This window comes from Aquiflexum gelatinilyticum (assembly GCF_024741135.1).
GTDB lineage: Bacteria > Bacteroidota > Bacteroidia > Cytophagales > Cyclobacteriaceae > Cognataquiflexum > Cognataquiflexum gelatinilyticum.
Genome location: NZ_JANSUY010000001.1, coordinates 57,672 through 288,357, shown reverse-complemented (window position 1 = coordinate 288,357; position 230,686 = coordinate 57,672). Strand labels below are relative to the sequence as shown.

Below are 230,686 nucleotides of genomic sequence, written 5' to 3'. Positions count from 1 at the left end.
ATAATACACCTTTTACCATTTTTTCAATCGCATAGGTGATAACCTGATGGACTTTTTCAGGGATCATGCTATTGATGCCTTCCTGAGTGCTTTTTGTCAGCTTATTGATAAATCCAGGTTTCTTTCTGGTTTTTACAAGCCATGCATTAAGTTCGGCTGTGGCAATGTCATCATACATTGATTTTGACAAAGATTGAGACATAGTATTGTTTATTTTCCCTTATGTATACATAATCAGATGCCTTAGGGTTCTATTTATGAAATTTGTTTTTAAAAACCTGAAAGTTTCAATCATTCAATATTTTTCTCCTTTCGCGAAAGGTTATCTCCCAAATCCCTTACCACTAAAATCCAGCCTCCTTCCATTTCCACAAATCCGTATTCAAAACTATAGGTATAAACATTTCCTTTCCAATTGATATACGTGTGGGTATGGTATTTGAAATGGTAGCCTAATTGTTGGAGTCTTTCTTTTGGAATCTTTACTTTTTCAATTCCATCTACAAGAATCCTTTCAAGAATATTCCTGTTTATTTTCAGGTATCCCATGATGTTTCTGACTTCAGTACTGTCACCTATCCTTCTTTGGTTGTTGTGGCTGTTGCGGCAGTAGTCATCACAGAATTTCTTATCTATTCTTCCTAAAATTGATTTACCACAATAGTAGCATTGCTTTTTTTCCAGATCCATAAAAGTCAATTTTAAACAATAACTTAATAACTAATTATGGTAAATTTAATTTACCCTTTAGTTCAAAACAATACCCAGAACTGGGTATTTATTTCATAAAAAGTAAAAAGAGATATAAAAAAAGATGGTAAAAGTCAAAGTTTGATTTTAAAAAATTCAATATATGGAGGGTTAAACAAATATTCTTCTTTCAATATTTTTCATGGATTTCTGTCATCAACCTTACCATTTCGGCTCTTATTTCAGAAGTTGGTCTGATAAAATTATTGTTCATAAAGACATATCGGTAGACTTTCCCCTTCTTGGTTTCTATCCAGCCACTCTGAAGGTGCATGTACCTGAGCGAACCTGTTTTGGCCCAAACAAAAGGTTTTCCATTGTCAGTTTTATAGGCATTCTTAATCGTTCCCGACACCCCTCCTGCAGGCAAGAAAGTCTTTAACCTTTCGGTATCTCCTATTTTTTGTTCGAGTTTATGCAATACCTCCAATACCGTATTGGGAGTAAAAAGATTAAATCTTGACAAACCTGACCCATCTTCCCAAATCGGTTTGTTTTTAAGATCAACCAAATAGTTTTTAAGGCTATACTCAATTGTTTTATTCACATCCAGAGTATCTCCCAATTGACCTGAACAAAGAAGTAAAATCTGCTCAGCAAGAAAATTATCGCTCGGCAGCATCATATGCCTGTACAAGCTATCTGAAGGAATACTCAGAAGGGTCTTGATACCTGCAGGCCTATGCCTTCTGATCAGCGTGACATCGCGTTTTAAAGTATCCTGCAACAATATTCTGGTTACCTCCAAATCCATAGGAAATGGTATTTGGCTTTCAAAACCAACAGGAACCGGAAGACTTGGCATCAGTAATTCCTTTCCGGATTTGGACCTGCGAAGTGTAAATCTGTTGGTTATAAGCGTAGAATCGATTTTAATATAGTTTGATATGCCTATTGGACTTACTATCAATTTATGGCTAGAATCTGATTTAATTATTGTTTCATTACCATACATTGGGAAATGGCTCAAATCCGCACGCCAGGGACTTGGTTCAAATTCAACATCAGGATCTTTTGCCAAGTATATCGAATAGGGACTGTCTGCCAAAAAATCAAATACCTTGCGGTTATCAAGTTTTGGATGTAAAAAAGAAGGGTCTCCTGTACCCCAAATTACCAATGAATCTCCGTTGACATGGTATTTCAATCCGGGAATTGAATCCCCAAGGATATTTAATGCTGCATACAATGTCAGAAGTTTGGTATTGGAAGCCGGAACAAAATACCTGTCAGGATTCTGTTCATAAATGATTTTGCCTCCCTGTTCTTCAAGGATAAATCCCACGAAATGCTCCTGCATAATGTCGGATTGCTCAAACATCTTTCGGACTTTTCTTGTGTTTAGTTTCTGTGCTTCTGTTGTCTGTATTGAAAACAAAGCAGACAGAAAGACAAGTAAAAATGCTTTTTTCATCAGGGATTAAGGTGTTTTTTGAGAAAATCAGCTGTGGCACTGTTGACTTTGACCATATTGGAAAATACCATCCAATGATGGCTATCCCCCGGGATAATCAGGTATTCATAAGGCTTCTTCCGCTCCTCAAATCTCCTGACCAAATCAGTGGTCTGACTGACCTGTACATTTCTGTCATCGTCGCCATGGATAAAAAGAACTGGGGAGGTCCAGGTTTCTATGTAGGCTATAGGAGAAGAAAACCAAGCTGTCTTTACCGCTTCATCATAATCAGGAGCCTTTTCATATCCCTCGGGCATTTCCAACCTGCCAGACAGGTTATGGACACCATGGATATCCACACCGACTTTGAAAAGTCCTGAATCTTTACCCAAAGCCAAGGCTGTCAGATATCCTCCATAGGAACCCCCATAAATCCCAACCCTGTTTTTATCCACCTGAGGTAAATCAGCCAAATATTCCCCTGCCGCCTTTACATCAAGATATTCTTCGGCTCCTTGCCAATAGGTACGCGGCGCCTTATGAAATTCATACCCATAGCCGATTCCCAATCTGAAATTGACTGACAATACCACAAACCCAAGTTCGGCCAGATATTGGTTTACTGCATAGGTATTGGAATAATAGTCCATGTAACTCCAGCCTAAAAGCATCTGCCGCTGTGGCCCTCCATGGACAAAAAGTACTGCGGCTTTTTTGGTGGGTCCTCCCTCTTTTTCAAAAAGCTGTCCATGGACAGTTAAGCCATCCAGGGACTTAAAAGTTACCTGTTTTGGCACAACAAGACTCTTTGCAGGAAAATCATTAGGTATAAGATTTTCAGCCAGCAATCTTGATTTTTTACTTTTAATCTCCACCACCGAAGGTAGAAGTGATCTTTTTGCAGTGGCTGAAAAATAGGCAACTGCTTTGTTGTCAGCAAAAACAGTTGGGATGGCTTCAATGCCTTCCCCTTGGGTTAAGAGTGTCATTTCCCCTCCATTTACAGCAACCATTCCTATATGCCTTCTGTCGATGTCTGCTTTATCCGGTCCTGTATTCGCAGAAAAAACCAGAAATTTCTTATCTTGGCTTAAGCTGATATGCTCTACCATAAAGTTGCCCTTTGTCAATTGCATGGATGGTCCTGAGTCAGCGTTCATTGCATAGAGATGTGGCCATCCATCCTCATAAGATAGGTAAACTATTTTGTCATCAGCTGCCCAATTAAGGTTAAAACCGCCGTTGGTTGTCGGGACAGAACCTCTGAGGGTTTCCGGAGCTTTCCATCGCTTGAAGGCAATCCCAGTAACGACATCTGCCACCCAGATTTCCCAAGGACTGTGTCTTGGTTCCAATAAAGGCAAAGCCTCACCCTTTCCACCGGGTAATCTCACAAAAGCAATTTTTCTACCGTCCGGAGACCATCTCGGACTGACGTCCCGGCTGAAAGAAGGGGCAATCCATTGGATCGGATTAGCTTTTCCACTGAAGATTCCGATTAATGAATGGGTACCCCTGTTGGCAGCAAACAATAGTTTTTTTCCATCGGGAGACCAGGCAATGGCGTTCATATTTCCTTTGGCTTCAAACAATTGTGAAGCTTTTCCCTCTTGGTAATCGACAGTCCAAACTTGTCCACCTTTGAGGAAAGTAATGGTTTTGTTATCAGGTGAAATCGTGGGATAGTCTCCTTCAGTCAGTGCCTTGGCATTGCCTCCTTCAAGGGAAACAGTCCAAATCTCTACTTTAGGAATATTTGAATTGTTTGCCGGATTGAAACCAGCATTCGGATCCCAATTGCTGCCATGCTCCCCTCCCCTTACAAAGAGCAGCCAATTACCTTCCGGAGAAAACTGTAAACTGCTGATTTCCTGACCATCGTCCTTGTCAAAAGTGGTGACTTTTTTGGGATTGAAATCGGGGGCCTCAGCAACATATACATTCCTCAGACCTTTCTCATTCATGGCCCAAGCCATTTTGTTTCCCTGCTTTGAAGTCACCAATTCGGAAGGAAAAGAAAAGGAAGACACCTGTTCCATGGTGAAAGATTGGGCATAAATTCTGAAAATCAGTCCCAAAAACAAGAAGGGCAAGCATATCAAAATCTTTTTCATTACATCGCAGTTAGATTTATTTAAGGTAATCAAATTCATCTATATCCAAAACAAAAAAGTCCTCCGCAGTAGCAGAGGACTTTAAGAATGGTTGAAATTACTGATTCCACCAAATCCTATCCAAAAGTGTGACAGTAGGAACATTGTTCCCATTTCTGCTGACTTCTGAATCAGGGTAAGGCAATCTCCTAATAAATTGATTGTTCAAATCCGGGTTTAAATTCTGAGGAAGAGTCATGTCCTTATATGCATAATTAAATCTCCTCGCATCATTCCAAGTCTCAGGATGAAGGAAAGTTGCTATCCATTTTTCTTTAAAAACATCATTGATGGTTAGTGCACCGACTCCCATACTTACCGAAGGGTCAGCCAAATAAGCCACAACTTGGTCATTGGGTACACTCAACATTTGCATATGTGCTCTGATACCTTCAAGATAAGCTGCATATGCTCTTGGTTTGTCCGTGGAAAATGCCGCTTCGGCTTCAATGAATTTCAATTCCGAATAGGTCATGATCAAGACAGGGCCCAATGTTGATGTATAATATTGGCCGGGAATGAGTGTAGACCTAGCCCCTTGTTCAGGAGCATTTCCCCTGCCTGCCCCATTTTCGACGCCGATATATTCTCCTGCATCTGTTGTTCCAACCATAAGCTGTAATCTTGGATCAACTGTTGGGTAAGAAGTTCCATCCAAGGCCTCAATGAATTGGGTTGAAATCCAACCTCCCAACAATAGGTTTTCATTGTTGATGGCTACTTGGGCCCAAGGGTTAAACCTTTGGTCAAAGAAATTCATTTTGGCATCGTCAAGGTTATTTGTCATCCCTGCTGCCGCTGCTGCCAAGACATTTGCAGGGTTATAACCCTGAGTACCGCTCGTATGTAGCAGGTATCGGGCTTTAAGGGAATTGGCGAATTTTACCCATTTTTCAATATTTCCTCCATAAATAAAATCATCAGTACCAATAGTTACTGTAGAAGTCAGTCCAAAATTAACAATAGCCTGGTCCAATAGTGAAAGCACTTCAGTATATAAAGCCTGGTCGTCGTCGTATGCTGGAGTGACTGTTGAGAAGTCAAAACCTTCAGAATAAGGAACCTCTCCCCACATATCCACGACCATTCCGAGGTTTAAAGCCATCAAGGTCTGACCTGCTGCAGCATAATGGGTTGCACCCAGATCTTCAGATTTTCTTACCAGATCTGTAATGTCTGACATTACTGAATAAAATGATCCCCATGTCCCGCTGTAATCCAATGGCTCCATGATATCTGATGAGGAACCAGGATTGGGTGAGGCTAAATGTTGGACATAATTACTTGAAATAGAACCTGCCCTGTAGACATTGAGCGTAGATTCAAAAGTAATATTGGTCAATAACCCCTGTATTGGAGCATCCTGTGGATTATTTGGATTTTCATTGACATCAATCCACGAATCACATGCTCCCATTAGCAGCATAAGCGCTGACATCATTAATATTTTGATTTTTGATATATTCTTCATGATCGTCTTCATTTAGAAACCAAGATTTAAAGTAAAGAATAGGCTTTGCACTCCGGGAAACCCTAGGCCGGTAAATCCAATGGCATTTCCACCGGCACCCGCACTGAAAGATTCCGGATCAAACCCGTCCCAAGGTGTATAGAGGATGATATTGTTAGCAGCCACAGATGCCCTGAGGGACTTGATAAAGGTTCCTTCCAAAATTCTTGGGGGCAAGGTATATCCCAATGTGATGTTTCTCAACTTCAGGAAACTGGCATCCTGAACAAAGTTTTCACTGACACCCCTGTAGGAGTTCCTGTAAAATCCCGCTCCATAATTTCTGTTATCGGGCCCTACACCCTGCCCTAGCCACACTTCCTGGGAATTTGCTGTACCGTCAGCAAGAAATCCTTCAAAAACTCTCGTCTCATTCCTGTTGGCAGTATATCCAGCGATTCCAAAAGCAGCCAAGAAATTGTCAAATTGGTTGTATTGCTGAACGCCTGTCCTTCCATCTATAAGCACGGATAAATCCCAGTTTTTGTAATTGAAATCATTCCTGATACCACCAATCCATTTTGGAATGGCATTTCCCAAGATCAATTGCGTACCGTTTCTAATTGGAAAACCATTTGTTCCGATAAGCAAGTCCTGGTCTCTGTTTAGCGTAGTCAATCCTTCAGGGACTCCTCCTTGGTAGTACCTCTGGTAAGAACTTCCATAGATGTCTCCATAAGGTCTTCCTTCTACCAATTTCATGGTTACCGTCGATCCAACATACCCAAACTGACTTCCTACTATGATTTCGTCAATTCCTTCCCTGATAGACTTTACGGTGTTGTTGTTATAGGAAAGGTTGAAATTGATAGTCCAAGAGAAATCATTGCGTTGGATAGGCATTGCCTTTAAGATGAATTCCACTCCTTCATTTTGGATTTCGCCTGCATTGGTCACATAAGAGGAGAAACCGGTAGTGGTCGAAACCGGAACAGGTATGATCTGGTCTTTTGTATTGTTCTTATAGTAGGCAATATCGAGCTCTATCTTATTTTTAAATAAACCGATCTGGGTACCGAATTCTATGGAGCTGGTCCTTTCTGGTTTTAGATTTGGATCTCCGAATCTTCCGTTTCGGGTAAAACCTACTTGCCCGTTTAATGGATAAATTGAAGGTGAGAGGTATGTTGCCCCCAATAAATGGGGATCTGTATCCTTACCAACCTCAGCATAGGAAGCTCTCAATTTCCCAAAAGTCATCCATGCAGGTAAATCAAATGACTCTGAAAAGAGGTAACTCAAATTGAATGAGGGATAGAAAAAGGAATTGTTTTCTGTAGGCAAAGTGGATGAAATATCATTTCTTCCTGTGATGTTCAGGAATACTGTCCCTCTGTAATCTGCTGTCACATCCCCGTAAAACCCGACCAATCTCCTGATGCTTTTGCCTTGGTCACTGAATACCTGTCTGGTATTGTTGAGGTTAAAGAACTCGGGAATAACGAAGTTTTCACCTAAGGAAGAAAGCCTGTCAAATTTCCTTTCGAAGATGTCATTGCCAAACCTCAGGGAAGTATTCCAGTTTTCATTCCATCTCTTTTGCATGGACACGATAAAGGTGGAAGTCAAGTCCCTGCTGTTGATTCTGATTTCCCTGATAAAACCTGTGGAACTCAACGGGGCTTCTCCGTCAATTCCCTTAGGTCCAGGTGTGATTTCTGTTCTGCTATCTGAATACGCGTCCATTCCCACCCGGTAGGTAAAATTGATCCAATCCGCAGGCTTGTAATTCAAAGTGACATTTCCCAAAATACGGTTAACATTGTCTTCGAAAGTACTGAACTGCGCATCATAAATCGGGTTTGTATTGCCCCCGACGCTGACCATCGTGCCATCCGGTTTGATGTAATTCCTGATATCGGTAGTTTCTGACCAATAGACCATCCTTTCCATGAATCTGTCATGGGGAACCCTGTTTCCTCCTGAGTTGATGTAGTTCAATGAACTCGAAAAGTCAAATTTATTGGAGACTTTTACCTGACCGTTGACTTTAGCGGAAGTCCTATTCCAGTCACTGAAAGGAATGACACCTTTATGGTCAAGTCTGCCAAATGAACCAAAGAAAGTTGCATTTTCATTTCCACCAGAGATATTGACATTGTTATTGATTTGGGATCCGGTCTCAAATGCCCTTCTCCAATTGTCTTGGTATTTGTGATCCGGCACTGTCTGCCTCACCTCTGAGATAGGTGCTCCCCATGCTGGCCAAAAACTGCTTGGGTCATATACCCCACTGAAGCCTTGTCCAAATTGGTCTTGAAATTCAGGATATCTGTTGATTTGTTCAAAACCAATTGAAGAAGACACATTTACACTTGTTGATCCTGCCTTTCCTTTTTTTGTTGTGATGATTACTGCACCGTTTGCCGCCCTTACGCCATAAAGTGCAGTTGCAGCAGCACCTTTGAGGACGTTGATGGATTCTACATCGTCAGGGTTTAAATCTGCCACCCTATTGGACAATCCCCTTGGGGTACCGGGTGATTCGACGGTAGAGTTGTCAATCTGAATACCATCTACAATAAAGAGCGGCTGGTTATCTGCACCTGGATTCAGGGAAGTCACACCCCTGATGATGATCCTTGCACTTTGGCCCGGAGCACCGCCAGAATTGGTTACCTGCACACCTGCAATCTGCCCTTGCATGGCATTGACCAGATTGGGCTGCTTGGTTCGCATGATATCCTCTGAACCTATTTTTTGGACGGAATAACCCAAGCCCTTTTTCTCTACTTCAATGCCAAAAGCAGTGACAACTACTTCTGACAATTGTTCAATATCTGCTTCCATCCCAAGGTCTATGACAGAACGGTTGTTGACTTCAACTGCCTGCTCCTTGAAGCCGATAAAAGAGAAAAGCAAAACATTACGGCCACTAGGTACATTAATGGAATATTTTCCATCAATGTCTGTTACCGTACCTATCGTGGTATTCTGGACCAATACCGTCACGCCAGGAAGGGGTTGTCCGTCTTCCTTTGTTGTTACTTTACCTGTTACTGAATTTTGCTGCGCAATCATGGGATGTGACAACAAAACGAACATGAAAAAAGTAACCATAAGAGTAATTCTTTTCTTCATAAAGTTTGGTTTAAAATGGTTAAATAAGTTGATTTAATTAAATGCCAATACCAGTTGCCTGGACCGAATCACTATCCGATTTAGAATATTTGGTTATTTTGAGTCTATTTATTTATTATTTTAAAAAAAGGTCCCAAAATGAGATTTTTACTCTATAAGTTTTCGTATATCTCACCTTTTGATTACTCATATTATCGATAAATTGACAAAAAGCCTATACTTTTAATTAAAAAAAATTAAATTCAAGAGATTCTTTTAACATAAAAAAAACTGCAGAAGCAAGTTTCTTTTTACCATCAATTGTCCAAAAATAATTTCGTTTTTAGCTTTACTTATCCGAAACTTAAAAATGTCCGTATTTGGACTTTGAAAAAAAACAAAAAAGCCACCCGTTTCACACAGGTGGCTTCCCTCTAAATCGGATAATTTTTTTATTTGTTGATCGTCACGGTAACGGTTTTCTCTATTTTCTTTCCGTCTTCGTAAGTAATTTCTTTGGTCACTTTAATGTCCTCAGCATCTGTATGCACATGTCCATGACCATCGCCTTCTGATATGTGTGGCGCAATAATCAATGCCACGATTGAAGTCAATTTGATCAGGATGTTCATCGAAGGGCCTGAAGTATCTTTGAAAGGATCGCCAACAGTGTCACCCGTAACTGAAGCTTTGTGGGCGTCAGAACCTTTGTATTCCATTTTTCCATTGATCATGACTCCTTTTTCGAAGGACTTCTTGGCATTGTCCCATGCACCACCGGCATTGTTTTGGAAGATACCCATCAACACGCCTGAAACAGTGATACCTGCCAACATCCCGCCCAATACTTCGGGGCCAAAGGCAAAACCAACAATGATCGGAGAAAGCAAGGCGATTGCTCCCGGAGCAACCATTTCCCTCAAAGAAGCTTTGGTAGAAATCTCCACACACTTCTCATATTCCGGCTTGGCTTTGTACTCCATAATACCGGGAATTTCCCTGAATTGTCTTCTTACCTCGTTGACCATGTCCATCGCTGCCCTTCCCACTGCCGCTATGGCCAAGGAAGAAAAGATAAACGGAATCATAGCCCCGACAAACAATCCTGACAATACATCTGCCTTGTAAATATCGATAGAATCAATTCCTGCCATACCCACGTAAGCTGCAAACAAGGCCAAAGCAGTCAATGCCGCTGAGGCAATGGCAAAACCTTTTCCTGTAGCAGCGGTAGTGTTACCTACAGCATCAAGAATGTCTGTTCTTTCTCTTACTTCTTTTGGCAAGCCGGACATCTCAGCGATACCACCTGCGTTATCGGCAATTGGTCCAAATGCATCGATAGCCAATTGCATCGCGGTGGTGGCCATCATGCCGGCAGCAGCTATAGCCACACCATAAAGACCGGCACTCAAGAAAGAACCATAAATACCTGCTGCCAATACCAAAATCGGAGCAACAGTGGATTCCATACCCAAGGAAAGACCCCCAATAATATTGGTTGCATGACCTGTGGAAGACTGCTTGATAATTGAATTCACAGGACGCTTGCCCATGGAAGTGTAATATTCAGTAATCGCACTCATCAGTGCGCCAACGATCAGACCGATAACAACTGCTCCGAAAACACCCATTTTGGTAAATGCTATGGATCCACCTCTGGATAGTACCAATTCGCCTGCAGGCAACATATAGTCAATCAAGAAATAAGAAGCACCTACTGTCAGTAGAATGGAAATCCAGTTTCCTTTGTTCAAAGCACCCTGAACACTGTCAGTGTCTTTGCTGATTTTAACAAAGAAGGTAGAAATGATAGAAAACAACAATCCCATACCGGCGATCACCAATGGCAATAAAACCGGAGCGATTCCCCCAAAATTATCATTGGAAACAATTTCTCTACCCAAAACCATGGAGGCCAAAATTGTGGCCACATAAGAACCGAAAAGGTCAGCACCCATACCTGCCACGTCACCGACGTTGTCACCAACGTTATCCGCGATGGTAGCAGGGTTTCTTACATCATCTTCAGGAATACCTGCTTCTACTTTTCCTACGAGGTCAGCGCCAACATCAGCTGCTTTGGTATAGATGCCTCCACCTACTCTTGCAAAAAGGGCAATGGATTCAGCACCCAAGGAAAATCCTGCCAATACTTCCAAGGCTGTTGCCATGGCCGCACCGTTGACATCTCCTCCGGTAGAGACTACAAACATGTTGTAGAACACGATAAAGAGCGAGCCCATACCTAAAACGGCTAGACCGGCAACACCGATACCCATCACAGAACCTCCTGTAAATGAGACATCAAGTGCTTTTTTCAAACTTGTTTTGGCAGCTTGGGTAGTCCTGACATTGGCCTTGGTGGCAATGTTCATTCCAAGGTATCCGGCAAAAGCGGAAAGCACCGCTCCGATCACAAAGGATACGGCAATGATCCAGCTGGAATTTGGAACCAATGTTCCTGACCATGCCAAAATAATACCGGCAATGACTACGAAATAGAAGAGAATTTTCCATTCTGCCTTTAAAAATGCCATGGCACCTTTGGCGATGTGACCCGCCAACTCAACCATGTTTGCATCTCCCGGGTCTTGTTTGACCACCCAGGCCGATTTGATGGCCATCACGATGAGGCCGATAATCCCCATTGCGGGGACGAGATATACAATTGCTTGTTCCATAAATTATCTTGGGTTAACCCTAAAATTTTTGATGCGACAAAGATATTATTATTCACTTATCTAGCAACCAATTGAAAAAAAATGGTGGAAGAGGTTGTGATGGTTGTGATTGTTGTAGTTGTTCTAATTGTTGTCTGCTGCGCGTTGTCAGGTTGTCGGGTTGGGATGCGTCACCCTAAAGTACGAAGGGTCTATTGGTTGTAATTGTTGTAGTGGTTGTAATTGTTGTAGTGGTTGTAATTGTTGTCTGCTTCGCGTTGTCAGGTTGTCGAGTTGGGAACCGTAACCCTGAGGCACGAAGGGTCTATTGGTTGTAATTGTTGTAGTGGTTGTAATTGTTGTCTGCTTCGCGTTGTCAAGTTGTCGGTTGTCGGGTTGGGATTCGTCATTCTGAGTGCAGCGAAGAATCTCTAGGTTCTAATGGTTGTAGTGGTTGTAATTGTTGTATTTGTTGTAATTGTTGTCTGCTTCGCGTTGTCGGGTTGTCAAGGTTGTCGGGTTGTCGGGTTGGGAACCGTAACCCTGAGGCACGAAGGGTCTATTGGTTGTAATTGTTGTAGTGGTTGTACTTGTTGTCTACTTCGCGTTGTCGGGTTGTCGGGTTGTCAGGTGGGGAACCGTCACCCTGAGGCACGATGGGTCTCTTGGTTGTAAGTGTTGTAGTGGTTGTAATTGTTGTAATTGTTGTCTGCGTCGCGTTGGCGGGTTGTCAAGGTTGTCGGGTTGTCGGGTTGGGAACCGTAACCCTGAGGCACGAAGGGTCTATTGGTTGTAATTGTTGTAGTGGTTGTAATTGTTGTCTACTTCGCGTTGTCGGGTTGTCGGGTTGTCAGGTGGGGAACCGTCACCCTGAGGCACGATGGGTCTCTTGGTTGTAATTGTTGTAGTGGTTGTAATTGTTGTAGTGGTTGTAATTGTTGTAGTGGTTGTAATTGTTGTAATTGTTGTCTGCTTCGCGTTGTCGGGTTGTCAAGGTTGTCAAGTTGTAGGGATCGCAACTTGGTACTTGGTACTTTGTACTTGGTTCAAAGATTGGTTCTAATTGATGTAGTGGTTGTAATTGTTGTAGTGGTTGTCTGCTGCGCGTTGTCAAGTTGTCGGGTTGGGATGCGTCACCCTGAGGCACGAAGGGTCTATTGGTTGTAATTGTTGTAGTGGTTGTAATTGTTGTAATTGTTGTCTGCTGCGCGTTGTCGGGTTGTCGGGTTGGGATGCGTCATCCTGAGGCACGAAGGGTCTATTGGTTGTAATTGTTGTAGTGGTTGTAATTGTTGTATTTGTTGTCTACTTCGCGTTGTCGGGTTGTCAAGGTTGTCGGGTTAAGGTCCGGCATTCTTAATTACTCATTTACCATTCAGAATTTATTCACCAACTCCCCCATCACCCAATTGGTCCTTGCAGCTGTGCGGCCGGTGCTTGGGCAAGTTCCTGTTCCCAATAAGTCCTCGACAATGGATTTGATCAAAGGCTGTTGGATGTGTTTGGGCAGGTCGACATGGTAATGGATAGGATCCTCCTGATCTGATTCCAGGGTAAACTCCCCTTTGCCAAAGGTCTCAAAACGGATCAGCCCCTTACTGCCATAGATGGTAATCTCATCGATCTCCGCTGTCCTGGAGGTAGTAAAACACCAATTTCCTGATCCCAAGACACCGTTTTCAAAGACAAAACTTCCGGTCACAATATCTTCCGCATGGTATGCTTTGGCTTGGTTGGATGAAAAACCGCTTGCCTTGGTCACCGGACCAAAAAAGAAATCCAGCAAATCCAACTGATGGGAAGCCAAATCAAAGAAGTATCCCCCACCGGCAATTTCAGGATTTATGCGCCAGTTGTTTTCCAGGTGTACGACCACTTCGGGTTTGAGGACCTGCTTCAGGTTGATGTGGACAGTTCGGATGTCTCCGATGGCGCCGGAATCCATCAATTCTTTAATTTTCAAAAAATGGGGCAATGCCCTTCTGTAATAGGCCACATACAGCGGAACTCCGGCTTCCTCACAGACGGCGATCATTTCCCTGCATTCGGCATAGGTCCTTGCCATGGGTTTTTCGACATAGACAGGTTTGCCGGCAGCAGCCACCAACCTTGTGAGAGGCAGGTGCATGTGTGGCGGGGTAGCGATGTAGACGGCATTGACTTCCGGGTCATGGACCAATTCCTCAGCGGATGTATACCACTTTGGGACATCATGGCGGAGTGCATAGTCTTTGACCTTGGCTTCATCGCGGCGCATGACGGCTACCAATTTGCTATGTGGGATGTGTTTCATAGCAGGTGCGGACTTGACTTCGCAGACATTGCCGACTCCCAACACCCCCCAACGGACTTCCTGGTCTTGGATCTTTTTCATAGTGTTAAAAGTAGGGAAAAAGTGGGAAGGCTGGAAGTTTGGAAGGTGGGAAGTCAGGAGGATAGGAAGTGGGAGGTTTGGAAGTTGGGAGGTACCAAGTACTAAGTACTATGTACCAAGAGTTAAGGAATGACCGAAATCAAGAAACAGGATAAGCCTATCCTTGTCATTTCGAACGCAGAGAGAAATCTAAGAAAATGAGTCTCGCAAAGACGCCGAGACGCAAAGAAAGGCAGGTAAACAGAAGTGTTTTTAGACCTCTCCTACGTCGAGGTCACAAGGCAAGATTTTATACATTCTCGGGAGGGAAGTTGGGAGGTTGGGAGGTTAGGAGGTTTGGAAGTACCAAGTACCAAGTATGAAGTAAGAAGCAATGGTGAGCGGTGGTATCAGTTAACCAAATAACCATTTAACCTTTAACCAATAATTAAAAAAAGACCGTTAAATTGAAATACTGACCAAACGCAACAACATGCTCCGATCTGATAAACTCAACAAAAACCCAAAACTTTACATTTTTCTTCCTCTCTATTACAGCCTTTGGGCGGATAGCGAACTCACCACAACTGAAGCGGAAGGCATGCAGCAATTGATCGAAAAACAGCTTTGGTTGTCAGCAGAGGAAAAAAAATGGTTGCAATCCCACCTCGAGCCTTCAAAACCACCAAAGCCCAAGGAACTGAAATCCTGGAAAGCCATCATCCAAAAGCTGGAACTCGAAGGCCTGACCGACCTGTATGAAATCGGGAAATCTTTGGCCCAACAGCATGCCGGTGATACCGAAATATCATTTGAGGAAAGTCTGAAGGAGGATTTCCAGCAAACTGAACTCTCCCTTGGGCTTTTGAGCAAAGAAGCCAAATACAACTTCAAGTCTGGTCATGAGACCATCTCCACGGAATACAAAAAGGAAAGCAACTTTGACATCAAAAAGATGGCTGCTTTGCTTGATGGCAATCAGGCTGAACTGATCCAAAAGGTAAAGCAGGTAATTTCCCAACCTTCATTTGCGTACCGGGAATATGATTCCCTGACTGAGCAAAGGGAACAAGTCTTGACTTGGTGTCAGGAGCTCAGCAAACACGGTTTTGGAGCCTGGGCATTTCCCGACTATGCCGGAGGCAAAAACGACATGGAAGGTTACTTCACCATCATGGAAACGCTCAGCTACCATGACCTCAGCATGGTAATCAAGTTTGGGGTGCAGTTTGGGCTTTGGGGCATGAGTGTTTACTTTTTGGGAACAGGAAAACACCACCGCAACTACCTCAAAGACATCGGAAGTCTGAAGCTTCCCGGTTGCTTTGCCATGACCGAAACAGGTCACGGTTCCAATGTCCGTGGCTTGGAAACCACCGCCACCTACGATCACAAAAACAAAACCTTTACCATCCATACGCCAAATCCGGATGCGAGAAAGGAGTATATCGGCAACGCAGCCCTGCACGGACAAATGGCAACTGTCTTTGCAAAGCTGATCATAGATGGAGAAGATTATGGGGTCAATGCTTTTATTGTACCACTCAGGACTACAGATGGCAAGATGATTCCGGGTGTCCGGATAGAAGACTGTGGCAGAAAGATGGGACTCAACGGGGTTGACAACGGCGTTATTTATTTTGACCAAGTAGTCATCCCAAAAGAAAACATGCTCGACAAATACGCTTCGGTCAGTGAAGAAGGTGAATTTGAAAGTTCCATCAGTTCGGACAACCGGAGGTTTTTTACCATGTTGGGAACCCTTGTCGGTGGCCGGATCGGGATCCCGAGATCGGCCATCTCCGCCACCAAAACAGGGCTGACTATCGCCATCCGGCATGGAGAAAACAGGAAACAGTTTGGGCCGGAAGGAGGGGAAGAAATCCCGATCCTCAACTACCGCATGCACCAAAGGAGACTGATGCCGCCCTTGGCAGAAGCCTATGCCATCCATTTCGCTTTGAAATACCTTACCCAAAAGTTCCTCGACCGGACCGAAGCAGAAGCCATGGAAATCGAAGCTTTGGCGGCAGGCCTGAAATCCTATGCTACTTGGTTTGCCACGGCCACTTTGCAGGAATGTAGGGAAGCATGTGGCGGCAAAGGGTATCTCTCCGAAAACCGGATCGATGCCCTGAAAAACGACACCGATGTCTATACCACCTTCGAGGGCGACAACACCGTCCTGATGCAGTTGGTCGCCAAAAACAGGCTGACGGAATTCAGGAGGGAATTTGGGGACATGAACATCTCCACCATTTTCAATTTTGTGGTCAGCCAAGCCCGCACTTCTTTCACAGAGAAAAACCCCATTATCGTCCGGAGTACCGCAACCGAACACCTCTTGGATTTTGAATTCCATCTCAACGCCTTCCGGTATCGGGAAAATTCCATCCTCAGCAGTGCTGCCCAAAGGCTCAAACGGCACATCGAGCAGGGCATGGATTCCTTTGATGCCTTCAATGTCGCACAGCACCACCTCGTCAATGTAGCACAGGCCTATATCGAAAGGATTGTTTTGGAGCAGTTCCAAAAGCAGGTGAATGAAACCGAGGACGAAAGCTGCCAAATGGCCATAGCCCAACTCTGCCAACTTTATGCCCTCCACACCATCGAGAAAAACAGCGCTTGGTACCTCGAGCAGGGCTATATGGAAGGCGTCAAATCCAAAGCCATCCGCAAGGAAGTCAATCAACTTTGTTGGGAAGTGAGGAAAAATGCCTTGGCTTTGACAGATGCTTTTGGGATACCGGAAAGCTGCATAAGTGCTCCTATTGCAGTAAAATCAATTTAAAAGAAACGAGAGACGAGAGACGAGAAGCGAGAAACGAGAGACGAGAAGCGAGAGGCGAGAAACGAGAGACGAGAAGCGAGAGAAAAAGTTAATGCTGAATTCTGAATTCATAATTATAAATTGCTGGAGCCGTCATTCTGAACCGGAGCTTGCGGAGGTGAAGAATCTCTTTGTTGGGAAAAAGAAGCGAGAAACGAGAGGCGAGAAGCGAGAGAAAAAGTTAATGCTGAATTCTGAATTCATAATTATAAATTGCTGGAGCCGTCATTCTGAACCGGAGCTTGCGGAGGTGAAGAATCTCTTTGTTGGGAAAAAGAAGCGAGAAACGAGAGGCGAGAAGCGAGAGAAAAAGTTAATGCTGAATTCTGAATTCATAATTATAAATTGCTGGAGCCGTCATTCTGAACCGGAGCTTGCGGAGGTGAAGAATCTCTTTGTTGGGAAAAAGAAGCGAGAAACGAGAGGCGAGAAGCGAGAGAAAAAGTTAATGCTGAATTCTGAATTCATAATTATGAATTGCTGGAGCCGTCATCCTGAAGGAGGTACGACTGAAGGATCTCATTTACTTTACGTGAGACACTTCGCTTTACTCAGGTTGACGTGCGGCCCAAGAGTAGCTCAAGGGTAAGGCAGACACGGAGTATCCTTAGCTATGACACGGAGTATCCCTAGGACAGACACGGAGTATCAGTAGGAGAAAGTATACTAGGGGTAAGGAGAAGTCTAGGGGAAAGGCAGGAGAACCATTAGGGAAAACGGGTTAGATTTAGCCGATACATCACAGCTACCTGCCATTCTTTCAATCAAAAATATGAAATCCAAACCCGGCCTATTATTTCTAATACTTACAATTCTACTTTTTGTAATTGGGATTTTTACGACCGACAGGAGCATCGACATCCAGATTTATGACACCTATTATGTGATTGGCTATTTTCCGATTTTGATGATTTTATGGTTCATTTTGGTTATATCCATTGTTGTTTATTCAGATTTAAAGAAAAAATCTAAATCAATAAGCTGAAGAATGAATTGGATATTTAACTAAAAAATACTATGTTTAAATAATTGGAATATAACTTTACTATTGTTGACATACAATCGTTAGCAGTAATTGGACTGGCTCCGTGGATAGGTCGATAAACCAAAAAAAGATATGAAATATTTATTCTTCATTATTTTATTTGCCTCCTTGACGGGTTGCCATTTCGACAAACAAGAAACAACATCGGCAGATTTAACTCTTTATTTCGACTCTGACATAAAAGTAGACAGCATTCTATTAACTAATATTACTCAAGACAGGGAGTTCCATACATTCAAATATTCCGATAATATTAATGTAAACTTAAATGACAGTATCAATGACCTATATGCTATTAATTTCTTTGTCGGAAATGACCATAGAATGGTTCAGGTTTGGTTAAATGGTGAGAACTTAATAATAAAAGGTAAAGTCTTTGATAAAATAAAAATACAAGTCGATACGGTTATTGGTTCAGACTTATATTACAAATCGCTTGATTTTCGACAAAAATATGAGGACTTATTGACTGATAAGCCTGATTCAACTTTTATAAATAATTTTTTAATTGCCGAATTAAAAAAGGAAATCAATAGTCCGTTTTCTATTGAAATCGCTCAAAACTTCATGATTAGAAATATCAGTAATGCAAATGAACTGAAAAAGCTATTTACAGTCCTATCAATCCAAAATGATTTGATCAAAAATCATTTACTTAATCCATATCGAAAACTTGAGAATATTTTATCGGTTACCGAGATTGACTTTTCAAAATATAAATTTTTTGACAAAGACAATACACTTACATCTATAAGTCTTTCTGAAAACAAGAGATATCTAATCGATTTTTGGTTTATTGGGTGCGCACCATGTATCCAAGACCATAAATCAATAATAAAAAAGCTTAACTCATTAAATGACAAAAATGTAGAGATAATAGGCATATCGATAGACAGGGATCAGGAGCAGTGGAAAGGCTTTTTAAATGAAAAGCAGTATCCATGGAAGAATTATAGAGAAGTAGATGAACATGAAAACAGAATGCGGACTAAAATGATGATAGATGTTTATCCTACTTACCTAATATTGGACAGCAAAGGATTCATCCTATATAGATCAAATGGGTTTTCGGATATAGAAAAGTATTTGGGCATCTAGAAGTCGAGACTTGTAGACAAAAAACTTAAGAAAGGGAACAGCTTGATGACTTAAAAATAACCCGACTGAAATTCAGAAACGACTTGATAACTATGAAGAACGAAATCTAACAATACCCCTCTGGATGTAGATAGGATTAACCTCTAGATGTAGATTGCCTGCCCTGCATTCTGGCTTCTCGCTAAATAACTTCCTCAAAGCTACTCTTTACGCTCGCCCCTACCTTTTTATTTAGTAGATTCCGTACAGCTGTCGGGATGAAATTCAATTTGCCATGAATTACCTTTCGTTTGGGTGTTTGGTTGAAAAATCCAATTGCATCCCGATTACTACCGTGGATGGAAAAGATAAAAGGGTGGAATTACATGCCGATAGGTATCGGCATGTAATTCCACTCAGTTCACTTTCAATCGCTAAACTACACCTAGTTGGGTCTTAGAAATATGATGGTGGTCTGAAACCAAATACAAAAAATTTTCTAGTTTCAAAGGGATTGTAAAAGAAGTGACCTAAAAAACAGCATTGACTTTATTCATATTCTGAAGTTAATTCAAATGGTACAGTCGACACGAAAAATTGACACACATTTAACTTAGAAAACATACCCAAATATTTAACAAGAATTTTTTACTTTGCCACCAAAATATATTTAACACCCATATGGCTTCAGGATTTTTTGCAATTTTAGACGACATCGCTGCTTTGATGGATGACGTGGCTGTCACCGCTAAAATCGCTACAAAAAAAACAGCAGGAATACTTGGCGATGATTTGGCCGTTAATGCCGAAAAATCAACGGGCTTTGTTTCCAACAGAGAAATTCCTGTTTTGTGGGCTATTACAAAAGGTTCATTTATTAACAAGTTAATTATTGTTCCGGTAACAATATTGCTGAATGTATTTTTACCTTCTGCCATCATAGTAATACTCATCATAGGAGGTTTTTATCTTGCTTTTGAAGGTGTAGAAAAAATTGCAGAATACTTTTTTCATAAAAAAAAGCCGGAAAAGAAACTGACAGTTGAGGTCCTTAAACAAGACCCTGAATTGGAAAAAGTGAAGATAAAATCAGCCATAACCACCGACTTTATTCTTTCTGTAGAAATTGTGATCATTGCTTTAAGTACGGTTTTAGACAAAAGTCTAAGTGTACAGATTTTAACCTTATCGGTTGTTTCCATCTTAGCTACTGTTGGTGTTTATGGCATAGTAGCACTCATTGTCAGAATGGATGATTTTGGATATAGCCTGATAAAAGGATCCAATAATAAAGGTCTATTCAATGCAGTAGGCTTGCTTTTGGTAAAATCCCTACCGATCGTTATCAGGATATTAGCTGTGGTAGGAACCATAGCATTATTACTTGTGTCGGGTGGAATATTTGCGCATAATATTGAATTTTTACACCACATTTTACCCAATTGGCCAACCATGCTAAAAGAATTTGTACTTGGCATAGTGGGTGGGATAATTGCTTTGGTTTCAATAGCAATTGTTAAAAAAATTATTTCGCTGTTTAAAAAATAGGTGTTCAAAAGCCCAAATTTCAACACTTGAAAACAGCTTGACAGCTGCAAGATTTGAAGCAATATTAAAAGAATTCAAAGCACTTAGCGAAAAGGGTAAATCCCACCCAGACCACCATCAATCGCTAAACTATACCTAGGTGGCAATTGGTAGATGGAACTTGCAAGTCCTCTTTGCCATTTCACCCAAATTTTCCTAATTTTCTATCTTACTCAAAACACAAAATCCTCATGTTAAAAAAGATTCTTATCGGTGTAGGCATATTGGCTTTGTTGCTGGCCGTTGCATTTATTTATCTGAACAACCGTAACCGATCCATGAGCCCGCCCGACACCGCGCATCTTGATGTCAATGGACTTCATGTGGAAATCAGCTATAGCCGTCCTTCGGTTAGAGGCCGTGTAATTTTTGGATCGGAAGATGAGGGTGCCCTCCAGCCGTATGGAGCCTATTGGCGATTGGGAGCAAATGAGGCTACCACCATCACCCTCAACCAAGATGTGACTTTCAACGGCATGCCATTGAAAGCAGGAAGTTACAGCCTGTATGCCATCCCCGGCCCGGATTCATTTCAGATCGGTGTCAACACAGAAACCGGACAATGGGGAGCTTGGGAGCCTGATTTTAGCAAAAACGTATTCGTCACCGAAGTGCCCGTAACCCGACCTGTGGTGCCTGTGGAGCAGTTTACCACACGGATTGAAGAAGGGTCCGGAGGCGCTGTTGTTTATTTCGAATGGAGCAATGTCCAACTCATGATACCGGTTGTCCCTAACTAAGGGAAGTAAAGAGAGAAAGATTTTAATACAAGACCTGTCTGCTTCCTCTAAATCAGACAGGTCTTTTTTTTTGTGATGCGGGAAAAAAAATTAAGAATTATAAATTAATAATGGTGAAAGAAATGCTGAGTCAATTATCTCCGTGTGAAAAAATTTGCAGGAATGCCTATTTACTTTGCAGCATTGCTGAAACCTAAATCTTTTTCATAAATTCATTCTGCACTTTGAAAATCCGATATTGGGAATTTCAATTCTGGTCCAGTATTCTAGACAAACCTATTCTCCATACAACCATACCTATTGCTTTGATGATGCGGCTTTTAGTAAGATTGAATTTGGTGTTTGCTTTTTTTGTTTTTAGCGGGTGTGAAAAAGAGGACCTGATCTCGGTATCTGTTTCAAAAGATAAAATTGAATTTACAGAAGCAGGCGGTACTACGGATTTTTCCATCACTACCAATGCGGATTCATGGGAAATAACATCAAACCTGCCATGGATACAGCTAAGTAAAAGTACCGGTACGCATGGAACCTCTACCATTGAAGTCACCGCTTTGACCAATCCGGACAATGTCATCAGAACAGGAAATCTGACCCTGAGAGCGGGAAATGCAGCGCCTAAAGAAATCAAAATAAGCCAGAAAGGGCAACTCTATCCAAGTTACAACAGCTCCCCTATCCCACCAGATGCGAGCGGGATGCCGAGTACCGCTATTGAATTGGCTGCCAAAATAAAGTTGGGTTGGAATATCGGTAATTCATTGGAAGCCAGCGGAAGCGAAACAGCCTGGGGCAATCCACTCATTACACCGGAACTGATCCGATTGGTCAAACAAAACGGCTTCAACGCTATCCGGATCCCCTGCTCTTGGAACCAATATTTGGAAAACAGTGCCACTGTCAAAATTAAACCTGAATGGCTGGATCGGGTTAAACAAGTGGTTCAATACAGTATTGACGAAGGTATGTATGTCGTTCTGAATATCCATTGGGATGGAGGCTGGCTGGAAAACAATGTCACTCCCGCCAAGCAGGCTGAAAACAATGCCAAACAAAAAGCCTTTTGGGAACAGATAGCTACGCATTTACGGGATTTTGATGAGCACCTGATGTTTGCAGGGACCAATGAACCCAATGTCGATAACGCCACAGAAATGGAAGTGCTCGACTCTTACCTTCAGACTTTTGTGGATGCTGTTCGATCTACCGGAGGCAGGAACAGCTATCGGGTACTAGTTGTGCAGGGACCCTCCACCGATATCGAAAAAACAAATGCCCTGATGACTTCTTTGCCAGTGGACAAAATACCAAACAGGATGATGGCAGAAGTCCACTTTTATACCCCATATCAATTCACTTTGATGGAAACTGATGCTGATTGGGGTAATATGTTTTACTACTGGGGTAAGGATTTTCATTCCCTGACAGACCCTACACGCAATGCAACCTGGGGCGAAGAAGCTATCGTTGACAGCATGATGCGGTTGATGAAAACCAAGTTCGTGGACAAGGGAATCCCTGTGATACTAGGCGAATATGCAGTCGGCAGAAGGCTTAACCTGACTGGGGCAGACCTAGAACTCCACTTGGCTTCTAGGGCATTTTACCTCAAATACGTCACCCAGCAAGCCATCGCAAACGGAATCATTCCATTCTATTGGGATGCAGGAGGAACCGGCAACAATGGTTCAGGACTTTTTGACCGGAGGACCAATACCGTTTTTGACCGACAGGCGCTCAATGCTTTGATCGAGGGTGCTAAAGATTAATAATTTATAAAGATTGGTGGAAGGTAAATACATCAATGGATCCTGTCCGGATTTCTTAGATAGAACTTTGGTCTATTTCGTCAAGGTAATCTTTTTGACATCCTTTTGGCTTTCACTTTTTCCCTGAAGGTCTAAGCCTTTCAATGTCCCCAAGAATTCTTCGAGATATTGGTTGAATTCCTTTGGTTGCTCCAAATTGGAAACATGGCCTGCTTTATCGATCACCTTTAGGATAGAGTCCTTAATGCTTTTATGCATCTTTTCAGATTCGCTAAGTGGGGTGACTGCATCTTCCCGACCGCAGATGATCAATGTTGGAACTTTCACCGATGCCAATGTGCCGCAGGTTTCTGTGCGACCGGCAAGTGCCAATAAGCCTTGGCGGATAATTTGGGGGGAATTTGCATAAACCACTTTACTCAAATTTTCTACTAGATCCTTTTTGCTTTTTAAAGAATCTTTGTGAAATACATTTTGGATAAATTTTTCATTGAACTTTTCCACTCCTTCAGCCTCAATATCAAGAATGGTATTCAGCCGTTTTTCTTTGACTTCTGGGGTATCAGCAATGCATTGGGTATCTCATAGAATCAATGCCTCAAATCTCTCAGGAAATCTTTGGTGGGCATTCAAAGTGATAAACCCTCCCATAGAAAGGCCACAGACTACTGCTTTTTCAATGTATAAAGCGTCCATCAAGGCGATCAGATCATCTGCGAACATTTCTATGCTCAACTCTGATTCCTCATCAACCGACTGCCCAAATCCACGGATATCAACCGCAATCACCCTATAGGAAGATTTCAAAAATTCAAGTTGCTCGGCCCACATTGTCTTGTCAAATGGAAAGCCATGCAAGAAGATGACCGGAATGATACCTTCTCCCATTTCATCATAGGACATATGGAAATTGCTTACAGAGATGGTCAAATCGGATCCTATTTTTTCGTTTTTCATTTTTTTTTATTCAGCGCGTATTGTCTTTATTTTAGTGAATTGAATCTGTTTTGGGAAAAAATGTGAATGAAACCCATCAGTAATCTTCCTATTGCAAAGCTAAATTTTGTAGGAATGAGATATGTTACACAACTTTTTATGAGCCTTGTACAATTCTCACCTTTGAAAAGGATATCCAATTGTCAGTCTTTTGTGAAAGGAATTTGGGAAGAGGTTGAAACAAAAAAATAAGCGGTATTTTTAAAACAATATTTCCACAAATCCATGTTTCTGAAAAAACGCCTCTACTTAACCACTATTATCACTTTTGCCATTTGGTCATTGTTACTTTGGAATCATTTTCACGGCGGCGTTCCAAGCCACCATATTTTGGCAAGGGAAGATTTGCCCGAAATCTCCAATTGGTGGGGTGGTATTTTGCTTCCGCTTTTGACTTTGTTTTTGTCCTATCGGGTAGAAAAAAGGTTAGAAAAGTCTTTGGGCGTAAGTGCTGTCAAGACCAAAATCCCAGAAAGTGTCATTATCGGTTTTGTTGCTGCATTGCTCTACGGGATCACTTTGGCTACATTTTTCAGTTTTGGCAATGAAGAGGTACCCGGTTATTTGTTGATAGGGATTTTTGGAATTTCCCTTTTTTATCCCACCTATCGGGCGGAGTGTCTGCTTGGGTTTGTGATTGGGATGACATATACCTTTGGTGCTATTCTACCGACAGGCATCGGAACCATTTTGGCTTTGATAGGTGCCGTGATTTATTTGGGTATTAGGCCTGCAATTTTGTTTTTCGTTCATAAAGTCAGAAAATTAGCCATAGGAAAGTAAATGAATCCACCCAATCCTGATAAAAGCTTTAATTTGGATTTAAGACCCTATTGGTCACGATTTTTCAGTTTTGACTGGAAGTTTAGGTTTGTAATTGTAAATCTTATCTAGAAATCCCCAATGAACCCCGAACTCCAAGATTTTTACCATAAAAAACCTGAACCAGTGAAGGGTTGTCTGCTCGCCTTGCGGGATATTGTCCTTGCCCAGGATGATCTGGTGACAGAAACAGTAAAGTATGGTATGCCTTGCTTTTGCTACAAGAAAAAGATGTTTTGCTACCTTTGGACTGAAAAGAAATCAGGAGAACCCTACCTCTTGATGGTGGAAGGAAGACACCTGCAGCATCCTGGTCTGGAGAAAGGTAACCGAAGCAGGATGAAGATATTTAGGATTGATCCCGATTTGGATATTCCTGTCGACGAAGTGAAGGGACTACTTAATGAGGCTTTGGATCTCTACCGAACCGGAAAGATCAAAGTTTGACGGAATTAATGTAGCTGTAAGGAGGTGTTTTTATTGTCCTGCTTCCGCTCCAAAAAATAGTTTAATGACAAAACAACATATCAAGCAAACACTCAGAATTTTATTTATCCTCGCAAGCATTGGCTCCCTTTACTTCGTGCCATGGGTTCTTGTAAAAGCTTGGATTTTACCTCTCCCTGATACGATACAGGGACAAATGGATGAGGCCATTGGCTATGGATTTGATGGAATGATTGTCTATGTAGACCAAAAGGGAAAACAACCGGAGCTTTATGCTGCCGGCTGGCATGACCGAAAAAAGAAAATACCTGCTTACCCCCAGGCATTGTTCCAAATAGCCAGTATCACCAAATTGTATGTAGCGGTCGCTACCGCAAAACTAGTTAAAGAAGGGCGCTTGTCTTTAGATAAAACACTCGCTGGATACTTTCCGGAATTGGCTGAAAGAATTGAATATTCAGACAAAATAACCTTGAGGATGATGCTCCAACACCGAAGTGGCATTCCCAATTTTGTAGACCATCCTGATTATTGGACAAATCCGCCAAAAAACCGACAAGAAACACTTGGTTACGGACTGGATTTACCTGCTGACTTCAAACCGGATGAAGATTACGGTTATTCAAATACCAATTATATGTTGATTGAGAACCTCATGGATACATTGTTAGGTTATCCGCATCAGCAATATATAAAGGAGCAAATATTGATACCTCTTGGGCTGAAAAATACTTTCGGATCACTCAGTGAAGTAAATATAAAGGATGTAATGAGCGGCTATTATTTTGGCATTGATAAAGATTTTAAGAATGAGGATACAGGCTTAATGCTGGCAACGGCAGAGGACGTGGGGATATTCTTGAGAGCATTGAACGATGGGTCGGTGTTTAAGGAAGGAGAAAAGGAAATCTATTCCTCTATCTATGTGTATGAACATACCGGTTTACTTCCCGGCTATCAGAGTATTGCCAAGTACCATAAAGACATTGATGCAGTTGTCATTCAGTTTAATAATACCAGCAACTTCGATGGATATGACTGGAGTTTGGCAGAAATCATTTATGGCCGAATCATCAAGATCTTAAAAAAGTAAGCCGCATCAAGATGATTTTCAAACAGGCTTTGGACTTTTGAAGGCTAGGTAAAAAATGTATGGGAGGATTGTAAACTTCCTCCAGAAGCATTGGAAGACATCTTTATGCAAAAAGGCAAGTGAAATGGGATTTTGAAAAATAAACTTTTTGGAGGAGGTCAGACCGCTTCTATGCTTATTTAGCCGTAATTTGCAGGAATAAATCAAACCGCCAAGCTAGTAATGACAGGCCATACCATAGAAGAACCTGCAAGATTGGGAAACCTCCTGTTACAGGCCGGGATCGCATTGATCAAATCAGGTGCCGGAAGCAGCCGGGTCATTACCAACCTTTCCAGGTTTGCAAATGCCTATGGCTATGAAGCCAACGTAGACCTTGGCACCCGAAACATTTCGATATCCCTTCACCAGGAAAACCGGGGGAATATCTTTTCAGGATCAAAGAGCATCGCTACCTTACCCGGCGCCAACTTTAAGGTTGTAACTGTTATCAGCCAATTGAGTTGGGATGTGGTGGAAAAAAAAATCAGCCTGGAGGAATCGGAAAAAATCATTAACCAAGTTTTTGACATCCCTACCTACAAAAGGCCTGTCATTTTACTATTTACTGGAATTGCGGGATCAGCCTTCTGCTTTACATTTGGAGGAAATCCACTGGAAATGGCCATTACATTTTTGGCAACCGTCATCGGTCTTTTCTTTAAGCAGGAAATGGTCGTCAAGAAATACAATCCCCTTATGATCACCTATGGCAGTGCTGTGGTGGCTGCTGCAGTCATTGGGATCTGTTGGAAAATTGGGGTAGAAAACGACCTGGATCATGCCTTTGCCACCAGTATTTTATTTTTAATTCCCGGAGTACTTCTGATCAATTCTATCATTGACCTGATCGATGGCCATATCATCAACGGTGTGGATCGCGGTATCAATGCCATGTTGCATGCTTTTTCCATTGCTGCCGGACTGGCGACAGTACTCTATATTTTTAAAGTATTATGATGACTGACTGGATGGATATCATATTCAAGGCCTTTTGGTGCGGATGTGCTGCCGTGGGATTTGCCATTTTGTTCAACAGCCCCGCACGGGCATTATTTGCTATTTTTCTATGTGGGTCTTTGGCAGGATTTTTAAAGTTTGCCGTTCTTCTCCCTCATGTCGGCGGGGGAATTATCATGGCTTCAGCGGCAGGTGCTGCTGCGGTGGGCTTTGCGAGTATTCCTGTATCCCATTGGAGGCATGTGCCGCCAATTGTGATCAGTATTCCTTCGGTCATCCCGCTTATTCCGGGATCATTTGCCTATCAGACCATCTTGGGTTTGATTTCTTTTGTCAGCCATAACGAAATGGAAGTCCTGACCAAAACTGCCCATGACGGGGTAATGACCTTTTTTATTATCCTCGCGCTTTCTTTGGGGGTAACTCTGCCCATGTTGCTTTTTAGGATTGAGAGTGTGAAAAAGGTGAATTATTTTGTGCCATTTTTGGGTAATAGGAAAAAGTGATATTTTGTTATTCCTAGAAGCAAAAGATAAAAACCCAAACTCTGATATTGTTTCAATTTATCTTTTCAAAAAACCCTATTTTGGTATTTATGAAACGATTCCTGATTGTATTCTTTGCCCTGCTGATTTTAAAATCAGGAGAAACCGCCGAATGCAGAACCCAATCTGATTCTGTTTACACCCTTCCTTTCCATATCGATGCCGGTCTTCTCGTATTCAAAGGCCAAATGAACGGCGTGGACACAGATTTTGCATTCGATACCGGTGCGAGTATGGGCTTGGCAAACTCCCTTGCCGAACCGGCCGAAAGGCTGCAGGTCAAAGGCAAAAAAATCAAAATGCGGGATTCCAACAAGCAGGTGGCCAAAGTCCCGACAGGACTGACAAAAGAAATCAGGATCGGCGGAGTCAGCTTTCCCAAAGTACGGAGTCTTGTCAATGACATGGCATACCTCTACTGCATGGATTATTACCTGCTCGGCTCTGACATCATTTCACAGCTCAATTGGGAGATTGATTTTGAAAACATGGTGATCCGTTTTTCGAAAAATCCTTTCCCAGTCGAAAATGGATGGACAGACATTCCGGTTTATTTTTTCAATAAGAGGCCTTATGTTACGGTGAAGTTTGCCGGGGAGGAATTTGAAAACATCCTCATCGATACAGGATATACGCATTTTTTCAGTTTTCCGGCCAACAACCCTTCCATTCAGGATTTCCTGTCACTGAAGGACAGCCTCGGCCTCAGTAATCCCGATATCAGCAGTTCTATGGGGGCATTGAGTATCCAAACAGACAGCACAAGAACGATCTTGGTGGACAGTCTCCAAATCGGCGAAAACTATTTTGAAAAAATCCCGATAAGTTTTGAGCCTATTACCGGGGCGAAACTCGGCATTGGTTTTTTCAAAACTTTGGGCAGCAGCCTGGTCATCAACAATTCCGAATCGAAATACCTCCTCCGCATGCGGAAAGCGGTGAAGTTCAAAGATCCGATCCAAGTCGGGGTGCATTACCTAGAGGGAAAACTCGTCGTCATGAGCAAATCCATCGGGGCAGTCCCTGAAGACATTATGCTCAGCATCGGAGAAGAAATCCTTTCTGTGAACGGCCGCAGGGCGGAAGATTTTGAGGATTCCTGTGATTTTATGAGGTGGTCATTTACCAACAAACCCAAATCCATGACCATCACCAAATTGGATGGCACTTCTTTGGTTTTTGAACCGATAAGGTTGAAATAGGAAAGAACCCTAATTTCTATAAAGCTGCTTTCTCAACTTGCCAACAACTTGCTGGCGATTGGAATACTTACAAAAGAATTCTCAAGCTTGTGACTCGCTATTGAACAGCCCTTATCTGGGGTTTAATATAAAGCCTCACAGATAAAAAAGGTCCGTTTTCTAAGCTTAAATCGATATCATCACTTCCAATTATATCGAAATCATAGGTTCGTCTTGCAGCAATTCCCCCAAAAAGTTCGATGAATAAAGGTCCGACGATTCGATACTGGAATTCAGGTCCCAATCTTACCCGTGAGAATCGAAGCAAGTCCACTTCAGATCCATTGAATGTTTCATTGTTGAGATTATACTGACTCCCATTTACGTCAAACTTTAACCCATAAGAGAATCGATTGGTATAATTCCACATCGTTTTCACAAAGAAAGGTAAGTTAATGTCCAATTTCATTTTATCTCCCACTCTAGTCATACCTAAGGAAGGTAAAATCAAAGGTCTACCAAACCTTGACGTACTGATTACGCCTAAGCTATAAGAAAACTTTTCAGTCTTTTGAGTTTTAAATAAGACTCCACCTTGCATCAAAAAATTATTTCCGGAAAAGCTTCCTGGTTCGTCAGTTGTGGAAATAGCTGGAAAAGCACTAACAATCAATTGTTTATTTTCAGATACACTGAAAACACCCGCCATGCGCAAACCAAGAAAAAACAGGTCATCATTTGATTGACGATCGGCGCTTTCCGGAACTACCAATCGATAGGTGGCTCCGGCCAGGAGGAACCATTTTTCTTTCCGTATCGCAGGTAACAGAAACGAAACTTGGTATTCTGAAATAATGGCCTCAATACTATCAATTTTGCTAAGGGATGTTTTAGGATATCTTGCGTATTCCACTTCTAGCAATTCAAATTCCTGACTCCAGCAATTACCAGCAATAGCCAACAGTAAGATCGTCCCAAATATTTTATTCATTGAAATGATATTTTTTTGTTTGGTAGTAAAGTCCACATACCCCAATTTCAGCTATTGTTGATGCTGTCAATTCAACAGACGGCCATCACCCAATTCTAGAATCCTGTCACTTTTCTGTGCAAACTCATCGTCGTGAGTAACTGCAATAATGGTTTGTCCCCTTTCGGCTGCCAGCTGGCGAAAAATCTCAAACACGATATCTGTATTTTTCGAATCCAGATTGCCTGTAGGTTCATCACCCATTATGACGGCAGGCTGGTTGATTAATGCCCTTGCTATTGCTACCCGTTGTTGTTGTCCACCGGATAGTTTATTGCTTTGCTTCATTGCTTGGGCTTCAAGACCAAGCATTTTTAGATTTGAATATGCATCTTCTCTGATTTCCTCTTGGGATTTTTTACCTAGTTTGAGTGCCGGAAGCATCACGTTATCCAATGCTGTAAACTCAGGAAGCAGGTAGTGAAACTGGAAAACGAATCCGATGTGCGCATTTCGAAAGGCTGCTAACTGATTTTGGGTCCGTCCTGTAAGGCATTCCCCATTGATGGTAATCTCACCTGTATAATCTGTATCCATGGTAGATAATAGATAGAGCAAGGTTGATTTTCCTGAGCCCGACTTACCGATCATGGATAAGAACTCCCCCTTTTTGACATCAAAAGAAATATCCTTCAACACCTGAAAGGTCTCCGGTTCGTGAAAGTATTTGCTAATTGCTCTGGCTGATAGTGCTATTTCTTCGTTCATCCTCTTATTATTTCTACAGGGTCCACTTGAGAAGCTTTTTTGGCAGGGAGATATCCTGCTACAAATGTTGTGATCAATCCAAAAATGAATGCTAGGATATAATCCTGGGGATCGTAAACCATCGGAAGTGTATCCAGTGTTGCCACGCGAAAGGGTATAAAGCTTACCAATACTGAAACTAAATAGCCGAAAATGATCCCTACTATTCCACCGATCACCCCTATGATGACAGACTGAACCAAGAATATTTGAATGATGTCTGTTCCGTCAAACCCCATAGCCTTAAGGATTGCGATCTCTTTTATTTTTTCATTCACAGTCATGTTCATTATGTTGAAAATTCCAAAACCGGCTACCAGAAGGATGGTGAGTGAAACAGCTACAGCAATGATATTCCTTAAGTCATTTCCGGCTTGAAGTTGGCCGTTAGACTCATTCCAGGACTCCACTTTATAGGCAACTTTGGGGGCTAGTTGAGTGGCTACTTTGGTTGCCTCATTGAAATTTTTGATGTTGATCTGAATATCAGTAACATAACCCTGATTTTTGGAAATCAACTGCCTTGCTGAGCTGATGCGGACGTAGCCTTTGGCATTGTCTACCCCACCGATAGTTGTTTTGATGATACCGATTACCTTAAAATTGCGACTGACACCATCAGCAGTAATCACCGTCACATTATCATCTAGGGTCAAACTTAATTTCGCAGCCAAGCCTGCTCCCAGTACCACTCCATCACCTCGGTCTTCCAAACTCCTCCAGCTACCCTGTGTAATGTATTTTTCAGTGCCGAAGAGGACACTCTCCTGATTCACATCAATGCCTGATAAAACTCCGTTGAGTTTGGTGGCTCCATTTCTAAAGAACACATTGACATTGACTTGGGGAGTAATGCCGGTAATGGCAGGATGGTCTTCAATGGCAGCAATAATCTTTGCAGAATTCTTAATTCCTTCAGTATATTGGATCACCTTCGCATTTCTAAGGTTTACCAGTTTATCATCCCCATATTTCTTTTGTAAAAGATTGGTATTGTCTTCAGGAAGATCATTATAGATATGAATGTGCGCCAGTGTACTGAAAGCGAGCTCAGTTTGTGTATCATTGACACCAGTCATGAACCCATTCATAAAAATGTACATGGATATACCGAAGGTTACGCTTAGGATCGCCACCATGGTTTGCTTGACCCTTGAGGTAAGGTGGGCACGGGATATTTTCAGATTGGTCACCCGACTCATGGCTTTTTCATCTGTTTAATTTGCCTGGATTGATCAAGCCCGGATATGATCTCCACCCAGTCACTAGTGCGGATACCTACTTTTACTGCTGCTTTTTCCCCGTCTTTATAGAGAATACTATCACCCGGCAGAAGGTAATTGCTAGGGATGACCAAGGCATTTTCTTTTTGAGCGATGATGATATTTGCCTGCAGCTGGGTGTTCACATAGAGCTCGGGGGCTTCTGCAAATGCTGCTTCACAAATAAATGATTGCTGCAGCTCATCAAAGGCGGGATAGATTTTTGAAATGCGAGCATCAAGTAAGTCGTCTTTTTGGGTATTCAGCGAGATGGTGGTCAGCTGCCCTACTTTGATCTTGTCAATATCCTCCTCTCCCACAAACAATTTTACCAGCGGTTTTCCTCCTCCAATCCTGGCTATAGTTTCTCCTCGTCTTACAAGGTCCCCTTGATTTTTATAAACTTCCAGTACCCTACCGTCAATAAAAGAGGAGAGGTAATAATCGCTGGTGTTTTCCTTTTGGATATTAAGTTGGGTTTCTGCATTGACGAGGTTAAGCCTCAATTTTTCTACCAGATCACTCAGTGATTTTTGTAGGATATCCACTTGGCGTCTGGAGTTTTCATATTGCACCTTGGCACGCTCGAGCTCTTGCTGCGATACCGCTCCAGTCTTAGATAGATTCTGATATCGTTTGTAATTGGCAGCATCTATTTCAAGTTGCGCTTTGGCCTGTTCGATTTGCAGGCGAAGTTGACTCTGTTGAGGTGAGTTATCATTCAGATTCTTAAGGGCGTCCTGGTAGGTCGCTTGCGCTCCAGACAACTGCTCGTTTTGCACCTCACTGGAGAGCTGAAATAACGGCATCCCTGCATTTACAGAATCCCCCTCTTGAATCGGTGCTGCCACTAGGTAGCCCTCACTGTTTGCTGTGACCAGGTATTCATTTTCCATGATGATATGACCACTTGCAAATACCGCATCTACTATTGCTATCTGCCGGGCACTTGTAGTTTCTGAAGTATTGCAGGAGCTAAGGATGGCCAAAATGCCACAACAAAGCGATAGGTTTCGGATAGTTTTCATTGGATTCTTGGAATGATTTGGCTGTAATAGGAATAAGTGTTCAACAGAGAATTTAAAAATGCATTTTCAGCTTTTAGGTAATCCTCAAAGGCGTAGAGATAGCGATCCAGGCTGATCAAGCCTTCTGAATACTTTTGAAGGGTAAGTCTTTCGTTTTTTTCATAGAGTCGAAAAGCCTCAAGGGCAAGATTCGCGTTGATCAAACTAGAGTGATACTCCTCAATCAGCTGGGCATCCTGAATTTGGCTCTCGAGATTTACCTGATTCAGCTCATATTCTGCCAGTTCAAGATCCACCTTACTGGCCCTAAGTTTATTTTTAGTAGAGAAACCGGTGAAAATGGGAATGGAAAAGTTCAGTCCGAGGTAACTGTAATTTGTCCAAGAATTATTGCCAAATTCAATCCCGAAATTTTCCCTGAATTGTTGTTTCCCATAATAGCCATATAAAGAAAGCTTAGGAACAAATAGGGATTTTTGGATGTTGACCTGATTCTGTGCCTGCTGCGCACCGATTCTGGCTAGTCTGATTTCCTCATCAGGAACAAGCTCAATAGCGCTATATTTTGGAGGCAATTCATAATTTATATCAGCCACAACATGTATTGAATCCACTTCCCGCAGTCCCAACAGAAGCTTAAGGTCATTGCTATTGTTTTGATATAGTTGTCTGCTGGTAGTTAGGTTTTGCCTAGTGACATTGGAATTGATTCCTGCTTGGTTCGCAGCTATTGCATCCAATGTGCCTTCTCTGAATTTTTGCTCACTCAACGAAGCAATGCTGTCAGCTATTTCCATATCCTTCTCAGCTAGGGCTATGGCTTGCTTGGAAATGACCAGGGCGTAATAAGTGAAATGTACCTGCTGATCAAGTAGTTGTAGGTAAGCCGCTTGTTGTGCCTCAGCGGCTTCATAAGTCAACTTAGCCATTTTCACCTTCAGCATAGATTGCCAGTCGATCAGACTCATCGTTAAATTGAGGCCAGCATTGTAGGCGTATTCCTGTCCAAATTGGGCATTTACAGTGCCGCCAGGCTGACCAAAGAAATCGCCTGGAACGGGAGTGACGGGCAGCTCGAAGTTCTTTTGCCCACCGAAGCTGCCGGTAACTGAAGGCAAGAATACTGACTTTGAAGCCTTTACTTCAAAACTGCTCTTTTCCACATTGAGCAAATAGCTCTTCAGATCTGGGTTTTGCGTTCTTATGAGCTTGATAAGCTCTTCCACAGAAGCAACCTCCACCAAAACAGGATCGGTCTGAGCACCAGCTTTAAAGGAAATGATCATAAAAAGCAAAAGCATGAATTGCTTATTAAAAGTCATTCTCGGTTTTTTTTCATGTTTACAAAATTTGTTTTTAACCGGCCACTGCAAATAGCCTGTTCCGTTATGGAATGGAGATGGTCTTTCGACAGGATTATTCATTAGGCATGGCATCCATTTAGTTAGTTCATCTCACTCGATTCCATTTGCCAATAATGAACTGTAATGCAAGCGTAGAAGTAATTCCTCCCGGAGAAATAATCCCACCTATATTCCTTGAACTTGAAGCATGTAGATAGCCCATGTTAATATCAATCATCAGTCTTGGCGAAAGTCTATGGGCAAGTCCAAATAAAATATTACCATAGTTGTAGTTCCTGCTTTGACGGATGGTTTGTTGATACTGACCTTGTGCGAGCGTAAACCCACCGTTTCCACCTTCAGCCACAGCTTTTATTATCCCTAGCTTTAATCCGGTATATATCCGGCTAAAAGCTCCGACGTTGAAAAAATACTTGCCCCCAATTCCAACATTAACCATTGCCCCTCCACTGCCACTACCCTCGACTTGTATCCCATTAGGTCCGCCAATTGTCAGGGAAGTGATGGTTTGGTTTTTAGGTAAAGACATAAAATCAAATGCGAGGAAAACTTGGATGTCTTTTGAAACAAAATACCCACCCTCCAAACCGATAAACGATCTCTTGCTCGTAAAATCTGCTAGGGTGATCGTATCCGGTAAAGTTGACCGACCAGAATTGGACACGAACCTCAGACCATATTCCAATCCTATAGTCCATCTTTTTTTGTAAACCCTTTTAAGAGAGTCTATAAGAACCGGTCTTTTTTCCAGTTCTTCTATCGTTTTGTTGGCATAAGTGAACGGGACATATCCTGTGGTCTGGGCCATTAAGTTGCATGAGGTAATCAGCAGGGCTAGCAATACCAGTATCCTTCTCATTCTACTTGAATCTGCAAGCTTAAAGTGTCGATCGAGTCCAGGTTTGCTTGCGGGTAAACCCTCGGTAAGACACATTCAACTCCAGTTTTTCTTTTCCCAAGCCAACCAATACCACATCCAATTCCAATCCGCGCTTTGGAGCATAGATTTTACCGTACCACTTTCCGTTTCGATATTGAAGGTCCTTTAACATATCAATACCCAAAACCTGGCGATTCCTTAAATCCTTGTTTGGGTTGTTTCGGTCGGTGACGGGATTCCCATTTTGGTCTGTAGGTTGCTCCAGCCAAACCACTTTACCAAAGGATTTGTCGCCCTTTTGGTAGATTTCAACCTTACTGTTCCCTTCCTCTGTAAGCCAGATCCCATTGATTGATTCTTGTGCATGTGCCTGAAATGCGGCTATAACCAAAAAGATTGTTATTATTACTTTATTCACCTTTTCCATACATTTTGAATTATTTATTAATCAAATTAACATGGGATACTTTTTCTAAAGTAGGCTAAGGTTGCTGAAGCAGAAAAATCAAGGGTTGAACCGTTCTTTATCTGCCTAAATCAGAAGACTCTCCTCCCCACTTCAGGTATTACATCATGGTGATACTTCAGGACAAGGATTAACTGATACCTGATGGATGGCTTCTTTGGCATAAAATTAGAAAATGGCTCCAGCGGATGCCGGTAATTTCTATTGCACCTTCAGGGTTGCTTAGGCAGCATGTTGGGTGAAAAGTTGCTGCTGAGCAAGTGAAAGATGTTCAAGGTCAAGGCAGCAAAAAAGTTTATGGTTGACTTTACTTGTCAAAATCAATAATCCGCCCACCGTTTAAACTCCGAAGCTTTTTCTTTGCTGATGATAATCGGTGAAGGTGGCTCGGGGTGAACCTTGAGCAATAAACGTCCCGTAAAATAAGGCTCTATTTCTTCTATTGCAGATCGGGCAACCAAGTACTGACGATTGGCCCTAAAGAACATTGCCGGGTCCAATTGCTTCTCCAATTCATCCAGAAAAAAATCAATGACATATTCCTTTTGGTCCTTCTTTCGAAGAAATAATCCCCTTTCCTTTACATAAATGAAGGCCACGTCATATACATCCACGAGGTGCATTTTTTGCTTAAAATCGACTAGAAAGCTAGAGCGGTAGCTTTCAGGCCTAAATTCCCTGGCCAAGGTTATCAATTGATGCATGTAATTTTGACGGTTGTAATCTTTATATGATGCCAGATAATTGTTAATGGCTTTCTCCAGTTCTGTGGGATCTATCGGTTTAAGAATATAATCCAATCCTTTCACTTTAAATGCCTGCAAGGCATATTCATCGAAAGCAGTAGTGAAAATTACGGGTATAGAAACCTCCACGTGCTTAAAAATCTCAAAACTAAGCCCATCAGTAAGATGGATGTCCATAAAAATCAAATCTGCTTCCTGTCGTGTCCGCATCCAATCCAGAAAACCTTGAACACTATTTACTGCACCTATCACTTCAAACCTTATAGGTAGTTTTTCCAACTCTTTCAAAAGGCGTTTTACGGCAATATCTTCATCTTCAACGATTAGAATCTTAATTATGAGGTTCATAATTGTTTCTTTTTTAATGGCAAAATCACTTTAAACAACTCATTATCTTCACCGTACTCGATTGGGGCCACCAGCAATGAAAAACGTTTCTGTAAATTTTCAAGACCAAGTCCCTCACTGTATGATACAAATGGTTTGGGATTGATATTGTTTTGAATGACTAAAGTATCCTTGGTCTCAAATACTTCGATCCGGAGCGGATTTTCGTGGGTTGCTTGGTTGTGCTTCACTGCATTTTCGATCAAGAGTTGCAAAGAAAGTGGAGGGATCAGCACCTTACGCATTTCGTCAGGGATATTCACTTCGAGATGAACCGCCCCATTAAACCGGATTTTCAGCAACTCCCAATAATCATTTAAAAAGGTCAGCTCATCCTCGAGAAAAACAAAATCCCGCCTGCTGCTTTGTAAAACCACCCGGTACAGATTCGAGAAAACCCTGACAAAGCCAACAGCTTTTTTTTGATCCTCTTCAATCAAATCAATCAATGTGTTAAGGCTGTTGAATAGAAAATGTGGATTGATCTGCTGCTTCATAGTTTCCAATTCAGACTTTAGCTTCTCAGTCTGAAGCAGGAGGTTTTGCGCATAAAGAGACTCCTGCTTCTTGGTCATTTTCAGTGCTTGTTGGAATACTGCAAAGATCAAGGAGGCCATAGTAAGTCTGGTTGCCACAACCCATATGGGTACGGCAGAAGATAGACTTATCCATGATGGCAAAAGGAAATAATCCAAGACCAAAATAAAGCAGATGTATAGGAGATTGGTCAACACAAATACTGCTTTCACCATTTTGGTTTCACCAACTCTAAAAATGAACCAGTCCGGATGCTTGAATTGGTAGTCATTTAACTGCCAAATAGAATATAGAAATAAGACACTTAACAGGTATTTTGGAAAAGCTTGTATCGGATCAAGATCACCCCTATTGCTTATAATACTGAGTCCAGGCAGCAGCAAGGAAAGGATGATGGGTAATATTCTTTCAATTCTATTCATAGCTCAACAAGCATACGAAAAATCATTTAAATAGGAATAAATCTTTGTTCAAAACCTTCAAATTGACAGCTCAAGTTTGATTTTAAAGGATTGAACTCTTCGGTTTTTAATTTCATATGATTATAATTTTTCTTCATAGGCCTTATGGAATCTCGCATGGATTATAATTATCTCTCTGTGTGTCACTTTAGGTCATGCCTGTCTGCCACAGGAAGGCTAGATTTCAACTGTTTATAATTTGTTTTTCAAAGGTCAGATAGGCTTTCCCGATTTATCTTCGGAAGAATACGTCAAGATAATCTTCTCCATGTGTGATCCCGTACATACGGGATCATGGGCATTTCATCATTCCTTTTTTATACCGATACTCCCAATTGAATCCAAAAAAAAATCCTGCATGAACAGAAGCAGTTTGCCACTTCAACTACTATCAAAGCCTATCCCAGTTCCCCCTTTTAACTCCTCAAAAGGGTTGATCGAAAACAATTTTCCGAAAAAATTGTATAAATTATTTATTACGCTGCCAACCTGAACCATGAAAATCAGAAGCATATTAGCCCTTCTCAGAAATGTAAAGACCAAATCTTTGCAGCCCGGGGATGTTTTGATCAGCGAAGGTTCCAATAACTAGGAAGTTTTTTTATTTGGAAGGGTTAATTTTGCGCTCGCCCCTATGGGCGCAAAGGAGGTTTGAGGATGGCGGGGGTACAGTTGAACTGATTTAGTAGATATGTTCCTTTGATAGTATGTTTGTTCAATTCACAGACATCCTTGTTCAGTTCACTGCGTTCGATAAATACTAGGAGTGTAATAGGACGTAATTTTGGGGTAAATCAATCATGAAAAAGCATTAAATTTTCCGTGAATTTAGGACAAACCGAAAGTCGGTGAAGACACCTCAGAAGCTCCCTGAATCAGGAATTCCCATTTTTGGTAGATACACCAAAAAATCTTAACTAGTTGCCTAATCCTTGTATTAAATATTCTATTCTTAAAATTGAAACTCAACACAAAAACCATATTTCCCATTGCCCTATCCATGGTTTTGCCCCTTCTGGGGATATATGCAAACCCCGATACGGAGTCCATTTTTAATATGGGTTTCATCGGTAACTGGATAGTTGGGTTCATCACCTGTTACGCATTGTGGTATATGCTTTGGGAACTTTGGAGGGTAAAAAAAACCAAATATAGGGCGTTGCTATTTGTGTTGGGCATCCTTGCTTGTATTGTCGTTTTAAACGGTCTTTTCTTCCTATTTATGCCAGATGGAGTAGAGAATTCATTAAGGGCCCAATCGATACCGAGAATCATATTTGCTTCCATCATTTTTATGATTATTCAATATGCGCTCAAAACGCAGGAAAATATTTCGAAGTTATTGATTGAGAAGGAGCAGATACAGAAGGAAAATTACAGGGTCCAATTAAAAGCTTTGCAAAAAACGGTCGATCCACACTTTCTGTTCAACTCTTTGAACACACTACGTTCCATGGTGCGACAACAGCATCAACATGCCGAGGCTTTCATAATGAAGCTGTCCGACTTTTACAGGCAGATATTGAGGCATGACGATAACTCGACGCTACCGCTTTCTGAAGAGCTGATGGTGCTAGAGTCGTACCTTTTCCTGATGAAAAACCGCAACGAGGCAGCCGTGGAAGTGAAATTTGGGGTTGACGAGAAGTTGCATTCCTTGCATTTACCTGCTATGGCATTGCAGATAGTGGTAGAGAATTGCTTCAAGCACAACAGTATGACCGCCAAAAAACCGCTGACCATTGAGATCCTAAGTACGGATAGCGGTCATATCGAAGTATGCAATAACCTCCAACCGAAAATTGAAGAGACTGAAAGCTCCGGTTATGGCCTGGATGTTTTGAGAAAGCGTTATGCGCTTTTGAATCAGCAGGATGGGGTTACGATTAAAGAAACGGACGGACATTTTCTTGTACAATTAAAACTGCTGAAAAGATGAATGCCTTAATTGTGGAAGACGAAGCACATACCGCCTTACTTTTACAGGAAATCATTGAGCAAGATGACGACTTTATGGTCATCGAAAAACTAGAGTCGATAGCAGAAGCGGTCCAGTACTTGAGTAAATACCAGAAAAACCTGGATATTCTCTTTTTTGATATCCAGTTGGCAGATGGGAAGAGCTTCGAAATCTTTAAACATGTGGATGTAACCGTGCCCATCGTGTTTTGCACCGCCTACGATGAGTATACACTCGAAGCGATCAAAAACAACGGGATAGACTATGTGCTCAAGCCTTTTAAAGAAGAAGAAATCCATGGGGCGCTTCAGAAATACAAAAGGCTGGTCAGCAGTTTGCAAGCTAAAAATGCAGCACCTGTAATCATGCAGACACAGGATGATAAGAAATTTCAAAAGAACTTTCTGACCCAGCACCGTGAAAAATCTATAATCAAAAAAGTGGAAGAAATCGCCGCTTTTACCGTGGAGTATGAAAACGTGTACCTCTACACCTTTGAAGGGGAAAAATATCCCATCTTTAAAAAACTGGAATACGTAGAATCCGTCTGCGATCCGAGCCAGTTCTTTCGGGTCAACAGACAGGTATTGGTGAACAGGAGGGCCATACAATCTTTTGAGCCTTATTTCAACCGAAAAATAATCTTACATCTGAGTATACAGCTACCCGAGCAAGCGGTGGTCAGCCGCTTGAAAGTATCGCCATTTAAGGAATGGTTGGAGAGATAAGGTAGTATCTTTTTTAAAATGTTGAAATTCCCAGTTTTTTGACCGAAGTCTTGCTTTGCACGCTGCATAAAAACCTGCAATCCTCATAAGCTAAACCTCTCCACAAATTACCTGTGCGATCTATTGAAGAAGCAAACAGGAAATGGAATCAAATTAAGGTATATCGGTGTAATTCGCCCCTATTAATATCCTGTGGCTTGTGGTGTAAAAGACTCCATCTTTAAACAGAATTAGCCTTTGTCTATGTACTTCTGCAAACGGGACTTTATTTAATGATCCTGCTGAACAAATTTACGGAGTATGTGAAATTGTTATATAGGCCTTCAAAAAGCTCATTTTTTAATCGATCAATAATTTTTTTGGTACAGACCAACCGATTAAAACCTTAACTCCCAACCTGTTCAATTGACTTGCCTTTTGGTGCAGTTCAGTCAGTTTACACCGAATCAGCACGATCAAATAGGACAATTTTACGATGTATTCAATAAAACAAACACTTTAAATTTTGGTAAAATGAAAACATCTAAATTCAGTTATTTCTTATTTCTACCACTGTTTGTGGTGCTCTTGAGCTGTGTAGAAGATGAAGAGCAACAACCTGAAATCGAACCTGTAGGCTCCTCCGCTTTTCAAGAACTCTATGATCAAGGGGTAGATAGGTACTTGGGCACCATTAAACCAATTTCGTCCGCACAAGCGGGCCCTTCAGGCGTTACCCAATATTTATTTAGTAATCTGGATGGTCCCGTTTGTTTTACAGGCAGCCAGTTTTCCATGTTTACTAGAAATGGGAGTAGCAATAACCTGATGATCTTCCTACAAGGAGGGGGCTTTTGTAGCCCGGTAGTTTGTGAAGCAGTGGAAGAGGGCATTCCTTATATTCCTTTCGGGATTCTTAACCCATCCGACCCGCAAAACCCTGTGGCAAATTTTAATGTAGGGTATGTGCCTTACTGCGATGGGTCTATGATGGCTGGCGACAACGAGGTAGACAGCGACGGGGATGGGGTAAAGGACCGTTTTTTCAAGGGTTTGCAAAACCTATCCGCATCCCTGGATGTGATTGTTCAAAACTATCCCTCGCCCGATAAGATTGTCCTTGCCGGAAACAGCGCAGGAGGCTTTGCGGTGCATACTGCTTTACCCTTAGTTAGAAAATTATATCCCAAAGCCCGTATTTATGTAGTAAATGATTCAGGCCAAGGTCTTGGTAATCCTGGAGGCTTTGAGGGCTTATTTACTTATTGGAATGCTAATGCCTTTATACCTTCAAGTTGCAGTGATTGTATCGGAGCTGATGGAAACTTGACCGGTTTGCATAAGTATCAGCTGGAGCAAGATGATAACATTAGAATGGCCTACATAAGCTCCAAGCAAGACTCCATTAGTTCAGCTGCTCTAGGTGCTCCCGCTTTTGAAGCCCAACTCATAGAAGCTGCTATGGAACTTAACAACGCCCACCCCGAACGCTTCCAAAGTTTGATTGATAATGGTGATGCTCATACCTATATCATCAGAAGTTTCAATCTTGAAATAGGAGGTATATCCGTGAGGCAATGGATAAAAGAAATGATCAATGAAACTGCGGATTGGGAAACAGTTATCGAGTAATAGAAGCTCGTCTTAAAAGCATTTCCCAACAATTTTTTCCATCGAAGATGGATGCTAGCTAATCATTTACATCAAAAATTCAATGTTAAAAAGGATTCCATTTCATTATGAAAAAGCTCCAATTTATACCAGTATTTATATTCTTATCCATTGCTTTATTTATAGTTTCTTGCCAAAATGAGGACATGGAGGTTTCTCCTCTGGAAGAAACAGCAGTTGAAATTTTAACTACAGCAGGTGGCATTGAATTCGTCAGGACTCCTGAAGCACAATTTGAAAATTTACCAGACTGGCCCTACGATTATAAGTATGTTGAAATAGACGGATTACGCCAAGCCTATGCAGAAGCGGGGCCAGCAGATGGTGAAGTTGTATTGTTGTTGCACGGCCAACCAAGTTGGTCTTACCTCTACAGGAAAATGATTCCTGTACTCGCTGAAGCCGGATACCGGGTCATTGCGATGGACCACATCGGCATGGGACGCTCCGACAAACCCATCGATATCAACTACTACAGCTATCTAGGTCATGCTGATCGCTTAGGACAATTTATTCAGACCCTTGGGTTAAGCGACATCAACTTGTTTGTACAGGACTGGGGCAGCTTGATCGGTCTGCGGGTAGCCGGACTTAATCCGGACTGGTTTGCCACGATTAGTGTCGGAAATGGAGATTTACTACTAATACCTGAAGGCGTTCAACCCTTTCCAACTGTAGAAAACCCAAACGAACATGAAGATTTAAACTTCCCGCTTGCAAACCTGCCTGATCAACAGTTCCCCTTCTACAATGGTTGTGAATTGCTCTTTGAAGGAGGAAGTTCGCAGGAGGGCTTTGGACAATGGATAAACTATGCCATGAAAGACACTGCCTTTCACGCTTCTGAGGTAGTAGAAAGTGGCACTTGGTTCCCGTTATCAGAAGCAGAAGAAGCGGCCTACGATGCGCCATTCCCCAGCCGCGATTACATGGCGGGTGTCCGTACATTCCCGTCATTGATCAATCAAATGCCCGGACTCAACGAAGATGCCTGGGCGGGTCTTACTTCATACAAGAAGCCATTCCTGACTATTTGGGGAGGGAATGATCCTGGCAACTTAGGCAGTTGCAAAACGCAGCAAAAGTTTATTGATGAGGTTCCAGGGGCTGAAGGGCAGCCGCATGACCGTCTTCCTGAAGCCGGCCATTTCCTGCAGCATGATCAGGGTGTAGAGATAGCCACTAGATTGGTTGAATTTTACGGCAATTTCTAATTTGAGGTAAAGCCCATCCTATGAGCCATGAAGTGCCCACTTTATGGACCTAGCACCATACCCATCATTCCTGTTTCTGGATGAATTTTACCACAGCCATGAGGCTAAAGTTTGCCGAAATGGTAAATGAGACAGCCAAATGGGAGCAGGTTATAGTAAGATCTCAAAAGCTGATTCAAAGCTGTTTTCCACCAACTTCCTATTCTATCCAAGAGAGCCCTTGGGTACCCTTTTGTATCAAAAATTTAACGATAAAATAAATTCAAATTTTATGAAAAAGCTAAAATTCAAACCCCTACTTCTATTCTTATCCATCGTCTCATTCCTGGTTTCTTGTCAGGAGGATCTGGATTCCTCGCCAATTCTGGCGCCTGTAGAGACTGGACTCTTAAACCGGACATTTTTCCACGAAAATAAACAGCTTGAATATGCCTTGTACATTCCAACTTCTTACACTGGCAATGAAGAAGTACCTCTAGTAGTTTACTTGCATGGTGCTCCAGAGAACAAAGAGCTTGCACAGTCATCTACCGATTTTATTGATGTGTCTGAATCACAGGGCTTCATCATGTTATACCCAGAGGCGGGCCATGCAGGTTCCGGAGGATTTATTTGGGCAGAGGGTCGAGGGGGTATTGCAGACGCGCGCAGCGATGTCAGTTATATCAATGCGTTGGTTGACGCAGTAACTGAGGAATTAAAAATAGATCCATCCAAAAGGTATTTGTGCGGATTTTCCAATGGGGGCTTTATGGTTCAAAATGTGGCCAACCAAGACAATAGCCGTTTTGCAGCAATGGCCACGGTATCGGCTTCTTTACATGAAACATTTGCAAATACTAGTCCCAATCCCATCTCGATGCTATACATCTATGGCACGGATGATCCCATTACCAACTACGAAAACGGTGGCCTTCCGCCTACAGCTTTCAATGTCGATGGCTGGACGGTTCCGGCTTTAGCTATTGAATCTGCAGTTGACTATTGGGTGGGGATAAATGGGTGCAATACAACTCCAAAAGAAACTGACCTGGCTGACTCCGATTCAGGTGACAACTCAACGGTTACTGTATTGGAATATTCCAATGGGACAGGTGGTTCGGAGGTGAAGTTTTACCGCATCAATGGGGGTGGACATACTTGGCCTGGTCTTCCAATAAATAACCGACCTACGGCACTTTTTGAAGACACCAACAAGGATATAAAAGCCGGGAAAGAGATCTGGGAATTCTTTAAAAAGTTTGAAAGGAACTAGACTTCTGAACCACTTAAGTGGAGGGATAGAATGCACTGGATCAGTTTGGGAATCACAAACTGGACCTGATGAACTATTTCTCTTTTTAAATCACCATACATTCTAAACTGAAAACCAATGAAAAAATCCAATATCAAGATAATCGCCCTGTTAGGGATGCTGGCACTAGTTACCAGTTGTGCAGAAGCAGATGAGCCCGTGATTGCAGAAACTCCCGAGAAAGGTCTTTTCGATGAGACCATCAGCCACGGTAACCTTCAGCGGGAATACCTCTTGTACATCCCGGAAAGCTACACAGGTGACGAACCCGTACCCCTTGTTTTCAGCTTGCACGGGGCAGGAGGGACCAAAGAAAGTCAGTATAATTTGAGTCAGTTCAATCTACTGGCCGATCAAGAGGCCTTCATTCTGGTGACTCCACAAGCGACATCTTTGAGGGGAAACAACCTCACATTTTGGAACCAGCAAAGTATGCCCAATCTGCCGGATGATGTCGATTTTATCAATGTCTTAATTGATGAGGTAGCAAGCAGGTATCGAATTGATCTGGCGCGGGTCTACCTGGCAGGCTCTTCAAACGGCGCCTTCATGGCACTGGAAATCACCTGTCAGCTAAATCACAGAATTGCTGCCACAGCTGCTGTCAAGGGGTATATGTCCCCGGATCAGATAACCAATTGCAACCCTTCAAAGCCAACTCCTATTCTTCAGATGCATGGAAACGAGGACCCGCTTGTCCCATACGAAGGTGTATTGCCTACTCTTCAATATTGGGCCGAATTCAATCAAACAGAATCCCTACCCATCATATCCAACTTACCTGATATCGATCCAGGCAATGGAAGTACAGTGGTAAGTTATCTGTACCAAAAGGGTACCAACGGGGTAGAAATAGAACATCTGGAAGTGATAGGAGGTGTACACGATTGGTTTGGTGAGCCGGGCACCAGCTATGACATCAATGCCAGTGAATTGGCATGGGAGTTTTTTAAAAAATTTGATGTAAACGGGAAAAGATAAAAATCAGAAAAATGAAGAAAATAAAATTAATAACGATAGTTGGAATACTGGCTTTATTCATTGGCTGCGAAGAGGAAGAAATGGAACCAACAAATACACCCCCCTCCATTGCTGCCCAAACATTTTCAGTTGCAGAAAATGCCAATATTGGGACGTCTATCGGTACAATTGTGGTATCAGATGTTGATAATGAACCACTTACATTTAGCATTACTGCGGGCAATACAGATGCCACCTTCTCATTGGAGAGTACTTCGGGAGCACTATCGCTTGCAAAAACGCTAGATGATAAAACTACCAGCACCTATTCCCTAACGGTTCAGGTAACCGATGGCAGAAACAATGCTGAGGCAATAATGACGGTGAATGTAACGCCTCAGGTGGTTACCATTAGTACCCCCGGTTTTCCTGGAGGTTCTTTTTTTGATGGGCGTTTAGCCGATGCCGATTATTGGTCTGACCAACCTGAAATCCTTTCTGCTGGTTTGGGCTTTGCTGATATTGTGGGTATAGAAGTGGATGAAATTACTGAAGCGCTAGTAGAAAGTATTGGCGGGGCATGGGCTTCTAACATCGGCTGTGAAGATGCGGCTGACAGAACCTTTACTACTACAAGAACAACTATGGAACAGGTCTTTATAGTTCAAAACCCTTACGCAGATGAGTTTAAAGATGGGGCCATTGGTCTCGACGCTTTGCCAATGGTAATCTCCTGGCCGGTTCGAACCAATACCATTGATTTAAGCGACTTCAGGATCACGGTTAGCAATGGAGATGTGGTGATACCCTCTTCGGCTGGGGTTTTCCCTAATGTCGAAATCAATGAACGCAACGTGATTGTACTTGCAGGTGAATTTGCGAACAAAAAACCAAGCACCGACCCTGATGCTAGGTATGTAACCAAAGTGGAAATAGTGGGAGAACTGATACTGGTCGGCCCCAATGGGCAGGAGTTCAACGCGCAGGGCTTGTTCAAAGAAACATTTTCTAGTCCGTACGATGAAAACAACGGCCCACGATTGGTTGGCGCAAAACTGAATTACTGCGACCCCAATGCAGCTGAGGGCGCATCTATACAACTTCCTGTACAGCAACCGGGCAATGATGAGTATGCACTTTATGGTGATCTATTGGCACAGGCTGAAGCTGACGGGAAGAAAGCTTGTAGGTTGAGGGTACTGACTACCGGAGGTTTTTCACCTAACGGCGTTCAGGGAGTGCTACCTACTGACTATGAAAAATTCTTTAGGGTGCATGTAAAAGGGGCGGATGGAACTACTGTGTTACTGGAGCAGGAAAATGTAGATCATGCGGTGCAAGGTGGTTCATTGAAAGTAATTGGACTTTCAGATTTAGGCGGAAAAGAAGGGGAAAATGGGGTGGTGTATGATGATTGTTATGATGAAGATGGCGATAACTACATTGACATCATATTAGTAGGTGATGATGCGGCGATGCGGAATATTACCCATGTAGAAATCCCCAATTTGGCAGGTGGCTACGCCGCGTTTTATAACCCCGGAGGCCCTGGACCAACACCCTATCCAAATGCCAGTTATACTGCACCAGGCCCGGCCGATCTGGAACCCGTGATCATGGCCTTAGATAATCCGATGCGGGTAAGCAACTAATTTCAATAGGTATGTGAAGAAACCTGGGCATTCTCTAAAAGATTTGACCTCAATGGGAAAAGATAAAAATTAGAATAATGAAAAAATCAAACACCCAATCCCAGTACAAGTAATGCCCTAGGGTCACCTGACTTGGAACCTAGGATCAGGGCTCAGATCAATCCCTTGAGGGTATCAAATTAAAGGAATGAAGAAGCGTCCTTATTACCCTTTGTTAAGTAAAGGCTCAAAGCCTTCCCAATAGATAAACTGTATAATCAAAAGAAAAAATAATATGAAAACACTGACTATGATAAGTATATTTCTGTTAAGCTCAATTTCACTGAAGGCTCAGGAATCCATCCTTGGACACTGGAATACCGGACAGGAAAATACCGTAATTGAAATCAAAGAAACCGATGGCAAAATGGAAGGAAGAATCATCTCATCTGACCATCCAAAAGCACCTCTCGGCAAGCTAATACTCAAAGAGCTCCGCCGAGAGGAGAATCTGCTGAAAGGTAAATTGTATAGTCCTAAATTTGACAAATGGTTTGATGCTTCCTTTTCACAGCAGTCAAATGATTGTGAAGTCACCATCAAAGTCGGTTGGGTAGAACGAAAAGTCAACTGGACCAAACTGCAATAACATGAACATGAAATTGATATTTGCGGGTTTTGTAATTCTTGCCCTTTTTCTGGAGATAATTTGGTCTCAAGCCAAAAAGAAAGAGGTTTTCAGCTCGAGAGAAAGTCTGGCTAATCTTGGGATATTTATTGGAAATACCCTCCTGAAACCGCTCTCTTTGGCTTGGAAATATTTTGCACTGGGATGGGTAGAATCCTTTCAGTTTTTAAGTATTCCTACCAATTTCTTCACCATCGTTCTGACCTTCCTTGTTACGGAGTTTGGGTTTTATTGGTACCACAGGCTGAGCCATGAGGTCCCCTTGCTTTGGACCCTTCATCATACCCATCATTCCGGCATGAAGATGAACCTATCCACGGCAGTCCGATTAAATTGGATAGGCACATTCTTGAGTCCATTGATCTATGTTCCTTTTGTCCTCCTTGGTTTTTCTGCAGATCTGATTATTGTCAGCTTGCTCGTCAATTTATTCTTTCAATATTTCCTGCATACCGAAGCGGTGAGAAAGTTGGGCTTCCTGGAAGGATTGTTTTTCAACACCCCCTCGGCCCATCGGGTGCATCATGGGTCCAACGAAAAATATATTGATAAAAATTATGGAGGCATGCTCATTATCTTTGACCGACTCTTTGGCACGTATGAGCCCGAGACTGAAAAAGTAACTTACGGAGTCACCACGGGCTTTTACAGTAATAATCCGCTAAAACTTAATTTTCAGCCGATTATTGATTATATCAGAGGAAATTGGAAACGTGAAAAACAACGCATCAAAGAGGGAAAATCCAACTAGCAGCCGATTGGGTTTGGCAATCCTTTGCTTTTCATTTCTCCATCTTTTTGGATGTGTCAATCGGGAGGTCACCTTATCAGACGCCATTCCGGAAATTGACAAAACACGGGAAGCAAAAATTTTAACTGCCTTTTTTGGTTTGGACAATCCATTTCTTATCGGAGTCCTTATCGGAATTGTGGTCTTCAGTCTGTTCAAGAGCACTTTTGGATTTTTGATGCTTATCCCCTTGTACTTTGTCCATAAGATGGTGAATGACCCAAGAAATAAAAGAATCAAAGAAGTTGAGGCATTGCCGAGCCAGCGAAATCTTAAAAAAACAATGGAGGGAGATCTGTAGTGATGAAAATAGGTTCAATCAGGTTTTTGAGTATTTTTTGCGAATCTTGTTCCTTACAACATCCCAGATTCTTGGGAAGGTAAAAACCCACTTCATAACATGATGAATTTCAATTCAAAGCTTAGGCAGTGGAGTTGCTTTCCAAGTCAAGTCCATTAACCCAAGCATTGGCTTCGGGTTCAGATTCAAAGATCTTGTAAGGAACAGGCTGTTTTTGAAATGAAAAAATCATCTTTAGGATGGCCCTGATCACTGCGTTGGGGATAATATAGGCTGTTCCTGCACAAAAGTCCTTCATGAGTTGTTCATTTTCTTTGAGCCATTTGGCCTGCATTTTTTGGTGATAAAGAGAGGGGATTGCCGCATCCGAAGCATCAAAAATAATCGCCAACCCCTTTGCAAACCGGTAACAAGCCTTCGTTTGGTCGAGATAATTTTGGAAGTTTTGATTTGTACTTTTGTGGCCTGTAAATCGAATCCGGATGATGGGAAAATTTGATTCGTCGATGATTGCATAGCTGTCCATGTTGGAGAAACAGGATTTGGAGTAAAGAGTTTTGGAAAAAAATGGATAACTGTTTCTTAGCCTGTATCCAAATATTTGCCGCAGACAGGAGGGAAACAGGTAGACAACGAGGAGGTTTTTAAATTTTAGAAAACCTATATTCCATAAAATCAAAAAAACCTGCCAAATGGCAGGTTTTCAATTTTTTTGTTAGTTTACAAATTACTTTGGTAATAGCACTGCATCTACTACGTGGATGACACCGTTGCTACCTGTAAGGTCAGCAGCAGTGACAGTCGCACCGTTGATCATTACTTTGCCATCCTTGATGGATACTGTCAAGTCCTGGCCGTTCAAAGTTTTAACTACCTGACCATCCGAAAGGTCAGCAGCCATCACATTGCCTGCTACTACATGGTAAGTCAATACAGAAGTAAGTTGGTCTTTGCTTTCAGGCTTCAACAAGTTGTCTACTGTTCCTGCAGGCAATGCTGCAAAAGCAGTGTTGGTTGGCGCGAAGATCGTAAATGGACCTGTTCCGCTTAAAGTTTCAACCAATCCGGCTGCAGTAACTGCAGCAACTAAAGTAGTGTGGTCAGGAGAACCAACAGCGATATCAACAACAGTTTTTGGAGCTTCGGCCGGAGTTTCTTCCACAACCTCAACGGTTGTTTCTTCAACTGTCTCTTCCTTTGGTGCACCGCCACAACTTGCTAGAAAGGTTGTAGCTGCTGTTGCCAACGTCAATGATAAAATTCTAAATGTTTTCATTTTTCTTGATCTTGGTTTAGATATATTATGTAAACAATCAAGTTCCACAATAGTTTAAAATTTCTCTAAAAGTATTGGTTTGAGGAAATTAGCATACCATCAAAGTTCCCCATATACTGACTTGGTCTCATTAGCTTCTTCCTCCTTTAAAACATGTAATTATCCATAGAAAGGATATAAGTATTTTTTTTTTGATTTCCTGACTTTTGTCTCTGCTAAGCCAATTTCTATTTTGAACAAAGAATAAAATTGGTTTTGATTCTATTTTCCCCTTAGACTTTAATTATCCCAAAATTCAACTATCAAGGATTGAAACTCCCAACTATGAAAGTGAAAGGGAAGTTTTGTTCCATGAAATTACCTTTCCAACAACAGTACTTAGTAAGACCTTCACATTTAATCACCCCTATCAAGGTTATGAAAATCTATATTAAAAATATGGCTTGCCAAAGTTGCGTGGCCTATGTCAAAGAAGCATTGGATGAAATGGACATAGTTACGGTCAAGGTAGGATTGGGAGAAATTGAAACCAAAGCGGATGTGACAGATGATGAAAAACGGGAATTCAACAAAAAAATAAAAAAGGTTGGATTGGAACTCCTGGAAAAAAAACAGGGCGTCATCATAGAGAAAATCAGAAAAGTGATGGTTGAATTTGTATATCATTCGGATGAGAAACCGAATATAAATTTCTCGACTTTATTGAGTGGAAAACTAAACCTAAGCTATACTTATTTATCAAACTTTTTTTCAGAAGTAGAAGCCACCACGATAGAGCAATACCTTATTTCACTCAAAATCGAGCGCGTCAAGGAGATGATCATTTTGGAAGAATTTAACCTGTCGGAGATTGCCTACAAATTGCATTACAGCAGTGCGGCTCACCTTTCCAACCAATTCAAAAAAGTGACGGGCCTGTCCCCTTCACATTTCAAAAAACTGAAGGAGAAAAGAAGGATTGCGATTCAGGATCTTTGATATGAACATCCTTCAGATTGAAAATAAAGCCTATCGCCTATTTTTTGATTGTAGTTATTTCTTGATATTTAGAAAGTAGACAAGTGATATTTTGTATTTAAGGTCTTTTTCAGGTCATTGGTCAGATGTCAAATCTCATATTTCTCAAAAAATGGCAGCAGACAATAAGCAGGTGTGGGTTGAAACCGGGTACGGGATTTTTTCAAAAGAAGGTCCGAAAGGCCTCAAAGTTGAGGTGATCGCAAGGAATGTGAATAAAAGCAAATCGTCTTTTTACCATCATTTTGCTGACATGGAAATTTTTACAGGACTTTTGCTTGACCATCATTTGACCCGATCCAAAACAATTGCTGAGGAAGAAAAAAAATGCAGGAATATTGACCCTGAACTTATCATTGTATTGGTTGCTTCCAAAACCGACCTTTTGTTTAACCGCCAATTGAGGGTTCATAGGACTGATACAAACTTTAAGAAATGTCTCCAAAAATCAGATGAAATCGTCAGTCAGGGATTCATTTCGGTCTTAACCAAGGACCTCCAACTAGAGAATAATCCAAAGCTTGCGGCTTCCCTTTTTGCCCTAGCCCTGGAAAATTTTTACCTACAAGTAACCGAAGAAACACTGAATGTCGAATGGTTATCTGCCTATTTCACCAACCTCAAAAAAACTGTTTCACAGTTTAACGTATCCCAATAAAACCCTTGGAATTGTACGGAAGCGACTAAAATCATTCTTTCTGAATTTGGATACTTGTATTCCTGTCTCAAAGAACAATCTATCCTCCTTATGAAAAATCAAAGCCACAACCAATTCATTTTTAAAGCCATCCTAATTACTCAGACCATACTTTTGTTAGTCTATACTGCCTTTGCAGTCCGAAATGAAGGCTGGGGATTTTTACAAATTGCAGTTTCAAATATCGGATCTCTGACCTGGAGCGGTCAGTTTGCATTGGATTTTGCTTGTTATTTGATGTTATCAGGGATTTGGATCATGTGGCGCAATAAGTTTAAAACGCAATCCCTGATCTTGGGAATTGTAGCGATGATCCTTGGGATTGTTTTTTTTGCACCCTTTGTCATTTACCTCTTGGGCAAAGAAAAAGGGGACCTCAAAAAAGTGATTCTTGGGGAACATGCCTGATAGATTTCTTAATTTGTCTAGCGTTCAATTTGGTTAAGGTAAGTCATCAACCCTTCAACATAGTCACATTCCTTTTCAGGTATTTGGCAAGTACATCCGAAAAACGCTGTGCTTCCCAGATTTCCAAGTCCATCGTTGCATCACCAAAAATCCTGATTTCCAGATTTTCCTGATCAAGTTCACAATGTACTTTTTCCACCCATTGATTTTTGGTTTTGTCCAAGGCCACAGCAATCCTTAAAATCCCAACCAATCCTTTGAGCAAAGTCCTTTCTTTGGATTCAAGTTGACCGAAAATTTCATGTTTCTTCTTTGGCCCTGACTTTCTGTGGTAGCGCGCCATGAGTGCCAACATGATCCGTTCTTCATTGTTGAATCCCCTAAGCCGACCGTTTAGGATCAGGTAAGCAGCATGTTTATGGTAATCCTGAAAATTGACAAATAAGCCCACATCAAAAATCAGGCAGGCATTCTGAAGCAACTCCCTTGCGTCCGAATCCATTTGATGGATTTCTTTGAGTTGGTCAAAAAGCTGCAAGGCCAGCATGCTGACATGTTTTTTTTCTTCTATGTCAGTTTCATACCGCATCGCCATAAGCAGGCAGGAGCGTTCCCTGATATTTTTTCCCTCGACGAGGTCACTAAGTTTAAGTCCGTTTTTTTCAATGTAATCTATGATCAAACCTTCTCTAAGGGATGCATCAGATAAAGTAATCTCCTTGGCATCTGCCATTTTGAGCAGTTCCAAAAGCAACAAACCACCGAGGTGGATGGCATCCACCCTGTTTTCACTGATTCCCTTGACATCTGTACGTTTATCAGCGGGCAACTCCAGCAGTTTGTCCACGATTTTTTCCAGGTCTTTGACTTTGATTACTTCCGCATTGACAGAATTAATAATATTCACATCTTTCATTTCCAAAGCTGCCTCGCCCAAGGTCCTGATCGTACCTGATGTCCCGATGACTTTAGAAAATCCTATCAGAGAAGCCTCCTTCATGGTTTTGCCGGCAACTTCTTTGACATGCTCACGGAGGGTTTCCTGTTTGGATTTATTGAGCGGTCCCTGGTCCCCTACCCAATCCAACAATCTCAAAACCCCAAGTTTAAGGCTTTTTTTAAAAAACACTTCTTCCTTATTCCCAATGACCACTTCCGTACTTCCCCCTCCGATATCGATGACCATGGCATTTTGTTTTTTGAGGTCAATGGCTTTTCTGACTGCCAAAAAAATCAGCCTTGCTTCTTCTTTTCCGGAAATCATCTGGGGATTCAGACCCACATCCTGAATCAGCCTATCGAGAAATTCACGCCCGTTTTTGGCTTCCCGTGTAGCTGAGGTAGCTGCAGTAATGATGTGTTCGACACCATATTCATCGGCAAGTTGCACATATCTTGATATAGTTTCTATTCCTGCATCAAAAGCCCTTTGGCTCAACATTTTGTTGGCAAAAACTCCGACGCCCAATTTGACCATTTCCTTTTCCTGAACCAAAACTTCATAAGACTGTCCTGAGGTCACTTTGACGATGACCATGTGGATGGAGTTGGTACCGATGTCGATTGCTGCTAAGTTCATGGATGGTTATTGGGTTATTGGGTTATTTTTAAATATAAGGAAAAACAAAGGAGATTTCTTTTGAAATATCTTTAAAAAACCAAATTCAAACATTCCATTTTTCCCACAATGGAGATGCTTTATATAGGTATTTTCTTATAACTTTAAATAATCCACTGACTGAAATTATCCCGGTTTACGGGTTTCTTTTTTAGAATTAAAACACCAACATTTTATGAAAATCAAGTACAAATCATATTTCAAAGATCCGGATAAAGACATAGCTTATTTTGAAGATTGGGTCAAAAAATTGGAAAAAGAGAATAAGCGAAATTACCAAAGACATACGGTAAAAACATTTTTGGGGAATACCCATGTCTGGAGTCTCAATGCAGACAAAAAAGACCTTGAAACTTTGGTGATATTTCCCGGAGCACGGACAACGGCTTTGATTTGGGATTTTGACAAAGGATTGGATAATCTGAAAACGAAGCTCCGGATTTTTATGGTTGAGACCAATGGATTGCCCAATCTGAGCGATGGTGCCACACCTGACATCAAAACCTTGGATTATGGATTTTGGGCAAATGAAGTTTTGGCAGGCTTAGAAATTGAAAAGGCATTTGTTGCAGGCGCTTCTTTTGGAGGATTGATCTGTATGAAGCTCGCTATCACCAATCCGGAAAAAATCAAAGCAGCATTCCTTCTCAATCCCGGTTGCTTGCAACCATTTTCACTGACTTTTTCAAACCTATATTACAGCCTTCTCCCCATCCTCAGCACCAATGCCAAAAATGTTCTGAAGTTTTTGGACAAGGCTGTTTTCTCCAAACCAAATCACAAGCTTTCCCCATTCTCTGAACAAATGTTGGTGGATTATGAGGTTTTTGCCATCAGCCGGTATAAGGACAATACCCAAAAACCGTATTACATGGACACCGAACTTGCCAAAGTGAAAACGGAGACCTACCTCCTACTCGGGGACAAGGATTTACTTTTCCCATTTGAAAAGTCCAAGGAAAATGCCCAAAAGCACCTCAGCAACCTCAAAGAGATTAAAATTTTTCAACAAGTGGGACACGGGATTGAGACTTTTGAAAAGGCAATGAATTATATTGGTGTAATAATTGCATCTAGCCAAAAATAAATTCACACCAACCTTTTTTATCATGTCTCAAAACCAAATATCCTTCCTCCTTGGCTTTCTTGTTTTGGCGGTTGTAGGCTGTCAATCTCCAAGCTCTCAAGAAAGTACCCAAATTGACAGCGTCCTAACGGAAATCGTAATCCCCGAAGAAATCTACGATCCGGATCCGACTGACACCATTCCGGGAAATCTTTATGGTATCAACAGCAGCGCAAAAGAAACCGCTGAATTGGTCAGGAAGGCAGTTCAATCCTTGTTCAAAGATGATCTGGACAAGGAAATCATCGACGAATACAGCAGGAAGTTTATCTTCTTTGAATATGACCTCAATGAAGATGGCAACAAAGAAATCATGGTGGGATTTACCGGACCGTACTTTTGCGGTTCAGGTGGCTGTACCCAGATGATTTTGGACCGTGAAGGCAATGTCATCACACAATTCACAGTTTCAGATTACCCTGTTGTAATCGACAATACGAAGTCAAATGGCTGGAAAGACCTTTTCATTTTGTCAGGAGGAAAATATAGGATTGTGAAATTTGACGGGAAAACCTATCCCGCCAACCCGTCTATGCAGCCCGAGCTGAAACTTCTCCCCGGAGACGGATTGCCAAGGGCTTTGGATTTTGTCAATGAACCTTATCCTTGGTTTAAATTTTAAGGTATTTGCTTTTCCCTTTTTCCAGATAAAACTCAAAATATGAACGAATCTATATCCCCCATCATATCAGCTTCTGATTTACAAACCTTATCAGCTTCGTCAGCATTTGTGCTGATTGACGCCCGATTTGGCAAAGAAAACTACGACAAATCCCATCTCAAAGGCGCTTTGCATGTGGATCTGAACAGACAACTGTCTGATATCAAGGCGGATTTTGCAGATGGTGGAAGACATCCTTTGCCTGATGCAGCGAGATTCTCCCTACTTTTGGAGTCGCTTGGCATCAGCCCTGACTCTCATGTAGTCGTCTATGATGACAAAAACGGAGCAAATGCAGCTGCTAGGTTTTGGTGGATGATGAAGGCTGTAGGCCACGAAAAAATCCAGGTTTTGGATGGAGGAATGGATGCAGCGATCCAAGCTGGATTTCCGATAAATACAGAGTTGGAAAAAACCCCTATAAAGGGAATTTACAAAGTGGATCAATGGAAATTGCGCATTTCAGACATCTCAGAAATCGACAAAGTATCCAAAGACAAAAACTACCTGATCATCGATGTGCGTGAAAATGAAAGGTACCGGGGAGAAAAAGAGCCCATCGACTTGGTAGCAGGTCACATTCCTGGTGCGGTAAATATCCCCTTTGCCTCCAATCTTGACCCTAAAGGATTGTTTCTTTCTCCTACAGAACTCAAAGCGAAATATGAGAAAGCTTTGGAAGGAAAATCTGCCGAAAACGTCATCGTGCATTGCGGTTCAGGTGTCACGGCCTGCCACACACTGTTGGCTTTGGCGCATGCAGGAATGGATATTCCCAAACTGTATGTGGGTTCTTGGAGTGAATGGTCAAGGAACGGCAGAGAAATAGCGACAGAATTAGGATAAACTTTGAATTTTTAAACTTCTTTGAACCCATGAAACCAGCCGCCAAAGACACCGACGCTTATATTTCGGAATTTCCGGAGGACATTCAGGAAAAGCTCCATCTCATCCGAAAGACGATCCAACAAGCCGCTCCCGAAGCCGTAGAATGCATCAATTATGGCATTCCGACTTTTAAGATTCATGGCAATCTTGTCCATTTTGCGGCATACAAAACCCACTTTGGCTTCTATCCCGGCGCTTCGGGAATAGCCGAATTCAAGAAGGAACTTGAGTCATACAACACCTCCAAAGGAACTGTTCAGTTTCCGTTGGACAAACCCCTTCCTTTGGAACTGATCTCAGACATTGTGATTTTTCGTTTGGATGAAAATATCAGGAATGCCAAACCAACTAGGAAGAAAAAATGAATTTTTGGCCGGTCATAAAAACCATTTATGTTTAGTATCAAATGAATTGTGATTAATTATCAGGTTTTCAGCCTATTTGGGAAAACAACCCATGAAAATCGGCGTAAGGATTGGCGTGATGTAATCGAAGAATTCGTCCGAAAATCTAACCAAACCAAAAATGAAAACCTTATTCAAATTCCTTCCCATCCTCCTTGGCTTCTTTGTTCTCACTTCCTGCGGCAACCTCGAAAAGAATGTAGAAGACAAACTCAACAGCATTACTGACAAGGCGTTGAAGCTCGATTCGATTGTAAACAAGGAACTTGACAAAATCAATTCTCTTGATTCGATCATCAATTTGGAAACAGAAAAGGTCAAAGTCCTTGATTCCCTTGTCAACAAATCAAGTTCGAAGGTAGATTCCATCGTCAATGGGAAAATCGAAAAGATCAATAAGATTTTAAATTAGCCTGCTCAAAGGGATCTAAGGAGAAAAATTAGGTCGATGAAACAAGAAATTCATCTGCCTTTTTTGAATAATATTTTTAAATTCCACAATCGAAATTTTTAAACACCAAAACCATGCTCACAGAAATCAATCCCAAACTTCCCATGCGGAACAAAGCCATCACAAAGGATTATTACATCAACAAATTGGGCTTCAGTCAATATGGAAATGCCGATTATGATGGCTACCTGATGGTGCAAAAGGACAAGATTCAGCTTCATTTTTTTGAATTTAAGGAACTTGACACTAAGGAAAACTATGGTCAGGTCTACATCAGGACTGATGATATCGATGGATTTTATCAGTCCCTGTTAGACAAAAAAATTCCCATCCATCCAAACGGGCCATTACAGGAGAAACCTTGGGGGATGAAGGAATTTTCACTCCTTGATCCTGACCATAATTTACTGACTTTTGGGCAAGAAATAATACTCTAATTAATTTAACCAAAATCATAACTAACCGTTTTTAAGAAAAATCAAAATTTATGAAAAATTTAATATTATCACCCGTAATATTCCTCTTATTCTTTTTTTCAGGATTTTCGCAAAGCGTCAATCCACTCCCAAACAATCCACAAAATAAACCATACTCTTTTTATGAATTAAAACCATACAGTTTGGGAGACTCTACCTTTCAATTTAAATCATGGAATGATTCTCTGAATCAGAAAAAAATTTTATTGCCAAATGGTGAATTACAGATTACAGAAATTCCAGGTTTAAATTTAAATGACATCTTACCGATGAATAACATGCCCGTTTTTGTACCAAAAGGAAATTATCCTATGCAGGTTTATGTACCTGATTCTACGGTGAATTATACATTAAAGATAAAGAAATACTAGCATCGAAAATTTCTTTATTATTTACAGCCTACAGAAAATTATTTTTTTTCCTTTTCTTCATTTATTCCATTGTCTTCTAAAATATTTAAAAACCAAAACGTTTTATATTTTTTAAATATGGAGACGATGATTAGTAAATTCAAACAAATAAAAGTCCTTCATCTTTTTGCAATTATTATAAGGTATTTGTTGGGAGGATCTTTTGTTCATGCAAGCATTTTCAAAATCCGGGGAATCAGATTTACGCCCGAATCGGGAGAAAATTCACCAATTGATACTTTGCCCTACTTTTTTGAAGCCATGTTTCAGGCTGGAAATTATTGGCAGTTTCTCGGTTGGGGGCAATTGATCGCAGGATTTCTGTTGATGTCTCAGGTTTTCAGCACTTTGGGAGCAGTCGCTTTTTTCCCCATCATGCTGAATATTTTTGTCATCACCATTTCCTTTGAATCCACCGGCATTCTCATTATTACTTCCCTGATGCTTCTTGGCAATATCTATTTGCTCCTTTGGGATTGGGACAAATTGAAGTTTATTGTTTTGCCTCGACCAGGTAATTATATACCTGTTCCACAAGAATTTTCAGATAAAAAGACATGGATTTATCTAGGCTTCGTTTTATGCGGATTGATTATTATTTCCCGGATTTTATAAATCGACCACTGTTTCCAAGTAATTAAATTCTTTGAAACCGAATTAACCTACCATTCAAAAATATAATTGCATGACATTTTCAAAAAAATCATGCAAATTGACAAAGAACCTTCCTTTATCCATTTTCATGCGGTTGATCCTCTTTATCCTTTTCTCCTTTCCGGTTTTACTACAGGCTCAAACCGAATGCACTTTGGAAAGCCGTCAGAGGCTAGATTCTGCTCTGAACATGCTTTCACAGCAGGACCATTCCCAAAAGTCGATGAATGACCTGACCATCGAAATCGGCACTTGGTTTTTGAATACACCCTATGTGGAGAAAACTTTGGAACTACCTGGCGAGGAAAAACTGGTAGTGAACTTGATGGGTTTGGATTGTACCACGTATTTGGAAACTGTGGTCTCATTGGCAAGGACAGCCAAGGCAGGGGAATTTACTTTTGAATCTTACACCCAAGAACTGGAAAAAATAAGGTACCGGCATGGGGTCAATGACGGGTATTCTTCCCGTTTGCATTATTTCTCAGACTGGATTTATCAGAATGAAGAGAAAGGGATTTTGAAGGATATCAGCAAAGAAATCGGTGGAAGTGTCTACGAAAACAATCCATCCTTCATGACTTCCAACCCAAAATTCTATCCACAGCTTTCCAATCCGGATTATATCAATCAACTCAAAGAAACCGAATCTGAAATAAAAACAAGGTCCTATTACTTTTTGCCGAAGACCGAAATTAGAACTCACGAAAACAAAATCAAATCGGGAGACTTCATTGCCATTACCACTTCGATGACCAATTTGGACATTGTCCATGTGGGATTTGCCATCGAAAAAGAAGGTCGGATCCATTTGCTCCATGCGAGTTCGGGATCCAAAAAAGTAGAGATTTCGGAAAAGCCCTTGAGTGACTACCTTATGGCCAATAAATCCCAATCCGGGATTATGGTGAGCCGATTGGTGGCCCTTGCAAATTGAGCAGAATTGATCTTATGTTTAGAAAGACGCTATTTTTCTTCCTGACCTCCCTCCTATTTCTGAATAGTATTTTTTGTTTTGGAGAATCGAAATACGATTTTCAAAATGATTCAATTACAGATTCAAAATTAAACGAGCTTAAAATCAACGTTCAGCATGTCATTTCCCAACACCAAAACCTCAAGGTCGGAATAGCTTTACTAAATGAAGAAGGAAATGTTTGGCTTGAGGTTTTAGGCAACTCAGATCAAGAAATTGCTGAAAAGGATACTGAAAATACAATGTTCCGGATTGCATCTTTATCCAAAATGTTTGTTGCGCTTTCGATTCTCAAGCTTCAGGAAGAAGGAAAATTAACCTTGGAAGATGAAGTGAAAATTATTGTCCCTGAAGTAAAGTTTGAAAATCAATGGGAAGAAGAACATCCCGTAAGGATTATACACCTGCTAGAACATACTACAGGATGGGATGAAATTCACTTGGTAGAAATGGTTCACAATCAGCATCCTCCCATTTCATTGAAAGATGCTTTGGAGTTTCATCCACACTCGAGGACTTCAAGATGGGTTCCCGGTACGAGGATGGCCTATTGCAATTCAGGGTATGCGGTTGCGGCATATATTGTCGAAAAGGTAACCGGCTTAAAATATGAAGATTATGTAAGGGAATCGATTTTTAAACCGCTTATGATGAACCATTCTACTTTTTTCAATGATCAAATATATCAAAAGTGGGGAGCGGAAATATTTAATTGGGAAATGAAGGAAATCGCTTTCAAAAATGAGCTTTTCCGGCCATCCTCTGCCCTCAATACATCTATTGCTGATATTTCTCAAATCCTACGCTTATTGCTAAACCGGGGAATCGTTGACAGTCTGCAATTTTTAAAAAGTGAATCTATAGATCAAATGGAAATTCCTTACAATAGTCCCGGATCAAATATCGGATTAGAATTGGGTTACGGCTTGGGAAACCAAACTTCTATCTACAACAACTTTACCTACCACGGTCATAGTGGTGCAATGGATGGAGGACTTTCGGAATTGGGTTACTTGCCTGAAGAAAAAATTGGACATGTAATATTGATGAACGCCAACAATGGCGCTGCCATGCAGGAAATATCCACCCTTATCCAGAATTTTGAAACTGCCGATCTCCCTTTAAGACCAGACAAAAAGGAAAAATATCAAGGTGAAATTCATATTGAAGGTGGCTATTATTTGGCTATCAATCCTAGAAATCAAGACCGGTTTTATCAAGATCTAATTTTCAATATTGAAAAAGTGGAAGTTTTTGAAGACAATCTGACCATGACTTGGATCCTGCCAAGTAGCAAATCAACTTACTATCCTGTTTCCCCAACTGAATACACTTATGGGAATAGCGGAAAGATTGGTTTGGTTCAGAATTCCGATCCTTTGGAAGGTAAAGTGCTATATACAGAAAGGTTTGTTTTTAAGCCCATATCAGGATTTAGGGTCTTTGGGCAAATTTCTATTTTGGTTATATGGGTTGTTTTGATGATTTTGGAAGCATTTATAGCTGTCTTAAGCATGATACTTTTCCTTAGAAATAGGGCTAAATATGCTAATCTCTTGAAAATATCAATCCTGCCAACTTGTACTAGCCTAACCATATTCCTTATGTTTTTTATTCCCAGAATGAATATTGAAGGCGCAGATTTACTTTTTTCCACGCCAAGTTATTTGTCAATTTGTGTACTGCTTTGCTCCATCCTTTTTGTAGTGGGATCACTGACTTCTGCGATTGTTATAATTCTTTCAAAAAGATTACCCCACAGCAAGTTGATAACTTGGCCGATCATTGCGCTCACTTTCTTTCATATGTTGGTTACGATTTTTCTGATTTCACAGAAAGTTATCCCCATGATTACGTGGAGTTGATTATTCACAAAATAATTCAAGGAAATTCTCAAAACCCGGTTGAGGGATATTGATTTTGAGAAAAAGAATTTCTTCATCCTGACTCGTCATAGAAAAAAAATATAAATAGCCTAAGACCCGGTCCAATTGATTAAATTTAGGAATTATGTTAGCCAAATGAATCCATGAAAAGCCAATCCATAGTCTTTCTTTTAGTAATAATTTTTATTGTTTCCTGTTCCAAACCGCAGCGAGCGGACATCGATTTTGAACAATGGGGCAAGTATTGGTTTCAGGGAAAGGCGGAAATCAGCACTTTTGACCTGACACAATACCGGTATGGAGAAGCCAGGGAAGGCGAGGCGGTATTGATCTTTGTAACGGAGGATTTTTCGAGAAAAAAGCAAGTCAAGTTGGATGATCCGGAAGCTAGCTCTTCAGACAAAATTTCTGTCCTGAAAATGAACCAAACGAGGGATTTTGTGACGGGTATCTATCCTTACCACATGATGATGTCGGCTTTTACCCCTACCAAAGAGCAAAGTCAGGGTTTGAAATTTACAGCTTCCTCCCAAGAATGGTGTGGGCATACCTTCACCCAACTCAATCTCAAAAGTACTGACAGCTACAACGGCAAGATTTTTTCTTACTTCGAAAAAGAAGGAGACGATACGTTTTCATTTAATGGCATGGCCGAAGATGACCTTTGGAACCTGATCCGCATCGATCCGAAGCAAATCCCGACAGGAAGTGTGCAGATGCTGCCTTCACTTTTTCACCAAAGATTCACCCATCAGGAATTCAAAACAGAGGAGGCATTTATCCGGGTTTTGGACCTCAGTACCGGTAGAAGTCAAATGGAAGTGGCGTACGCTTCAGGCAGCAGGGTTTTGAAAATTGACTTCGAAAAGGAATTTCCCTATGAGATTATGGGGTGGGAAGAAATCCAAACCAAATCCGACGGTACCAAAGAAATCACCAAAGCCACCCGCAAAGGCCTGAAAATCGTAGACTATTGGACCAAAAACAAAGTCGGGGATGAGTTTTTGAGAAAAGAATTGAATCTGAAAAATTAAAGCCCTTCTCAAATAAATCTTAAAAAGGAATTTTGTCAATTCATTTTAAGCCTCATTATTTTTTTCGAAATAGCTTTTGGGAAAATCCAAGGTTCGGATGGGGAAAGGAATATTGATGTTGTTTTTGTCAAATGCTGCTTTGATGGCGATGATTGCCTTGGATTTTGCAATGGCTACCTGTAAGGCAGATTTGCTTTCCACCCAAAACCTTGTTTCAAAATTAATAGAGCTTTCCCCAAATTCTTTATAGATAAAAATCACTTCTTCTTCTGAATTAAACTCTTTGAAAGCCTGAGAAACAGTTTGCTTGACGAGCTTTTTTACAAATTCAAGATCAGAAGAATATGCGATACCACAATCCACTATGATCCTGGTTTTTGGGGTAGTCGAAAAATTCCGGATAGGATTTTCCAAAACAAGTTTATTCGGAAGATAGACAAGGTTATTGTCCCGCTGCTTGATGGTTACTGTCCTGAGATTGATATCGACGACCTCCCCTTCGTAGTCATTGCTTTGAATCCAATCTCCAAACTTGATCTGGTCGATATATGAAAGTATGATTCCCGAGTAGGTATTGGAAATCGCACCCTGCAAAGCCAATCCAATGGCTAGACCTGCAACTCCCGCACCTGCCAAAATGGTATTCAAAGTTTTACTCAAATCCAAAATTCCAAGAATCAAAAACATGCCGAAGAAAACCACAAGGACCGACACTAATTTTGATATCAGGTGCTTCATCGACGCTTGAAGGCTACTATTCTTGAGTAATTTGAGCACAATTCTGCTCAGGTATTTTGATAAGAAGAGCACTATCAAAAAAACCAATATAGCGATGATGATATTCGGCAAACTCACGATGAGGCTATTCATCCAAGAGGCCAGCCGGTCCATCATTTTTTTCAAAGCATTAGCGAATCTAAAGTCCATTATAACCGATTTTGGTGAATGACAATTGAAGCAAAATCAACGATTTCTATCTCAAGAAACCAAATTAAGTAAGGGTGCCTATTTGGTTTTATACCAAAGGCAAATCAAAATATCCCTCATTGAGTAAAAATCAAGAAATACGAGGGCGTATTAAGTAAACCCAAAACCAACCTCAAAATGTTTAGAATGGGCTAAAAAAATGATTTGATTCATGAAGGACACAGAGAAAAATACAGGCTATGAACACTTACTTTTCAAACCAATCCCATAAAACCTTTGAAATCCTTTTTTGCAAAACCTGAGCCTCGTTGTCATCTTCCCATCTTTGGTCTTCGTTGTTTTTGGTGGCGAAATAGAAGACATAATCGCCTTTTGGGGCATTGACCATCACGAGTTCTGAACGGGAGGCATTGACCATTCCCTGTTTGGAAGCAGTCTGGACTTGGGCAGGGATTGCTGATAGCGCATATTCATCGTAATAAATATTCCCCATCAACCTGTACATGCGGTCCGAAACTGAGGGACTGATGACTTCACCTTTGCGGATTTTGACTAAAAGTTGGGCCATTTCCCGGGGAGTAGTTTGTCCCCAACCGTATTTTTTCCAGTCCTCTTCCCTACCGGGAGTTCTGGAATTGACGCGAGTATGTTGGAGACCGAGGCTTTCCATGATTTCATTGATCCGCTCTCCACCGCTCGCCAATGCCTGACACCAAAGCGAGGTGGTATTGTCACTGTAGGTAATCATCAGCGACATCAGGACGCTCAGTTCGGTTTCGGTGCTGTCTTTGAAATATTGCATCAGTCCCGAACCGCCGTATTTGATCGAATCCCTGTAAATCATCTTCTGATGATATGCCAATTCTCCCTTTTCGATTTTGTCCATCACACCTACCAAAATCGGAACTTTGACAATACTTGCTGTGGGAAAAATCGTATCGGCTTTGATTGCCGCCTCTTCACCCGTTTTCAGATGTAAGACATAAATGCCAACATCCCCCCGAAAACCTGCCGTTTCCTTTTCCAAAACCTGCTGCAGGGATTGTTTTTGAGCGAAAGTGAAAGGAGATAGAAAAAGAAAAACCGCAAGAAAATAAAGGAGACGCATAGAATTTGGTTATTTTGATAGGGAATTTATCCTTGCTATTCCATAAATCCAAATCAACTTTTCCCCATGGCCTCAACAACCACATATACAAGCCGAGCTTTTTACCATCCTGATATTTGGGTTTTTTTGATAGCCATTCCTTTTATCAGTGCCTTCAATTATTACCTCACTTATTCCAATATTCAGTTCAACAGCTTCTTACTTACCAGATTTACAATTGATACCCTACAAGGCTATGTTGCTTGGCTATTGGTCAGGTGGAATATTTTCTCCTTGGATCAAAAGATACCCTACAAGCCCGATTTTTTAAGAAGGATTGTCATTCAAATAATCACCACAATGATTGTTGGGTTGGGGTTTTTGGCTTTGAGTACGGAATTGCTGAGTATATTGATCAAGGGTGAAACTGCCCCGATCCACTTTTACACCAAGGATCTGGTGATTATAAGCATCTGGTTTTTTGTGATCAATGGTTTTTATGTGGGGATGTTTTTTTACAGGCAATGGGAAAGTGCCGAAACAGAAAAACAAAGCCTCAAACCTGAAATGGAAGGTTTTCCGGTGCGGACCGGCAACCAACTTCTATTGGTCAAATTTTCTGAAATCGACCTTTTCTTGGTGGAGGAGGATTATGTCCAACTGATTTCCTCTTCGGGAAAGAATTACCTTTTGGACCTTTCTTTGGACAAAATAGAGCAGAAGCTTTCTCCAATTGATTTTTTCAGAGTCAACAGGCAGTTCATTGTCAGCCGACAAATCGTGACCGGATTTAAGCGGCTGGAAAATGGGAAATTGCTTGTCCAGGTAAAATGCGACATCAAATCACCGCAAGAACTCACGGTCAGCCGCACCAAAGCGCCTGCATTTAAGAGTTGGTTTTTACCGCAGGGTTGACAGTTCAGGGTAAAATCCCCTACATCTCAGCAATTGGAATCAGGATTTTTTCAATTGACCGGCCAGTCAGTGATAGTTTTGGGAAAAATCCAACAGATATGAAAACTCGATTTTTACTGCCTTGCCTCTTTCTGTTTTTGATCATCCAAAATGGAAATGCACAGGACAACAAAGCCATAGACTATCGGAATTTCCCGATTGTAGTCACCCTTCAGTTCCAGGCTTTTGCCATGCCCTTCAAGGATCTGAAGTCTAATTTCAAAAATGTCGGGATCGGAATCGGAACAGAAGTCAGTCACAATTCATACCATAATTGGGTTCAGAAGTTTGACATCACTTGGTTTAGAAACAAAGCCATGGGAAATGGACTGCTGTTTTCTACACAGGTGGCTTGGCGGCCATATTTGGTTTCCAATTCATACTCAGAAATCAAAGCTGGGATCGGATACCACATTGCCTTCCGTCCGACAGAATCATTTATCCAAAAAGACGGGGCATGGAAATCGGTCCAAAAACAAGGAAAGGGCATGTTAGCCATTCCAATAGGTGTTTCTTTGGGCTATCACGATTACCAATCCGAAACATTTGTATCCCCATTTGTCGGATACCAAGTGATGTTTTTGAAAAACTACAACAAAAGCATTCCTGTCGTTCCCATGACTTTTGTCCAAATGGGCACCAGAATCCATCCTTTTTATCCAGACCTTACCCAAAATTAAGCCATGAAAAATTATAGCTATCTCCTGATTTTCATTTGGGCAATCCTGATCACATCCCCCACTTTCGCGCAGGATTTAAATGTTGTCCAATGCAATGATTCCAAGCCTGTTCCTACCCACCCAAAAACCATTGCTTTGCAGCAAGCAATGGACGACCTGACGGCTGTTGGAATTCCGGGGGTTGTAGCAGCGATTTATGAGGAAGGAAACCTTTGGACACTATCAAGTGGCTTGGCAAAAATCGAAAGACAGGTTCCCATCCAGCCTTGCCATTTGGTTTATACCCAAAGCATCGCAAAATCCTATATGGCCGTGGTCATCATGCAACTTACGGAGGAAGGAAAGATCGACCTACACGGGAAAATTTCAGATTACTTGCCAAAAGATATTTTGGCCATGCTACCCCATGCAGACCGCATCACTGTCAAAATGTTGCTCAACCATACCTCAGGACTTCGCGAATATAATTATGATCCGACATATGTCACCAGGCTTCTTCAGAATCCGGAAAGGATTTTTCAGCCCGAAGAATACATCCAATATATCGCAGGAAAGGAATTGGATTTTGAACCCGGCAGCAGGTATTCCTACCGCAATATCAATTATGTATTGTTGGCTTTGATTGCTGACCAAATTACAGGGGATCATGGGAAATATATGGAGGAGCATATTTTTGAGAAATTGGGACTGAAAAGCACCTATTACAAAATCAGACAAGGAGATTCTTATGAAGATAGGCTGGTCAATGGGTATTGGGATAGGCACAGTAATGGAATTGTTGAAAATGCTTCTGTGCTACAAAATACCAACGTCGCGTCAATGGTTGGAGATGACGGAATCATCACCACAGCCGAAGAAGCCATCCTTTATCTCAAAGGATTGATGGAAGGAAAACTGGTTTCAAATGAAAGCCTGACCCTAATGAAAGAATGGGTTTTGGATAAAAACGGAGATCCGCAATATGGCTTGGGATTGGATTACACCACTTTCCTCCGAGAACCAGCTATCGGGCATAGTGGCGGCGGATTGGGATCAGGCAGCCAACTTTATTATTTCCCGGAAAAAGAGATTTATATGTTTTTCGGGATCAACCTCGGAACAGTTACAGACAGTCCGATCCATCAGGATGCAGAAAAGATTGTGGAGGAGATTTATGGGGTGGTGTTGGGGAGGTGAGGGTGGTTATGGTTAATGGTTATTGGATTTTTGGTTGTAGTGGTTGTAATTGTTGTAATTGTTGTCTGCTACGCGTTGTCAGGTTGTCGGGTTGGTGAGCCGTCATTCTGAACCGGAGCTTGCGGAGGTGAAGAATCTCATTTGCAAGTGGAGAAATGATCCAGGTCTGAAGGTTTGAACAAAAAGAACTAAAAGAAAAAGTCCAAGTCTTAAGACTTGGACTAATTGATTTAATGGGTTATTTGGTTTTTGGTTATTTGTTTAACTGAAACTGTGTAATTGGGAACCTGTAAACAGCTTTCTACAACTGAGACTGATTACTGACCACTGCCAACTGCTACTTAATCCTTTACTTCATCCTTCTCACCTCTCCCTTCATCCTTTCTAAAGAACTCCCTTCGTACTTGGCAATTGGTTCAGGGCGGATGTGTCTTTTGCGACAGCCATTTTGATGGCGCGGGCAAGGCCTTTGAAGATCGCCTCGATCTTGTGGTGCTCGTTTGTACCTTCAGCTTTGATGTTCAGGTTGCACTTGGCAGTGTCGCTAAAGGATTTGAAGAAATGGAAAAACATCTCCGTCGGCATGTCTCCGATTTTTTCCCTTTTGAATTCCGCATCCCAAACCATCCATGGCCGGCCTCCAAAATCTATTGCCACCTGCGCCAACACATCGTCCATCGGCAACAGGAAACCATAGCGGTAAATGCCTTTTTTGTCTCCCAAAGCTTTCAGGTATGCTTCACCCAAAGCCAAAGCGGTATCTTCAATGGTGTGGTGCTCATCGATATGCAAGTCGCCTTTGACTTCGATTAGCAGGTCTGTTCCACCATGTCGGCCCAATTGCTCGAGCATGTGGTCAAAAAATGGCAACCCGGTATAGATTTCACATTTCCCTGATCCGTCAAGATTGACCCGGATATGGATTTCTGTTTCGGATGTTTTGCGGAAAACCTCACCGATCCTTGCAGGCATCCTTAGGAATCTGTAAATCTCATCCCAACTTTTGGAACAGAATGTTGCTTTATCATCAGGATCTCCGATGTAAATGGACTTTGCTCCCATGTTTTTGGCCAATTGGATATCTGTCTTTCTGTCCCCGATCACATAGGAATTTGCCAAATCATAGGAGCCATCAAAATATTCTGTGAGCATTCCGATTCCCGGTTTGCGGGTAGGGAGATTCTCATGTTCAAAGGATTTGTCGATGTGGACTTTGGCGAATTTCACCCCCTCATTTTCCAAAGTGAGCATCATCTTGTCATGTGCTGGCCAAAAGTTTTCTTCCGGAAAAGAAGCTGTCCCCATGCCATCCTGATTCGTAACCATGACCAATTCATAATCACATTCCTCAGCGATTTTTCTCAGGTTGGATATTACCCTAGGTAAAAACTCCAAATCCTCTAAACTGTCGATCTGAAAATCCGTCTGCGGCTCGACGATGATGGTGCCGTCCCGGTCGATAAAAAGTGCTTTTTTCATGGTTATCAAATAAATGTTATTGGTTATTAGGTTATTGGACTAGTTCAAAGATTGTCCTGCGAGTTTTTTGAATGAATTTAGAAAAGCTTCATTTTCCTCCCTTGTGCCTACAGTAATCCTCAGACAATCTTCACACAAAATCACTTTGGAGCGGTCGCGGACAATGATTTTGCTGGACACCAAGTCATCATACATTTTCTTGGCATCGGGAACTTTCACCAATAGGAAATTGGCGTGGGAAGGATAGATTTTCTTCACAAAAGGCAAACCTTCCAAATCTTTTTGAAGATGTTCTCTTTCCTCCAAAATAGTTTTCACCACTTTACTTATCGCATCTGCTTTCTCAAGAGACGCAAGTACCTTTTCCTGTGTCAGTCCGGAGATATTATAAGGAGGTTTGATCAAGTTTAAAATCCGGATAATTTCTTCTGAAGCAAAAGCCATCCCGATCCGGAGATTGGCAAGTCCCCAAGCTTTAGAGAATGTCTGCATCACAAGAAGGTTGGGATAATTTGCCAATTCGGTCGTAAAACTTTCCTCATCGCTAAAGTCGATATAAGCTTCATCTACCACAACCAATCCTTCAAAGCCTACCAGAATCTCACGGATGGCTTCCCTTTTCATCTTGTTGCCACTCGGGTTATTGGGGGAACAGACAAAAATAATCTTGGTGTTTTCATCTGTTGCTGCAAGGATTTCTTTTGGTCTGATTTGAAAGTCTTCAGTAAGATTTACCTTTTTGATGGCAATGTCATTGATCGAGGCTGAGACCTCATACATCCCATAAGTAGGAGGAAGCAAAATGATATTGTCTATTCCCGGCCTGCAAAAGGCGCGCATCAACAGGTCAATGGCTTCGTCGCTACCATTTCCAAGGAAAATCTGCTTGGGAGAAACCCCTTTGATCACGGCCAATTTGGATTTGATTTCCTGTTGGTAAGGATCAGGATATCGGTTGAAAGCCTCCCCTGTCAGCGATCCATATGGGTTTTCATTGGCGTCAAGAAACACGCCGTCATGACCCGAATATTCATCCCTTGCAGAAGAATAGGGTTTGATGTTTCGGATATGGGGGCGTAATATTTTCTGAATATCAAAAGCCATTACTTTTTCTCTTTTAAATATTTGAGGCGGATACTAACGGCATTCTTGTGGGCATCAAGGAGTTCGTTCGCAGCCATGATTTCCACGGTGGGTCCAAGCTTCTTGATTCCTTTTTCGGTAATCTTTTGGTACGTGATTTTTTTGACAAAACTATCCAAAGATACTCCGCTGTAGTTTTTGGCATAGCCATAGGTAGGCAAAGTATGGTTGGTACCGGATGCATAATCACCTGCCGACTCAGGTGTGAAGTTTCCAATAAATATCGAACCAGCATTGACAATCTGGGAAACAACAAAATCCTCGTTTTCAACACAGATGATTAAATGCTCTGGTGCATAGTCGTTGATCAGCTCGATGGCATTTTCTTCTTTACCCATGATCACAGCTACTGAGTTGTCCAAAGCACGCTTGGCAATGTCTTTTCGTGGCAGATTTTCCAATTGTTCTTCCATTTCTTTGAGCACTTTTTTGGTTACTTTTTCGGAGCTCGCCACCAATATCACTTGAGAATCCACGCCATGTTCTGCTTGTGAAAGTAAATCCGCAGCGACAAAGGAAGGAATTGCAGAGCTGTCGGCATATACCAACACCTCAGAAGGTCCAGCCGGCATGTCGATGGCGACTCCTTTTTTGGTGGCCAATTGCTTTGCGGCTGTGACATATTGATTGCCTGGTCCAAAAATCTTATCCACTTTGGGAACGGATTCTGTACCGAAAGTCATTGCGGCAATGGCTTGCGCCCCACCTGCTTTGACGATTTTGTCAATTCCGATTAGGTCTGCTGTGAATAATATAGCAGGATGGATATTCCCTTCTTTGTCCGGTGGGGTACAGATAACGATTTCTTCGCAACCTGCAAGATTCGCGGGGATACCCAGCATCAACACTGTTGAAAACAGCGGTGCCGTTCCGCCGGGAATATACAGCCCCACCCTTTGGATCGGCACAGATTTTCGCATGCAGGTCACCCCTTCCATTACTTCCATGACGAGGTCAGGCTGAGCCTGGGCAGCATGGAATTTTTCGATATTTTCTTTTGCCACCAAAATGGCTTCCTTTAGTTTTGGATCTATTTGCTCCCGTGCTTTTAGCACTTCTTCGTTGCTGACCAGTAAAGTTTTAATGGTGACATGGTCATACTCCAAAGCAAATTTTTTCAAAGCCTTATCCCCCATTCTGCTGACTTTGCGCATGATCGGCTTGACAATTTTGTCAATGGCTTTGGTCTTTTGAATTGGCCTCTGCAAGGCCTTGGTCCATTCAGACCTGGTGGGGTTGTATATGGTTTTCATGGAAAATGATTCAAATGGTTGTAATTGTTGTAGTGGTTGTCTGCTTCGCGTTGTCAGGTTGTCAAGTTGTCGAGTCCGTCACCCTGAGGCACGAAGGGTCCAATTTTTTATGGTTGTAATGGTTATAGTAGTTGTAATGGTTATCTGCTTCGCGTTATCAGGTTGTCAAGTTGTCGAAAGGTACTTCCAAAAGACTCACGGCATTACTTCTCCCATCTGGTCTCGCTCCTCTTTTTTCTAAAATCTCCAGTCTTGTGTCTAGCGTCTTGAATCTTGTGTCTTCTTTAAACAACCATCTTTTCAATCGGTACAACCAAAATCCCCTCGGCACCTGCTGCACGGAGGCCTTCGATGTTTTCCCAAAACTGGTCTTCGCTCAATACCGAATGCACAGAGGACCAACCTTCTTCTGCCAATGGCAGAATTGTTGGACTTCTCATTCCTGGAATCAGGGCGATGATTTTGTCCAAAGAAGCGTTAGGGGCATTTAGAAGAACGTATTTGTTGCTTTTCCCTTTTTGGACAGCATTCATCCTAAAGAGCAATTTGTCCACGATTGCTAATTTTTCTTCAGAAAGAGATTTATTACCGATCAGGACGGCTTCGGATTTGAAGATTTCCTCCACTTCTTTGAGTCCGTTCATCATCAGCGTCGAACCCGAACTCACAATATCACAGATGCCTTGTGCCAAACCTATACTTGGTGCAATCTCTACAGAACCGCTGATTTCATGGATTTCGGCTGATATATTTTGGGATTTGAGGTAGTCACCAAGAATCTTTGGGTAGGAAGTAGCAATGCTTTTTCCATCAAAATAACTTACCCCTTCATATTCTTCCCCTTTGGGAATTGCGAGAGAAAGACGGCACTTGGAAAAACCCAATTTCTTGAGAACAAGTACATCCTTGTCTTTTTCAACCAATTCATTTTCCCCCACAATACCAAGGTCCGCTACGCCGTCAGCGACATAACCAGGGATATCATCATCTCTCAAAAAGAGAAATTCAATCGGGAAATTGGTAGAAGTAGACTTGAGTTTGCCTGTACCGTTATAGAATTTGATGCCACATTCCTTGATGAGGCTAAGAGAATCTTCACTTAATCTGCCGCTTTTTTGTACGGCTATTCGGATAATTGAATTCATGGGTGCAATATACGTTTAGTATCAAAATGCCAATAAGAATTTTGGATGATAGGGCTGTAAAGATATACCAACAGCCGTCCGCGGGCGATATGTCAAAAATTTCCTCCTTAGGAGGAATGATGCAAATGATGCACCCCACAGAGGATTGTGGGAATAGAAAAAGAAACGCTATAGAAAGTCTTTCTGCTCATTGCGGAGGCAAAGTTAATACAGGCTTTTTAACTAGCAAGAAGGCGGGATTGTTTTTTTGAATGAGTAACGATGACCAAAAAATTCCGGTAGGTTCATTCTCCTCACTTACCTTGAAAATCAGCCATTTATCCAAATTTGATAGTTTTCTTGGGCAATAATGGTGTGATTATGTATTTGAAAGGTGGATGCAAATAAATTTCTGAATGCAAGAAACAAAAGCCGAGAAGCGAGAAAAGTCGCAGTAAGCAGTTTTCAGTGAGCAGAACCACAGAACTTGACAACCTGACAACGCGAAGCAGATAACCTTTCAACCAATTCCAACCCAACATACACCATGAAAAAAAACCTATTGACCGCTGTGATCTTTGCAGGATTGATCCTCTGCACACTTACTCCTTCCTTTGCCCAATACGATAGGGTAGCTATGGACAGGGAATATATCATTTCCTTGACATCACGTTGGACAGGAGAGCGGCTGCCGGATGGAAGACCTTTTGTTTCCGATGAATTATTGGAAAGGCTTAAAAGCGTGGTTTTGACCCACGCTTGGGGAGGATTGCGCAGCCATAAGTTCAATAATCAGTACCAAGGTGATTGGATGATGATCAATCCCGACAAAAACACCATCATGACAGGAAGGGCAGTGACTGCACAATATATGCCTCAGCGTCCTGATTTTGGGGATCTGATCCGGGAAGTGGGTTTGGCAGAGGGACATGGCGAAAAAGCCCAATCCAATGTTTGGCCGATCGAAATGCTGAAAGACGGTGATGTCTATGTGGCTGACGGATTTGCCAAAGTCGAGCAAGGGACACTTATCGGAGACCGATTGGCCAATTCGATTTATGCCAAGACGAAGCGTGGTGTCGTATTTTATGGAACAGTAAGAAATATCCAAGAGATCAAAAAGGTGGAAGGATTTAATGGTTGGATTCTGGGTGATCATCCTTCTTCCCTTGCTGAAGTCATGTTAACCTCCATCAATGCCCCGATCAGAATCGGGGATGTGACTGTTTTGCCGGGTGACGTGGTATTTGCAAGCCCTTACGGCACACTTTTCTTTCCGGCCTACCTTGTAGCCGAGATTGTCCTCAATGCCGAAATCAGCAACCTGCGCCATACTTATGGCATTATGCGCAACAAGGCCGGAGATTGGACAACAGGTCAGATCGACAGCAATTATTCAGAACAGATGAACAAAGAGTTTTATGATTACCTCAGAAACCTTCCTGACAACAAATTGCCTATGCCAAGGGCTGAATTGAATGCATTTTTGGAAGCAAGAAAAGATCGGAATATCGGAGGATAAAATTTTGATTAAATGGAAGTTTGTGAGTACACAAACTTGGGCAAGAAGAAAAAAAAAATAAGGATTGGAGATGGGGAATCCCCACCTCTAATCCTTCACCCACTTAACCACAAACTACTTAAATTACCTCTGTACAATCGGAGCTCTCACAGATTCCAATAATTCTCCCACAGGACCAACCACATCAGCAGAGGTGATTCCTGCCTGCGCAGCACCTTCTACTACTGCCTGTATAAACAAATCATAATCGGCATTGTTGATTTTTCCTGTCATCCTGCCATTTCTTGCAGGATCGTGCGCTGCTGACATACTCAAACCTGAGTACATGAAATTCTTTGAACCGGTTGCCTCTGCAAGAAATTCCGAGAAATCCATCACCAACATATTCAATCCGGTAGTTTGACCTGCACCGACTTCGGTCAGCAATACTGTAAAATAAGGTTGCAAAGCATCATATTTTCCACCTTCATTGGTGGCAATGGTAGTCACGGTATTGATGACGACTGTTCTCAGATTGAGAAAACCCTGCTCCACCGTTTGACCGGAATTAAGCGGATCGGCTACTTTCATTTCTCCACCCAGCTTGGTTGCATAAAAAGAAGTGTCGGGCGGCTCGGGCATTTCATCCTCATCGCAAGAGGAAAATCCCAAGGCAAATACTGACATTGCGGCTAATAGCCATACTTTTGACTTTTTCATAGTTTTAATATTTGGTTTAGTTTTCAAATGATTTTTGAAAGAAGGTTCCGAGCTTGTATGTTAAGGAGGTTTTGTCAATAACAGGACAGCTTTGGGTTAACATATCTGCAGGTGGACGGTACAATTCAGCAGAAAGGGAAAAATTAAAGTTAATTTTATCCACCAGGTCTGAAGCTTGCCAAATTTTGTTATCATATAAGCATACCACATGACCGGAAGTAGCATTTATCCTAAAGTCTTTGATACCCCCAAGTTTTGAAAAATGAGTTTGAATACTGACTGCCTCCAAGGAATCAATACCTTGGGGAAAATCGATCCTGCTCAGGGCAATGCTTGGAATTCCACCTTCTTTTGGCCTGCTGACCTGATAAATGTGCACTGCCAAAACCAACACCAATAAAGCAAAGATCCCAATGACACCGATTATTAATTTTTTCCACATACTTTCTGAAAATTGATTTGTGGTGATATACGATGCGCTGTTTGGGATCGGATTTAGGGGATTGTCAATTTTTAAATAAAAATTTTCAGAGACAATAAAAAAAACCACTTTTCAAATTTTATTTAGTGTTATTATGAAATTTTCGTAATGTTTTGTTATTTTTAGTTTTAAATTAAAGAATCAATGCGCTCACTTATTACAATATTTCTCCTGATTTTCTGTGTTTCCTGTTTCGGCAGTTTCTCTGAAGGCGAAAGGTATTTTCATCAGGCTGATTATGAAAAAGCCATTTCGGAGTTCTCCAAGACACTTTTTCTCAATGTTACTGACGTCAAGTCCCTTCACCTCAGGGCAAGGTCGTATGAAGAATTGGAGGAATTTGACAAAGCGGTCGAAGATTACCAAACCATAATCCACTATGATCCTACTTATGCCCAAGCCTATGCAGGTATAGGGAAACTCTATTGGAAAAAGGAGGATTATAAAAACGCCCAAAAATTCCTGCTCCTTGCAGCAAAAGAGGATGGAAAAGATTATGAAATCCTGTTTTTGTTAGGAAGAGCAATGCTGATGAACAAAGACTATCAAAGTGCGGATGAATTTTTGCAGTTAGCCAAAGAACTTAATCCCACAGATTCCCGGGTTTATTTTTATCAAGGTATGGCAAGGTCTCAGATCGGGGATATTTTGGGGGCAGCAGGGTCGTTCAATATGTGCCTGAAATATGACCCCGAAAACATAACCGCCAAATATAACCGGGGCTTGATCCTTTTGCTAATTGGGAATCCCGAATGGGCTTTGGAGGATTTTGAAGATGTTTTGAAGGAAAATCCAAACCATATTGAAGCCTTGGCACGAAGAGGGAATGCAAAAATTGATATCGATGATCCTACAGGATGTAAAGATCTTCGGGAAGCGGCAGAAAAGGGAAGCCTTTATGCCAAAATGAACTTGGAGAGGTGTGAGTGATTGGGTTTTGGGTTAATGGTTAATTGGTTATTGGTTATTTAATTAACTGTCGCCGTGAAAAAAGGCGGGATGCTTTTTCACTTTTTACAGAGCCTTTGTATCTAGGATTTTTCAGTCGTTGCTCCTCGAAATAATAAAGAGAAGGTTCATCTTTATACTTCGTACCTTTTACTTGGTTCACGGGAACTCGCCTTTTGCCTCTCGCCTCTAGTCGCTCTCAAGCCCCAAATCTCTCCCTGATCGCATTTTTATAATTTTCCCTACCCTCTTTAGAAGTAAATAGAAAAAGATACGGCTCAATCAATTCAAGCTCCATCAGGTAAAAAATGCCTTTAATCCACACTCCATCCACCCGGGCATACAGGGTATCTGCGGCAAATTCATCAATGATTTTTTGGATATAAACCAATTCAATCAAAGTCGGATCAATGGTATGGATCTGTCCACCAAAGAAATGTTGTACCCGGAATTCTCCTGATTTTGCACTTTTCAATACCGCATGGGAAAATTTTCCATTGAAAAACAAATAAGAATACTCCCCTACTTCTGCCACTTCCCTGATAAATGGCTGAAGCATAAAATCTTCCGAGGCAAGCAAACTTTCAATTTGTACCTGAATTTCCTCCCAATTTTCCTTTTGAATTTTCATGGTGTTCTTTGCTCCTCCGCTGACAGTTGGTTTGATGACAATCTGTTCAGTCTTGAAAGTATCAAAACATGTATTAAGATCCGGGATATGGTTTTTGCTGTTAAAAATCGTGGGGACAATTGAAAATCCACAGTCCTCAATTTCTTTTAAATAACGCTTATCAGAATTTTGGATTACCGTATCAATGTCATTTACCATAATGATCCCCAATGATTTGATCCTATGGCACCAATCCAAAAACTCAGCGTACCTATCAAAATAATCCCATGGAGACTTCATGAGAAGATGGGTATATTTTATCCAATCGACCGAAGTGTCAGACCAAACTTCAAAGGTAAAATCGATACCGAGTTCCATCAGGATCTCTTCAAGGATTTTATCTTCATCCTCCACCCCTGTGGTGGCATAAGAACCTCTCGCCTCATAGGTGATTACAGCAATTTTCATGATTTTGGGTGATTTTTTTCGATGGCAATTATATGTTAATTTTTGCATAAAATCTTCCGGTGTTTACAATTCCATTCTTTTAATCATATTTTTGGGTTTCCAATTTTATGAAGAGAGAAAAACTTGTCATCATCCCCACGTACAATGAACTGGAAAATATCCATGATATCAGTTTAGCTGTCATGGCATTGGAAGGAAAATTCGAGCTGCTGATCATTGATGATAATTCCCCGGATGGTACTGCTGAGGAAGTAAAAAAATTACAAAAAGAATTCCCTGATCGGATCCACCTGATCCAAAGAGAAGGCAAGCTCGGCTTGGGTACAGCTTACCTTGAAGGCTTTCACTATGCCTTGGTCAATGGGTATCAATACATTTTTGAGATGGATGCTGATTTTTCACATAACCCTTCCGACCTGATCAAATTGTATAAAGCCTGCTCAGAAGGAGGTTTTGACATGGCGATCGGTTCCCGCTATATTACAGGTGTCAATGTGGTCAATTGGCCGATGGGAAGGGTTTTGATGTCGTTTTTTGCGAGCAAGTATGTCCAATTCATCACCGGCATGCCAATCAAAGATGCCACGGCAGGGTTCAAATGCTACACCAGAAAAGTCCTTGAAAGCATCAGACTAGACAGGATCAAATTTATCGGATACGCTTTTCAGATCGAAATGAAGTTTACCACATGGAAACTTGGATTCAAAATCAAAGAAGTTCCGATTATTTTCACCGACAGAACCAAAGGAACATCCAAAATGAACACCCGAATTTTCAAAGAAGCGGTTTGGGGGGTGATTTACATGAAATTTTTAAGCTTTTTCAAAACTTATAAGGTCAATCAAACCGAATAGCTTTGATGGGCTGAATGTTGCTGATGAGCATCGCCGGAATGAATAAAACAAGGGTAGTCACCAGAAGTACGGAAGCATTGAGGAGAATAAAAACAGGCCAATTCCAAGATATTGGAACAAAGGTCATATAATAACTAGCAGGATCTAAGGCTATCCATTGAAATTTTTGCTGAATCAACCCAAACCCGAAAGCGATGGCATTTCCGATCAGCAAGCCTCTTCCAATAATCCTGACCCCATTCCAAACAAAAATCTTCCGGATCTGCTTGTTGGTGGAACCCAAAGCTTTCAATATCCCGATCATCTGCGTTCGCTCCATGATGAGAATAAACAATATGGAAACCATATTAAATGCCGCTACGAAAAGTATCAGGCCAAGAAATATATACACATTGTTGTTGAGCAAAATAAGCCAATCAAATATCTCGATGTATTTATCAGTGACTTTGATCAGTTTGAGGTCAAAGTCCAAAGAATTGTAAATGGGCTCGGCCATTTCTTCCAGCTTTTTATCGTCATTTACAAAAACCTCAAATCCACCCACCTGATCTTCTGACCATCCATTGAGGTTTCGGATTGTCTGTATGTCACCGATGATGATTTTATCATCGAAGTTTTCCAAAAAGGTCTCATATAATCCGACGATTTCAAATCTTCTAAACCTTGGAGGTTCCTGCACAAAGTACATGGTAATCCTTTCCCCTACTTCAAGTTTAAGTTTATCGGCTATTTTGCGGCTGACAAGAATCTCATTGGAAGCGGCAGAATCTGAAAATTGGATAAACCTTCCCTCAATGATGGAATTCTGAAAACCCATGGTATCAAAGTCCGGTCCGACCCCTTTCATCAAAACTCCCTCCACTTCTTCGTCTCCTTTTAAAAGACCGGGTTTATGGGCATAAACCTGCACATGGCTTATGAGGCTATTCTTGGTATGTTCCTTATAAAAATCAGAATTCTTGGAAGTGGGACTTTCCTCAAAGGCATTTCCTGAAACAAACTTTTGGACTTGATAATGTCCGGTAAATGAAAAAACCTTTTCGGAAATTTTATCCTGAAAACCTCCCAAAATCATGAATGAACCCAAAGACACTGCAATTCCGATAGCCACGGATGCTACAGCGATGCGATGGATTGTCCCGGTAAAACCGCCTGTCCTCTTAAAACTGATTCTCTTGGCAATGAAATAGGAAAGGTTCAATGATTTTGCTTATTTGGTTGAAATTCTACCGCAAAGTAACTATGAAGCCATTCAAAATAATCATACTTGCCACATTTTTCCTTCAGACTCTGGCATTTTGCAAAACAAAAACCCATCCTGACCAAATAATGCAGTCCATTGCCCAAAACCCTATTCTTCCTGCAGCAGATCAACCAGATGTTTACCTGCCACTTTTGAAGGGGAAAAAGGTAGGCTTGGTAGTCAACCAGACTTCTATCCTTACTTCCAAAAACAACATCCATTTAGTGGATTTTCTGATGTCGGAAGGCATTACCGTAGTCAAGGTCTTTGTACCTGAGCATGGATTCAGGGGAGATGCCGATGCAGGTGAAGTGGTCAACTCGGAGATTGACAAGCGGACCGGCTTGCCCATTGTATCGCTGTATGGCAACAATAAAAAGCCCTCTGCAGAGACGCTCAAGGATATTGACATTATCGTCTATGACCTGCAGGATGTTGGAGTGAGGTTTTATACCTATATCAGCACCATGCATTATGTCATGGAAAGTGCGGCAGAAAACAAAAAACCACTTCTGATCTTTGACCGACCCAATCCGAATGGCAATTATGTTGATGGACCGGTTCTGAAAAAAGGCTATGAAAGTTTTGTAGGAATGCATCCCATACCGGTCGTCCATGGACTGACAGTTGGCGAGTTGGCCCAGATGATCAATGGTGAAGGATGGCTCAAGGGCGGAGTAAAAAGCGATATTCAAGTCATTCCAGTCAAAAACTGGAATCATGATATTCCTTACAGCCTTCCGGTAAAACCCTCCCCAAATCTTCCCAACGATACTGCCATCCGCCTATACCCAACGCTGTGTTATTTTGAAGGGACGGATGTCTCTTTAGGAAGAGGCACCTATTTTCCATTTCAGGTATATGGCTATCCAGATCCCAAGTTCGGGGATTTCACCTTCACTCCTGTAAGCATCGATGGCATGTCCAAGACTCCACCCCAACAGGATAAAAAATGCTTTGGTAGGGATTTGAGAAATGAACCACTGACCCATCAGTTTACTTTGAAATACCTTTTGGAGGCTTATGAAATTTCTGGGAAGAAGGAAAAATTCTTCAACAACTTCTTTGACAAATTGGCCGGAAGTGACAAACTGAGAAAGGATATTTTGGCCGGAAAAACCGAAGCTGAAATCAAAGCATCCTGGCAGGAAGATCTTGAAAGTTTCAAAAAATCCAGAAATAAATATTTGATTTATTAAATTTCACCAAAAATCAAAGTCATCTTTCCCTCCATTAAAGATTCAGGTTGCGTAAATTTAATCCGTTCATCCAGGCCGGGAACCTGTTGTTTTAACTTGGGTTTTTGATTTTGTGATGCACATTTTAATCATTTGTAATTTTTACCTAAATCAAAAAATCATGGTACACAAATTAAGATTGCTCGTTATTCTTGGATTGTTAGCGACATTTTCAGTTCTCGTTTCCTGTAATGATGATGACGAACCAAAAGTATCCCCAATCGTCGGCACATGGAATTACGATTCCTATAAGTTGGACATTACTGTTGACGGACAGGACCTGCTCACCTATCTAGTTCAGGTGATGGGCCTCACGCAAGAGGAGGCCATTTTCGCAAAGGCGTTTTTTACCGCTTCTCTTTTTGAAGATAGTGATCTTGAAGGCACGACTTTTACATTCAATGCCGATGGTACATATTCTGTAAAAAATGGAGGGGTTGAAGAGGATTCAGGAACATATCAGGTTCAAAACAACAATACCAAATTGGTATTGACTTCATCTGATGATGGAACGGTCCAGGAATTTGTAATCGAAACACTGACTAGTAACCGTATGATCGTCTCTTTTGAAGATTCTTTCGAAGAGGATATCAATGAGGATGAGACCTTGGAAGAGGTGGGATTGGATTTTGAATTGACAATGGTGAAATAAAAAAAAATCCAAAAAAAGAGCCCTGAAGAAAATCAAGGCTCTTTTTTTATCCCTAAGGATGACTAGATAAGAAAATTTATACACCTATCAGAGAACTTATTATTACTTCACCTCCCAAAAATACTCCCTGTCAAAAATTCTGGAATAGATAAATATTGGAACCTGCTCTCGATATGGTAACAAATCTCTGAAAACCTCCTGCTGGGTGGCATGGGCCTCCATCATGCTGACCAAGGTGGAGAAATAGGGCGTGGTCTTGACAGAAAAATCCGGTACAGGCAATCCGGGGCCCTCTTTAGGATAATTTCTTTGGAAGCCAGGAGCAATCTTTAAGGCTGTTTCAATCTGTTTTGGAGAAAGGGTTACCTGAAAAAGTTTTATGACCGAAAACCCCTGTGTGTTTTTATTTTCTAGAAAAACCTCTTCCATCGCTTTAGAAACCATCCTGTGGTCGGGATGTCCATAAAGTCCCACTTGACTGTCGTAACTGATTACATAATCAGGCCGGTACTTTTCTATCATTTCCCTTGCTACAATTTTGAAAGTATCCAAGGGTAAATTTTTGAGACCACTGTCGGGGAAGTCAAACATTTCTAATTCACTTGCCCCAAGAATTCCGGCCACTTTCTTCATTTCAAGTGTCCTTGCTTCACCAAGCTCTTCTTGGCTTACCAATCCTCCCGTTGGCCCAGCTTCACCTTTGGTTATGTAAACCATCACTAAGTCATGACCTTGCTTTCGTAAATCAAGCAAAGTGCCGCCCACTGCAATTTCGTCATCCGGATGGGCAAAAAACACCATAACTTTTTGCGGTTCTACTTCTTGAATAAGATGGCTTTTTAGAGGGATATCTTTATTATGGAGCATAGATCTCCCCCACCAAATCATTCCCGACCCCAAAGCCACAATGATTAGTATAACTACAAGCAGTATTATTCCCAAACTTTTCAAAAATCCTCCTTCAAGGTAGCAAGGTAGCTGACCAAATCCCTGATTTCCCTCCTACTCAGGATGGCTTTCATGTCTGGCATACTTGAAGCAGCCATCTTTTGGGTTTTGATATCTTTCTTTTGGATCAAGGTATCGGGTTGATTTCCCATCTTGACCAAAAGAGTTGAATTGGTTTCATTTTCAAGGATGCCGTTGACATTTTTTCCATTGTTCAATTCCACCATCACGATACCATATCCTGGAGCAATCCTTTTGCTTGGATCGATTAGTGACTCCAAAATCTCCCGCCTGCTCAGCTTTCTCCCTACACCATTCATACTCGGACCCACGGTTGCTCCCATATCGTCAAAAGCATGGCAGCGCATACATTGGCCGGTCTGGGATTGGAAAAATATTCCACGGCCCTTGATTTCATCCCCGCCGTTGAGACTGCTCTGATAAGATGCCAAAACATCCCCTTTCCACAAAGCATCAGCTGCTTTTTGATAACCCTCTGCGAGTGATGGATCTTTGGATAATTCTACGGATTCGGATAATTCCAACAAAATATCTGTCGGGAGTTTGCCGGCTGCCATTTGAGTAAAGAGTCCATCAAAAATTGATTTGGTATTTTCTACCGGCAATTTCCCTAAAGCCACCAAAGCAGCCTGCTTTTCTTCGGTAGTCCTTTTCTCAATGATTTCGTTCAATAGTTTAACTTTCAAGGCCTTATCCAAATCCAATTGTTCCAACAGACTCAAGCCCGCCACCCGTACTGATTTGTCCGAATCAGCAATTGCTTTTTCGATACCTGTTGCAGTATTTGGTGCATTCATTTTGGCAAGTGCCTGAATGGAAGCCACACGGACTTCGGGAGATTTGTCAGATTGGATCAATGCCAAAAGCTTATCCGAACCATCTTGGATTCCGAGCCTTCCGATTGCATTGATGGCTGATATTTTCAATCCGTTTTCTTTTTCGTCCAATAACTGTAGCAAAGGGGAAGCTGAGGCGGTCCTTACCAATGACCCATCCCTTGTCACTTCGCCACGGTATCTTCCATCTACCCTGTCCAAAACAGATGGTTTGGTCCAGGTCCCCAAAGCATCAATGGCTTCCTTCCTCAGCGGCAAAGGAGCGGAAGGATTGGAGATATAAGCGATGAGATTTTGCATGGACTTTTCTGTACCTACCCTCAAATTGGCACTGATAGCCCTCCTGATAAGTGGCTCATTTGAAAATTTGGTGGTTACCAAAAGGTCTCCCAAAGCCGGCAATGCTGCTTCAATTGAAAAATCATCATTGATTGCTCTTGCAGCTTCGGTTACAATGTATTCGTTCGGATCTTTTAGGAATTGCTGAATTCCCGGATGGCCTAATCTCCTCAGAGCCAAAACCGCACCTAACCGAACCGCATTACTTGGTTCTCCTGCCAAGGCTACCAACTCATCAGGTTGGTTCAATCTTGCCAAAGCCAAAGAAGCCGCATGTCTGATATAGGCATCTTCATCATTGTTATTGTCAAGCAATCCGATCAAAGAAGTGGAAGCAGGCGTATAGCCGATTCTACCTATTGCTTCTGCGCCAAAAAATCTTGCTCTTGGATATTCATCTACCAAAAGTGCCAACAAAAACTCTCCTGCATCTTTGTATTTGATATCACCCATCCATTTTGCAGCCTGGGCGCGGATCTCAGGATCACTGTCCTTTAAAAGTGAAATCAGCGGCTTGGCATATTTCATGTCATCCATTCTGGCTATTTGGCTCGTTCCTACGATGGCATGGATCCTTGCTATCTGATTTGCCTTTTGGTTCATGACTTTTTCAAAAACCTTTGCCCCATTCTCACCCCTTTTTGCCAGTTCAAACTGGGCCTTTCTTCGGATCCTGTCATCTTCATAATACAGATGTCCTTCCAATTCCTGATCGGACATTTTGGAATAATCCAAAGTGATCAATCTTTGGGTTTCTTTTCTTGCCGCCCAGTTTTGACCTTCGTTGTCATCCAGTTTCCAGATTCTTCCATAATTTTTGCTTCCCCAGCCATTGATCCAATCGGCCACATACAATGCCCCATCCGGACCAAAATCTATTCCTGAAGGCAAAACCCCTGATTGGATCATCTCTGTTTTTGCAAGCTCAAATGAAGCCCCCTGAGGTTTCAACTGAAAGGCATGAATTCCTGAACGTGCCGGATTTCCTACAAATTCGACCACAAAAAAATGCTGCTTCCACCTTTCTCCCAAAGCCGTTCCGGGATTATAAACCATTCCTGTTGGACCGTTGACATAATTGATGATACATGGTGTAATGTAAGCAGCCTGCCCCTCGTGTCGCGGTTTGTACATGTTTTCATCCATCCAGACTTTGTAAGTATTGTTGTCTGGATCCCTGTATTTTCCAAACTGCCAATTGATCCTCCAACCTGTATCTGAACCATTGACCAAATACACCAAACGCTCACTTTCTCCTCTATGGTCACCATCATTATCAACTGAGATCAGGTTATTGTATTCATCCCAGGTAAACTCATGGGTATTTCTTACTCCCATCGCAAACACCTCAAAATCACTTCCATCAGGATTGGCACGTACCACTACCCCCCTGTTTGGATAATTCCATTCGACACCGTCTTGGTCTGTTCCATGAAATCCAATATCACCTATTCCCCAATAAATCCTTCCATCAGGGCCTACTTTGGCCCCTGACATACCATGAGAACCAAATCCCACATGCACGCCATATCCATTTGAAATAGAAGTTTTCTTATCTATCAGCCCATCGCCATCGGTATCCTGCAACCTCCAAAAATCAGGAGCTACACCCAAAAAAACATCATTTTCATGGACAGTCACCGCCAAAGCAAGATCTGTCTCTTCTTCATGGAAGTCATAGACTATCCGCTGCGACCAATCTGCCAAACCATCCCCATTGCTATCCTTTACTTTGTAAATACTTTCTTTCTCTACTGTCAGGTCTTTCCAGTCAAAAGAACCATCCACGTTCAAATCCTTCAGCCACTTGTTTTCATCACTTCTTTCAGGAGCAAATTCTTTTCTTAAAAAGGCTTTCCTATCAGCCACACTTTGCCAGCTGATGGATTGAATTTCCCAATTCTGATGTCCGCGGATATCAAATTCTGACTGGCCCAAGCGCTCGGAACTGACATAATATAAAGTGCCATCATCCGTCATTTTGATCGAAACAGGATCGATAATCATGGAATCCACTGCCCAAAGTTTCATTGAAAGCCCTTCAGCCAAAGTAGGAGTTACAGTTGACTCAATCTCTGCAGCTCTTTTTTTGACCTCATCATGATCCATTTGGGTGATCTGAAGGTCGACAGGAGCCTTTTCTTCACAGGAAAAAACAACCAAAGAAGTGAGCAAAATCGGGGTAAAAAGGTTTTTTAAAATAGAAACAGGTTTCATAGGTATCAATTGGGTTTTTTGATTGAATACAGGGGATAATTTACCAAAAATGTTGAGGCGATTCCTATTATTTTGATGATCGGCTTAAGGATTTTTTTTTGATTGGACCAATTTCCCTACTTTCAATTTCCAATCAAAAACCGTCAAACCCATGCCTGTTCTTTCTGATATCACCTCTCCCACCCTTTTGCTTGATGAAAAAATTTGCCGCCACAACCTTCAAGTAATGTCGGAAAAAGCCAAAAGAAACGGAAAAAAGCTCATCCCTCACTTTAAAACACCACAATCTCACCTAGTAGGAAAATGGGCCATGGAATATGGCATTAGAGAAATCACCGTTTCCTCCATCAAGATGGCAGCATACTTTTGTGGGCAAGGTTGGGACAACATCCACATCGCATTTCCTTTCAATCCTCTAGAAACCAAAAACCTGAGCGACCTTGCCAAAAACCAGTCATTATCGGTGCAGCTTATCAATGAGGCAGTCACCGAAAAACTCGCAAAGGAACTTGAAAACCCTGTAGGCTTTTTTATTGAAATTGATGCAGGTTATGGCCGTACCGGAGTAGAGGTATCAGATTTTGGATTGATAGAGGCTATTCTTCGAAAAGCAAAAAGCACTGACAAACTCAAATTCAAGGGATTCTATCTCCATGCCGGACATTCTTATTATGAAAAAGACATTCAAAAATTATATGAGCAAACCCGTGCTGCGTTAGGCATGTTAAAGAGCAAATACCGGTCAGAATATCCCGATCTAATCACCAGAACTGGAGATACACCGGGCTGTTCGGTGATTGAGGATTTTGGGGATATTGATGAGCTGGGACCTGGCAATTTTGTGTTTTATGATTTGATGCAGGTAGCCTTGGGTAGCTGTAAAAGAGAAGATGTCGCAGTAGCTTTGGCTGTTCCGGTGGTCGATATCAAAAAAGAAAGAAAAGAAATTCTGATCCATGGCGGCGGTGTTCATCTTGCCAAAGATGTATTATTGGAACCTGATGGCGGAAAGAATTTCGGTGAAGTGGTCTTTCTGACTGAAACAGGATGGGAAATTCCTTCACAGCGGTCATTTTTGAAAAGTATTTCACAAGAGCATGGCATCATCAAGGCCTCTGACGAATTGTTATCCCATATAAAAGTCGGAGACTTACTCGGCATTCTTCCTATTCACAGCTGCATGACTGCGGATTGTATGAAGGGATACACCACAATAAACGGACAGAAAGTCGATCACGCAGAGGGGTAAAAAAATTGTGAACCTTCTTATAGGCAACTCTCTATATTATTTCAAAAATCAACAACCAAAAAAAAGGGGTGGTTTTATAAAACCACCCCTTTTTTTATTTCTCATAACCGAGGACTTTCATCATGCTGTCACTTGTTTGCTCAGCTGCAAAAAGCCAATGCTTGATGCTTCCGTTGGTTTCCCGATCTATAATCACATGCTTAGGTGCGGGAATAAGGCAATGTTGGATCCCTCCATATCCGCCAAGAGACTCCTGATAGGCGCCCGTGTGGAAAAATCCGATGTACTGCTTTCTGCCTTCTTCTATTTTTGGGAGATAAATATTGTATTGATGCGCCTCAGAGTTATAATAATCCATGCTGTCACAAGTCAATCCGCCGAGTGAAATATTGTGGTATTCCTCATCCCAATTATTCACGGCGAGCATGATGTATTTTTGGTTCAATCCCCAACTGTCCGGCAATTGGGTGATGAAACTGCCATCTATCATGTACCAAAGTTCCTTGTCATTTTGGAGTTTTTCATCCAAAATGGAATACAATACTGCACCGCTTTCGCCGACTGTATAGCTTCCAAATTCAGTGAAAATGTTAGGTTCATCTGTGTGGTTTTTGGCGCACATCCACTTGATGTTTTTGACAATCTGCTCTGCCATATATTGGTAATCATAATCAAAAAACACATTGGTTTTGATCGGCCAACCCCCACCGATGTCCATGGTATCCAATGAAGGCGCCACTTTTTTGAGGTCTACATATTTTTGGATAAATCGGGTCAATTCAGACCAATAATAAGCTGTATCCTTTATTCCCGAATTAAGGAAAAAGTGGAGCATTTTGAGGGAGACATTTGGATTGTTCTTGATTTTCTCCTCATAGAGTGAAATAATGTCATTGTACCTGACCCCAAGCCTAGAGGTATAAAACCCAAATTTCGGTTCTTCATCCGCAGCGATCCTTATTCCTACCTGAAATGGAACTTTGACATGTTCCAAATAATAATCTATCTCACCCAGATTATCCAAAATCGGAACACAGTTGACAAAACCATCATTGAGTAACTCAGTGATGTATTGCTTATAAAGCTGCCTTTTGAATCCATTGCATACGATAAAAGTATCCTTTGTGATCAATCCCTGCGCGTAGAGATTCCTGACCAAAGGAATGTCAAAAGTAGAAGATGTCTCTATGTGGATGTCGTTTTTCAATGCTTCATTCAATACAAAGCTGAAATGAGACGACTTGGTACAATAACAATAAGTATACTTTCCCTTGTAATTATGCTTTTCGATGGCATTGCCAAAAAAAGTTTTTGCATTCTGAATGTTTTCAGAAATTTTAGGAAGGTAAGTAAGCTTTAAGGGAGTTCCGTAGGTTTTGATGATTTCCATGAGATTGACACCGTTGAAGTGTAACTCATTGTTTTCAACATTAAATTCTTTAGTAGGAAAGTCAAAAGTCTGTTGGATCAGGTCGATGTATTTATTCATTTCAAATCAGGGTATGGAAAATTAAAACCGCAGCGTAAAATTTGCTTTTAATATTGGCAATTCAAATGAAAAAAGGGGAAAATCCATATGGACCTTCCCCCTTCCAACAAATTTAATCGGAGAGAACTATTTTGCGAAAAACTCATTTCGAAGCAGTTGGCCTTCCGCTTCAAATGACTTTTGGTTTTCAATTATTTGTTTCAGGATACTTTTAAACCTGATTTCTTCTGAAATCACTTTGGTGATTTTTTCAAAATATTGAGCAACAGACAATTTATCTGCAGTGTAGAACTTCAAAGTGTAAGAATTCAATTCCTTTTCAAATTCCAATATTACGCCTTTTGGTTGACCAATACTGATCAATCCATTGAATAACCCTCTTAATCCTTCAAAATCAGAAGCAAGCTTAAAATAAAGGACCTGAAAACTCTTGTTTGCTTCAGGAAAATTCGGGAAATGAAAAGAGCCCTGACCTGTCAATTCTACCATATCACTCGCCATTATCATGTCTACAACATTTAATACTGGGCTAAGGATTTCAGTTCTTTTAGATACACTTTGGAAAGTGAATGACTCCTGAACTTGGGCTTGTTGGGTAGAGATTTGAGAGGCCATGTGATGATGTTTTTTCTTTTTGAATGCGGTTTATTCAAAACCATGCTTCAAATATAAATAGCGGATTTTAATTATCCTAATTAGTCTATCTTTTTTATAGGGTAATAAATTGATGATTTATTTTTTTTCAAGCGTCATAATTTTAAATTTCATTGCTGTTTTTTGTGGTTTTTAAATTAATTGACCTCTTGATTGAATTTTTTCAACATAAAAGATGAAAAATATTTGAAAACAGGATGTATATTTTTCTTGTTTAAAGCCTAAAAACAAGCTTAATTCGACCCTCTATTTATACCTAGACAAATTCACCCAATGTCTACCTCAATCAATACTTATTTTACTTCAGTTGGCCAAAGTTTCCCAATTGGCCCAAGCATATCGCCTGAAGGAGTCAATTTTTGTCTTTTTTCCAAAAATGCGATTTGGGTGGAATTGTTGTTTTTCAACGACGTAGCTGATATTGAACCCAGTCATGTTTTCCGCCTTGACTCCGCAAAAAACAAAACTTATCACTATTGGCATATTTTTGTAGCAGGAGTCAAAGCAGGCCAACTTTATGGCTACCGCATCCATGGGCCATTTGAAACAGCAAAGGGGCACAGGTTTGACTCTTCCAAAGTTTTGGTGGATCCCTATGCAAAGTCATTGGCTGTTCCACCTGAATTTAACAGAAAAGCGCTCAGCAAATTTGAAAAAGAGGATGCCCAATCACTGAAAAGCGTGATCGTGGATTTGGGATTGTATGATTGGGAAGGAGATATCCATCCTAGAAGATCTTTCTCCTCCACAGTAATCTATGAAATGCATGTCGGTGGATTTACTAAAAATCCAAACTCAGGAGTTGCGACGGAAAAACGGGGAACTTTTGCAGGGCTGATTGAAAAAATCCCTTATCTCGTAGAGCTCGGAATCACGGCGGTTGAATTATTGCCTGTTTTTCAGTTTGATGTGCAGGATGCCCCCGAAGGCAAAACCAACTACTGGGGATATAGTCCGATTTCATTTTTTGCACCGCATCAGGGATACAGTACCGATCCCGAAAACCCCTTGAAGGTTTTGGATGAATTCAGGGATATGGTCAAAGCCCTCCACCGTGCAGGCTTGGAAGTCATCATGGATGTGGTATTTAACCATACATCAGAAAACCACGAAGAAGGACCTACATATACCTTTCGGGGGATAGACAACAGCATCTATTATATTCTCGACAATGACAAATCCAAGTACAAAAACTATTCAGGAACCGGCAATACCCTAAATGCAAATCAATCCATCGTCCGAAAGATGATCATTTCAAGCCTTCACTTCTGGGTGAGGGATATGCATGTGGATGGATTTAGGTTTGACCTTGCTTCTATCTTGTCAAGGGACGAAAAAGGCAATCCCATAGAAAATGCCCCGATCCTTTGGGACATTGAATCAGATCCGATTTTGGCTGGTACCAAACTGATCGCAGAAGCTTGGGACGCTTCAGGCTTGTACCAAGTGGGTAATTTCACAGGAGACAGCTGGAAAGAATGGAACGGGAGATTTAGAGATGATGCCCGCAGTTTCCTACGTGGAGACAGAGGAAAAGTAGGAGATTTTGTGACCCGCCTGATCGGTAGCCCTGACATGTATGAATCCAAAAACAGGGAATTGGAGCAAAGCATCAATTTTGTCACTTGCCATGATGGATTTACCTTGAATGACCTTGTTTCCTATAATTTCAAACACAACATGGCCAACGGTGAAAATAACCGTGACGGTCACAATGACAACCTCAGCTGGAATTGCGGAGTGGAAGGTCCTACTGATAATCCCAAGATCCTTGCACTTCGCAATAGACAGATCAAAAATTTCTTCACAGTAACCTTATTGTCATTGGGTGCACCGATGATATTGATGGGAGATGAAATCCTACACACCCAACAAGGCAATAACAACGCGTATTGTCAAGACAATGAACTCACTTGGTTTGATTGGGATCTGGTTGAAAAAAATGCAGATATATTCAGATTTGTAAAAATCCTGATCAAAAAACGATTATTGAGAGAAACTTCCCAATCCAATTTTAATATGAGCCTCAAGGAGTTGCTCCTGCAGTCCAAAATCCAATGGCACGGTGTAAAACTCCATCAGCCGGACTGGTCTCCTTCTTCGCTGAGCATTGCCATGACCATTTTGTCTCTCAATAGAAAAATGGCCATGCACTACCTGATCAATTCCTATAATCAGGATCTAACATTTGAAATACCAAAAACCATTGATGCCAAGAAAGTCAGTTGGAGAAGGTGGATAGATACCAGTTTTGAAAGTCCCAAAGACATTTGCCTTTGGTCTGATGCAGGTAATCACATTGAAAATTCCTACTTGGTCAAATCCCATTCTATCGCCATCCTTTTTACCAAAATCGAATAGGCCTTTCATTTTTTTTCAAAAGAAAAATTGGCTTGAGAAATTAAATTGACAATTTCAAAAAAATGGTTTCTGAAGTAAGTCCAAGGCTTTTTCTAAAACATCATCCTCTTTGGCAAAACAAAATCTCAATAATTTGTGGTCTGTTTTGTCATGGTAAAACACTGAAACAGGTATACTTGCAACCCCCAACTCTTTTGTCATTCTGATCGCAAGGTCATAGTCTGATTCTTGGGAAAGGTGTCCATAATAAACAGTCTGAAAGAAACTACCCTGTGAGGGGGTAAATTCAAACGGCGTATTTTTCAAACCCTGACAAAACAAATCCCTTTTATTTTGATAAAAATCATTGAGATGAAGATATCTCGAAGGTTCCACCATAAAGTCCGCCAAAGCATATTGTAAAGGAGTGGCCGTACTGAAGGTCAGAAACTGATGGATTTTCCGGAATTCAATAGTCAGTTTTTCCGGTGCAAGGCAATATCCGATTTTCCATCCTGTGATATGAAAAGTCTTTCCAAAGGAACCACAGGCAAAAGTCCTTTCTTTGAGCAGTGGATGACTGAACAATGGCAAATGCTTTCTTCCATCAAATGTAATATGCTCATAAACTTCGTCACTGACGACGTATATTTCCCTGTCCTGAATCAGTTCGGCTAAGGTGTTCAGGTCATCCTGAGTCCAGACATAGCCACATGGATTGTGGGGAGTATTTACCATGATCAGTCTGGTTTTGTCAGTGATGGCAGATTTGACTTTGTCCCAATCCACCGAAAAGTCTGGCAAATTGAGTGACACATACACAGGTAATCCCCCATTCAATACCACTGCTGGCGCATAGCTGTCATAGGAAGGTTCGAGCAAAATCACCTCATCTCCGGGTCTTACCACAGCCGTCACAGCCGCGAAAAGTGCTTCAGTTGCACCCGAAACGACAGTGACTTCCGATTCTCCATTGAAATCCACCCCATATACCAATTTCGTCTTTTCGGCAATCCTTTGCTTGAAGATCGGTACACCACTCATGGGAGCATATTGGTTGTATCCCTCACTTATGTATTTGGTCACCAAGTCATGTAAGAAAGGAAAGCAATCAAATCCGGGAAAGCCCTGTGCCAAGTTGATGGCATTACAATCCGTGGCCAACTTAGACATGACTGTAAAGATGGTGGTACCGACATCGGGAAGTTTAGAGGATATCATAAAGAAGTTGGCTTATTCAATGTATCAAACTGGTAAAGTAAGAAACCTACAAAGATTATCCCCAATCCAAAAAGGCTTTCTTTTGGACGGTCGTAAACCATGAAAACCATTACCCAAAGGCTAAAGAGGATGTAAACTATTTGAAGCCAAGGGCGGAAGGGACTTTGGAATCCGGACCTATTTTTAAGCCTGAGAGAAGCTGCTATCGTCAAAGTCCCCATGACCTGTAGGACAAAACCGGCATACAACATGATCGACTCAAATGATCCCGAAAACATCAAAAGCAAACTGACTGCAGTATTGAACCATATTGCCCGGACAGGAATTCCATTCTTATTGACCACTGACAGTGGCTTCCAAAATGTATATTCTTTGGCCATTGCATTGGTAATCCTGGGACCTACCCAAGTATAGCCACTTATCGTGGCAATTAGCTGGATTCCAATAAATAGACTGATCCAAAACACCCCATCCAATCCAAAAAGGTTGCCAAATGCAAGGGTAGCTACCTGAACTTTTCCCTGTAGCTGTTCTATGGAGGCATGCTTGAGAAAAACCAACTGCAACAAAACATAAACAACCATTACAAGAAAAGCTGCTGAGATCAATGCCTTGGGAAGGCTTTTACGGGGTTCTTTGATCTCCTCTACGATGTAAGCTGCAGAATTCCAACCTGTGTATGCATAAAAAACATAGATCAGAGAGACCGCAAATCCCGGAGCTAAAATCTCACCTTTCCAAGAAGAACTGAAATCAAAACTGCTTTCTGAGAGGACTGACGCATATCCGAACCCCAACCCGATAATCACAAAAACAAAAAGCAACTTGATCCCGGTGAGAATATTATGTACAAGCCCTGATTGGTTGACTGAAAAGGAATGAAACAAACCCATCATCAATATCGCACACATTCCAATCGTCCTGCTATTGTGGAACCCTATCAAAGGTTCCCAATATTCTACCATGGCCATCGCAGCAATGGAAATGGGTGCTGAAAATCCTACAGTAAGTGATACCCATGCATAAAGGTAACCTGCAGTAGGATGGATGGTCCGTGAAAGAAAAATGTAATCCCCTCCCGATTGTTTGAAATGGGTACCCAGCTCTGCATAAACAAAAGCCCCTGCCAATGCCATCATTCCCCCAATCACCCAAAGGATGATGATACTCCAGGTATTTTGACTGTCGATAACCTGAAAACCAAGACTAGTAAAAACGCCAGTTCCGATCATATTGGCAATCACCAAGCCTGAGGCTGTTTTCCAACCGATTTTATTTTTGATGTTCATGGATTCATATTCCTGAGGTTTTAGAAAGTCAGACCCCACTAATTAAAACAGAAATATTGAAATATCACCAAATCTCAAAAATCCAATATTTCCTGAAGGAAAAATTCCCAGTTTCTATGCTATTCACTTTCTCAAATGAATCTTTTCTAATGGTATTTCAGCCTTTTTTTGACTACTTTTGCGCCACTTCAATAGAAGAAATATTGAATAAAACCCAGATAACCCATCTATGAGAGATATAAAATTGGTTGAGGTCAGATCGGAAATTGCGGCCGGCACAAGAGGCGCAAGCTTAGGCATCGACGCCCTCAAAATTGCAAGTCTTGACAAAACTTCGGATTTCTTTACCAGGTTTGACCCCATCAATGTCCCGGATGCCAACAACTTTCTTTGGAAAGGAAATAAACATCCACATGCCAAGTACATCGATGGCGTCTATCAGGTTTTGAAAAATGTATACAGCACCATTGAGTCCTTGAGATTGGAAAAATTATTTCCTATCGTATTGGCAGGAGACCATTCCACAGCTGCTGGTACCATCATGGGAATCAAGGCTGCACATCCTGACAAAAGGCTCGGGGTAATATGGATTGACGCCCATGCAGACCTCCATACTCCTTACACCACCCCATCAGGAAATATGCACGGCATGCCTTTAGCGATGTGCATTCAGACCGACAACAGGGATTGCGAAGTCAATCAGCCTGCTGAAGAGACCGTTCAGTATTGGGAGAAAATTAAAAAAATCGGCGGGGATGCCCCAAAAATCAAAGCCGAGGACATTGTCTTTATTTCCGTCAGGGATACCGAAACTCCTGAGGATTTTCTGATCAAAAAACACGGGATCAAAAATTTCTCCACAGAAGAAGTCAGGAACCTTGGCATCACCAAAGTGGCAGCTGAAGCCCTGAATATCCTGGGGAATTGTGATCAGATTTACATATCCTTTGATGTGGACAGCTTGGACTCATCTATCTCAATGGGCACAGGAACGCCTGTCGCCAATGGATTAACAGTAAAAGAAGCCCTTGAGCTCAACACAGAATTGATCAAAGACAAGCGGGTTTGTTGCTGGGAAATCGTCGAAGTGAATCCTACCCTAGATTCCGAAAACCTGATGGCCGAAAACGCCTTTGACATTTTAGAAGCGACTACCAAGTCATTGGTGGATAACTTTTAAGTTTAAGGGTTATTGGTGATTTGGTGATTTGGTTATTTGGTTATTGGTTATTTGGTTAATAAAATTATAAAAATTAATAACTGAGAAAGAGATTCTAATACCGATCGATGGTCACAGTCTCAAATCTCATATCTCACGTCTCATGTCTATTTCATGAATATAGAACAGAAAATAACCGCCAGCATTCAACAAGCTTTTCAAGAGCTTTTTGGTCATCAGGCAACTATAGAAGAACTTGCCCTACAACCTACCCGAAAGGAGTTTGAGGGGACTTTCACCTTTGTCGTTTTTCCTTTTTTGAAAATCACCAAACTCAATCCTGAGGCTTCGGGTGCAAAAATCGGGGAATATCTCGTGGCAAACTGTGATGTGGTCTCTTCTTTCAACACCGTCAAAGGATTCCTGAACATCTCTGTGAGTGAGACATCTTGGTTGGATATTTTTTCAAAGATCTACGGCAATCCGGATTTGGGCCAACTTCCCGCAAACGGGAAAAAGGTAATGGTCGAATACAGCAGCCCCAACACCAACAAGCCGCTGCATCTTGGGCACTTAAGGAATAATTTCCTAGGCTATGCCGTTGCTGAAATCCTGAAGGCCAACGGCTATGAAGTAGTCAAAGCCAACCTCGTCAATGACCGTGGTATCCATATCTGCAAGTCGATGGTGGCTTACAGACACCACGGCAATGGAGAAACCCCATCTTCAAGCGGACTAAAAGGAGACCATTTGGCAGGAAAATACTATGTGATTTTTGATAAGGAATACAAAAAAGAAATCCAACAGCTTGTAACCGAAGGCCAAACAGAAGAGCAGGCCAAGAAAAATGCACCCTTGATGCTCGAAGCTCAGGAAATGCTGAGGCTTTGGGAGGCAGGAGACAAAGACGTCGTTGACCTTTGGAAAACCATGAACGGATGGGTGTATGAGGGATTTGACGCCACTTACAAAAAGATGGGTGTTGATTTTGACAAGTTTTATTACGAATCTGATACCTACCTTTTGGGGAAAAACATTGTCGATGAAGGACTTGAAAAAGGCGTTTTCTTCAAAAAAGAAAACGGTTCTGTTTGGGTCGACCTGTCAGCTGAAGGTCTGGACGAAAAACTTGTGCTTAGGGCTGATGGCACATCGGTATACATTACCCAAGACATGGGAACCTGCGAATTGAAATACCAGGATTTCCATTTTGACAAATCGGTCTATGTTGTCGGCAACGAGCAGGATTACCATTTCGATGTGTTGTTCAAGATCATGCGCAAGTTGGGCCGTCCTTATGGGGATGGTCTGTATCACTTATCCTATGGAATGGTGGATTTGCCTACCGGCAAAATGAAATCTAGAGAAGGTACAGTGGTCGATGCAGATGACCTCATGCAGGAAATGATCGAGACTGCCGAAAGCCATACCAAAGAGTTGGGGAAAATCGATGGTTTCAGCGCTGAAAAAGCCGCTGAACTCTATGAAATATTGGGAATGGGTGCTTTGAAATATTTCTTACTCAAAGTTGATCCCAAGAAAAGGATGCTTTTCAACCCTCAGGAATCCATTGAATTCCAGGGGAATACTGGTCCTTTTATCCAATATTCCCATGCGAGGATCGCCTCGATTCTGCGCAAAGCAGATCAGATCGGAGTAGATTACAGCAGTGCGGGATTTGAAGGATTGGACAAACTTGAACCTGCAGAAAGGGATTTGATTGTAGTTTTGAATGAGTTTGAGAAAAAAATCATAGCAGCAGGAGAAGAATATTCCCCTTCAGTATTGGCACAGTATCTTTTTGACTTGGCTAAAGAATATAATAGATTCTACGCAGAATTGTCGATCTTCCATGAAAATGACCCTAAGGTCCAATCCTTCCGAATTGCAATTTCTGCCATTACCGCCAAAACAATCCGCAAGGGCATGCAGTTATTAGGTATCAAAGTCCCAGACAGAATGTAATATGAAAAAAATCCTAAGCACTTTCGCAATCATCGCTTTAGCCTTCACTGGCTTTATCCAAAAGCAAGAACCAGTCAACAATGTACCACTAGATCAAATGATGATGGAAAAATCCTTTTACGATTTTAAAATGAAAGACATCAATGGTCAGGAAGTCGATTTCTCCCAATTCAAAGGAAAGAAACTACTATTGGTGAATGTAGCCTCAAAGTGTGGCTATACCAAACAGTACGAAGACCTCCAGAAACTTCATCAGGAACATGGAGATGAGGTGACGATCATCGGTTTTCCTGCCAATAATTTTGGTGGTCAGGAACCTGGAACCAATGAGGAAATCAAAGAATTCTGCTCTTCCAAGTTTGGTGTCACCTTTATGATGATGGACAAAATATCCGTAAAAGGTGATGACAAAGCTCCCCTTTACAAATGGCTTTCAGACAAAGACCTAAATGGATGGAATGACAAAGAACCTACATGGAACTTCTGTAAATACTTCATCAATGAAAAAGGTGAACTTGTAAAGTTTTTCGCTTCCTCAGTGAAGCCTATGGATGAAGAAATCCTCCAGTTGATCGCTGAATAAAAAAATATTTATTGTGAGAATCAGACCTGTTTTCCTTCCGAAAACAGGTCTTTTTATTAGTTTTGATTCAAAATCAAAAAGTGGAAGTCACCTTATCCAATAAAAAGCAAGCTTGGATGCATGCCATCCGTTTGAGAACCCTCCCCTTGGCTTTATCCAGTATTTTAATGGGTTCATTTCTTGCAGCTTTCCAAGATCAATTTCGTCTTTGGGTGTTTCTTTTGGCAGCATTGACGACAATTTTTCTTCAGATACTATCCAATCTTGCAAACGACTATGGTGATAGCATCCATGGTGCAGATTCCGCAGATAGAGAAGGACCGATAAGGGCAGTTCAGTCTGGAGTCATCAGTCTGGGAGAAATGAAAAAAGCAATGTTCTTGTTTGGGACACTTTCTCTTATTTCAGGATTGGCTTTGTTGTACATTTCCCTTCAGGATTGGAAAATATTTCTTTTGTTTTTGGGTTTGGGAATAGCATCCATCATTGCTGCTGTGACTTATACCTCAGGAAGCAAGCCTTATGGCTATGCCGGGCTAGGTGATATTTCGGTTTTCTTGTTTTTTGGTCTTTTGGGAGTTATGGGTACCTATTTTCTCCATTCACTCTCTTTTGATTGGAGTATTGTTTTTCCTGCGGTTTCATTGGGTTTTTTTAGTTCAGCTGTATTGAATATCAATAATATACGGGATATCAAGGCGGATACTAAGGCAGGAAAGAAATCAATTCCTGTCCGAATCGGAAGAGAAAAAGCGGTGATTTACAATTGGGCATTGATCATTGGAGGGAATGTTTCGCTGGTTTTCTTTTCTATCACCAATGAAAACTATGGCTGCTTGGTAGCTTTGGCAGTATTTCCTTTAATGGCCAAAGTCGGCAATGCCGTAGCCAATAAAACCGAGGCCCGAGACCTGGATCCTTACCTGAAAAAAATGGCAATTTCCACTTTGTTATGGGTTATTGTTTTTGGTATTGGAATATTATTTTTTTAGATAAAAAGAGTTAGTTACTTAAAGGTTTGAGGTAATTTTTGTATTTTCCTGCATCAATAAACACCCTATACCATGAAAACAATTCTCGTTCCTTATGATTTTTCCAAAGAAGCAGACTATGCTTTTGAATTTGCCACAGAAATGGCAAAAAGGACAAAAAACAAACTTGAGCTCCTTCACGTCATTGAGCTTCCTTCGCCCCAGAGTTTTTCGACAATAGGGGAAGTTGGGTCATTTAGCAGTGAGTCCAATCAGATTTTTATGATCGAATTGATCGAAAAGAGAAAAAAACAGATGGCTGCCCTAGAGGAGGAATTCAAAGACAGCGGATTTAAATTTGAAACCAAGATGGTCTTTGGAAATCCATTTGCCGGTATTTCAAAAGAAATAGTGGATGCTAAGGCAGATATTGTGATCATGGGCAGTAAGGGTTCATCCGGTATGGAAGAAGTTCTGATAGGAAGTAACACTGAAAAAGTCGTAAGACATGCCTCCTGCCCGGTCATTACCATCAAAGGACCTATCTCAGCAGATAGCATCCGAAAAGTGATTTTTGCAAGTGACTTTTCCAATGTGCCAGGTGAAGTGATCGATAGATTGAAGGCAGCAATCAACACCATCGATGCAGAGCTTCATTTGGTTAAAATTAACACCCCTTCAATGTTTGAAAGCACAAGGACTTCCATGGAAAAAATGAAAAGCTTTGTGGAAGATTTTGAAATCAAAGTTGCTTCCATGCAGATTTATAACAGTACTTCCGAAGAAGAAGGAATTCTTGAATTTGCGGACGATGTAGATGCAGATATGATCGCGATGGCTACCCATGGCAGGACAGGATTTTTGCATCTGCTGAGCGGAAGCATCGCCGAAGATGTGGTCAATGCCGCCAAAAGGCCGGTGTGGACGATGAAATCAAAAAAATAACATGTCAAAAAAGAATAATAACGATTGGAAGAAAAGAGACGGTGTAGTCTATTCTACCAGTAGTGATTTCACTTTTAATTTTGGTGGAGACAAGGAAGAAGAAACTTTGTCTCCCCAAAAACAAAATCTCAAAGTCATGTTGGACAAAAAATCCCGGGGCGGAAAGCAGGTGACTTTGGTGGAAGGCTTTGTAGGGACAGATGATGACCTCAAAGAACTGGGCAAAATCCTCAAAAGCAAATGTGGTGTCGGAGGAAGTGCCAAAGAAGGTGAAATTCTCATCCAAGGTGACCATCGCGACAAAGTCCTTCAGATTTTGATTCAGGAAGGATATAAAGCCAAAAAAGTGGGAGGATAATCTTTTATGAACAGAAGATATTGCACCAAGCTTTGGACCAAGGCTTGGTGTTTTGTTTAATCCATTTCGATCAAGTCATGCGCAACCGGTTTTTATATTTTTTAGAGATGTCGGTTTTGATTCCTATTTTCCCAATCCTTTATATCATTGGAAAAAAACTCAAAAACGACATTATCAAACTTCCATCAAGGAGTGAATACCTGAAAATAGAGGCCAAAGAATCAAAACCAAAGCTCTTGATTATTGGAGAATCCACTGCGGCTGGTGTGGGTGCTTCCGGGACAGAAACCACTTTTGCATCCCGGATTTACAAACATACCGGTGAGAAATTCTCAATTATCAACATCGGAGAAAATGGCCTAATGGCCAAAAACCTTCGGAGACTATATGAAAAATTCGAAGGCGAAAAAGGAAATTCCTTTTCAAAAGCCATCATCCTCATCGGTGCCAATGATTGCTTTAACCTAACTCCACCATGGAAATTCAAAAGGGAATTAGAATCCTTCATCTTGTTTTTAATCAAAGAAAAAAAGGTTGAAAAGATAACCATCCCTTTGATTCCTCCGGTCCATGAATTTCCTCTGATACCCGCAATCATGCGTTTTTTCTTGGGATGGCATAGGTATATCCTTACCGCAGAATTGGAATCTCTGGAAAAATCGGTCTCCCAAATTTCATTTGACAACCATAAGAGCAAAACATCCGAAGTATTTTACTCAGAAGATGGCATCCATCCTTCGGATTATGGCTATGAACTTATTGCCCTAGCAATAGCCGAAAACATAAAATTAAAGGAGGTGGCTGATTGAATCAGTCACCTCGTTATTCAAAAAATTAACCAAAACTAAAAAACAGGAATAAAATCATTGAAATAGAAATAACAGTTGGTTGAATGGAGATACGATTAATCTTCTCCAATCGGATCTATCAAAAGAAATAAAATGAAACAATTCATTGCAAAGATTGCCTTGGTCGTCAGGGATTATGACGAAGCCATCGCATTTTATACCAAAAAACTCCATTTCAAATTGTTGGAGGATACCCAAATGTCTCCTACAAAAAGATGGGTAAGGATCGCACCTCCAGGCTATGAATATGGTCAATGCGAAATACTTTTGGCTCAAGCAGCAGGCGAACAGCAGCTCAAAGCAGTAGGCAATCAAAGTGGCGGACGGGTATTTCTATTTTTATATACCGATGATTTCGAAAGGGATTATCAAAATATTTTGGATCAAAACATCAAAATCTTCCGGCCAAAAAGTGTGGAATCATATGGAACAGTGGCTGTATTTGAGGATTTGTATGGCAACCTTTGGGATTTGATCCAGCCAAACTGATGATACTGAACAAAGAAAAAACAGCGAAAACAGTCTCCGTCCTAGGACATCCGCTCCTGTTTGGAAATGCGTACGTCGTCTTCATGTCTTTTAAAAATCTTGAAAGCAAAACGGCGACCTTGGTTTCATTGCTTGTAATCTTCTTAGTGGCAGTTCCTATCATTTGGAACAATTGGAGGAAAATGAAAAGTGGGGAATATTCCAACTTTGATGTGTCAGACCGAAAGCAAAGAATGGGTTTCTACCCATTTGCGATCAGTCTTTTTGTGGTTTTGCTGTTGGCATTTTGGGTTTTGAAATTCCCTGAGGCAGTAATCCTGCAAACCCTTGTGTTTTTTATGATGGTATTGACCATGGCATTGGTCAACGTTCGGATCAAAGCCTCCATGCATGCAGCAATCGCTTTCTATATTGTTGTCAATATTTTCGGTATAGGGATTTTTCCCGGAATAATTTCTTTGGTCTTTGCCCTAGCCGTATCATGGTCAAGGTGGGAAACAAAAAGACATTACCTCATAGAAATTGTGATAGGTTCTCTGCTCGGCATTATTTTCGGAGGAGTTGGTTTGATGATCTGACACCGGTATTTTGGCTGACAGATTTAAAATTGGAGTTCAAAAAGCGCCAACTCTTCCCCTTCAAGGTTTTGAAAAGGTCTTTGATAATGGAATCCCAATTTTTTTAAAAGTCTGATGGAAGACGTATTGTCAGGCAGCGCGATCGCCTGCAGGATTGGAATTCCGAGATTGGCTTTGGCAAAATCAAGGCAGGCATTGGCGGCTTCAAAAGCATAGCCTCTTCCCATAAATTCAGGCAATAAAGCAAAGCCCAGATCAGGATGTTTTAAAGTATCTCTTTTGAGAAGTCCGCAAAAACCTATGGGTAAACCAGAAATTTTCTCTTCGACTTTGTACAGACCAAAACCATAATCTGAATAACTTTTAACAGGACCGTTTTGAAGATAGCTAATGGCTTGCGCTTCATTTTTAACTCCCCTGTCGCCGATATATTTCAGCCAACCGGGACTGTTAAGCAAGGTGATGACAAACCGGAAATCTTCAATCTCCAATTTTCTTAAAAATAGCCTGTCTGTTTCAATAATAAATTCCACGAATACCAATTAAACAAAAATTAAATGAGTCGGCAAAATAGAAAATCTCTGTTCAAAATCGAAGCATCAATTTTGAACAGAGATTTATTTTATAGCTGATCTTTCCTATATCAAGCGGGCATACTTGGTCTAACTTCGATTTTGCTCGGAAGTGTCCTCGGATGCATGTGCATCAAATCCACCACCATCTGTCCCAAATCTTCAATCTGGATCTTCCAAGCATCTTTTTCATTGGGTTGGTGGTTATTGAAATAGGTTGCCACAGAACCTGGCATAATGGTCGTAGCCCGGATTCCATACTTTCTGAGATCGAGCATTGCCGCTTGGGTAAATCCGGTCACTCCAAATTTACTGGCATTGTACGCCGAACCATTGACAAAGAAATTGGTGCCTGCCAAAGAGGAAATTGAGATAAAATACCCTTTGGAGGCTTTCAGTCCTTCCATCCCTGCTTTTAAACTATAGAAAACTCCTGTCAGGTTGGTATCTATGGTTTCATGCCATTGCTCCAGTGTCATGTCATCTATGGAGGCGAAAAAACCAACTCCGGCATTTGCTACCAAGAGGTCCAATCTTCCCCATTTTTTCATAACTGCTTCCACGGCATGCGTTTGGGAGGAAAAATCCCTTACATCGGCTTTGATTCCGATTGCTTCTCCTTTGCCTATTTTATTGAGTTCAGCGGCCGCTTCATTTGCATTCGCCTGAGATCTGCTTGTGATAGCAACTTTCATCCCTTGGGCCATCAAAGCCGCCGCAATTCCATATCCGATCCCCTTGCTTCCGCCGGTAATCAGTGCTGTTTTGTTTTCAAGAATTTGCATAGTCATATTTGGTTTAAAAATACATTGGTGTCAATTGATAGAACCTCATTTATCTAATTGAGGTTCAAAAGAACTTGCTTTGGCTTGACTTTCAATACCAAAGTTCCAATCATACTTTTGATTTCTGGTCCGTTTAAAAAAACTCAAGAAAGTTCGTTAAAAAATGAGCGGGTAATCGGTCTCGAACCGACGGCCTTCAGCTTGGGAAGCTGACGCTCTACCAACTGAGCTACACCCGCTTAACAGCTATAATTTAAGGAAATTTCAGAAAACAATAATTGCTGTCTTTGCAAATCGGGAAAAAAAATTGAAAGAGGTCTAATTTTTTTCCCTCTTATATTTACACCAAATCCAATGCCTGTGACAAGTCTTGGATTAAATCCTCAACATCTTCAATCCCCACACTCAGTCTGATCAATGAATCCACCAAGCCGACTTTTTCCCTTTCGGCCTTTGGGATACTGGCATGTGTCATGGTAGCCGGATGGCCGCAAAGAGACTCGACTCCACCAAGTGATTCAGCCAAAGAGAAGTAATGCATATTTTCCAAAACCTTCAAAGCATCTTCCAACCTGTCACCTTTAATGACAAAAGAAATCATTCCACCAAAGTCTCGCATCTGTTTTTTGGCTACAGTATGGTTTGGATGCGACTCAAAACCCGGCCAATATACCTTGTCGATTTTAGGATGGGATATGAGAAATTGGGCAACTTTTGCACCGTTTTGGCAATGTCTTTCCATACGGATATGGAGTGTCTTGATCCCACGCAAAACGAGGAAGCAATCCTGTGGACCGGGAGTCGCTCCACATGCATTTTGGATAAATGCCAATTGCTTAGCCAATTCATCGTCATTCACTATCAATGCACCCATTACAGTATCCGAATGGCCTGCAAGGTATTTTGTCACCGAATGCATTACAATATCAGCACCCATGTCCAATGGATTTTGGAGAAATGGCGTAGCAAATGTATTGTCCACAGCGAAAAGCACATTATGCTTCTTGGCAACTTTTCCGATTTCGGCTACATCAACGATATTCATCATCGGGTTGGTCGGCGTCTCAGCCCAGATCAGTTTGGTGTTATTGTTGATATACGCTTCTATAGAAGCAGGATTTTCCATGGAGATAAAATGAAACTTGATCCCATACCTCTCAAAAACTTTGGTAAAAATCCTATAAGTTCCTCCATAAAGGTCATTGGTGCTGATCACCTCATCTCCGGGATTGAGCAATTTGACAACTGCATCTATTGCACCTAGACCGGATGAAAAACACAATCCATGCTTTCCGTTTTCCAGAGCAGCAAGGTTTTTTTGTAAAGCATCTCTTGTAGGGTTTTGTGTCCTTGCATATTCATATCCCTTATGTACTCCGGGGGACTTTTGGACGTATGTGGAAGTCTGAAAAATAGGAGTCATAATGGCTCCGGTGGAGGGATCCGGCTCTACGCCGGCGTGGATGGCTTTTGTTCCAAATTTCATATTTGCGATATCTAATTTCTTTGGGTTTAATTCCGAAGTTTTGTTTTCCTTTACGCTTCAGTGGCCCAAAGATGGAAAAAAAGCAAGGCATATTCAAGGAATTCCAATCTGCATACAGGATTAATCCCGGCGTTGCTTTGGCGCTTCTTTGGGTGACAGTGATGCCATCTGTTGGAAGTTTTTCTGCTTTACCGATTCTTATCAATTATTCGGAAAACCTGCAAAATCTGGTTTTTTCAGACTATTTGGTAGCCATTTCATATCTGGTTTTAGTCACTGTCCTAATGGGAATGGCTTTGATGCCCACGACGTTGGTCGCAGGATTGTCCGGATTTATTTTTGGTTGGGAAGCATTCCCTTTTTTATTTTTAGCTTATAACATCGCATCTATCCTGGGATATGGTTGGGGAAAAAAACTCGGAGGCAACAGTTTAGACCTCATTTTAGACAAATACCCCAAAGCCAAAACTTTGATTGCTTCAAAAAGAAACCGGATGGGAGAATTGGTTTTCTTCGGAAGGCTTAGCCCTGTGCTTCCGTTTGCAGTTTCCAATCTGCTTTTTTCCCTACTTCATGTAGGTTGGAAACGACTTGTGCTTTTTGGGAGTATCGGAATGTTGCCAAGAACTATTCTTACCTTTTGGGCCGGAACTCTTGGTACAGATGTCTATAGCGCAATCAATCAGGAAAGTATTTCAGGAAAAGCCTGGATTTTCCTACTTCTTTTGGTGTTGAGTTTATGGGGAATTTGGCGGTTTTTAAAAAGAAATTAAAATCCAACTCATTGACATTTCAATCTTTAATCCCAAAAGAATCACCTCTGAAGAAAACAATCCTGATTTTTTTAAATGCTATAGTTGTTTGTCCCAATAGTTTTTAATTTTAATATCAGATTTCCCTTAAAGAGTATTCATTTATAAATTTCCTTATGTCTATGCAAAAAATAAGTTGTTTTATGGTTGCATTTTTATTGGTATTCGGTGCAAAGGCACAGGATAGTACCATGGATGCAAGGGCAGTGGTCTTATTGGACCGGATGAGCGAGGTTATCGGAAACCTTAAATCCTGCAGCTTTCAGCTCAAAACCGGAATAGATGTCAATGACCCTGACAAAGGTATCCTAAGGCAGTATTCAATGCATGATGTTTATTTGGTAGGGCCTGACAAAATGCATGTACATACCAAAGGTCCCAAAGAAGAATTAGGGTATTGGTACAATACAGACATGCTTATGTTTTACTCCTTTACAGCAAATACCTATGGATTTATTGAGACTCCTGACAACATCCTAGAAACCATCGATATGGTCAATGCGGATTATGGAGTTGATTTTCCAGCAGGTGATTTCTTTTATCCCTCATTTACAGATGATTTGATCGAACACAGCGAAAGTATCTACTACGTGGGGTTGGTTCATTTTGAGGGAAGAGATTACCACCATATTGTTGCCAAAGGAAGTGATAAACACATTCAAATATGGATCCACAATGATACTTTTGCCCTTCCTGCCCGATATGTGATCCATGAGAAAAAAGATGGTGAAACGCTGCAGTTTGAAGGTATATTTTCCAATTGGAAGCTAAACCCTGATTTACCTGAAGCCATCTTTGACTTTACAGTACCTGAAAGCGCAAGGCGTCTAAAAATCGTTTCAAAATCATCAACCTATTGAATTGAAATCCCATGAAAATGCTTAAAAAATATTCAAAATTGGCAGGGACAGCTCTTTTAATGCTATTGTTAGCTTCTGATCCAAGTAGCCTGATGGCTCAAAGAATGAATCATGGAGGAGGTAGAGCCGGTGGCGGAGCTGCAGCTAGACCAAGTGGTGGCGGCTCTGCCAGACCAAGCGGAGGCGCAGCTTCTAGACCAAGTAGTACTTCTCCATCTAGGCCGAGTGGGGGTACAGCTTCAAGGCCAAGCACTAACAGTCCCTCAAGGCAACCTGCCACAGCACCATCTAATAATCGTGCTGCACAGCCTTCATCTAGACCGTCTACTGGTTCTGCAGGCTCCATCAACGGAGGTGCACAAAGGGCTCCGGACAGACAAGTAAATACCAATCAGGCAAATAGTGACAGGTCTATCAATTCTTCCCGTCAAAGCAGGGACCAAGCTACAAGACCCGGAGCAGAGTCTGCAGGTCAAGGAAGTGCATCCGGTAGCAGAGCAGGAAACAGAGAATCTGACAGGACAGGAAGCGCAACCGGAAACCGACCTTCTAACCGTCCTGATAGCGGGAGAAACCCAGGAGTGGGTGATGGAAACAGACCGGGGTCCGGAAACGGTAACAGGCCGGGAGGAAGTAACAGACCTGGAGGAGGAAATAATAATATCAATATCGGAAACAACAATAATATCAACATCAATGCCCAAAGAAACACAGTGGTAAGGGTAAATGTGATGTCTCCCATGATGATGAGACCACCGTTTATGTGGGGAGGAATGAGGGTTTTTGCTTTCCATCCATTTTTCTTTTTCCCTTTCAGACCGTTCTTTTGGGGACCAATGTGGCACCCTTGGGGTTTTTGGATGCCTATGCCTCCACCACAGGCCCAAGTGGTCAATGTGACCAACGTCACGAATGAAACCAATATTACTAACGTAACCAATGTGACCAATGTCATCAATGAATTCCAATATGCGGATGGCGTGTTTTACCAAAAGGATGATGACGGATGGGTGGTTGTTCCCGCACCTATCGGTGCAGAAGTGAGCTCGATACCTGATAATTACGAGGTGGTTAAATTGGAGAACAATGAAGTCAACTATTATTGGGGCGGAGCATTTTATGAAAAAACCTCTAAAGGATATGTTGTCGTACCGCCAACAGCCGGAGCTTTGGTAGAAAATCTTTCCGAAGGCGGTGAGGAAGTTAAGGTTGGAGAAAGAACACTTGTCAGATATGGAGAAACCTACTATCAGCCTGTGCAGGTCAATGGAAAGAACATGTACGAAATTATAGTTTTGGAATATGAGGATGAAGAAGGTTGAGATTCCATTCATAAATTAACCTTTCAAAAAAAGAACCTATTTCTGATCAGAAATAGGCTCTTTTTTTGAAATTCAACCTACCTAAAGGTTAGCCCTTAAATTGGTGTGTTTGCTTGTTTACTATTTCAGGGTTTATCTTTTGAAATGATTCGGCAACATTTACTTTCCAAAATTTTACCTTAACAAGTACATTTTCCCATAGCCTTGTTTAAAGGCTTTATCCCCTGCTGTCCCTCTCAGTTCTACAAACTGCCCATCCTTTCGGACCAATACACGGTAGATATATACGCCATTGGCAAGCTGATCGCCAAATTCATCCGTTCCGTCCCAGGCAAATTCACTGATATTGTTTCCAATTCTGATTGGTCCAAGTTCATCTTGGAGTATTTCCCTAACTACCCGCCCGGTCACTGTCATAATCTGAACCTTGATCTGATCAGGAACCTCAGAACCTGTCACTGTGAATACAAACCGTGTACTCGTACTGAATGGATTGGGATAGGGGTAAAAATTTGTAATGGTAGACTCATTGATTACCTCAAAGTTGATTTCATAAGGCTTATCTACTCCCAGGTCTTCGGTCAAAACACGAAGGGTATAGATTCCATCGTCCAAAGGCCCCGGACGAAATTCCACTTTGAAACTGCTATTCTCAGTTGCCTCAGTCCATGTCACAAGAGGTGAAGAGAAGTTGATTTTTTCAAATTGGCAGTTCTCACAAGGCTTTCTTAGGAAAATCTCCAATCCTAATGTATCCTTCTTAAGGATCAGTGATTTTTCATTTTTGAGGATGGAGGTAATCATCACTGTGGGAGAAACGATGTCACCGTCAAGGATATAAACCCCATCAAAATTGACATCCAATATGGCATTGTTCTGATCCGGGGCTACAATAAAGTAATTTCCTAAATCAATGATGTTGTTCCTGAAAGTTTGTTCAAGAATGATCCTTGGATTGGCAAAAACCTCTACCTGCACTTCTCCCCCATTTCCCACAGAATTAAATTCGATGGTGAATTCGTACTTTTCCCCGGATTTGACTGCAGGGATTTTCTTTGAAAACCTTTCCACTTTCTTGGTCGTGGTATTGTTGAATTCCCATTCCACGAGTATAGAGTCTTTGAAATCAATTTGGGAAATATTCACAAATTCGAAGTTGAGGTTTACCACCTGCCCTTCCTGAAGGTTCATTTTTTCATCTTTCCCATTAAAAATCAATACACCTTCCGTCACCCCTGTATAATTGACTTGCCATTTATCCAAGTATGCAGGGGCTGTAGAAAGCTCATCTTCCATCGCATACTTTAGCCTAAGGAAAGGGAAAAGGGTTGGATTGACGCTGGAAAGGTCAATCTCACCAGCCTGTACCTGATTAAAAAGAACTTGTTCTTCACCAGTAGGCTTAACGCCAACGACATCAAAATAAGCCAGTTCTTCATCAAACCAGTCTCTTGTATTTACTTGATTAAAAAATTGTTTCCATTCTGATGAAGGTCCTATTCTCGGTGTTACAATACTTCCTGAAGACAAATATCCCTGGATCTCAGTTTCAAACTCTATGATTTGTTGATTGGTCTCCAATTCCAGATTTTGCTGTGCAACAATCTCAACAGCCTCTCCCGGAGCCATACCTTTGCGGCCATATAAGATGTATGGATCTCCGTTTTGAAGATTTCTGAGTACAGCTTCATTGGCACCGATTTCTTTCATTTTCTCAAATACTGCATCCGGCCATTGCTGAAATGTCACATTTCCTACAGAAAAGATGACGACATAATCCCCATCCTTGAGTCCATCGATATAATCCAAAAGCATCCTTTGGCCCGGTTGGGTGATCCAAGCATTTCTGACACTTTGTATCACTTGAGGTACCCTTCCGCAACTCCTTCCATCAAGAATATCGAAGCCCGGTACCGGAATCACCAAATATGGCGTCAAGGACCTTTGCTCAAAAGCCACCAAACCAAGTGATCCATCAGGACATAGCCTTGAATTGGCATTATTCACATTGTCCAGAATATATGGTACACCTTTAAGGTAGAACTGTGTATTTCTGAAAGTTAGACTGTCTGTTTGATTTCCAAATGTAAATACGCCTATATCCAACTTGGTATCTTTGTATTTCCACTGTCGCTTAACAGGATCGACTTCAAGGTTGTTTAGCTGATTGGTCTGGATCTGTGCCTGTTCTCTTTGGGTCCATCCTTCTGGACCATTTGTAATGAAGGAGAAGCTTCCCTCTGTCCATTCCTGGCTTTCACCTTCCCTTGGGTCTAAAAATCTAGATCTCCAATAGAAGGTGACAGAGTCCCGTTGGGGAATATTTTGAAACAAATTGATTTCCCAATTGGCAAGATTGGACGTGGTTATTCTTGTTTCCCTTCGCGTAGCTGATGAAAAGTTGGCCGCTGTATCAAGCTGAATGACAAGATTTCTTGGTTCGACCGATTTTCCGGGAATCTGAGCAATAAGATTGATTTCAGTTTGGTTGACAATACCAAAATTTTCAGGAATTAGATGTATTGTTCCACTCAATGGGATGAATTTGGTGACCGTAACAGAATTGTTACTATACGTCATCTCAGGAATTTCTCTTGAAGGATTGATTTCCAAGGTAAAAATATTATCTCCAAAGGACTGTATTCCTGTATTTGGAATCATGAAGTCAAGCGTGTCTTTCCTATAGACAGGAGGAATGGTGACCAAAGGATAGTTGATCTGTGTCCCATCTGGCAGTCTTCTGGAAACTTTAAAATGGAGAGAATCCAAATCCACTCTTCCGATATTTTTGAGAACAAAAGAGAATTTTAGAGAATCAGCGAGCGCGTTGAAGGTCTCTCCTTCGTAGCTACCTAAAGTCACATCAGGTTCCAGAACAGAATAATCCGCCTTATTTGCAGGAAATAGCCTTATCGCAGGATCACCCAACATGACCAGCTGTTCGGCATGAGAACGGTTGACTGCAGATTCTCCATATCTAGCGAAAAACCATTTTTCTGCCTCCCTCCTAACTATTCCAACAGGTTGGTAAATCGTCGTAGAATCTGAAAAAGCTTTGATATAAAATGATTCACTGTACCTGCGGAGGTATACATCCACACCGATATTCGCATGAGCCATGAAATTTGTGGCCCCTTTCTCCGGAGTCAATACCCAATCCTCTCCAAAAGTATAAGCATTGCCAAATGAGTTTCCGGCATCACAGCCGTTCAACAGCAACATCGGGTATTTTCCTTTATTGGCATATCCCAAATTGGGATCTGATGCGAAGCCTATTTCAATATCAATCAAAGAAGGCGATCCATGACCAAAAAAAGTCACCAAACTTGTGCCCCTGTTGATATCTGCCGAAATGTCAATCAATTCAATGGTGGAATTGGAGCGCTTTCTGTAAGTAGTAACATTGGCTCCCATGTAAGGTCCTTCAATGATATTTTTGAATCCGTTTAAGAAACCAAAGTACCTGTTGAGCTCAAATGCCGATACACCGCCGCTAAGGTGAACCACTTCTTTTTGCCAATCCTCAGATACCCCGAGGGCATCTTTCTCTTTTACCTTGTCAAGATAGGCTGCAACCTGATCAGGATTTCGGGCAGGAACCCTTCCAATGGATATGGCAGCTAGACTGGGATTTTCCGGGTCAAGTCCCATCGTGTAATTGTTGTCCGCATAAGGATAACCTGCCGGTGGGATAATATCCTGAAACTGAAATACAGATGGGTTTTTCCTGTAAAAATAATTGACTCCTCCGGCCCTTGCTGTGGAAAAAATACCCATTGCCCTACCTATCAAAAGGAGAAAATCAGGTTTGTGTACAGGATAATAAGCCCTCAAAAACTCATAAACTGCCAAAGGCGTTTTTTCTCCAAAAGTAAACTGATTATACAGGTCATCGATATTGACCACCAAAGTATCATATCCCCCGCCTTGTGGAGAGGCCCTGTGGGCAGCGTGTGCATTGACAGGGTCGGGATAGGTGGAAGAAGGCCTTCTCAAAATCTTGTGAGATATCACGATATAATCTGCTCTTTGCCCAAGCAAATTCCTGAATCTAACCGGCGTCATTCCTGCAATCTTGACTACGTCCAATTGATTTTCCACAATCACTTTGCTTGGTGAACCACTTATTCCTGCTACAAAGCTGACCTGATTACCGGTCTTTGTGACAGGGACCATCACAGGATTATTGGGATCCGACACTTCTAATGCAAGATAATCGGAAAGCACATTACCGATCTGAATCCTACCGGTTTCAGGACCGGATATAAAGATCTCCTTTGAAAAATCCCCATTTTCGACCGCTTTTGGATAGGTCAATCTGAGGTATGCAATGGAAACATTGTCAGTAGCGCTAGTGCCTGCCGAGGATACACGGATAGCAATGGAACCGTTGGCATTAAAATCTGAAGGCAAAACCTCCAACTCCCGGTGGACCGCCTGATAATCAGTGTAGTCAAAAGAAGCTACTTGCCTCAATGTACTGGAATTGGGCCCCACACTGATTATAGATATATGTGGAGTAGCAGACCTACCTGTAAGTCCGATTTCTATTTTTACACTTCCTGTGGCGGGCACCTGACCAAGTTCAGCCAAGGTAATGGTTCTGGGATTAGTCTTTGTAATTGCCGCACTTACCCATCCGCTTCCTTCTTCAAAATCAGAAAGATATACTCCAGGATTGTAAATCTGTCCAAGGTTATAATTTTCCGAATATACCTCCTGCCTGATTGTCTGGTAATTGTTTTGTATAGGAAAGGCGGAATCCGGCGCTTGCCTGACTGCCATTCTTTTACCTTGAATACCGGGCGACAAAGTCAGAAAAAATGCAGTAGTATCATTATGGATATTATACATGGTGTTGCCTTGGTAGGCAGGATCCTTGTAAAATCCAGCATCAAGGGTCCCGTCATTCTTTTTACCGTAAAAATCAATATAGTCTGTGGGATCAAACTTTCCGTCCTCCTGTCCCTGAACAAAAACCGCGACTTCCTCTCCCCTGTGAAATATCCGGATATTGCGGGGGTCAATGATATTTGGGTTGAGGCCTGATGCAGATAGAGATGTAAAATTCAGCCTGTGAATACCATCGGAAGCAGTGGGGATTTTATAATATGTCTGGTTATAATCTATCCATCCGCTTTGCGCAAATGCCAAAGCGGAACAAAAGAATACCACTATTGAAAAAAAGATTCTTTTTACCATGTTAATATTCCCATCCTTTGTTCAATCTGAATTTTTGTTCGTGTTCTTTCAAACTCACTTTTACACTGAATACATGCGAATAGGGCGTTTGAGAGATTCCACCTATATCTGAAAGGGCATAATCAATCTGGAACTTTTCATTGAGAAATACTCCCAAACCAAAACTAGGTTTCCATGACGTATAGTAAGTCGCATCAAAATCCTTAATTCGCTGCACATTGCTGCCTCCGGCCCTCAGGAAAACCATGTTTCGATAAGATGCTTCTATTCCCAACCTTGGATCTACACTGACCAACCCTGTCCTCACGAGGGTATTTCTCCTACCGTCAAAAGTAAAATCAAGGTCAAATACCCCTTGCACCCTGAATTCATCATTGATCTCAACATCCCTAGTCACACTGAATATAGCTCTAGGCAGGGTAAGTTCAATGGAATTGACAGGAATCTGATTGTTTGTTTGGGCATAAATATCCCTAACAAGTTCCGCATTATGAAACCAAGCATTGAAAGTCGTGGTAATGTCTCGCAGCATGAATCCAAAGCGCCATTGTTCCAAAAGGAAAATCCCACCCACGTCCATTCCAAAACCCCAAGCCTGGGCAAATTTTCCTACATTTCTATGAATGACTTTCCCATTGAAACCAATTTTGAATACATCGCTAACATCACGTGCATATGACAGCATCAAAGCATAGTCAGCTGCATTGAAAAATTGGATATTGTTGTAATTCAATGCTCCATTGGCATCGTACAAAAACCTGGTATCGGGAATATCATCCACCCCAAACCGGATCAATGAAACACCTATGGAATTGTCCATATCAATACTGGTACTGTACCCGAGGTAGTCAAACTTGGCAATCCCTGCAAAATACTCCGCATGCATCATCGCAAACTCATGCTGATGCCGAATCCCGATCAGACCTGCAGGATTCCAGTAAGCTGCTGTCACATCCCGGACAGAGGATACCTGCGCACCTCCCATTCCGAGTGCACGAGCGCCAATACCAATGTTCATGAATTCATTGGAATACTTAGGTGCTATTGTTTGGGCATTAAGCTTGGCTACGCTAAAAAACAACAGTATTCCAATAAAATACCTGATAATCACCATTAATCGTGTATTAAATTATGATGCAAAGTAAAAATAAATAGTTAAGGAAAAAGCGTCTTAATCAAAAATAAAAAGTAAGACAAAGCCAAAAACCTGTTCGCAAGCGTACATAAAATTGTCCACTTCAGCCACACCTACTTTTGCTAAAATCCTTTTTGTATGTTGAGCCTAAAAAAAATCTCTTGGTCAACTTTTGGTCAAAAAATGCCTCCATTGAAAAAAAATCAACTTTTTTTATTTTTTTTTAAATTTTGGGTACCTTTTTATACATACATGTCTTGTAATACAAGGTACTGTTTTACACTTTGGTACAGTTTTTCTAAGTGAGAAAGAGAAAAGGGGCATATCCGAGCTTAAAGAACTGCCCTTTGGTAACTAAACCACTTAGAAAAAATGAACGCTTCAAACACCCAGATACAAATGCGGAAAGGACTTCTGGAGTTCTGCATTTTGCATATCATCGCCAGAGGAGAAGTATATGCCTCAGATATGATAGAGGAACTTACTGATGCCAAGATGATCGTAGTGGAAGGTACGCTGTACCCTTTGCTAAACAGACTTAAAAATGCGGCTTTGGTGTCCTACAAATGGGTCGAATCCGAATCAGGACCGCCGAGAAAGTATTACTCCATCACCGAAGAAGGATCACGGTTTTTAGAAACCTTGAATGAAACCTGGGATTCCCTGGTCAATTCTACCCAATTAATCACCTCAAAGAAATAAGCCATGAAAAAGACAATAAGCATCAACATCAGTGGGATCCTGTTTCACATAGAAGAGGATGGTTATACCACATTGAAAAAATACCTTGAATCAATCAACAGGCATTTTTCACATTATGCGGACAATCAGGAAATCATATCCGATATCGAAAACCGGATCGCTGAGATATTTCTGAGCAACCTGAAAAACAACAAACAGGTTATCACTGCTGACAATGTCAACAGCCTGATTGAAAAAATGGGTACCATTGCCGATTTCAAAGCCATTGAAGAGGAATTGGATGAAAAGGCCGAAGACAAAAAAGAAGAAACCCAGGAGGAATATGATTACTACAAGCATATTACTCCCAATGAAAATACCAAGGGTTATAAGAAACTGACCAGATTGGAAAACCGAAAAATCCTTGGTGGAGTCTGTGCAGGTTTTGCAAATTACCTTTCCATAGACCCGCTTTGGACCAGGTTGGTGGCGATTCTGCTGATCTTCAGCGGTAACCTCAAGCTCGGTAGTCCGGGGTGGGATTTTCTACCTTGGAACTTTAACTTCAGCCTTTCATTCGGATTCTTTGCCATCATCGCTTACATCGTTTTATGGGTAATTCTTCCTGTATCCTATGATGAGCCTGAGGACAAAAATATCAAAAAGCTTTACCGAAATCCTGATGACAAAACATTAGGAGGTGTAGCCAGCGGATTGGCGGCTTATTTTGGGATAGAAGTAATATGGATGAGATTACTGTTTATAGGTTTGATTTTTGCAGGTGGATCGGGATTTGTGATTTACATTATCCTTTGGATCATCACCCCTGTGGCAAAATCAATCACGGAGCGAATTGAGATGAAAGGTGGAGCCATCACCTTGGACAATATCGAAACAACGATCAGGGCAAACCAAAACCCGATCATGCCCAAAGAGGAAAGTCAGTCTAGAAAAATCTTATTGGCACCTTTCAGGTTTCTGGGTAAAGTAATCAATGCACTTGGAGAGGCACTGGGACCTTTGGGTTCCTTCCTGCTCGCCGTCATCAGGGTTTTCTTCGGATTGATCATATTTATCATCGGAATGGCTATCACCATAGCACCTTTGGCTTTGCTTGGAGTGTACTTTGGCATAGCTCCAGGAAACGATGTATATCTTGGAATAAGGGAAAGCATCCCCATGGAATGGATCACCGAAATCGTACCGGTATGGCTTGCAATATCAGCTAGTGTGGTCATGCTTATCCCGGGTATCATCATCGTCCTTTTAGGGATCTCTGTCTTGATCAAAAAGAGCATCATCGATGCAAGATTCGGCCTAGTTGCTTTGGGAGTTTGGTTGCTGAGTATAGGATTATGTGCCTTCCAGATCCCAAGGGTAGTGGCTAATTTCAAGACTGAAGCAACCCACAACGTTGAACAGACTTTGGCCTTTACTCCGGGTACTATGGTTCTCAAATCTGTAGCAAATGATAACATTGACGGAATATTTGACGAAGTCAGACTACAACTCGATGGGACAGATGCAGCTGAGCCGATTTTGCTTCAGCGCTTTGAAGCTAGAGGGAAAAACAAAGCAGATGCCTTGAAAAACGCTGAATCTATCCAATACGGCTACAAAGTCCAAGACTCGACGATAATCTTTGAAAGATCCATCAACTTGAATGAATTGGAAAAATTCAGGGTTCAAAACCTTAGACTCAACCTTGAGATGCCCTATGACAGACCTTTTGTGATGGACAAATCGATCATCCCTATCATTGAAAATACCATCCACAGAAATGGCTACAAAACACGGGATATCAACTCCCGCAACCATTGGGTGTTTAATGAAAACGGTTTGCTTTGCCTTACTTGTAATGATGCCGGCAAAACCACCTCTGCCGATAGCCTGTCAAGGGTAAAATTCGAAGGAGCCTATTTTATGAAGTAGTAACATAATCAAAAACTAAACCGATAATTACCATGGCGGGATACCCACAAGTATCCCGCTTATTTTTGAACATTGATCTGTACTTTTTTTAAAGGTGCCTAAAGCCAAAATTTCGGTTGAAATAAATACCTAGAGAGAATGGAAAAACGGACAATTATCACAGTTAAGCTTCGATTAAAATCGTATTTTTAGGATACAACAAACCCAAAAGAAGATGCAAGTAAAACTCAAGTTTTTAGGGGGAGCAAAGACTGTCACCGGCTCAAGGTATTTACTCGAAATCGACCATCTTAAAATCCTTGTGGACTGCGGCCTTTTTCAAGGGATGAAAGAATACAGGCTTAGAAACTGGGATGTATTCCCAATAGACCCTGCCCAAATTAAAATGGTGATCCTTACCCATGCCCATATTGACCACACAGGGTATTTGCCCAAACTGGTCAAGGAAGGATTTGAAGGACCGGTCTATTGTACCTTTCCAACAATGGAACTCACCAAAATCCTCCTCTTGGATTCGGCCAAACTCCAAGAAGAAGAAGCTGCTTATGCCCAGAAAAAAGGTTATTCCCGTCATGAAAAACCCCAACCATTATACACTAAGGAAGATGCTGAAAAAGTTTTTCCACTTATGAAGCCGATTTACATGGAGCAGGAAGAAAAGATTGACGACCGTATTTCGTTTACCTATTTTAATGCTGGTCATATCCTAGGCGCAGCCATCCTTAAGATCAAAGTCAAAGGGGAGAATCAGGAAAAGAAAATCGTATTTTCAGGTGATTTGGGAAGGTACCACGACCCGATATTCAATCCTCCCGCAAGAGTCCCTTTTGCGGATATACTCCTGATGGAGTCTACCTATGGAAACAGAAAGCAACCCAATCCAAAGCCCGAGGAAGAACTTGGAAGGGCCATCAGGGAAACATTCAGAAACGGCGGGGTGGCTGTTATTCCTGCTTTTGCGGTAGGAAGGACACAGATGATCCTTTATTACCTCCACTTGCTCCAGCAAAAAGGAAAAATACCGGATATCCCCATTTATGTAGATAGCCCAATGGCCATTGATGTCACTAAAATGTACAAGGATTTCCCTACTTACCACAGACTTTGTTCTGTGATTGAAGAAGAAGGTTGTAATCCTTTTTTGCATAAAAACCTGCATTATTACCAAAGTCAGGAATCTTCCATGTCTCTCAATAACCTACGGGGCGATGCCATCATCATCTCTGCCAGTGGCATGGCAACAGGAGGAAGAATACTTCACCATTTGTACCACAGGCTTCCAAACGAACAGGATAGCATCATTTTTGTTGGTTTTCAGGCTGAAGGGACAAGGGGAAGAAGAATCCTTGATGGAGAAGAAACCGCCAGAATGTATGGCATTGATGTTCCTGTCAAAGCAAAAGTTTTTTATATCGAGGGACTTTCTGCCCATGCGGATCAGGACGAACTGATAGAATGGGCTGAAGGCTTTACTTCTAGGCCCAAAAAAGTATTTCTCGTCCACGGTGAAAAAGAAGCATCTGAGGGATTGGCTTCCAGACTCCAAGAAGAATTGGATTGGCATCCGATTATTCCCGAGTACATGGAGAGTTTTGAGTTATTTGAGGGGATTTAAGTGAGGCCATAGACCACAGTCCATGGTCGACAGTTAGTTATTTTGAACTTCAAGCCTATCATTAAGTAGTTATTTCCCGATAAGTGAAAATCATCATTCAATTAAATCAATCCGGAAAACCACTCTTGTCGATATTGGGGATGATTTTGATGGCGTTCTTGTAATACACTTTCTTCAGGACCTCATCAGAGAGCCCAAGTCCGTACATACTCCAAAAGGCGTGGTATTTTTTGTAATAGGGGAAATACTCATCTTCAGTCTCCAAAACCCTGAAGTAGGTATAAAATTCCTCCTTATTATAGGCATCTTTCGCAAAAAGAATCCTGTCCTGATATTCTGTGAAAAACCTGTTGGCACGCTTGGGCTGTCTTCCAAACTCAGCTATGACAGCGCCGATTCCAAAATATACATTTGGATATTTGTCCAAATGTGCACTAGCCTTGTCCAGATCATTTGCCATCCAACCCATATGGGCATTGATGAAAGTGGTTTTGGGGTGTTTTTGAAAAACGTGATGTTGCTCCGCAATGATTTGGGCAAAAGGAGCGGGATCGGTATCGCTCCTTTTTCTGTTTGGATTGAGTTTTAATTCAAGCCAACGCTCATTATTGGCATCCAAAGGCTGCCAAAAAGGCTCAGGATCTGCTGCATGGATGATGACAGGAATTCCCAATTCACCACATTTTTTCCATACCGGGTCCAAATCAGGATGATCTATCGGAACCCTGACTCCATTGATGTCTTTGGTGGACAAACCCAGACTTTTATAAATCTTCAAACCATTGGCTCCGTTTTGGACGTCTTTTTCTAAGTCGGCTACGGCTCTTTCGCTCCATCCCGGAGCCCCGAATTCCCTGAAGGAAAGATTGGTAAAAACAATAAATCTCCCCGGTGCCACGCCATTGAACCTCCTGATCATCGAATACATGTATTCCTGTCCATCGATGTCGCCTGCTGCTCCCCTACCGCGACCGCTGAGGTTGACCATGACACCCATATTGAGCTCGTCCATTTCCTTGACAAGGATATTTACCCTTTCCTGTGAGACATTCCACTGATGACTATGGATGTCAATAAATGGAAATTTGGCCCTTTTGACAGGATTTTCAGGAACCACTAAGGTTGAAGGAGGATTGTATTCCTCAAAACTCATCTCCTGTCCTAAGGAATCAAATCCAACCAAAGAAAAGGAAAAGATACAAATGAGGGCGATCATTTTGTTTGACAACGAATTGAAAAGTGATGGTTTCATAGGGATTTATTTAAATCAAGTTAAATATGGATTTATGCTATTCATTTAAAAAGGTTTTTTTGATCATCGGAATTAAAAATTATGATTTTTGTAATTCCATCATTTGAATAAATCAGAAAATCTCCTTTAAAGCCGCTTTGAGAAATGTCGGAATATGGGTAGAATTCATCACCCTTATATCTGTTAATAAATCAGTGTTTTCATCAAGGAAATCGAAAACTGTTTTAGGCGGGAGTTTCTCGAAAAGTTCGCTGAATACACGCCATGCAGGAAAATTCTTTTCGGACAAAACCCTGAGAAAGATAGAATCATAAAGCAGGTATTTGTCAAACTTGCTGTCTAAGCCTTCTAAAGGAAGTTTATTTTCAGCCAGATTGGAAGCGATTTTTCTACATTTCTTTTGGATAAATGCAAAAGTATATCCTGTTGAGGCTTTAGTATGCCCTCCGGCGGTACCAATGTTTATCACACAGCCACTTTGTTTTTTTGGGATTGGTTCATTGGTCATTGGAATAACACCGTATTCCGTTTCCTCAATTTCGTAGGATTCTAATTTCAATTCCTCAAGGCAATGTTTCTCCAAAGCAAACTCATATTCTTCCTCTTGGAGTAGGTTTGCCGAAAATATAGTATACTCCACCAATGCTTGGTATTCATTTTTTGGCAAGACGTACATAAAGCGGCAATCTCCCTTTTGGTCAATCCTAAAATCCATCAATACAGGTCTTTTTGGATCGAATACAGGCTTTTCACTTTTGATAAACCAACCTTTGAAATGCTGCAAAAGATGGTATTTGCCTTCAGTCTTTGGAATCGCTACAAACGCACTGTTGAAGACAAAGCTCCCTTTGAACGTCTGACTTTCACAAATGACAGTTCCATCATCATTAATTTCTTGGATTTCTTCTTGGACAAATGTGATGTTTTTGGACTCCTTAATTTTTCTAAAACAAAATCTGTAAAAGTCCCTGCTTCGCAACATCTTGTAGTGATAGGGTTGGATTTCGAGTACTTTAGAGAAAACCGGAGAATGAAAAAAAAGCTCATTCCAGCTGGCATGAAGAATTTGGTCAAAGGGACTTTTTTCCTTTTGCCAAAAACACCAAGTGCGGTCATTGCTGTTTTTGGCATTCTTATCCAAAATTAAAATCTGCTTGTTTTTCAAAGCAGGCTCTTCCAACATGTAAAGCGCCAAACTCAGCCCTGATGCCCCTGCCCCTGCGATGATATAATCAAACTCCTGATTCAATGATTCCTTATTTTATGTGGCTTTAATTTCCAATACCTTTTCAAAACAAATGCTGTTATCCATACCGATATATTGACCGTAGTTAGGAATGATACGGTATCCACTCTTCATATAAAGGGCTACAGCTTCCACTTGCCTTTTACCGGTTTCAAGGACACATTTGGAATAACCCATTTCAAAAGCCCAAGTTTCAAGTTCAGCCAAAATTTTACCTGCGATTCCTTTTCCTCTATATTCTGGCTTGACAAACATCCGCTTGACTTCCATAGTATCTGTTGCAAACTCCTTGATGGCGCCACATCCTACCGGTATTTGGTTTTCATACAATACAATCACATTTTTAATGTTCTGGATTTTGTTGAATTGGTCATAAAAAGCATGTTCATCTCCATCGGTGACAGCAAGGTAGGCATCCAATTGCCTCACAAGGCTTATGAAATCGGGATTTTGGGAGTTGGTACGAACCATTTTTAACGAATCTGACATTTATTTCTGATGGGTATTTAAAAACCAAAGCGAATTAAATTTCCTTTTTCTGGTCTGTTTTGAAATTAAAAGCAGGTGCCTGATAATCTTGAGGAAGGTATTTGGTCGGAATAGTGGACATATTCCCATCTCTTGCTGCCCGATAATGTGGTGACATGATTTCTATTCCCCTTTCAAAAAACACATCCTGAATATTTTGATGCAGCTCTGAGTAAACCTTTGCCATTCCTATTGATTCTCGGGTGTAGGCATTGAGCTGATAGGATACATAAAAATCATCCAGGCTAGTCTGAAAAACAAAAGGTGAAGGCTCCTTTAATACCAAATCTGTTCTTAAGGCAGCTTCTATCAAAGCTGCATGCGTTTCCCTCCAAGGGACATCGTAGCCGATAGTCACAGTGGTATTGATAATCAGTCCTTCTGTTTTAGCCAAGGTGGAGTAATTGGTGGTATTACCTCCAAGAACAGATGAATTTGGGATGGTGATTTCCTCGTTTTTAATAGTACGGACCCGAGTGACTAAAAGGGTTTTTTCCAAAACGACCCCGGTAGTATCACCGATTTTAATTTTGTCACCTATTTTGAAAGGGCGCATATACGTAATCACCAATCCGGCTACCATATTGGCAATGGCTGATGATGAACCGAGAGAAAAAAGGATCCCGATAAAAACCGAAACACCCCTGAAAACATTAGACTCAGAACCCGGAAGATATGGAAAGATTAACACCACCATAAAAGCATATAAAAGTACCCTAACAATGCCATAAGTAGGCATTGCCCAATCAGCATGGAATCCTGAAATCTTAAGTTTTTCCGCTTCGATTTCCTGAAAAACATACCTCACCAAACGTATAACATTATACATCACAAAGACAATGACCAGTATGGTGACCAAACTTGGAACATAATCCCAAATGGCAATTAAGATCGACCTAAAAGGCGACCAAACCAATCCCAACAAAGCATCAGCCCAGCCTCTGGTAAGTGGGAAAATGCTGAATCCAATCGATAAAACCGCATATCCAAGTGCAAAGTATAAAAACAGGCGGGTTCCCCTAAGCAAAATCAAAATAGCCCTCAGCTCCTGTTCAGCGGTCAAAAATGTGTAATCCTTATAGGAAAGGTTTTTAAGGAGCTTATCTCTGTTCCTTTTGAGGTACTTCAGGATACGGACATATCCTTTGTTGAGCAGCCAATAAAGCAGTAGAGCCACAAAGAATACAATACAAGTATAAAGTACCCTAAAAAGAATTTTGCTTAATTTCCGCTCCTCTTTGGCAACCTTGATAGATTGGGATATTCTTGATTTTGCTTCCTCTGATATCTCACGCAAACTCAAGCCATAAACAGCTGCATCGTCCGGTGAGACGCTTGTCACGATAATGTCTCTATAAACAAGGTCCACTGAAAATTCAGATTCTTCGATAGCAAGAGAATCGACATTGAATTCAGGATCCTCATACAGCCTTCTTATTTTATCAGTAATGTGTTTGGCCCTCTCACTTGGTGAGGAGGCTCCCATTTTGATGAAAACATAAAAAACTGTATCGTTCATCACTCCAAGCACAGGATAACCTTGGATTCCATTTCGGATCCCCGGTGATTCGGCAGCGGTACTGTCACTTTGGGAAAAAGCAGAAAAACTCCCAAGAACCAAGGCCAACAATACAATGAAGCCTATAAAATTGATTTTTCGATTTATTGCCATTATAAGTTTACAAATTACCGATAATATTATTGGCTAGTGGGTAGCATATTTCTGATTCCGGAGATTTTCCATTTCCCACTTTCCCGAACCAATACAAAAGTACTCCACATTTTCCTGATTGTCCCATTTTTACCTTCAATCTCATACCTGGCATCCACGATACCAACTTCAAATGACAACAAACGGTATTTATCTACGGTCAAAGTTCTCTTGCCTTCATTGACTGTCGAACTTCGCTGCATCCCTTCCACCGCCTGTTCGATTCCAATGCGCCATTCGCCTGAAGAAACTAACTGATCTACATCGCCAGTAAGAATGGATTTGAGCAAAACAGTATCCCTTTTATCTCTTGCTCGGGAATATTGGTCAATCAAAGCGTAAATTTCTTCCTGAGTTTTTTGCTCTTGTAGATTTTGTCCAAAAGATGCTGACTCAGAAAATAATTGAAGCAAAACCAAAAGATAGAAACAGCGCATGTGATGGTGGAAAAAAAGGTTTATTGAATGCGAAATATACTTTGATACAATTTAAGAATTTTAAAATTGATCTGAAGGTATTGGTATGCGCTATCTGTTTTTTCGGTAATCCAAAGTATGAAATGCGGTCAACCTGATCGAATGGATTTCCTCAACATTATCCAATACAGGCTGGTATTGTAAAATCAATTGGTACAATACAGCAAAATCAAATTTGCGGTTGGGGGAAATTACCACACCGGCCAAAGTCCTGTTTTGGTTGAATAGACGGCTACTGATGATATCCCCACTGTGAAACATGATTTCATTGGCAGTCTGCCAGCTGATCTGAAAACCGTCCGGTGTTTTGGGTGGTAGCAATAAACCCTGAAATTGGACCATGTATCGCGCCCTTGTGGTGTAGGCAAAACTCGACTTACCTGAAGGATATTTTAACAATTCCTGCCTGAAGCGCTGTTCAAGTCTGAAGCGGTGCACCAATTGAAACTTTGATTTGGGAATTATCCATTGAATTTGCTGCCAAAGTCTGTGCTCTGGAAGCAAATTGATATCAAAATCAGAAACATAAGTCCCAAACCAAGCATATCCCCCAGAAATCCTCGATCGATTACTCACAAAGTAAATGCCACCTACCCTTGCCGCTGCCAAAGTCGAATTAAAAGGGAAAAATCCACGAGTTCTGTAATTGACATCGAAAGTATAGCCCCATTTGTCTGAAAGTCTGGTTTGGTTATTATAGGTAAGCCAAAGCTGGGCATCACCTTGGGCCATGGCTAAGTTGAGTGCAAAGAACATAAGCATTATGGCAAGCGCAAATCTCCTAATCATCATTCTAGGTTTCTATTTTGTTTGATTTAAATAGAAGTGGTTTTAGAAGATAGGATTGAGTTCAAAAAGAACCGATCAAACAAATATGTCAAATGCTACATCAAAATCATAAACAAAAATAATAATTGGCTTAAATGAAAAAAGGAAGTGGATCACTTCCTTTTTTCATTTAAGAAATCAAAGCAAATTTTAAAATTCAATGGCTGCACCAATTTGTAAATAAGAACTCTTGTTGCCGTTATTGACATCTATAAATCCCTGATGGTATCTCGCTTCAATTTCAAAAATCAATAATTTGAGACCTAGACCGATATGTGCAGGAAGGTCAAAAGTATTGGTTTTATTGCCATCATTCAATGCGTCGGAACCGTTGACTTGATAATTTTCTGACAATTTAATATTGCCGTTGACGCCACCTTGGACAAAAACCGGCCCTAACTTTAACCTAATTCCAACAGGAACACTCAGGTAAATCATCCTTCTGAAATTATCGTCATTTGTCCTATGTCCGTTTTGCATATATTCAAGTCCGGTGTGAAGCGTCAATAGGTCGCCAGCACCCAAATGTCGGTTTTTGAACGCACCGAGGTAAAAATGATCCAAACTACCTCCGATCTGATTTCCGTTATTGTTGGTGGTAGCAGATTGAAAACCGGCTCTGATGCCGATTCCTTGGGCATTGGCCTCCAATCCCAAAAATACAAATCCCAAAACTAAAACTGATAAAACGATTACTTTCATAATCCAATGAATATTGATTTTTCACCTACTCTATGGGCTTTTCGGTTTCCGCCTCTAATTCCAAACAATTTATTGATAATTGAAATCAATCAAAAAATTAGCTTCAATTTTTCCTATTTCCATCGAGATATGTTGGCCTGAAAGAGATTTTTGGCAAACAAACACCTGTTTCACTGTCTTATATTTACCTTTTTCAAAATAACCTCTGTTGCAAATTCGCTTCAGTATCTTAAATTGGAATTCCCAAACCCAAATCACCATGGATCAAAAGATCAGCTACAACCAGACTTATATTTGGCTTATCAGTTTGACAGCCGCACTTGGTGGTTTTCTTTTTGGCTATGATTGGGTAGTAATCGGTGGCGCCAAGCCATTTTATGAACCCTATTTCAACATTACTTCTCCTGCTGATCAAGGTTGGGGGACAAGCTCCGCTCTCATTGGCTGTATGGCCGGAGCATTGCTTTGTATTCTCCTGAGCGACAAAGTGGGTAGAAAAAAACTCCTGATTTTTTCAGGTTTTCTCTTTTCAGTTTCGGCGGTAGGAACTGCCATTGCGGATACATTCTGGTTGTTTAATTTTTACCGAATCCTTGGCGGGGTGGCCATGGGAATAGCGCTAAACCTCTCACCGCTCTACATTGCCGAAGTGGCACCGCCTGAAAAGCGGGGTATGTTTGTAACCCTCATGCAGCTTTTGGTGATGGTTGGGGTACTATTGGCACAGGTGGTCAACTGGCAGATTTCACTATTGGATATTTCACTGCCTGACAATCCTGATTTTGCGACGCTGGCGGCAAGTTGGAGTGGGCAATATGGATGGAGGTGGATGTTTGGCGTGGAAGCGGTTCCGGCCATGTTGTTTTTTGTCCTGATGTTTTTTGTTCCCGAAAGCGCAAGATGGCTTGTCAAAAACAACCAAGAAACCAAAGCGCTGAAGATCCTGGAAAAAATCGGCGGAAAGTTTTATGCAGAACTTGCTGTCAGCGAAATCAAAGCCACAGTAAATGAGGATAGCCTCGCCAAAGTCAATTTCAAAGAACTGCTCAACAAAAGAATAGTCAAATTGCTCGGCATCGGTATCTTCCTTTCCTTTCTCCAACAATGGAGCGGATTGAATGTGGTGATTTATTATGCTGCCGACATTTTTCAAGCCGCTGGCTATAACCTCAAACAGATGATGCTCAATATCGTGGTGATCGGTGGGGTGATGGTACTTTCCGTCTTCATCACGATCTTCACGGTGGATCGATTTGGGAGAAAAAAGCTTCTCCTGATCGGAACATCGGCCATGGCCATCATCTACCTCTTTATCGGTTATACTTTTTACATCGGTCAAGGAGGGTGGCAGGTAGTTATCCTTGTTCTTGCCAATGTCATGTTTTATTCCTTTACCCTTGCCCCGCTACTTTGGGTAGTGTTGTCAGAGATATTCCCAACAAGAATCAGAGGGGCAGCAATTTCCATCGCAGCATTGGCACATTGGGTGGGTAATTTTACTTTGACTTATTCTTTTCCCACCATCAAAGAAAACCTCGGTTGGGCAAATAATTTTTGGCTGTACGGAGCCATCTGCGCATTTGGTTTTATTGTGATCTATTTTGTTTTACCCGAGACAAAAGGCAAAACTTTGGAACAGATCGAAAAAGAGCTGATGGGAAAAAAGTGACAATTGCTTCTGTTCTTTATGGAAGTGAACCTGTATTGGCAAAGCTTTAAAAAATCAAAATGAAATCAGCTTCCAAATCAAATCAAAGGTTTCATCCATCACCTGTTCTGCTTCCTCACGAAGAAAAGTCTTACCCGAAAGGTATTTGTGGACTCCAAAAGTATGGCCGCTTACAATAGCATAAATCAAGTCGGCATCCATATGTTTGAGTTTGCCCTCATCAATTCCATTTTGTAGAAGGGAAAGCAAAGGACGGGTATAAATATCCATTTCTACTTTGGCAATACTCCTCGCATAAGGTGAGTTGTTGAACTGCTCAAGGAAAGTAAACTCAGGCTGATGATCCAAGGCCCATGTCAGGGAAGTTTTATAGAATCCCCTCAAAATCTCCTTCAATTCCATTTCTTCCGAGATACTCTCTGCTACACATCCGCCCATCTTTGTCTTGAGATCAATATAAAGCGCCTTTACCAAATCATCTTTGGTAGGAAAAAAGTAAAACAAAGTCCCGTTGGCAACACCCGCTTCTTTGGCAATTTTGCTGGTCGGGGTATCATGAAACCCAAACTCCACAAAAAGACGAAGTGCCGCATCGAGAATGAGTTGTTTTTTGTCCATTGGATGGTTATTGGTTATTGGTTTATTGGTTATTTGATGAACTGATATTTGGATAATGAAAATGTCGTTCGATTATGGAATCTGTGGACTATTGACTATTGACTGAACACTATTTCACCTTCCTCCACCAAAGGGAAAAGGCTTGCGTACTGTCATTAAGGTTTACTTGTTCACCGATCATGGGAGTGATGATATTCTGCTTTTCTGATTCATTATTCGCGATGATCTTTTCCAAAGGCTCGTCCCAAGGATGGTTTCCCAATACAAATTTAGAAGAATGAACAGGTAAAATTCTTTTTGCATTCAATTCCCTGGCGGCGGTCAGGATTTCATTTGGCATGAGATGCACATATCTCCAAGCAGCATCATATTGCCCATTATCAAGTATGGCAAGATCAAAGGGCCCATACTTGTTTCCGATTTCAGCAAAATGCCTGTCATAGCCACTGTCTCCTCCTAGGTAAAGGTTCATGCTTGGGGTTCTAAAAGCAAATGAAACCCACAAGGCTTTGTTTCTGGAAAATCCCCTTCCTGAAAAATGTCTCGCAGGCAAAACTGTAACCGAGAAGCCTTCTTCCAAATCCACACTTTCATTCCAATCCATTTCAATGATCGTCTTCGGGTCAAATCCCCAATGTTCAAAATGCGCACCTATCCCCAAACCGCAAATGACCAATTTGATTTTTGGCTTGAGCTTGAGGATGGTGTCATAATCCAAGTGATCCCAATGGTCATGGGAAATAAACAGGATATCAATTTCCGGGATGTCCTCGGTGGTATAAATGTCCGATCCCGTAAAGGACTTTCCACCTACCGGCATCGGCGTAGCCGCTCCGCTCAAAACCGGGTCAACCAAAATCGTCTTGCCATCGACCTGCATAAAATAGGAAGAATGCCCAAACCAAACCAAAATATCGGCTTCAGGAGACAGATTTAACAGGTCAGTTTTTACAGAAGGAAGGATTTCAGTTGGGGTTTGTCTTTCCTTTTTGGCAAAAAGAAAATCCCACATCACGGTAGAATAGCTGACTCCTTCAGTGAGGTCAGGGGTGACGCTGAGGTTTCGGAACGAACCTTTTTGGTAATTCGGAGAAGATTGGATGCGCTCCAAGCGCTCACCGGATGGGAGTTTTCCGAATTTCGGATGGTTGACAAAAACCACAACTACCAATACAAAGACGATTAAAACTGAAAGGGATATCAACATTGTTTTCATGACTGACTAAACAGTCAGCAAAGTTATCAGAATTTTTGGATTAGAGAAATCGTGATTGAAAACAAAATGTCAGAGGGATAGGAAAGGATTGATTTTCCCAATTTGGAGGGAGATCAAAATCCAATTCCCAAATAACCGAAAAGCAAAAATTTCGGATAGCTCAGTCCAAACTTAAGGTGAACATGCTATTCACCATTCAAATTTCACATAAAATTCCCGGACAGGTTTATGTATAGACCGCGAACAATCCCTATTTTAGAAGAGAAATTTTTAACCAACAGAATATGAAAACCCAAAAACCATTCAATCATCTCAAAGGAATCATCCATGGCATCAGCAGTGACGGGAGAATCACCCGAGGCGAATTCACAGAAATGAAACTTTGGTGCCAAGCCCATCAAGGACTTTGTGAATCATCCCCATTCAAAGAATTTTTCGCCGAAGTAAAAGCGATTCTTGATGACGGCACAATGACGGCCGAAGAAATCATGGAGCTGAAAGCTATTCTCAAAAAGTATGAAACTGAGCTTAGCGTCTCTGAAAGTAAGGAAGCCAAAATTTATTTTCTTCAGGGAATCTGTTACGGAATATTAGCGGATGAGGAGATCAATAAATACGAAATCACTGTTCTGAAAAAATGGCTCGAGGAGAATGATTCTGTTCTTGGCCGATCCCCTTTCAAAGAGATGTACGCCTTACTTACAAATGTGATGGAAGACGGGAAAGTTGATCTCGGTGAAGAAAAGGTACTTAAAGAATACTTTTTGGAAGTGTTGAAGATGTGATATTCCTGCGACCTAAAGCAGGTAAAGAACTTTGGCTTGCCTTATTCAGAATAGTCTTATAACTATCAAGACGAGTTAACCCTCTTTTTTCGGTCCGCGAAATTGCTTGGGTTTAAGTTTTTGGGCGGCAAGTCCCACTATCTCGGTGATGCGGTTTTGCCGGGTCTCCGGTCTTTTGGCCAAGGCAAGCCATTGCAGGATATTGCGTTTGTTTGATCTGCTTAATCCTAAAAAGTAATCTTTGGCTTGGAGTGCTTTTTGGAATTCCGACTCAAGATCCTCAGGAATAAGCAAAGCTTCCGCATCATCCAAAATCGTCCAAGAACCATTTTGTTTGGCTATTTCAATGGTTCGGTAACCGGCTTCGGTCATCAGTTCTTCCGATATAAGCCGCTCTATTTTTTCTTTGTTGATCCTTGACCAGACAGAGTTGGGTTTCCGTCTGCTAAAAAACTGCATGAATTTCTCATCGTCAATAGGCATTTGCTTGCTGTCTATCCACCCAAAGCAAAGCGCTTCATCCACTGCATCCGAGTAGGCGACAGTCGGAGCATTTGATTTCTTTTTGTAATAAATAATCCAAATGGATTGCTTTTTATCATGGTGTTCCTGTAGCCAATCCCGCCACTCCTGCCGGCTTTTGGGATAGAATGTTTCTATTTCTTTTTCCATGGTGAATATGAATTAAAGTAGATTATTTAAATCCTGCATTCCAATTATTGCCATAATCTCAACCACATTGTCATTGATTCTAAAATATATGGTATCAGAACCACAAGGACATCTTCTATAACCTTTTCTTATATAATCTACAGATTCGAATGAATAGGGTATTTCGGCAATCATTTCAAAATAATCAAAAAATGCGTTGAAGTATTTGTCAGCTTGGATAACACCAAACCTTCCAACTCCATAATGATGAATGCGAATCAAGTCCTCTTTGGCTGCATTACTTAGTCTATAATCAGCCATTGAGTCTGGACTTTGACTCTTTTAAAATCATCTCTTTGGAATCGGTAGTAAATCCATCTTTTTCAGATTTTTCTAGCTTGGCCCTAAGCCAGTCAATAGTAGCCTGCTGTTTTCTCGCCTGTCTGACCAAGTCGTTGACAAGTTCACTTTTACTTGAATATTCCTCGTTGTCTATTTGGGACTTTAACCATTCATCATTTGGTTTCGAGAAAGAAATACTTTGTCTTGCCATAGCTTTAATTTTTGGTGTAAAATTACACCAAATATGAATCAATTACAATTTGTGGGGGATAAAGGTGGAGATGAAATCTACGCCCATACGGAAGTTTTTCCCGGGAATTTACAGGTATGGGTCGACCGAAAGTTTAATCATATCAATTAGTTCTTGGTCCATATATTCATATTCGTCTTCATTTTCCAGAACTACTACTTTTTTGTTTGTTATTTCGTAGGGAAATTTGTCAACCAGTCTTTGTTTATGTTTTCTCTCCATCACAAAGATTATGTCTGCCCACAAAATGTTTTTGGCTGAGACTTTAACTTTGGCAGAAGGCTCTGTTCCTGCCGATTTAACGTTATGGTCTTGCCTATTTTTATAGATTCTTTCAGCAGTAGCACTTCTCCAGATGTTTCTGCTACAAATAAAAAGTATATTCATCTTTCATCTCGAACCTTAAGCCATATTTGAAACCAAGAGGTCTTTGGATTGTCAATTGTCAACAAGTATTTTTTTAGACTGTCAGTAGTTATCATGACTTCCTGCCCTTCGATAGTAATGTATGATCTTGTCCTAAAAAGAATTTCATCACATTCTTTTTTATACCATTCTTCTCTCGTCTTTGTGTAGTTTGCGTGTATAACTGATTGTCTTTCTTTCATAGCAAGGACTGTTTAAAATTGCCACAAAACAAGATTCAACTTAGAGACGGCGGGAATTCGAAGCGTTCTATTCAAGCTTACTTCTAACTTCTTAAAGATACTGAACTCTCTATTTACTCTGATGCGCCCGCTGTATCCAAGGTGATGTTAGAGTGCGTTTTTTCTTTTTTTCCCCTCTTTAATACTCTTGAATATAACTGCAACTGGGATTGAAATTCCTAATATTAATGAAATCAACTTAGCAAATCCATATATAATAGTCAGCCTAAATCCCATTGTTGTATTGCTAGCGTTAACTTTATTAATATATTCCATTATTTCAGGTGTATAATGAAGATAAAAAAACAAAACCAATGAACCCATACCAATCCCCAAAATGAAAACATAACCAATTACATTTTTATATTTTCCCATGTTTCTTTTTTTTGAACAATAAGCATTGGTTCCCAAATGATATTCACGAGAGATATTTTCTTTCTTCATTTTATAGCTCCGTTAGCAATCATTATTACTAACAGCCCAAAACCAAACATAAGCGTGTACAAAATTCCTTTCTTATCTGTTCTAATTACCTGAATAGTCAGAAATATTAATATTGCTGAAAATGCAAATCCTTCTATCAACATAACTTTCGAGTAGATTTCAGGATTTTTATAAAACCAAGGGTTTTCATTTACTTGCCCCCATGGATAACCACCAGTTTGTTGTTTAACTTGGACTATCCACCATTCATTTAAAGACATAAAAGTCATTAACCCGAAGAATAATGTTACCATTGCCGGTACTGTCCAAAATAATATGTGCTTCGGTTTTGCCATATTTAAATGCAATCTAACTTTTCGCTTTCTTCTATTTTAAGAGAAAGTAACCAGATTAAACTTGCCTTCCCAAATGTTGCAGAAAGATTCCCTATAAAACTAAAAGAATTTTTTATAAACCCAATCCATCAAATGGACTTTTCCTCGGATCTCATTCTTCATTAAAAATTCATCATTTTTCATTATTACACCTTTCCCAACCTCACCCCTGTCCCTCTCATTTCGATGGCTTTGGCAATGATGCGGAGGATTTCTTGGGCGGCGGATTGTGGGGATTTTCCTTGGGGATGGATGCCGCAGACAGCGGTGGTCAGGCTATGGTCCATATCCGGATCAAAAATCGAAAAACCTTCCGGACTTTTGCCGTAGGTGATGTAGGTTGAAAGTTGGTTGAGACCGGTACCGGGACGCTCTCCGATGAAGTGAACAATCAGGTCGGGTTGAAGGATTTGACCGATATGGTAGCCTGCCCTTACCCTGCCATTTCGGACGATGATGTCATGCCGACTATAGTTGAAATGTGTTCCGTAAAGTGATTTCTTCAGCGCAGGAAGTACCTGACGGAGGTGTTCGCTGATTGCATTGGCATTCAATCCATCGGAAATGACAAATTGGATTTTCGGTTTTATTGGCAATTCCTTATCTAATTTTATCAGTTCCTGTGTGCTTTCTTTACTGATTTTTTCCCCGCTTCCCGGATGGGCAAGGTAATCCTCCCGGTCTTTGGACTCGGTATGGACATAGACAGGGGATTCGCAGCAGTCCCGAATCACAGCAGCATCAAGCCCTGCAAAAAGGGCTTTCCTCGCATGGGAGAAAAGTCCATCAAGGCGCTTGGTTACAAAATCAGGGTCTTCATTTTGATTGCTTACACCAAAACCCAAGTCGCAGCCTTTTTCGTGCAGGTTCTTGATTTTCTTTTTGGCCTCAAGTTCCAGGTCTTCGGTGGTTCTTTTTTCAACTCCGGCTTTGATGTATTGGGAATAAAGTTTTGCGATTCGGTCTGCGCTTGGATCAGTATTTCCCTCTTCAGTCAAGGCTCCAATTTCAACCAAACGCTTTTGAAAAGCTGAAGAAACCATTTTACCTGAAGACTTCCTCAACCTTGGATGCTCACGGTAAGAAGTGGTGAGGTAGCCGAGCATAGGATCTGCTTTTCCTGCCACTGCCATCAGGTACGCAGGGGCTGCGAGTTGCACAATTTCGGTGGTGAGTTGCTGCAATTCGGAAGGATGAATGCCCATGTGGAAAGTCGAACACACATCCAATCCCATCACCAAGCCATGGAGTTTGGACATAACAGTATCCTCTAGGCACGCGCGTCGGAGTTGAGCGCCTGTGCTGAAAACCTCCGGTCCGATAAATCCTGCCACGTCATTGACGATCATCCATTTGCCGGTTTCCTGTTTGATATACCGGGCAAGGCCATAACATCTCGCCTCCAATGTCACCATATCCACACCTTGGGCAGCACCGTTGGTAACCTCCGAACCTTGTCCCGTCTCGAAGTATAATCCCTCAAAATACCTGCACAAGTCCAACAATTCATCCACATCACAGCCCAACATCCCTTCCAAGCCTTTGGAAGTGCCTGCAAGACTTTGGAATCCCACATCGACTTTGGTGTGGGCCATAGCTGATCTTTGCTTGACCATATCGGAAAGGACACAAAAGCGCGTGGGCAGTTGGAGCCTTTCGACGATGTTTTGGAGGAGTTTTTCTGTGCGGACGATTGTCTCCAAGTCATCGCTTGCGGGGTTGAGTCCGATGATCACATCCCCACAACCGTAACAAAGTCCTTCGAGTGTGGAAAGCAAAATCTCATCCTCCTCATCTCCGGGGCTGTTTGGTTGGATGCGGCTGCCAAAGTGCCTCGCCGAACCTATGGCTGCTCCAAAATCTCCAAAAGAATTTGGGATCGGGTTAAAAATACTTGTTGCTACCTGCGACAATTCCGAATCTGACATGACCTTCACCACTGCGGCAATGGCTTCACTCGGAAGTCCGGTTGCGTAGATTTTAACCCAATCAGGACCTTTTTCTGACAGGAGAATGGATTTTAATTCTGAAATCCTCAAATGGGAGATTTCTTTCAAAGCCTTTCTGTTGAGACTTTTGGAGAGAATTTCTGTAAGCCTGTCTTCGACAAAATCGGTATTAGCGATCTGGCCGATGCTGAGGTCGGATATACGTCCTCGGGCTATCTCCCGGGTGAGTTCGTCTTGGGTTCCCCCGACCAACATGTCCCCTTCCTTGAAGGCATTGGCTTGGGCAAAAAGAGACAATAAAGAATTGGCTTCCATTTTCAGTTGTGGTTTTTAATCAGTCTTTTACTCAATATTAAAGCGAGCAGTACTGCGGTGATTCCTCCTGTCATTTTTCCCATGATAACAGGAAAAATCATATCACGCTGCACGCCTGCTGTAAATCCGAGGTGATCGCCCAATACAAAAGCGGCACTGACAGCAAAAGCGGTATTGAGGATTTTGGCTTTGGGATTCATGTCTTTGAGGATATTCAGCATGGGAATGGCATTGGCCAAAGTGGCAATCATACCAGCTGCGCCGGCCGTATTCATTCCGAGACTTTGCCCTAACTGTAAGAGCGGTTTTTCGAAAACTTTGGTCAAAAAAGCTACCATCGGAAATGCTCCTATCAGGACAATGGCGATGGAACCTACAATTTTGATCCCTTCCCAAATGGGAGTCATCCCGGGGATAACCACGATTCCGGCCAAGGTCTCGAACACAATCAATACCGTGCAAATCGTGATGAATACCATCAACCCTTTCCCGAGATAGTCAAAAAGACGGATCATCATGGTCGGGGCAAAATACATTCCTGCGGCAATCAGAAGGGAGAAAATTACGATTGGGACGAGATTGGCCAATATCATACCCAATGAAAACCCGGCCGTCAAGCCACCCACCAGACATCCCAATGGAATCGTGACCATGCCGATCATGATGCCGGAGGCGAAATAGTGTTGGTCTTCCTTTTGGAGAATTCCCAAAGCAACAGGAATGGTAAAGACGATCGTCGGGCCCATCATGGCACCCAATATCAGCCCGGCAAACAATCCTGCTTCTTCGGTCTGCGCCATTGCCATGGCCAGTGGATAGCCACCCATGTCGTTGGCGAGGAGCGTTGTGGCAAACATGGCGGGATCGGCACCCAAAAAAGAATACACGGGAACGACCACTTTGCCCAAAACATCTGCGAAAACAGGAGCAATCGAAATGATCCCCAACATCGCAATGCTCAGCGGTCCCATGGCCATAAATCCTTCATCGAACTTTTCGCCTAGACCGTACTTGTTACCAAAAATTTTATCCAAAGCACCCAACATCATAAAAAAACAACATGATGTAGATGATGATGTCATTGATTCCCATAAAGGCAGGTTTGAGTAGAGGCAATCAAGATAAGAAAAGAGAAATGGAAATTTAAAAAATAGGGGGAATTAAGTAAGTGAAATGGAAAGAGTCCAAGTCTGGAGACTTGAACTAGGCGGAGGTATGAAAAATGGCGGACTTATTCATCAAAGATTTTGGTTTCAAAGCCGTCAATACTTTTTACATTTTTTTCTGCCCAATAATTCTTGATGCCTTCTTCGCCCTGTTTGTCAGCCCAGTTAGTGAGAATTGTTCTTTCCTCTTTGAAATCCATGAGAGGAACCGCAAATCCACAGGAAGTCTGCACGAGATCAACATCCATTTCGATGATTTGTCTGGCACCGGTAAAGTCCTGAAAAAGCCGGAAATATTCTTCGAATTTTTCATCCCTATTGTGAAAAATCTGAGCTGTACCATACAACCTCAGGATCATCGGCTTACCTTCAAAGGCACAAAACATGATGGTCATCCGGTTATTTTTGAGGAGGTGGGCGGCAGTTTCATTTCCGCTTCCGGTGAGGTTGAGCCATACGATTTTGTTTTCCCCTAACACCCTGAAAGTGTCTGTTCCTTTGGGAGAAATATTTACCCTTCCTTCCTCGGCTGCAGTACCGACAAAAAATATTTTTTGCTGTTGGATAAAGTCAGCCAATTCGGGGCTGATGTGTTCTAGTCTTTTTCCCATGACATTACTCTATTTGTGGTTTGGAGATAAATTAAAGCTTCGATAACTAAATTCGAAAAAAAAGTAGACCACAAATTTAACTTTAAAAATTTAAGCATATTATTCGCGGCTCTAAAAACCAGAAGTAAACCTGAATTTTTGCCAAAGCCTTTATTCCTTTCTCATCATTTTTATCGAAAACCATCCCAAGACTAAAATTATCAACCCCATTATTACCCATAACCATGCTTTGTTTTCAAATAGCGGAGTTTTCTTGGGCACTTCCTCCTTTGCTATTTCCAATTCATTTCCCAATTCCAATGACGACAGCATCTTTGGAACGTTATCCGGGAAGCGCTCAATGTCGTAATCCGGCTTGTTTGCATTTTCATTTCCATAAGTCAAAAAGTATTTGGCATTTTCCGTAAACCGGGCAGTTAATTCATGAACATATCCCTTTACCAGTATTCCGTCAATGGTCAGGGGCTGATTGTCTTTGTTATCAATAAGGATTTTTAATTTTTGGACTGTCGTACTGTTAAACTTCAATCCTTTTTTATTGATCGAATTCAGGGTTCCGGATGTTAAAGTGCGGAAGGTGTAACTCCATCCTTTTTCCGTTTTTACGGAATCAGCAAGGTATTTAACTGTTATTGGTCGGTAGTAGTCAAAGGAATTTTTTACCTCAAAGTTCAGAAAACTGACCGGGACGGGCATGTTTAATTCAATATCAATTTCGGTCTGCTTGGTATCTTTATTTTCTTTTTTGTCTATTCTCTTGATAGGATAATCTTGATAATCGGCTTCTGAAATTTCTAGCTGGGAAATTCTTGCCGAGATCAGTTCAGGTTTTTCTTTGCTTTCAATTTGCAATCTGAAATATTGATACTTTGAGCTAGGAAACGTCAACCTTGTAAATTGAAAGTCTTCTATTTCGTTTTTGATGGACAGAATCCGGTAATTTTCAAGGACTGTAAACCAATCATTCAGATTTTGGCTGCCTTCCAGTTTTATTCTCCAGTCAAAATTATCCTGCTTGAAATCTAGGTCGATTTGATTTGTTACTTCTGATGTAGGGATTTCAAAAGTGAAAAAATATCCATTTCCGTTGCGGGAGGAGTTGAGCGTCTTAAACACAATATCCTTACTCGTGACTACTTCAGTTTTCAATCGTAGGAGATATGGAATTTCTAAAGTGTCATTTTCTGCCGTTATGCCAAATATTCTGATGTCGGTCAATTCATTTGATATTTTCCCGAAAACAGAGTCCGTCAAAACAATTTTGTGCCATTGCCCGGAGATTCCTTTTAATTCACGCTTATACTTGAACTCCCCCATTTGGCCAAAAGCCAAAGAACAATTCAAGAAAAGCATGATGATGAGCAGCTTAATTATCAGTTTCATTTTCGGAAATTAAATGTTTGTACTTATTATATAAAAATGAAATGACTAACAGCAAAACCCCTAACGATACAAACACGATTGTTTTTGCAATGGTATTGAGGTGGGAAATGTCGTAGAAAAACAATTTTATCAACGTAATGCCAAACAATGCAATTGCACCGATTCTAATGGGCTTGTTCTTTTTCCAAATCCCAAATGCAATTAAGAAAAGTGAATAAGAGCCCCACAAAATGCTTAATCCGAGCTTATAGGATTGTTCTGATTTCAAGATGTCCACCCAGTTTAGCAATTCACTGCTCGCTATCCATAATATGGTGATATGCAACAGGAGTTCAAATGATATTCTAAAGTTTGGATGTTGAAAAACCTGCTTGATATATAAATAACAAGAAAAAAGACCAAGGGCCACAAACAGAAATGAAAGATACCTTATCCATAAATTGATGGTTCCGATATGGTAATATTGGGATAAGGTCTGTTCCAAATAGCTTTCCCGAAGTTCACTCAGCACATACAGGCCTTGAAATAAAAAAGAAGCTAGAGCAAATACTATCAACACAAGATTCAACAACCCCAAATTTTTGTTCTTTAATTTTTTAAGATTTACAAAAGATAAAATTGAGACAAAAAGCAGGGAATAATTGATTGTCCAAATTGTCTTAAAGCTAATTAAATCATAATTCCAGTAAGTGTCGGGGTAAGCTTGGCCTTCGGAATTGATTTCAATGGCTGAATCGGTAAAGAGTTGGTTCCAATAAGTTGTGATTTCCATTACAAAAGCGTAGTAAATAGTGAAAATCAGAATCCCGGGAATGATAAATGAAAAAATGTTTGCCGTTCCTTTTTGCCTTTGGAAATGAGGTTGGCTGGTCTTATTCAGGATATTGATGAACACAAATGCTGCAATAAACAATACGGAGGTAAGGAAATTCACATTAAACAGTGGTGTAATCCTTGATTCGGGAATGTCCGGAACATAGGAAGCATACCCATCACTCCAATCTTGGATAATGCTGAAAAAAGCCAAAAACATCAAAGGATAGGAAAGTTTTTCATAAAAGGAAACTTGCTTAGTCCTACCGATCCAAAACAATAAAGCAGCTTCTCCTGCCCATAATAAGGTCACCCAATTGCCGTCAAGCTGTACAGGAAATGCCAGGGTAATGAAAATAAGTACCAGTCCTGTTATCAGATTATGGATGTTTTTGTCTGCAAGTTTTTGGCGGTAAATGATGACACTCACTACAAAATGAACAAGTGCATTGACCAAAGTAAATAATCCCAAAAGCTCTTTGCCAATTTGATGATCATCAAGAAGGGCGAAACCTAACCCATAAAAAATAAATGAATTGATAATTACCAAAATGACATCAGGGATGGCAAATTTTTCTTTTTGAAGAAGTTTATATCCAAGAAAGGTCATATAGAATATGACAAAAAATAATGAAAGAAAGACAAAAGCCAATTCAAAATGCTCGGTTGGTTGAAATTGGACAATATACCAAGACAGGTATATCAGCCATGTCAAACCAAAAGAAACGAAGTAAAGCGCTTTCCAATATTTCTTTAGTGCAATGGCCAGGATTCCAATGTTTAGAATTGACATGTAGGTAAATAGAACAGCTACTTTGCCAGAACCATCACTCAATAAGAAAGGAACAGCATAAGCACCTACCAGCCCTATATGAGCAATTATTTGTCTGCTGTATTGTAATGCGGCGATTACTGTAAAAACCGTAAAAACGACCATGATGGAAAAAGCCGCCAATTGGGGAATCAAGCCATATAGTGCAAATGCAAAATAAGTAATGAAGTATAAAATCGCCATTGCGCCGCTTACCAGGACGGCGCTGAAGTTTTCATACTTACTTTTTAATTTAATGCCAAAGGCCAACAATCCCAAGCCAAATACATACCCCAGGATAATTCTGGTAAGTGGGCTAATCAAATCATTTTCAATCGAGTATTTGGCACCGATTGCCACACCGATTACAGTGATGGCTATTCCTATTTTATTGATTAAATTTTCTCCTATAAACTTTTCTATATCCGATTTCCTTTTTGCTACCTCGGGGATTGGCAGAAAAGGCCGGATTTCCGGTTCGTACTTTTTCTCTACTATTGGATTGGGTTGGGAAGGGATAGTTTCACTGTTAATTTGAAAATCAGCATCGATTACAGGTTTGTCCGGATTGGCAGTATTACTTTCAATTACAGGAACCTGACCGTTAGCTTTGAGCTTGTTTAATTCTATTCGCAGTGTATTTATTTCATTTGAAAAGTCCTCCTGTCTTTTCAAAAGAGTGTCCAACTTCGCAAGGAGTTGGTTGATTTTTTCATTGTTATCTGACATAACTGTGACCGGCTATCTACACTATAGTATTATGTATGAGATATTCGCATTTCTATGCTTATTCCGTATTCCTAGTTGCATTTCGAGTAATGGTGAATTTTGGTCTTTTTTAAAGGAAAAACCCAGGCTAATAATACTTGGACAAGTATGGGAGGAGATCAGACAATTCTTGGCTTTTCAATCCTTTTTAAACTTCGAGTTTCTAAACGCCATTAGAAGTTCATCCCTATATTTGTCGTTGTTGTAGTTAATATTCACTCCAAAGTCAAAACCATTGATCAGTCTGCTATACATAATTTGGCTCAAAATAAATTTCCCATTCGGGCTATAAATAGTAAAACTATATTTTTGAAATTCCAGACCATCAATTACTTCCGTTGTGGTAGCAGAAGAATCTGCTTTTATTCCCTGGTCTAAATATGTCAAATAAATAATCTCTTTAAGCGCTGCACTATTTTCTTCCCATTCACCCTCGTACTCCACCTTAAACGGTTCTGAAGTCGATTGAAAAATATTGAATAGGTCTTTTTGAATTGAAATCAGATTTTTTAATCCGCTATAGTCTACCTCTGCATCCATTGTTTCTTGTAATGCTTTTAGACCTTTTTCGTTGTTTTCCTTTGTTTTTTCTTTTTCTACCACCGCCCAACCAGTTGGAATTTCCATTTTCCATCCGATTTCATTACTTGTATAGGTATTTCCCTCGATTTTCCCTTCATCAATATTCTTATTCGGGTCAACTTGCCCGCTTGAAGCCAAAGCAAGGGAAATGCTCAAAACAACTGTAAATAGAATTTTTTTCATCCTTTTTCTTTTATGATTTGATATCCGCTGGTGTACTCTTTTATTCTTTGGAATTGGTCGGCAGGAAAGACCATTTTTTCTTGAATTTATATTTCACAAACAGCACAATTTAGCAAAATCAATCAAGGATTTATCTCTTCAAAAAAAAATTACTACAAGAAGATTTTTTAAGCTAAGGACTTGACAAAAGAGTTTTTTTTTGGATCAAAAAACCGGGATTTATTAAAGAAAAAATCACCATAAAACCTCGAAAGAAATCTGTTTCCTACAGGGTTTTGAAATATTATTTGGAAAAAAAGCTTTGATAAAGGTCATCATACATAGACTGTAGAGTCGCAGTCTATTTAATAATGTTGGTAGCAAATCGATTTTCAAGCTGCATTAGGTCAAGTTCAAGGAATTCCTGAAGGTGTTTTGAAAATGAACGTGACTGAAATGCTATTTCGTCTTTCCTATCGGTCCATTTAAGTATCCATTATTTGGATGAAAAATTCAGGATGGGATTTTAATTCCCGTCAATATTTTGGAGGATTTAAACCAAAAAAAGAAACAAGAAAGGAATCTTCATCAAGTCAGTAGGTTTCGGTTTTCTGAAATAAATTGGGCAAAAGTCCTTGGTTGTCTTCCGGTGATTTTAGCCACCCAATCTGTAGTTTCGGGTTCTTTTTGAAATCTCGGAAAATAATGAAGCATGATCATCACAAGAATAAACATCGTAGGCATATTTTCCTTCCTTTTGGTCAAAAAGAACCTCATCAAATTAGGCGATTGGAATTTAATTTGAGTTCCTAAGCCATTGCTTAAAATCTTTGCCATCTGAGAAAATGTTAACTTTTCCCCATTGGTCAAATCGTAAGATTCATTGATGTGCTGCTTTATATTTATCAGGATATTGGCAGCTACCTCCCCAATATCCATCACATCGATCAGCGTAAATTTTGATTCTCCAGCAGGAAGAAAAATCTGCTTTTTGGTTACTAAGTCTTTGCGAAGCGTAGTTGTAAAATTTTGCATAAAATAAGCAGGTCTCAAAAAGGTATAATTTATTTTGCTGCCAACTATCATCTTTTCAATTTTATGGTGTGGTATTATTCTGCTGTTTTCCACACCTTGGACCGATAAAAAAACGATGTGTTTTACACCTTTATCTTGACAGGCATCAATGATCGGTTTGAAATATTTTTCTGTGTCTGATATTTGAGGCGGTCTCAGCAAAAAAAGAATATCACAGTTTTCCAATGCCGCCTCGCAAGTTTTGAAATCCATAAAGTCAAATTTCAAAAGGCTTGTTTTTAGCCCCTCCAAACTGATTTTATCAGCCTCCACATTCCTCACGCCTGCATAAAGGTCCAGCTGATGGTCAATATTTCGCAAAGAACTCAAAACTGCTTTGCCTACACTTCCTGTCGCACCTGTTATTACAACTTTCATTTCCTATCTGAATGGCTTACATGATTTGATTTTCATATTCTTGGGCATAGCTTCTCATTTCCGCTATAAGGGGCATTACTTTTCGGCCAATTTCAGAAAGGCTGTATTCTACTCTAGGGGGTACTTCTCCAAAGTTTTTACGTTCTACCAATTTGCTGTCAATAAGGTTTTTTAATTCCTGTATAAGCATCTTTTCACTGATATCAGGAATTTGTCTTTTAAGCTCCGACAACCTCAAGGGCTTTTCAAACAATTGATAAATGATCAGAAGTTTCCATTTTCCACCCACCAATTCAAGTGTTGTTCTGATGGGACATCTTGCTTCTACTTTTATTGTTTCCATTTTTATACTTACAAAAAGGTTAGTACTTATATAATAGGCATGTACTTCAAATGTACGTAAGTTTGGATGGTAATCATATCAATCAGTCAGATGAAAAAAATCGCATTGTTTGGAGCAACAGGTCAAACAGGTCAAAAATTCTTGAAAATTGCCCTGGAAAAAGGATATAGTGTAAAAGCTTTGGCCCGTGACAAATCAAAACTCAACAACCAAAGCCCATTGCTAACTGTCTTTGAAGGGAACGTGTTAAACGCGCAGGATGTAAATAAGGTGGTCGAGGATTGCGACATCGTAGTCAGTCTGTTTGGTCATGTCAAAGGCTCCCCGGAGTTGTTGCAAACCAACGGAACAAAAAACATCATTAATTCGATGCTGGAATTTAATGTTGATAAAATCATTTCCCTATCGGGTGGAGGATTGCCTTACCCTGAAAAGGACAAACCCAAATTTGTGGATAAATTAATTAGGACAATAATGAAGATTGCTGTCCCCAAAGTGTTGAATGATGCGATTGCTCATGCAGATGTACTGAAGGCTAGCGGCAAAAAGTGGGTGATAGTAAGAGCACCAAGACTCACCAATGAGGCCAAAACCGGTCGCTACCGGATAGGATGGGTTGGAGTCAATGCCAGCACAAAAATCAATCGCTATGATTTGGCCGATTTTATTTTATCCCAGGTTGAGGACGAGGATTTCAATTTTCAAATGCCTTTTGTCAGCCTATAGGGCTGTAAATTCTTTGGATTGACAGCACAGTTGGCAGGTCAAGTCTCAATCCATGAAACAATCTACAGGAATTATAAATAGGTCCTTCCGTTTAGATTATGGCAGTCTTTGCTAATAATGGGAATTCAGAATCTGACTTTTGTTATTTTCTTTCAATGTCCATTATTTCCCCATCTTCTACCATCATTTTAAGATCTGTTTTAAGAATCGGGAACGTTTCTCCTGAAAATGACTCATCTCTTCTGATTTTAGAGTCCGAAAGTCCCCGTCTTTTGTTGGTCTCATATTCATTTAATAAAACAAAAACAGTATCACCTTCAATATTTTCGACTTTGTATAAAGTATACTGTTTGTAGTCGATTTTTATTTCATAAATATCTCCGGCTTGTGGTGAGGCAATTAACATCAAATTTTTCTCCTCCCTTTGCTTACTCACGATTCCTCCCAAAATAAAAAAGAAAAAAAGTAAAATAATCCCTGAAAAAGTCCAGACCGGGGTTTTTCCTTTCTGTTTTAAGATTTCAAAATTACTTCTGAGGTAAACAGGAAATTCTTTCTTTTCAAGAACTTGCTTACAATGGCTGCATTGCGTCAGACCTGTTTTTCCGATCGGGAAAAATGGAATCCAAAATACATGTGCATATTTTTGGAAAACAGTCATCTGAACACTGTTTTGGGTTCCGCAGTTTGCGCATTTGTCTTGGATTGTTTCTGTTGCAACTTCTGTCGCTTTACTTCCAAATACCACCATTTTTGTTAACGTTTATTATTTTTCTCCTTCTTTCAGAACAGGATCATTATGGATGTAAAACTAATTTGAGGAGGGTCATTTTCAAAATATTTCCTAAGAGAGTCAGAAATAATTATTTAAATGATTTCAATTATTTTGGAGAGCACCATTTTTTGGCAAAATTCAAAAAAACAGTACACATTGGCCTGGTATAAAAGCGATAATCAAAAAGCAGCAACTGTAAATCAAATAGAAATTTTAGACCTTTTTTCCATTGATAATCAGATATAAAAAAGAAACTTAAAGACTTCTCTCTGGAATGGCTTTAAATCTTCGAAAAAAAAATTTAACCTTTTTTCACATTCCGGTGCAACCTATTTTTACTTACCTGTATCTACCTATTCGAAAGCCAACAGCAATGTTATTTAGAAAAACTTTTACAACTGAGTCGGACATCATCAAAGGTTGCCTGAAGGGAGAGCGAAAAGCCCAACAGCATCTCTATGAAGCCTACTCCAAAAAGTTTCTCGCCATCTGCCTCCGGTATGTCAAAGACCGGGACCTTGCAGAGGATGTCATGATTGAAGGCTTTATGAAGATCTTTGAAAAACTACCCCAATATGAAGCCAAGGGAAGCTTTGAAGGTTGGATGAAACGCATCGTCGTCACCCAATCGCTGCTTACCCTACGCAACAACCGCAACCTGAGTATGGAGGTGAATGTTGAATTCCACCTGGAAAATGCGGACAGCCCCTATGAACTTAACCACTTGGAGACTGCCGAACTGTTGGAACTGATTCAGGGATTGCCGGTGGGATACCGGACGGTTTTCAACCTGTACGCCATCGAAGGCTACAGCCACGCCGAAATCGCCGACCTACTTGGAATCACAGAGTCCACTTCCAAGTCCCAACTCAACAGGGCAAGAAATACATTGAAACAAAAAATAGCCGATCAACAAATCAAAGAAAGGAGAATCAATGGCTAATACAGATAAAAACTTCGATCAGTACTTCAAAGAAAGGCTGGCCAAGCATGAAGAAAAACCTTCCCAACTTGCTTGGGAAAAACTTGAAAGGCAACTGCCGAAAAAAGAAAAAGGAATTTGGTTTCCCATAATGGGCATTGCCGCTTCGTTGCTTCTTTTCCTTACTGTGGGCTATGTCGTATGGCAGGCCAACCTAGAAACTGAAAGTAGCCTTCCACTTACCTCAGAGCTGACTACTCCTGGTAGTGATGAAAGTTCAGAGACCTTGAAAGAAGCCATTCCGACAAACCCCGAAACCATTGAGGAATCAAAAGAAACCAAAGAAGAACAGACAATTGAATCAGACAAACCTGTTCAAACCCCAATAAAAAAATCCGTCACTATCAAGCCACAGATTACAGAAGCTCCCAAGGAATTGCTTGCAATAGCGGATAATCTGGAGGAAAGGATCGATGAGGTATTTGTAGAAACACCTGAGATCGTCATTCCCGAACTAAATGTCAATGAAGCCATTGCCCAAAACAACATTGAAGAGGAGGAAGAAGTGATGACCTACAAGATCACCATCAAGTCCAACGGAATCACAGAAAAACCTGAAAATCAGGGACTCATTGCCGGAATTGAAAATAAAGTAGATAAAATCGGAGGATTGCTCAGCAAAGTAGAACAGGGTTTTGCAGACCTGCAGGATGCAAAAGACAACTTGTTTGTAAGCAACAATACCCCCAAAAGAGAAAGAAAATAATCCACCAAAAATTGAAAACATAAACCATCATGAAAAAATACTTGCTTTTATTTTGCTTCCTCGGACTGGTTCAGTTTGCATTCGGAAGTACTGACAGGGAGTTTTTGGCTCCAAAAGATACCATCATTGTGGAGTTTGGGACTTCAGGAAAAATCGTCCTTGTCGTGGACAACAAAGAGGATTTTGAGCGGCTCAAAAAAATGAACATCAACCAGATCATTTCAGAACTTGACCTGCAGATAGACGAAAAAACCGGCGAACTTGTCGTTGTAGAAGTTTCCGGAAAAAACGGATCCCGAGAAATCGTCAAAGTCACAGAGGACTGGAACAAGACTGAAGTGTCTGTCGCTGGGATCAGGATCTTGGTAGATGAGACAAGCCCCAATACGAGGGTGAAGGTAGAAACCGGAGTGAAGAAAAAAAGTGACCCACCTTTTCGCACCTATTTTGGCTTGGACCTTGGACTCAACAACTACCTCGACAACAATGGGCAATTCCCAAAATCCACCCAACCATATGCAGTACGAGGATGGGGAAGCTGGAACGTCGGCCTCAACTTCTTTGCCAGCCAAAAGATCAGCAAAGGCTTCCGCTTTGACCTTGGAATGGGTGTCCAATGGTACAATTTCAAATTTGAGAACAGAGACTTTCAGGCCGTCAGAGGAGAGGATGCCATCGAATTTATCCAAAGAAACGATGTTGCAGGATTCAAAAGCAAAATCTCTGCCTCCTACCTCACCACGATGGGACTCTTCAAATTGGACTTCGGAAGAATGAATGACCAGGGAAGAAGGGGGATAAGGTTAGCCTTGGGTCCTTATGCAGGCTACCGTTTGGGTGGTACGAGCAAATATGTCTACCGACCTCTAGATGGTGGAGGACGCAGAAAAGAACACCTTAACACCGGAATATTCCTGAACAACTTCCGCTACGGTATCCGAGGAGAAGTCGGATTCGGCAGGGTGAATTTCTTCACCACATACGATTTCAATCAATTATTCCAAGCTGGCAAAGGTCCTGAACTGAACCCGATCACCTTCGGAATTATATTCTAACTCCCTTTTTTTGAATACTAAGCCAATGAAAACGACCACACTGATTTTAATTCCATTGCTGTTTCTGACTTCTCTGGGCTTTGCCCAGGAAGCAGATTCTGCAAGACAAGATTCGGTAAAAACTACCAACTTTACCCTTTTCAACACCGATGTCATTGTCTACAAAAATGCCGACGGTACCAATACCTGGGAATTTGTATCAAAAGGAGACCAATATTATGAATATCAATCCAAGTCAAAAAAATCTAGCAATGGACTGACTTTGGACATCGGTATCAATACCTGGATTGGGGACGATGCTGCTCCTGTTGTCAAACCTTGGGGCAGTTGGAATCCTGCGATCAATTACCACTATACCTACAAACCAAGCAAAAACTTCAACCTGAAATCAGCCATTGGAGTCAGTTGGTACAACTTCAAATTTGAGGACAGAAACCTGCAGGCATTAAGAAGTAACGGCAGTTTGGTTTTTGAGGAACATCCATCAGGCACAGGGACAAAATCAAAAATTTCGGCTTCCTATGCTAACCTGACTTTGATTCCGACCGTGCAGACAAGCAATGGTAATTTCAGCTTCGGTGTTGGTCCATATGCTGGTTACAGGTTGGGAGGAAGAGGGAAATTTGTCTACCGGGATACCAGTGGAAATAGAGCAAAGGAATTCCAAATGGGCAATATGTTTGCCGAGAATTTCAGATATGGGATTCGCGCCGAAATCACGGTGGCGGACCTTACCTTCTATATGAACTATGATTTGAACAATACTTTCCAAGAAAACAAAGGACCCAAGCTCAATACTTTGAGTTTCGGATTCGTACTTTAAAAACCAACTTACTATGAAAACAAACTTAAAATCAACATTTGCGCTGTTCCTGATTTTAGCAATGGCAGCTATCCATCCTGCGATGTCCCAAGTCCAAACCATCGTGGATGTGACCAAATCTTTTTCCGGAATATCAAGGATAGAAGTCTCCGGAGGTCAGTTGGAAGTGGAATATATCGGGGGTCCAAATACCGATGTTTCCGTGAATGCATTTTTGGAATCTACCAATCCTGATCAGGATATCGTATTTGTCACCTTGGGTGATGTGTTGAAGATTTCGCATAAGGTCTCAGGCAATAATAACTGGAACAATAGAACCAAAGGCCACATCAAAATCAGTGGGCCTGTAGGTATGAGCCTGGACATGAAAGGTGGTTCAGGATCAGTATATGTGGAGAATGTCCAAAGCTCCGAACTCAAGCTTTCAGTCGGTTCAGGGAGTGTTTCTGCCAAAGATATCAGTGCAGACATCTTAGCCAATGCCGGGTCGGGATCCATCAAAATGACAGGTATCCAAGGCAATATCAAAGGAAATGTGGGATCAGGTTCTGCCAATATGCAAGACATCAAAGGAAACATCAGTTACTCCTCAGGCAGTGGCGGCATCAGTGTAGCAGGTGTGGAGGGTCAGGTTAATGTGAGTTTGAGTTCAGGAAATGCAAAATTGGAAAACGTTTCCCAATTGGGTGAATTGAGAGTGACTTCCGGAAACGTCACTGCGACAAACTCCGGCTTGGGTTCTGAAACCAGACTGAGTGGTACATCAGGGAATTTCAAAATCCAGACTTCTTCCAACTTAAAGGACTTCAATTACAACCTCAATGCGAGCTCCGGCAATGTTTCTGTAGGAAACTCACGGGCAGGAAGAAACCTCAGCATAGATAACGGTGCAGCAACAGAAATCAAAGGAAGTATTACCTCCGGAAATATTTCCATTGTAAACCAATAACATTCTCTGAAAACCAATTTTATCTCCCGGCAGGAAGACAAGGAAAGGCAATCCAAAAAATTGCAGGGCCCTGGCTTTCTGCCGGTTTTTTTTACCCTAAAATTATTAGTGGCAGGTAAATTACACGAGCGGTTTAAACTTTTCTATCTGTCAAAGTTCTAAAGGTTACCAAGTTTATGTCTAACTTATGGTAATATTTTAATCCTTGTTTTACCTCAATCCGAATTGAACCAAATGGAACCAATCAAAAAAGAAGATTTAAGCCAAGAAATTTTTGACATGTATGACTACTATGTCCATGGCAAGATCGACAGAAGAGAATTTGTAAACCGCCTTTCGGTATTTGCTGTGGGAGGCTTGACGGTATCGGCGATTTTAGGATTTTTACTTCCCAATTATGCTGAAGCCAAGAGATTTACCCAAGATGACCCGAGATTGATTTCCTCCTATGTGGAATATGATTCTCCAAAAGGTGCCGGCAAAATGAAAGGCTTGCTTACAAGGCCTGCTGACAAAAAAGAAAAACTTCCAGGCGTCATCGTGGTCCACGAAAACCGAGGATTGAATCCGTATATAGAAGATACTGCCCATCAGGCTGCTTTAGATGGCTTCATTGCTTTTGCTCCTGATGCCTTGACGCCGTTTGGCGGATATCCCGGCACGGACGATGAAGGACGTACCATGCAATCCAAGCGTGATAGGGAAGAAATGCTGCAGGATTTTATTGCAGGCTATGAATTTTTGAAGGAGCATGAACTCTGTACCGGCAAAGTCGGCGTCGTTGGATTTTGCTTTGGGGGCTGGATTTCCAACATGATGGCTGTGCGGGTTCCTGACCTGAAAGCAGCTGTTCCTTTCTATGGCGGTCAACCCACAGCGGCGGATGTTCCAACCATCAAAGCCCCGCTTCAGATTCACTTTGCGGAATTGGACACTAGGGTCAATGAAGGTTGGCCGGCTTATGAAGAAGCCCTTAAAGCCAATAAAAAGAAATATGAAATGCACATGTATCCAGGAGTAAACCATGGTTTTCACAACCATTCCACTCCAAGGTATGACAAAGCTGCCGCTGATTTGGCTTGGGGAAGGACGATTGATTTCTTTAAGAAAAACCTCAAGTAAGCCTGAAACTTCGGTTACCAAGCCAACAAAAAAAGTCAGCGGATTCGCTGACTTTTTTGTTTTAGGGCAGGTTTGACCATATGATGGCTAATTTCACCACAAATGTTGAAATAACTTCAACGCCAAATCTACAACCCTGTGACTTGCTCCAGACCATGCGGGAAGAAAAACACTGGCTTATAGTTCAAAGGTACCTACTTGATTATGCTCCGCTATTTTCATTCCATCTGAACCAGTTTTTGTAATAAATATTTCGTCTTTAAAAATGCACTATAACGTTAAATATAAGAAACGTATCATTTTTTAGGTTGGTAACCTTCAATCATACGCCAAGCCTATTCTGTGAATTGGCTCGTATATTTCCACCTAGAGTCAATTCGCAGAATTGGAGTACTCCCTAAGGAGCTTGGACCTTTATTAACCCACTATCTAGCTATGTTTTCTCAATATAGTGCTGTAAACAGTTTTATTCTATTTCTTCAAACATATTTAATGTCTGACCAGGTTTTGGAATACCCTCCGAATCCAAAATGTGATCTTTCATTTTACGACAATGATTGAAGTTTTTAAATATAGAGAGAGGATAATTGTTATTTGGACTAACGTAATTATATGCTTTTAATAGTCTTTTAGTATAACGATCAAAATCAGATTTGAAAAAGTCTTTAAAGTAATTTTTTAAATCTTGGGATGGATCAAAGAACATTGATTTATCTGATTTATGAACTATTAAATGCGATAGTAAGTAAACTCCATGTGAGCAGATTAATTTTTCCATTGCTGGTAATTTTTTAACCTCTTTCTCAATTCGTCTAAATAAGTCTACCAGCTTTACCAATGTGTCAACTGTAAGCTTGTCATTAAATAATTGGTTATAAGGTTTTGAGTCCCATAAACGACCTATTTCTCTTTTTGCATAGGTAGAAAAATCAATGTCGTCTTGAAAGCAAGCAAGAGCAATTGTAGATTCCTCGAAATAATAATTCTCATTATCTTTTACTGGATTTTGATCATCTCTCTTTACGTGATATTTTAATCCATTAAGATAAAATTCATGTTTAAGTTTCTTTTGTTGATCATCAAGACTAATAAAATCTCTTTTCTCTATTTTGTTTTGTGTGTTACTAGCGATTGTAAGTGTTTTATCAAAATCAGCAGATGTATTTTCAAGTGAAATTATCTTAATGAATACATTCGCATTGGATACTTTCTCTGGCATTAATTTAAAGGCATATCCAATGCTGCCTACCGTTTGAGCACCATTTACTACGGTTAAATCTGTAAGCTTGAACTTTCCAATATCTCTTTTACCACTGTTATAAGGTGATTTATTGATTTCTTTACAAAGTAACGTTATACCATTATTTAAGTAATAAAATGTCTCTGGGTTTTTTGTTAAAGTGTTAATTATCTCTCGATTAATATCAGATAAACCTATAAATGATCGTATGTTTTTAGAGTATAGTCTAGTTTTATTTTTGTTAAACAACTCTGCAATTGTGCCACATGAAACAGTTCCATAGAAGGATTTAATTGGTTCATCAGTATGACCCCAATTGTATAAATCAATATCGGCATTTACAGGTTCCCCTTCAATAGAGTCTTTCAAGAAGCTGTAAGATTTAGCTAAGTTGTAATCTGTAAAGAATACATCTTCATCTGTATCATTAAATTCTTCTAGTTTATCTGTTATGAGTTCTAAGTTTTCGTCAGAAATTCTATTACCTGAATAATTAAGAATTAACCTGATTTTCACATTAGACGATAATATGATTTCTTCAATCCAACTTGATAGATCTTGGGTTTTCTGATTAAATTTATCAAAGTGTAAATGCAGTAGATCTGTTGCTCCTTTTAAAAATTTTAATACCTCTCCTTTGTCAACACCCCCTATCCCATTTTGAATCCATTTGGTTTGAACTAAGATGAGCTCACGTTGAGTCGTTGAATAGTAGATAGCATCAATTCCATTATCCGAAAATCCATCTGTTATATGCTTTTTTAAATCTAAGTACGATTCATTTGTGAATGCTTTGAGAGCATATAGGGTATAAGCACGCGTAAATAGAATATTATTAAGTTCCTCCTCACTAATATTAGGTTTTTCAGATTTAATTTCAGCTACATCAACATGAGGAATCACTTGATTTTCTAAAAGTTTTTTAATTCTATTTAATTGAAGTATGCTCATATATATTGTTGACAACGTTTAATATATTCCAAATATGTTGTATAATACTTGATTTTTAGTGATGGCCGAAATTGATTGCGGTTATTTCTGAAATATCTGATTAGTTTAGTAAATATCCAATTTGTCAATTGGACTTATTATTTGATCAAATCCTTTGGTTGAAAGATCAGTGAAAATTTGAATGGCTTTGGCTTTTACTCTTTTTTATTCAATCTCCTAATTACCTTTTTCAGTTTTTCCTTGTCTCCTTTATAAGCTGCCAAATCAAACAATTCCACTTTTCTGAAATCTATCGGATGGCTTTCACTTTGCAAAGCAATAAATCCCGACTTCAGGGGAGTTCCGTCAACTTTGACAGCAGGGTCTGATGGACTGACATTACCGCCACCGATTTCCGGATGGAAGTATTTCAAAACAGTATCCCCTTCCAAAATATGGTACACCACCGAATCACCCAACACCAAAAACTGCGCTGTCACCCATCGCTCTCCATGATAGGTTTTGGAGCTTGAATTGACACAATGCGGGGTGAATAATTCCCCATCCATGTACACGTTTGTACCGGGAGTACAAAGGTTACTCGTGGACCTTTCATTCGTCCCGTCACCGCCGAGAAATTGACCTTCAATCGAAATAGGAAAATCCTGGTCTTTCAAAATTGTTTTTGGGTCCTGACAATGTAGCATCGCTCCGGAATTCCTCAAAGCCCATCCTTCCCCACCTGTTGCCTGTTCGCCTACAAACCTGTACTCGACATTGAGCAAATAATAAGAAAAAGGGGTGTTAAAATAGATGTGGCCATACTGTTGGTCAAAAGCTTCGTAACCATCATACCTGACTTTCATAAGGCTGTCTTCCACCCTGAAGGTATTGGTAAAGTTTTCGTTTAGTTCATGTTTGGCGATTTTGATCGTCCAATCATTTAAATCTTTTCCATTGAACAGCTGAATCCATTCTCCTTCCTCTTCTTTTTCAGCCTCAGTTTTGGATGTGCTACAGCTTATGAGAAATAACAATGAATAAAGAATGAAAGCGGACCTTACCGGATTTTGACAAAGATGGATCATATTGTTTTTGAATTTAGAAACTCAATCTGAAATGGAAAATAGGGAAATATTTGATAGATTGGAATAAAAAATTCCCAACACCATGACAAATAAATCTTTCCTCCTCTTCCTGATGGCATTCCTGATTTTTGGCAAGACCTCAGCCCAAGAAGTGCTTTACTTAGACAAAGATCAAGCTGCCGGAAACGGTTCCATTCAGCAATTGGATTGGATAGTGGGATATTGGTCAGGAACTGGCTTGGGCGGTGAATGCGACGAGTTATGGCTGCCTGCTCAGGACAACAGCATGGTGGGAACTTTCAGGTTTATGATGAATGGCAGCCTGATTTTCTCCGAATACATGAACATGGTCGAAGAGGACGGCAGACTTTTCCTTAAACTCAAACACTTCAACAGGGACCTGAGCGCTTGGGAAGAAAAGGAGGAATGGACGATTTTTAAGTTTATCAAAACAGAAAGCCAAACAGCGTATTTCAGCGGGATTACTTTTCACAGGGATGGAGACGAATTGATCCTCAAACTCGCCCTGACCAATGATGGTGTAAAAAGCATTGAGGAATTCAGGTACAAAAAAACGGGCTTGTAAAGTAAAAAACTAAGCAGTTAAATAATTTTTTGAATGCATTAGGAATTTTATTTCCCAATTATTTATATTTCAAAATATAATTAGTTAAGATTCTTTATGGGGAAAATCCGATGCTTGTTTTCAATACTGCTTTTGTTCTTTTTTTCACACCTTTCATTTTCTCAGGTAAAAATCTCCCCCATTCCCGATTGGGTCAAGTCCGAACCTGAAACAGCCAACCCAACCCACAAGCCCACTGAAGGAGGATACACCTACCTGGTGTTTGAAAGACAATATCATGTTCCCCAAAAAACTTCTTTCTCCAGGTACAAAATCCAAGTACTGACAGTGGATGGAATCCAGGAAAACTCAGACATCAGCATCAATTATGACCCGACATATCAAACGCTCCATATCCATGACATCAGCATCTGGAGAGATGGAAAAGCCATCAACAAACTCAACCTTAGCGAAATAAAAACCATCCAAAAAGAATCCGGTTCAAATCAGTTTATATATGATGGCTCGCTTTCTACCATCATCCACCTTTCTGATGTACAAAAGCAGGACATCATCGAATACAGCTATTCCATCAAAGGTTTCAATCCCGTCAACAAAGATTTTTTCTCTGCCGACCTCTACCATCAACTCTATTTTCCTGTAAAAAAATTCAGGTATCGCATCATCACTTCAGCTGATAAAGGCCTCCAATATAGAAATATCGACCACCAATACAGCCCCTCAATCGAAGAGGGATCCGGGATGAAAATCTATACCTGGGAAAATGAGGCCTTGAGTCCCAAGATTTTTGACATCAATGTACCCAATTGGCTGGCCATTTATCCGATGACTTCGGTTTCAAACTTTTCCGGATGGGAGGAAGTGGTTTCATGGGCATTGCCCCTGTACCAATATGATTCACGGACGATCAGCCCGATTTCGAAGACTATCAATAACAAGGCTTTGACCGAAGAAAAAATCCCTGAGTTCATCCGCATGGTCCAAGATGATATCAGGTACCTTGGCTTGGAGTCCGGCATGAGTGCTTACCGCCCCAATGCCCCCAAGAAGGTTTTTGATCAGAAATTCGGTGACTGCAAGGACAAATCACTGCTTTTGGTAGCCTTGCTCCGGGAGGAGGGTGTGAAGGCCTATCCGCTTTTGGTAAATACCGAATGGAGAAGCGAAACAAAAGCTTTACAACCGAGTCAAAGTGCCTTCGACCATTGTGTGGTGACCTATGAATGGGAAGGAAAAAATTATTTTGTTGATCCCACCATTTCGGATCAGGGAGGATCTTTTGAAGATTCATTTTTTCCGGATTATGGCGTGGGCTTGGTTATCAAAGAAGGTGTCAAAGACCTGATAGAAATCCCAAGAGGCAAAGTACCCTACACAAAAATAAATGAACTGATTACAGTAAATGATTTTTCCGGAAAAGCAGAATATGTAGTCCGCTCTGAAATGTATGGAAGAAAAGCTGATGAAACCAGGGCCTATTTTGCAAATAAATCCAAAGAGGAAATCACCCAGGAATACATGAATTACTATGCCAACCTGTATCCGGGAATCTCCACGACCGCTGTCGTAAAATTGATGGATTATAACCGCAATGGGGAAAACCTGCTTACAGTAGAGGAATATTACCAAATTCCGGATTTTTGGCAAAAAGCAGATGACAGCACTTATGTTTATGGACAGATATATCCGATCGTATTGGAATCACTTCTGGAGCTTCCGAAGTCTGCCAATAGGTCGATGGACTATTTTGTAGGAGATGAAGAGGAATTCTATCAGACTACCCAAGTGGTACTTCCTGAAGATTGGAACATCACCCCATTTGAAAAAAACATAGAAGCAAGTGCTTTCACTTACCACAACAAAATCTTTGGGGCGGGCAATACGGTGGTAGTGGAACATTCCCTGAAACGGCTAAAAAATACCATTCCTGCCGTTGAAGTGGCGGAATTGTTGAAAAAGAAAGAGGAGGTGATGAAGGAACTTTCCTTTTATGTAACCCATACCGGAAAGCAAAAAGGCAGTTCCTCAAACTTGGGACAACTGTCGATTTTGCTTGCGCTGATCATTTCAGGTTTTTGGATTTACTTCGGTATCAAACTTTACAAAAACTATGACCCTGATCCATGGATTTATGCTGAAAACAAATCCATCGGCGGATGGCTTGTTTTGCCTACAATTGGGCTTTTTGCTACGCCTATATATCTTTTGATTACTATCATTGACATGGAGTATTTCTCCGAACAGACTTGGCTCAACGTCGAAACGCACGGAAAAGCGCTTAGATTCCTCGTTGTATCGGAAATGATTTACAATTTCTGCTTTTTGGGTTTTAATTTGGTATTGATCCTCTTGTTTTTACAGAGAAGGACAAGTGTTCCAAAGTTGATGGTCGTATTTTATGCAATCAGTATTTCAGTGACTCTGCTGGATAATCTGGCCGCTTATTTTATCAATGTAGATTTTGAAATCGAGACTAGGGAAATCGTACGGGCAAGCGCAGCCGCCATCATCTGGATTCCCTATTTCCTAAAATCTGAAAGGGTAAAGTCAACTTTCTGCAAGACTTTTCGGCCGAGAGATTAATGCCTGAGTTTAACCAGGACCGGTTTGTGGTCGGAAAATTCCACACCCAATACTTCTACGGAGACAATTTCCCAATCTTTAGCCTTTCCCAACCAAAAGTAATCAATGCGTATTTTTGGCTCTTTGGAGGAATAAGTGTTTTTGAGATTGCCAAATTCAAGTGCTGCGTCTAAAAATTCCTCAGAAAGGATCGAGTAGCCTAATTCATCAGCAGTAAAATTAAAATCTCCCGTCAACACTACCGGGGTGTCAAATTTTGAAAGGATATTTTTGAGCGCTACTACCTGTGCAGTCCTGTTTTCCACATATTGGTGGCAAAGATGAGTTCCTCCAAAGACCAAGGTCTTTCCATTTCCCAAATTCACTTTCGCCAATGCGAGACTTCTTTGCTCCCCTCCATTTGGAATGGGCAAGGAATAAGATATAAATTGGGTAGGAAACCTGCTTAAAATCCCTTCTCCGTAACCCCCTTCAGAAAAATCAATGGCTTTGGCAAAATAAGGTTTCATTCCTGTCAATTTTCCCAATTCAGCCATCAAATCCAATTTCCCTTCAGGATTAAAGTTTTTGGTCCTATTCGTCATGCTGTCTACCTCCTGCAGGGCTACCAAGTCAGGTCTGATTGTATTGATCAGTTCAGCTATTTCCCGTAGGTTGCTTTTTCCGGGATGGTATGGGTCCTCGCCATGGTAGATATTGTAAGTCAATAAAGTGATTTCTGATTTGTGGGAATGACCTTGGGCAAATAAGGCAAAATCAGAAAACATGGTTAAAAGCAACAAAAAGAAAAACTTTTTCATATCACAAAGTAAAAAAGGCATGGCAATAAAAAAAGCCCTGAAAGTTCCTTCAAGGCTTTTGTTAAGACTACCAAGTCGTTGACTTCAGTTTCGGAAATGCCCTGATGACATCGCTGAGACTGAGTTGTCCGACCAACTTGCCGTCTTTCATCACAGGAAATCTTCTTATTTTGTTGTCCAGGAATTTTTGGGCTGCATCAAAGAGTGAGAGGTCAGGGGTTAATGTCATGACATTTTTGGTCATATGTTCTGCTACCGTCCCCGGAAATGTCGGGGTATTGGAATACTTTCCTTTGATGATTTCTTTTAGGCAGTCTACCTCGGAAATGATCCCTACCAAGGTCCCTTTGGAATCCAAGACAGGGGCACCTGAAATTTTCTTTTTAGTCAATAAATCCAATACATGGTCAATCGAGTCCTCAGGACGGAATGTGACCAAATTGGTACTCATATGGTCCATGACCAAAATGGGGGCTGCTGCTTTTTTGGGTTCGACCACCCTCACGCCTTGAAAACTTTTTACCATAGCTATATCGGTTATTTTGAGTTTAATAATTTAGAAAATAAAAACCCGAAAACAAATTAGTTGGATATAAAAAATTCAAATTCAATATATAATTACAAAAAATAGATCATTTAAAAATAAAAATATTAAAAAATATAAAATATTAAAATAAATTATTTTCAGTTGATATGGTTTTCAAGGATCACAAATGGCATCCAGTCCCTTGCCGGAAAGGCAAACCTTGTCTGAAAATCAAAACTTCCCAGAATAATATCAAGGTCATCATCCCCATCTATGTCCGCTTTTTCCATCACCAGCCAAGACCATTTTCCTAATTCCGCTATGCTGCTGACCTGAAACTCCATGTTTCCGGTCTGTTGAAAAAGAAGGAAATTCAAGGTTTTCTCACCTGATTTATCAGGAAAGTATGAACTAACTGCCATTCCCATTCTTCCGTCTTGGTCAAAGTCTCCCGTCAGCAGGGCACTTGCACCATGCATGGGGTAGAAGTAGGTTTCCCGAAAAGCGTTTTTGCCATCATTGGTAAAGATCCGGAGTCCGTGATAGGGTTTCAAAATTGGAGAAAGGTCTGCATTGTCCCCATTGACGATGACCAGGTCCTTGAACCCATCACCATCCATATCTTCAAATTCGAAATCCGAAGAACCAAAAACAGCGTCGAATTGAAGCCAGGTTTCTTGTTTGAATTTCCCTTCACCCTGATTGATGTAGGTATAAATCCCCTCTTTTGCCTGTGTCATCATGGCTATGATGTCTGGCAATCCGTCTCCATTGACATCGGCTATTACTGTTTTGCGGGCACCGGGGAGCGAATTCAAAACATGTTCCTCATACCCACCGGCATTTTCTTCAAACCAAGACAATTGACCGAAATGGTTACCGAAAAAGCTGACGATCAGTTCTTCTTTGCCATTTTGGGTTAAATCTGCATAGGTAAAGTGCACCGGTCTGCGAAGGCTGTCCATCAGGATGGTGGGGTGTTTCTTTTCAAAAGATCCATATTCTTTCAGCCTGCCAAAAGCAAAATTAGAAGGATCCATCACTCCCATGGTGAGGAGTTCAAAACCAGTTTCCCTAAAACTGATGTCGGAAGCAGGGGAAATTATTCTGATGGAATCAAGGATTTTCATCCCAATGGGGTCGATCCTAAACAGGCTATTCAGCCTATCGCCGACGTACAATAATTTTTCATTTGGATTGTAACGGACAAGGGTAGTCAGGCTAGGACGTTTATTGTGAAAATCAGGATTGCGGACGGTAAACAATCCTGTGTTTTCCTTCAGATTATTGTCGATAGGAATAGGCTCCAAGGAATCAGGAGCAAGGTCAATGTAATACTGCTGGATTATATCCCAATCTTTTTGGGTTACCAAAGCTATTTCTGAATATATCCCCCGAGGGGCATCATTGTCTTCCCCCACTTTCGCTCCAAAATCTTCAGCATTGATCAGGCCCAATCTTCTTCGCATGTCGGGAAGTACACCGTTTTTCCAAGTGGCTTTATCCAATAATGCCGGATCAGGTTTGACATGGCAGGCTTGGCAATAAAGGTCTGAGAGTTCTTTCCCGGAAAGCTCCAGAGAAGTATTCCCCAAGCCTTGGAGTTTGTCAAATCCTTCTTTTTCTACCTTTGAACCTTGGCTACAAGACCCCAAAAAACCAAAAACTAAACTCCAAAATAAAAATTGTTTTCCCATTCCTTTACCCATTGTATTCTGAACGGGTAAAGTATGCAGCACAGTTTTAGAAACTGCTGAAGTTTACATAAACGGGGGAATGGTACTTTATATATCCCTTATAATCCTAGCAGGACTTCCCATCGCGAGCTTGTTGTCAGGAATGTCTTTGGTAACCAAAGAACCTGCTGCCACGGTCACATTGTTCCCGATACTGACACCGGGAAGAATCACCGTACTTCCACCAATCCAACAATTGTCCCCGATCCTTACGGGAAGTGCTTTGGTTTTGTAGGGGGCCTGATTGGATTCGTGGTTTTGGACTATCCTTTCGGTAGCCGAGATCGGATGAGTCGCTGTAAAAATCTTCACATTGGGCCCAATCAGTACATTTCTCCCGATGTCGATGGTATTGCAATCCAAAAAAACCACATTGGTATTGATGAATGTATTTTCTCCAACGGATATATGCTTGCCATAATCACAATAAAAAGGGCTTTCGATCCAAACGCCTTTGCCGACTTTCCCTAAAAGCTGCTGAAGTATCCGGGATTTTTCCTCTCCATTCCGGGAAGATTCATTACTCCATTGCTTTAACAACTCTTTGGCCTGATGGTACATTTCGAGCAATTCCGTATCCCGGGAATTATAGAATTCGCCTGCAAGGAGCTTCTCCCTTTCTGTCATTGGGCTGTAATTTCTTTTCTAAACAGATTGACCATATTCTGATCCACAGTCAACACCTGTTTGAATGCAAGTGGATCAGAGGAAAGGGAGACGGAGGGGTGAAAATAACTGCTTTGTGTAGGCCTGTATCCTTTGCATGAAGCATGGATTTCTCTGAGATGGCCATTTTGGTTTAATTGAGAAACATGTTCAGGTTTGGATCCTCCTCCCGGCATGATGATGATATCATCACCGGCCAACTCCAATAACTCAAGAATATTTCCTAAACCTTTGGTCACGTCATTTTCTCCTCCGGAAGTCAATATCCTTTGAAATCCCAAGTCAATGATCGTATTCAAAGCTTTTTTCTTGTCAGCAGCGATGTCAAATGCGCGGTGAAAAGTGCATGGCAGGTCTTCCGCAACGTTGATGAGGTATTTGCATGCTTCCTTATCGACATTTCCGTCCCGGTCCAAAACACCAAAGACAAATCCATCCGCCCCAAGGTTTTTGAGGATGGTAATGTCCTTTTTCATCACATACAATTCCTCCGAAGTATAGACAAAATCTCCTCCGCGAGGCCTCAGCATCACAAAAATGGGGATATCTACTTTTTCTTTTAGAAACGCGAGCATGCCGGCACTTGGTGTCTCGCCACCTTCCCCAAAATCAGAACAAAGTTCCAGCCTGTCAATGCCATATTCTGCAGCTTTGATCGCCGCCTCCACTGTAAAAACAGGAGCTTCCAACAAAATCTTTCCCATGGCTTAGAATTTACTTTTTGAGTCGACCAAGGTTCCGCCACCGCTATGGTGCCTGGCAAAATTAAAACCGGGATGAACCGCATATGCGCCATATTCCCCGTCTTTGTTGACGGCAAGAAACCCAGCCTGAATGTCTTTGATATTGGCTGAGTTTTTGGCAATCAGCCTTCGGACTGCTTCCTCACAGGCCTCTTGCGGTGTTCTCCCCTGACGCATCAGTTCTACAATCAGAAAACTTCCACAGATTCTGATGATGGTTTCGCCAAGTCCTGTGGCTGTGGCTGCGCCAACTTCGTCATCTACATAGAGTCCCGCTCCAATGATAGGGCTATCTCCTACCCTGCCGTGCATCTTGAATGCCAAGCCACTCGTAGTACAGGAACCTGCCAACTTCCCATCAGGGCCTAAGGCTACCATCCCGATGGTGTCGTGGTTTTCGATGTTGATGATGGGCTTGTATTTGGATTCTTTTTTCCATTCCTGGTACATTTCTTCCGCTTTAGGACTGAGGGTCTCGGATTCCATCGGAAATCCTTTTGCGATCGCAAATTGCCTTGCTCCTTCTCCTGCCAACATCACATGGGGAGTTTCCTCCATGACCATTCTTGCCAAAGATATCGGATGCTTGACCTGTCTCACAAAGGCAACAGATCCGCAGCTGCCGTCCCCTTTCATGATGGAGGCATCCAAAGTAGGTATCCCTTCCCTATCAGGCAGACCTTGCAGCCCAACCGATAAGTTGTCCATGTCCAATTCTGTGACTTTGACTCCTTCTTCTACCGCGTCGACAAGATTACCGGATTTCATTAAAACTTCCCAAGCACGGTCATTAGCAGGCATGCCATGGTTCCATGTGGAAAGGATAAGCGGTTTGAATTTTTCACCCGTAGATTCCTGTACAGGATTGGCACATGCTTGGATGATCCCGCCGGGCAAAAGTAATGAGGTCGAAACAAGGGTTTTCTTAAGGAATGATCTTCTGTTGGACATGGTGGTTGGGTTTGTACAAAAAACATTAAATTGATTAAAGATTAAAGATTCAAAAAATTTCGGAGAAATATATTTGGGATCGTTGAAATTTTTAAGGAAGTTGGGGGAGGGATGGGTGTGGTGGTTGTAGTGGTTGTAGTTGTTGTAATGGTTGTAGTTGTTGGAATGGTTGGAATGGTTGGAATGGTTGTCTGATTCGCGTTGGTGGGTAGTTAACTGGTTATTTGGTTAATTGGTTAACTGATTCCAGACTTAAGCCTTTCATCTGATCACTAAGAAGCCTACCGACTCCAGAATCTCGCATCTCGGCTCTTGATTCTCGCTTCTAAACACTTGATACTATAATCTTGATACTTGATACCAGAAAAATATGAGACCTTATATCCTTGCTGAAAACAATTGGAAAAACTTAAAACATCAGCGTTTTGATCTTGCCGTTTTGCCTTGGGGAGCCACAGAGGCACATAATTACCACATGCCCTATGGGACAGATGTCTTTGAAGCGGAGTCCATTGCCGCTGGGGCAGGGAAATTTGCTTGGGAAAAGGGGGCCAAAGTTGTAATACTACCGGTTTTGCCTTTTGGAGTGAACACCGGTCAGAGTGACATTTACCTTGATATCAACATGAATCCAAGTACCCAAATGGCCATATTGAAAGATATCGTGACAGTTTTGGACAGGCAGGGCGTGAAGAAGTTTTTGATCCTGAACAGCCACGGTGGCAATGATTTTAAGACCATGCTGCGTGAACTTGGCCTTCAATTTCCGGATATGCTTCTTGTAACATGCAATTGGTATCAGGCCTTGGACAAAAGTCTGTATTTTGAGGAAGCAGGTGACCATGCCGACGAGATGGAAACAAGTCTGATCATGTACCTACATTCAAGATTAGTTTTGCCATTGGAGGAAGCAGGAGAAGGCAAAGAGAAAAAATCCGTCATTCCCGGCATACGGGAAAAATGGGCATGGGCCGAAAGAAAATGGTCAGAAGTCACCCAGGACACCGGTATTGGCAATCCCAAAAAATCCACGGCCGAAAAAGGAGAAAGATATTTCCATGATGTTTGCGCCAAAGTGGGTCAACTGATGATTGACCTTTGTAAAGTGGATAGGAAAAAGATGTATGAGTGATTAGGGTTGCTTTTCCTTCTGCTAAGAAGAGACCTAAGTTTTCATCTTGGAAATGTGCAATGGAAGAAAATATTTGAATAATGATATGCTTTCTTGGAAATTGGTCAAAAGGTAACGAATGGGTAAGGAGGGTGTAACGGAAGGGTAAGCGAAGGGTAAGCGAAGGGTAACGGGAATGGGGGTAAATTCTACCTATTTCGGCAATTTTTATTGTATTATTTCTTAAATAATTGATTTTTTTAAGGTTGAAGGAGTTGTATTTTTAAGGGAATTTGACTTTATAAGGTAGTAATTGTTGAATTTGTTCTAATTGTTGTCTGCTACTCGTTGTCAGGTCGGAAAGTTGGAATGGTTCCGCCACGGCGGACGGGTGTAATTGTTGTCTACTAGGGGTTTCAAGTTGGTAAATAACCCTGAAGGGGTGACATTTTTATAGAAAATGATGTCACCTAAGGTCAGGTTTGGTTTTGGCTAATTTGAAGTGCAATTGAGAGATTGGCTTTCCGCCAAATCAGGGTGGGAGATTTTACCCACAAATGAACAGGAATTTCACAGATGGAAAAATATGAATTTTTTACCGCATAGGGTCATAGAAAACATAGGGTTGGATTGGTTATAATTGTTGTAGTGGTTCTAATTGATGTCTGGTTGTCTGCTTTGGGTTCTCAAGTTCTCGAGAAATCAAGTCTTGTGTCTTGAATCTTGAATCTTATATCTTTTTACTTCAAAACAGGGGTGTGGAATTTAACCACAGATGAACAGGATTTTCACAGATTGGTTCCTATTTATGGGCATAGAGAACATAGGTCCTGAAATGTTTTCAGATTGTCTTTCTAGGAGTTCTAAGGCTAGCGAAGTTTAAATGATTTTGATATTTCTTTTATTAAACAATTTCATATAGATCGGATAAATAGGAAAGCAGAAACTTGGTTAAGAATCCATTTGCTCTGGCAAAATGATGCCAAGAAAATGAAAAATCAATTGCAATTCTTGATTAGACTCTTAATTTTCCCTACGCTTCATCCTTCTCTTCCGACCGACATTTGCGCTTTTTATGGTTTGGTATTGAGAATGATTCAGACAGCTATTTTTTAAAGAATTAACTTTGCTATAACATGCATTTGGATTCACAACTTCTTTCTCCACTATTTGTAACATACCCTTAATAATTGCCCTTGAGGATTATTTTTTGGTTACCAAAACATAACAAGGATATAAATTGAAATAAAAGTACAGACCCTACAATGGTGGTAATTTTGGAAGGTACTTAAACCAATTTTAATCTATTGATTATGGGAAATTTTACTTTTAAACAAACACGGGCAACGCTTCGAATGTGCGTTTTATGCTGTGTGGTCTTTTTATCGGGTGGAATGTCAGGAATTGAGGCAAAAGCCTTTCCTGCTCCTTCAGACATAAAAGACTTTGAAATTGTCACAGGGACTGTCAGAGATGAGACAGGAGAACCTTTACCGGGGGCAGCAATCCTTGTCAAGGGAACCACAAGTGGAACCATCACTGATCTAGATGGGAAATTTTCCATTGATGTCCCAGACGATGCTATTCTTGTTGTGTCTTATTTAGGGTATACTACTACAGAAGTTTCTCTAAATGGACAGTCAATACTTTCTATCCAATTAGGACGGGAGGATTCTCAGCTGAACGAGATTGTAGTAGTAGGATATGGTACACAAAAGCGCTCAGATGTTACCGGAGCCATAGGTTCTTTGAAAAGAGAAAATTTCAACCGGGGGATAATTGCGAATCCTGTAGACCTTTTGCAGGGTCAGGTTGCCGGAGTTAATGTTACCTCCGTAAGTGGAGAACCGGGAGCAAATCAGAATGTGATCATCAGGGGGATCGGAAGTTTACGTTCCGGGACACAGCCGCTATATGTGCTTGATGGCTTCCTATTGGATAATTCTGATAACGGAATTGCTTCCAATCCGCTAAACTTCCTTAATCCCAATGATATCGAAAGCATAGATGTGCTAAAGGATGCAAGTGCAGCAGCCCTTTATGGTTCCAGGGCATCCAATGGTGTCATTGTAATCACCACCAAGAAAGGTAAAGCCGGGTCTTCTCAGGTAAATTTATCAGCTTCTGCAGGATGGTCTTCGATGGCCAATCAAATCGATGTTTTTCAGGCAGATGAGTTTCGACGCCAAGTATTAGATGTAGGTGGAAATCTAGAAGATTTTGACGGAAATACCCGCTGGCAGGATGAGTTGACTCAGGTGGCATTTTCACAGGATTACAGTCTTTCCATGAGCGGAGCCAACACTGAGAAGTTTTCCTATTTCGCTTCACTTGGCTTACTGGATAAGGAAGGAATTTTGAAGAACAGCAATTTGAAGCGCTATTCAGGAAAACTGAACATGAATCAGAAAGCATTCGATGGAAGGTTAATCATTGACTACAATCTGACAGCCTCGTATACTGAAAATCTCCGTCCAAGCATCACCTCTACTATCAGTGATATGCTCAGCTTGAATCCAACGATTCCTGCCTTTACGGACGGCAAACCAACATTGCTCAATACCAATGCTTTAAATCCTATAAAGCGTAATGAGCTTTACAGTGATAATGCTGCAAACAACAGGATCTTGGGTACAATATCTCCTTCATTCGAAATCATTGATGGACTTACTTATAAGCTAAATCTCGGGGTGGATTATTCGAATACCAATAGATACATACAGTACAAGCCGTTCACCGAGGTTGTAAATGAGTCCAATGTGGCAAATGGTAGCTTGGATCAATTGATTTCTGCAAACACCAATAGTTTGGTGGAGAATACCCTGACCTATAATTGGAACAATTACAAGCACAATTTTACCGCGCTGGCAGGTCATTCTTACCAGACATTTTTGGACGAGTTCAGGGGTACTTCTGCAAGAGGGTTTGCTGCAAACAATATCGAGCCTAGGTTTCAGGATCATAACAGTACTTTGGAATTCCCAACTACGATAAGCTCCTCTGGAGTCCGAAATGAATTACAATCCTTTTTTGGGCGATTGAATTATGTCTATGAGGAGAAGTATTTAGTCACAGCTACATTCCGTGCTGATGGATCTTCCAAATTCGGAGACAATAACAAGTATGGATACTTCCCTTCCTTTGCATTGGGTTGGAATGTGAGTAAGGAAGACTTTATGGTCAATTCGGTTTTCAATAACCTGAAGGTGCGTACAAGTTGGGGACAAACAGGAAACCAGGAAATTCCATCTAAAATTACCCAGGCAAGTTTCTCTGAGGATCGATTGGCCACAGGAGCAGGTAGTCTCAATACTTATCCCATAGATACCCAAGGAAGAACATTGGACGACTATCCTTATGGGATTGTTTTCACCCGACTGGCAAACCCTGACTTACAATGGGAGGTTTCTACCCAATTTAATGCAGGAATTGACTTTGCCTTGTTCAATTACCGACTGACAGGTACATTGGATTACTTCAACAAAGTATCTTCCAATATCCTTTTGGAAGTAGTTCCTGCCGATCCAATTCAGCCTACTTCAACTTTCTGGGACAATATCGAGAATATGGAGATTCACAACAGTGGAATCGAAATGGCCTTGAATTATAATAGTAAGCCGAAACAAAACTTCTCCTATGAAATTGGAGGAAATATCACTTTCATTCAGAATGAAGTCAGAGATTCCCCATTTGCAGTCTTGACGACGGGTGCAGCCCAAGGCGCAGGTCAGACCGGAGCGACGATCAATGGTTACATCAACAATCAGCCAATCGGAGCATTTTACATGCTCCAATTTGATGGGATAGGAGAAGATGGACTAAATAGATTTGTAGATATCAACGGAGACGGGGAAATTCTGGATGATGATCGGAGTGTAGTAGGGAGTGCGATTCCAAAGGTAATTTATGGTATGAGGGCCAATCTACGGTTCAAGAATTTTGATTTGGGAATGAACTTCAACGGAGGAGCAGGAAATGATATTTACAATCATACCACCATGTCTCTTTTCACTAAAGCCCAACTTTCAAGGTCCAATAATACCACAGATTTTGCAGTCCAATTCCCCAATGAATCATTTAATAATTCGAATACGGTTTCGACCCGATTCCTAGAGAGCGGATCTTACCTAAGGCTGAACAATGCTACTATAGGATACAATGTGAGCCCAAGTAAACTAGGAGTGGGAAATGCCTTTCAAAATATCAGAATCTCCCTTACAGGCCAAAACTTGTTTGTGATTACAAACTATTCGGGTTTTGATCCAGAAGTGAATACAGGTTCCACTTCATCTGGAATCCAGACTTTTGGAATTGACCGATTTACTTACCCTATGGCGAGGACTTTTATGTTCAACCTGAATTTGACCTTTTAAATCCTAGGTCCTTAATTAATTTAATTAGTCAACAGAAAAAAATAAACAGATGAAAATCGAGCATAGCAGGTACACTACCGGTGGCAGGGTATCAATCTCGCAACATTGCATCTGTCAAAAAAATAAATGATAAAAACATGAAAAATCACAGAATAACTCTATTGATTCCGGCAGTCGCTTTTGTGCTTGCTTTTTTAAGCTGCACCAATCTGGAAGAAGAGATTCTCGATGAGTCCCTTACCGGGACTGGTCAGGCAGAGATCGTAAGTGGGTCCATTGCTCCGGTATATGGGATGATGCGTCAAGTCTGGCTTCACACAGTCAACTTTGGACTGCAGGAAGTTGCTTCTGACGAAGGAATTCTTCCCTATCGGGGGGGAACGGACTGGTTTGACGGAGGAAAATTTATTGCGGTACATCAGCACCTGATGACACCGGGAAATAGTTTGGTTGGGGATACTTGGACCTTCATTACCTTGACATTGTCCAGGGCAGTGGCGGCTGAAGAACAGTTAACACTGGAAGTGGCCAATGGAAATTCAAGTGCACAAAATCCGCTTTATGAAATGATTGCCGTGAAAGCCTATCTGAACATGTTGGCATTGGATAACTGGGGGTTAGTCTTCAGAAAAGAACAGTCCAATCAGCAGACTGTAATTCTGAGAGGTCAAGATGCCGTGGATTACCTTGAATCAGAGCTACTTTCAGTAGTGAATCTAATAAGCAGTAACAGTGTTCCGGGAAGGATGAACAAGCATGCTGTGGAGGCGCTATTGGCCCGTCTCTACCTGAATGCAGCCGTGTATAGGGATCCATATGGAACCCCGAATTTTACAACTGAAGACATGGACAATGTGATCAAATACACGAGCAATATCATCAGCGGGCCCTATGTTCTTTCCCCTGAATATTTTGACTTGTTCAATGACAATAATGATACTAATAGGGAAATTATTTTCTCTCTTGATCAGCGTGGTGTCCTTCAAACTGAACACAGCAGGTGGCAATATTGGTCGATTTCGGGAGACCAAATTCCAAGACCTGAATTTCCCAATACCCGTGGGACAGATGCAGTTGCAGCTACTCCTGATTTTGTGCAGACTTGGTATGATGCTTATGGGAATGTGGATCCTGCTGATGCAGATGCCCGTTTTTTCCGGGAAAATACAATAATACCTGAAAATCTTAGGGATCTTACTGGAATAAACCCTACAAATGATGCAGATCATTATTATTGCGTTGATCCATTAGAATTTGAGATGGATAGAGGGATTATTCGGGGTGTTATTTGGGGACCCAGAAAAGATGCCGGCGGTAACATTATCAAATGCGAAGATGGTAAGATCAGGGTTTATCCAGTAATCAACAGAAGAAGCAGTGGCGCAAATATCCGCTATGTGGATCACAACTTTCAAGTAGATTTTACCAAGGATGGAAGTCTTCACAATACCGGACACCGATTTTCTAAATACCAATTTAGCCGGACTGCTCCCAATTGCTGTAGTAACAGTAGTGTGGACATCGTTTTGATCAGATTGGGTGAAGTTTATCTGATGAGGGCTGAGGCATTGTTAAGAAAAGGTGATAACGGCGGGGCGCTTGCAGATATCAATACCTTGAGAACTTCAAGAAATGCCCGTCCTGCCCAAACTCCTGCTCCTTTGAATGCTATCGATTTGGATATCCTATTCCGTGAGTCAGGATTTGAATTGTACTGGGAAGGTCTGAGAAGAAACTACCAAATAAGATTTGGAAAATACGAGGATAGTTGGACTGAAAAGACAGACAGCGATGTAAACAAAAGATTATTCCCTATTCCGCAACGGGCGATCGATGGCGCTTCTAACATTCCAGGTTTCCTGGAGCAAAATCCGGGTTACTAAAATCCTTAAGTGATAAATTAACAAAAAGCCGAATGGATCCCGTTCGGCTTTTTTTGTTTTTCAAATACCAATCACTGACCGGTCAAAGGCAAATTGATGGATTAATTAAGCATCCTAGTTAACCTTTCTCACACTTAAATCCGGAAGATCAATAAAGAAATCATCCGAAGGAAGTCCATTGCAAAGTTTGCTCAAGATTCTCAGGAAATCAGAAAATTGAGCACTCAAAGATCCTCCCTCGGATTTCAGATTTTTCTTTCCCAAGCCCCGATAGAGTTCCATTCGGCCCCGCGGGATTTGGCTGCTTCCAAGATCCCCACCGTTTTTGATAAAGTAGAAGTCCTCCATTAATTCACCATTTTGGTTGGTGCTTTTAATAGACTTTAAAAAAGCGTTCAAAAGTTCTCCCCTAAATGCTTTAGGAGTCTCAATCCACTCCTTAAGTTGGGTTTGGGAAATTCCATTCACCAAAATCCCCAAGTCAATGGGCCAATCTGATTTTAAAAACCGCAAACGGATCAACTCCTGAAGATGGAGCTGCGTGAATTCTACATAGTCATTGGCATCCAATACTTTCAGATTCCAGGGATTTCCTTCTGTTTTCTGGCTCAGCCACTGATGTTCCATTTTATAGAGATCGAAAAACTCATCAAATCGATCTACTTTTTGTAAAAGGTGGGTTTGTACTACCATAGATTTATCTGATTCAAGATTCATGATTTTGTAAGCCGGAGGAAAAGCTGCCAAGGAAGGCACTTGGATATTTACCAGCTCAGCATTTTGGTTTTCACCATGCTTTCCAGTGTCATTGATATGCATGTGTCCGGCGAAATGCACCCGGATTCCTGCGGCTGCATAGCGTTGTGATACTTCTTTGTCGGGAACCCGGTTTAGTTGAAATTTACTGACGCCAAAAAGTTTTTTCATTTCTGTGGAAGCTCCCTCATGAAAATCCGTAAGCGGATAGTGACTAAATGAAACCAACGTTTTTCCCCGCTTTTCAGCTTCTTTACTGATTTTTTTGATCCAATCGAGTTGGTGCTGTTTTGTTTTCGAAGCTAAGTTGAAGCCGATACCGGAACCGCTCCAAGCAGTGGAATCTGCTTGGTCTGCCTCACCGGAAAAGGTATATACATTTCCATCAATGGCCAAAAGCCAAAGTCCTTCCACAGGCTCGACGAGATAGCTGGCATCTGGAAGCATCCATCCTGAGTTAGGATCGGGGAAAAGGCGGGTACGAATAGATGAACCTGCACTGACTTTTTCAAAATCATAGCCTTCATAATCAAACGGCATAAATGGATGCGTCCAAAAAATATCCTGTGGTCCTGGACTGAATCCAAAGCCTTTCAATTCCTCACAGATTTCAAAATATCCCCAATTCTTTACCTGTGTACTTATTGCAACTTCGCTTGCTTCATTTTTAGATTCACTTAAAACCGCTTGCTTTTGTCCATTTTCTCCGAGAAAATCGGATTTCCCATCAGGTCCGCCAAATGGAGAAACAGGATCGTGATTTCCTGTCGTGATGAAAAAGCGCATGCCGTATTGATCTGAATACTCCTGAAGGATTTTTTTTAAGGCCAAAATATTCATCGGCTGACCGTCATCCGTGTAGTCCCCCGGAAGTGCGACAAGCTTTATTCCCCGCTTTCGCAAATCTTCTAATGCAGCTAAAAGCGCAAAGTAATTTTCATTAAAAAGCCGGGTGGAATTTAGCTGACTTTCCATAGTGCGGATCGTCGCAAGCTTGCCGTTTCGAGGATTGACTACCTCTTTGAAATCATCCGACTGAAAGTCCCCGTAGACATCCTGCAAATGGATATCAGCAAGAAATGCCACTTTAGGTTCAAGTCCAGATTGGGCCAAAAGTGGCACCTGAGGCCAAGAATACATCATTCCCACACTCAGAAGTGCCGGAATAAGTTTGGAGTAATTCACTTTTTATTTAGAATAGGATTAGGTCGTTCAAAGGTTTTTCCATCAAAACTCACTCTATAGTCAGATGGAAAAAGGGTCGAAGGAATGTAGTAATCCGTGGAAATCACTTGCGCTCCCGAAGCTTTCGCTTTTTCAAATTTGGTGTAGTCTCCTGTCCTTGCCTCTCTGGTATCGGAGTCTGCCCGGGTCCGGATGATATATCCTTTTCTCACCAAATCCTGAATGTAGGTTTCGTTAGCCACAGGATCGTTGATGATTCTGAATCCGGCTTCAGGGTTTCCTTCTTTCAGGTTCACAAAGAGAACCGCATTTTTGAGTTCAGGTTTTTGGGTAAGGTAGCGTCGGATTTTCTCCTCACTTTCATCCAGTACAAAGAGGAACTTACCTCTTGCAGCCTCCATTTCCGGCCAGTTGCCTGCCAAAACTCCCTTTTCAAGTGACTCGAAATTACCACGAACCTGATCCGGTGTGATCAATTTGTCCATTCCCAGATAAGTCCTTACTTCCAGATCGATGCTATCCAAGGCTGTTCCTGAAAATGGAAGCGGGTTGACAGTCATAGGAATCTGGCCGTCTTTTGCGTTGATCAGCACAAATACGGGATGGTGATCAGGGTTTTGATCGCTCCAGTTTTTAAGTTCAAAAAGTGCATTTTTGAAAAGTAGGTGATGAGATTGCACATCCAAATCCTGTACGTGAAAAAGCTTCAACCCGGGTTCATGAAGCTCATTTTTGGGGTCAAAAACTGTTCCTTCCGGAAGCATTGCAAGCGACTTTGGGTTGGCATATTTTCCACCCATTGGGTCATGAAATACATCTAATTCAAGGTTACGTAGTCCAAGATCCAATTGCTCGGAAAGTGGCAGGTGCTCGTATTCCAAACTTTTCGCAGCAGCGGGATTGATTTTTTGTAAATAATCCAAAATCGGGGCAGGCATTGCACTTTTGTATGAGTTGTGGCTTCCGATAACCTGGGTTTGATTCAACCTCAGAGTCTGTGCATTTGAAAAAAAGGCAAATGACAAAAAGAATAGAAATGGCGCAATCAGACTTAATTTTTTCATCAGTGAAATAGGTTTTGAACAGGCAAGATGGCGCTTTTTGGAGTCAGGGCGAGGTTTTGCATGTCAACTTATTGTTAACTTTCCTTAATGAAAAATAGATCATTGGTAGTGTTGAAAATTGACAATTACAGAAAGCGGAATGACATCAAGTCAGGATGCAGACCTCTCCTGCCGTCGAGGTGACAAGGCAAAGTTTTTTTTAGTCTTGAATGCATTTTCAGGTCAAAAGAATAAAAATCCAATTCGTTCATTGGTAATAAAACTTGATCTTGGGTATTGTTACCCAAAAAGACTCTCTGGTTTATGTTTTTGTTAAATCACCAAATCATGCGAAAAACAGGACGATCCGCTCAATTGCCATGCTTACTTTTGAAGATGAAAAATATACTTTTCCTCCTCCTCCTCTTCTCGACTTTCTTGGCATTGCATGCAGTTGGGCAGGAACGTCCCACCTACAAGCTCCACTCCCACAATGATTACCTGAGAACGGTGCCGTTTTGGGATGCTTTTGGGGCTGATTGTGCCTCGATCGAAGTGGATGTGATTTTGCGAAATGGAGGTTTGATGGCAGCACACGAAGCAGAAAGTATCCGACCTGAGCGTACTTTGAAGTCCCTTTATCTCGAGCCCATCCAAAAGGCCAAGTCACTTGGGATGATCGCGGACTTTGACTTTCATTTGCTGATTGATTGCAAAACTGAGGCTTACACTACATTAGATCAAATCGTAAAAAACGCCTCTGAATTTGAGGAGTTGCTCTTTTCTCCCCATAATCCAACAGGTCTCAAGTTCATTATATCAGGAAACCGACCCAAACCCGAAGATTACAAAAACTATCCTCCCTATGTGTTTTTTGACTACCAAAGCAAAGTACTCAGCCCTGACCTTCCCTGGGAAAAAATAGGAATGGTCAGCCTGAGTTTCAGGCAATTTTCAGTCTGGAATGGCAAAGGCAGGATCGTCCAATCTGAAAGAGATTCATTGGAATCCTTTATTTTCAAAGTACACGCTTTTGATAAGCCCGTCAGGTTTTGGGCCTCTCCCGACAGCAAATCTGCCTGGAAAGCTTTTGCGGATCTTGGGATAGATTATATCAATACCGACCAGCCTTATGAGGCCAATCAGTACCTCAAAAATCTGGAAAACAACATCTTTATTGGTACGCAACTCCACGAAATCTATGAGCCTGAATTTGACTATGACGGAGTGGAAAATAAAATTGATCGGGTCATTTTGATGATCGGAGATGGAAACGGATTGGCGCAGATTTCGGCGGGAATGTTTGCCAATGGCAACCAACTGAACCTCACGCAGCTTAAGAATATCGGTTTGGTCAAAACCCAGGCAGCGGATGATTTTACCACCGACTCAGCCGCAGGAGCAACAGCCTATGCTACCGGACAAAAAACCAATAACCGGGCTTTAGGTACAGGTCCAGACGGAAAGGCGCTGCAAAATATAACTGAACTGCTAGACTCTTATGATTTCAATTCAGGAATCATCACAACGGACAACCTCACCGGGGCGACTCCGGCATCCTTTTACGCCCATCATTCCGAAAGGGACGACATAGACGAAATAGCCCGATTCCTGCCACTCAGCAAACTCGATCTTTTTATTGGAGGAGGAAAAAGAGATTTCATCCAATTTGGGACTGATAGGCTGAAGGAATTGGAAGAAAACGGTTTTACCATGATGAAAAGTCTTGGAGAAATTGGAGATTCCCCTTCAGACAAAGTGGGCTATTTTGCCTCTAATAGTGGGATGCCTACCATGGCGAAAGGTCGAGAAGATTACCTGTTAAACAGTTGTCAGGAGGCTATCAGTTTTCTGAAGTCCAAAAAATCGCCCTTTTTTCTGATGGTGGAAGCAGCCATGATTGATTCGGGCGGACATGCCAATAGCAGCAATACGGTTGTCACTGAATTGCTGGATTTTGACCAAGCGATAGGCTGGATGATCCAATATGTGGACCAAAACCCAAATACCCTTTTGATCATCACCGCAGACCACGAAACTGCCGGACTGAGTTTGCCACAGGGAAAAGTATCTGTAAATGAAGTGGAATTGGCTTTTCACAGCGATGACCATACCGGAATTATGGTGCCGATATTTGCCTATGGAGCACATTCAGGGGAATTCAGGGGAGTATATGAAAATACAGAAGTATTCCACAAAATCATGGCTTTGATCAACCTATACCATCAGCCAAAATAAAAGACTAAATCATAATTGTAATCATTATGATTTTTATGATGGATTGTCCATCAAATCGTCACTTGATGCATTTTCGGAAAGTAAATTTCCGCAAAGGGTCGGAGTGCATTTGGCTGGTAATTGTTTATAGCAGGAAGCCTGGTTTCTTGGATACTGAAAAAAGTAATAAAATGTAACTACTGGCTACAACCAAACCATTTTTAAGTCATAAAAGGTAAAAAAAATGACACTGCCAAAAGCAGTGCCTTATTCCTGAACAGATTAAAAAAATACCTTTGAAGAGTTTTCACAAATGTATGATTCATTTCAATCCATCTTTGGATTCTATGGTTATCAAATTGCTGTCATTTTGGTGCTTTTACCTTGGCAGTTTTCACAAAATAATAATCCAAATCAACCCTTTCTTGTTCCTTTATTAAAATATCACTTAACATTGGCCTTCGGCTTTTTGATTTTAGGTAATTTCGCCATAAACACAGGTAAATTATGAAAATGAAGAATTATACTCACTTGAAGGCAATAACAGAATCAAGGTTAAACTATGCGAAACTTTATCTAGAAGAACTTAATAACCCTGCTATTTCCGGCTCTGAGATTGAGAAAGCGCATCAATATTCATTTCTGTTCCATTTAAAGGGTGTTGTGGATGCATTTTTGGTAGAGATCAACGAAATATATGGACTAGGACTTAAGAAAAAGCATCTAACCATCGATAGTCTTAAAGTCTCTAAATCTGATTCCAAAAAACACATCAAAGAAGGCAAAAAACTCAGTAAGTTGATGGAAAAGGACAATTGGCTTTCTGAACTGAAGTCCTTTGATCCTAATAAATTAAAGGCATCGAAAAAATCCAGGAAATCTAAGGACAAGGATGAATCATCTACCTCGGAGGAAGAGAAAAGTGAAATGCAAGTAACTTCTGTTTTGGAAAAGTTTGTGGAATGGCACTCCAAAATGGAAAAATTGATAATTGAACTTAGGGAATCAGCACTTGAAGCAAGCGGGAATTCGCCGAAAAAATAACAGACTTAATTTGTAAGACCCTAATTCGACTCTCAGGTTTTCAAACCTGAGAGTTTTTTTTTACCCAATAATTCAGAATTTTATAAAAGAAGATTTTTTAATTTACCTCAGAGTACTGAGAGAGCACATAAGGGGAAGTTTGTCGTCTGCTGCGGATAGTCTGGTTTACAAGTTGTAATGATTGTGGTGGTCGTAATCTGTGTTGGGTTTTTAAGTTATCAAGATTATCCGGAAATCAAGTCTTGAGAGTCTTTCGCCTTTTTTGGTTGTCTGCTTCGCCTTTTCGGTATGAAAAAAAACCTAAGGGGTGACATGTTTATAGAAAATGATGTCACATATGGTCGAGTTGGGTTTTGGCAAATTTAAAGTGCAAGGAGGAGATTGGCTTTCCGCCAAATCAGGGATGGGGAATTTAAATACAGATGAACTGGATTTTCACAGATGGAAAAATATGAATTTTTTACCGCATAGGATCATGGAGAACATAGGGTTGCATTGGTTCTAATTGTTGTCAAGATCTAATGTTGTTAAGAGTCTAAGTTTTTAATAAGCGATTACCCAAAAAAGAAGATATGTTTATAGCATAGATTAAGAATAAAAACCAATTAGGTTTTGATAAAATTTGATGAGTAATTGAGAGATTGATTTTCCGTCAAAACAACCAATGCCTTGATTAAATCATATCAAAATTCCAGTCCCACTACTCCCCCTTTATAATCAATCCCTTTTATGCTCTTCAAATTTGAAGGCAAGGAAATGGTTCCTCCTGAATTGGATAGGAATCCTGATCTATTGAAAATCTCAATTTTATGGGTTTTGCCATTTTCCAATTCCAAAATTACGGTATGGAATCTGGCGGGGACTTTGAAGACCTTGCCTGTATTGGCATTCTCAGCAGCATGAATTTTCAAGGTATTTCTGTTTTGGGAAGAAAGGTAGATGTATTTGCCATCCGACATTGTCAATATCGTCATGGCTTTGGCATCTCCCGGTACCACAAACCCGCTTTCAAGACTTCTTACAGGCGAAAAACTTCCTTTCCCATCTCCCAACAAGACCAATCCCGTCATGGCATCATACCTGCCTGAGAAAACTTCGTTTCCATAGTCATTGCCTACCAAAAGGACATCGAGGTTCCCATCCGTATTCACATCGTCAATCGCTACACCGTTGACAGGTGCAATTTGCGCCAACAGTGGTAACTCATGGATTTTAAACTTCCCGTTGCCAAGATTTTCTAGATAGCTGCTTCTGTCATAATTGCCCTGCAGGATGGTCACACCTTCCAATTCTTCTGCAGTAAACAAATCAGCTTCTGTAATCCTGGCGTATTGTTTATACCTTTCAAATTTCCTTCTGAAAAGGGTGCTCTGACCATACAAGTCATCCCAATAATGTGCAGGAACCGGAATGTATTTATTTTCCTGGTCTTTGAAATAAGTGATAGTGATGGGATCTATACTTCTATTGCTGTCAAAGTCCTTGGCATATATTTTTACCGGACGCTCAGCAGTAGGGTGGTAGTAATTGTTGGCCCCCATATTTCCTGCCACATAATCCATATCTCCGTCTCCGTCAAAGTCAGCAGATACTAGGCTATTCCACCAGCCAAGGTGGTTTTCCAAACCGGAATCTGATACTTTTTCAAGTTTTCCATTTTTGTTAATGAAAAGGGTAATGGCCATAAGTTCACCGGCTACCATCAAGTCCAAGTCTCCATCACCATCCACGTCTGTCCAAAGTGCATCGGTAACCATTCCTATCCTTCGCAGTCCCGGGGCGACTATATCAGTGACATCCTCCAACTTGCCTTGGGTGTTTTTTAGGATGAGAGATTGGTCAGGCAGTGGGTACTGGGCGATGGGAGTCCTGCCCCCAACAAATAAATCCATAAAGCTATCTCCATCAAAATCAGCTGCCCTTACTGTTGTACCACTGGTTTTGATTAAAGGGAGGATTTCTTTTTGCTCCGAAAAATTTCCTTTTCCATCATTGATGTATATTCTATCTTGATATTCGGCAGCTTCAGGCATAAATTCTGAACTGCCTGAAACGAGATAAAGGTCTAGGTCTCCATCATTGTCAAGGTCAAAAAGCAACATTCCCATTTCTTCAAAGGATTTCTCCATTTCCGAAACAAACATTTCTTTGGATGAGAAAATACCGTTTTGATTTTGAAGATTGATAACCGGAGAATAACCCGAGGCGCTGCCGATAATGAAGTCTTCCAAGCCATCTCCGTTGAGGTCACCTACTGCCAAGCTTGGGCCATATTGGGTGAGTTTATGGGGAAGGGTTCTTTGGACATTGTAATCGATTTTATCCATTTCTTGGTGAGTATACTCAATCCCTAAGTTAGCTGATACCTCTTCTAAGATCGGGGAAACAGACTTTGGTCCAAAAGGAAAATCCAACACGGCCGGTTTGGCCGAAGCATTTGCATGTTTCAGTTCAATCACCTGATTGGAGAGGAGTCCATCTGTTTTTTCGAATCGGCCATCCGGCCAAAGGATCTCCAAGGAATTGACTTCATTTATTGTATCCAAGCCAAAATGAATAATCTCTTCCACAGCTGATAAATACCCTCTTGAAAGTTGCTGTTCTTGGTATTGGAATTCATTTTCACCAAATCTGACTACAATTTTCGCCCCGATTCCAAAAGGATTAGAAGTAGGTCCAGCCAATTTTATTCTGAGGTAATTGGGCTTGGTTTCCTTGGAGTTCAATGTGTTTTCAAATACAAATGCAGGATCGTTGATATTATTGACCACATAATCCAAGTCACCGTCGATGTCAAGGTCTGCAAAAACAGCTCCGTTTGAAAAAGAAGGCTTGCTCAAACCCCAATTGTCACCGACATTTTCAAAGCTCCAATCTCCTTTGTTTTTATAAGCGTAATTCGGGATTTTGATTACCGGAATAGAATCCAATAATTGCCTGACCGAGGCCACACCTCCGACATCTGCTCGGTAGTTTGCAAAGTCTTTGTCGGTGATATCCCTTGGAAAGCCATTCGTAATCAACAGGTCTTTATTTCCATCATTGTCCATGTCCACAAACAAAGGAGACCAGGACCAATCCGTCTGGTACATTCCTGCCATAAACCCAATCTCACTAAAAGGAATGTCAGGCCCATTGCCTATATGGAGCATATTACGAACATGTTGGTACTCATAGCCCCATTGCTCGTTGCTGATGTAGGTCTGATAGGAATTTTTAGAAATGGTGGTCTTTTTCCTGTAGTTGTTTTCCCCTAGCATGTCTAAGGTGACTATATCCGGGAATCCATCATTGTTATAATCCGAGATGTCGGAACCCATTGAGAACATGCTTTGGTGGCGTAGCTTTTCTTTGGATCTGTTAGAAAAAGTGCCATCTTGGTTATTGATATATAGGATGTCATTAGTGGTGTAATCATTGCTGATGTAGAGGTCTGACCAACCATCCCCATTGAGATCAGCTACAGCCAAGCCAAGACCAAATCCCTCAGTAGTAATGCCCGCTTCCAAAGTAACATCGGTGAAGGTTTCATTGCCATTGTTCCGGTATAGCCGGTCATTGTTAATGGCCGAACCGTCAGTTATTTTTTCTCTGTAATTGGATGGAATTGACTTACTCTGCTCGTTATTGAGTACATACAGATCTAGCAAACCATCATTGTTGTAGTCAAAAAAGGTTGCCATCATGCTGTTATCAGCTCCCGCAATCCCATATTGTGCTGCAGATTCGATAAAAGTGGGTATGCCTTCCTCGTTCAATCCCTGATTTACAAAAAGCATATTCGCCCTTTTATCAGGTGACTTGAACATCGCTCCGCAAACATAAACGTCCAAAAACCCGTCAGCATTGATATCTACCACAGTCACTCCTGTACTCCATCTGTCCTTGGCTTCGATTCCGGATATCAAACTGACATCTTTGAATTTGAATTTACCTTCATTCAAATAAAGCTTATTGGCAACCTGATTCCCTGTAAAAAACAAATCTGGCAAGCCGTCATTGTTGAAGTCACCTGTGGCTACTCCTCCCCCATTAAAAATATACTCGTCTGTGAGGATATTGAAAGAGTCTGTTTCCACTATGAGGTTATTGAATGCTATGCCGGTCTCATTTTGGGTGCGGAGCTGAAATAACGTATTCTCTTTTTGGGAGCAGGAATAGACAATAAGCAATAAAAATATACCTATATAATAGAAAGATTTCATGGCTTTGATTGGGTTAAATAGTGCTTTGGGTTAGGCTTTGAATTTACGGGTAATTATGTGATCCAAAAAAAGAAAAGTCAAAAATCCATCGACCAAAAAAAAAGAGGTGACCAAATGGTCACCTCTTTCTTATATGGTAATTGACTTATGGATTAAAATCCAGGATTCTGAATCAACTTATCAGGACCTACTAGGTCAATCTGGTTTTGAGGGATAGGCAACAAACGGTGTTTGATGTCATAAGAGGTGCTTCCCATTGCAGCAGGCAACAATACGCCTTCCAATGCAAAATACGCATCCAATTCAGCCTTGTCAGTTTTCCATCTTACCAAGTCATAGAATCTGTGACCTTCCATACCCAATTCAAGCTTACGCTCAAATCTTACTGCTGCACGTGCAGTGTTGGCATCTGTCCAAGCAGCATCATAAGTATTTACAACGTAGTTTGCAGCAGGAGTACCGTTAGCTCTCAACAAAGGTGAATTTTTTGCTCTTGTTCTCACCTGGTTTACAAGTGCTCTTGCAGCTTCAAGGTTACCCAATTCTACTTCCACTTCAGCAGACATCAATAATACATCTGCGAATCGGATGATCATGAAATTGATACCGGTATAGCCTGGAGTCCAAGACGAGTTGTCCTGGAAAGAACCTTGCTCAGATCTTGTATACACATATTTTTTAGGAGCATAAGGACCTGCATTTGGCTGGTTACGGATCCAAGCAGCGCCTGGATGATCTTGCCAATCCAAATAAGGAATACCTCTTCTACCTGCAGTATGGTCTACTCTAGGATCAAGTGGACCTGCATCCGGAGTGAATGGATCAGCAGAACCGATACCCATATCATTTGCTACTCTGTTTGCAGGTGCATTGAATGATCCGTCCAACAAAGGAAGACCTGCACTTGTTCTGAAGGAGTTTACAAATGTAAAGCTAGGCTGGAAGAATCCGCAACAGTTACCCGGTCCGTTAGGTCCAGTGTTGTAGGGGAAGTTCAAGTCAAACTCAGGGTTTGCATTGTTCACAGAACCAGTATTTACAGCTGATTGGTAAGCCCAAATAGATTCTTGGTGGTTGTCATTGGCTCCTCTGAACATATTATCATAGTAAGGAACCAAGCCATATTTTAACCCATTGCTAGTCACACCATTTGCAATCACATCGTCAAACAATGTTTTTGCAGCTTGGTAATCAGCAGCAGCGCCGGTTTGGTTTGCTTTGTAAAGCAGGATTTTACCCAAGTACGATTTAGCCGCCCAAGAGTTCACTCTACCTACTTGAGGTTGGGTTCCAGGAAGATTATCTGCTGCAAACCTCATTTCAGCCTCAATATAAGGTAACATTTCTTGGTCATTAACTACATCCTCTAAGCCCGCTTTATAATCAACATCTTTTGCAAGGATTGGAACTCTGTTAAAATTTCTCCAAAGTTGGAAATAGAAGTGGGCCTTCAAAAATCTTGCCTGTGCCTCTACATTTGTAGCATAAGTATCAGATACATCAGGACCTTTTTTGTCCAACAACCTTAACACTTGGTTTGCTCTAGAGATACCTTCAAAATTTCCAAACCAGTTTTCTTCCAAAATGGCCACAGTGGCATCTGTTTCAAATCTCTGAACAGGGTTGATGGTAGAGAAATCACCAGGGTCAGTTCCTTTGTTGGCATCACCACCCCTAATACTTCCCCAAACCCAGTTTGAAGGAGAAGCCAATCTTTGGTTTCTTCCATTTACTTGGGAATATACAGAAAGTAAAACTGCATCTATCCCCGCCAAACCGGATAGAACGTTTTCATCCAATTGTCCAACAGCGGGGACTTCCAGAAAGGAATCGTCACAACTTGTAGCAAACAGCATCATTCCTGCTGTCAGCATTGCCGCGAATTGATATTTTATGTTTTTCATAATTTAACTTGATTTATGAATTTTTTTTACAACAACAGTTTGTTTAACAGATTGTTTGATTAGAAACTAAGGTTTAAACCCCAAGTATATCCTCTTGTTACAGGATAGTTACCCACATCTATACCAAAGGCAGTATCAACGTTACCACCCACCATTGGATCTAATCCGTCATAACCTGTCAATGTGAATAGGTTATTAGCTGACATGAAAACTCTCAATCTTTCAATCTTCCATCTCTGAAGGATTTCATTTGGTAATGTATAACCTACAGTTAGGTTTTGCAATCTCAAATAAGAACCGTCAGCTACGTAGTAAGAGTTGGCAACGTTAGAAGTACTGAAGTTTGCAGTTTTTTCCACAACTGGGATTGTTGCACCTAGATTGTTTGGAGTCCAAGCATCATTCAACCTTGTAGAGATTGCAGCACCTTCAAATGTCTGGAAGAAATCTGTAAACCATCTCCACTGTGCCCAGATCTTGTTGCCTGCTGTTCCGTAGAAATATGCTGCCAAATCAAAGTTTTTGTACCCAATAGTGAAGTTGAAACCTCCTGAGAACTTTGGAACTGGACTTCCCAAGAAAGTTCTGTCTTCCGGCGTAATTTCACCGTCGTTATTGATGTCTTGGAATTTAAATCTACCCGGAGCGGCACCTGTTTGTGTTGCGTGGTTATTTACATCTTCCTGGCTGCTAAATAAACCTTCTACCTGATATCCAAAGAAAGAGGAGAGTGGTTGACCAACGGCATTTCTGATAGGCTCAATACCTCTGAAACTTGGGTTACCCTGCGTGATAAATTCCAAACCTGGGGACAACGCTACAATTTCATTCTTTAGCAATCCACCATTTACTTGGAATTCATATCTCCAGTCCTTATTGAAATTACCCCTGGTAGCTACCATGATGTCCACACCTCTGTTCATCATTTCACCGATGTTTACAAGCGGTGCAGTGGCATTAAACCCAACAGTTGCTGGCAAAGGAACTCTGAACAACAAGTCCTTAGTATCTTTTTGCCAGAAATCAACAATCACGTCCAACTTACCACCAAAAGCAGTACCGTCGAAACCGATGTTCTTGGTTACCGAAGTTTCCCACTTTCCATCAGGGTTTCCTATGTTTGATCTTCTGAAACCAATGATCGCAGAACTGTTTGTACCACCGATATCGTAAGAAGATGCACCAACGTTTCCTCCAAATAAGTTATATTGATTTTCTGGTGGAACGTTGTTAGAGTTACCCATTTGACCCCAACCACCTCGGATTTTCAAATCATCCAACCAAGTAGCAGAAGCCATGAAGCTTTCAGCAGAAATTCTCCATGCTGCAGAGAATGCAGGGAAAACACCGAATCTGTTATTTGCACCAAATCTTGAAGAACCATCCCTTCTCACAACCGCATCCACTATGTACTTGTCATTGAAAGTATACCTTGCTGTAGCAAACAATGAATAGAAGTTAACTCCCAAAAACTGACCGCTATTCACCTGTCTTGAAGAAACCGGTAAGTTGGAAATGTTCACAAAATTAGGGTCTTCAGAGAAAGGGCTTTGACCAGAAGCATTGATACTTCTTCCAGCACCTGTGTTCAATGCCTCTTGACCAAGTAAGGCTCTTACTGCATGTTGACCCCATTTTTTAGTATAAGTCAAGGTATTGGTGAATGTCCAACGGAAAACATATCCTGAAAACTCATTGTATCCGAAAGCTGAGTTGTTTTCAGAGTTTTCATATTGTAATCTGCTGAATCCTACACCATAGAAGTTGTCATACTGACCACCAATTGAAGTTCTGAAAGTCAAGTTTTCGATAGGATCCACTTCCAAATACACGTTACCAAAAGCATTGGCGTTAAAGTTTCTGTTATTTTCAAGCCCTTCTCTGTTTGCAACAGGGTTTCTTGGGTTGTTGAATCCTCTTGCGGCGGTACCTGCATAACCACCGAATTCGTCCCTAACAGGGATGATGGATGGCATTCTGAATGCCTGAAGGATATCATTTTCATCACCGGAAACACCTTGACCTCCATTACCACCTGTCTGTCCAAGGACAGAACGGTAAGTAGCTTGGAAGTTTTGTCCGATTCTCACTTTGGAACCAAGATCGTGCTCAGAGTTTGCTCTTAATGATATTCTTCTAAAATCGTTGCCAATCAGGATACCGGCTTGTTCTTGAATACCCAATCCCAAAAAGAATCTGCTTGTACCGTTACCACCATAGAAACCCAATGAATGTCTAGTAATCGGTGCCCTTCTTGTAACAGCTTCGTACCAATCAGTTCCCTCGCCTGTTGCAGCCCTTACCAATTGGTGAACTGGACCTTTTCTAGGGTCATTGTTATATAAAGCTCTTTGCTCGTCCAATTGTGCCTGGCTAAATGGACCTGCAACACCTGCTGCACCGCCAACATTGATATAGTAAGGCAATACAGGAGAAGAACCTGTTCCGAACTGAGGGTGTCCATAATTTGGAGCCCTGTTGTCAATTCTAGCTTGGTTTGTTTCTGCCAACCAAGTCAAATCCGCGAAATTTTGAGGGTTTGCCATGCTCAAACCTGCTCCCGGATCAGTGAAACCGTACATACCATTGTAGTCAAATCTCAATTTCTGAGCTTTTTTGCTACCACCTTTTGTGGTATAAATGATCACACCGTTGGCTGCCCTTGCTCCATAGATGGAAGCTGCTGCTGCATCTTTCAATACAGTAGTAGACTCAATATCGTCAGGGTTGATAAAGTCCGTGTTTTCTACAGGAACTCCATCCACGACATAAAGAGGTTGGTTACCACCAAATGCACCAAATCCACGAACCCTAACTTGAGAGGTGGTACCTGGCTGACCGTTTGTTACGACAGTAACACCGGCAATCCTACCTTGAAGCACCTGCTCCACATTACCTGTCGGTATGATGGTCAAGTCTCGAGGGTTAACTGTGGATATCGCACCGGTGGTCTCTCTTCGGCTATCAATGGTGTAACCTGTGATAACCAATTCTGTCAATTGTCTTTCATCCGGAGCCATAGCAAAATCGATCACGGAGCGGTTGCCCACAACTTGCTCGACAGTCCTGTAACCGATAAAAGAGAAAACAAGCACACTTTCGTTGCTTGGTACATTGAGGGAGAATTTTCCGTCAATATCTGTGGCTGTACCAGTGGTGGTTCCTTTTACCAACACGGTTACGCCCGGCAATCCGTCACCGAACTCATCCAAGATGGTTCCTGTGACCGTTTTTTGTGCCAACGCCGTGGCGCTGGAAAGAACTAAGAGTAGTAGGAATACACTTAGGCTTTTGTAGAGTTTTTCCATAAACATAGATTGATTGGGTAATAATTATTAATTGATAAGATTTTAAAGTTTTTCATCAATTCAACCGATAGTGCAATCGTTTGCAAGTATCTTTAAAATAATTGCAACAGTTTTGGGGAAGATAAAATTGATTTCCTGAACTATTGCCTATTATACCTTGACAGAAGAACTGTCGCTACTTCGTTTTGAATAAGTGATTCAAAACGCCAATTTAAGGGGTGCTAAAACGATTTATTTTACTTTTTAAAAAAAAAGAATGGAATCATAGGCATGGAGATTTTGGGTTAATGTTAATAGTTGTTAATTTCTAACGCTGCCAATATATAGAAAATATATTAGTCTGCAATATTTTACAGAATTGTAGTTTTCTATTGTATTTACACAAGTCAGGACCTAATATAAATGATAAAAGACAAATTCAAAAGTTTTTGAGTAAAAATGAAATTTGCTTTTTGAACGAAGAATATTCTCTTTTTTACATACTATTTGAACAGGTTAATGAATTCTTGTTCATCTCGGTAATTTTTGAAGTTAATGTCTGTAAGGGCTTTTTGTTTTAGGTATTCGCTCCGTTCTACAGCCTTTCCAAGATTTTCCATCAAAGCCATTCTATCACGATTTACAGCAGCGACCAAAGCAAGTCCATAAAATCCAAAACCCGCTTCCCTATCCGCTTGGACAGATGACTCAAAGTTTTCTGATGCCTTCAAATAATCTTCAGATAAAAAGTAGGCTAATCCTTTATTAAAGTAATTGCTTTCATTTTCTATCGTCTTGTTAAACCTGATAGTAGCGAGTTTATAATCTCCGTTTATAATGTCTAAGGCCCCGCGAAGTCCTTCATTGTAATTTAAAAAATCATTGGTTTCCTCTTTTTCCATTGCAGAGGCTTCTGAGATGGCGATATAAGCTTCAAAATAATCACCCCTTAATAAATAAGCTCTCCCAATATTATGGAGTGGAATAGATCCAGGTTTGATTTTATTTGCCTGCTTCAAATTTGTAAGGGCATCTGAAATTAGAATGTTTTTCTTCCTTACATCCAATTCCCTTTGAGCCAAATTTAAATACACCACACCAAGGTTGTTGTAAGACAATTCTGAAGGAAAAAGCTCATTCAATTTTTTGTATATGGCCTCCTTTTCATCAAGCTTAAGCGCATTTTGACCTGCATATATAAGGTGGTCGCTTTCAAATCCCTCCAAGGGGTCATCTCCGTTTAGTAAGGCGAAAACACTTGCATAAATTTCCTTATCATCGAATCGTGTATTTTCAAGCTCAAAGGAAACCTTGGCTGATCGCAGCTTTGGGAATAAATCGCTTGATATATTTTTATAAGAAGGCAGCTTTTGGAGTGCTGATAATTGGGAAGCAAAGCTATTTCCATTTAATAGAATGGCATATACAAACTCCTTTTGATCTTGGGAGATGCCCTCATATTCTGACAAAAGCTGTCTCAGGTCAAACCAATCTCCGGACCTATACATCGATTCAATGGGAATTTTAGACAAAAAACGGTTTGACTTCAATCTTTCGGCAATAAAATCCCCCCTTTCTTTTGCCAACCCATTAGTGTTGTCTTTTGCCTCAGGGGAAGACAATCCTGTGACCACGACTTTTTTGATTTTCATTCCCGTTTCTCCCTTAATTAGATAATCGGAAAAAGGGACGGAAAACACAGGATTAGATTTTTGTCCTTTTCCAAGTTCAAAAGGAATATAGAAATCCCTGGTTTCAAAGCGGTCCACATCCCTAAATTCCCTAAGGATATAAATACCAATTTCCGGAATAGGCTGATCGGGAAGTACTTGTCCATATCTCGTCAATAGAGGTGTGGTCTCAAGACCTTCTGCAATGACTTTAATTGGCGCTTGGAAAGTCCCTTTCTTCCTATCCACCATCCCTTTGAGCACCAATTGCCCTTTTTCCATTCCAGGCAAATATGGAAAAACGATACTCTCGTCTACCTTGGCATCAATGAGGTTTTTGGTATAGGCCGCATCAAATGGAATAAATTCACCCAATCTCAATGAACCTTCTCCATATATATATTCGGGATAGAGGTATATTTTTGCATCCTTGGTCAAATATTTCAAAGGCACTGCCCCCTGTATGGTAACCCGAACCGAATCTCTATGCAATTTCAAAATTTCAGGTTTGGCGACAATGCCGTCCATCAGGTTGTCATATAAACCGGTTTTTGGACTGCAAGATCCCAAACAATAAATGAACAAAAAAAAGAGGGTTGATTTTATCAGATTATTAAACATTTGGCATTCAATTAGATTAATGAATTTAAATTAGTAATTTTGTCCCGCTAACCAAGACCAACTATATATGAACGAAATTAAGCTTTTTTTTCAAGATAGGGCTTTTGGCGTATGCTACAAACTAGCTGAACGTCTTCATTTCCCGATTGACAGCATCAGGTTATTCTTCATTTACAGTTCTTTTATTACATTAGGTTCACCTATCATTATCTATGTAAGTCTAGCGATGATGATGAAAATCAGGAAATATTTCCGCAAGATGAACAATCCTGTACTTTTTGATTAAAGGTCTTGATAAGTCCTTTTCCCTCTTATATAATAATCCCATAATATTGAGCTTCGGGAATTGGCATTTCCAATGATCCCTATATTTTCAATTTCCTTAGACTTCAGGGATTTGGATTTCATTTTGTGAAATGCAAAGTGAGCTTGTAGGACTGCTTTGCCATCTTGAAAATTTCCCCTGACAACAAAAACAAAAGCTGCCAACAAATCAAGCAGTATTCTCTTCAGATAAACAGAGGCAAAGCAGGAAGTTTTCAGATTTTGGTGGAGCATAAGGAGGTTGTTTCGGAAGTTCAGAAAAGTTTTCCAAGGATTGGTCCTGTGAAGGGTTCCTCCACCGACATGCATGACTTTGGAAATTCCCAAATAATGGATAGAATAGCCCATCTTTCTGATTTTCCAACAAATATCAATTTCTTCCATATGGGCAAAAAACCTTTCATCAAATCCTCCTGCTTGATGAAACAAGCTTGCCCTGATTGCCATGCACGCCCCTGAAGCCCAATCCACAGGAATAGTATCATCATACTGATGCTCATCCTTCTCAACAGTATCAAAAATTCTCCCTCTGCAATATGGATAACCCAATCCATCTAAAAAACCACCACCTGCACCGGCATAATCAAAATAACCCCGATTTGGAAAAGAAAGTATTTTCGGTTGAACAGCCGCTGCTTTAGGATTTTCCTCCAAAAATCGGATCAGTTTTACATCCCATGCTTTTTCTACTTCCACATCAGAATTGAGAAGGATATAATAGCCGAAATCCCCCCTAATTATTTCCAAAGCCCGGTTGTACCCTCCCGTAAAGCCAAAATTAGATTCTAACCGAATCAATCTTATTTGAGGGAAATTATTCAAAAGTAGATCGACGGAACAGTCTGTGCTTCCGTTGTCTGCCACGATAACCTGAAAAGTGGAAAATTGAGTTACAGAGGGAAGAAATTTTCGCAACATTTCCACTCCGTTGTAATTCAGTATGACTATTGCGGCATTTTGCATCAAAACATACTTCCAAGATCCATCCCGGGAATGTTTGGCATCATCCCATCAGTTGCGGATTTGAGCTCCTCTTTGATTTTTATTTCTATGGCCTCCAAGGCTTTATTGGTAGCTGCTACTACGAGGTCGCTGAGCATTTCTTTATCGGAAATATTTACCAAAGAATCATCCATATCTATGGACATGACTAGTCGGTTTCCATTTACTTTCACTTTCACCAATCCTGCACCGGATTCTCCTTCAGCGGTAAGGTGGACCAATTTGGCCTGGGCATCCTTGATTTTTGCCTGGGCTTCCTTCACCTTATTCATAATACTCATAAAATCAAACATAGCTTATCGTTTTTTGCAATCTGCAAATATAATGGAAATCGAGGCACTTGAAAACATTACTCAAAACGGGGTCACCTGACAAAATTAAATTTTGGTAATTCTTACCATTAAAAAATTAAATGGTTTTTGTGAAACAAAAACAAAAAATTAAACGATTGATTTTCTGTATATTCAATATTCTAAATTCTACTCCCATGAAAACAATTGAGAAAATAGAAAAAGAAAAAATAATCGGACTGAAATTTTCAAATAAAGAGGTCTTGATGGATGATATGGCGAAAAGAAGGCGAAATTTTGACCTGATGCGGGCGCAGGCAATCGGCAACCTACTCAGGAGCAAATCTACCATTACATTTGAAGATGCAGATGGAAATATTTATCAGGTAAGCACTACAGTTTGGGCAGTCGGGGATAGATTTGTTTCGTTAAAATGCAACACCCACATCCCGATCAATGCCATATTGGAAGTGAATTAGAGGTTTGGGTTTTTGGTTATTGGTTATTGGTTATTGGTCATTGGTTATTGGGTTAACTGTTGATGAGGATTTCGGTGGCTTTTTCTATGCTGACTGTCTCTTGGGTGCCGGAATTTAGGTTTTTAAGGCTGACTTTACCCTCCTGAATTTCATTTTCGCCGAGGATAATTACGAATGGGATTTGCTTCTTGTCCGCATAGGTCAGTTGCTTTTTGATCTTCCCCGTTTCAGGAAAAAGTTCTGAAGGAATACCTGCTGATCTCAATTTATGAAGGATTTGAAGACCATATTCAAATCCTTTTTCATCGAAATGGGTAATCAGCGCTTTGGTTTTTTCCAAATTGCTTTCAGGAAAAATCCCCAATTCATCCATGACATCATAAAGCCTGTCCACTCCAAAAGAGAATCCCACTCCTGACACACCGTCCAATCCAAATACTCCTGTGAGGTTGTCATACCTTCCTCCTCCACTTACTGATCCAATTGTTACATTGTTGACTTTGACTTCGAATATGGCGCCTGTGTAATACGTGAGCCCACGGGCCAAAACAACATCGAAATCTACATGGGCTTCGGATTCTCCATATTTATGCAACAAATCAAATACTTCTTCCAATTCAGCAATTCCTTTTAATCCTGTTTCGGATTCTTTTAAAAAATCCTTTAAGAAATTGAGTTTGTCAGCATTATTTTGGCTAAGGCTGATGATGGGTTCAAGTTTCAGTACAGAATCCGGTGAAAAATTCCTCTGTGTCAACTCCTCCTGTACTTTTTCCCAACCGATTTTATCCAGTTTGTCAATAGCGACGCACAATTCCCCTTCCCTGCCTTTTTCGCCGATCACTTCGGAAATCCCAGTCAGAATTTTTCTGTTATTGATTTTGATATCATAATCCGTGATTCCAAGTTTTCCAAAAACCCGCTTTATCATGAGCAAGATTTCAAGTTCGCATACCAAACTGTCCGTCCCCACCACATCTGCATCGCATTGGTAAAATTCCCGGTATCTTCCTCTCTGAGGACGGTCCGCCCGCCAAACCGGCTGGATCTGGAAACGCTTGAAAGGAAAAGAGATATCGTTTCTGTTCATGACCACATACCTAGCAAAAGGAACCGTCAAGTCATAGCGAAGGCCTTTTTCTGCTACTTTGGGCAATACTTTGCTACTACCCCCTTGTATGTCCTCTTCCTTGACATCTTTGATAAAATCGCCACTATTCAGTATTTTAAACAACAACTGATCTCCTTCATCGCCATATTTTCCGGTAAGGGTACTGAGGTTTTCCATGGCAGGAGTCTCAATCTGCTGAAAACCAAAAAGTCTGAATGTATCTTTGATCGTATCTAAAATGAAATTTCTCCTTGCCATTTGGAGCGGACCGAAATCACGGGTTCCTTTTGGCAAACTTGGTTTTTGGACAGCCATCTTTTATATTAATTTTATCCAAAGTTAAGCAAAATCAAATTTTTATCTTAATTTTGCGGTTCATTTGAGTTCACATAAAGAATAAGACGATGGGAGTTACTGCACTAAAAAGAAAATTGAGAAGAAAGAGGTTAAAGCAAAATACAAGAGTCATTAAGATCAAACAGTTGAGTTCCAAGCCGGTAATCAAAAATGTAGACATCGAAGACCTAAAAAAGAACTTCGCTTAATACTGTTTAACTTTTCTTTCCAAAGAAATAAAAAAGGCAACGATAGACGCGTTGTCTTTTTTTATTGGATGGTTTTTGGTTTTTGGACTAATGGTTATTGGTTATTTGGCTATTTGTAATTCGTTTAAAGGATTAATTGTTTAAATCTGATAAATGGAATGTACTCTTAAAATGAATGTTTTTTTATTTGAACCTTTCTCCATGAAATAAGACAAGTTTTTTGCAGTACAGTTAAACAAATAACCAATAAACCTTTAACCCCGTCCTCTTTTCCCCAATTCCACCACCTTGAGATTTTGGATTTTAGCATTTTCAATTTCAAAAAGCAACATTGTCCGGATGACATGAAAGCCTGATTGACCAATAGCGCCGGGATTCATGTAGAGGCAATTCAGGTTTTTGTCAAATTCCACTTTGCAGATATGTGAATGCCCGCACACAAATAGCCGGACACCGTGTTGCCTGATGAGATTTTTTACTCCTTTGGCATATTGGGGCGGTTTGCCACCGATGTGGATCATCCCAACTTTGAGCCCCTCGACATCAAACCATAATTCTTCCGGTAAAAAATTACTTGCATCTAGCCCATCAATATTACCGGTGATGATCCTCAATACCTTATCGGAGGGTAATTGATCCAATACAGACAATTCACCTATGTCACCGGCATGCCATATCTCATCTACCTCCTTTAGGTGTGCAACAATCATTTCGTCAATGTACCCATGCGAGTCAGAAATAAGGCCGATTTTCTTCATTTTGGGCTTTTTAAATTTTTTAATCAGTAAATTTGTTGCTAAAGAAATAAAGAAATCCCCAATATTCTAACATCTTATTTGTCATGAAAAATAAAACTACTTGGTCAAAATCAGTATGGACACTGATGATTCTGACCCTTTTCTTCTCTATCCCAAAAGAATCACTAGCGCAAGAAGGAGCGACAAAGCTTAGCCCGGCTGAATTTGACATCAAAGCCCACAAAGGAAGAAAGGCAGTAATTCTCGATATCCGAACTCCCGAAGAGACTGCCGAGGGATTTATTGAAGGGGCGACATTTGTCAATTGGACAGGAGGTAACTTCGAGGAAGAAGTCAGCAAACTGAACAAAAAGAAAACCTATTATGTCTATTGTAGATCTGCAAAAAGAACCATTCCTGCCACAGAAAAAATGAAAGAACTCGGGTTCACCAAAATATACATGCTCGAAGGCGGACTGAATAATTGGGTCGAATCCGGCAAACCTGTTGTCAAGCCCGAAAAACAATAATCCAAGAGCGGATTCCTTACCAAAAAACCATTCCTAAAATATAGTACTGCAAACCAAAGGATGTTTTGGAATTGAGGGATTACTTCCTATTTTTACGTGCGAAAATACTGTTTATAATGAGAGTTATTCAATTTAGAGAAGCATTAAGAGAAGCCATGTCCGAAGAAATGAGACGCGATAAAAACGTGTTTCTGATGGGCGAAGAAGTGGCAGAATACAACGGTGCATACAAGGTATCCCAGGGTATGTTGGATGAATTTGGCCCGGAAAGAGTCTATGATACACCAATTGCAGAACTTGGTTTTGCAGGCCTGGGAGTGGGTGCCGCCATGAACGGGTTGAAGCCCATCATCGAATTCATGACATTCAACTTTTCATTGGTTGCCATAGATCAGATAGTCAATTCTGCGGCCAAAATGCTTTCTATGTCGGGAGGAGCCTACAGTGTTCCTATCGTATTCAGAGGACCAACAGGAAATGCCGGTCAGCTTGGCGCTACCCACTCTTCCAACTTTGAGAATTGGTTTGCAAATACTCCCGGACTTAAAGTCATCGTCCCTTCCAACCCCTACGATGCTAAAGGCTTGATGAAAGCAGCCATCAGGGATCCGGATCCTGTGATCTTTATGGAGTCTGAATTGATGTACAGTGACAAGGGTGAAGTTCCTGAAGGAGAGTATCTATTACCTATCGGTGTTGCCGATGTCAAAAGAAAAGGAAAAGATGTCACTATCATTTCATTTGGAAAAATGATGAAAGTGGTATTCGAAGCTGCTGATGAATTGGCAAAAGAAGGAATTGAAGCTGAAATTATTGATTTGAGAACTGTCAGACCTATAGATTATGCTACTTGCCTGGAATCTGTAAAGAAAACCAACAGGTGTGTGGTCGTAGAAGAAGCCAATCCTATCGCCGGACTTTCCTCTGAGTTGGCTTACCATATACAAAGAAACGCATTTGATTACCTTGACGCTCCTGTGATCAGGGTTAACTCAATGGATGTTCCCTTAAGTTATGCCCCTACCTACATTGAGGCAACATTGCCAAATGTAAAAAGGACTATCGATGCTGTTAAAAAAGTAATGTATAAATAAGAAATTTGATTTGAGTAAAATCATGAAATAAAAAAACCACTTAGGCTATCCTGAGTGGTTTTTTTGTGTCTGTAATTTTTATTGAAAATCTTTGGATGAAGGCTCATCCTCTATAACCCTAAAATTGAAAAAAACCGCCTGACAAAACCAAGCGGCTTAATTAATAACTATTACCCAATCATTTAACTATTTATTAATTATTTCCTCCGGTAGCGGCACCGTTGTTGCCATCTCCGCCCTCTTTAAGATCGTCATTGGTAACCCCTCTTTTCTTTCTTCTAGAGCCGGGACCGTCGACTGACAATTTTCCTATCCTATAGTTGAAATTGATTTTAAAGTTCATGTTTTTCATCCCAACTGTACTTTGTTGGAGGATTGTTGGAGTGACCAATTCATTATTGATGGTAAATACTTTAGTAAAGAAGTTTTCAGCACCGAATCCGATTGAACCTCTTTTTTCATTGAAGGATTTATTGAAGTTTAAACCGTAAACTCCAAATCCTCCCGAAGTACCTTGCAATTCAACCCTTCTTCCTCTTTGGAAAGTGAAGGCTTGAACCTGCCAATCTTTTGGTAAGGTGTAGTTTGCAAAAATCCTTCCGCTGAATACAAATCCTTCATTGGATGCTGCATACAAAGGATCTGACAAACCATTGTCCAATTGAGCAAAGTAACTTTCAACGCTACCGTTCACTGAGAATTGGCCCGAAAGGTTGACATTGGCAAATATGGAAAGACCGTAGGCTTTTTCTTGACCTATGTTTTCAAAAGTAGTAAAGATGATGTCATCTTCCAGTACTGTCCTCACTGGTTGGATAGAACCGGTGGTGTTTCTGAAATAAGTGGTAAAATTCAAATTGGAACCTTTCAAAAAGGTGCTGTATGACATTTCATAGTTGTCTGTCAATTCAGGCTCCAACAAAGGATTTCCTTGTGTGATCTGTTGTGGATTGGCAGCATTGATGTTTGGATTCAGGAAATTGAGGGAAGGTCTCTGCACCCTTCTGTTGTAGGCCGCTTTGATCATATTTCCTTTTTGCAATTTTCTGCTCAAGTTTACACTTGGTACCCATACTCCAAAAGAAGGTATCTCACCGCCAAGTTCTGAATTGGCAAAATCTGCTGTAATGCTTGTGTATTCATATCTCATTCCTCCTTTGAAGGAATATTTCTTTAAGAAGTTGGTCGTATATGATGCGTAAGCAGCTGTTACGTTCTGGTCATAGCTGAATTCATTGGAGAAAGTAACATCCTCGACTTCGACAAATTCACCTTCAGGGCCTTCAGCTGTGAAATATGCAAAGTCACTGACTGCTTTTCTAAGGATGTTTTTGGCACCATATTCCAAAATTTGATTTTCTGCCAATGGGGTAACATAATCCAACTGAAGGGTAAACTCACGGTTTGTTCCGGCATTTAAGTTCTTTATCCTTCTGGAAATGCTTTCAAAAGAATCATCGTATTGGCTGTTAATGAAGTCGTTTGTGAGGTTATTTTGGCTATATAATCCTGATATGCTGAACTCTTTTCCTTTTTTCTCATAGGATTTGGTGTAGTTGAAGTTTACATCAACATTGTTTGAAAGGTTGTCGGTATTCACATCTCTCAAAATGGAACTCTGAAGCACATCATCCAAGGAAGTATTGGTAAGCAATCCATCCTGATTGTTTCTCATATTCCTGACTCCAAGGCTGACCGAAGCCGTCAGGAAATTGTATTTGTTGATTTCATAATCCCAACCCAAGTTGTACCTGCCAAAAAGCATGTTGCTTCTTGTATCGGCATATTGGGAAATATTACGGGTAGTACCATCTGCATTGGTGATATACTGTTGGTTTTCAAAAAATCCAAGGATGTTGTATCCCGATCTTCCAAATCCACCCAATGTCCAGGACATTTTCTTTTGCTTTAAACTGGCGTTAACTCCAAGATTAGATCCTCTATAGCCCACGCTGCTGTTGATGTTCAATGAAGCGCCCTGGATATTGTTTTTCTTGGTGATGATATTGATGACACCACCTGTACCTTCGGCATCATATTTGGCAGAAGGGGAAGTGATGACTTCCACGGACTTGATCTCTTCTGCAGGAATCTGCTTCAAAGCTTCAGCCACATTGGTAGCCACAATAGCGGATTGTTTGCCATTCAACAATACCAAAATGCTTGAACTTCCTCTCATGGAGACGTTTCCGTCCATATCGACTGAAAGCATCGGAACCCTTCTCAATACATCAGAAGCATCACCTCCTACGAGGGTTTTGTCATTTTCTGCATTGTAGATTGTCCTGTCTACTTTTTCTTCGATCAAGTCACGTTGGCCCATGACAGTGACTTCCTGAAGCGCTACCGCCTCCTGTTCCAATGTGATGGTTCCTAAATCGAAAGTGGTTTTCTGATCAGTGATTTCAATCAAATCAGTAGTTAATGCCTGAAAACCCATAAAAGATACCTGGACAAGGTATTTTCCGTTTTTGAATCCTGAGATAATAAAAACCCCATCAAAATCTGCTACCGCACCTGCCACATTTTGGCGGGATTCGGCATCCACCAAAGAAACTGCCGCATAAGCTATAGGTTGGTTGTTGGATTTGTCAAGAACCTTACCTGATATCTTATAATCGGGTTTTGTTCCCTGGGAATGTCCTTCAGAGACATTTACTCCTATCAAAAGAAGCATTGAAAGAAATAGTTGGATTGTAGTTTTCATCAAATTAAAATTTTGTGGTTGTCTTTTGGACAGTTTACCCAACAAAGGAATATCTGATTCAAAACAAAAAAAAATCAAATAGATAAGTAGTCGAAATGCATCGACCAAAGGGAAGGAAAGCCTGATGAAGCCTTATTTTTGTCGTTTTTAAGGACTTATCCCTATGATTTCCCATTTTGCCGATTAAATCCCCTGATTGGTAGATTGTTGTGGTTTAACCACAAAACTTTATATTAGTTTTCGGAGGATTTAAATAAAATCATTAATATGCCTGAGATCACTATCAAAAAAAGAATGCCGTTGCTCATCCATGTTTTGGGCTGGAGTCTATTTGGATCGGTTATCTTTTTACTTACCCCTCTTTCTTCGGAAGTGGAGCGCCCTGATGAGTTTTGGATCAAACAGGCCTTACAGTTTATTTTTCTTGTGGCCACTTTCTATTTCAATTTCTTTTACCTGATTCCTAAAGTCCTATTCAAAAACAAAAATTATCTGTTTCTGTTTTTGAATTTTCTAGGGGGTCTTGCTTATGTCGGTATTCTCATTCTTTATGATGAGTGGTTCAATATGCAGGAGCTGATGCATCTGGCATTCAGGCCAGAAGTTCCCTATACGCCAAGGCCAAGAAACTTATATTGGGATATTTCCAGCCTTTTGATTTTTTATATGTCCGTCGGTATCAGCACGAGTATCGGCGCAGTACAAAAATGGCAATCAGACGAAAAAATAAGGCTTGAACTTCAGCAGCAGCAGATCAATTCCGAACTTTCCTACCTCAAAGCACAGATTAACCCACATTTCTTTTTCAATACACTCAACAATATTTATGCTTTGACCAATATTGATGTCGAAAAGGCAAAAACAGCATTATTGAAACTGAGTAGGATGATGCGATATGTGCTTTATGAAACCGAAAAAAACCAAACCCTTCTTTCTAAGGAAAATGAGTTTATCAAAGATTTTATAGAATTGATGAAATTGAGGCTGACAAACAAAGTGACCTTGGATCTCCATATTCCGGAAAAAATAGAAGATGCTGAAATCGCACCCATGCTCCTTTTACCCTTCATAGAAAATTGCTTCAAACACGGTATCAGCTCACAAAAAGAAAGTTCTATTCTTATTTCACTTTCAAAAGAGAAAAACTACCTTGTATTGCATACTGAAAATACGATTTTCAAATCAACCGAAAATACACCTGAAGGAAGTGCGAGCGGTATCGGAATGACAAACACAGTCAGAAGACTTGAACTTCTCTATCCTGGCAAATACAAACTGGATATCGACCAAGAAAACGCCGAAAATCAATTTAGGATTACCTTGAAAATTGACCTCTCATGACAATCAAATGCATTGCTGTGGATGATGAACCTTTGGCTTTGGATATGGTCTCCAAATTCATCGAACAGACTTCGTTTCTCAGCCTGCAATCCAAATTTGACAATGCCATCCAAGCTTTGGGATATGTCAACCAAAATGAAGTTGACCTCATTTTTTTGGATATACAGATGCCTGACCTTTCTGGAATGGAATTGGCAAGGATCCTTGATGGCAAAACCAATTCCAAAAAGCCCAAAATCATTTTTACCACAGCATACAATCAATTTGCTGTCGAAGGTTATAAAGTGGATGCTCTGGATTATCTGCTCAAACCATTCAGCTACGAGGAGTTTCTCAAAGCCGCCACCAAAGCATATCAGTTTTTTGAAAATCAGAAAAAAAATACTGTAACCAAAGTCGAAATTGAAAAACAAGCCGATTACATTTTTCTAAAAGTAGAATACCAGCTTGTAAAAGTAATGCTGAAAGACATTACCTACATCGAAGCTTATAAGGACTATGTTAAAGTCCATCTAAAAGACAAACCCAACCCAGTCCTTTCCCTGACGAGTATGAAAAGCATGGAAGATTTGTTGCCTGCTGATACTTTTATGCGGGTGCATCGTTCTTTTATTATTAACCTCGACCATATCGACTCCGTATCCAGAAATGTCATCCACATAGGCAATGCACAGATTGTTGTCAGCGAAAATTACAAAGATTCCTTTATGGAGTTTTTGAATAAGTGGGTTGGTTAGTGGTTAATTGGTTGGTATTGTTGTAGTGGTTGTAATAGTTGTCAAGTCCGGATTGTTAAGATATCGGAAAATTGGAGTAGTGGTTAATGGTTATTTGGTTAATGGTTAATGGGTTATTTGGTTAACAGATACCAAGTCGGAAATGAAGTCCAGATCTTATACATTACTTACTTGATACTTAGTACTTGATACTTGATACTTAATTAAAAATGGAAGATCCCCACAAGAAATATATGAAAATGGCCATTGACCTGTCCCGATCCGGGATGATGCAGGAAAGAGGTGGTCCATTTGGCTGTATCATAGTAAAAAATGGAAAAGTAGTCGGAAAAGGAAGCAACTCGGTAATGGAAACCAATGACCCCACGGCACATGCTGAGGTTGTCGCCATCAGAGATGCAAGCAAAAACCTTGATAATTTCCAGTTGGAAGGTTGCGATATGTACACTTCCTGTGAACCCTGTCCCATGTGCTTGGGAGCGATTTATTGGGCCAGACCTGCAAGGGTATTTTATGCGAATACCAAACAAGACGCTGCAGCAATAGGCTTCGATGATCAATTTATCTATGAAGAGCTCGATTTACCGATGAAGGATAGAAAAATCCCTTTTTCCCAAATTGACCAAGAAGAAGCCAATCAGGTTTTCAAAGAATGGGCAAAGCTGGACAACAAAACATTGTATTAATAATTATAAATCCGCATCAGATTTTCTTTCTGGCATTTGGTATCTAAATGACCCATAGATTTTTGACCAATGCTTATTTTTCCAATAATGATTAAATGTGATTTTAATCACTGTTTTCATTTTTGAAGCTCACTATTTTTATTGTACACAAAACCAAAATATCCATGAGCCACTTTCAGATATTGATCATAGGGGGAGGAACTGCAGGAATAACCGTAGCTGCACAGCTCCTAAGAAAAGACAAAAGCCTTCAGGTAGCCATTCTTGAACCCTCCGAAAAACATTATTACCAACCCGCATGGACATTGGTAGGAGCGGGAACATACAAATTTGAAGACACCGAAAGGTCAGAAGCAAGGTATATCCCAAAAGGCGTCACTTGGGTTAAAGACAAAGCCACAGAATTGATCCCCGAAAAAAATCTGGTAAAGACAGCCAGATCAGGTGAGATTACCTATGATTATTTGGTCTTGGCACCGGGTCTGATCATGGCTCCGGAACTACTTCCAGGATTATCCGAGGTGATGGACAAGGGAGTTGTTTGCAGCAATTATACCAATCCAAACCATACATGGGAAGTGCTGCAGAATTTTAAAGGAGGTAATGCGGTATTCACCCAACCCACTACTCCGATCAAATGTGGCGGAGCTCCACAAAAAATCATGTACCTCGCAGAGGAATATTTCAGAAGGTCCGGGGTAAGAGACAAAACCAAGGTGATCTTTGCGACGCCGGGAACTGTTATTTTTGGGGTTGAGGATTTTGCTAAAACACTAACCAAAATCATCGCAGACAGAGATATTATTCTCAAGACATTCTATGCTCCTGTCAAAATTGATGGAGCCAAACAAGAAATTACTTTCAAGTATATTAAAGGCGACTTTGATGAATATTCCAAAAAACTCGATGCAAGAATCATGGAAAAAATGGGTGGAGAAACAGAAATCACCATCCATTATGACATGCTTCACATTGCTCCTCCACAGCAGGCACCGGATTTTGTGAGAAATTCTTCCGTCTCCATGAAAGAAGGTCCCGGCAAAGGTTGGGTGGATGTGGACATTAATACGTTACAACATTTGAGGTTTCCAAATGTATTTTCACTTGGAGATGTGGCTGCACTGCCGACTGCAAAAACCGGTGCGGCTGTTAGGAAACAAGCTCCCGTAGTCGTGGGAAATTTACTTCACTTGATGAAAACCAAGAAGGTCGGTGAAATGAAATATGAGGGATATTCCTCCTGTCCGTTGGTAACGGGATACAGCAAAATGGTATTGGCAGAATTCAAATATGATAACGTAAGAGACAGTGACCCGCTCATCTCCACTTTTGTGGATACCAGCAAAGAGCAATATAGCATGTGGCTGCTCAAGAAATATGTACTCCCAAGAATGTATTGGGACATGATGCTCAGAGGTAGAGCCTAATAGGAATGGCCCGGAGAGACACCGGGCCATTTTGTTGTTTAAATTGCCTTCCACTGCCTTTTTCATTCACATAAATTCTTCTTTTAATTTTTCAAAAGTTGGCTAACTTCCCCCGCTGATTTTTAAAAGAATGCTGAGATTAGGATTATTACTATTGATTATATTCCAATATGGAACTGCGAAAGGACAGATTATTTCCATTCGGGAGTCCGGTTCAGAGATACCTTTGGAGTTTGTAAACATTGCAGTACCCAAATCAAAACTCCTGATCCATACCAACTCAAAGGGTGAGGCCGATATAAGCTCCTTCAAGGGCCAAGAAAAAATAGAAATCCGGCTTTTTGGTTATATACCGGTCACTAAAAGTTACAGCCAACTTCAATCGGATGACTTTAAGGTTTATATCGAAGCTTCGGAAATCAACCTTCAGCAAGCTGTCGTCTCAGCCACCAAATGGAGCCAATCCCGCCAAGAGGTCCCTTCAAGGATTACAACCATCACATCTGAAGAAAGGAACCTACTCAACCCCCAGACAGCCGCAGACTTATTAGGCATTTCCGGGGAAGTTTTTGTACAAAAAAGCCAACAGGGAGGCGGTAGTCCGATGATCAGGGGATTTTCTACCAACAGGCTTTTGTATACAGTCGATGGTGTGAGGATGAACAGTGCCATTTTCAGGAGTGGTAATCTGCACAATGTCATTTCATTGGATCCATTTGCGACAGAAAGTACAGAGGTCTTTTTTGGGCCGGGATCGATTATCTATGGCAGTGATGCGATCGGCGCAGTAATGAGTTTCCAAACTTTGCAGGCCAATCTTTCAAATACAGAAAAAACTGATATTTCAGGAAACATAACCTTGCGAACAAGTACTGCCAATAAAGAAAAAACAGGACATGTCCACCTCAAATATGGAGGCAAGAAATGGGCAGGAGTAAGCAGTATCAGCAGCCATGATTTTGATGACCTCAAGATGGGAAGCCGTGGACCGGTAGAATTTTTGAGACCAACTTTTGTGGTCACTGAAAATGGTCAGGACCGTTTGGTAGAAAATCCTAACCCAAAAATCCAAGTTCCATCGGGTTATAGCCAACTCAACCTGATGCAAAAAATCAGGTTTTCTCCAAATTCAAAATGGAATTTTCAATATGGGTTTCATTTTTCAGAAACTTCTACATTTTCCAGATATGACCGGTTGATCAGGTTCATGCCAAATGGGCAGCCTAGAAGTGCAGAATGGAAATATGGCCCTCAGTCTTGGATAATGAACCACCTTCAGGTTTCCTATACATCAAAATCCCGGGCATTTGACCAAATGACTTTGAATCTTGCCCATCAAAAATTCGGAGAGAGCAGAATCGACAGAAACTTTAACAATCCTATCCGGCGTACCCGAACCGAAGAGGTCGTGGCTTATTCAGCAAACCTTGATTTTCTGAAAAATTTACCCAATATCGCCAAACTTTTTTATGGCTTGGAATTGGTCCAAAACGATGTTGTATCTACAGGAGTAGATGAAAATATCAGTACCGGAGAAAGTGAAATCGGACCTTCAAGGTATCCACAGGCAACATGGCAGTCCTATGCCGTCTATGGTTCTTACCAAAACAAGCTTTCTGTAAAATCCCTTATTAAGGCAGGACTGAGGTATAATTACTTTGGGTTGAAAGCAGACTTTAGCAATAACCTTGAGTTTTATCCTTTCCCTTTTGAGCAAAGTGATAACAGGGAAGGAGCCTTGACAGCGAGCATGGGGTGGGTCTATACACCTGCTCCAGATTGGACTTTCCATCTTAATGCATCTACAGGATTCAGAGCGCCAAATGTCGATGATATCGGAAAAGTCTTTGATTCCGAACCTGGATCTGTCATGGTACCCAATCCTGATTTGAAAGCAGAATATGCTTATAATCTGGAGGCAAATGTCGGTAAGGTTTTTGGAGATTGGATGATGATTGACCTGACGGGCTATTATACGCATTTGGACAATGCCCTAGTAAGGAGAGCCTTCAGTATCAACGGTCAAGATAGCATTCTGTATGATGGGGAATTGAGCAAAGTTTTGGCTTTACAAAATGCCGCATTTGTACGGATCATAGGATTACAGGCAGCCTTGGAAATCAAATTACCCATGCATTTGACATTTTCCTCCAGGCTAAATATTCAAAAAGGGACGGAAGAAACTGACGATGGCAGCCAAAGTCCAAGCCGGCATGCCCCTCCTACTTTTGGGGTCAGCAGATTGGAATACAAAAAAGAAAAACTCACTGTTCAGCTGTTCTCAGAATATTCCGGTGGATTTTCGTTTGAAGAACTACCCCTTGAAGAGAGAGGTAAACCTGAATTATATGCCATCGATGCTGACGGAAACCCATACAGTCCTTCTTGGACGACTTTGAACATCAAAGGTCTGTATCAAGCCCAAAAGCATTTGTCCATCAGTCTTGGTCTGGAAAACATCACGGATGTCAGATTTAGGTCCTACAGTTCGGGAATAGCTGCTCCGGGAAGGAATTTTATCATAGGGTTATTGGCTAATTTTTGATTATGATTAACTTGTCCGTGACTGAGATCACGGAGATTCCATCAAAAAGACAGTAGTTTAACAGAAAAAAATTATGCGTACATCCCTCACATTCCTCCTTTTGGTATTGTTTATTGGCATGGCTTCCGCTCAGGTAGTCTCCACAGCTGAACATAAAATCCTTTTTCAACTGACTGATGGTGAACCGGAAGTCCACAAAAAATTTATCCGACAGCTCAATAATGTGCTCACAGCTGCACCCAATGCCAAAATCGAAGTGGTTACCCATGGCATGGGAATAGATTTGCTGCGCAAGGAGAGCAATCCTTTTGAAAGCGACCTACAAAAATTAGTGGATAAAGGAGTCGTATTCGTAGTCTGTGAAAATACCCTGAAGCAAAGGGAGATGAAGAAAGAGCAATTTTTACCTTTAGCGGGTTTTGTACCTGCGGCTATCATTGAACTCGTCATGAAGCAGGAAGCAGGCTGGATTTACATCAAAGCAGGCGGATAAAGCAATACATCCATGGGGATAAACGATTTGGTTTAATTGTAGTGAAGTTCTGATTCTTTACTACCTAAATCTTTTTTTTAACAAATCGAAAAACTTGGATATTTTTGTAAAAAATTTATCCAATGATAGAAACCATTGAAAATTTCGCAATTGAGATCGGTCCTGTTAAGGCTGCATTGCTAGCGACTTTGTTTACTTGGTTTTTGACAGCTTTGGGTGCTTCCCTTGTTTTTTTCTTCAAAAGCATCAACAGGGCCGTTTTTGATACCATGCTCGGATTTACGGGAGGTGTAATGATAGCAGCTAGTTTTTGGTCGCTATTGGCTCCAAGCATCAAACATTCTGAAAAAATGTTTCCCACCATGCCATGGTTACCTGCCGCGATCGGTTTCCTATTGGGAGGCTTATTTATTTTTGGTCTGGATAAACTGATGCCCCACCTCCATATCAATTTTAATAAAGAGGAAAGCGAAGGCGTTGCAACAAAATGGCACAGATCTACTTTACTTTTATTAGCCATCACATTGCATAATATTCCGGAAGGTTTGGCAGTGGGCATTTTATTTGGTGCTGCTGCCAATGGGATGGAAGGGGCAAGTATTTCAGCTGCAGTTGCACTTGCGATCGGTATCGGAATACAGAATTTTCCTGAAGGATTGGCTGTGGCGGCACCGCTGAGGAGGCAGGGAGTGAGCCGGAGAAAAAGTTTTTGGTATGGACAGTTGTCAGCTGTGGTAGAACCCATTGCCGGGGTTTTAGGTGCTGTAGCGGTCATTCACATGCAAAATGTACTGCCATATGCGCTTTCTTTTGCTGCCGGCGCGATGATTTATGTGGTAGTCGAGGAGGTAATTCCGGAAACACAAAGGGATAAATATACTGACCTCGCCGTACTTGGATTTATGTTGGGCTTTACTGTGATGATGATTTTGGATGTGGCTTTGGGCTAGGCTTTTTTATTCTTCCAAAATCCAATTGTCAATAAATTAAAATAATCAAACCAATCCCTTTTCGGGGAATGGAAGCTGTATATCAAAGTTTAACCCTTTGGTTTGAAATATTAAATTTCCGCATGATCGGTATTTTTTTCTCTAATTATCTGCGGTTCTTGCTATTTAGATTGGGTGAATTTTTAATTCCCTCCTTCTGATTTAAATTTAAATAAATATTTGATGGGAATGGAAAGCTCCATTTTATCCCTTGATATTCAGGAATTTGATTCCAAATTGATTTAAGGATTACAATTCCTTTTGGATTTTTAAAAAAAGTCAATTTTGGCACAAAAAAACAACCGATTAACAAACCCAAAATCAGAATCACCATGAAAAAAATCCTGTATTTCATTTTGTCCTTGATTTTCATTTTTGGAAATGGAATTGCCCAAGAACTTGAAAAACAAGCGCCACAAGGCTTTGATGTCGTCAGGAATGACATTCCCAAAGGAAAAATCGATACTATTAGCTATTCCTCCAAGACAGTGGGCAATACAAGAAGGGCGATCATCTATACCCCTCCCTCCTATTCCAAAAACAAAAAATACCCTGTGCTGTACCTGCTCCATGGAATCGGTGGAGATGAAAAGGAATGGCTTACCCACGGACAGCCGCAAGTAATCCTGGACAACATGTATGCAGATGGCAGGATAGAACCCATGATCGTGGTCATGCCAAACGGCCGCGCCATGAAGGATGACAGGGCTACCGGCAATATCATGGCGCCTGATAAGGTGGAAGCCTTTGCAACTTTTGAGAAAGACTTATTGACCGACCTCATACCTTTTATAGAAAAAAAATATCCTGTCCTCAAAGACCGGGAAAACCGCGCCATTGCAGGATTGTCCATGGGAGGCGGTCAATCCCTGAATTTCGGACTTGGCAATCTTGACAAATTCGCTTGGGTAGGTGGATTCTCTTCTGCCCCCAATACCAAAGAACCGGCTGTTCTCGTCCCCGATCCTCAGGCCGCCAAAGACAAACTGAAATTGCTGTTCATTTCCTGTGGCGATGCGGACAACCTGCTCCGCTTCAGTGAGCGGACACATGAGTATTTGGTTAGGAATGAGGTCCCACACATTTATTATATCGAGCCGGGAGTTCATGATTTCAAAGTGTGGAAAAACGGATTGTACATGTTTTCGAAGCTTTTGTTCAAGCCGGTAGACCAGTCTGTTTTTAACAATTACAGCCTTTTGGGCACGCCTGCATCCACCAATGTCCGCAATGCGAAATTTCCCCAAATCCTGCCTGACAGCAGGGCAATCTTTAGAATCATAGCCCCTGAAGCCAAGCTTGTCCAACTCGACCTTGGTAAAAAATATGACATGGTCAAAGGTGATGAAGGCATCTGGGAAGTGACCACCGAACCCTTGGGAGAAGGTTTTCATTACTATTCCCTGATCATCGATGGGGTGGCGGTTGCAGATCCTGCAAGTGAGACTTTTTACGGAATGGGTAGAAAAGCAAGTGGGATTGAGGTTCCATTTAAAGGAGATGGCTACTACGCCCTGAAAGATGTACCACATGGTGAAGTCAGAAAGGTGAGGTATTTTTCCAATGTCTTACGTCAATGGAGACAGTTTTACCTTTACACTCCTCCCGGATACGACACCCAAACAAATGAAAAATTCCCGGTGCTGTATATTTTGCATGGCGGTGGTGAAGATGAAAGGGGCTGGGCTTCCCAGGGAAAAACAGATTTGATCTTGGATAACCTGATCGCTGAAAAGAAAGCCAAACAGATGTTGGTAGTGATGCCTGACGGCAATATGCCAATGGCAGCTTTTAATGAAAATGGTCTGAAAATGTTTGAAAGGGAATTGAAAGAAAGTATTATTCCCTTTGTGGAAAAAAACTATCGGGCCTCGACAGGAGCGCAAAACCGTGCTTTGGCAGGTCTTTCCATGGGAGGCATTCAGACCTTGTATGCAGGAGTTCAGAATACCGATATGTTTGCTTACCTCGGGGTATTCAGTTCAGGATGGATTCAGGCAAGGCAGACAGAGATTGCTGACGGTCAATATGCCTTTATGAAATCCAATGTGGACAAGATCAATGGCAACCTCAAGCAATTTTGGATTTCCATGGGTGGCAAGGAAGATATTGCTTATGAAAACTGTAAAGTGATGATGTCAAAATTTGATGAAATGGGCATCAAATATTCCTATCGTGATTATCCCGGTGGACACACATGGCCGGTTTGGAGAAATGACCTTTACACTTTTGCTCCATTGCTTTTTCAGGAATAGAGGAGGAAAAGTTCGACTCATTTGGAGTCGGATGTTTTTAGAAAAATGAATGATCTATAAATATCCAATCCCTAACGGGTTGAATCAAAAGATCAACCTAAACGCTAATGGATAAGTAGCATTTTGGAATCTAATTAGCAACTCTAAAAATCCCCAGCAGTCCACCATGAAAAAGCAAATAGAAATAAATGCCATCATACTGAAAGAACCGGGTCATCTGGAGAAAATACGGACAACCTTGGTTACTGAACTCAAGCCCGACGAGGTGCTTTTGAAAGTACACAGGATTGGGATCTGTGGTACAGATCTTCATGCTTTCCGTGGCAGGCAGCCGTTTTTCACTTATCCAAGGATTTTGGGACATGAACTCGGTGTCGAGGTTTTGGAAATTGGATCCGGTGTCACTGATTTGAAAATCGGGGACAGGTGTGCGGTAGAACCTTATTTCAACGCCAATCCCGACCAAGCCGTCCGAGCAGGCAAAACCAACTGTGGAGAAAACCTTTCCGTGTTTGGCGTTCATGAAGATGGTGGGATGCGGGAATTCATTGTTTTGCCTGCCAGATACCTCCATTCATCCGACAAACTCAGCTATGAACAGCTGGCACTGATCGAGACTTTAAGCATCGGATTCCATGCCATCAAGCGGGCGGATGTCAGGGAAGATGATAAAGTATTGGTAATCGGTGCGGGTCCAATCGGGCTTGCCACCATGCAGTTTGCCAAAATAAAAAAGGCAAAAGTGGCAGCTATGGACCTCAACCAAGAACGGCTTGAGTTTTGCAAAACCCACCTGAATGTAGAGAGACTGATCAATGCCAAATCAGAACAAGTCATGGCGGATATCAGAAAAATCTTTGACGGTGACTTACCGACAGTGGTCTTGGATGCTACGGGTAATCCACAATCCATGAAAAGCACTTTTGATTTTGTGGCCTTTGGTGGCAAAATCGTATTCATCGGTCTCTTTCAAGGTGATTTTACATTTTTTGATCCGCTTTTTCATAAGAAAGAAATCACCCTGATGGCTAGCAGGAATTCACTTGGGAAGGATTTTGACGAAATCATTAGCCTGGTAGAAAAAGGCATTCTGGACACAGGACCATGGGTCAGCCATCGGGTTTCCTTTCAGGATCTTCCCAAAAAATTTGAGTCTTTTCTGGATCCAAAGAATGGCGTGATCAAAGCGATGGTGGAATTGAAATAACAGAAAATACGCCCTGTCAGGTATTGGCCCGGACCTTTTTGGATCGGCTTAAATCCGGTCATTTCTCCGGATTGTATCAATGAGCTACTGCCTTCAGCCCTATAATGGATCATATCAAAGTAATCAGAAAAAATATCCGAAGAAAAGTAGCGGGTTCTTTGAAAACAAAGATCCCAATGAGAACTGTCCCCACTGCGCCAATTCCCGTCCAAACTGCATATGCTGTACCGATTGGCAACGTTTGTGTGGCCTTGATCAAAAGTCCCATGCTGATACCCAACGCGATAACAAAACCACCATACCATAAATACATTTCATTTCCTGAGGTGCCTTTGGCTTTTCCCAAACAGAAAGCAAATGCTACCTCGAATAATCCTGCAATGATTAATATGATCCAACTCATCTGTTTTTGTTTTTGTGCAAAAGTGATCAATACAAAGGCAGGAAAATTATTTTTGAGGCCTAATTACCCTTTCTCCCCCAAAATAGCAGCAGGCTTGATGACACCTTTTCTTTTTAGCCCATAGGCATCGATGGCATATTTGCGGACATGTTCCTCCATTTCTTCCACTGAATCAGTCAATAAAAACAATTCTACATCCTCTTTATTGATCGTGCCATATTCTGCGAGATGCTTGACATACGCATACAGGTCATGGTGAAAATCACTGCACATCAGCACGACCGGAAACCTACGCATGACTTTGGTCTGTATCAGGGTCAATGCTTCGAAAAATTCATCCAAAGTCCCGAAACCACCCGGCATGACCACAAAGGCGAAGCTATATTTGGAAAGCAGCACTTTTCTCACAAAAAAGAAATTGAAGTCCATCCACTTGTCGAGGTAAGGGTTTGGCCGCTGCTCAAAGGGCAGGATGATATTGCAGCCGATGGATTTGCCTCCGACATTTTTTGCACCCCTGTTGGCGGCTTCCATGATGCCGGGACCTCCGCCTGTCATGACAGTAAAACCCAATTTGCTGACTCTTTCTCCCACTTTGACTGCGAGTTTATAGAACTTATCGTTTTCTTCGAATCTTGCCGAACCAAATACGGTCACGCAGGGACCTACAAAGTGAAGCATCCTGAATCCCCTGATAAATTCCATCATGACTTTGATGACAAATTTGAAATCCTTCCATCTCGTCTGTGGACCTGCGTAAAATTCCTCTTCCTCAGGATTGACTAAGGGGGAAAATCCGGTAAAGCGTTCTTTTATCATGAGGTAAACATATTTATAAATCCAATACTTGACAAGAAAATTCAATTGGTTGACGGTACTCAATAAAAAAATATGGATAATTGAATAGTGTCCTTTGCGTAGTCAAAAACAGTCTGAAGTTTCAATCAAAAGGAATTATCCAATTGGAGAAATTTACTGGATATCCATTTTTCAGGTATGGGGACTAACATAAATAAGAAATATTCCCTATCTGAAAAAATGGGATTTCCCTATTACTTAAACTTATATCCAACATTGAATACGATACCATAATCAAAGTTGGTATTGCTTCCTTCGAGCGCCTGATTGTCATAGTTGGCATAGAACTGCAGTCCCAAATCCAGGTTGTTGATCACCTCCCAATTTACCCTCGTCTCACCGTCAAATCTTTTTCTTCCGTCCTGATTCAAACCAAAGAAGGCTTTTGGAAAAATGGTAAATGATAGGTTTGGCGCAGCATAGTGGAAATAATCCAATTTGAATTGAAGTGGGATTTCATAAAGGTTACCTGACGAATTTCCCTCAAGACTCCGCTCCTGGTTGATGACTGCACCGGATATCAACATTCCTTGAAGGTTGCTTTTGAAAAGAAACCTACGGCCAAGCCCAACAACCTGTTGGATACGGCTAGCCAATCCCAACTCGATATTTCTCTGGTAATTCAAACCTACACCGGCCGACAAAACCGAGTTTAAATTATAATAACCTCCCAGATTTATCTGTTCCCGATCCCTTGTTTTGATTCCTTGATTGTTTGTAAAAATGAAAGAACCGTTAAATTCTATCTGGTATTTTTGTTCTGTAAATCTCAGGTTCCAGTCAATATTAGACCTTCCAATGTCGCTTGATTTGGTGTAAGAATAACCCAATGCTACAGTTCCTTTTATCTTTTTGATAAATCTTTTTTCCAATGACACCAAATCGAAAATATTAACGATGGGATAGACCTTTTCCACAAAACCATCATCCACGATCACTTCACCATAAATTTTAGAAGGTTTCAACACCCCATAATAAACTACCTGATCTATGGTCTGGATCCTATAAGTAGCCATTGAAGCTTTGATGGTTTTGATTTTGTGGTATTTGACATTTTGTACTGAAAGGTCCATGTCATCAAATTGGATGATGCCCAAACTGATGCTATTCAACTTCCCGACCATGATCTGACCATTTCTTAGATAAAGGGTGTCCTTTTCCTGGGCATTGGCAATGAAGCTGACTGACAGCAAGTAAAAACAAATAAAAACAAGAAAAAGCCTTGAAATCATGGTCCAAAATATGAATTTATTCAATCATAATAGTTTGATCTAAAATTATTTTAACCAAAATTGAATAAGGAATTCCCCATTGATTTTTGCTGATAGCATTTCAAATCAAATCTTAAAAACATGAACAGACGCACATTTTCCAAAGTGACTTCACTAACCCTTATCGGATCTGGCTTAATGGCTGCTTTTCCTTCATTGGCTACTGATTTCAAAGCCAAAAGCAAACTACGGCTTGGAGGACCGCTGTTTGAAAAATTTGATTCTCCTGAAACTTGGGTGGCTGCTGTGAAAAACACCGGCTACAGAGCGGCTTATTGCCCTATTGGATTGGATGCCGGTAAGGATGACATCAAAGCCTACAAAAAAGCAGCCGACAAAGCGGATATACTCATTGCGGAAGTGGGTGCTTGGTCCAATCCCATCAGCCCTGACAAAAAAACCGCCAAAGAAGCCTTTGAAAAATGTACGGCATCACTTGACCTCGCAGATCAGATTGAAGCTAAGTGCTGTGTTAATATCTCCGGGTCAAAGGATGCGGAAATTTGGGCAGGTCCTCACCAAGACAATTTCTCGGAAGATACTTTTGACCTGATTGTGGAGACGACGAGGAAAATCATCGATCAGGTCAAACCAAAAAACACCTTTTACACCTTGGAAGCCATGCCCTGGATTTTTCCTGAATCGGCAGATTCCTATCTCCGGTTGATCAAAGCCATCGACCGCAAAGCTTTTGCTGTCCACTTAGACCCGGTCAATATGGTGACAAGTCCTGCCCTTTTCTTTAGAAATGGAGATATGATTAAAGACTGCTTCAAAAAACTTGGCCCATATATCAAAAGTTGTCACGCCAAAGATCTGATTCTAAAAAAACAGACCTTCATGCCACAGTTTGACGAGGTGCAGCCCGGTCTTGGTCAGATGAATTACAGGGTATTCTTAAGCGAACTGGCCAAATTCCCGGAAGTTCCCCTGATGATGGAGCATCTGCAAACTGCTGAACAATACAAAGCAGGTGCGGAATATATCTTGGGAGTGGAAAAGGAAATAAGCTGATAAGCCTTTTCCAAAAAATGGAGGATTATTTATTGACAAAAAGGGAAATCATGGAATCGGGTGGATTTCTTTTTTGAAGGAGATTGGATCCCTATTTTTCCCATTTCCTCAATTTCTTTATCAAAGTGAAATTCTCCTCTTGCAGTTTTTCAATTTTATCCAAAAGCCCCATCACCACCTCCACACCTTCAGGGCTCAGATCAAGGTCTTTGTATAGCCTCACGATTTGTTCCATCCGGGTAAGAGCCTTTTCTTCCAGAAAAAATTCCGCTTCCTCTTCCACGATTTCGACCAACCCGAGTTCTTGAAAAGTGAAAACCAACTTGGATTCTATGCCATGGTATTGGCAGAAAGTTTGGATGCTGATGTGGTTAATTCGTTCCATGGGTTTTGAGTTTGGCTAATTGTTCGAAAAGTACTTTTTCCTGCTCCGTGATGTTTTTTGGGATTTCTACTTTGTAAGTAACATAAAGGTCTCCAAATTTTCCTTCCTCTTTGTACACCGGAAAACCTTTTCCTTTCAGCCTGACTTTGGTGTCGTTTTGAGTTCCGGGGATGAGTCTGAGTTTGACTTTACCGTCCATCGTAGACACTGTGATCTCTCCTCCCAATATAGCGGTATACAGGTCTACATTGATCTTTGAATATAAATCGTTGCCTTCCCTGACAAAGTCAGTATCGTTTTTGATCACAAATTGGATATACAGATCTCCTTTTGGTCCTCCGTTGATACCTTCGCCGCCGTAGCCTCGGATCTTGATGGTCTGCCCATCTTCTACTCCGGCAGGGATAGTCAATCTGATATTTTTCCCGTCAATGGTCAGTGTTTGCTTTTGGGATTGGTATACATCAGATAGCTTTAAATGCAATTCAGCTTTGTAATCTACTCCTTTGTATTTGACATTTTCCCTGCCTGAACTTTGGAAACCTGCGCCACCCCCAAACATGGAACTGAAAAAATCTGAAAAATCCTCCTCAGTATAATGCCCTGAATAGGCCCTGCTGCTTCCTTGTTCTCTTGGTCTAGATTGGCGAGCTCCACTTTTTTCAAACTCCTCAGCATGCTTCCAATCCTTTCCGTATTGGTCGTATTTCTTTCTTTTTTCAGGATCACTGAGCACTTCATTGGCTTCGTTGACCTGTTTGAATCTTGCTTCGGCGGTTTTGTCATTGGGATTGAGGTCAGGATGGTATTTCCTTGCAAACTTCCTGTAGGCTTTTTTGATGTCCTCAGGACTTGCATTTTTATCAATCTCCAAAATTTTATAGTAATCTATAAAGTCCATTTTGCTTTCAGTTTATCAATTCAATCTGATTTCTACCGATTATTACTGTTCCGTTTTGTTCCAGTTTTTTGAGCAACCTTCCCACTACCTCACGGGAGGTGTTAAGTTCCCCCGCAATCTGCTGATGGGTAGCCTTTATGATGTTGGAATTGTTGGCCTCTACAGATTTGCGAAGGTAGGCGAGCAACCTTTCATCCATTTGGTGAAAAGCGATTTCCTCCACGACCTTAAGCAATTCTTCAAACTTTTCCTGATAACTGTCCATGACAAAGTAGTACCAGGATTTATATTTGAACATCCACTCATCAAGCTTTTTGATAGGAAGAACGATCGCTGTGGTGTCTTCTATGGGTATGGCTTTGATCTTGGAATGTCCTTCCCTTGCCGAACAGATGAGCGTAATGGCACATGCCTCCCCTTCCTTCAGGTAGTATAAAAAAATCTCATGGTCATCCTCATCCTCTCGGAAGATCTTGACGGTTCCTTTGACTATCAGGGGAATCAGTTCTACCCTCTGCCCGATATCCATCATAAGTTCGCCTTCGGGAAAAAGAACCAACTGACCTTCTTTGATTATTTCCTGGAATAGTTCATTTTCAAATTGAGGAAAATTGGCTTTCAAAAGCCCTTTGAAGTCACCTTTTGCACCCATCATAATTTCATTTTTTTTGAATATGATTCCCTTCCTCCTGTCAAAATATCCTACTGTAATTTAACCTTTTAAAAGCCAAAAAAATATTAATCTGACTATTAAAAAGGTCTCCTTTAACAAATAATTTCGATATCTTATCGCGAATTCAGTATAGTTAAGCCTTTTCAAAATAAGGAAGTGAAATGGGCTATTTATGTAATTTTTGGCACAAAAACGGAAAACTTTGTCCGCTATCTTTATATCCTGAAAAATCTATAAAATATATTTTCCAAAATATTCGGTGGATTTCATTTCGGAATTAATTAGATTTCGAGCTTGATATTGAAAATAATGTTAAAGAAATCTTTTAACAGCTTCACAACCAAAAGGAGTGCTTTACAGCCTTTCCTTTGGGCAATGTTGCTGGTATTGGGTTTTCATTTGACACATATTTCCCAGTTTCAGGTTGAAAAAAATGAAGGTACTTTTTATGAAATAAGCAATACCAAGGTTTCTTCACCTTGCCTCAACCTTCAAAACCTACACCATTCCGACTTTGCCACTTTCGAAACGGAAGAAAAAGAGGAAAAATCCGAAACTGAATCAAACATTGGACTGGGATTTGGAAGTATAAATTCATTTTCAGCGATAAGCTTTTTTCTTGTTTCAGGTGCTTCAATCAAATCACTGAAAATACCTTCCAAAGAAGGGAAGGCGCCACTATACATTTTGTTTAAGAATTTCAGAGTCCATTTAGCATAAGTTTTTTGCCTTTTTAAGGCTTTCTTTTAGGGCCTCCTTTTTGTCCTGCCCTACACCCATACTATTTTATTACCCATCTAAATTAAGACAAATGACGCCACACGTGTCATCTGACCTACATCATGTCATCCATGAATTGGGTCATTTCCTACCTGCACAGGCTCCGCTTAAGGACTTTGTGCACCACAATACCCTACACGCTTTTCAGCATCTTCCCTTTCATGAAGCACTGCAGACGGCCGCAGAAAATTTTGGCTACAAGACTTATCTTTCTGTGGAATCTTTCCGGGAACTGTATGCCAAAAACAAAATAAACGAAGATATCCTCGACAGGGTAATCCTTGCTCACAAAGGCAAAAAAGAATCGGCCAAATGGAAGGATGCCATGCTTCACAAAGACTGTAAAAAACAACCCGATGCCATTGTCGGGAGGATTAGGAAAGTCTGGCAAAGCCATTACCATGTCAATCTCGATAAGGAAACGCATACGACACTATTCAGGATGCTGGGAAGCTATCTTGACCAAGGGATAGCGATCTGGAAATTCCCGGTGCCTTCCAAAGGATTTCTTACCGCCATCCGCAACCTCGAATCCAACAGCTTCACCAACCTTTTCAAAACTGAACGGGCAAAAATCCTGCTTTTCGACCCCCAAACCAAACTGGAGGACCTGCTTGATATTTTGGTGGGAAGCAAAGTCTATTTCAGGCAATACCTATTTGACCAGCAGTTTGCCCATCCGGGATGGTCGGGTATGGTGGCGGTATTGGAACATCAGCCACAGAGTTTGTTGGATAAAAAATCCATCAGCCTAAACGACCTGATATTTGTTGAGTGCCTGCTTGAGATCGATGCGCTTGACAGGCGACTGGGAGAGAATTGGGATCCCTTGGTCAAACATCTGCCGGAAGACCTTCTACCGATTCTGACCAAAACGGAGGGAAAAGAATACTACGAAGTCCTCAAAATGTGGCAGGAAGCTTTCGAATGGACCTATTTTGACCAAGTCATCCGAGGACTTCAACTCAGCCACGAAAAGGATTTCAAGAAGGAAGCCACCTCATTTCAGGCACTTTTTTGCATAGATGACCGGTGCTGTTCAGTCAGAAGGTATATCGAGCGGTTTGCGCCAGATAGCCAGACTTTTGGCACGGCTGGGTTTTTCAACATCCCGTTTTTCTTCCAGCCTGAGCACGGCAAGTTTATGACCAAAGTATGTCCTGCACCGGTGACGCCTACACATGTCATCCGAGAATCTGAGGCCAAACTTCGGCATGAAAAAGACTCCCATTTCAGTAAACATTCGAAAGGAATATTTGGAGGATGGGCTATTTCCCAGACCATGGGTTTTTGGTCGGCTGTGAAAATGGCCAAAAACATCTTCCGTCCCGGTCCTACTTCTGCAATGGTTTCTTCTTTCAGCCATATGGATCCAAAGGGGAAACTGAGTATCGAATGCAAGTCTACAGACCATAAATATCATGGACTTCAGGTAGGTTTTACCCTGGAAGAAATGACCAATAGTCTGGAAGGATTGCTGAAGGGCATCGGACTTGTCAAGAACTTTGCTCCTTTGGTATACATCTTTGGACACGGTGCCAGCTCGGTAAACAATACACATTATGCCGGCTATGACTGCGGTGCCTGCAGCGGCCGATCCGGCTCGGTCAATGCACGAGTGGGAGCTTACTTTGGCAACCATCCGGAAGTCAGAAAAGCCCTGGAAGAAAGAGGAATCAGCATTCCTGTCGCCACCCAATTTGTAGGAGGATTACATGATACCACAAGGGATGAGATGGAATTTTATGACCTCGATGTTTTGACTGAAGACAATATGCTCCGTCACCAGAATAATCTCCAGACTTTTGAAATCGCTTTGGATTACAATGCAAAGGAAAGATCAAGAAGATTTGACACAGTGGATTCTACCCAGGAAGCCGCCAAAGTTCATGAGAAGGTCAAGTTGAGGGCTTTGTCGCTCTTTGAACCAAGGCCTGAATGGAACCATGCGACCAATGCACTGTGTGTGATCGGGAAAAGAGAATCCAACAAGCACCTGTTTTTGGATAAAAGAGCCTTCCTCAATTCCTATGATTATGGCATCGATCCGGAAGGGAAATACCTCTTAAACATCGTCAAAGCTGTGGCCCCGGTATGTGGCGGGATCAACCTCGAGTATTATTTCTCCAGGGTAGACAATCAACGGCTTGGGGCAGGGAGCAAACTTCCCCATAATGTCATGGGACTCATAGGTGTAGCAAACGGTATTGATGGGGACCTGAGACCCGGTTTACCAAGACAGATGATCAATATCCATGATCCGCTCCGGATCCTGATCACCGTAGAGCATTTTCCCGAAACCGTGCTCAAAACCATCAAAACCCATGATGCAACCTATGAGTGGTTTGCCAATGAATGGGTGAGACTGGTGGCGATCCATCCTGAGACAAAGGAAGCTTTCCTGTTTAAAGGAGGAGAATTTATCCCTTACCTGCCACTTGCCAAGCAAATTGAAAAAGTTCAAAATCTGGATGAACTATTGGTATCGACTTCTGAAAATTTACCTGTCTACTTGCTGAGCTAATTATGGAAAACCAGATCATCATCAGCAGCTTTGTAATCATTCCATTTGTGGGATTTCTGCTATCCCTATTGATTCCTGAAAAAAATGAGCTTGGGCTCTCACGGATGGCATTCTTCACCATCAGTCTGCAACTTGCTTCCATCTTGGGGTATATCGGGTATTGGCTTATTGTCCTCCGGGCACGACCGGTAAATATCCCCGAATTCGTCTTGTACCAACATCACGATTATGAATTTCTGATTGACTTTTACTTTGACAAAGTGACTGCGGTATATCTCTTTGTCGGTGCATTTGTCACCTTCCTCATCACCCAATACAGCAAGTATTACCTGCATTTGGAGGAGGGGTATAAGCGATTCTTCAACTCCATCCTTTTCTTCTATCTCGCCTATAACCTGACCGTGTTGGCAGGAAATTTCGAGACGCTGTTTATCGGATGGGAGATGTTGGGAATATCTTCCTTCTTGTTGATTGCCTTTTACCGCAACAGGTACCTCCCGGTAAGGAATGCTGTGAAGGTGTTTTCCATCTACCGAATCGGAGACATTGGGATCATCCTGGCCATGTGGGCAAGCCATCACCTTTGGCACGAAAACATCACCTTCCTGAAGCTGAACAATGAACAACTTGTCATCGAGCACCTTTCGCAACATGGAGGCATCGGGCTCTTTATAGCCTTGGGAATACTGGTAGCAGCAGCCGCCAAGTCAGCTCAATTACCGTTTTCTTCTTGGCTGCCAAGGGCCATGGAAGGTCCCACACCTTCGAGTGCGATTTTCTATGGATCGCTTTCAGTGCATTTTGGGGTTTTCCTATTGCTTAGGACATTCCCATTTTGGGAACATCAGATTACAGCGCGGGTTTTAATTGGGTTACTTGGCCTGGCGACCACCTTAGTGGCATACCCTATAGCCCGGGTCCAATCGACTATCAAATCCCAGATTGCCTATGCTTCCATTGCCCAGATTGGGATCATGTTTATCGAGGTGGCTTTGGGACTCCAGGTATTGGCACTGATCCATTTTGCAGGCAATGCATTCCTTAGAACCTACCAGCTTTTGGTATCTCCTTCAGTCGTGAGTTATATGATCAGGGATCAGTTTTACCATTTCAAGCCAAAGGAAATCAGTGTAGAAGATACATTTCCCAAGAGGCTTGAATACAGCCTTTTTATCCTTTCACTTAAGGAATGGAATCTGGATGTCTTTATGAACAGGTGGGTTTTTTCACCCATCAAAAAGGTCGGTAGTAAATTGGATTTTCTTACCCCAAAAAATCTCCTGTTGTATTTTCTACCCATGTACGGCGTAGGGCTGTACCTCTATTTTCACCAAGAATACCTTCCTGAAGGAATACAGGTATTTATACCCGGCACCTTCGCCTTTATCGGGATGATGATGGTATTCAAGGCTTTTTCTGAGCGGAACTACCCCAGACTGGCTTGGATGCTGGTGATGGCAAACCACTTCTGGATTGCACTTGCCGTGTCCTTCAATGAGACCTTTGATTACAATCAAACCCTGATTTACCTCAGTGGAGTAACGGTCTTTGGCATCTTGGGATATGTGATATTGGAATACCTCAGGAAAAAAGAGCCGACGTATTTTGACATGAACCAATATTACGGACATGTCTATGAATACCGAATTCAGGCATTGTTATTCCTGATTGCCACCTTGGGATTAATGGCATTCCCTATCTCCCCCACATTTATCGGAGTGGATTTGATCTTCAGCCATATCCATGAGGACCAATACCTCCTTGCATTCTTTGACTCTGCAAGCTTTATCATTGGGGGCATTGCCCTGATCAGGATTTATTCCCGCCTATTCCTAGGCCCACACATCAAAAATTACCACGAAAAAGCACTCAAATCTTCTTAACCCACACCCATGAAGACGCACAAATTTCAAATCCCTTTGACCGGAATTGCCGGACTCAAACAAAACTGGAAGTCAGACCTAACTTCAGGTTTCCTAGTATTTCTTATCGCTTTACCTCTTTGTCTAGGCATCTCCATGGCATCGGGCTTTCCGCCGGTTGCGGGGATTTTCACAGCCATCATAGGTGGTTTGGTGGTAAGCTTCCTTGGAGGCTCACAGCTGACGATCAAAGGCCCCGCGGCGGGTCTAATCATTATTGCCCTTGGTGCAGTGACCGAATTGGGCCAAGGGGATCCGATGCTTGGATACAAACTGACTTTAGCCGTGGTCGTAGCGGCAGGAATCCTACAGGTGATATTTGGTTGGATAAAGTCCGGGGTTTTGGCTGATTTCTTCCCTTCATCGGCAGTACATGGAATGCTTGCGGCAATCGGGATCATCATCATTGCCAAGCAATTGTTTACCATGATCGGCGTCAAGCCTGAGGCGAGTGAAACCTTAGAGCTGTTTGCAGAACTTCCGCATGCCTTCAGCGAACTCAATCCTGAAATCGCCCTGATCGGATTTATAAGTCTGCTGATTTTATTTCTTTTTCCTTTATTCAAAAACAAGTATATCAGAATGATACCTGCACCTCTGCTTGTGATTTTGATTGCTATTCCTATCGGAAGGTATTTTGACCTTGAGCATGAGCACAGTTATTTGTTTTTGGATGGACATGAATATACCATCGGTCCAAAATTTCTGGTTACTTTACCTGACAACTTGCTTTCGGCCATCACCTTCCCTGATTTCTCCCAAGTATTTTCGATGGTATCCATAAAATACATCATCATGTTTGCTTTGGTGGGAAGTCTGGAGTCTTTGCTAAGCACCAAAGCCATCGATGGATTGGATCCTTTCAAGAGAAAATCGAATATGAACAAAGACCTGATGGGAGTTGGAATAGGAAACACTTTAGCCGGCTTTATCGGAGGGCTACCAATGATCTCAGAAATCGTCCGTAGCTCTGCCAACATCAATAACGGTGGCAAAACATCCTGGTCAAATTTCTTCCACGGTATGTTCCTTCTGATCTTTGTGGCTTTTTTTCCAAACCTGATACATCAAATCCCTTTAGCTGCATTGGCGGCGATGTTGGTCTATACCGGTTTCAAATTAGCTTCTCCCCAGTCATTTTACAGTACCTACAAAATCGGTAAAGAGCAGCTCGCTGTTTTCCTAGTAACCATTGTGTTTACACTGGCCACTGATTTATTGGTTGGTATTGGAGTAGGTATTCTGACCAAGTTTATCATCCACCTTGCCAATGGACTTCCCTTAAAATACATTTTCAAACCCTTGTTTACTGTGAGCGAAAACGGAAATGAATTTACAGTAGACGTTTTCCATTCTGCGGTATTTAGCAATTACATCAAGCTTAAAAAATCCCTGGATGCGCTTCCTAGAGAAAAAACCATACGCATCGATTTTAGCAATGCGAATTTGGTAGACCATACTGTGCTGGAAAATCTACACCACTACCAGCATGATTATGAGCATAACGGTGGGCATTTTATCCTTTGTGGAATGGACCATTTGAAGAAAAATTCAGACCATCATTTATCAGGAAGAAAGCTAAAAACAAAAAAGAAACATAATACTATAATTCATTGAAAACTAGGCTTGGAAACGAGTAAGACTTGGTTCCTTTTGAATTAATTTCAAAAAAAGGATGTGGATATAACCCACACCCTTTTTTTGAAATTAAGAATTTATTGGCCTTGACCCAAAGAAAACCCTTGAACTCCATCAAAAAAGTATAGGTTTTCTGTTTTGATTACATCAATGTCCAATTGAGAGGCCTTTGAAAGCAGTTCGATGATATTTCCTTTTGTAAGTAACCCACCTTGTTTTGGTTTGAATCTACATCTCCAATGGTCTGTGCAGAAGGTTTCTTCAAATCCCTCAGGCCATACCTTGATCCCTCTGTTGGTAATCATGGAAAGGCCGATATCTGAAAAATTCATTTTTTGAAGCATGCCTGCCAACTCATCCGCATCGGTACCATTCCAATGGACAAAAATATCCACTCCCACCAATTCTTTTTTGGCTGCCTGCTTTTTCTGGTATTTAGGCAATACCATCGGAATATTTTTGTCATAATGGACAGCCGGGAAAACCTGTGGCTTTTGACCCAACCTGCCGATCACTGCCGCCGCAAATTCTTTGGTTCCAACATTCTCTTTACTTACGCCTTCTTTAAAAATATCGTAAGTATGGATCCCGTCTTCTATTGTTTTGAGCCATGCATTTTGGACTTTCTCCGCGACATCTGACTGTCCGATGTGGTTGAGCATCATGATGGCACCCTGAAGTAGCCCTGAAGGATTTGCCAGGTTTTGACCGGCCCTGCGAGGCGCCGAACCATGAATCGCTTCAAACATGGCACATTCCTCTCCGATATTAGCTGATCCTGCAAGACCCACCGAACCTGTGATCTGTGCTGCAACATCAGACAAAACATCACCATAGAGGTTTGGCATGACCAAAACGTCAAATGCCTCAGGACTATCAGCTAACTTGGCTGCGCCAATATCTATGATCCAATGTTCATTTTCTATATCAGGATATTCTTTTGCGATTTCATCAAAAACTTTATGGAAAAGGCCGTCAGTCTGCTTCATGATATTGTCTTTGGTGAAGCAGGTCACTTTTTTTCTGTTCTGCTGTCTTGCATATTCAAAAGCATACCGTACAATTTTTTCACAACCCGGAAGGCTGATCAATTTAAGGCATTGTACTACCTCATCGGTCTGCTGATGCTCAATACCTGCATACAGATCTTCCTCATTTTCGCGCACGATCACGACATCCATCACAGGATGCTTGGTTGCAACAAAGGGGTGTAAACTTCTGCAGGGCCTTACATTGGAATAAAGGCCCAAGAACTTTCTGGTAGTCACATTCAGACTTTTGTATCCGCCACCCTGGGGTGTGGTAATCGGAGCCTTCAAAAAAACCTTGTTTCTTCGGATGACATCCCATGAGGAATTTGCGATTCCTGAAGTGTTTCCGGAAAGGTACACTTTCTCCCCTACCTCGATTTCTTCAATTTCAATCTGGGCACCGGCTGCTAAAATAATGTCCAAGGTAGCATCCATTATTTCAGGCCCAATCCCATCGCCTTTGGCTATTGTAATTTTTTTCATTTGGAGGATATATTTGGTTCACCCAAATTTCCTACAAAATAAACATAAATTAAAGTTTATGTTTTTAATTAATATTATAAAAATTTTTTATGAAAAAATATTTTAGAATTTTCATCAGACAAAACCCGAAATTGAGGTTCTCATTTTTTATTCCGATTAGCGTTCCTTACTCGGGCCACCCATATTTGATCCCGATGGGATCATTCGCTGCCAATGTTTGTATCCCCACAAACATCCTCATTCTGAATTTTCAATTCATCATTAATGATTTCCCTACCTTTTTCCTTTTAAAAAATTTCCAAACCTCTATCCAAAATACCCCTAAAGAAGAAATCAGCAAGGAATAGAGCAGGGTATTGAAGCTCACGGCTTCAAAATCAAACACCTTCAAAAAGGAAGGAATGGTCAAAATCAAAACCAAAAGCGCAAGTGAAATTCCCAATACAATCGGAACAAGTTTATTTTCGTAAGTCAAAGTTTTAACTACTGAAAAATAGAATGACCTGTTCACAAGTGTCAGAAAGATATTACTGAACACCAAAGTGGAGAAAATCAAAGTCCTGACCGTTGCTTCGCTATTTCCGGAATTCATCAGAAAATACCCAAAACCCAAACAAGCCCCGGTAATTGCCAGACCTTGAACCACACTCAAAGAGAGTTCTGACCAAGAAAAGAAAGTCTGAGACATCACCCTAGGCGGCTTGTTCATGGAATCCGGCTCGATCGGTTCATTTTCAAATACGATGGAACAGGTCGGCCCCATGATCAGTTCAAGAAAAATTACATGTATCGGAGTAAAAATCACGGTAAACTCCCAACCCAAAACCAAAGGCAACAATACTATCAAAATGATGGGAATATGGATGGAAATGATGTATTGGATGGCTTTTTTGAGGTTTTCATAGATCCGTCTACCCAGTGCAACTGCTTCGGTCATGTGTCCCAAATCGTCATCCACCAGCACCAAAGCTGCGGCAGACTTAGCCACTTCGCTTCCCCGCTTTCCCATTGCGATGCCGATATGGGCAGCTTTGAGGGCAGGTCCATCATTAACCCCGTCTCCGGTCATGGCGACCACTTCCCCGTTTTGCTTGAGGGCTTCGACTACTTTGAGTTTGGCTTCCGGAAACATCCGTGCGAAAACATGGGTTTGCTTCGCTTTTTGCTGAAGTTCAGAGGACTCCATTGCCATGACTTCATCTCCGGTCAATATGGCCCCATCGGATTTCAATCCAACCTGCTCGGCAATTGCTGCGGCAGTTTGGGGATAGTCTCCGGTGATCATTTTTACTTCAATTCCTGCTTTGTAAAATGAATTCAGGACTTTCTCGATATTTTTCTTTGGAGGATCATAAAAAGCCAATAAGCCCAAAAACTCAAATTCGAATTCCTGTTGCGTCTTTGGGAAGGCATTTATGGATGGATCTGCTTTGCCAACTGCCAAAACCCTGAAACCTTTTTGTGTGAATTTTTCCACATTTTCCAAAACAGTTTTCTTTTCTGACCCTGACAATTTGGATTGATCTAATACTCCCTCCACAGCGCCTTTGACAGCAATGACTTTTTCCCCATTTCCTTTTTGAAAAATATGTGTCATGATCGGCGGCTTGCCACCAAGTGGATATTCATGAAGCATTTTGGCGGACTTTCTTTCATCACTTGGCGCCACCTTTTCATAAATTTCGTGAATGGATTTTTCCATTGGGTCAAATGGAAGGATTTCCGAAGCCCAAAGGGCGTATTCCAATGTTTGACTGAATTCAGGCATATCTTGGGTAAAATCCTGGAGACTTCCTTTTTCAATATCAAAAATCGCCCGAAGCTCCATCCTATTCTCGGTCAAGGTTCCTGTCTTATCTGTACAGATAATTGTTGCGGCACCAAGGGTTTCTACTGTATAGGGACTTCTGGTAATGACTTTGTTTTTGTAAAGACGGTAAGCACCAAGAGCCATAAAAGTGCTAAATGCGACAGGTATTTCCTCAGGCAAAATCGACATCGCTAAAGTCAATCCCTGAAGTAAAGCATTCAGAAGGTCTTTGGAAATCATGTAATTGATTCCCCATACTAATAAAAAAGCAATGGCACCAAAACTGACCATGTACCGGACAAAGCTTTTGATCTGGGTCTGCAGTGGGGTTTTGGTCTGTTCGATTTCCTCCAAACTTGTCCCTATTTTCCCCAATTTGGTGTTCCTGCCTATTGCATGGACCTCTGCGACGCAGTTGCCGGTATCGACCAAGGTACCCTGAAAAATAATAGGAGGATCCGAATCCCGGTCCTTGGAGAGGGAAAGGGATTCTCCTGTCAGTATACTTTCATTGACAGAAAAATCATGTGCTTCAACGATCTTCGCATCAGCCGGAATCAAGTTTCCATCTTCTACCAAGATCAGGTCTTTTACCACGATCTCTTCGGTTGGGATTTTGATTATTTCGCCATTTCGGTAAACTTTCGCTTGGGGACTGGATAACTTCTTGAGCGCATTGACAGCATTTCGACTCTTGTTTTCCTGAAAAATAGAAATCCCCGAAACCAACCCGATGGCCACGAACATGATGATTCCCTCGGTAGTTTCTCCAAGAATAAAGTATATTGAGGAGGCAACAAGTAAAATAACAAACAGAGGCTCTTTGATGATTTCAAGTAAAATTCCCCAAATAGGATTTTTGGTTTTTTCACCCATTTCATTGGTTCCAAAAGTCTTACGGTTTGCGATTACTTGCTGATCACTGAGGCCTTTGTATTCCATAATTATCTAAAAATCAATGCGGAATCCAATTTAACATTTAATGGACTAATTACACCAAACATTTTTTTTACTGCAATGGAAAAGAAGGAATAGCAAGAGGTACAGATAATAATTGAGGAATGTTTTCTCTTTTCCGAAACGTACGCTAGGGTTTTCCAAGAGTAGGAAAGAATTTTGAATTTCCATCTTCCTGTTTATTCTACAAATGTTTGTGGCTCCACAAAAATTACATTCATCATTAATAATTTTTATTTTTTTTTATTCCTCAGGTGCCACAAATCCCTCCCTTATTTCGGGATGGCGGATTTCCCCACCGGTTGTTCCGGCTTCCTTGGCAAAGAACAATACCACAACGGCAAATAACAAGACAGCGATAGAGATAGAATTGGCAAGAGATTTTTGTTTCCAATTGGCCCAAAACCCAATCAATGAAAAGACTCCCAAACCATAGGAAAGGTAGGCAAAAGTCTCCGCGGCCTCTTCGTGATTCTCGATAAAGGTTTCTTCTATCCCTGGAAGGTTCTCGATTACCTCCTCCGCATCTTCACCGGTACCAAAAGCTGGAAGTGTAAAGAGTGCACCAAGAATAAATAATCCAAACGCCGTTCTTTTGAGTAATTCCGAACGGAAAGCAAAGCCGGCAAGCATGACCAAAAACCCAATGATAGGAATGATGATAGGAAAATGGTTGAAAATAAGATGAAGGTGAGCAGGATTCATAGTCGTTTTGGTTTAGTATGGTTTCTATTTGATCAATTGAAATCCTCCTTTTGAGAGAAATATTGTTCCCGGCTTGAAGGATATCTCAGGTTTTACCTCCACCATTTGGTCATCTTGCAGACCTATTTCAACTTTGGTTTTTTTGAAATAGTAGAGGTCATTTTCTGTTTGGGTCATAGCCAATACATAATTGACTTCATCAGAATTGATTACCGCTGCGATGGGCAATGCCGTATTTTTACTGCTTTTGACAGCGATTTTAGCTTCTATAAACATCCCCGGAACGAGTAAGTCCCCTTCTTTTTCGTTGTCCAGGTGGACATGGATATTGAGCATCCTCTTTTCATTGATGGACTGTCCGATGAGAAATATCTTTCCTTTGAATTCCCTGCTTTTATTATCAGGCAGATAAAAAGTAACCTCCTGACCAATTTCCAAGGCTATGGCATCCTGTTCAAAAACATTGAGCTCAATATGCAAGTGATCCTTATTGATGATGGTCAGGGCGATATCTGAAGGATTCAGATAAGTTCCCTGATTGACTTTGATGGATTCGATATATCCTGAGATCGGCGCATAGATATTAGCCTTTGAGGTAATTTTGGATGCATCCAATTGAGTCGATGAAATATTGACCAATTGGAGCATCTTTCTGAGACTTTCGGTTTTGGCCAATGTACTTTTGTAATCAGACTCAGCTTTTGCAAAATTCTTTTGAGAGGATATATTCTCAGCATTGAGTGTTTTTTGACGTTCATAGTCAGACTTGAGATAAGTAAGCTGACTCATCGCATCCAGATAATCCTGCTGCATCTGGACAAATTCAGGGTTTTCGATCGTAAAAAGGACTTGGCCTTTTTGGATTTTTTGACCTATCAGCAGGTCAAACCGGACTATATTTCCTCCAAAGTAAGAACTCACATCAAACCTCCCTTCAGCTGGAATATTGACCATGCCATTGGTCAGGATAAAATCTGAAAAGGTATGTACTGTGAGTGAATCCAAAGCCATTTGGCCTTTTTCAAACTGGGCTTTGCTGATGATAATTTCATTCAGTTCCTTTTCTTCCGGAATCACAATCGATTGGTCTTTTTCTGCACCGCATGCTGAAAACATCCAAGTCATGACAGCTGAAAGTAACACTATATAAATTTGATTTTTCATAATTCAAGGATTGATCAGGTAATTGATTTCCAATACAGTCATGTTATATTCCTGGAGGTTTGTGAGGTAATCGACCTCAATGTTTCTTGAGTTTTCGATCAGTAAAACATATTGAAAGAAGTCGATCTCACCCCCTTTGTAGGCTTGGTTTCCCTGTGCGATCAGCTGCTTGCTAAGCTGCTGCCCTTCTTCGGTATAAAAGGAAATTGCTTCCTGAAACTTCTGCAGTTCGATTTCTAATTGGGCTCTCCTATTGTTGAGCTGAAAAGAATAATTTTCTGCGGCAAGATTGGTTTGGACGAGTTCAAACTTAGATGAGTTGATTTTAGCTTTTTGGGCTCCAAACCAAAGCGGAATAGAAACGCCAACCTGTACTCCCGGATAAATCCTGGCATTCGGCCCGGTATTCGTCCCACGGAAAAACTCCCCATGGAGATCCGGCAAAAGCCTTTGTCTTTCGAGGGAAAGGTTATCAGTCTTCAGGTTAATGGATTGCTCATAAAACTGGACACCGGGATGATTTTCCATCTCCCAATTTTGAGTAAGCAAGGGCAATAATTCTTGGTCAGGAATTTCGAATTCCCGTCCCACTTGAATCAGTTGCTCCAGCCTGACATAAGCTTGGTTTTTGCTTTCGATAGTCTGGTGAAGCCTTACTGAAAGTTCCCGCATCTTGCTCCTTGCAGTGAGTTTTTCAAGGTAATTGGTTTCTCCAAGCTCATACCGTCTGCTGGCTGCGATGGAAAACTGCTGGTATAAGCTGTCCAGAAAGCGGTAATTGCTCTCCAATTTTTGGAGATAGACAATGGTATAATAAGTCTGTGAAACCTCTTTGATGATCTGATTCTGCGTCAGCAGATATTGCTGTTGTTCTACCATTCCCAGGTCTTCGTACACCCTCCGTTGACTGCCATAGACTGTAGGAAACTGCATACTTTGGCTGATCCCAAACACTTTGTTTGAATAGCCATTCTCGGCAATGTCATTTTGGTCGTGCCTGAAAAATACCTGTGTTTTGTCTAGGTTGAATCCTGCTGGAATCATCGCCTTAGTCGCTTCTACTCTTTGTTGGGCGGATTTCAAACCTAGGTTGTTTTGCAAAGCAGAATCAATGGCCGAGGCCAGATCGATGGATTCTTTCTGGGCAAAAGCACTGAATGGTAAGTTCCATGTCAAGCAAGCCAAGAGGAATATAAATTTAAGATTGGAGTTCATGGCTTTTTTTGGTTGAATGAAACATCGTGTACAAAACCGGAAGTACAATCATCGTCAGCAAAGTCGCCGAGATCAATCCTCCCACCACTACTGTGGCCAAAGGACGCTGAACTTCAGCCCCTGCAGAAGTTGAAATGGCCATTGGCAAAAATCCCATGGCAGCAGCCGCAGCTGTCAAAAGCACCGGCCTCAACCTCTCTTTTGTTCCCCTTAAAATCAGGGACTTCAGATCACCACCATGTTCATTTTGTAATTCCTTAAAATGCTCGATAAGAACGATCCCATTAAGCACCGCAATCCCAAAGAGCGCAATGAATCCGACTCCTGCAGAAATGCTGAACGGCATTCCACGGAAGTAGAGCAATAAAATCCCTCCCACTGCCGAAAATGGAATCGCTGTATAAATCATAAGAGCTTCTTTGATAGAAGAAAGGGCAAAAAACAGCAGCAAAAATATCAGCGCCAAGGCAATGGGAACTGCAATAATCAGCCTTGCTTTTGCCATATTGAGGTTTTCGAATTGACCGCCATAATCGATATAATATCCATCTGGCAATTTGACTTTAGATTGGATGATTGCTTGGATATCAGTCACCACAGACTGCAAATCCCTGTTTCTGACATTGACACCGATAACAACCCTTCTTCTGGATCCATCTCGGGATATCTTAGCGGGACCTTTGTCCAGGTAAATTTCCGCAAACTCACTCAAAGGCAGGGAACTCCCATTTGGCAGGTTGACTGATGCCTGACGGATGTTGTCGAGGTCTTGTCTGAATTCTCCGGCAAATCTGATCACCAGGTCAAATTGTTTTTCACCTTCGAAAACTGTTCCTGCAGATTTACCTGCAAATCCCATCGTAATGATGTCATTTAGTGTGCTGATATTGATGCCATATTTGGCAATCTTCTCCCGGTCGTACCTGATTTTCATTTGGGGTAATCCGGCTGTCTTCTCGACAATGATATCCGCTGCACCCTCAACTCCCTGAATGGCTGCTTCGATTTCCTTTGCTTTTTGGTTGAGGATATCCAGGTCTTCCCCAAAAACCTTGATCGCAAGATCTGCCCTGACACCAGTGATGAGTTCGTTGAACCTCATTTCTATAGGTTGAGTGAATTCAAACTCCAAACCGGCGATAACAGAAAGTGAATCTTTGAAAGCGTCTGCCAATTCATCTTTGGTGGATACAGTTGTCCATTCCTTTGGTGGCTTTAAAGTCACGATGATATCGCTCTCCTCCATAGACATGGGGTCTGTGGGAATTTCGGCTGCACCAATTCTACTGACCACCTGATCCACTTCTGGAAATCCAAGCAGGATATTTTCAATTTCGGTAGTCGTTTCGATGGTATTGCTGAGTGTGGTACCTGTCTTGAGAACCGGTTGGATGACAAAATCACCTTCATCCAAAGTCGGGATAAACTCCGCACCCATGCGGGAAAAAACCGCAAAGGAAATGATGAGCAAAGCAGCCGCTAAAGTCAGGACAGTTTTTTTCCTTCCAAGAGCCCACTCAATCGAAGGTTGGTACAAGCTGTTGATCCAGTCAATTAGCCTGTTGGTAATATTTCTTTTGTTTGGATCAGTAGCTTTGAGAAAAAGAGAGGAGACCACAGGCACATAAGTCAATCCCAAAATCATGGTTCCCAAAAGTGCAAAGCTAAAAACCTTTGCCATCGGGCCAAACATTTTTCCCTCCACACCTGATAAAGAAAGGATGGGAATAAAGACAATGATGATGATAATCTGCCCAAAAACAGCCGAATGCATCATTTTGGAGGCACTTTCTATGGCAATTTTATCTTTTTGGATCCTTGTTTCGGTTTTGGATAAACCTAAAAGGAGACCATATTTATCTGTCAATTGAAAAGCGATAAACTCTACTATGATGACAGCCCCATCAATGATGATCCCGAAGTCGATAGCACCCAAACTCATCAAGTTGGCGTCTACTCCAAAAATGTACATCAGGGACAAAGCAAACAGCAGACTCAAGGGAATCACAGAGGAGACCACCAATCCCGATCTCAAATTGCCGAGCAAAAGGACTACCACGAAGACCACTATCAAACAACCCAAGATCAGGTTTTCCGCAATGGTAAAAGTGGTTTTTCCGATCAGTTCGCTTCTATCCAAAAATCCATTGACCACAATGCCTTCGGGAAGTGTAGGACTTATCTGTTCCAATTTTGCTTTGACTCGCTCAATCGTGGCTTTGGAATCCGCGTCTTTGAGCATCATCACCTGTCCGAGGACTTTTTCTCCTTGACCGTTTGCAGTTATTGCTCCAAACCTGTTTGCATGGCCAAAACCGACTTTTCCCAGGTCTCTTACTAAAATTGGCGAACCATTTCGGATATCCACCACGATCATTCCGATCTCTTCCAAGGTCTTGACCTGACCTTCTGCCCGGATGAAAAAAGATTCATTGGTTTTTTCGATATACCCACCACCTGCGATGGCATTGTTCTCCTCCAATGCCTTGAATACCTGCACCAGGTCTATATTCATGGCTTTGAGTCTTTCAGGGCTGACTGCTACTTCATATTGCTTCAAAAATCCTCCCCAGGTATTTACTTCAACGACTCCGGAAATCCCGGAAAGCTGTCTTTTGACCACCCAATCCTGAATCGTCCTCAGATCAGTTAGGTTGTACCTGTCTTCATATCCCGGCTTGACATCTATGATGTATTGAAAAATCTCCCCCAGACCCGTAGAAATCGGACCCATAAAAGGCTGTCCAAATCCTGCAGGAATATTTTGTTCGGCAGTTTTGATTTTTTCAGCAATGAGTTGTCTGGGCAGGTAGGTGCCCATATTGTCCTCAAAAACTATCGTTACAACCGACAGCCCGAACTTTGATACTGACCGGATTTCTTTGACCCCTGGCAAGTTGACCATCTCCAACTCTATGGGATAGGTCAGGTATTTTTCTACATCTTCGGTGGAAAGATTCCGGGAAGTGGTAATCACCTGGACCTGATTGTTGGTCACATCGGGCACAGCGCCAATGGGAATCTGCGACAATGAATATATGCCAAAACCTATAAGACCAAGAATAAAGAGAAATACGATGATCTTATTTCCTACACTCCAACGGATGATTTTGTCTAACATGGTTTCAAGACTTTTACTTCAGAAGAAAAAATGGTTAAGGATAGAATTCGAGATGGAAATTGATTTTGATGGTGTCTTCGGTTTTGACCAACATAAAGCTTGGCCGCTCGACATTGTAGGCTTCAAGAGAAACAGGGATCTCCCCCTCGACCTCCAGGCCTTTATCTTTCTTTTTGGCTATTGCCTTGAATTGAACAGGTTTTGTAACACCATGGAAAGTCAGGTTTCCCTTGACATCCAGTTCTTCATTTTGTTGGGAAATGGAAGTACTGACAAACTGGACTTTGGGATATTTGAGCGATTCCAATACTTCCAGTGCATGCGAATCCCGACTGGAGTTTTGACTGTCAAAGCCGGAAACCATGGCGCTAACTGCTACTTTTTGGAT

The 230,686-nt window shown here is 41.2% G+C and carries 197 protein-coding genes and 1 tRNA gene (2 of these 198 only partly in view); 96 read left to right on the top strand and 102 right to left on the bottom strand.

Annotation, left to right across the window (positions count from 1 at the left end; genetic code table 11):
* From NU887_RS01205 to NU887_RS01165, 9 genes are all read right to left on the bottom strand, one after another.
* Positions 1-202: the beginning of an EcsC family protein gene (locus NU887_RS01205; RefSeq protein ID WP_258421525.1), read on the bottom strand. It extends 542 nt beyond the left edge of the window; only the first 202 of its 744 coding nucleotides appear in the window; the start codon lies at positions 200-202; its stop codon lies beyond the left edge, outside the window.
* A gap of 89 nt (positions 203-291) precedes the next feature.
* Positions 292-690: a DUF2116 family Zn-ribbon domain-containing protein gene (locus NU887_RS01200; protein WP_258421524.1), complete on the bottom strand. Its 399-nt coding sequence runs from the start codon at positions 688-690 to the stop codon at positions 292-294.
* A 190-nt stretch (positions 691-880) separates the two neighbouring features.
* Entirely contained in the window at positions 881-2,164 is a 1,284-nt protein-coding gene (locus NU887_RS01195; RefSeq protein WP_258421523.1) for a D-alanyl-D-alanine carboxypeptidase, read from the bottom strand.
* Entirely contained in the window at positions 2,164-4,260 is a 2,097-nt protein-coding gene (locus NU887_RS01190) for a S9 family peptidase (protein ID WP_258421522.1), read from the bottom strand. Before NU887_RS01190 ends, NU887_RS01195 begins: the two co-directional genes overlap by 1 nt.
* 97 nt (positions 4,261-4,357) lie before the next feature.
* Positions 4,358-5,770, bottom strand: coding sequence for a SusD/RagB family nutrient-binding outer membrane lipoprotein (locus tag NU887_RS01185; RefSeq protein WP_258421521.1), 1,413 nt, complete (start codon positions 5,768-5,770; stop codon positions 4,358-4,360).
* Between the two features lie 12 nt (positions 5,771-5,782).
* Positions 5,783-8,890: a SusC/RagA family TonB-linked outer membrane protein gene (locus tag NU887_RS01180; RefSeq protein WP_258421520.1), complete on the bottom strand. Its 3,108-nt coding sequence runs from the start codon at positions 8,888-8,890 to the stop codon at positions 5,783-5,785.
* Positions 8,891-9,321: 431 nt separating this feature from the next.
* The gene (locus NU887_RS01175) at positions 9,322-11,553 is read right to left on the bottom strand and encodes a sodium-translocating pyrophosphatase (RefSeq protein ID WP_258421519.1); all 2,232 of its coding nucleotides are present in this window, start codon (positions 11,551-11,553) and stop codon (positions 9,322-9,324) included.
* Positions 11,554-12,397: 844 nt separating this feature from the next.
* Entirely contained in the window at positions 12,398-12,526 is a 129-nt protein-coding gene (locus NU887_RS01170; RefSeq protein WP_258421518.1) for a hypothetical protein, read from the bottom strand.
* A 381-nt stretch (positions 12,527-12,907) separates the two neighbouring features.
* Positions 12,908-13,906, bottom strand: a complete 999-nt coding sequence (locus NU887_RS01165) for a Gfo/Idh/MocA family protein (RefSeq protein WP_258421517.1) — start codon at positions 13,904-13,906, stop codon at positions 12,908-12,910.
* A 197-nt stretch (positions 13,907-14,103) separates the two neighbouring features.
* Here NU887_RS01165 and NU887_RS01160 point away from each other — a divergent pair, with 197 nt between their 5' ends.
* The 7 genes from NU887_RS01160 (at position 14,104) to NU887_RS01130 (ending at position 22,936) form a co-directional block, all read left to right on the top strand.
* Entirely contained in the window at positions 14,104-14,268 is a 165-nt protein-coding gene (locus NU887_RS01160; RefSeq protein WP_258421516.1) for a hypothetical protein, read from the top strand.
* A 110-nt stretch (positions 14,269-14,378) separates the two neighbouring features.
* Positions 14,379-16,679 carry an acyl-CoA dehydrogenase family protein gene (locus NU887_RS01155; RefSeq protein WP_258421515.1) on the top strand — a complete coding sequence of 767 codons (2,301 nt, stop codon included), beginning with the start codon at positions 14,379-14,381 and terminating at the stop codon, positions 16,677-16,679.
* A gap of 91 nt (positions 16,680-16,770) precedes the next feature.
* Positions 16,771-17,307 (top strand): hypothetical protein, encoded by a 537-nt coding sequence (locus tag NU887_RS01150; protein WP_258421514.1) that lies wholly within the window; start codon positions 16,771-16,773, stop codon positions 17,305-17,307.
* 528 nt (positions 17,308-17,835) lie between these two features.
* Positions 17,836-18,861, top strand: coding sequence for a TlpA family protein disulfide reductase (locus tag NU887_RS01145; protein WP_258421513.1), 1,026 nt, complete (start codon positions 17,836-17,838; stop codon positions 18,859-18,861).
* 660 nt (positions 18,862-19,521) lie between these two features.
* Positions 19,522-20,388: a DUF808 domain-containing protein gene (locus NU887_RS01140; protein ID WP_258421512.1), complete on the top strand. Its 867-nt coding sequence runs from the start codon at positions 19,522-19,524 to the stop codon at positions 20,386-20,388.
* Positions 20,389-20,618: 230 nt separating this feature from the next.
* Entirely contained in the window at positions 20,619-21,167 is a 549-nt protein-coding gene (locus NU887_RS01135) for a DUF2911 domain-containing protein (RefSeq protein ID WP_113925449.1), read from the top strand.
* Positions 21,168-21,475: 308 nt separating this feature from the next.
* Positions 21,476-22,936 (top strand): cellulase family glycosylhydrolase, encoded by a 1,461-nt coding sequence (locus NU887_RS01130; protein ID WP_258421511.1) that lies wholly within the window; start codon positions 21,476-21,478, stop codon positions 22,934-22,936.
* Positions 22,937-23,008: 72 nt separating this feature from the next.
* Here the strand turns inward: NU887_RS01130 and NU887_RS01125 are convergent, their stop codons facing one another.
* Both NU887_RS01125 and NU887_RS01120 read right to left on the bottom strand, forming a co-directional pair.
* Positions 23,009-23,440, bottom strand: a complete 432-nt coding sequence (locus NU887_RS01125; RefSeq protein ID WP_338080952.1) for an alpha/beta fold hydrolase — start codon at positions 23,438-23,440, stop codon at positions 23,009-23,011.
* A gap of 78 nt (positions 23,441-23,518) precedes the next feature.
* Positions 23,519-23,893: an alpha/beta fold hydrolase gene (locus NU887_RS01120; protein ID WP_258421510.1), complete on the bottom strand. Its 375-nt coding sequence runs from the start codon at positions 23,891-23,893 to the stop codon at positions 23,519-23,521.
* 264 nt (positions 23,894-24,157) lie between these two features.
* On the opposite strand from NU887_RS01120, the gene NU887_RS01115 reads away from it, so the two are divergent.
* From NU887_RS01115 to NU887_RS01090, 6 genes are all read left to right on the top strand, one after another.
* On the top strand, positions 24,158-24,715 hold the full coding sequence (locus NU887_RS01115; protein ID WP_258421509.1) for a hypothetical protein: 558 nt from the start codon (positions 24,158-24,160) through the stop codon (positions 24,713-24,715).
* A 120-nt stretch (positions 24,716-24,835) separates the two neighbouring features.
* Entirely contained in the window at positions 24,836-25,201 is a 366-nt protein-coding gene (locus NU887_RS01110) for a DUF1801 domain-containing protein (protein WP_258421508.1), read from the top strand.
* 64 nt (positions 25,202-25,265) lie between these two features.
* The gene (locus NU887_RS01105; protein ID WP_258421507.1) at positions 25,266-26,294 is read left to right on the top strand and encodes a serine hydrolase domain-containing protein; all 1,029 of its coding nucleotides are present in this window, start codon (positions 25,266-25,268) and stop codon (positions 26,292-26,294) included.
* A gap of 222 nt (positions 26,295-26,516) precedes the next feature.
* Positions 26,517-27,293: a threonine/serine exporter family protein gene (locus NU887_RS01100; protein WP_258421506.1), complete on the top strand. Its 777-nt coding sequence runs from the start codon at positions 26,517-26,519 to the stop codon at positions 27,291-27,293.
* Entirely contained in the window at positions 27,290-27,799 is a 510-nt protein-coding gene (locus NU887_RS01095) for a threonine/serine exporter family protein (RefSeq protein ID WP_258421505.1), read from the top strand. The genes NU887_RS01100 and NU887_RS01095 overlap by 4 nt, the downstream gene beginning before the upstream one ends.
* An 89-nt stretch (positions 27,800-27,888) precedes the next feature.
* Positions 27,889-29,040 (top strand): aspartyl protease family protein, encoded by a 1,152-nt coding sequence (locus NU887_RS01090; RefSeq protein WP_258421504.1) that lies wholly within the window; start codon positions 27,889-27,891, stop codon positions 29,038-29,040.
* Between the two features lie 97 nt (positions 29,041-29,137).
* Here NU887_RS01090 and NU887_RS01085 read toward each other — a convergent pair whose 3' ends face one another.
* From NU887_RS01085 to NU887_RS01045, 9 genes are all read right to left on the bottom strand, one after another.
* A complete protein-coding gene (locus NU887_RS01085) occupies positions 29,138-30,010 on the bottom strand; it encodes a DUF6268 family outer membrane beta-barrel protein (protein WP_258421503.1) in 873 nt (290 codons plus the stop codon).
* A gap of 66 nt (positions 30,011-30,076) precedes the next feature.
* Complete coding sequence (locus NU887_RS01080; protein ID WP_258421502.1) at positions 30,077-30,757, bottom strand: ABC transporter ATP-binding protein; 681 nt, start codon at positions 30,755-30,757, stop codon at positions 30,077-30,079.
* Positions 30,754-31,998, bottom strand: coding sequence for an ABC transporter permease (locus NU887_RS01075; RefSeq protein WP_258421501.1), 1,245 nt, complete (start codon positions 31,996-31,998; stop codon positions 30,754-30,756). Before NU887_RS01075 ends, NU887_RS01080 begins: the two co-directional genes overlap by 4 nt.
* Positions 31,995-33,086: an efflux RND transporter periplasmic adaptor subunit gene (locus NU887_RS01070; protein WP_258421500.1), complete on the bottom strand. Its 1,092-nt coding sequence runs from the start codon at positions 33,084-33,086 to the stop codon at positions 31,995-31,997. The genes NU887_RS01075 and NU887_RS01070 overlap by 4 nt, the downstream gene beginning before the upstream one ends.
* Complete coding sequence (locus NU887_RS01065) at positions 33,083-34,408, bottom strand: TolC family protein (RefSeq protein WP_258421499.1); 1,326 nt, start codon at positions 34,406-34,408, stop codon at positions 33,083-33,085. Before NU887_RS01065 ends, NU887_RS01070 begins: the two co-directional genes overlap by 4 nt.
* 127 nt (positions 34,409-34,535) lie before the next feature.
* Positions 34,536-35,309: a hypothetical protein gene (locus NU887_RS01060; protein WP_258421498.1), complete on the bottom strand. Its 774-nt coding sequence runs from the start codon at positions 35,307-35,309 to the stop codon at positions 34,536-34,538.
* Between the two features lie 19 nt (positions 35,310-35,328).
* Positions 35,329-35,757 carry a DUF2147 domain-containing protein gene (locus NU887_RS01055; RefSeq protein ID WP_258421497.1) on the bottom strand — a complete coding sequence of 143 codons (429 nt, stop codon included), beginning with the start codon at positions 35,755-35,757 and terminating at the stop codon, positions 35,329-35,331.
* Between the two features lie 359 nt (positions 35,758-36,116).
* On the bottom strand, positions 36,117-36,890 hold the full coding sequence (locus NU887_RS01050) for a LytR/AlgR family response regulator transcription factor (protein ID WP_258421496.1): 774 nt from the start codon (positions 36,888-36,890) through the stop codon (positions 36,117-36,119).
* The gene (locus NU887_RS01045; protein WP_258421495.1) at positions 36,887-37,888 is read right to left on the bottom strand and encodes a sensor histidine kinase; all 1,002 of its coding nucleotides are present in this window, start codon (positions 37,886-37,888) and stop codon (positions 36,887-36,889) included. Before NU887_RS01045 ends, NU887_RS01050 begins: the two co-directional genes overlap by 4 nt.
* 997 nt (positions 37,889-38,885) lie before the next feature.
* Here NU887_RS01045 and NU887_RS01040 point away from each other — a divergent pair.
* The 10 genes from NU887_RS01040 (at position 38,886) to NU887_RS00995 (ending at position 49,143) form a co-directional block, all read left to right on the top strand.
* Positions 38,886-39,866 carry a sensor histidine kinase gene (locus tag NU887_RS01040; protein WP_258421494.1) on the top strand — a complete coding sequence of 327 codons (981 nt, stop codon included), beginning with the start codon at positions 38,886-38,888 and terminating at the stop codon, positions 39,864-39,866.
* Entirely contained in the window at positions 39,863-40,615 is a 753-nt protein-coding gene (locus NU887_RS01035; RefSeq protein ID WP_258421493.1) for a LytR/AlgR family response regulator transcription factor, read from the top strand. The genes NU887_RS01040 and NU887_RS01035 overlap by 4 nt, the downstream gene beginning before the upstream one ends.
* A 561-nt stretch (positions 40,616-41,176) precedes the next feature.
* A complete protein-coding gene (locus NU887_RS01030) occupies positions 41,177-42,226 on the top strand; it encodes a pectinacetylesterase family protein (protein WP_258421492.1) in 1,050 nt (349 codons plus the stop codon).
* A 107-nt stretch (positions 42,227-42,333) separates the two neighbouring features.
* On the top strand, positions 42,334-43,479 hold the full coding sequence (locus tag NU887_RS01025; RefSeq protein ID WP_258421491.1) for a haloalkane dehalogenase: 1,146 nt from the start codon (positions 42,334-42,336) through the stop codon (positions 43,477-43,479).
* A 271-nt stretch (positions 43,480-43,750) separates the two neighbouring features.
* Positions 43,751-44,734 (top strand): CE1 family esterase, encoded by a 984-nt coding sequence (locus tag NU887_RS01020; protein WP_258421490.1) that lies wholly within the window; start codon positions 43,751-43,753, stop codon positions 44,732-44,734.
* A 117-nt stretch (positions 44,735-44,851) separates the two neighbouring features.
* Positions 44,852-45,754: a CE1 family esterase gene (locus NU887_RS01015; RefSeq protein WP_258421489.1), complete on the top strand. Its 903-nt coding sequence runs from the start codon at positions 44,852-44,854 to the stop codon at positions 45,752-45,754.
* A gap of 11 nt (positions 45,755-45,765) precedes the next feature.
* Positions 45,766-47,385, top strand: coding sequence for a cadherin repeat domain-containing protein (locus tag NU887_RS01010; protein WP_258421488.1), 1,620 nt, complete (start codon positions 45,766-45,768; stop codon positions 47,383-47,385).
* A 289-nt stretch (positions 47,386-47,674) separates the two neighbouring features.
* Positions 47,675-48,013, top strand: coding sequence for a DUF2147 domain-containing protein (locus NU887_RS01005; protein WP_258421487.1), 339 nt, complete (start codon positions 47,675-47,677; stop codon positions 48,011-48,013).
* Positions 48,014-48,020: 7 nt separating this feature from the next.
* On the top strand, positions 48,021-48,803 hold the full coding sequence (locus tag NU887_RS01000) for a sterol desaturase family protein (protein WP_258421486.1): 783 nt from the start codon (positions 48,021-48,023) through the stop codon (positions 48,801-48,803).
* Positions 48,766-49,143 carry a hypothetical protein gene (locus tag NU887_RS00995; RefSeq protein ID WP_258421485.1) on the top strand — a complete coding sequence of 126 codons (378 nt, stop codon included), beginning with the start codon at positions 48,766-48,768 and terminating at the stop codon, positions 49,141-49,143. Before NU887_RS01000 ends, NU887_RS00995 begins: the two co-directional genes overlap by 38 nt.
* A 121-nt stretch (positions 49,144-49,264) precedes the next feature.
* Here NU887_RS00995 and NU887_RS00990 read toward each other — a convergent pair whose 3' ends face one another.
* Both NU887_RS00990 and NU887_RS00985 read right to left on the bottom strand, forming a co-directional pair.
* The gene (locus tag NU887_RS00990; RefSeq protein ID WP_258421484.1) at positions 49,265-49,669 is read right to left on the bottom strand and encodes an STAS/SEC14 domain-containing protein; all 405 of its coding nucleotides are present in this window, start codon (positions 49,667-49,669) and stop codon (positions 49,265-49,267) included.
* Positions 49,670-49,870: 201 nt separating this feature from the next.
* Entirely contained in the window at positions 49,871-50,419 is a 549-nt protein-coding gene (locus NU887_RS00985; RefSeq protein ID WP_258421483.1) for a fasciclin domain-containing protein, read from the bottom strand.
* Between the two features lie 417 nt (positions 50,420-50,836).
* On the opposite strand from NU887_RS00985, the gene NU887_RS00980 reads away from it, so the two are divergent.
* The 3 genes from NU887_RS00980 to NU887_RS00970 all read left to right on the top strand — a co-directional run bounded on the left by NU887_RS00980 (position 50,837) and on the right by NU887_RS00970 (position 52,541).
* A complete protein-coding gene (locus NU887_RS00980) occupies positions 50,837-51,397 on the top strand; it encodes an AraC family transcriptional regulator (RefSeq protein WP_258421482.1) in 561 nt (186 codons plus the stop codon).
* A 151-nt stretch (positions 51,398-51,548) separates the two neighbouring features.
* A complete protein-coding gene (locus tag NU887_RS00975) occupies positions 51,549-52,094 on the top strand; it encodes a TetR/AcrR family transcriptional regulator (RefSeq protein WP_258421481.1) in 546 nt (181 codons plus the stop codon).
* Between the two features lie 90 nt (positions 52,095-52,184).
* Positions 52,185-52,541: a hypothetical protein gene (locus tag NU887_RS00970; protein WP_258421480.1), complete on the top strand. Its 357-nt coding sequence runs from the start codon at positions 52,185-52,187 to the stop codon at positions 52,539-52,541.
* Between the two features lie 46 nt (positions 52,542-52,587).
* On the opposite strand, the gene NU887_RS00965 is transcribed toward NU887_RS00970, so the two are convergent.
* Positions 52,588-54,120, bottom strand: coding sequence for a Ppx/GppA phosphatase family protein (locus NU887_RS00965; RefSeq protein WP_258421479.1), 1,533 nt, complete (start codon positions 54,118-54,120; stop codon positions 52,588-52,590).
* 214 nt (positions 54,121-54,334) lie between these two features.
* Here NU887_RS00965 and NU887_RS00960 point away from each other — a divergent pair, with 214 nt between their 5' ends.
* The 11 genes from NU887_RS00960 to NU887_RS00910 all read left to right on the top strand — a co-directional run bounded on the left by NU887_RS00960 (position 54,335) and on the right by NU887_RS00910 (position 63,125).
* The gene (locus NU887_RS00960) at positions 54,335-55,246 is read left to right on the top strand and encodes an alpha/beta hydrolase (RefSeq protein ID WP_258421478.1); all 912 of its coding nucleotides are present in this window, start codon (positions 54,335-54,337) and stop codon (positions 55,244-55,246) included.
* A gap of 22 nt (positions 55,247-55,268) precedes the next feature.
* Entirely contained in the window at positions 55,269-55,907 is a 639-nt protein-coding gene (locus NU887_RS00955; RefSeq protein WP_258421477.1) for a hypothetical protein, read from the top strand.
* Positions 55,908-55,946: 39 nt separating this feature from the next.
* Positions 55,947-56,792: a sulfurtransferase gene (locus NU887_RS00950; protein ID WP_258421476.1), complete on the top strand. Its 846-nt coding sequence runs from the start codon at positions 55,947-55,949 to the stop codon at positions 56,790-56,792.
* A gap of 29 nt (positions 56,793-56,821) precedes the next feature.
* Positions 56,822-57,199 (top strand): iron chaperone, encoded by a 378-nt coding sequence (locus tag NU887_RS00945; protein ID WP_258421475.1) that lies wholly within the window; start codon positions 56,822-56,824, stop codon positions 57,197-57,199.
* 160 nt (positions 57,200-57,359) lie between these two features.
* Entirely contained in the window at positions 57,360-57,650 is a 291-nt protein-coding gene (locus NU887_RS00940; RefSeq protein ID WP_113925405.1) for a hypothetical protein, read from the top strand.
* A 113-nt stretch (positions 57,651-57,763) separates the two neighbouring features.
* On the top strand, positions 57,764-58,126 hold the full coding sequence (locus tag NU887_RS00935) for a bleomycin resistance protein (RefSeq protein ID WP_258421474.1): 363 nt from the start codon (positions 57,764-57,766) through the stop codon (positions 58,124-58,126).
* Positions 58,127-58,176: 50 nt separating this feature from the next.
* Positions 58,177-58,536, top strand: a complete 360-nt coding sequence (locus tag NU887_RS00930; RefSeq protein ID WP_258421473.1) for a hypothetical protein — start codon at positions 58,177-58,179, stop codon at positions 58,534-58,536.
* 117 nt (positions 58,537-58,653) lie between these two features.
* Positions 58,654-59,190 (top strand): hypothetical protein, encoded by a 537-nt coding sequence (locus NU887_RS00925; protein WP_258421472.1) that lies wholly within the window; start codon positions 58,654-58,656, stop codon positions 59,188-59,190.
* A 97-nt stretch (positions 59,191-59,287) separates the two neighbouring features.
* On the top strand, positions 59,288-60,166 hold the full coding sequence (locus NU887_RS00920; protein WP_258421471.1) for a DUF1460 domain-containing protein: 879 nt from the start codon (positions 59,288-59,290) through the stop codon (positions 60,164-60,166).
* A 14-nt stretch (positions 60,167-60,180) separates the two neighbouring features.
* Entirely contained in the window at positions 60,181-62,070 is a 1,890-nt protein-coding gene (locus NU887_RS00915; protein WP_258421470.1) for a serine hydrolase domain-containing protein, read from the top strand.
* Positions 62,071-62,234: 164 nt separating this feature from the next.
* Positions 62,235-63,125 carry a hypothetical protein gene (locus NU887_RS00910; protein ID WP_258421469.1) on the top strand — a complete coding sequence of 297 codons (891 nt, stop codon included), beginning with the start codon at positions 62,235-62,237 and terminating at the stop codon, positions 63,123-63,125.
* A 45-nt stretch (positions 63,126-63,170) separates the two neighbouring features.
* Here NU887_RS00910 and NU887_RS00905 read toward each other — a convergent pair whose 3' ends face one another.
* Both NU887_RS00905 and NU887_RS00900 read right to left on the bottom strand, forming a co-directional pair.
* Positions 63,171-64,052 (bottom strand): mechanosensitive ion channel family protein, encoded by an 882-nt coding sequence (locus tag NU887_RS00905; RefSeq protein ID WP_258421468.1) that lies wholly within the window; start codon positions 64,050-64,052, stop codon positions 63,171-63,173.
* A 247-nt stretch (positions 64,053-64,299) separates the two neighbouring features.
* Entirely contained in the window at positions 64,300-65,160 is an 861-nt protein-coding gene (locus tag NU887_RS00900) for a serine hydrolase (protein ID WP_258421467.1), read from the bottom strand.
* Between the two features lie 66 nt (positions 65,161-65,226).
* On the opposite strand from NU887_RS00900, the gene NU887_RS00895 reads away from it, so the two are divergent.
* The 3 genes from NU887_RS00895 (at position 65,227) to NU887_RS00885 (ending at position 67,949) form a co-directional block, all read left to right on the top strand.
* The gene (locus NU887_RS00895; protein WP_258421466.1) at positions 65,227-66,054 is read left to right on the top strand and encodes a LytR/AlgR family response regulator transcription factor; all 828 of its coding nucleotides are present in this window, start codon (positions 65,227-65,229) and stop codon (positions 66,052-66,054) included.
* 98 nt (positions 66,055-66,152) lie between these two features.
* The gene (locus NU887_RS00890) at positions 66,153-66,773 is read left to right on the top strand and encodes a hypothetical protein (protein ID WP_258421465.1); all 621 of its coding nucleotides are present in this window, start codon (positions 66,153-66,155) and stop codon (positions 66,771-66,773) included.
* Positions 66,774-66,776: 3 nt separating this feature from the next.
* Positions 66,777-67,949, top strand: a complete 1,173-nt coding sequence (locus NU887_RS00885) for a serine hydrolase domain-containing protein (RefSeq protein WP_258421464.1) — start codon at positions 66,777-66,779, stop codon at positions 67,947-67,949.
* Between the two features lie 384 nt (positions 67,950-68,333).
* Here NU887_RS00885 and hisB read toward each other — a convergent pair whose 3' ends face one another.
* From hisB to hisG, 4 genes are all read right to left on the bottom strand, one after another.
* On the bottom strand, positions 68,334-69,428 hold the full coding sequence (hisB, locus tag NU887_RS00880) for a bifunctional histidinol-phosphatase/imidazoleglycerol-phosphate dehydratase HisB (protein WP_258421463.1): 1,095 nt from the start codon (positions 69,426-69,428) through the stop codon (positions 68,334-68,336).
* Between the two features lie 39 nt (positions 69,429-69,467).
* A complete protein-coding gene (hisC, locus tag NU887_RS00875) occupies positions 69,468-70,532 on the bottom strand; it encodes a histidinol-phosphate transaminase (protein WP_258421462.1) in 1,065 nt (354 codons plus the stop codon).
* Positions 70,532-71,824 (bottom strand): histidinol dehydrogenase, encoded by a 1,293-nt coding sequence (hisD, locus tag NU887_RS00870; protein WP_258421461.1) that lies wholly within the window; start codon positions 71,822-71,824, stop codon positions 70,532-70,534. The genes hisC and hisD overlap by 1 nt, the downstream gene beginning before the upstream one ends.
* 284 nt (positions 71,825-72,108) lie before the next feature.
* Positions 72,109-72,969 carry an ATP phosphoribosyltransferase gene (hisG, locus tag NU887_RS00865; protein WP_258421460.1) on the bottom strand — a complete coding sequence of 287 codons (861 nt, stop codon included), beginning with the start codon at positions 72,967-72,969 and terminating at the stop codon, positions 72,109-72,111.
* Positions 72,970-73,495: 526 nt separating this feature from the next.
* On the opposite strand from hisG, the gene NU887_RS00860 reads away from it, so the two are divergent.
* Positions 73,496-74,470, top strand: coding sequence for an RraA family protein (locus NU887_RS00860; RefSeq protein ID WP_258421459.1), 975 nt, complete (start codon positions 73,496-73,498; stop codon positions 74,468-74,470).
* A gap of 123 nt (positions 74,471-74,593) precedes the next feature.
* On the opposite strand, the gene NU887_RS00855 is transcribed toward NU887_RS00860, so the two are convergent.
* Positions 74,594-75,169 (bottom strand): globin family protein, encoded by a 576-nt coding sequence (locus tag NU887_RS00855; protein WP_258421458.1) that lies wholly within the window; start codon positions 75,167-75,169, stop codon positions 74,594-74,596.
* A gap of 16 nt (positions 75,170-75,185) precedes the next feature.
* On the bottom strand, positions 75,186-75,611 hold the full coding sequence (locus NU887_RS00850) for a heavy-metal-associated domain-containing protein (RefSeq protein WP_258421457.1): 426 nt from the start codon (positions 75,609-75,611) through the stop codon (positions 75,186-75,188).
* 183 nt (positions 75,612-75,794) lie between these two features.
* Here NU887_RS00850 and NU887_RS00845 point away from each other — a divergent pair, with 183 nt between their 5' ends.
* A complete protein-coding gene (locus NU887_RS00845; RefSeq protein ID WP_258421456.1) occupies positions 75,795-76,580 on the top strand; it encodes a tetratricopeptide repeat protein in 786 nt (261 codons plus the stop codon).
* A 217-nt stretch (positions 76,581-76,797) separates the two neighbouring features.
* Here NU887_RS00845 and NU887_RS00840 read toward each other — a convergent pair whose 3' ends face one another.
* A complete protein-coding gene (locus NU887_RS00840; protein ID WP_258421455.1) occupies positions 76,798-77,676 on the bottom strand; it encodes an ATP-grasp domain-containing protein in 879 nt (292 codons plus the stop codon).
* A 107-nt stretch (positions 77,677-77,783) separates the two neighbouring features.
* Here NU887_RS00840 and NU887_RS00835 point away from each other — a divergent pair, with 107 nt between their 5' ends.
* Positions 77,784-78,530, top strand: a complete 747-nt coding sequence (locus NU887_RS00835; RefSeq protein ID WP_258421454.1) for a polyprenol monophosphomannose synthase — start codon at positions 77,784-77,786, stop codon at positions 78,528-78,530.
* Here the strand turns inward: NU887_RS00835 and NU887_RS00830 are convergent.
* A complete protein-coding gene (locus NU887_RS00830) occupies positions 78,514-79,731 on the bottom strand; it encodes an ABC transporter permease (protein WP_258421453.1) in 1,218 nt (405 codons plus the stop codon). The two genes, NU887_RS00835 and NU887_RS00830, sit on opposite strands and share 17 nt — an antisense overlap.
* 41 nt (positions 79,732-79,772) lie before the next feature.
* Here NU887_RS00830 and NU887_RS00825 point away from each other — a divergent pair, with 41 nt between their 5' ends.
* Both NU887_RS00825 and NU887_RS00820 read left to right on the top strand, forming a co-directional pair.
* Positions 79,773-80,972 (top strand): exo-beta-N-acetylmuramidase NamZ family protein, encoded by a 1,200-nt coding sequence (locus NU887_RS00825; RefSeq protein ID WP_258421452.1) that lies wholly within the window; start codon positions 79,773-79,775, stop codon positions 80,970-80,972.
* Positions 80,973-81,132: 160 nt separating this feature from the next.
* Positions 81,133-81,663, top strand: a complete 531-nt coding sequence (locus NU887_RS00820) for a lipocalin family protein (RefSeq protein WP_258421451.1) — start codon at positions 81,133-81,135, stop codon at positions 81,661-81,663.
* 102 nt (positions 81,664-81,765) lie between these two features.
* Here NU887_RS00820 and NU887_RS00815 read toward each other — a convergent pair whose 3' ends face one another.
* Together NU887_RS00815 and NU887_RS00810 are read right to left on the bottom strand one after the other, a co-directional pair.
* Entirely contained in the window at positions 81,766-82,530 is a 765-nt protein-coding gene (locus NU887_RS00815; RefSeq protein ID WP_258421450.1) for a PIG-L deacetylase family protein, read from the bottom strand.
* Between the two features lie 80 nt (positions 82,531-82,610).
* A complete protein-coding gene (locus tag NU887_RS00810; RefSeq protein ID WP_258421449.1) occupies positions 82,611-86,024 on the bottom strand; it encodes a HEAT repeat domain-containing protein in 3,414 nt (1,137 codons plus the stop codon).
* A 151-nt stretch (positions 86,025-86,175) separates the two neighbouring features.
* Here NU887_RS00810 and NU887_RS00805 point away from each other — a divergent pair, with 151 nt between their 5' ends.
* Positions 86,176-87,273, top strand: a complete 1,098-nt coding sequence (locus NU887_RS00805) for an alanine racemase (RefSeq protein ID WP_258421448.1) — start codon at positions 86,176-86,178, stop codon at positions 87,271-87,273.
* Between the two features lie 94 nt (positions 87,274-87,367).
* Here NU887_RS00805 and NU887_RS00800 read toward each other — a convergent pair whose 3' ends face one another.
* Both NU887_RS00800 and NU887_RS00795 read right to left on the bottom strand, forming a co-directional pair.
* Positions 87,368-88,762 (bottom strand): arginine decarboxylase, encoded by a 1,395-nt coding sequence (locus NU887_RS00800; protein WP_258421447.1) that lies wholly within the window; start codon positions 88,760-88,762, stop codon positions 87,368-87,370.
* 126 nt (positions 88,763-88,888) lie between these two features.
* Positions 88,889-89,377 carry a hypothetical protein gene (locus NU887_RS00795; RefSeq protein WP_258421446.1) on the bottom strand — a complete coding sequence of 163 codons (489 nt, stop codon included), beginning with the start codon at positions 89,375-89,377 and terminating at the stop codon, positions 88,889-88,891.
* 312 nt (positions 89,378-89,689) lie between these two features.
* Here NU887_RS00795 and glgX point away from each other — a divergent pair, with 312 nt between their 5' ends.
* Positions 89,690-91,777, top strand: coding sequence for a glycogen debranching protein GlgX (glgX, locus tag NU887_RS00790; protein WP_258421445.1), 2,088 nt, complete (start codon positions 89,690-89,692; stop codon positions 91,775-91,777).
* A gap of 54 nt (positions 91,778-91,831) precedes the next feature.
* On the opposite strand, the gene NU887_RS00785 is transcribed toward glgX, so the two are convergent.
* Both NU887_RS00785 and NU887_RS00780 read right to left on the bottom strand, forming a co-directional pair.
* A complete protein-coding gene (locus NU887_RS00785; protein WP_258421444.1) occupies positions 91,832-92,977 on the bottom strand; it encodes a methionine aminotransferase in 1,146 nt (381 codons plus the stop codon).
* On the bottom strand, positions 92,974-94,266 hold the full coding sequence (locus NU887_RS00780; RefSeq protein WP_258421443.1) for an APC family permease: 1,293 nt from the start codon (positions 94,264-94,266) through the stop codon (positions 92,974-92,976). Before NU887_RS00780 ends, NU887_RS00785 begins: the two co-directional genes overlap by 4 nt.
* Positions 94,267-94,495: 229 nt before the next feature.
* On the opposite strand from NU887_RS00780, the gene rocF reads away from it, so the two are divergent.
* The 9 genes from rocF to NU887_RS00735 all read left to right on the top strand — a co-directional run bounded on the left by rocF (position 94,496) and on the right by NU887_RS00735 (position 102,162).
* The gene (gene rocF, locus NU887_RS00775) at positions 94,496-95,446 is read left to right on the top strand and encodes an arginase (RefSeq protein WP_258421442.1); all 951 of its coding nucleotides are present in this window, start codon (positions 94,496-94,498) and stop codon (positions 95,444-95,446) included.
* A gap of 153 nt (positions 95,447-95,599) precedes the next feature.
* Positions 95,600-97,390: an arginine--tRNA ligase gene (gene argS / locus NU887_RS00770; protein WP_258421441.1), complete on the top strand. Its 1,791-nt coding sequence runs from the start codon at positions 95,600-95,602 to the stop codon at positions 97,388-97,390.
* A 1-nt stretch (position 97,391) separates the two neighbouring features.
* Positions 97,392-97,973, top strand: a complete 582-nt coding sequence (locus NU887_RS00765) for a glutathione peroxidase (RefSeq protein ID WP_258421440.1) — start codon at positions 97,392-97,394, stop codon at positions 97,971-97,973.
* Between the two features lie 80 nt (positions 97,974-98,053).
* A complete protein-coding gene (locus NU887_RS00760) occupies positions 98,054-98,965 on the top strand; it encodes a 1,4-dihydroxy-2-naphthoate polyprenyltransferase (RefSeq protein ID WP_258421439.1) in 912 nt (303 codons plus the stop codon).
* Positions 98,966-99,037: 72 nt separating this feature from the next.
* Positions 99,038-99,889 carry a universal stress protein gene (locus NU887_RS00755; protein ID WP_258421438.1) on the top strand — a complete coding sequence of 284 codons (852 nt, stop codon included), beginning with the start codon at positions 99,038-99,040 and terminating at the stop codon, positions 99,887-99,889.
* A 1-nt stretch (position 99,890) separates the two neighbouring features.
* Positions 99,891-100,247, top strand: coding sequence for a translation initiation factor (locus NU887_RS00750; protein WP_258421437.1), 357 nt, complete (start codon positions 99,891-99,893; stop codon positions 100,245-100,247).
* A 77-nt stretch (positions 100,248-100,324) separates the two neighbouring features.
* On the top strand, positions 100,325-101,056 hold the full coding sequence (locus NU887_RS00745; RefSeq protein WP_258421436.1) for a GDSL-type esterase/lipase family protein: 732 nt from the start codon (positions 100,325-100,327) through the stop codon (positions 101,054-101,056).
* A gap of 132 nt (positions 101,057-101,188) precedes the next feature.
* Positions 101,189-101,584 carry a VOC family protein gene (locus NU887_RS00740; RefSeq protein ID WP_258421435.1) on the top strand — a complete coding sequence of 132 codons (396 nt, stop codon included), beginning with the start codon at positions 101,189-101,191 and terminating at the stop codon, positions 101,582-101,584.
* Complete coding sequence (locus NU887_RS00735; protein ID WP_258421434.1) at positions 101,584-102,162, top strand: phosphatase PAP2 family protein; 579 nt, start codon at positions 101,584-101,586, stop codon at positions 102,160-102,162. Before NU887_RS00740 ends, NU887_RS00735 begins: the two co-directional genes overlap by 1 nt.
* A 23-nt stretch (positions 102,163-102,185) precedes the next feature.
* Here the strand turns inward: NU887_RS00735 and NU887_RS00730 are convergent, their stop codons facing one another.
* The 4 genes from NU887_RS00730 to NU887_RS00715 all read right to left on the bottom strand — a co-directional run bounded on the left by NU887_RS00730 (position 102,186) and on the right by NU887_RS00715 (position 105,005).
* Entirely contained in the window at positions 102,186-102,695 is a 510-nt protein-coding gene (locus NU887_RS00730; protein WP_258421433.1) for a GNAT family N-acetyltransferase, read from the bottom strand.
* A gap of 110 nt (positions 102,696-102,805) precedes the next feature.
* Positions 102,806-103,519 (bottom strand): SDR family oxidoreductase, encoded by a 714-nt coding sequence (locus tag NU887_RS00725; RefSeq protein ID WP_258421432.1) that lies wholly within the window; start codon positions 103,517-103,519, stop codon positions 102,806-102,808.
* 166 nt (positions 103,520-103,685) lie between these two features.
* Positions 103,686-103,758 (bottom strand) — tRNA-Gly (locus NU887_RS00720).
* Between the two features lie 101 nt (positions 103,759-103,859).
* Positions 103,860-105,005, bottom strand: a complete 1,146-nt coding sequence (locus NU887_RS00715; RefSeq protein ID WP_258421431.1) for a cystathionine gamma-synthase — start codon at positions 105,003-105,005, stop codon at positions 103,860-103,862.
* Positions 105,006-105,076: 71 nt separating this feature from the next.
* Here NU887_RS00715 and NU887_RS00710 point away from each other — a divergent pair, with 71 nt between their 5' ends.
* The 3 genes from NU887_RS00710 (at position 105,077) to NU887_RS00700 (ending at position 107,999) form a co-directional block, all read left to right on the top strand.
* Positions 105,077-105,778: a TVP38/TMEM64 family protein gene (locus NU887_RS00710; protein ID WP_258421430.1), complete on the top strand. Its 702-nt coding sequence runs from the start codon at positions 105,077-105,079 to the stop codon at positions 105,776-105,778.
* 182 nt (positions 105,779-105,960) lie between these two features.
* A complete protein-coding gene (locus NU887_RS00705) occupies positions 105,961-106,677 on the top strand; it encodes a DUF2092 domain-containing protein (RefSeq protein WP_258421429.1) in 717 nt (238 codons plus the stop codon).
* Positions 106,678-106,694: 17 nt separating this feature from the next.
* A complete protein-coding gene (locus NU887_RS00700) occupies positions 106,695-107,999 on the top strand; it encodes a DUF6515 family protein (RefSeq protein ID WP_258421428.1) in 1,305 nt (434 codons plus the stop codon).
* A 174-nt stretch (positions 108,000-108,173) separates the two neighbouring features.
* Here NU887_RS00700 and porU2 read toward each other — a convergent pair whose 3' ends face one another.
* Positions 108,174-113,201: a putative type IX secretion system sortase PorU2 gene (gene porU2 / locus NU887_RS00695; RefSeq protein ID WP_258421427.1), complete on the bottom strand. Its 5,028-nt coding sequence runs from the start codon at positions 113,199-113,201 to the stop codon at positions 108,174-108,176.
* A gap of 1 nt (position 113,202) precedes the next feature.
* Positions 113,203-114,315 (bottom strand): putative type IX sorting system protein PorV2, encoded by a 1,113-nt coding sequence (locus NU887_RS00690; RefSeq protein ID WP_258421426.1) that lies wholly within the window; start codon positions 114,313-114,315, stop codon positions 113,203-113,205.
* A gap of 393 nt (positions 114,316-114,708) precedes the next feature.
* On the opposite strand from NU887_RS00690, the gene NU887_RS00685 reads away from it, so the two are divergent.
* The 3 genes from NU887_RS00685 (at position 114,709) to NU887_RS00675 (ending at position 118,564) form a co-directional block, all read left to right on the top strand.
* On the top strand, positions 114,709-115,038 hold the full coding sequence (locus NU887_RS00685; RefSeq protein ID WP_258421425.1) for a PadR family transcriptional regulator: 330 nt from the start codon (positions 114,709-114,711) through the stop codon (positions 115,036-115,038).
* Between the two features lie 3 nt (positions 115,039-115,041).
* On the top strand, positions 115,042-116,949 hold the full coding sequence (locus tag NU887_RS00680) for a PspC domain-containing protein (RefSeq protein WP_258421424.1): 1,908 nt from the start codon (positions 115,042-115,044) through the stop codon (positions 116,947-116,949).
* 214 nt (positions 116,950-117,163) lie between these two features.
* The gene (locus NU887_RS00675; RefSeq protein WP_258421423.1) at positions 117,164-118,564 is read left to right on the top strand and encodes an MBL fold metallo-hydrolase RNA specificity domain-containing protein; all 1,401 of its coding nucleotides are present in this window, start codon (positions 117,164-117,166) and stop codon (positions 118,562-118,564) included.
* Between the two features lie 106 nt (positions 118,565-118,670).
* Here NU887_RS00675 and NU887_RS00670 read toward each other — a convergent pair whose 3' ends face one another.
* The 7 genes from NU887_RS00670 to NU887_RS00640 form a co-directional block, all read right to left on the bottom strand.
* Complete coding sequence (locus tag NU887_RS00670) at positions 118,671-119,816, bottom strand: amidohydrolase family protein (protein WP_420839696.1); 1,146 nt, start codon at positions 119,814-119,816, stop codon at positions 118,671-118,673.
* 112 nt (positions 119,817-119,928) lie between these two features.
* Positions 119,929-121,065, bottom strand: a complete 1,137-nt coding sequence (locus NU887_RS00665; protein ID WP_258421422.1) for a lycopene cyclase family protein — start codon at positions 121,063-121,065, stop codon at positions 119,929-119,931.
* 12 nt (positions 121,066-121,077) lie between these two features.
* On the bottom strand, positions 121,078-121,551 hold the full coding sequence (locus tag NU887_RS00660; RefSeq protein WP_258421421.1) for a GNAT family N-acetyltransferase: 474 nt from the start codon (positions 121,549-121,551) through the stop codon (positions 121,078-121,080).
* A gap of 34 nt (positions 121,552-121,585) precedes the next feature.
* Positions 121,586-123,262 carry a mechanosensitive ion channel family protein gene (locus tag NU887_RS00655; protein WP_258421420.1) on the bottom strand — a complete coding sequence of 559 codons (1,677 nt, stop codon included), beginning with the start codon at positions 123,260-123,262 and terminating at the stop codon, positions 121,586-121,588.
* A gap of 26 nt (positions 123,263-123,288) precedes the next feature.
* Positions 123,289-123,738 (bottom strand): DUF4440 domain-containing protein, encoded by a 450-nt coding sequence (locus NU887_RS00650; RefSeq protein WP_258421419.1) that lies wholly within the window; start codon positions 123,736-123,738, stop codon positions 123,289-123,291.
* Between the two features lie 90 nt (positions 123,739-123,828).
* Positions 123,829-124,569 carry a DUF2490 domain-containing protein gene (locus NU887_RS00645; RefSeq protein WP_258421418.1) on the bottom strand — a complete coding sequence of 247 codons (741 nt, stop codon included), beginning with the start codon at positions 124,567-124,569 and terminating at the stop codon, positions 123,829-123,831.
* Between the two features lie 186 nt (positions 124,570-124,755).
* The gene (locus NU887_RS00640) at positions 124,756-125,307 is read right to left on the bottom strand and encodes an outer membrane beta-barrel protein (RefSeq protein WP_258421417.1); all 552 of its coding nucleotides are present in this window, start codon (positions 125,305-125,307) and stop codon (positions 124,756-124,758) included.
* 259 nt (positions 125,308-125,566) lie between these two features.
* Between NU887_RS00640 and NU887_RS00635 the strand changes: the two genes are divergently transcribed.
* The gene (locus NU887_RS00635; RefSeq protein ID WP_420839694.1) at positions 125,567-126,976 is read left to right on the top strand and encodes a sugar porter family MFS transporter; all 1,410 of its coding nucleotides are present in this window, start codon (positions 125,567-125,569) and stop codon (positions 126,974-126,976) included.
* 54 nt (positions 126,977-127,030) lie between these two features.
* Here the strand turns inward: NU887_RS00635 and NU887_RS00630 are convergent, their stop codons facing one another.
* Both NU887_RS00630 and NU887_RS00625 read right to left on the bottom strand, forming a co-directional pair.
* Complete coding sequence (locus tag NU887_RS00630; RefSeq protein ID WP_258421416.1) at positions 127,031-127,594, bottom strand: TetR/AcrR family transcriptional regulator; 564 nt, start codon at positions 127,592-127,594, stop codon at positions 127,031-127,033.
* A gap of 109 nt (positions 127,595-127,703) precedes the next feature.
* Positions 127,704-128,801 (bottom strand): MBL fold metallo-hydrolase, encoded by a 1,098-nt coding sequence (locus NU887_RS00625; RefSeq protein ID WP_258421415.1) that lies wholly within the window; start codon positions 128,799-128,801, stop codon positions 127,704-127,706.
* Positions 128,802-129,094: 293 nt separating this feature from the next.
* Here NU887_RS00625 and NU887_RS00620 point away from each other — a divergent pair, with 293 nt between their 5' ends.
* Entirely contained in the window at positions 129,095-129,595 is a 501-nt protein-coding gene (locus NU887_RS00620; RefSeq protein WP_258421414.1) for a hypothetical protein, read from the top strand.
* 75 nt (positions 129,596-129,670) lie between these two features.
* Here the strand turns inward: NU887_RS00620 and NU887_RS00615 are convergent, their stop codons facing one another.
* The 15 genes from NU887_RS00615 to NU887_RS00545 form a co-directional block, all read right to left on the bottom strand.
* Positions 129,671-130,267, bottom strand: coding sequence for a YdeI/OmpD-associated family protein (locus NU887_RS00615; protein WP_258421413.1), 597 nt, complete (start codon positions 130,265-130,267; stop codon positions 129,671-129,673).
* Between the two features lie 12 nt (positions 130,268-130,279).
* Complete coding sequence (locus tag NU887_RS00610; RefSeq protein ID WP_258421412.1) at positions 130,280-130,567, bottom strand: type II toxin-antitoxin system RelE/ParE family toxin; 288 nt, start codon at positions 130,565-130,567, stop codon at positions 130,280-130,282.
* A complete protein-coding gene (locus NU887_RS00605; RefSeq protein WP_258421411.1) occupies positions 130,560-130,799 on the bottom strand; it encodes a ribbon-helix-helix domain-containing protein in 240 nt (79 codons plus the stop codon). Before NU887_RS00605 ends, NU887_RS00610 begins: the two co-directional genes overlap by 8 nt.
* Before the next feature lie 108 nt (positions 130,800-130,907).
* Positions 130,908-131,225: a low molecular weight protein tyrosine phosphatase family protein gene (locus tag NU887_RS00600; RefSeq protein WP_258421410.1), complete on the bottom strand. Its 318-nt coding sequence runs from the start codon at positions 131,223-131,225 to the stop codon at positions 130,908-130,910.
* Complete coding sequence (locus NU887_RS00595) at positions 131,222-131,446, bottom strand: hypothetical protein (protein ID WP_258421409.1); 225 nt, start codon at positions 131,444-131,446, stop codon at positions 131,222-131,224. The genes NU887_RS00600 and NU887_RS00595 overlap by 4 nt, the downstream gene beginning before the upstream one ends.
* Before the next feature lie 147 nt (positions 131,447-131,593).
* A complete protein-coding gene (locus NU887_RS00590; protein ID WP_258421408.1) occupies positions 131,594-131,929 on the bottom strand; it encodes a hypothetical protein in 336 nt (111 codons plus the stop codon).
* Positions 131,926-132,264: a hypothetical protein gene (locus NU887_RS00585; RefSeq protein WP_258421407.1), complete on the bottom strand. Its 339-nt coding sequence runs from the start codon at positions 132,262-132,264 to the stop codon at positions 131,926-131,928. Before NU887_RS00585 ends, NU887_RS00590 begins: the two co-directional genes overlap by 4 nt.
* Before the next feature lie 185 nt (positions 132,265-132,449).
* On the bottom strand, positions 132,450-134,567 hold the full coding sequence (eutB, locus tag NU887_RS00580) for an ethanolamine ammonia-lyase subunit EutB (RefSeq protein ID WP_258421406.1): 2,118 nt from the start codon (positions 134,565-134,567) through the stop codon (positions 132,450-132,452).
* 2 nt (positions 134,568-134,569) lie between these two features.
* The gene (gene eutH, locus NU887_RS00575) at positions 134,570-135,649 is read right to left on the bottom strand and encodes an ethanolamine utilization protein EutH (protein WP_258421405.1); all 1,080 of its coding nucleotides are present in this window, start codon (positions 135,647-135,649) and stop codon (positions 134,570-134,572) included.
* Positions 135,650-135,798: 149 nt separating this feature from the next.
* Positions 135,799-136,344: a pyridoxamine 5'-phosphate oxidase family protein gene (locus NU887_RS00570; protein ID WP_258421404.1), complete on the bottom strand. Its 546-nt coding sequence runs from the start codon at positions 136,342-136,344 to the stop codon at positions 135,799-135,801.
* A gap of 150 nt (positions 136,345-136,494) precedes the next feature.
* A complete protein-coding gene (locus NU887_RS00565; RefSeq protein WP_258421403.1) occupies positions 136,495-137,727 on the bottom strand; it encodes a DUF3999 domain-containing protein in 1,233 nt (410 codons plus the stop codon).
* A complete protein-coding gene (locus tag NU887_RS00560) occupies positions 137,711-140,080 on the bottom strand; it encodes a DUF2339 domain-containing protein (protein ID WP_258421402.1) in 2,370 nt (789 codons plus the stop codon). The genes NU887_RS00565 and NU887_RS00560 overlap by 17 nt, the downstream gene beginning before the upstream one ends.
* Positions 140,081-140,257: 177 nt before the next feature.
* Entirely contained in the window at positions 140,258-140,884 is a 627-nt protein-coding gene (locus tag NU887_RS00555; protein WP_258421401.1) for a hypothetical protein, read from the bottom strand.
* Positions 140,885-141,451: 567 nt separating this feature from the next.
* Entirely contained in the window at positions 141,452-142,315 is an 864-nt protein-coding gene (locus tag NU887_RS00550; RefSeq protein ID WP_258421400.1) for an NmrA family NAD(P)-binding protein, read from the bottom strand.
* Between the two features lie 16 nt (positions 142,316-142,331).
* A complete protein-coding gene (locus tag NU887_RS00545; protein WP_258421399.1) occupies positions 142,332-142,658 on the bottom strand; it encodes a winged helix-turn-helix transcriptional regulator in 327 nt (108 codons plus the stop codon).
* Positions 142,659-142,748: 90 nt separating this feature from the next.
* Here NU887_RS00545 and NU887_RS00540 point away from each other — a divergent pair, with 90 nt between their 5' ends.
* Positions 142,749-143,384: an NAD(P)-dependent oxidoreductase gene (locus NU887_RS00540; protein WP_258421398.1), complete on the top strand. Its 636-nt coding sequence runs from the start codon at positions 142,749-142,751 to the stop codon at positions 143,382-143,384.
* Positions 143,385-143,526: 142 nt separating this feature from the next.
* Here the strand turns inward: NU887_RS00540 and NU887_RS00535 are convergent, their stop codons facing one another.
* The gene (locus NU887_RS00535; RefSeq protein WP_258421397.1) at positions 143,527-144,135 is read right to left on the bottom strand and encodes a zinc-ribbon domain-containing protein; all 609 of its coding nucleotides are present in this window, start codon (positions 144,133-144,135) and stop codon (positions 143,527-143,529) included.
* 397 nt (positions 144,136-144,532) lie between these two features.
* On the opposite strand from NU887_RS00535, the gene NU887_RS00530 reads away from it, so the two are divergent.
* From NU887_RS00530 to NU887_RS00505, 6 genes are all read left to right on the top strand, one after another.
* Positions 144,533-145,102, top strand: coding sequence for an RNA polymerase sigma factor (locus tag NU887_RS00530; protein WP_258421396.1), 570 nt, complete (start codon positions 144,533-144,535; stop codon positions 145,100-145,102).
* Positions 145,095-145,847, top strand: coding sequence for a hypothetical protein (locus tag NU887_RS00525; protein ID WP_258421395.1), 753 nt, complete (start codon positions 145,095-145,097; stop codon positions 145,845-145,847). The genes NU887_RS00530 and NU887_RS00525 overlap by 8 nt, the downstream gene beginning before the upstream one ends.
* 29 nt (positions 145,848-145,876) lie before the next feature.
* Positions 145,877-146,902, top strand: coding sequence for an outer membrane beta-barrel protein (locus NU887_RS00520; protein ID WP_258421394.1), 1,026 nt, complete (start codon positions 145,877-145,879; stop codon positions 146,900-146,902).
* A gap of 25 nt (positions 146,903-146,927) precedes the next feature.
* Positions 146,928-147,725: a hypothetical protein gene (locus NU887_RS00515; RefSeq protein WP_258421393.1), complete on the top strand. Its 798-nt coding sequence runs from the start codon at positions 146,928-146,930 to the stop codon at positions 147,723-147,725.
* A gap of 13 nt (positions 147,726-147,738) precedes the next feature.
* Positions 147,739-148,674 (top strand): DUF4097 domain-containing protein, encoded by a 936-nt coding sequence (locus NU887_RS00510; protein WP_258421392.1) that lies wholly within the window; start codon positions 147,739-147,741, stop codon positions 148,672-148,674.
* A gap of 234 nt (positions 148,675-148,908) precedes the next feature.
* Positions 148,909-149,796 (top strand): dienelactone hydrolase family protein, encoded by an 888-nt coding sequence (locus NU887_RS00505; protein ID WP_258421391.1) that lies wholly within the window; start codon positions 148,909-148,911, stop codon positions 149,794-149,796.
* A gap of 466 nt (positions 149,797-150,262) precedes the next feature.
* On the opposite strand, the gene NU887_RS00500 is transcribed toward NU887_RS00505, so the two are convergent.
* Both NU887_RS00500 and NU887_RS00495 read right to left on the bottom strand, forming a co-directional pair.
* The gene (locus NU887_RS00500; protein WP_258421390.1) at positions 150,263-151,987 is read right to left on the bottom strand and encodes an AIPR family protein; all 1,725 of its coding nucleotides are present in this window, start codon (positions 151,985-151,987) and stop codon (positions 150,263-150,265) included.
* A 194-nt stretch (positions 151,988-152,181) separates the two neighbouring features.
* Entirely contained in the window at positions 152,182-153,054 is an 873-nt protein-coding gene (locus NU887_RS00495; RefSeq protein ID WP_258421389.1) for a 3-keto-disaccharide hydrolase, read from the bottom strand.
* Positions 153,055-153,136: 82 nt separating this feature from the next.
* Here NU887_RS00495 and NU887_RS00490 point away from each other — a divergent pair, with 82 nt between their 5' ends.
* A complete protein-coding gene (locus NU887_RS00490) occupies positions 153,137-153,640 on the top strand; it encodes a DUF6265 family protein (RefSeq protein ID WP_258421388.1) in 504 nt (167 codons plus the stop codon).
* A 114-nt stretch (positions 153,641-153,754) separates the two neighbouring features.
* Positions 153,755-156,223 carry a DUF3857 domain-containing protein gene (locus NU887_RS00485; RefSeq protein WP_258421387.1) on the top strand — a complete coding sequence of 823 codons (2,469 nt, stop codon included), beginning with the start codon at positions 153,755-153,757 and terminating at the stop codon, positions 156,221-156,223.
* On the opposite strand, the gene NU887_RS00480 is transcribed toward NU887_RS00485, so the two are convergent.
* From NU887_RS00480 to NU887_RS00455, 6 genes are all read right to left on the bottom strand, one after another.
* Positions 156,220-157,023, bottom strand: coding sequence for an endonuclease/exonuclease/phosphatase family protein (locus NU887_RS00480; RefSeq protein ID WP_258421386.1), 804 nt, complete (start codon positions 157,021-157,023; stop codon positions 156,220-156,222). The genes NU887_RS00485 and NU887_RS00480 overlap by 4 nt on opposite strands.
* A 67-nt stretch (positions 157,024-157,090) precedes the next feature.
* A complete protein-coding gene (locus NU887_RS00475; RefSeq protein ID WP_258421385.1) occupies positions 157,091-157,549 on the bottom strand; it encodes a CBS domain-containing protein in 459 nt (152 codons plus the stop codon).
* Positions 157,550-157,707: 158 nt separating this feature from the next.
* A complete protein-coding gene (locus tag NU887_RS00470; protein WP_258421384.1) occupies positions 157,708-159,288 on the bottom strand; it encodes an FG-GAP repeat domain-containing protein in 1,581 nt (526 codons plus the stop codon).
* Positions 159,289-159,333: 45 nt separating this feature from the next.
* A complete protein-coding gene (locus NU887_RS00465; RefSeq protein ID WP_258421383.1) occupies positions 159,334-159,912 on the bottom strand; it encodes a sugar O-acetyltransferase in 579 nt (192 codons plus the stop codon).
* Positions 159,909-160,655, bottom strand: coding sequence for a copper homeostasis protein CutC (locus tag NU887_RS00460; RefSeq protein ID WP_258421382.1), 747 nt, complete (start codon positions 160,653-160,655; stop codon positions 159,909-159,911). Before NU887_RS00460 ends, NU887_RS00465 begins: the two co-directional genes overlap by 4 nt.
* Positions 160,656-160,658: 3 nt before the next feature.
* Positions 160,659-161,645 carry an isoaspartyl peptidase/L-asparaginase family protein gene (locus NU887_RS00455; protein ID WP_258421381.1) on the bottom strand — a complete coding sequence of 329 codons (987 nt, stop codon included), beginning with the start codon at positions 161,643-161,645 and terminating at the stop codon, positions 160,659-160,661.
* A 370-nt stretch (positions 161,646-162,015) separates the two neighbouring features.
* On the opposite strand from NU887_RS00455, the gene NU887_RS00450 reads away from it, so the two are divergent.
* The 3 genes from NU887_RS00450 to NU887_RS00440 all read left to right on the top strand — a co-directional run bounded on the left by NU887_RS00450 (position 162,016) and on the right by NU887_RS00440 (position 169,012).
* On the top strand, positions 162,016-162,777 hold the full coding sequence (locus tag NU887_RS00450; RefSeq protein WP_258421380.1) for a creatininase family protein: 762 nt from the start codon (positions 162,016-162,018) through the stop codon (positions 162,775-162,777).
* A gap of 1,292 nt (positions 162,778-164,069) precedes the next feature.
* A complete protein-coding gene (locus NU887_RS00445) occupies positions 164,070-167,129 on the top strand; it encodes a SusC/RagA family TonB-linked outer membrane protein (RefSeq protein WP_258421379.1) in 3,060 nt (1,019 codons plus the stop codon).
* Between the two features lie 137 nt (positions 167,130-167,266).
* Entirely contained in the window at positions 167,267-169,012 is a 1,746-nt protein-coding gene (locus NU887_RS00440) for a RagB/SusD family nutrient uptake outer membrane protein (RefSeq protein ID WP_258421378.1), read from the top strand.
* Positions 169,013-169,126: 114 nt separating this feature from the next.
* On the opposite strand, the gene NU887_RS00435 is transcribed toward NU887_RS00440, so the two are convergent.
* Complete coding sequence (locus tag NU887_RS00435) at positions 169,127-170,953, bottom strand: metallophosphoesterase (protein WP_258421377.1); 1,827 nt, start codon at positions 170,951-170,953, stop codon at positions 169,127-169,129.
* The gene (locus NU887_RS00430; RefSeq protein ID WP_258421376.1) at positions 170,950-172,017 is read right to left on the bottom strand and encodes a phosphatidylinositol-specific phospholipase C1-like protein; all 1,068 of its coding nucleotides are present in this window, start codon (positions 172,015-172,017) and stop codon (positions 170,950-170,952) included. The genes NU887_RS00435 and NU887_RS00430 overlap by 4 nt, the downstream gene beginning before the upstream one ends.
* A 375-nt stretch (positions 172,018-172,392) precedes the next feature.
* Here NU887_RS00430 and NU887_RS00425 point away from each other — a divergent pair, with 375 nt between their 5' ends.
* Both NU887_RS00425 and NU887_RS00420 read left to right on the top strand, forming a co-directional pair.
* Positions 172,393-174,234 carry an alkaline phosphatase gene (locus NU887_RS00425; RefSeq protein WP_258421375.1) on the top strand — a complete coding sequence of 614 codons (1,842 nt, stop codon included), beginning with the start codon at positions 172,393-172,395 and terminating at the stop codon, positions 174,232-174,234.
* A 492-nt stretch (positions 174,235-174,726) separates the two neighbouring features.
* A complete protein-coding gene (locus NU887_RS00420; protein ID WP_258421374.1) occupies positions 174,727-175,257 on the top strand; it encodes a DUF6586 family protein in 531 nt (176 codons plus the stop codon).
* A gap of 683 nt (positions 175,258-175,940) precedes the next feature.
* Here NU887_RS00420 and NU887_RS00415 read toward each other — a convergent pair.
* From NU887_RS00415 to NU887_RS00400, 4 genes are all read right to left on the bottom strand, one after another.
* Positions 175,941-179,462, bottom strand: coding sequence for a CRTAC1 family protein (locus NU887_RS00415; protein WP_258421373.1), 3,522 nt, complete (start codon positions 179,460-179,462; stop codon positions 175,941-175,943).
* 152 nt (positions 179,463-179,614) lie between these two features.
* Entirely contained in the window at positions 179,615-181,366 is a 1,752-nt protein-coding gene (locus NU887_RS00410; RefSeq protein ID WP_258421372.1) for a RagB/SusD family nutrient uptake outer membrane protein, read from the bottom strand.
* A 59-nt stretch (positions 181,367-181,425) separates the two neighbouring features.
* Entirely contained in the window at positions 181,426-184,680 is a 3,255-nt protein-coding gene (locus NU887_RS00405; RefSeq protein WP_258421371.1) for a SusC/RagA family TonB-linked outer membrane protein, read from the bottom strand.
* Positions 184,681-185,156: 476 nt separating this feature from the next.
* Positions 185,157-186,908, bottom strand: a complete 1,752-nt coding sequence (locus tag NU887_RS00400; protein WP_258421370.1) for a tetratricopeptide repeat protein — start codon at positions 186,906-186,908, stop codon at positions 185,157-185,159.
* 103 nt (positions 186,909-187,011) lie between these two features.
* Here NU887_RS00400 and NU887_RS00395 point away from each other — a divergent pair, with 103 nt between their 5' ends.
* Positions 187,012-187,230 carry a PspC family transcriptional regulator gene (locus NU887_RS00395; protein ID WP_258421369.1) on the top strand — a complete coding sequence of 73 codons (219 nt, stop codon included), beginning with the start codon at positions 187,012-187,014 and terminating at the stop codon, positions 187,228-187,230.
* Here the strand turns inward: NU887_RS00395 and NU887_RS00390 are convergent.
* Together NU887_RS00390 and NU887_RS00385 are read right to left on the bottom strand one after the other, a co-directional pair.
* Positions 187,227-188,231 carry a glycosyltransferase family 2 protein gene (locus NU887_RS00390; protein WP_258421368.1) on the bottom strand — a complete coding sequence of 335 codons (1,005 nt, stop codon included), beginning with the start codon at positions 188,229-188,231 and terminating at the stop codon, positions 187,227-187,229. The genes NU887_RS00395 and NU887_RS00390 overlap by 4 nt on opposite strands.
* Complete coding sequence (locus tag NU887_RS00385; RefSeq protein ID WP_258421367.1) at positions 188,231-188,563, bottom strand: YbaB/EbfC family nucleoid-associated protein; 333 nt, start codon at positions 188,561-188,563, stop codon at positions 188,231-188,233. Before NU887_RS00385 ends, NU887_RS00390 begins: the two co-directional genes overlap by 1 nt.
* 194 nt (positions 188,564-188,757) lie before the next feature.
* On the opposite strand from NU887_RS00385, the gene NU887_RS00380 reads away from it, so the two are divergent.
* Positions 188,758-189,039 (top strand): hypothetical protein, encoded by a 282-nt coding sequence (locus tag NU887_RS00380; RefSeq protein ID WP_258421366.1) that lies wholly within the window; start codon positions 188,758-188,760, stop codon positions 189,037-189,039.
* Between the two features lie 52 nt (positions 189,040-189,091).
* Here the strand turns inward: NU887_RS00380 and hisS are convergent, their stop codons facing one another.
* Complete coding sequence (hisS, locus tag NU887_RS00375; RefSeq protein WP_258421365.1) at positions 189,092-190,465, bottom strand: histidine--tRNA ligase; 1,374 nt, start codon at positions 190,463-190,465, stop codon at positions 189,092-189,094.
* Positions 190,466-190,949: 484 nt separating this feature from the next.
* Positions 190,950-191,453, bottom strand: a complete 504-nt coding sequence (locus tag NU887_RS00370; protein ID WP_258421364.1) for a metallophosphoesterase family protein — start codon at positions 191,451-191,453, stop codon at positions 190,950-190,952.
* An 83-nt stretch (positions 191,454-191,536) separates the two neighbouring features.
* On the opposite strand from NU887_RS00370, the gene NU887_RS00365 reads away from it, so the two are divergent.
* Together NU887_RS00365 and NU887_RS00360 are read left to right on the top strand one after the other, a co-directional pair.
* Positions 191,537-191,962: a rhodanese-like domain-containing protein gene (locus NU887_RS00365; protein WP_258421363.1), complete on the top strand. Its 426-nt coding sequence runs from the start codon at positions 191,537-191,539 to the stop codon at positions 191,960-191,962.
* A gap of 116 nt (positions 191,963-192,078) precedes the next feature.
* Positions 192,079-193,056, top strand: coding sequence for a pyruvate dehydrogenase complex E1 component subunit beta (locus NU887_RS00360; protein WP_258421362.1), 978 nt, complete (start codon positions 192,079-192,081; stop codon positions 193,054-193,056).
* Positions 193,057-193,249: 193 nt separating this feature from the next.
* Here the strand turns inward: NU887_RS00360 and NU887_RS00355 are convergent, their stop codons facing one another.
* Complete coding sequence (locus NU887_RS00355) at positions 193,250-195,763, bottom strand: TonB-dependent receptor (protein ID WP_258421361.1); 2,514 nt, start codon at positions 195,761-195,763, stop codon at positions 193,250-193,252.
* 267 nt (positions 195,764-196,030) lie between these two features.
* On the opposite strand from NU887_RS00355, the gene NU887_RS00350 reads away from it, so the two are divergent.
* From NU887_RS00350 to NU887_RS00310, 9 genes are all read left to right on the top strand, one after another.
* Positions 196,031-197,104, top strand: coding sequence for a sensor histidine kinase (locus NU887_RS00350; protein ID WP_258421360.1), 1,074 nt, complete (start codon positions 196,031-196,033; stop codon positions 197,102-197,104).
* Positions 197,101-197,841, top strand: coding sequence for a LytR/AlgR family response regulator transcription factor (locus NU887_RS00345; RefSeq protein ID WP_258421359.1), 741 nt, complete (start codon positions 197,101-197,103; stop codon positions 197,839-197,841). The genes NU887_RS00350 and NU887_RS00345 overlap by 4 nt, the downstream gene beginning before the upstream one ends.
* A gap of 209 nt (positions 197,842-198,050) precedes the next feature.
* A complete protein-coding gene (locus tag NU887_RS00340; protein WP_258421358.1) occupies positions 198,051-198,527 on the top strand; it encodes a nucleoside deaminase in 477 nt (158 codons plus the stop codon).
* 164 nt (positions 198,528-198,691) lie between these two features.
* On the top strand, positions 198,692-199,954 hold the full coding sequence (locus tag NU887_RS00335) for an NAD(P)/FAD-dependent oxidoreductase (protein ID WP_258421357.1): 1,263 nt from the start codon (positions 198,692-198,694) through the stop codon (positions 199,952-199,954).
* Between the two features lie 130 nt (positions 199,955-200,084).
* Positions 200,085-202,499: a TonB-dependent receptor plug domain-containing protein gene (locus NU887_RS00330; protein WP_258421356.1), complete on the top strand. Its 2,415-nt coding sequence runs from the start codon at positions 200,085-200,087 to the stop codon at positions 202,497-202,499.
* Between the two features lie 73 nt (positions 202,500-202,572).
* Positions 202,573-202,992, top strand: coding sequence for a DsrE family protein (locus tag NU887_RS00325; protein WP_258421355.1), 420 nt, complete (start codon positions 202,573-202,575; stop codon positions 202,990-202,992).
* 122 nt (positions 202,993-203,114) lie between these two features.
* On the top strand, positions 203,115-203,942 hold the full coding sequence (locus NU887_RS00320; protein WP_258421354.1) for a ZIP family metal transporter: 828 nt from the start codon (positions 203,115-203,117) through the stop codon (positions 203,940-203,942).
* Positions 203,943-204,313: 371 nt separating this feature from the next.
* Entirely contained in the window at positions 204,314-206,236 is a 1,923-nt protein-coding gene (locus NU887_RS00315) for an alpha/beta hydrolase (RefSeq protein WP_258421353.1), read from the top strand.
* Positions 206,237-206,402: 166 nt separating this feature from the next.
* The gene (locus NU887_RS00310; RefSeq protein WP_258421352.1) at positions 206,403-207,443 is read left to right on the top strand and encodes a zinc-binding alcohol dehydrogenase family protein; all 1,041 of its coding nucleotides are present in this window, start codon (positions 206,403-206,405) and stop codon (positions 207,441-207,443) included.
* A 109-nt stretch (positions 207,444-207,552) separates the two neighbouring features.
* Here the strand turns inward: NU887_RS00310 and NU887_RS00305 are convergent, their stop codons facing one another.
* The 3 genes from NU887_RS00305 to NU887_RS00295 all read right to left on the bottom strand — a co-directional run bounded on the left by NU887_RS00305 (position 207,553) and on the right by NU887_RS00295 (position 209,960).
* Positions 207,553-207,846 carry a DMT family transporter gene (locus tag NU887_RS00305; RefSeq protein ID WP_258421351.1) on the bottom strand — a complete coding sequence of 98 codons (294 nt, stop codon included), beginning with the start codon at positions 207,844-207,846 and terminating at the stop codon, positions 207,553-207,555.
* A 63-nt stretch (positions 207,847-207,909) separates the two neighbouring features.
* The gene (locus tag NU887_RS00300; protein WP_258421350.1) at positions 207,910-208,665 is read right to left on the bottom strand and encodes an LOG family protein; all 756 of its coding nucleotides are present in this window, start codon (positions 208,663-208,665) and stop codon (positions 207,910-207,912) included.
* Between the two features lie 233 nt (positions 208,666-208,898).
* Positions 208,899-209,960 (bottom strand): DUF481 domain-containing protein, encoded by a 1,062-nt coding sequence (locus NU887_RS00295; RefSeq protein WP_258421349.1) that lies wholly within the window; start codon positions 209,958-209,960, stop codon positions 208,899-208,901.
* A 96-nt stretch (positions 209,961-210,056) separates the two neighbouring features.
* On the opposite strand from NU887_RS00295, the gene NU887_RS00290 reads away from it, so the two are divergent.
* Positions 210,057-210,989 carry a sugar phosphate isomerase/epimerase family protein gene (locus NU887_RS00290; protein ID WP_258421348.1) on the top strand — a complete coding sequence of 311 codons (933 nt, stop codon included), beginning with the start codon at positions 210,057-210,059 and terminating at the stop codon, positions 210,987-210,989.
* A gap of 91 nt (positions 210,990-211,080) precedes the next feature.
* On the opposite strand, the gene NU887_RS00285 is transcribed toward NU887_RS00290, so the two are convergent.
* Genes NU887_RS00285 through NU887_RS00275 form a run of 3 tightly spaced genes read right to left on the bottom strand, consistent with a single transcriptional unit; the run spans position 211,081 to position 212,930 of the window.
* Positions 211,081-211,374 (bottom strand): chaperone modulator CbpM, encoded by a 294-nt coding sequence (locus tag NU887_RS00285; protein ID WP_258421347.1) that lies wholly within the window; start codon positions 211,372-211,374, stop codon positions 211,081-211,083.
* Positions 211,361-212,275 carry a J domain-containing protein gene (locus NU887_RS00280; RefSeq protein WP_258421346.1) on the bottom strand — a complete coding sequence of 305 codons (915 nt, stop codon included), beginning with the start codon at positions 212,273-212,275 and terminating at the stop codon, positions 211,361-211,363. The genes NU887_RS00285 and NU887_RS00280 overlap by 14 nt, the downstream gene beginning before the upstream one ends.
* Positions 212,276-212,282: 7 nt before the next feature.
* A complete protein-coding gene (locus tag NU887_RS00275; RefSeq protein WP_258421345.1) occupies positions 212,283-212,930 on the bottom strand; it encodes a Crp/Fnr family transcriptional regulator in 648 nt (215 codons plus the stop codon).
* Between the two features lie 327 nt (positions 212,931-213,257).
* On the opposite strand from NU887_RS00275, the gene NU887_RS00270 reads away from it, so the two are divergent.
* The 4 genes from NU887_RS00270 (at position 213,258) to NU887_RS00255 (ending at position 219,791) form a co-directional block, all read left to right on the top strand.
* Complete coding sequence (locus NU887_RS00270; protein ID WP_258421344.1) at positions 213,258-213,668, top strand: hypothetical protein; 411 nt, start codon at positions 213,258-213,260, stop codon at positions 213,666-213,668.
* A gap of 91 nt (positions 213,669-213,759) precedes the next feature.
* On the top strand, positions 213,760-216,252 hold the full coding sequence (locus tag NU887_RS00265) for a YbcC family protein (RefSeq protein ID WP_258421343.1): 2,493 nt from the start codon (positions 213,760-213,762) through the stop codon (positions 216,250-216,252).
* Positions 216,253-216,254: 2 nt separating this feature from the next.
* A complete protein-coding gene (locus NU887_RS00260; protein WP_258421342.1) occupies positions 216,255-218,135 on the top strand; it encodes a proton-conducting transporter transmembrane domain-containing protein in 1,881 nt (626 codons plus the stop codon).
* A 9-nt stretch (positions 218,136-218,144) separates the two neighbouring features.
* Positions 218,145-219,791, top strand: a complete 1,647-nt coding sequence (locus NU887_RS00255) for a SulP family inorganic anion transporter (protein ID WP_258421341.1) — start codon at positions 218,145-218,147, stop codon at positions 219,789-219,791.
* A gap of 98 nt (positions 219,792-219,889) precedes the next feature.
* On the opposite strand, the gene NU887_RS00250 is transcribed toward NU887_RS00255, so the two are convergent.
* The 7 genes from NU887_RS00250 to NU887_RS00220 all read right to left on the bottom strand — a co-directional run.
* Positions 219,890-221,326, bottom strand: a complete 1,437-nt coding sequence (locus NU887_RS00250) for an NADP-dependent isocitrate dehydrogenase (RefSeq protein WP_258421340.1) — start codon at positions 221,324-221,326, stop codon at positions 219,890-219,892.
* Between the two features lie 250 nt (positions 221,327-221,576).
* Complete coding sequence (locus tag NU887_RS00245; RefSeq protein WP_258421339.1) at positions 221,577-224,078, bottom strand: cation-translocating P-type ATPase; 2,502 nt, start codon at positions 224,076-224,078, stop codon at positions 221,577-221,579.
* Between the two features lie 258 nt (positions 224,079-224,336).
* Positions 224,337-224,798, bottom strand: coding sequence for a hypothetical protein (locus tag NU887_RS00240; RefSeq protein WP_258421338.1), 462 nt, complete (start codon positions 224,796-224,798; stop codon positions 224,337-224,339).
* A 24-nt stretch (positions 224,799-224,822) separates the two neighbouring features.
* A complete protein-coding gene (locus tag NU887_RS00235) occupies positions 224,823-225,962 on the bottom strand; it encodes an efflux RND transporter periplasmic adaptor subunit (protein ID WP_258421337.1) in 1,140 nt (379 codons plus the stop codon).
* A 3-nt stretch (positions 225,963-225,965) separates the two neighbouring features.
* Positions 225,966-227,177 (bottom strand): TolC family protein, encoded by a 1,212-nt coding sequence (locus NU887_RS00230; protein ID WP_258421336.1) that lies wholly within the window; start codon positions 227,175-227,177, stop codon positions 225,966-225,968.
* The gene (locus NU887_RS00225; RefSeq protein ID WP_258421335.1) at positions 227,161-230,298 is read right to left on the bottom strand and encodes an efflux RND transporter permease subunit; all 3,138 of its coding nucleotides are present in this window, start codon (positions 230,296-230,298) and stop codon (positions 227,161-227,163) included. The genes NU887_RS00230 and NU887_RS00225 overlap by 17 nt, the downstream gene beginning before the upstream one ends.
* 34 nt (positions 230,299-230,332) lie before the next feature.
* Positions 230,333-230,686 carry the 3' portion of a YceI family protein gene (locus tag NU887_RS00220; protein WP_258421334.1) on the bottom strand. It continues 186 nt past the right edge of the window, so the window shows 354 of its 540 coding nt (coding positions 187-540); its start codon lies beyond the right edge, outside the window; the stop codon is at positions 230,333-230,335.

Bases quoted from the DNA above. Each gene is read 5' to 3' on its own strand.
- NU887_RS01200 (WP_258421524.1), bottom strand. From the start codon at position 690: ATGGATCTGGAAAAAAAGCAATGCTACTATTGTGGTAAATCAATTTTA.
- NU887_RS01195 (WP_258421523.1), bottom strand. From the start codon at position 2,164: ATGAAAAAAGCATTTTTACTTGTCTTTCTGTCTGCTTTGTTTTCAATA.
- NU887_RS01190 (WP_258421522.1), bottom strand. From the start codon at position 4,260: ATGAAAAAGATTTTGATATGCTTGCCCTTCTTGTTTTTGGGACTGATT.
- NU887_RS01185 (WP_258421521.1), bottom strand. From the start codon at position 5,770: ATGAAGAATATATCAAAAATCAAAATATTAATGATGTCAGCGCTTATG.
- NU887_RS01180 (WP_258421520.1), bottom strand. From the start codon at position 8,890: ATGAAGAAAAGAATTACTCTTATGGTTACTTTTTTCATGTTCGTTTTG.
- NU887_RS01175 (WP_258421519.1), bottom strand. From the start codon at position 11,553: ATGGAACAAGCAATTGTATATCTCGTCCCCGCAATGGGGATTATCGGC.
- NU887_RS01165 (WP_258421517.1), bottom strand. From the start codon at position 13,906: ATGAAAAAGATCCAAGACCAGGAAGTCCGTTGGGGGGTGTTGGGAGTC.
- NU887_RS01160 (WP_258421516.1), top strand. From the start codon at position 14,104: ATGAGTCTCGCAAAGACGCCGAGACGCAAAGAAAGGCAGGTAAACAGA.
- NU887_RS01155 (WP_258421515.1), top strand. From the start codon at position 14,379: ATGCTCCGATCTGATAAACTCAACAAAAACCCAAAACTTTACATTTTT.
- NU887_RS01150 (WP_258421514.1), top strand. From the start codon at position 16,771: ATGCTGAATTCTGAATTCATAATTATAAATTGCTGGAGCCGTCATTCT.
- NU887_RS01145 (WP_258421513.1), top strand. From the start codon at position 17,836: ATGAAATATTTATTCTTCATTATTTTATTTGCCTCCTTGACGGGTTGC.
- NU887_RS01140 (WP_258421512.1), top strand. From the start codon at position 19,522: ATGGCTTCAGGATTTTTTGCAATTTTAGACGACATCGCTGCTTTGATG.
- NU887_RS01135 (WP_113925449.1), top strand. From the start codon at position 20,619: ATGTTAAAAAAGATTCTTATCGGTGTAGGCATATTGGCTTTGTTGCTG.
- NU887_RS01130 (WP_258421511.1), top strand. From the start codon at position 21,476: ATGATGCGGCTTTTAGTAAGATTGAATTTGGTGTTTGCTTTTTTTGTT.
- NU887_RS01120 (WP_258421510.1), bottom strand. From the start codon at position 23,893: ATGAAAAACGAAAAAATAGGATCCGATTTGACCATCTCTGTAAGCAAT.
- NU887_RS01115 (WP_258421509.1), top strand. From the start codon at position 24,158: ATGTTTCTGAAAAAACGCCTCTACTTAACCACTATTATCACTTTTGCC.
- NU887_RS01110 (WP_258421508.1), top strand. From the start codon at position 24,836: ATGAACCCCGAACTCCAAGATTTTTACCATAAAAAACCTGAACCAGTG.
- NU887_RS01105 (WP_258421507.1), top strand. From the start codon at position 25,266: ATGACAAAACAACATATCAAGCAAACACTCAGAATTTTATTTATCCTC.
- NU887_RS01100 (WP_258421506.1), top strand. From the start codon at position 26,517: ATGACAGGCCATACCATAGAAGAACCTGCAAGATTGGGAAACCTCCTG.
- NU887_RS01095 (WP_258421505.1), top strand. From the start codon at position 27,290: ATGATGACTGACTGGATGGATATCATATTCAAGGCCTTTTGGTGCGGA.
- NU887_RS01090 (WP_258421504.1), top strand. From the start codon at position 27,889: ATGAAACGATTCCTGATTGTATTCTTTGCCCTGCTGATTTTAAAATCA.
- NU887_RS01085 (WP_258421503.1), bottom strand. From the start codon at position 30,010: ATGAATAAAATATTTGGGACGATCTTACTGTTGGCTATTGCTGGTAAT.
- NU887_RS01080 (WP_258421502.1), bottom strand. From the start codon at position 30,757: ATGAACGAAGAAATAGCACTATCAGCCAGAGCAATTAGCAAATACTTT.
- NU887_RS01075 (WP_258421501.1), bottom strand. From the start codon at position 31,998: ATGAGTCGGGTGACCAATCTGAAAATATCCCGTGCCCACCTTACCTCA.
- NU887_RS01070 (WP_258421500.1), bottom strand. From the start codon at position 33,086: ATGAAAACTATCCGAAACCTATCGCTTTGTTGTGGCATTTTGGCCATC.
- NU887_RS01065 (WP_258421499.1), bottom strand. From the start codon at position 34,408: ATGACTTTTAATAAGCAATTCATGCTTTTGCTTTTTATGATCATTTCC.
- NU887_RS01060 (WP_258421498.1), bottom strand. From the start codon at position 35,309: ATGAGAAGGATACTGGTATTGCTAGCCCTGCTGATTACCTCATGCAAC.
- NU887_RS01055 (WP_258421497.1), bottom strand. From the start codon at position 35,757: ATGGAAAAGGTGAATAAAGTAATAATAACAATCTTTTTGGTTATAGCC.
- NU887_RS01050 (WP_258421496.1), bottom strand. From the start codon at position 36,890: ATGAACCTCATAATTAAGATTCTAATCGTTGAAGATGAAGATATTGCC.
- NU887_RS01045 (WP_258421495.1), bottom strand. From the start codon at position 37,888: ATGAATAGAATTGAAAGAATATTACCCATCATCCTTTCCTTGCTGCTG.
- NU887_RS01035 (WP_258421493.1), top strand. From the start codon at position 39,863: ATGAATGCCTTAATTGTGGAAGACGAAGCACATACCGCCTTACTTTTA.
- NU887_RS01025 (WP_258421491.1), top strand. From the start codon at position 42,334: ATGAAAAAGCTCCAATTTATACCAGTATTTATATTCTTATCCATTGCT.
- NU887_RS01020 (WP_258421490.1), top strand. From the start codon at position 43,751: ATGAAAAAGCTAAAATTCAAACCCCTACTTCTATTCTTATCCATCGTC.
- NU887_RS01015 (WP_258421489.1), top strand. From the start codon at position 44,852: ATGAAAAAATCCAATATCAAGATAATCGCCCTGTTAGGGATGCTGGCA.
- NU887_RS01010 (WP_258421488.1), top strand. From the start codon at position 45,766: ATGAAGAAAATAAAATTAATAACGATAGTTGGAATACTGGCTTTATTC.
- NU887_RS01005 (WP_258421487.1), top strand. From the start codon at position 47,675: ATGATAAGTATATTTCTGTTAAGCTCAATTTCACTGAAGGCTCAGGAA.
- NU887_RS01000 (WP_258421486.1), top strand. From the start codon at position 48,021: ATGAAATTGATATTTGCGGGTTTTGTAATTCTTGCCCTTTTTCTGGAG.
- NU887_RS00990 (WP_258421484.1), bottom strand. From the start codon at position 49,669: ATGGACAGCTATGCAATCATCGACGAATCAAATTTTCCCATCATCCGG.
- NU887_RS00985 (WP_258421483.1), bottom strand. From the start codon at position 50,419: ATGAAAACATTTAGAATTTTATCATTGACGTTGGCAACAGCAGCTACA.
- NU887_RS00980 (WP_258421482.1), top strand. From the start codon at position 50,837: ATGAAAATCTATATTAAAAATATGGCTTGCCAAAGTTGCGTGGCCTAT.
- NU887_RS00975 (WP_258421481.1), top strand. From the start codon at position 51,549: ATGGCAGCAGACAATAAGCAGGTGTGGGTTGAAACCGGGTACGGGATT.
- NU887_RS00970 (WP_258421480.1), top strand. From the start codon at position 52,185: ATGAAAAATCAAAGCCACAACCAATTCATTTTTAAAGCCATCCTAATT.
- NU887_RS00965 (WP_258421479.1), bottom strand. From the start codon at position 54,120: ATGAACTTAGCAGCAATCGACATCGGTACCAACTCCATCCACATGGTC.
- NU887_RS00960 (WP_258421478.1), top strand. From the start codon at position 54,335: ATGAAAATCAAGTACAAATCATATTTCAAAGATCCGGATAAAGACATA.
- NU887_RS00955 (WP_258421477.1), top strand. From the start codon at position 55,269: ATGTCTCAAAACCAAATATCCTTCCTCCTTGGCTTTCTTGTTTTGGCG.
- NU887_RS00950 (WP_258421476.1), top strand. From the start codon at position 55,947: ATGAACGAATCTATATCCCCCATCATATCAGCTTCTGATTTACAAACC.
- NU887_RS00945 (WP_258421475.1), top strand. From the start codon at position 56,822: ATGAAACCAGCCGCCAAAGACACCGACGCTTATATTTCGGAATTTCCG.
- NU887_RS00940 (WP_113925405.1), top strand. From the start codon at position 57,360: ATGAAAACCTTATTCAAATTCCTTCCCATCCTCCTTGGCTTCTTTGTT.
- NU887_RS00935 (WP_258421474.1), top strand. From the start codon at position 57,764: ATGCTCACAGAAATCAATCCCAAACTTCCCATGCGGAACAAAGCCATC.
- NU887_RS00930 (WP_258421473.1), top strand. From the start codon at position 58,177: ATGAAAAATTTAATATTATCACCCGTAATATTCCTCTTATTCTTTTTT.
- NU887_RS00925 (WP_258421472.1), top strand. From the start codon at position 58,654: ATGGAGACGATGATTAGTAAATTCAAACAAATAAAAGTCCTTCATCTT.
- NU887_RS00915 (WP_258421470.1), top strand. From the start codon at position 60,181: ATGTTTAGAAAGACGCTATTTTTCTTCCTGACCTCCCTCCTATTTCTG.
- NU887_RS00910 (WP_258421469.1), top strand. From the start codon at position 62,235: ATGAAAAGCCAATCCATAGTCTTTCTTTTAGTAATAATTTTTATTGTT.
- NU887_RS00905 (WP_258421468.1), bottom strand. From the start codon at position 64,052: ATGGACTTTAGATTCGCTAATGCTTTGAAAAAAATGATGGACCGGCTG.
- NU887_RS00900 (WP_258421467.1), bottom strand. From the start codon at position 65,160: ATGCGTCTCCTTTATTTTCTTGCGGTTTTTCTTTTTCTATCTCCTTTC.
- NU887_RS00895 (WP_258421466.1), top strand. From the start codon at position 65,227: ATGGCCTCAACAACCACATATACAAGCCGAGCTTTTTACCATCCTGAT.
- NU887_RS00890 (WP_258421465.1), top strand. From the start codon at position 66,153: ATGAAAACTCGATTTTTACTGCCTTGCCTCTTTCTGTTTTTGATCATC.
- NU887_RS00885 (WP_258421464.1), top strand. From the start codon at position 66,777: ATGAAAAATTATAGCTATCTCCTGATTTTCATTTGGGCAATCCTGATC.
- hisB (WP_258421463.1), bottom strand. From the start codon at position 69,428: ATGAAAAAAGCACTTTTTATCGACCGGGACGGCACCATCATCGTCGAG.
- hisC (WP_258421462.1), bottom strand. From the start codon at position 70,532: ATGGCTTTTGATATTCAGAAAATATTACGCCCCCATATCCGAAACATC.
- hisD (WP_258421461.1), bottom strand. From the start codon at position 71,824: ATGAAAACCATATACAACCCCACCAGGTCTGAATGGACCAAGGCCTTG.
- hisG (WP_258421460.1), bottom strand. From the start codon at position 72,969: ATGAATTCAATTATCCGAATAGCCGTACAAAAAAGCGGCAGATTAAGT.
- NU887_RS00860 (WP_258421459.1), top strand. From the start codon at position 73,496: ATGAAAAAAAACCTATTGACCGCTGTGATCTTTGCAGGATTGATCCTC.
- NU887_RS00855 (WP_258421458.1), bottom strand. From the start codon at position 75,169: ATGAAAAAGTCAAAAGTATGGCTATTAGCCGCAATGTCAGTATTTGCC.
- NU887_RS00850 (WP_258421457.1), bottom strand. From the start codon at position 75,611: ATGTGGAAAAAATTAATAATCGGTGTCATTGGGATCTTTGCTTTATTG.
- NU887_RS00845 (WP_258421456.1), top strand. From the start codon at position 75,795: ATGCGCTCACTTATTACAATATTTCTCCTGATTTTCTGTGTTTCCTGT.
- NU887_RS00840 (WP_258421455.1), bottom strand. From the start codon at position 77,676: ATGAAAATTGCTGTAATCACCTATGAGGCGAGAGGTTCTTATGCCACC.
- NU887_RS00835 (WP_258421454.1), top strand. From the start codon at position 77,784: ATGAAGAGAGAAAAACTTGTCATCATCCCCACGTACAATGAACTGGAA.
- NU887_RS00825 (WP_258421452.1), top strand. From the start codon at position 79,773: ATGAAGCCATTCAAAATAATCATACTTGCCACATTTTTCCTTCAGACT.
- NU887_RS00820 (WP_258421451.1), top strand. From the start codon at position 81,133: ATGGTACACAAATTAAGATTGCTCGTTATTCTTGGATTGTTAGCGACA.
- NU887_RS00815 (WP_258421450.1), bottom strand. From the start codon at position 82,530: ATGCTCCATAATAAAGATATCCCTCTAAAAAGCCATCTTATTCAAGAA.
- NU887_RS00810 (WP_258421449.1), bottom strand. From the start codon at position 86,024: ATGAAACCTGTTTCTATTTTAAAAAACCTTTTTACCCCGATTTTGCTC.
- NU887_RS00805 (WP_258421448.1), top strand. From the start codon at position 86,176: ATGCCTGTTCTTTCTGATATCACCTCTCCCACCCTTTTGCTTGATGAA.
- NU887_RS00800 (WP_258421447.1), bottom strand. From the start codon at position 88,762: ATGAATAAATACATCGACCTGATCCAACAGACTTTTGACTTTCCTACT.
- NU887_RS00795 (WP_258421446.1), bottom strand. From the start codon at position 89,377: ATGGCCTCTCAAATCTCTACCCAACAAGCCCAAGTTCAGGAGTCATTC.
- glgX (WP_258421445.1), top strand. From the start codon at position 89,690: ATGTCTACCTCAATCAATACTTATTTTACTTCAGTTGGCCAAAGTTTC.
- NU887_RS00785 (WP_258421444.1), bottom strand. From the start codon at position 92,977: ATGATATCCTCTAAACTTCCCGATGTCGGTACCACCATCTTTACAGTC.
- NU887_RS00780 (WP_258421443.1), bottom strand. From the start codon at position 94,266: ATGAACATCAAAAATAAAATCGGTTGGAAAACAGCCTCAGGCTTGGTG.
- rocF (WP_258421442.1), top strand. From the start codon at position 94,496: ATGAGAGATATAAAATTGGTTGAGGTCAGATCGGAAATTGCGGCCGGC.
- argS (WP_258421441.1), top strand. From the start codon at position 95,600: ATGAATATAGAACAGAAAATAACCGCCAGCATTCAACAAGCTTTTCAA.
- NU887_RS00765 (WP_258421440.1), top strand. From the start codon at position 97,392: ATGAAAAAAATCCTAAGCACTTTCGCAATCATCGCTTTAGCCTTCACT.
- NU887_RS00755 (WP_258421438.1), top strand. From the start codon at position 99,038: ATGAAAACAATTCTCGTTCCTTATGATTTTTCCAAAGAAGCAGACTAT.
- NU887_RS00750 (WP_258421437.1), top strand. From the start codon at position 99,891: ATGTCAAAAAAGAATAATAACGATTGGAAGAAAAGAGACGGTGTAGTC.
- NU887_RS00745 (WP_258421436.1), top strand. From the start codon at position 100,325: ATGCGCAACCGGTTTTTATATTTTTTAGAGATGTCGGTTTTGATTCCT.
- NU887_RS00740 (WP_258421435.1), top strand. From the start codon at position 101,189: ATGAAACAATTCATTGCAAAGATTGCCTTGGTCGTCAGGGATTATGAC.
- NU887_RS00735 (WP_258421434.1), top strand. From the start codon at position 101,584: ATGATACTGAACAAAGAAAAAACAGCGAAAACAGTCTCCGTCCTAGGA.
- NU887_RS00725 (WP_258421432.1), bottom strand. From the start codon at position 103,519: ATGCAAATTCTTGAAAACAAAACAGCACTGATTACCGGCGGAAGCAAG.
- NU887_RS00715 (WP_258421431.1), bottom strand. From the start codon at position 105,005: ATGAAATTTGGAACAAAAGCCATCCACGCCGGCGTAGAGCCGGATCCC.
- NU887_RS00710 (WP_258421430.1), top strand. From the start codon at position 105,077: ATGGAAAAAAAGCAAGGCATATTCAAGGAATTCCAATCTGCATACAGG.
- NU887_RS00705 (WP_258421429.1), top strand. From the start codon at position 105,961: ATGGTTGCATTTTTATTGGTATTCGGTGCAAAGGCACAGGATAGTACC.
- NU887_RS00700 (WP_258421428.1), top strand. From the start codon at position 106,695: ATGCTTAAAAAATATTCAAAATTGGCAGGGACAGCTCTTTTAATGCTA.
- porU2 (WP_258421427.1), bottom strand. From the start codon at position 113,201: ATGGTAAAAAGAATCTTTTTTTCAATAGTGGTATTCTTTTGTTCCGCT.
- NU887_RS00690 (WP_258421426.1), bottom strand. From the start codon at position 114,315: ATGGTGATTATCAGGTATTTTATTGGAATACTGTTGTTTTTTAGCGTA.
- NU887_RS00685 (WP_258421425.1), top strand. From the start codon at position 114,709: ATGAACGCTTCAAACACCCAGATACAAATGCGGAAAGGACTTCTGGAG.
- NU887_RS00680 (WP_258421424.1), top strand. From the start codon at position 115,042: ATGAAAAAGACAATAAGCATCAACATCAGTGGGATCCTGTTTCACATA.
- NU887_RS00675 (WP_258421423.1), top strand. From the start codon at position 117,164: ATGCAAGTAAAACTCAAGTTTTTAGGGGGAGCAAAGACTGTCACCGGC.
- NU887_RS00670 (WP_420839696.1), bottom strand. From the start codon at position 119,816: ATGAAACCATCACTTTTCAATTCGTTGTCAAACAAAATGATCGCCCTC.
- NU887_RS00660 (WP_258421421.1), bottom strand. From the start codon at position 121,551: ATGTCAGATTCGTTAAAAATGGTTCGTACCAACTCCCAAAATCCCGAT.
- NU887_RS00655 (WP_258421420.1), bottom strand. From the start codon at position 123,262: ATGGCAATAAATCGAAAAATCAATTTTATAGGCTTCATTGTATTGTTG.
- NU887_RS00650 (WP_258421419.1), bottom strand. From the start codon at position 123,738: ATGCGCTGTTTCTATCTTTTGGTTTTGCTTCAATTATTTTCTGAGTCA.
- NU887_RS00645 (WP_258421418.1), bottom strand. From the start codon at position 124,569: ATGATGATTAGGAGATTTGCGCTTGCCATAATGCTTATGTTCTTTGCA.
- NU887_RS00640 (WP_258421417.1), bottom strand. From the start codon at position 125,307: ATGAAAGTAATCGTTTTATCAGTTTTAGTTTTGGGATTTGTATTTTTG.
- NU887_RS00635 (WP_420839694.1), top strand. From the start codon at position 125,567: ATGGATCAAAAGATCAGCTACAACCAGACTTATATTTGGCTTATCAGT.
- NU887_RS00630 (WP_258421416.1), bottom strand. From the start codon at position 127,594: ATGGACAAAAAACAACTCATTCTCGATGCGGCACTTCGTCTTTTTGTG.
- NU887_RS00625 (WP_258421415.1), bottom strand. From the start codon at position 128,801: ATGTTGATATCCCTTTCAGTTTTAATCGTCTTTGTATTGGTAGTTGTG.
- NU887_RS00620 (WP_258421414.1), top strand. From the start codon at position 129,095: ATGAAAACCCAAAAACCATTCAATCATCTCAAAGGAATCATCCATGGC.
- NU887_RS00615 (WP_258421413.1), bottom strand. From the start codon at position 130,267: ATGGAAAAAGAAATAGAAACATTCTATCCCAAAAGCCGGCAGGAGTGG.
- NU887_RS00610 (WP_258421412.1), bottom strand. From the start codon at position 130,567: ATGGCTGATTATAGACTAAGTAATGCAGCCAAAGAGGACTTGATTCGC.
- NU887_RS00605 (WP_258421411.1), bottom strand. From the start codon at position 130,799: ATGGCAAGACAAAGTATTTCTTTCTCGAAACCAAATGATGAATGGTTA.
- NU887_RS00600 (WP_258421410.1), bottom strand. From the start codon at position 131,225: ATGAATATACTTTTTATTTGTAGCAGAAACATCTGGAGAAGTGCTACT.
- NU887_RS00595 (WP_258421409.1), bottom strand. From the start codon at position 131,446: ATGAAAGAAAGACAATCAGTTATACACGCAAACTACACAAAGACGAGA.
- NU887_RS00590 (WP_258421408.1), bottom strand. From the start codon at position 131,929: ATGAAGAAAGAAAATATCTCTCGTGAATATCATTTGGGAACCAATGCT.
- NU887_RS00585 (WP_258421407.1), bottom strand. From the start codon at position 132,264: ATGGCAAAACCGAAGCACATATTATTTTGGACAGTACCGGCAATGGTA.
- eutB (WP_258421406.1), bottom strand. From the start codon at position 134,567: ATGGAAGCCAATTCTTTATTGTCTCTTTTTGCCCAAGCCAATGCCTTC.
- eutH (WP_258421405.1), bottom strand. From the start codon at position 135,649: ATGACATCATCATCTACATCATGTTGTTTTTTTATGATGTTGGGTGCT.
- NU887_RS00570 (WP_258421404.1), bottom strand. From the start codon at position 136,344: ATGGGAAAAAGACTAGAACACATCAGCCCCGAATTGGCTGACTTTATC.
- NU887_RS00565 (WP_258421403.1), bottom strand. From the start codon at position 137,727: ATGAAACTGATAATTAAGCTGCTCATCATCATGCTTTTCTTGAATTGT.
- NU887_RS00560 (WP_258421402.1), bottom strand. From the start codon at position 140,080: ATGTCAGATAACAATGAAAAAATCAACCAACTCCTTGCGAAGTTGGAC.
- NU887_RS00555 (WP_258421401.1), bottom strand. From the start codon at position 140,884: ATGAAAAAAATTCTATTTACAGTTGTTTTGAGCATTTCCCTTGCTTTG.
- NU887_RS00550 (WP_258421400.1), bottom strand. From the start codon at position 142,315: ATGAAAGTTGTAATAACAGGTGCGACAGGAAGTGTAGGCAAAGCAGTT.
- NU887_RS00545 (WP_258421399.1), bottom strand. From the start codon at position 142,658: ATGGAAACAATAAAAGTAGAAGCAAGATGTCCCATCAGAACAACACTT.
- NU887_RS00540 (WP_258421398.1), top strand. From the start codon at position 142,749: ATGAAAAAAATCGCATTGTTTGGAGCAACAGGTCAAACAGGTCAAAAA.
- NU887_RS00535 (WP_258421397.1), bottom strand. From the start codon at position 144,135: ATGGTGGTATTTGGAAGTAAAGCGACAGAAGTTGCAACAGAAACAATC.
- NU887_RS00530 (WP_258421396.1), top strand. From the start codon at position 144,533: ATGTTATTTAGAAAAACTTTTACAACTGAGTCGGACATCATCAAAGGT.
- NU887_RS00525 (WP_258421395.1), top strand. From the start codon at position 145,095: ATGGCTAATACAGATAAAAACTTCGATCAGTACTTCAAAGAAAGGCTG.
- NU887_RS00520 (WP_258421394.1), top strand. From the start codon at position 145,877: ATGAAAAAATACTTGCTTTTATTTTGCTTCCTCGGACTGGTTCAGTTT.
- NU887_RS00515 (WP_258421393.1), top strand. From the start codon at position 146,928: ATGAAAACGACCACACTGATTTTAATTCCATTGCTGTTTCTGACTTCT.
- NU887_RS00510 (WP_258421392.1), top strand. From the start codon at position 147,739: ATGAAAACAAACTTAAAATCAACATTTGCGCTGTTCCTGATTTTAGCA.
- NU887_RS00505 (WP_258421391.1), top strand. From the start codon at position 148,909: ATGGAACCAATCAAAAAAGAAGATTTAAGCCAAGAAATTTTTGACATG.
- NU887_RS00500 (WP_258421390.1), bottom strand. From the start codon at position 151,987: ATGAGCATACTTCAATTAAATAGAATTAAAAAACTTTTAGAAAATCAA.
- NU887_RS00495 (WP_258421389.1), bottom strand. From the start codon at position 153,054: ATGATCCATCTTTGTCAAAATCCGGTAAGGTCCGCTTTCATTCTTTAT.
- NU887_RS00490 (WP_258421388.1), top strand. From the start codon at position 153,137: ATGACAAATAAATCTTTCCTCCTCTTCCTGATGGCATTCCTGATTTTT.
- NU887_RS00480 (WP_258421386.1), bottom strand. From the start codon at position 157,023: ATGAAAAAGTTTTTCTTTTTGTTGCTTTTAACCATGTTTTCTGATTTT.
- NU887_RS00475 (WP_258421385.1), bottom strand. From the start codon at position 157,549: ATGGTAAAAAGTTTTCAAGGCGTGAGGGTGGTCGAACCCAAAAAAGCA.
- NU887_RS00465 (WP_258421383.1), bottom strand. From the start codon at position 159,912: ATGACAGAAAGGGAGAAGCTCCTTGCAGGCGAATTCTATAATTCCCGG.
- NU887_RS00460 (WP_258421382.1), bottom strand. From the start codon at position 160,655: ATGGGAAAGATTTTGTTGGAAGCTCCTGTTTTTACAGTGGAGGCGGCG.
- NU887_RS00455 (WP_258421381.1), bottom strand. From the start codon at position 161,645: ATGTCCAACAGAAGATCATTCCTTAAGAAAACCCTTGTTTCGACCTCA.
- NU887_RS00450 (WP_258421380.1), top strand. From the start codon at position 162,016: ATGAGACCTTATATCCTTGCTGAAAACAATTGGAAAAACTTAAAACAT.
- NU887_RS00445 (WP_258421379.1), top strand. From the start codon at position 164,070: ATGGGAAATTTTACTTTTAAACAAACACGGGCAACGCTTCGAATGTGC.
- NU887_RS00440 (WP_258421378.1), top strand. From the start codon at position 167,267: ATGAAAAATCACAGAATAACTCTATTGATTCCGGCAGTCGCTTTTGTG.
- NU887_RS00430 (WP_258421376.1), bottom strand. From the start codon at position 172,017: ATGAAAAAATTAAGTCTGATTGCGCCATTTCTATTCTTTTTGTCATTT.
- NU887_RS00425 (WP_258421375.1), top strand. From the start codon at position 172,393: ATGAAAAATATACTTTTCCTCCTCCTCCTCTTCTCGACTTTCTTGGCA.
- NU887_RS00420 (WP_258421374.1), top strand. From the start codon at position 174,727: ATGAAGAATTATACTCACTTGAAGGCAATAACAGAATCAAGGTTAAAC.
- NU887_RS00415 (WP_258421373.1), bottom strand. From the start codon at position 179,462: ATGAAATCTTTCTATTATATAGGTATATTTTTATTGCTTATTGTCTAT.
- NU887_RS00410 (WP_258421372.1), bottom strand. From the start codon at position 181,366: ATGAAAAACATAAAATATCAATTCGCGGCAATGCTGACAGCAGGAATG.
- NU887_RS00405 (WP_258421371.1), bottom strand. From the start codon at position 184,680: ATGTTTATGGAAAAACTCTACAAAAGCCTAAGTGTATTCCTACTACTC.
- NU887_RS00395 (WP_258421369.1), top strand. From the start codon at position 187,012: ATGAACGAAATTAAGCTTTTTTTTCAAGATAGGGCTTTTGGCGTATGC.
- NU887_RS00390 (WP_258421368.1), bottom strand. From the start codon at position 188,231: ATGCAAAATGCCGCAATAGTCATACTGAATTACAACGGAGTGGAAATG.
- NU887_RS00385 (WP_258421367.1), bottom strand. From the start codon at position 188,563: ATGTTTGATTTTATGAGTATTATGAATAAGGTGAAGGAAGCCCAGGCA.
- NU887_RS00380 (WP_258421366.1), top strand. From the start codon at position 188,758: ATGAAAACAATTGAGAAAATAGAAAAAGAAAAAATAATCGGACTGAAA.
- hisS (WP_258421365.1), bottom strand. From the start codon at position 190,465: ATGGCTGTCCAAAAACCAAGTTTGCCAAAAGGAACCCGTGATTTCGGT.
- NU887_RS00370 (WP_258421364.1), bottom strand. From the start codon at position 191,453: ATGAAGAAAATCGGCCTTATTTCTGACTCGCATGGGTACATTGACGAA.
- NU887_RS00365 (WP_258421363.1), top strand. From the start codon at position 191,537: ATGAAAAATAAAACTACTTGGTCAAAATCAGTATGGACACTGATGATT.
- NU887_RS00360 (WP_258421362.1), top strand. From the start codon at position 192,079: ATGAGAGTTATTCAATTTAGAGAAGCATTAAGAGAAGCCATGTCCGAA.
- NU887_RS00355 (WP_258421361.1), bottom strand. From the start codon at position 195,763: ATGAAAACTACAATCCAACTATTTCTTTCAATGCTTCTTTTGATAGGA.
- NU887_RS00350 (WP_258421360.1), top strand. From the start codon at position 196,031: ATGCCTGAGATCACTATCAAAAAAAGAATGCCGTTGCTCATCCATGTT.
- NU887_RS00345 (WP_258421359.1), top strand. From the start codon at position 197,101: ATGACAATCAAATGCATTGCTGTGGATGATGAACCTTTGGCTTTGGAT.
- NU887_RS00340 (WP_258421358.1), top strand. From the start codon at position 198,051: ATGGAAGATCCCCACAAGAAATATATGAAAATGGCCATTGACCTGTCC.
- NU887_RS00335 (WP_258421357.1), top strand. From the start codon at position 198,692: ATGAGCCACTTTCAGATATTGATCATAGGGGGAGGAACTGCAGGAATA.
- NU887_RS00330 (WP_258421356.1), top strand. From the start codon at position 200,085: ATGCTGAGATTAGGATTATTACTATTGATTATATTCCAATATGGAACT.
- NU887_RS00325 (WP_258421355.1), top strand. From the start codon at position 202,573: ATGCGTACATCCCTCACATTCCTCCTTTTGGTATTGTTTATTGGCATG.
- NU887_RS00320 (WP_258421354.1), top strand. From the start codon at position 203,115: ATGATAGAAACCATTGAAAATTTCGCAATTGAGATCGGTCCTGTTAAG.
- NU887_RS00315 (WP_258421353.1), top strand. From the start codon at position 204,314: ATGAAAAAAATCCTGTATTTCATTTTGTCCTTGATTTTCATTTTTGGA.
- NU887_RS00310 (WP_258421352.1), top strand. From the start codon at position 206,403: ATGAAAAAGCAAATAGAAATAAATGCCATCATACTGAAAGAACCGGGT.
- NU887_RS00305 (WP_258421351.1), bottom strand. From the start codon at position 207,846: ATGAGTTGGATCATATTAATCATTGCAGGATTATTCGAGGTAGCATTT.
- NU887_RS00300 (WP_258421350.1), bottom strand. From the start codon at position 208,665: ATGATAAAAGAACGCTTTACCGGATTTTCCCCCTTAGTCAATCCTGAG.
- NU887_RS00290 (WP_258421348.1), top strand. From the start codon at position 210,057: ATGAACAGACGCACATTTTCCAAAGTGACTTCACTAACCCTTATCGGA.
- NU887_RS00285 (WP_258421347.1), bottom strand. From the start codon at position 211,374: ATGGAACGAATTAACCACATCAGCATCCAAACTTTCTGCCAATACCAT.
- NU887_RS00280 (WP_258421346.1), bottom strand. From the start codon at position 212,275: ATGGACTTTATAGATTACTATAAAATTTTGGAGATTGATAAAAATGCA.
- NU887_RS00275 (WP_258421345.1), bottom strand. From the start codon at position 212,930: ATGATGGGTGCAAAAGGTGACTTCAAAGGGCTTTTGAAAGCCAATTTT.
- NU887_RS00270 (WP_258421344.1), top strand. From the start codon at position 213,258: ATGTTAAAGAAATCTTTTAACAGCTTCACAACCAAAAGGAGTGCTTTA.
- NU887_RS00265 (WP_258421343.1), top strand. From the start codon at position 213,760: ATGACGCCACACGTGTCATCTGACCTACATCATGTCATCCATGAATTG.
- NU887_RS00260 (WP_258421342.1), top strand. From the start codon at position 216,255: ATGGAAAACCAGATCATCATCAGCAGCTTTGTAATCATTCCATTTGTG.
- NU887_RS00255 (WP_258421341.1), top strand. From the start codon at position 218,145: ATGAAGACGCACAAATTTCAAATCCCTTTGACCGGAATTGCCGGACTC.
- NU887_RS00250 (WP_258421340.1), bottom strand. From the start codon at position 221,326: ATGAAAAAAATTACAATAGCCAAAGGCGATGGGATTGGGCCTGAAATA.
- NU887_RS00245 (WP_258421339.1), bottom strand. From the start codon at position 224,078: ATGGAATACAAAGGCCTCAGTGATCAGCAAGTAATCGCAAACCGTAAG.
- NU887_RS00240 (WP_258421338.1), bottom strand. From the start codon at position 224,798: ATGAATCCTGCTCACCTTCATCTTATTTTCAACCATTTTCCTATCATC.
- NU887_RS00235 (WP_258421337.1), bottom strand. From the start codon at position 225,962: ATGAAAAATCAAATTTATATAGTGTTACTTTCAGCTGTCATGACTTGG.
- NU887_RS00230 (WP_258421336.1), bottom strand. From the start codon at position 227,177: ATGAACTCCAATCTTAAATTTATATTCCTCTTGGCTTGCTTGACATGG.
- NU887_RS00225 (WP_258421335.1), bottom strand. From the start codon at position 230,298: ATGTTAGACAAAATCATCCGTTGGAGTGTAGGAAATAAGATCATCGTA.